General features: G+C 69.3%; 199 protein-coding genes, 2 tRNA genes, 6 pseudogenes and 1 riboswitch (1 of these 208 running past the window's edge). Of the genes and pseudogenes, 94 read left to right on the top strand and 113 right to left on the bottom strand.

From position 1 onward, the window contains the following. Nucleotides 1–100 precede the first annotated feature (100 nt). Both ACO057_RS08080 and hemF read right to left on the bottom strand, forming a co-directional pair. Entirely contained in the window at nt 101–1,081 is a 981-nt protein-coding gene (locus ACO057_RS08080; protein WP_421990410.1) for a Bug family tripartite tricarboxylate transporter substrate binding protein, read from the bottom strand. Nucleotides 1,082–1,357: 276 nt separating this feature from the next. Then, nucleotides 1,358–2,250, bottom strand: a pseudogene (gene hemF / locus ACO057_RS08075) (oxygen-dependent coproporphyrinogen oxidase). Nucleotides 2,251–2,521: 271 nt separating this feature from the next. On the opposite strand from hemF, the gene petA reads away from it, so the two are divergent. The 4 genes from petA (at nt 2,522) to ACO057_RS08055 (ending at nt 6,205) form a co-directional block, all read left to right on the top strand. Continuing rightward, a complete protein-coding gene (gene petA / locus ACO057_RS08070; protein ID WP_421990408.1) occupies nt 2,522–3,091 on the top strand; it encodes a ubiquinol-cytochrome c reductase iron-sulfur subunit in 570 nt (189 codons plus the stop codon). Between the two features lie 64 nt (nt 3,092–3,155). Next, a complete protein-coding gene (locus ACO057_RS08065) occupies nt 3,156–4,439 on the top strand; it encodes a cytochrome b (protein ID WP_421990406.1) in 1,284 nt (427 codons plus the stop codon). 3 nt (nt 4,440–4,442) lie between these two features. Beyond that, complete coding sequence (locus ACO057_RS08060) at nt 4,443–5,204, top strand: cytochrome c1 (RefSeq protein ID WP_421990404.1); 762 nt, start codon at nt 4,443–4,445, stop codon at nt 5,202–5,204. Between the two features lie 119 nt (nt 5,205–5,323). After that, the gene (locus ACO057_RS08055; protein WP_421990402.1) at nt 5,324–6,205 is read left to right on the top strand and encodes an S-methyl-5'-thioadenosine phosphorylase; all 882 of its coding nucleotides are present in this window, start codon (nt 5,324–5,326) and stop codon (nt 6,203–6,205) included. 13 nt (nt 6,206–6,218) lie between these two features. Here the strand turns inward: ACO057_RS08055 and ACO057_RS08050 are convergent, their stop codons facing one another. From ACO057_RS08050 to ACO057_RS08010, 9 genes and pseudogenes are all read right to left on the bottom strand, one after another. Further along, complete coding sequence (locus tag ACO057_RS08050; RefSeq protein WP_421990400.1) at nt 6,219–6,770, bottom strand: IS5 family transposase; 552 nt, start codon at nt 6,768–6,770, stop codon at nt 6,219–6,221. Between the two features lie 29 nt (nt 6,771–6,799). Further along, nucleotides 6,800–6,970 (bottom strand): annotated as a pseudogene (locus ACO057_RS08045) (transposase); the annotation flags it as partial. A 195-nt stretch (nt 6,971–7,165) separates the two neighbouring features. Next, complete coding sequence (locus ACO057_RS08040) at nt 7,166–7,603, bottom strand: MgtC/SapB family protein (RefSeq protein ID WP_421990398.1); 438 nt, start codon at nt 7,601–7,603, stop codon at nt 7,166–7,168. Continuing rightward, nucleotides 7,600–11,583 carry a glycogen debranching protein GlgX gene (gene glgX, locus ACO057_RS08035; protein WP_421990396.1) on the bottom strand — a complete coding sequence of 1,328 codons (3,984 nt, stop codon included), beginning with the start codon at nt 11,581–11,583 and terminating at the stop codon, nt 7,600–7,602. The genes ACO057_RS08040 and glgX overlap by 4 nt, the downstream gene beginning before the upstream one ends. Next, nucleotides 11,576–13,021: a glycogen synthase GlgA gene (glgA, locus tag ACO057_RS08030; protein ID WP_421990624.1), complete on the bottom strand. Its 1,446-nt coding sequence runs from the start codon at nt 13,019–13,021 to the stop codon at nt 11,576–11,578. The genes glgX and glgA overlap by 8 nt, the downstream gene beginning before the upstream one ends. Nucleotides 13,022–13,038: 17 nt before the next feature. After that, complete coding sequence (gene glgC, locus ACO057_RS08025) at nt 13,039–14,304, bottom strand: glucose-1-phosphate adenylyltransferase (RefSeq protein ID WP_421990394.1); 1,266 nt, start codon at nt 14,302–14,304, stop codon at nt 13,039–13,041. After that, a complete protein-coding gene (gene glgB / locus ACO057_RS08020; protein WP_421990392.1) occupies nt 14,297–16,537 on the bottom strand; it encodes a 1,4-alpha-glucan branching protein GlgB in 2,241 nt (746 codons plus the stop codon). Before glgB ends, glgC begins: the two co-directional genes overlap by 8 nt. Before the next feature lie 3 nt (nt 16,538–16,540). Beyond that, nucleotides 16,541–19,024, bottom strand: a complete 2,484-nt coding sequence (locus ACO057_RS08015) for a glycogen/starch/alpha-glucan phosphorylase (RefSeq protein ID WP_421990390.1) — start codon at nt 19,022–19,024, stop codon at nt 16,541–16,543. An 84-nt stretch (nt 19,025–19,108) separates the two neighbouring features. Then, nucleotides 19,109–20,032, bottom strand: a complete 924-nt coding sequence (locus ACO057_RS08010) for a PfkB family carbohydrate kinase (protein ID WP_421990388.1) — start codon at nt 20,030–20,032, stop codon at nt 19,109–19,111. A gap of 220 nt (nt 20,033–20,252) precedes the next feature. On the opposite strand from ACO057_RS08010, the gene ACO057_RS08005 reads away from it, so the two are divergent. Beyond that, complete coding sequence (locus ACO057_RS08005) at nt 20,253–21,191, top strand: alpha/beta hydrolase (RefSeq protein ID WP_421990386.1); 939 nt, start codon at nt 20,253–20,255, stop codon at nt 21,189–21,191. A 35-nt stretch (nt 21,192–21,226) separates the two neighbouring features. Then, nucleotides 21,227–22,015 (top strand): SDR family NAD(P)-dependent oxidoreductase, encoded by a 789-nt coding sequence (locus ACO057_RS08000; protein WP_421990384.1) that lies wholly within the window; start codon nt 21,227–21,229, stop codon nt 22,013–22,015. Nucleotides 22,016–22,102: 87 nt separating this feature from the next. On the opposite strand, the gene ACO057_RS07995 is transcribed toward ACO057_RS08000, so the two are convergent. From ACO057_RS07995 to ACO057_RS07980, 4 genes are all read right to left on the bottom strand, one after another. Next, nucleotides 22,103–22,714, bottom strand: coding sequence for an SH3-like domain-containing protein (locus ACO057_RS07995; protein WP_421990382.1), 612 nt, complete (start codon nt 22,712–22,714; stop codon nt 22,103–22,105). A gap of 3 nt (nt 22,715–22,717) precedes the next feature. Next, a complete protein-coding gene (locus ACO057_RS07990; protein ID WP_421990380.1) occupies nt 22,718–23,314 on the bottom strand; it encodes a nitrile hydratase subunit alpha in 597 nt (198 codons plus the stop codon). 111 nt (nt 23,315–23,425) lie between these two features. Further along, a complete protein-coding gene (locus tag ACO057_RS07985; protein WP_421990378.1) occupies nt 23,426–24,154 on the bottom strand; it encodes a tRNA1(Val) (adenine(37)-N6)-methyltransferase in 729 nt (242 codons plus the stop codon). Then, a complete protein-coding gene (locus ACO057_RS07980) occupies nt 24,147–24,344 on the bottom strand; it encodes a DUF2007 domain-containing protein (RefSeq protein WP_421990376.1) in 198 nt (65 codons plus the stop codon). Before ACO057_RS07980 ends, ACO057_RS07985 begins: the two co-directional genes overlap by 8 nt. Before the next feature lie 212 nt (nt 24,345–24,556). Here ACO057_RS07980 and ACO057_RS07975 point away from each other — a divergent pair, with 212 nt between their 5' ends. The 5 genes from ACO057_RS07975 (at nt 24,557) to ACO057_RS07955 (ending at nt 32,350) form a co-directional block, all read left to right on the top strand. Beyond that, the gene (locus tag ACO057_RS07975) at nt 24,557–25,513 is read left to right on the top strand and encodes a polyprenyl synthetase family protein (protein WP_421990622.1); all 957 of its coding nucleotides are present in this window, start codon (nt 24,557–24,559) and stop codon (nt 25,511–25,513) included. Nucleotides 25,514–25,733: 220 nt separating this feature from the next. After that, complete coding sequence (locus ACO057_RS07970; protein WP_421990374.1) at nt 25,734–27,116, top strand: M20/M25/M40 family metallo-hydrolase; 1,383 nt, start codon at nt 25,734–25,736, stop codon at nt 27,114–27,116. Between the two features lie 16 nt (nt 27,117–27,132). Next, a complete protein-coding gene (locus tag ACO057_RS07965) occupies nt 27,133–28,671 on the top strand; it encodes an AbgT family transporter (protein WP_421990372.1) in 1,539 nt (512 codons plus the stop codon). A 28-nt stretch (nt 28,672–28,699) separates the two neighbouring features. Beyond that, entirely contained in the window at nt 28,700–30,511 is a 1,812-nt protein-coding gene (locus tag ACO057_RS07960; RefSeq protein ID WP_421990370.1) for an SLC13 family permease, read from the top strand. 12 nt (nt 30,512–30,523) lie between these two features. Then, the gene (locus ACO057_RS07955) at nt 30,524–32,350 is read left to right on the top strand and encodes an SLC13 family permease (protein WP_421990368.1); all 1,827 of its coding nucleotides are present in this window, start codon (nt 30,524–30,526) and stop codon (nt 32,348–32,350) included. Nucleotides 32,351–32,388: 38 nt separating this feature from the next. Here the strand turns inward: ACO057_RS07955 and ACO057_RS07950 are convergent. Next, nucleotides 32,389–32,462, bottom strand: a tRNA-Cys gene (locus tag ACO057_RS07950). Nucleotides 32,463–32,573: 111 nt separating this feature from the next. Here ACO057_RS07950 and ACO057_RS07945 point away from each other — a divergent pair. The 11 genes from ACO057_RS07945 to ACO057_RS07895 all read left to right on the top strand — a co-directional run bounded on the left by ACO057_RS07945 (nt 32,574) and on the right by ACO057_RS07895 (nt 46,508). Then, nucleotides 32,574–33,269, top strand: coding sequence for a protein-L-isoaspartate O-methyltransferase family protein (locus tag ACO057_RS07945; protein WP_421990620.1), 696 nt, complete (start codon nt 32,574–32,576; stop codon nt 33,267–33,269). A 111-nt stretch (nt 33,270–33,380) separates the two neighbouring features. Then, complete coding sequence (locus tag ACO057_RS07940; protein ID WP_421990366.1) at nt 33,381–34,829, top strand: TolC family outer membrane protein; 1,449 nt, start codon at nt 33,381–33,383, stop codon at nt 34,827–34,829. 40 nt (nt 34,830–34,869) lie between these two features. Further along, nucleotides 34,870–35,358: a DUF2497 domain-containing protein gene (locus tag ACO057_RS07935; RefSeq protein WP_421990364.1), complete on the top strand. Its 489-nt coding sequence runs from the start codon at nt 34,870–34,872 to the stop codon at nt 35,356–35,358. A 52-nt stretch (nt 35,359–35,410) separates the two neighbouring features. Then, nucleotides 35,411–38,107, top strand: coding sequence for a valine--tRNA ligase (locus tag ACO057_RS07930; protein WP_421990362.1), 2,697 nt, complete (start codon nt 35,411–35,413; stop codon nt 38,105–38,107). Nucleotides 38,108–38,191: 84 nt separating this feature from the next. Beyond that, entirely contained in the window at nt 38,192–39,910 is a 1,719-nt protein-coding gene (gene ilvD, locus ACO057_RS07925) for a dihydroxy-acid dehydratase (protein WP_421990360.1), read from the top strand. Between the two features lie 67 nt (nt 39,911–39,977). Further along, entirely contained in the window at nt 39,978–40,568 is a 591-nt protein-coding gene (locus ACO057_RS07920) for a hypothetical protein (RefSeq protein ID WP_421990358.1), read from the top strand. Nucleotides 40,569–40,670: 102 nt separating this feature from the next. Then, nucleotides 40,671–41,576 (top strand): flagellin, encoded by a 906-nt coding sequence (locus tag ACO057_RS07915; protein ID WP_421990356.1) that lies wholly within the window; start codon nt 40,671–40,673, stop codon nt 41,574–41,576. 91 nt (nt 41,577–41,667) lie between these two features. After that, nucleotides 41,668–42,006, top strand: a complete 339-nt coding sequence (locus ACO057_RS07910; protein ID WP_421990354.1) for a flagellar biosynthesis regulator FlaF — start codon at nt 41,668–41,670, stop codon at nt 42,004–42,006. Nucleotides 42,007–42,017: 11 nt separating this feature from the next. Next, nucleotides 42,018–43,469 (top strand): tetratricopeptide repeat protein, encoded by a 1,452-nt coding sequence (locus tag ACO057_RS07905; protein WP_421990352.1) that lies wholly within the window; start codon nt 42,018–42,020, stop codon nt 43,467–43,469. Nucleotide 43,470: 1 nt separating this feature from the next. Then, a complete protein-coding gene (locus ACO057_RS07900; protein WP_421990350.1) occupies nt 43,471–45,726 on the top strand; it encodes a tetratricopeptide repeat protein in 2,256 nt (751 codons plus the stop codon). A 32-nt stretch (nt 45,727–45,758) separates the two neighbouring features. Next, nucleotides 45,759–46,508: a glycerophosphodiester phosphodiesterase gene (locus ACO057_RS07895; protein WP_421990348.1), complete on the top strand. Its 750-nt coding sequence runs from the start codon at nt 45,759–45,761 to the stop codon at nt 46,506–46,508. On the opposite strand, the gene nadC is transcribed toward ACO057_RS07895, so the two are convergent. The 3 genes from nadC to ACO057_RS07880 all read right to left on the bottom strand — a co-directional run bounded on the left by nadC (nt 46,496) and on the right by ACO057_RS07880 (nt 49,395). Then, nucleotides 46,496–47,347 (bottom strand): carboxylating nicotinate-nucleotide diphosphorylase, encoded by an 852-nt coding sequence (gene nadC, locus ACO057_RS07890; RefSeq protein ID WP_421990346.1) that lies wholly within the window; start codon nt 47,345–47,347, stop codon nt 46,496–46,498. The two genes, ACO057_RS07895 and nadC, sit on opposite strands and share 13 nt — an antisense overlap. A gap of 2 nt (nt 47,348–47,349) precedes the next feature. Further along, the gene (nadA, locus tag ACO057_RS07885) at nt 47,350–48,324 is read right to left on the bottom strand and encodes a quinolinate synthase NadA (RefSeq protein ID WP_421990344.1); all 975 of its coding nucleotides are present in this window, start codon (nt 48,322–48,324) and stop codon (nt 47,350–47,352) included. 141 nt (nt 48,325–48,465) lie between these two features. Continuing rightward, entirely contained in the window at nt 48,466–49,395 is a 930-nt protein-coding gene (locus tag ACO057_RS07880; RefSeq protein ID WP_421990342.1) for an NUDIX hydrolase, read from the bottom strand. A 109-nt stretch (nt 49,396–49,504) separates the two neighbouring features. On the opposite strand from ACO057_RS07880, the gene ACO057_RS07875 reads away from it, so the two are divergent. The 5 genes from ACO057_RS07875 (at nt 49,505) to ACO057_RS07855 (ending at nt 54,792) form a co-directional block, all read left to right on the top strand. Next, entirely contained in the window at nt 49,505–51,058 is a 1,554-nt protein-coding gene (locus tag ACO057_RS07875) for an AMP-binding protein (RefSeq protein ID WP_421990340.1), read from the top strand. Beyond that, nucleotides 51,055–52,233, top strand: a complete 1,179-nt coding sequence (locus tag ACO057_RS07870) for an isovaleryl-CoA dehydrogenase (RefSeq protein WP_421990338.1) — start codon at nt 51,055–51,057, stop codon at nt 52,231–52,233. The genes ACO057_RS07875 and ACO057_RS07870 overlap by 4 nt, the downstream gene beginning before the upstream one ends. A 182-nt stretch (nt 52,234–52,415) precedes the next feature. After that, the gene (locus ACO057_RS07865) at nt 52,416–52,592 is read left to right on the top strand and encodes a hypothetical protein (protein ID WP_421990336.1); all 177 of its coding nucleotides are present in this window, start codon (nt 52,416–52,418) and stop codon (nt 52,590–52,592) included. Nucleotides 52,593–52,693: 101 nt separating this feature from the next. Next, the gene (locus ACO057_RS07860) at nt 52,694–54,196 is read left to right on the top strand and encodes a L,D-transpeptidase family protein (RefSeq protein WP_421990334.1); all 1,503 of its coding nucleotides are present in this window, start codon (nt 52,694–52,696) and stop codon (nt 54,194–54,196) included. Nucleotides 54,197–54,198: 2 nt separating this feature from the next. After that, on the top strand, nt 54,199–54,792 hold the full coding sequence (locus tag ACO057_RS07855; RefSeq protein ID WP_421990332.1) for a DUF882 domain-containing protein: 594 nt from the start codon (nt 54,199–54,201) through the stop codon (nt 54,790–54,792). A 31-nt stretch (nt 54,793–54,823) separates the two neighbouring features. Here the strand turns inward: ACO057_RS07855 and ACO057_RS07850 are convergent, their stop codons facing one another. Continuing rightward, a complete protein-coding gene (locus tag ACO057_RS07850; RefSeq protein ID WP_421990330.1) occupies nt 54,824–55,777 on the bottom strand; it encodes a Bug family tripartite tricarboxylate transporter substrate binding protein in 954 nt (317 codons plus the stop codon). A 197-nt stretch (nt 55,778–55,974) separates the two neighbouring features. Between ACO057_RS07850 and ACO057_RS07845 the strand changes: the two genes are divergently transcribed. The 3 genes from ACO057_RS07845 to ACO057_RS07835 are packed head-to-tail and all read left to right on the top strand — an operon-like array spanning nt 55,975 to nt 58,270. Then, on the top strand, nt 55,975–56,184 hold the full coding sequence (locus ACO057_RS07845; protein ID WP_421990328.1) for a hypothetical protein: 210 nt from the start codon (nt 55,975–55,977) through the stop codon (nt 56,182–56,184). Then, on the top strand, nt 56,181–57,593 hold the full coding sequence (locus tag ACO057_RS07840; RefSeq protein ID WP_421990326.1) for an amidase: 1,413 nt from the start codon (nt 56,181–56,183) through the stop codon (nt 57,591–57,593). Before ACO057_RS07845 ends, ACO057_RS07840 begins: the two co-directional genes overlap by 4 nt. Continuing rightward, nucleotides 57,593–58,270, top strand: a complete 678-nt coding sequence (locus tag ACO057_RS07835; RefSeq protein WP_421990324.1) for a TIGR04282 family arsenosugar biosynthesis glycosyltransferase — start codon at nt 57,593–57,595, stop codon at nt 58,268–58,270. Before ACO057_RS07840 ends, ACO057_RS07835 begins: the two co-directional genes overlap by 1 nt. 36 nt (nt 58,271–58,306) lie before the next feature. Here the strand turns inward: ACO057_RS07835 and ACO057_RS07830 are convergent, their stop codons facing one another. From ACO057_RS07830 to ACO057_RS07815, 4 genes are all read right to left on the bottom strand, one after another. Then, the gene (locus ACO057_RS07830; RefSeq protein WP_421990322.1) at nt 58,307–59,680 is read right to left on the bottom strand and encodes an amidase; all 1,374 of its coding nucleotides are present in this window, start codon (nt 59,678–59,680) and stop codon (nt 58,307–58,309) included. Continuing rightward, nucleotides 59,680–61,401 (bottom strand): L-arabinonate dehydratase, encoded by a 1,722-nt coding sequence (araD, locus tag ACO057_RS07825; protein ID WP_421990320.1) that lies wholly within the window; start codon nt 61,399–61,401, stop codon nt 59,680–59,682. Before araD ends, ACO057_RS07830 begins: the two co-directional genes overlap by 1 nt. 2 nt (nt 61,402–61,403) lie before the next feature. Next, the gene (locus ACO057_RS07820; RefSeq protein WP_421990318.1) at nt 61,404–62,162 is read right to left on the bottom strand and encodes an SDR family NAD(P)-dependent oxidoreductase; all 759 of its coding nucleotides are present in this window, start codon (nt 62,160–62,162) and stop codon (nt 61,404–61,406) included. 83 nt (nt 62,163–62,245) lie between these two features. Continuing rightward, a complete protein-coding gene (locus tag ACO057_RS07815; RefSeq protein ID WP_421990316.1) occupies nt 62,246–63,229 on the bottom strand; it encodes a Bug family tripartite tricarboxylate transporter substrate binding protein in 984 nt (327 codons plus the stop codon). A 143-nt stretch (nt 63,230–63,372) separates the two neighbouring features. Here ACO057_RS07815 and ACO057_RS07810 point away from each other — a divergent pair, with 143 nt between their 5' ends. The 5 genes from ACO057_RS07810 (at nt 63,373) to ACO057_RS07790 (ending at nt 69,840) form a co-directional block, all read left to right on the top strand. Further along, nucleotides 63,373–64,962: an ABC transporter substrate-binding protein gene (locus ACO057_RS07810; RefSeq protein WP_421990314.1), complete on the top strand. Its 1,590-nt coding sequence runs from the start codon at nt 63,373–63,375 to the stop codon at nt 64,960–64,962. Nucleotides 64,963–65,085: 123 nt separating this feature from the next. Then, the gene (locus ACO057_RS07805) at nt 65,086–66,069 is read left to right on the top strand and encodes an ABC transporter permease (RefSeq protein ID WP_421990312.1); all 984 of its coding nucleotides are present in this window, start codon (nt 65,086–65,088) and stop codon (nt 66,067–66,069) included. Beyond that, the gene (locus ACO057_RS07800) at nt 66,069–66,914 is read left to right on the top strand and encodes an ABC transporter permease (protein ID WP_421990310.1); all 846 of its coding nucleotides are present in this window, start codon (nt 66,069–66,071) and stop codon (nt 66,912–66,914) included. Before ACO057_RS07805 ends, ACO057_RS07800 begins: the two co-directional genes overlap by 1 nt. Next, the gene (locus ACO057_RS07795) at nt 66,911–68,506 is read left to right on the top strand and encodes an ABC transporter ATP-binding protein (RefSeq protein WP_421990308.1); all 1,596 of its coding nucleotides are present in this window, start codon (nt 66,911–66,913) and stop codon (nt 68,504–68,506) included. Before ACO057_RS07800 ends, ACO057_RS07795 begins: the two co-directional genes overlap by 4 nt. Before the next feature lie 560 nt (nt 68,507–69,066). Continuing rightward, on the top strand, nt 69,067–69,840 hold the full coding sequence (locus ACO057_RS07790; RefSeq protein ID WP_421990306.1) for a GntR family transcriptional regulator: 774 nt from the start codon (nt 69,067–69,069) through the stop codon (nt 69,838–69,840). Between the two features lie 79 nt (nt 69,841–69,919). Here the strand turns inward: ACO057_RS07790 and ACO057_RS07785 are convergent, their stop codons facing one another. Next, entirely contained in the window at nt 69,920–72,235 is a 2,316-nt protein-coding gene (locus ACO057_RS07785; protein ID WP_421990304.1) for a penicillin acylase family protein, read from the bottom strand. A gap of 83 nt (nt 72,236–72,318) precedes the next feature. Here ACO057_RS07785 and ACO057_RS07780 point away from each other — a divergent pair, with 83 nt between their 5' ends. The 4 genes from ACO057_RS07780 to ACO057_RS07765 are packed head-to-tail and all read left to right on the top strand — an operon-like array spanning nt 72,319 to nt 76,737. After that, on the top strand, nt 72,319–73,884 hold the full coding sequence (locus tag ACO057_RS07780; RefSeq protein WP_421990302.1) for an ABC transporter substrate-binding protein: 1,566 nt from the start codon (nt 72,319–72,321) through the stop codon (nt 73,882–73,884). Then, nucleotides 73,881–75,095 (top strand): aminotransferase class III-fold pyridoxal phosphate-dependent enzyme, encoded by a 1,215-nt coding sequence (locus ACO057_RS07775; protein ID WP_421990300.1) that lies wholly within the window; start codon nt 73,881–73,883, stop codon nt 75,093–75,095. Before ACO057_RS07780 ends, ACO057_RS07775 begins: the two co-directional genes overlap by 4 nt. A 60-nt stretch (nt 75,096–75,155) precedes the next feature. Further along, on the top strand, nt 75,156–75,683 hold the full coding sequence (locus ACO057_RS07770; protein ID WP_421990298.1) for an ABC transporter substrate-binding protein: 528 nt from the start codon (nt 75,156–75,158) through the stop codon (nt 75,681–75,683). Further along, complete coding sequence (locus ACO057_RS07765) at nt 75,577–76,737, top strand: ABC transporter substrate-binding protein (protein WP_421990618.1); 1,161 nt, start codon at nt 75,577–75,579, stop codon at nt 76,735–76,737. Before ACO057_RS07770 ends, ACO057_RS07765 begins: the two co-directional genes overlap by 107 nt. Before the next feature lie 142 nt (nt 76,738–76,879). Here the strand turns inward: ACO057_RS07765 and ACO057_RS07760 are convergent, their stop codons facing one another. The 5 genes from ACO057_RS07760 to glsA form a co-directional block, all read right to left on the bottom strand. Continuing rightward, a complete protein-coding gene (locus ACO057_RS07760) occupies nt 76,880–77,068 on the bottom strand; it encodes a lipid A-modifier LpxR family protein (protein ID WP_421990616.1) in 189 nt (62 codons plus the stop codon). Between the two features lie 229 nt (nt 77,069–77,297). Continuing rightward, on the bottom strand, nt 77,298–78,323 hold the full coding sequence (locus ACO057_RS07755) for a lipid A-modifier LpxR family protein (protein ID WP_421990296.1): 1,026 nt from the start codon (nt 78,321–78,323) through the stop codon (nt 77,298–77,300). Between the two features lie 19 nt (nt 78,324–78,342). Continuing rightward, complete coding sequence (locus tag ACO057_RS07750) at nt 78,343–79,326, bottom strand: asparaginase (RefSeq protein ID WP_421990294.1); 984 nt, start codon at nt 79,324–79,326, stop codon at nt 78,343–78,345. Further along, complete coding sequence (locus ACO057_RS07745) at nt 79,323–80,978, bottom strand: MFS transporter (protein ID WP_421990292.1); 1,656 nt, start codon at nt 80,976–80,978, stop codon at nt 79,323–79,325. The genes ACO057_RS07750 and ACO057_RS07745 overlap by 4 nt, the downstream gene beginning before the upstream one ends. A 13-nt stretch (nt 80,979–80,991) precedes the next feature. Then, the gene (gene glsA / locus ACO057_RS07740) at nt 80,992–81,996 is read right to left on the bottom strand and encodes a glutaminase A (protein WP_421990290.1); all 1,005 of its coding nucleotides are present in this window, start codon (nt 81,994–81,996) and stop codon (nt 80,992–80,994) included. 367 nt (nt 81,997–82,363) lie between these two features. On the opposite strand from glsA, the gene ACO057_RS07735 reads away from it, so the two are divergent. From ACO057_RS07735 to ACO057_RS07715, 5 genes are all read left to right on the top strand, one after another. After that, complete coding sequence (locus ACO057_RS07735) at nt 82,364–83,350, top strand: helix-turn-helix domain-containing protein (RefSeq protein WP_421990288.1); 987 nt, start codon at nt 82,364–82,366, stop codon at nt 83,348–83,350. Nucleotides 83,351–83,537: 187 nt separating this feature from the next. Next, on the top strand, nt 83,538–83,963 hold the full coding sequence (locus ACO057_RS07730) for a Rap1a/Tai family immunity protein (protein ID WP_421990286.1): 426 nt from the start codon (nt 83,538–83,540) through the stop codon (nt 83,961–83,963). A 17-nt stretch (nt 83,964–83,980) separates the two neighbouring features. Next, nucleotides 83,981–84,268, top strand: coding sequence for a glycine zipper domain-containing protein (locus tag ACO057_RS07725; RefSeq protein WP_421990284.1), 288 nt, complete (start codon nt 83,981–83,983; stop codon nt 84,266–84,268). A 38-nt stretch (nt 84,269–84,306) separates the two neighbouring features. Beyond that, on the top strand, nt 84,307–86,031 hold the full coding sequence (locus tag ACO057_RS07720; protein ID WP_421990282.1) for a DcaP family trimeric outer membrane transporter: 1,725 nt from the start codon (nt 84,307–84,309) through the stop codon (nt 86,029–86,031). A gap of 84 nt (nt 86,032–86,115) precedes the next feature. Then, nucleotides 86,116–87,357 carry a patatin-like phospholipase family protein gene (locus tag ACO057_RS07715; protein WP_421990280.1) on the top strand — a complete coding sequence of 414 codons (1,242 nt, stop codon included), beginning with the start codon at nt 86,116–86,118 and terminating at the stop codon, nt 87,355–87,357. A gap of 19 nt (nt 87,358–87,376) precedes the next feature. Here ACO057_RS07715 and urtE read toward each other — a convergent pair whose 3' ends face one another. The 9 genes from urtE to ACO057_RS07670 form a co-directional block, all read right to left on the bottom strand. Then, nucleotides 87,377–88,069, bottom strand: coding sequence for an urea ABC transporter ATP-binding subunit UrtE (gene urtE, locus ACO057_RS07710; protein ID WP_421990278.1), 693 nt, complete (start codon nt 88,067–88,069; stop codon nt 87,377–87,379). A gap of 5 nt (nt 88,070–88,074) precedes the next feature. After that, a complete protein-coding gene (urtD, locus tag ACO057_RS07705) occupies nt 88,075–88,830 on the bottom strand; it encodes an urea ABC transporter ATP-binding protein UrtD (RefSeq protein ID WP_421990276.1) in 756 nt (251 codons plus the stop codon). Next, on the bottom strand, nt 88,827–89,885 hold the full coding sequence (gene urtC, locus ACO057_RS07700) for an urea ABC transporter permease subunit UrtC (RefSeq protein WP_421990274.1): 1,059 nt from the start codon (nt 89,883–89,885) through the stop codon (nt 88,827–88,829). Before urtC ends, urtD begins: the two co-directional genes overlap by 4 nt. Then, on the bottom strand, nt 89,882–91,411 hold the full coding sequence (gene urtB / locus ACO057_RS07695; protein WP_421990272.1) for an urea ABC transporter permease subunit UrtB: 1,530 nt from the start codon (nt 91,409–91,411) through the stop codon (nt 89,882–89,884). The genes urtC and urtB overlap by 4 nt, the downstream gene beginning before the upstream one ends. Nucleotides 91,412–91,526: 115 nt before the next feature. After that, nucleotides 91,527–92,741 carry an urea ABC transporter substrate-binding protein gene (gene urtA, locus ACO057_RS07690; protein ID WP_421990614.1) on the bottom strand — a complete coding sequence of 405 codons (1,215 nt, stop codon included), beginning with the start codon at nt 92,739–92,741 and terminating at the stop codon, nt 91,527–91,529. A 266-nt stretch (nt 92,742–93,007) separates the two neighbouring features. Then, nucleotides 93,008–94,306: a citrate synthase gene (locus tag ACO057_RS07685; RefSeq protein ID WP_421990270.1), complete on the bottom strand. Its 1,299-nt coding sequence runs from the start codon at nt 94,304–94,306 to the stop codon at nt 93,008–93,010. 136 nt (nt 94,307–94,442) lie between these two features. Continuing rightward, entirely contained in the window at nt 94,443–95,006 is a 564-nt protein-coding gene (locus ACO057_RS07680) for a thermonuclease family protein (RefSeq protein ID WP_421990268.1), read from the bottom strand. 54 nt (nt 95,007–95,060) lie between these two features. Beyond that, nucleotides 95,061–96,281, bottom strand: a complete 1,221-nt coding sequence (locus ACO057_RS07675; protein ID WP_421990266.1) for a CHAD domain-containing protein — start codon at nt 96,279–96,281, stop codon at nt 95,061–95,063. Between the two features lie 152 nt (nt 96,282–96,433). Further along, nucleotides 96,434–96,967, bottom strand: coding sequence for a SixA phosphatase family protein (locus ACO057_RS07670; protein WP_421990264.1), 534 nt, complete (start codon nt 96,965–96,967; stop codon nt 96,434–96,436). Nucleotides 96,968–97,073: 106 nt separating this feature from the next. Between ACO057_RS07670 and ACO057_RS07665 the strand changes: the two genes are divergently transcribed. From ACO057_RS07665 to ACO057_RS07650, 4 genes are all read left to right on the top strand, one after another. Next, a complete protein-coding gene (locus ACO057_RS07665; RefSeq protein WP_421990262.1) occupies nt 97,074–97,700 on the top strand; it encodes a DUF6134 family protein in 627 nt (208 codons plus the stop codon). A gap of 105 nt (nt 97,701–97,805) precedes the next feature. Next, a complete protein-coding gene (locus ACO057_RS07660; protein WP_421990260.1) occupies nt 97,806–98,804 on the top strand; it encodes a Bug family tripartite tricarboxylate transporter substrate binding protein in 999 nt (332 codons plus the stop codon). 144 nt (nt 98,805–98,948) lie between these two features. Further along, entirely contained in the window at nt 98,949–99,947 is a 999-nt protein-coding gene (locus ACO057_RS07655) for a Bug family tripartite tricarboxylate transporter substrate binding protein (protein WP_421990258.1), read from the top strand. A 65-nt stretch (nt 99,948–100,012) separates the two neighbouring features. Further along, a complete protein-coding gene (locus tag ACO057_RS07650; protein WP_421990256.1) occupies nt 100,013–100,810 on the top strand; it encodes a creatininase family protein in 798 nt (265 codons plus the stop codon). Between the two features lie 31 nt (nt 100,811–100,841). Here the strand turns inward: ACO057_RS07650 and ACO057_RS07645 are convergent, their stop codons facing one another. Genes ACO057_RS07645 through ACO057_RS07635 form a run of 3 tightly spaced genes read right to left on the bottom strand, consistent with a single transcriptional unit; the run spans nt 100,842 to nt 102,894 of the window. Then, nucleotides 100,842–101,180 carry a DMT family transporter gene (locus tag ACO057_RS07645; protein ID WP_421990254.1) on the bottom strand — a complete coding sequence of 113 codons (339 nt, stop codon included), beginning with the start codon at nt 101,178–101,180 and terminating at the stop codon, nt 100,842–100,844. Further along, nucleotides 101,180–102,154 (bottom strand): glycosyltransferase family 2 protein, encoded by a 975-nt coding sequence (locus tag ACO057_RS07640; RefSeq protein ID WP_421990252.1) that lies wholly within the window; start codon nt 102,152–102,154, stop codon nt 101,180–101,182. The genes ACO057_RS07645 and ACO057_RS07640 overlap by 1 nt, the downstream gene beginning before the upstream one ends. Next, nucleotides 102,151–102,894: a class I SAM-dependent methyltransferase gene (locus tag ACO057_RS07635; RefSeq protein WP_421990250.1), complete on the bottom strand. Its 744-nt coding sequence runs from the start codon at nt 102,892–102,894 to the stop codon at nt 102,151–102,153. Before ACO057_RS07635 ends, ACO057_RS07640 begins: the two co-directional genes overlap by 4 nt. 145 nt (nt 102,895–103,039) lie before the next feature. Between ACO057_RS07635 and ACO057_RS07630 the strand changes: the two genes are divergently transcribed. Genes ACO057_RS07630 through ACO057_RS07610 form a run of 5 tightly spaced genes read left to right on the top strand, consistent with a single transcriptional unit; the run spans nt 103,040 to nt 108,109 of the window. Then, nucleotides 103,040–104,596, top strand: coding sequence for a hypothetical protein (locus ACO057_RS07630; RefSeq protein WP_421990248.1), 1,557 nt, complete (start codon nt 103,040–103,042; stop codon nt 104,594–104,596). Next, nucleotides 104,593–105,420, top strand: coding sequence for an FAS1-like dehydratase domain-containing protein (locus ACO057_RS07625; RefSeq protein ID WP_421990246.1), 828 nt, complete (start codon nt 104,593–104,595; stop codon nt 105,418–105,420). The genes ACO057_RS07630 and ACO057_RS07625 overlap by 4 nt, the downstream gene beginning before the upstream one ends. Continuing rightward, complete coding sequence (locus ACO057_RS07620; RefSeq protein ID WP_421990244.1) at nt 105,413–106,351, top strand: DMT family transporter; 939 nt, start codon at nt 105,413–105,415, stop codon at nt 106,349–106,351. Before ACO057_RS07625 ends, ACO057_RS07620 begins: the two co-directional genes overlap by 8 nt. Further along, nucleotides 106,335–107,243 carry a DMT family transporter gene (locus ACO057_RS07615; protein ID WP_421990242.1) on the top strand — a complete coding sequence of 303 codons (909 nt, stop codon included), beginning with the start codon at nt 106,335–106,337 and terminating at the stop codon, nt 107,241–107,243. Before ACO057_RS07620 ends, ACO057_RS07615 begins: the two co-directional genes overlap by 17 nt. Continuing rightward, on the top strand, nt 107,240–108,109 hold the full coding sequence (locus tag ACO057_RS07610) for an MBL fold metallo-hydrolase (RefSeq protein ID WP_421990240.1): 870 nt from the start codon (nt 107,240–107,242) through the stop codon (nt 108,107–108,109). Before ACO057_RS07615 ends, ACO057_RS07610 begins: the two co-directional genes overlap by 4 nt. A 51-nt stretch (nt 108,110–108,160) precedes the next feature. On the opposite strand, the gene ACO057_RS07605 is transcribed toward ACO057_RS07610, so the two are convergent. The 5 genes from ACO057_RS07605 to mntR all read right to left on the bottom strand — a co-directional run bounded on the left by ACO057_RS07605 (nt 108,161) and on the right by mntR (nt 113,181). Next, complete coding sequence (locus ACO057_RS07605; RefSeq protein WP_421990238.1) at nt 108,161–108,850, bottom strand: NUDIX hydrolase; 690 nt, start codon at nt 108,848–108,850, stop codon at nt 108,161–108,163. 7 nt (nt 108,851–108,857) lie between these two features. Further along, complete coding sequence (locus ACO057_RS07600) at nt 108,858–109,673, bottom strand: nitroreductase family protein (RefSeq protein WP_421990236.1); 816 nt, start codon at nt 109,671–109,673, stop codon at nt 108,858–108,860. Continuing rightward, complete coding sequence (locus ACO057_RS07595; protein ID WP_421990234.1) at nt 109,670–111,706, bottom strand: acetate--CoA ligase family protein; 2,037 nt, start codon at nt 111,704–111,706, stop codon at nt 109,670–109,672. The genes ACO057_RS07600 and ACO057_RS07595 overlap by 4 nt, the downstream gene beginning before the upstream one ends. Before the next feature lie 17 nt (nt 111,707–111,723). Next, nucleotides 111,724–112,632, bottom strand: a complete 909-nt coding sequence (locus ACO057_RS07590; protein WP_421990232.1) for an SDR family NAD(P)-dependent oxidoreductase — start codon at nt 112,630–112,632, stop codon at nt 111,724–111,726. 81 nt (nt 112,633–112,713) lie between these two features. Continuing rightward, nucleotides 112,714–113,181, bottom strand: a complete 468-nt coding sequence (gene mntR, locus ACO057_RS07585) for a manganese-binding transcriptional regulator MntR (protein WP_421990612.1) — start codon at nt 113,179–113,181, stop codon at nt 112,714–112,716. Between the two features lie 167 nt (nt 113,182–113,348). Here mntR and ACO057_RS07580 point away from each other — a divergent pair, with 167 nt between their 5' ends. From ACO057_RS07580 to ACO057_RS07565, 4 genes are read left to right on the top strand one after another with little or no spacing between them, the layout of a single operon-like run. Next, nucleotides 113,349–114,269 carry a metal ABC transporter substrate-binding protein gene (locus ACO057_RS07580; protein WP_421990230.1) on the top strand — a complete coding sequence of 307 codons (921 nt, stop codon included), beginning with the start codon at nt 113,349–113,351 and terminating at the stop codon, nt 114,267–114,269. After that, on the top strand, nt 114,269–115,051 hold the full coding sequence (locus ACO057_RS07575; RefSeq protein ID WP_421990228.1) for a metal ABC transporter ATP-binding protein: 783 nt from the start codon (nt 114,269–114,271) through the stop codon (nt 115,049–115,051). The genes ACO057_RS07580 and ACO057_RS07575 overlap by 1 nt, the downstream gene beginning before the upstream one ends. Further along, nucleotides 115,051–115,905, top strand: coding sequence for a metal ABC transporter permease (locus tag ACO057_RS07570; RefSeq protein WP_421990226.1), 855 nt, complete (start codon nt 115,051–115,053; stop codon nt 115,903–115,905). The genes ACO057_RS07575 and ACO057_RS07570 overlap by 1 nt, the downstream gene beginning before the upstream one ends. Next, nucleotides 115,902–116,729: a metal ABC transporter permease gene (locus tag ACO057_RS07565; protein ID WP_421990224.1), complete on the top strand. Its 828-nt coding sequence runs from the start codon at nt 115,902–115,904 to the stop codon at nt 116,727–116,729. The genes ACO057_RS07570 and ACO057_RS07565 overlap by 4 nt, the downstream gene beginning before the upstream one ends. Nucleotides 116,730–116,764: 35 nt before the next feature. Here the strand turns inward: ACO057_RS07565 and ACO057_RS07560 are convergent, their stop codons facing one another. The 8 genes and pseudogenes from ACO057_RS07560 to ACO057_RS07525 all read right to left on the bottom strand — a co-directional run bounded on the left by ACO057_RS07560 (nt 116,765) and on the right by ACO057_RS07525 (nt 123,203). After that, on the bottom strand, nt 116,765–117,133 hold the full coding sequence (locus tag ACO057_RS07560) for a HesB/IscA family protein (protein WP_421990222.1): 369 nt from the start codon (nt 117,131–117,133) through the stop codon (nt 116,765–116,767). Between the two features lie 10 nt (nt 117,134–117,143). Then, on the bottom strand, nt 117,144–117,560 hold the full coding sequence (locus ACO057_RS07555) for an SUF system Fe-S cluster assembly protein (protein WP_421990220.1): 417 nt from the start codon (nt 117,558–117,560) through the stop codon (nt 117,144–117,146). Further along, nucleotides 117,511–117,966 carry a Fe-S cluster assembly sulfur transfer protein SufU gene (gene sufU / locus ACO057_RS07550; RefSeq protein WP_421990218.1) on the bottom strand — a complete coding sequence of 152 codons (456 nt, stop codon included), beginning with the start codon at nt 117,964–117,966 and terminating at the stop codon, nt 117,511–117,513. Before sufU ends, ACO057_RS07555 begins: the two co-directional genes overlap by 50 nt. Continuing rightward, a pseudogene (locus ACO057_RS07545) lies at nt 117,963–119,211 on the bottom strand (aminotransferase class V-fold PLP-dependent enzyme). The gene sufU and the pseudogene ACO057_RS07545 overlap by 4 nt, the downstream one beginning before the upstream one ends. Before the next feature lie 2 nt (nt 119,212–119,213). After that, nucleotides 119,214–120,563: a Fe-S cluster assembly protein SufD gene (sufD, locus tag ACO057_RS07540; RefSeq protein ID WP_421990610.1), complete on the bottom strand. Its 1,350-nt coding sequence runs from the start codon at nt 120,561–120,563 to the stop codon at nt 119,214–119,216. Further along, nucleotides 120,543–121,262: pseudogene (gene sufC, locus ACO057_RS07535) on the bottom strand (Fe-S cluster assembly ATPase SufC); the annotation flags it as partial. The pseudogene sufC and the gene sufD, both read right to left, overlap by 21 nt. A gap of 5 nt (nt 121,263–121,267) precedes the next feature. After that, nucleotides 121,268–122,723 (bottom strand): annotated as a pseudogene (gene sufB, locus ACO057_RS07530) (Fe-S cluster assembly protein SufB). 15 nt (nt 122,724–122,738) lie between these two features. Then, nucleotides 122,739–123,203: an SUF system Fe-S cluster assembly regulator gene (locus ACO057_RS07525; RefSeq protein WP_421990216.1), complete on the bottom strand. Its 465-nt coding sequence runs from the start codon at nt 123,201–123,203 to the stop codon at nt 122,739–122,741. 309 nt (nt 123,204–123,512) lie between these two features. On the opposite strand from ACO057_RS07525, the gene ACO057_RS07520 reads away from it, so the two are divergent. From ACO057_RS07520 to ACO057_RS07510, 3 genes and pseudogenes are all read left to right on the top strand, one after another. After that, nucleotides 123,513–124,439, top strand: coding sequence for an amidohydrolase family protein (locus tag ACO057_RS07520; RefSeq protein WP_421990214.1), 927 nt, complete (start codon nt 123,513–123,515; stop codon nt 124,437–124,439). A gap of 29 nt (nt 124,440–124,468) precedes the next feature. Continuing rightward, a pseudogene (locus tag ACO057_RS07515) lies at nt 124,469–126,050 on the top strand (ABC transporter substrate-binding protein). Between the two features lie 127 nt (nt 126,051–126,177). After that, nucleotides 126,178–127,056, top strand: coding sequence for an isocitrate lyase/PEP mutase family protein (locus tag ACO057_RS07510; RefSeq protein ID WP_421990212.1), 879 nt, complete (start codon nt 126,178–126,180; stop codon nt 127,054–127,056). A gap of 6 nt (nt 127,057–127,062) precedes the next feature. On the opposite strand, the gene ACO057_RS07505 is transcribed toward ACO057_RS07510, so the two are convergent. The 4 genes from ACO057_RS07505 to ACO057_RS07490 all read right to left on the bottom strand — a co-directional run bounded on the left by ACO057_RS07505 (nt 127,063) and on the right by ACO057_RS07490 (nt 129,943). Continuing rightward, nucleotides 127,063–128,055: a Bug family tripartite tricarboxylate transporter substrate binding protein gene (locus ACO057_RS07505; RefSeq protein WP_421990210.1), complete on the bottom strand. Its 993-nt coding sequence runs from the start codon at nt 128,053–128,055 to the stop codon at nt 127,063–127,065. A gap of 76 nt (nt 128,056–128,131) precedes the next feature. After that, nucleotides 128,132–128,440, bottom strand: a complete 309-nt coding sequence (locus ACO057_RS07500) for an alkylphosphonate utilization protein (protein ID WP_421990208.1) — start codon at nt 128,438–128,440, stop codon at nt 128,132–128,134. A gap of 76 nt (nt 128,441–128,516) precedes the next feature. Continuing rightward, nucleotides 128,517–129,278 carry a LamB/YcsF family protein gene (locus ACO057_RS07495; protein WP_421990608.1) on the bottom strand — a complete coding sequence of 254 codons (762 nt, stop codon included), beginning with the start codon at nt 129,276–129,278 and terminating at the stop codon, nt 128,517–128,519. Nucleotides 129,279–129,301: 23 nt separating this feature from the next. Next, the gene (locus ACO057_RS07490) at nt 129,302–129,943 is read right to left on the bottom strand and encodes a DsbA family oxidoreductase (RefSeq protein WP_421990206.1); all 642 of its coding nucleotides are present in this window, start codon (nt 129,941–129,943) and stop codon (nt 129,302–129,304) included. 66 nt (nt 129,944–130,009) lie between these two features. On the opposite strand from ACO057_RS07490, the gene pobA reads away from it, so the two are divergent. Both pobA and ACO057_RS07480 read left to right on the top strand, forming a co-directional pair. Beyond that, nucleotides 130,010–131,170, top strand: coding sequence for a 4-hydroxybenzoate 3-monooxygenase (gene pobA / locus ACO057_RS07485; protein ID WP_421990204.1), 1,161 nt, complete (start codon nt 130,010–130,012; stop codon nt 131,168–131,170). Beyond that, on the top strand, nt 131,160–132,122 hold the full coding sequence (locus ACO057_RS07480) for a Gfo/Idh/MocA family protein (protein WP_421990202.1): 963 nt from the start codon (nt 131,160–131,162) through the stop codon (nt 132,120–132,122). Before pobA ends, ACO057_RS07480 begins: the two co-directional genes overlap by 11 nt. Nucleotides 132,123–132,239: 117 nt before the next feature. On the opposite strand, the gene ACO057_RS07475 is transcribed toward ACO057_RS07480, so the two are convergent. The 7 genes from ACO057_RS07475 to ACO057_RS07445 all read right to left on the bottom strand — a co-directional run bounded on the left by ACO057_RS07475 (nt 132,240) and on the right by ACO057_RS07445 (nt 141,239). Next, nucleotides 132,240–133,382, bottom strand: coding sequence for a benzoate/H(+) symporter BenE family transporter (locus ACO057_RS07475; protein WP_421990200.1), 1,143 nt, complete (start codon nt 133,380–133,382; stop codon nt 132,240–132,242). 37 nt (nt 133,383–133,419) lie between these two features. After that, nucleotides 133,420–135,648 (bottom strand): penicillin acylase family protein, encoded by a 2,229-nt coding sequence (locus ACO057_RS07470; protein ID WP_421990198.1) that lies wholly within the window; start codon nt 135,646–135,648, stop codon nt 133,420–133,422. 42 nt (nt 135,649–135,690) lie between these two features. After that, nucleotides 135,691–136,653, bottom strand: a complete 963-nt coding sequence (locus ACO057_RS07465) for a Bug family tripartite tricarboxylate transporter substrate binding protein (RefSeq protein ID WP_421990196.1) — start codon at nt 136,651–136,653, stop codon at nt 135,691–135,693. Nucleotides 136,654–136,746: 93 nt separating this feature from the next. Continuing rightward, on the bottom strand, nt 136,747–137,955 hold the full coding sequence (locus tag ACO057_RS07460) for a M20/M25/M40 family metallo-hydrolase (RefSeq protein WP_421990194.1): 1,209 nt from the start codon (nt 137,953–137,955) through the stop codon (nt 136,747–136,749). A gap of 98 nt (nt 137,956–138,053) precedes the next feature. Beyond that, the gene (locus ACO057_RS07455) at nt 138,054–139,019 is read right to left on the bottom strand and encodes a D-2-hydroxyacid dehydrogenase (RefSeq protein ID WP_421990192.1); all 966 of its coding nucleotides are present in this window, start codon (nt 139,017–139,019) and stop codon (nt 138,054–138,056) included. Beyond that, nucleotides 139,016–140,062, bottom strand: coding sequence for an alpha/beta hydrolase (locus ACO057_RS07450; RefSeq protein WP_421990190.1), 1,047 nt, complete (start codon nt 140,060–140,062; stop codon nt 139,016–139,018). The genes ACO057_RS07455 and ACO057_RS07450 overlap by 4 nt, the downstream gene beginning before the upstream one ends. Nucleotides 140,063–140,147: 85 nt before the next feature. Then, nucleotides 140,148–141,239: a trypsin-like peptidase domain-containing protein gene (locus ACO057_RS07445; RefSeq protein WP_421990188.1), complete on the bottom strand. Its 1,092-nt coding sequence runs from the start codon at nt 141,237–141,239 to the stop codon at nt 140,148–140,150. Nucleotides 141,240–141,496: 257 nt separating this feature from the next. Here ACO057_RS07445 and ACO057_RS07440 point away from each other — a divergent pair, with 257 nt between their 5' ends. Next, nucleotides 141,497–141,901: a MerR family transcriptional regulator gene (locus ACO057_RS07440; protein WP_421990186.1), complete on the top strand. Its 405-nt coding sequence runs from the start codon at nt 141,497–141,499 to the stop codon at nt 141,899–141,901. 92 nt (nt 141,902–141,993) lie between these two features. Here ACO057_RS07440 and ACO057_RS07435 read toward each other — a convergent pair whose 3' ends face one another. From ACO057_RS07435 to ACO057_RS07425, 3 genes are all read right to left on the bottom strand, one after another. Beyond that, the gene (locus ACO057_RS07435) at nt 141,994–142,791 is read right to left on the bottom strand and encodes a Bax inhibitor-1/YccA family protein (RefSeq protein ID WP_421990184.1); all 798 of its coding nucleotides are present in this window, start codon (nt 142,789–142,791) and stop codon (nt 141,994–141,996) included. Nucleotides 142,792–142,908: 117 nt separating this feature from the next. Then, nucleotides 142,909–145,407, bottom strand: a complete 2,499-nt coding sequence (locus ACO057_RS07430; RefSeq protein ID WP_421990182.1) for an ABC transporter permease — start codon at nt 145,405–145,407, stop codon at nt 142,909–142,911. Continuing rightward, complete coding sequence (locus ACO057_RS07425) at nt 145,404–146,123, bottom strand: ABC transporter ATP-binding protein (protein WP_421990180.1); 720 nt, start codon at nt 146,121–146,123, stop codon at nt 145,404–145,406. Before ACO057_RS07425 ends, ACO057_RS07430 begins: the two co-directional genes overlap by 4 nt. Nucleotides 146,124–146,202: 79 nt before the next feature. On the opposite strand from ACO057_RS07425, the gene ACO057_RS07420 reads away from it, so the two are divergent. The 5 genes from ACO057_RS07420 to ACO057_RS07400 all read left to right on the top strand — a co-directional run bounded on the left by ACO057_RS07420 (nt 146,203) and on the right by ACO057_RS07400 (nt 150,765). Next, nucleotides 146,203–146,799 (top strand): arylesterase, encoded by a 597-nt coding sequence (locus tag ACO057_RS07420; protein WP_421990178.1) that lies wholly within the window; start codon nt 146,203–146,205, stop codon nt 146,797–146,799. A 31-nt stretch (nt 146,800–146,830) separates the two neighbouring features. Beyond that, nucleotides 146,831–147,367 carry an RNA 2',3'-cyclic phosphodiesterase gene (thpR, locus tag ACO057_RS07415; RefSeq protein ID WP_421990176.1) on the top strand — a complete coding sequence of 179 codons (537 nt, stop codon included), beginning with the start codon at nt 146,831–146,833 and terminating at the stop codon, nt 147,365–147,367. Between the two features lie 32 nt (nt 147,368–147,399). Further along, the gene (locus ACO057_RS07410; RefSeq protein WP_421990174.1) at nt 147,400–147,780 is read left to right on the top strand and encodes a DUF2946 family protein; all 381 of its coding nucleotides are present in this window, start codon (nt 147,400–147,402) and stop codon (nt 147,778–147,780) included. 63 nt (nt 147,781–147,843) lie between these two features. Then, nucleotides 147,844–149,889, top strand: a complete 2,046-nt coding sequence (locus ACO057_RS07405; RefSeq protein ID WP_421990172.1) for a TonB-dependent receptor family protein — start codon at nt 147,844–147,846, stop codon at nt 149,887–149,889. A gap of 15 nt (nt 149,890–149,904) precedes the next feature. Further along, nucleotides 149,905–150,765, top strand: a complete 861-nt coding sequence (locus tag ACO057_RS07400; RefSeq protein WP_421990170.1) for a copper chaperone PCu(A)C — start codon at nt 149,905–149,907, stop codon at nt 150,763–150,765. A 57-nt stretch (nt 150,766–150,822) separates the two neighbouring features. Here the strand turns inward: ACO057_RS07400 and ACO057_RS07395 are convergent, their stop codons facing one another. Together ACO057_RS07395 and ACO057_RS07390 are read right to left on the bottom strand one after the other, a co-directional pair. Continuing rightward, nucleotides 150,823–152,772: a TonB-dependent receptor plug domain-containing protein gene (locus ACO057_RS07395; protein ID WP_421990168.1), complete on the bottom strand. Its 1,950-nt coding sequence runs from the start codon at nt 152,770–152,772 to the stop codon at nt 150,823–150,825. 231 nt (nt 152,773–153,003) lie between these two features. Then, nucleotides 153,004–153,235: riboswitch (cobalamin riboswitch) on the bottom strand. Between the two features lie 83 nt (nt 153,236–153,318). Beyond that, nucleotides 153,319–154,365 (bottom strand): alpha-hydroxy acid oxidase, encoded by a 1,047-nt coding sequence (locus ACO057_RS07390; RefSeq protein WP_421990166.1) that lies wholly within the window; start codon nt 154,363–154,365, stop codon nt 153,319–153,321. Between the two features lie 222 nt (nt 154,366–154,587). Between ACO057_RS07390 and ACO057_RS07385 the strand changes: the two genes are divergently transcribed. Together ACO057_RS07385 and ACO057_RS07380 are read left to right on the top strand one after the other, a co-directional pair. Next, nucleotides 154,588–156,888, top strand: coding sequence for a TonB-dependent receptor (locus ACO057_RS07385; protein ID WP_421990164.1), 2,301 nt, complete (start codon nt 154,588–154,590; stop codon nt 156,886–156,888). Between the two features lie 106 nt (nt 156,889–156,994). Then, nucleotides 156,995–157,681 (top strand): Fe2+-dependent dioxygenase, encoded by a 687-nt coding sequence (locus ACO057_RS07380; RefSeq protein WP_421990162.1) that lies wholly within the window; start codon nt 156,995–156,997, stop codon nt 157,679–157,681. On the opposite strand, the gene ACO057_RS07375 is transcribed toward ACO057_RS07380, so the two are convergent. The 12 genes from ACO057_RS07375 to ACO057_RS07320 form a co-directional block, all read right to left on the bottom strand. Next, nucleotides 157,659–158,513, bottom strand: a complete 855-nt coding sequence (locus tag ACO057_RS07375; protein WP_421990160.1) for a PhzF family phenazine biosynthesis protein — start codon at nt 158,511–158,513, stop codon at nt 157,659–157,661. The genes ACO057_RS07380 and ACO057_RS07375 overlap by 23 nt on opposite strands. 205 nt (nt 158,514–158,718) lie before the next feature. Further along, nucleotides 158,719–159,639, bottom strand: coding sequence for a 2-hydroxyacid dehydrogenase (locus ACO057_RS07370; protein ID WP_421990158.1), 921 nt, complete (start codon nt 159,637–159,639; stop codon nt 158,719–158,721). Next, nucleotides 159,636–160,082 carry a type II 3-dehydroquinate dehydratase gene (locus tag ACO057_RS07365; protein ID WP_421990156.1) on the bottom strand — a complete coding sequence of 149 codons (447 nt, stop codon included), beginning with the start codon at nt 160,080–160,082 and terminating at the stop codon, nt 159,636–159,638. Before ACO057_RS07365 ends, ACO057_RS07370 begins: the two co-directional genes overlap by 4 nt. Further along, nucleotides 160,079–161,302, bottom strand: a complete 1,224-nt coding sequence (locus tag ACO057_RS07360) for an amidohydrolase family protein (protein ID WP_421990154.1) — start codon at nt 161,300–161,302, stop codon at nt 160,079–160,081. Before ACO057_RS07360 ends, ACO057_RS07365 begins: the two co-directional genes overlap by 4 nt. Nucleotides 161,303–161,379: 77 nt before the next feature. Next, complete coding sequence (locus ACO057_RS07355; protein WP_421990152.1) at nt 161,380–162,231, bottom strand: phytanoyl-CoA dioxygenase family protein; 852 nt, start codon at nt 162,229–162,231, stop codon at nt 161,380–161,382. Nucleotides 162,232–162,284: 53 nt separating this feature from the next. Next, nucleotides 162,285–162,626, bottom strand: a complete 342-nt coding sequence (locus ACO057_RS07350) for a DUF4387 domain-containing protein (RefSeq protein ID WP_421990150.1) — start codon at nt 162,624–162,626, stop codon at nt 162,285–162,287. Further along, nucleotides 162,626–163,984 (bottom strand): acyclic terpene utilization AtuA family protein, encoded by a 1,359-nt coding sequence (locus ACO057_RS07345; protein WP_421990148.1) that lies wholly within the window; start codon nt 163,982–163,984, stop codon nt 162,626–162,628. Before ACO057_RS07345 ends, ACO057_RS07350 begins: the two co-directional genes overlap by 1 nt. Nucleotides 163,985–164,010: 26 nt before the next feature. Beyond that, nucleotides 164,011–164,985, bottom strand: a complete 975-nt coding sequence (locus ACO057_RS07340; protein ID WP_421990146.1) for a Bug family tripartite tricarboxylate transporter substrate binding protein — start codon at nt 164,983–164,985, stop codon at nt 164,011–164,013. A 74-nt stretch (nt 164,986–165,059) separates the two neighbouring features. After that, entirely contained in the window at nt 165,060–165,770 is a 711-nt protein-coding gene (locus ACO057_RS07335) for a GntR family transcriptional regulator (protein ID WP_421990144.1), read from the bottom strand. A gap of 88 nt (nt 165,771–165,858) precedes the next feature. Continuing rightward, nucleotides 165,859–166,707 (bottom strand): alpha/beta fold hydrolase, encoded by an 849-nt coding sequence (locus ACO057_RS07330; protein WP_421990142.1) that lies wholly within the window; start codon nt 166,705–166,707, stop codon nt 165,859–165,861. Nucleotides 166,708–166,775: 68 nt separating this feature from the next. Beyond that, the gene (locus ACO057_RS07325; protein WP_421990140.1) at nt 166,776–168,545 is read right to left on the bottom strand and encodes an ABC transporter transmembrane domain-containing protein; all 1,770 of its coding nucleotides are present in this window, start codon (nt 168,543–168,545) and stop codon (nt 166,776–166,778) included. A 54-nt stretch (nt 168,546–168,599) separates the two neighbouring features. Then, complete coding sequence (locus ACO057_RS07320; RefSeq protein WP_421990138.1) at nt 168,600–169,853, bottom strand: D-amino acid dehydrogenase; 1,254 nt, start codon at nt 169,851–169,853, stop codon at nt 168,600–168,602. Between the two features lie 127 nt (nt 169,854–169,980). Here ACO057_RS07320 and ACO057_RS07315 point away from each other — a divergent pair, with 127 nt between their 5' ends. The 3 genes from ACO057_RS07315 (at nt 169,981) to ACO057_RS07305 (ending at nt 174,157) form a co-directional block, all read left to right on the top strand. Further along, complete coding sequence (locus tag ACO057_RS07315) at nt 169,981–170,433, top strand: Lrp/AsnC family transcriptional regulator (protein ID WP_421990136.1); 453 nt, start codon at nt 169,981–169,983, stop codon at nt 170,431–170,433. 64 nt (nt 170,434–170,497) lie between these two features. Next, on the top strand, nt 170,498–173,278 hold the full coding sequence (locus tag ACO057_RS07310) for a phosphoenolpyruvate carboxylase (RefSeq protein ID WP_421990134.1): 2,781 nt from the start codon (nt 170,498–170,500) through the stop codon (nt 173,276–173,278). A gap of 18 nt (nt 173,279–173,296) precedes the next feature. After that, a complete protein-coding gene (locus tag ACO057_RS07305) occupies nt 173,297–174,157 on the top strand; it encodes an SMP-30/gluconolactonase/LRE family protein (RefSeq protein ID WP_421990132.1) in 861 nt (286 codons plus the stop codon). A gap of 7 nt (nt 174,158–174,164) precedes the next feature. On the opposite strand, the gene ACO057_RS07300 is transcribed toward ACO057_RS07305, so the two are convergent. Then, nucleotides 174,165–175,754: an ABC transporter substrate-binding protein gene (locus ACO057_RS07300; protein WP_421990130.1), complete on the bottom strand. Its 1,590-nt coding sequence runs from the start codon at nt 175,752–175,754 to the stop codon at nt 174,165–174,167. Nucleotides 175,755–175,931: 177 nt separating this feature from the next. Then, nucleotides 175,932–176,016, bottom strand: a tRNA-Leu gene (locus tag ACO057_RS07295). A 109-nt stretch (nt 176,017–176,125) separates the two neighbouring features. Between ACO057_RS07295 and ACO057_RS07290 the strand changes: the two genes are divergently transcribed. The 5 genes from ACO057_RS07290 to hydA all read left to right on the top strand — a co-directional run bounded on the left by ACO057_RS07290 (nt 176,126) and on the right by hydA (nt 181,560). Beyond that, on the top strand, nt 176,126–177,106 hold the full coding sequence (locus ACO057_RS07290; RefSeq protein WP_421990128.1) for a Bug family tripartite tricarboxylate transporter substrate binding protein: 981 nt from the start codon (nt 176,126–176,128) through the stop codon (nt 177,104–177,106). A gap of 87 nt (nt 177,107–177,193) precedes the next feature. Further along, on the top strand, nt 177,194–177,919 hold the full coding sequence (locus ACO057_RS07285) for a response regulator (protein WP_421990126.1): 726 nt from the start codon (nt 177,194–177,196) through the stop codon (nt 177,917–177,919). Continuing rightward, nucleotides 177,920–179,296, top strand: a complete 1,377-nt coding sequence (locus tag ACO057_RS07280; RefSeq protein WP_421990124.1) for an ATP-binding protein — start codon at nt 177,920–177,922, stop codon at nt 179,294–179,296. It abuts the gene before it with no gap. 32 nt (nt 179,297–179,328) lie between these two features. Next, entirely contained in the window at nt 179,329–179,967 is a 639-nt protein-coding gene (locus ACO057_RS07275) for an MBL fold metallo-hydrolase (RefSeq protein WP_421990122.1), read from the top strand. Between the two features lie 144 nt (nt 179,968–180,111). Next, a complete protein-coding gene (gene hydA / locus ACO057_RS07270) occupies nt 180,112–181,560 on the top strand; it encodes a dihydropyrimidinase (protein WP_421990120.1) in 1,449 nt (482 codons plus the stop codon). Nucleotides 181,561–181,581: 21 nt separating this feature from the next. Here hydA and ACO057_RS07265 read toward each other — a convergent pair whose 3' ends face one another. From ACO057_RS07265 to ACO057_RS07250, 4 genes are read right to left on the bottom strand one after another with little or no spacing between them, the layout of a single operon-like run. Beyond that, complete coding sequence (locus tag ACO057_RS07265; RefSeq protein WP_421990118.1) at nt 181,582–181,716, bottom strand: hypothetical protein; 135 nt, start codon at nt 181,714–181,716, stop codon at nt 181,582–181,584. Between the two features lie 28 nt (nt 181,717–181,744). Then, complete coding sequence (locus ACO057_RS07260; protein WP_421990116.1) at nt 181,745–183,253, bottom strand: tripartite tricarboxylate transporter permease; 1,509 nt, start codon at nt 183,251–183,253, stop codon at nt 181,745–181,747. Then, nucleotides 183,253–183,684: a tripartite tricarboxylate transporter TctB family protein gene (locus ACO057_RS07255; RefSeq protein WP_421990114.1), complete on the bottom strand. Its 432-nt coding sequence runs from the start codon at nt 183,682–183,684 to the stop codon at nt 183,253–183,255. Before ACO057_RS07255 ends, ACO057_RS07260 begins: the two co-directional genes overlap by 1 nt. Beyond that, nucleotides 183,681–184,655 (bottom strand): tripartite tricarboxylate transporter substrate binding protein, encoded by a 975-nt coding sequence (locus ACO057_RS07250; protein WP_421990112.1) that lies wholly within the window; start codon nt 184,653–184,655, stop codon nt 183,681–183,683. Before ACO057_RS07250 ends, ACO057_RS07255 begins: the two co-directional genes overlap by 4 nt. A 198-nt stretch (nt 184,656–184,853) precedes the next feature. Between ACO057_RS07250 and ACO057_RS07245 the strand changes: the two genes are divergently transcribed. From ACO057_RS07245 to ACO057_RS07210, 8 genes are read left to right on the top strand one after another with little or no spacing between them, the layout of a single operon-like run. Beyond that, complete coding sequence (locus ACO057_RS07245; protein ID WP_421990110.1) at nt 184,854–186,479, top strand: amidohydrolase; 1,626 nt, start codon at nt 184,854–184,856, stop codon at nt 186,477–186,479. Further along, nucleotides 186,479–187,420, top strand: coding sequence for an ABC transporter permease (locus ACO057_RS07240; RefSeq protein WP_421990108.1), 942 nt, complete (start codon nt 186,479–186,481; stop codon nt 187,418–187,420). The genes ACO057_RS07245 and ACO057_RS07240 overlap by 1 nt, the downstream gene beginning before the upstream one ends. Beyond that, nucleotides 187,417–188,292: an ABC transporter permease gene (locus ACO057_RS07235; RefSeq protein ID WP_421990106.1), complete on the top strand. Its 876-nt coding sequence runs from the start codon at nt 187,417–187,419 to the stop codon at nt 188,290–188,292. Before ACO057_RS07240 ends, ACO057_RS07235 begins: the two co-directional genes overlap by 4 nt. A gap of 17 nt (nt 188,293–188,309) precedes the next feature. Continuing rightward, nucleotides 188,310–189,917 (top strand): ABC transporter substrate-binding protein, encoded by a 1,608-nt coding sequence (locus ACO057_RS07230; RefSeq protein WP_421990104.1) that lies wholly within the window; start codon nt 188,310–188,312, stop codon nt 189,915–189,917. A 2-nt stretch (nt 189,918–189,919) separates the two neighbouring features. Beyond that, complete coding sequence (locus ACO057_RS07225; protein WP_421990102.1) at nt 189,920–191,353, top strand: amidohydrolase family protein; 1,434 nt, start codon at nt 189,920–189,922, stop codon at nt 191,351–191,353. Next, nucleotides 191,353–192,393 (top strand): ABC transporter ATP-binding protein, encoded by a 1,041-nt coding sequence (locus ACO057_RS07220; protein WP_421990100.1) that lies wholly within the window; start codon nt 191,353–191,355, stop codon nt 192,391–192,393. The genes ACO057_RS07225 and ACO057_RS07220 overlap by 1 nt, the downstream gene beginning before the upstream one ends. Continuing rightward, entirely contained in the window at nt 192,390–193,469 is a 1,080-nt protein-coding gene (locus tag ACO057_RS07215; RefSeq protein ID WP_421990098.1) for an ABC transporter ATP-binding protein, read from the top strand. The genes ACO057_RS07220 and ACO057_RS07215 overlap by 4 nt, the downstream gene beginning before the upstream one ends. A gap of 37 nt (nt 193,470–193,506) precedes the next feature. Continuing rightward, the gene (locus tag ACO057_RS07210) at nt 193,507–194,673 is read left to right on the top strand and encodes an iron-containing alcohol dehydrogenase (RefSeq protein WP_421990096.1); all 1,167 of its coding nucleotides are present in this window, start codon (nt 193,507–193,509) and stop codon (nt 194,671–194,673) included. Nucleotides 194,674–194,683: 10 nt separating this feature from the next. On the opposite strand, the gene ACO057_RS07205 is transcribed toward ACO057_RS07210, so the two are convergent. Both ACO057_RS07205 and secD read right to left on the bottom strand, forming a co-directional pair. Continuing rightward, complete coding sequence (locus ACO057_RS07205) at nt 194,684–195,769, bottom strand: EAL domain-containing protein (protein ID WP_421990094.1); 1,086 nt, start codon at nt 195,767–195,769, stop codon at nt 194,684–194,686. A 254-nt stretch (nt 195,770–196,023) separates the two neighbouring features. After that, nucleotides 196,024–198,603, bottom strand: coding sequence for a protein translocase subunit SecD (secD, locus tag ACO057_RS07200; RefSeq protein WP_421990606.1), 2,580 nt, complete (start codon nt 198,601–198,603; stop codon nt 196,024–196,026). A gap of 92 nt (nt 198,604–198,695) precedes the next feature. Between secD and ACO057_RS07195 the strand changes: the two genes are divergently transcribed. Continuing rightward, nucleotides 198,696–199,634, top strand: a complete 939-nt coding sequence (locus ACO057_RS07195; protein WP_421990092.1) for a Gfo/Idh/MocA family protein — start codon at nt 198,696–198,698, stop codon at nt 199,632–199,634. A 19-nt stretch (nt 199,635–199,653) separates the two neighbouring features. Here the strand turns inward: ACO057_RS07195 and ACO057_RS07190 are convergent, their stop codons facing one another. Continuing rightward, entirely contained in the window at nt 199,654–201,354 is a 1,701-nt protein-coding gene (locus tag ACO057_RS07190; protein WP_421990090.1) for an N-acyl-D-amino-acid deacylase family protein, read from the bottom strand. Next, on the bottom strand, nt 201,351–203,051 hold the full coding sequence (locus ACO057_RS07185; RefSeq protein WP_421990088.1) for an N-acyl-D-amino-acid deacylase family protein: 1,701 nt from the start codon (nt 203,049–203,051) through the stop codon (nt 201,351–201,353). Before ACO057_RS07185 ends, ACO057_RS07190 begins: the two co-directional genes overlap by 4 nt. An 80-nt stretch (nt 203,052–203,131) precedes the next feature. On the opposite strand from ACO057_RS07185, the gene ACO057_RS07180 reads away from it, so the two are divergent. Continuing rightward, nucleotides 203,132–205,171 (top strand): AsmA family protein, encoded by a 2,040-nt coding sequence (locus ACO057_RS07180; RefSeq protein WP_421990086.1) that lies wholly within the window; start codon nt 203,132–203,134, stop codon nt 205,169–205,171. A 322-nt stretch (nt 205,172–205,493) separates the two neighbouring features. Beyond that, nucleotides 205,494–206,135 carry a lipase family protein gene (locus ACO057_RS07175; RefSeq protein WP_421990084.1) on the top strand — a complete coding sequence of 214 codons (642 nt, stop codon included), beginning with the start codon at nt 205,494–205,496 and terminating at the stop codon, nt 206,133–206,135. Nucleotides 206,136–206,147: 12 nt separating this feature from the next. On the opposite strand, the gene tyrS is transcribed toward ACO057_RS07175, so the two are convergent. Further along, nucleotides 206,148–207,371, bottom strand: coding sequence for a tyrosine--tRNA ligase (gene tyrS / locus ACO057_RS07170; protein WP_421990082.1), 1,224 nt, complete (start codon nt 207,369–207,371; stop codon nt 206,148–206,150). A 54-nt stretch (nt 207,372–207,425) separates the two neighbouring features. Between tyrS and ACO057_RS07165 the strand changes: the two genes are divergently transcribed. The 3 genes from ACO057_RS07165 to ACO057_RS07155 all read left to right on the top strand — a co-directional run bounded on the left by ACO057_RS07165 (nt 207,426) and on the right by ACO057_RS07155 (nt 209,938). Then, on the top strand, nt 207,426–208,550 hold the full coding sequence (locus ACO057_RS07165) for an anhydro-N-acetylmuramic acid kinase (protein WP_421990604.1): 1,125 nt from the start codon (nt 207,426–207,428) through the stop codon (nt 208,548–208,550). Between the two features lie 173 nt (nt 208,551–208,723). After that, nucleotides 208,724–209,489, top strand: a protein-coding gene (locus ACO057_RS07160; RefSeq protein ID WP_421990080.1) for an IS5 family transposase whose coding sequence is annotated in 2 segments (ribosomal slippage) — nt 208,724–208,816 and nt 208,818–209,489 — 765 coding nt in all. Because the reading frame shifts where the segments join, the coding sequence is not laid out codon by codon here. A 92-nt stretch (nt 209,490–209,581) separates the two neighbouring features. After that, a complete protein-coding gene (locus ACO057_RS07155; RefSeq protein WP_421990078.1) occupies nt 209,582–209,938 on the top strand; it encodes a SnoaL-like domain-containing protein in 357 nt (118 codons plus the stop codon). On the opposite strand, the gene ACO057_RS07150 is transcribed toward ACO057_RS07155, so the two are convergent. From ACO057_RS07150 to ACO057_RS07085, 14 genes are all read right to left on the bottom strand, one after another. Continuing rightward, nucleotides 209,939–211,456 (bottom strand): amidohydrolase family protein, encoded by a 1,518-nt coding sequence (locus ACO057_RS07150; protein WP_421990076.1) that lies wholly within the window; start codon nt 211,454–211,456, stop codon nt 209,939–209,941. Nucleotides 211,457–211,460: 4 nt separating this feature from the next. Continuing rightward, nucleotides 211,461–212,030, bottom strand: coding sequence for a histidine phosphatase family protein (locus ACO057_RS07145; RefSeq protein ID WP_421990074.1), 570 nt, complete (start codon nt 212,028–212,030; stop codon nt 211,461–211,463). Further along, the gene (locus ACO057_RS07140) at nt 212,027–212,641 is read right to left on the bottom strand and encodes a glutathione S-transferase family protein (protein WP_421990072.1); all 615 of its coding nucleotides are present in this window, start codon (nt 212,639–212,641) and stop codon (nt 212,027–212,029) included. The genes ACO057_RS07145 and ACO057_RS07140 overlap by 4 nt, the downstream gene beginning before the upstream one ends. Further along, on the bottom strand, nt 212,638–213,261 hold the full coding sequence (locus tag ACO057_RS07135; protein ID WP_421990070.1) for a glutathione S-transferase family protein: 624 nt from the start codon (nt 213,259–213,261) through the stop codon (nt 212,638–212,640). Before ACO057_RS07135 ends, ACO057_RS07140 begins: the two co-directional genes overlap by 4 nt. Before the next feature lie 23 nt (nt 213,262–213,284). Beyond that, nucleotides 213,285–213,902, bottom strand: a complete 618-nt coding sequence (locus tag ACO057_RS07130; protein WP_421990068.1) for a glutathione S-transferase family protein — start codon at nt 213,900–213,902, stop codon at nt 213,285–213,287. 15 nt (nt 213,903–213,917) lie between these two features. Continuing rightward, nucleotides 213,918–214,850: a ribose-phosphate pyrophosphokinase gene (locus tag ACO057_RS07125; protein ID WP_421990066.1), complete on the bottom strand. Its 933-nt coding sequence runs from the start codon at nt 214,848–214,850 to the stop codon at nt 213,918–213,920. 109 nt (nt 214,851–214,959) lie between these two features. Then, nucleotides 214,960–215,829 (bottom strand): hypothetical protein, encoded by an 870-nt coding sequence (locus tag ACO057_RS07120; protein WP_421990064.1) that lies wholly within the window; start codon nt 215,827–215,829, stop codon nt 214,960–214,962. A gap of 62 nt (nt 215,830–215,891) precedes the next feature. Further along, a complete protein-coding gene (locus tag ACO057_RS07115) occupies nt 215,892–216,626 on the bottom strand; it encodes a polyphenol oxidase family protein (RefSeq protein WP_421990062.1) in 735 nt (244 codons plus the stop codon). Next, nucleotides 216,626–217,600: a class I SAM-dependent methyltransferase gene (locus ACO057_RS07110; RefSeq protein ID WP_421990060.1), complete on the bottom strand. Its 975-nt coding sequence runs from the start codon at nt 217,598–217,600 to the stop codon at nt 216,626–216,628. The genes ACO057_RS07115 and ACO057_RS07110 overlap by 1 nt, the downstream gene beginning before the upstream one ends. Then, nucleotides 217,600–218,376, bottom strand: coding sequence for a prolipoprotein diacylglyceryl transferase (gene lgt, locus ACO057_RS07105; protein ID WP_421990058.1), 777 nt, complete (start codon nt 218,374–218,376; stop codon nt 217,600–217,602). The genes ACO057_RS07110 and lgt overlap by 1 nt, the downstream gene beginning before the upstream one ends. Nucleotides 218,377–218,438: 62 nt before the next feature. Continuing rightward, nucleotides 218,439–220,046 carry a gamma-glutamyltransferase family protein gene (locus ACO057_RS07100; RefSeq protein WP_421990056.1) on the bottom strand — a complete coding sequence of 536 codons (1,608 nt, stop codon included), beginning with the start codon at nt 220,044–220,046 and terminating at the stop codon, nt 218,439–218,441. 19 nt (nt 220,047–220,065) lie between these two features. After that, nucleotides 220,066–220,869 (bottom strand): penicillin-insensitive murein endopeptidase, encoded by an 804-nt coding sequence (mepA, locus tag ACO057_RS07095; RefSeq protein WP_421990054.1) that lies wholly within the window; start codon nt 220,867–220,869, stop codon nt 220,066–220,068. Then, nucleotides 220,862–222,277 carry a D-glycero-beta-D-manno-heptose-7-phosphate kinase gene (rfaE1, locus tag ACO057_RS07090; RefSeq protein ID WP_421990052.1) on the bottom strand — a complete coding sequence of 472 codons (1,416 nt, stop codon included), beginning with the start codon at nt 222,275–222,277 and terminating at the stop codon, nt 220,862–220,864. Before rfaE1 ends, mepA begins: the two co-directional genes overlap by 8 nt. 67 nt (nt 222,278–222,344) lie before the next feature. Beyond that, nucleotides 222,345–222,863 carry a hypothetical protein gene (locus ACO057_RS07085; RefSeq protein WP_421990050.1) on the bottom strand — a complete coding sequence of 173 codons (519 nt, stop codon included), beginning with the start codon at nt 222,861–222,863 and terminating at the stop codon, nt 222,345–222,347. Nucleotides 222,864–223,646: 783 nt separating this feature from the next. Here ACO057_RS07085 and ACO057_RS07080 point away from each other — a divergent pair. Continuing rightward, nucleotides 223,647–223,847: a hypothetical protein gene (locus tag ACO057_RS07080; protein ID WP_421990048.1), complete on the top strand. Its 201-nt coding sequence runs from the start codon at nt 223,647–223,649 to the stop codon at nt 223,845–223,847. A gap of 33 nt (nt 223,848–223,880) precedes the next feature. Here the strand turns inward: ACO057_RS07080 and ACO057_RS07075 are convergent, their stop codons facing one another. Together ACO057_RS07075 and ACO057_RS07070 are read right to left on the bottom strand one after the other, a co-directional pair. Continuing rightward, nucleotides 223,881–224,276, bottom strand: coding sequence for a VOC family protein (locus ACO057_RS07075; RefSeq protein WP_421990046.1), 396 nt, complete (start codon nt 224,274–224,276; stop codon nt 223,881–223,883). Then, entirely contained in the window at nt 224,273–225,133 is an 861-nt protein-coding gene (locus tag ACO057_RS07070; RefSeq protein WP_421990044.1) for an HpcH/HpaI aldolase/citrate lyase family protein, read from the bottom strand. The genes ACO057_RS07075 and ACO057_RS07070 overlap by 4 nt, the downstream gene beginning before the upstream one ends. 91 nt (nt 225,134–225,224) lie before the next feature. Here ACO057_RS07070 and ACO057_RS07065 point away from each other — a divergent pair, with 91 nt between their 5' ends. Beyond that, nucleotides 225,225–225,449, top strand: a complete 225-nt coding sequence (locus tag ACO057_RS07065) for a hypothetical protein (protein WP_421990042.1) — start codon at nt 225,225–225,227, stop codon at nt 225,447–225,449. Nucleotides 225,450–225,454: 5 nt separating this feature from the next. On the opposite strand, the gene ACO057_RS07060 is transcribed toward ACO057_RS07065, so the two are convergent. The 3 genes in view from ACO057_RS07060 to ACO057_RS07050 are tightly spaced (at most 2 nt apart) and all read right to left on the bottom strand, a layout consistent with a single transcriptional unit that may run on beyond the window. Beyond that, nucleotides 225,455–226,657 carry a CaiB/BaiF CoA transferase family protein gene (locus ACO057_RS07060; protein ID WP_421990040.1) on the bottom strand — a complete coding sequence of 401 codons (1,203 nt, stop codon included), beginning with the start codon at nt 226,655–226,657 and terminating at the stop codon, nt 225,455–225,457. Next, complete coding sequence (locus tag ACO057_RS07055; protein ID WP_421990038.1) at nt 226,654–227,520, bottom strand: FAS1-like dehydratase domain-containing protein; 867 nt, start codon at nt 227,518–227,520, stop codon at nt 226,654–226,656. Before ACO057_RS07055 ends, ACO057_RS07060 begins: the two co-directional genes overlap by 4 nt. Before the next feature lie 2 nt (nt 227,521–227,522). Continuing rightward, a protein-coding gene (locus tag ACO057_RS07050) for a Bug family tripartite tricarboxylate transporter substrate binding protein (RefSeq protein ID WP_421990036.1) crosses the window boundary here: on the bottom strand, nt 227,523–227,743 show its final stretch. Its footprint extends 766 nt past the window's final position; the window shows 221 of its 987 coding nt (coding positions 767–987); its start codon lies off the right edge, out of view — the gene reads right to left on this strand; it ends in the stop codon at nt 227,523–227,525.

Raw genomic sequence — 227,743 nt, 5'->3', positions numbered from 1 at the left:
TCCCGCGAGGGGGCGCCGCCCCCTCGCATTCTCCCATCCGGGAACACATTCCCCCGCTCCATATCAGGGAAAGCGTTTCAGGGGGACGCCCGGCGGCGGTTCAGTCGAGGCGCGCGCCGGCGATGCGGACCATTTCCTGCCAGAGCGGGCGCTCGCGCCGCGCGCGCTGCCAGACCGCGTCCGGCTCCGAGCCGAGCGCGATGGCGCCGGTGCGGAGGAAGCGGGCCTTCACCTCGGGGTCGTTGGCGATCGCCTGCATCGCCTGCGACGCCTTCTGCACGATCGGCGCGGGCACGCCGGCCGGGAAGCCCATGGCGCACCAGGAATTCACAACGAAATCGGGCACGCCGGCCTCGGCCATCGTCGGCACGTTTGGCAGCGCCGGGTGGCGCTCCTCGCCGGTCACCGCGAAGGCGCGCATGCGGCCCTCCTGGATCACGGGGACATAGCTGGCGAGGTTGTCGATGGCGAAGGTGAGGTCGCCCGAGAGCATGGCCGGAATGATCTGGGCGGCGCCGCGGAAGGGCACATGCTGGCCGTCGATGTTCTGGCGATTGCAGAACAGCGCGCCGCAGAGCTGGGCCGTCGTGCCCACGCCAGGGCTGCCAAAGCTGACGCCCTGGGGGCGCGCTTTCGCCCAGGCGATGAACTCCGCCATGTTGGTCGCGGGCACGAATTGCGCGGGTGCCACGACCACATTGGGCAGCTGCCAGTGCATGGAGATGGGCTGGAAGTCCTTGTCCCAGTCGAAGGGCAGGCGGCTGTAGAGGTAGTTGGCGATCGACCAGACGCCCAGCGTCAGGGGGCTCATGGTGTAGCCATCGGGCGTGGACTTCGCGAGCGCCTCGGCGCCGATGTTGCCGCCGGCGCCAGGCCGGTTCTCGATCACGAAGGGCTGGCCGAGCCGGTTGCTCAGCTGCTCGGAGAGAAGGCGGCAAAGGACATCGGTGCTGCCGCCCGGAGGCCATGGCACGACCACGCGGACGGGCCGCTCGGGCCAGTTGGAGGTCTGAGCCTGGGCGCTGGAAATGATGCCGGGCGCGAAAAGGCCGGCGGCCAGGACATGGCGGCGGGTGGACATGCGAATGTGATCCTCGGACGTGTTATGTATTGTCCGTAAGAATGTCGGACTCCGCGCCGGAGGCAAAGGGGTAATGCCCCGTTAAGCGGCCCTGCCACAAAATCGCCGCGGGGCGGGCCTGGACCCGCCGCAACTCCGCGCCAGAAGGGAGCCATCGATAGGAGGCTTCGATGTTCGCGAGGATGATGCGCAAGGTCAAACGCTGGCTCGGCTATCGGCCGGAACGCCGCTACATGCGCGGCAGCCTGCGCTGACGGCCGGTTGACTGCGGCCCGGCTACCAGGCCGCCTCGGGCGGCAGCGACATCAGGATCGCCTCGACATTGCCGCCGGTCTTCAGCCCGAAGACCGTCCCCCGGTCGTGCAGCAGATTGAACTCCACATAGCGTCCCCGCCGCAGCAGCTGGTGCTGCCGTTCCTCGGGCGTCCATTCCTCGTGCATGCGCCGGGCGACGATGGCGGGATAGGCCTCCAGGAAGGCGAGGCCGACATCCCTGGTGAAGGCGAAATCCGCCTCGGCTCCGTGGCCGGGCGTGCGGTCGCCGAGCCAGTCGTAGAAGATGCCGCCCAGGCCGCGGGTTTCCTTGCGATGGGGCAGGTAGAAGTACTCGTCGCACCATTGCTTGAAGCGCGGGTAATAGGTCGGGTCATGCGCGTCGCAGGCGCGCTGGAAGGCCGCGTGGAAGGCCGCCGCGTCCTCCAGGCTTTCCGGCGCGGTCATGTTCATCGGCGTGAGATCGCCGCCCCCGCCGAACCAGGCCTTGTTCGTCAGGATGAAGCGCGTGTTCATATGCGCGGCCGGCACGCGCGGCGAGCGCGGATGCGCCACCAGCGAAACGCCCGTCGCGACGAAACGCGGGGTCTTCCTCGGCGCCGGGGATCTGCGCGCGGAACTCCTTCGAGAACTCGCCATGCACGGTCGAGATGTTCACGCCGACCTTCTCGAAGACCCGTCCGCGCATCACGCCCATGGTGCCCCCCGCCGCCCTCGGGGCGCTGCCAGGGGGTGAAGGTGAAGCGTCCGGCCGGCAGTCCGGCATGCGGACCCGAGGTCAGCGCATTCTCGTTCGATTCGAAGGCGGCGCAGAGGCGATCGCGCAGCTGGGCGAACCAGGCCTCGGCGGGGCCGGCGAGAGGGTGGGCCAAAGGGGCGAGCGAGGGTTCGGTCATGATCGCGAGCCTATCGCATCGCGGGCCGCAGGAGGCGAGGGGGGCGGGCCGCGCCGCGAATCGCGCCCCCCCGCCCGGTCCGTGGCCAGCCGAACACGGCCAGGCCAGCCCAGGAGCCAATTGCGCCTTCTTAAGGCGTTGCGCGGTTGCCACTTTCCCAAACGGTGCGTAATAGGCAGGAAGGCCTCCGGGACAAGGGCGATCTGTGCCTAAATCTCGGGGTATCAAGGGTTTCATCCGGTGTTCGCGGATGGGCAGAGAGGTGACGTGAATGGCTGAAGCGCTGGCAACGCCTGGTACGCATGGGGACCATCCGGGACACCCCGCGGGCGCCACCAAGCGAGACTTTCTCAAGCTCACGGCGGCGGCCTTCGCCGCGGTGGGTACCGGTGCCATTGTGTGGCCCTTCATCTCCCAGCTTGCTCCGGCCCGCGACGTGCTCGCGCTGGCCAGCACGGATGTGGATATCGGCCCTGTCACCGTCGGTCAGGCCATTACGGTCATGTGGCGCGGCAAGCCGGTCTTCCTGCGCCATCGCACACCGGAGGAGATCGCTGCCGCCCGCGCCGTTCCGATGAACGAACTGCGCGATCCCGCGACTGACGAATCCCGCGTCCAGCGTGGGCCCTGGCTCATCGTGGTCGGTGTCTGCACGCATCTGGGCTGCATCCCGCTCGGCCAGAAGCCGACCGATCCGAAGGGTGATTTCGGTGGCTGGTTCTGCCCCTGCCACGGCAGCCACTACGACACCTCGGCGCGCATCCGCAAAGGGCCCGCGCCGCTGAACCTTCCGGTGCCGGCCTATGCCTTCACCTCCGATAGCGCCGTTCGCATCGGCTGATCCAGATCGGGAGGCCGGCATGACGCCGCGCCTCCCTTGCCGCAACTTCTAGAGGACGAGCAACATGGCCGGCGGCCTGCACGACTCTCAGCTCAAGAACCCGATCATTCGCTGGGTCGACCAGCGCCTGCCGGTGTTCACCATGGTTCAGAAGGAATACGGCGTCTTCCCGACGCCGCGGAACTTCAACTACTTCTGGAACTTCGGCGCCCTCGCCATGATCAATCTCGTGATCATGATCGTGACGGGCATCGTTCTGGCCATGCACTACACCCCGCATGTCACCATGGCCTTCGACAGCGTCGAACGCATCATGCGCGACGTGAACTTCGGCTGGATGATCCGCTATATCCACGCGAACGGCGCCTCGATGTTCTTCATCGTGGTCTACATCCACATCTGGCGCGGCATGTACTACGGCTCCTTCAAGGCGCCGCGCGAGCTGCTGTGGATGCTGGGCGTCGTGATCTTCCTGCTGATGATGGCCACGGCCTTCATGGGCTACGTGCTGCCCTGGGGCCAGATGTCCTTCTGGGGCGCGACCGTCATCACCAATCTGTTCAGCGCCATTCCCTTGGTCGGCGACACCATCGTGACCTACCTCTGGGGCGGCTTCTCGGTGGACAACCCCACGCTGAACCGCTTCTTCTCGCTGCACTACCTGCTGCCCTTCGTGATCACGGGCGTGGTGTTCCTGCACATCGCCGCCCTGCACATCACGGGCTCGAACAACCCCCTGGGCATCGAGCCCAAGGGCCCGCAGGACACGCTGCCCTTCCATCCCTACTACACGATCAAGGACAGCGTCGGGATCGTCGTCTACCTGATGGTCTTCGCGGTGCTGGTCTTCTTCATGCCGAACTACCTGGGCCATGCGGACAACTACATCCCCGCGAACCCGATGGTGACGCCGCCGCACATCGTGCCTGAATGGTACTTCCTGCCCTATTACGCGATCCTTCGCGCGGTGCCGGACAAGCTGGGCGGCGTGGCGCTGATGGGTGGCTCGATCATGCTGCTCTTCGTCCTGCCCTGGCTGGACAGCTCCAAGGTGCGCTCGCTGCGCTTCCGCCCGATCAGCCGCGTGCTGTTCCTGCTCTGGACGGTCAATTTCTTCGTCCTGATGTGGTGCGGCGGCAAGCCGGCCGAGCAGCCCTACGTGCTGATCAGCCAGATCTCGACCCTGTTCTACTTCGCCTACTTCCTGGTCGCCCTGCCGCTGCTGGGCCGCTTCGAACGTCCGCTGCCGCTGCCTGAGAGCATCGCGGTCGCGGTCCTCGGGAAGAAGGCCATCGGCGCCGGTCCCCTCCCGGGCGGTGCCCCTGCCAAGCCGATGGAAAAGGCCTGAACCATGCGCAAGATCCAGGCTCTTCTCCTCGCCGTCGGCCTTCTGGCCGCGGCGCCCGCCCTCGCGGCGGAGACCCACGGCCCCGCGATCCCGGATGCGGGCTTCAGCTTCAACCGCATCTTCGGCACCTTCGACCGGGCGTCCGCTCAGCGCGGCTTCCAGGTCTACAAGGAGGTCTGCTCCAGCTGCCACGCCATGCGGCAGCTGTACTACCGCAACCTCACGGATCTCGGCCTGAGCGCGGACCAGGTGCGCAACATCGCCGCCGGGTTCCAGATCACCGACGGTCCGAACGACGAAGGCGCGATGTTCGAGCGGGCCGGCCGCGCTTCGGATCACTTCCGGCGGCCCTTCGCCAATGACAACGCCGCCCGCGCCGCCAATGGCGGGGCGCTGCCGCCGGACTTCTCGGTGATCGTGAAGGCTCGTGAGGGTGGCGCGGACTACATCCACGCGCTGCTGACCGGCTACCGCGACGCGCCGGCCGGCGTCACGGTGATGGAGGGGATGCACTACAACGAGTACTTCCCCGGCCATCAGATCGCCATGGCCCCGCCGCTCAGCGACGGTCAGGTCGAATTCACCGGCGGCGCGCCGAACACGGTCGAAGCCATGGCGCGCGACGTGTCGACCTTCCTGGCCTGGGCCGCCGAGCCCGAGCTCGAGGTGCGGCGCGCGATGGGTGTGAAGATCCTGATCTTCCTCAGCATCCTGGGCGTCCTGGCCTATCTGACGAAGCGCAAGATCTGGGCCGACGCCCACTGATCCGCGCCGAACTGTCACGGCCAGGGTGGTTTTCCCCGGCCGTGACCTGATCTAGACCTCACGACTTCCCTTGGGGGCGCCATCCAGCGCCCCCTTTCGCATTTTTGGAGAATCCCAGCGTGACCGACACCGTGGAACCTGTGATCGGCCTCATCGGCGGATCGGGCCTCTATGACATCGACGGCCTGGAAGACCGCGAGTGGCGCCGGGTCGCGACCCCCTGGGGTGAGCCCTCCGACGCGCTGCTCTTCGGCCGCCTCGCCGGCATCAAATGCGTCTTCCTGCCGCGCCACGGCCGCGGCCATCCCACACCGCCCTCCGCGCTGAACTTCCGCGCGAACATCGATGCGCTGAAGCGCTCGGGCGTGACGGACATCATCTCGCTCTCGGCCGTCGGCTCCCTGCAGGAGAACCTGCCGCCGGGTCACTTCGTCATCGTCGACCAGTTCATCGACCGCACCTTCGCGCGCGAGAAGTCCTTCTTCGGGCCGGGCTGCGTGGCGCATGTGAGCGTGGCGCATCCGACCTGCCCGCGCCTGTCGGACGCCGTCGAGGATGCCGGCAAGGAACTCGGCCTGCCGATGACGCGCGGCGGCACCTATCTCGTGATGGAAGGCCCGCAGTTCAGCACCAAGGCGGAAAGCTTGCTCTACCGCCAGTGGGGCTGCCACGTGATCGGCATGACCAACATGCCCGAGGCCAAGCTCGCCCGTGAGGCCGAGATTTGCTACGCGAGCGTCGCCATGGTCACCGATTTCGACTGCTGGCATCCGGACCACGACCACGTCACCGTCGATCAGGTGGTGAAGGTCCTCTTCTCCAATGCGGACAAGGCGAAGGCGCTGGTGAAGTCGCTGATCCCGCGCATCGGCGCGCCGCGCGGGTTCTGCCCGACCGGCTGCGACCGCGCGCTGGACCATGCGATCATCACGGCGCCGGAGAAGCGCGATCCGGAGATGCTGCGCAAGCTGGACGCCGTCGCGGGGCGGATCTTCGCCTAGGCTCCAGACTCAATCAGGTCCATCCGATGAGGATGGCCGCGATGGCGACAGCTGAGGCGAAGTTGTTGGCGAGCTTGTCGTATCTGGTGTGGATGCGTCGCCAATCCTTGAGGCGCCCGATGGTGCGTTCGATGCGGTTTCGTAGCTTGTAGAACTTCTCGTCGAAGGGGTGTGGATGCTTGCGGGTAGGATTGTTGGGAATGACCGGCAAGGTCCCGCGTGCGATGAGAAAGCTGCGTAGGCCATTGCTGTCATAGGCCGTGTCTGCAGCGCAAAGAGCCGAGGGCGGAAGGTTGGCCAGCAGACCATGGGCGGCTCGGATATCGCCCATCTGACCTGGGCTCACGACAAAGGCGAGAACGCGCCCTCGCCCGTCGACGACGAGGTGGATCTTGGTCCCCCTGCCGCCGCGAGACCGTCCTATGGCCTGAGCGTCGGCCCCCCTTTTCCACCAGCGGCACTGCGCTGCGTCTTGGCGGTCGTGCTGTCGATCAACTGCACGCCGCCCGGCGTGGCCTCGGCCAAGGCTGCGAACACGCCCTGCCAGACGCCACGCTGCGACCATCGGTGATAGCGGTTGTAAATGGTCGTCGGCGGGCCGTAGCGCCGCGGGCAGTCCTGCCAGCGGCCACCATGCTTCAGAACATGAACGATCCCGCTGATCACGCGCCGATCGTCCACCCGATGTGCGCCAGGCTGGTTGCGCGGCAGGTGCGGCTCGAGCGCCGCCCACTGAACATCACTCAGCCAAAACCCCTGCTCCATGATCCACGACCTCCCAAAGATCGTGAATCACATCCTCGCGCGTCGATGCCACAACTGATTGGGTTTGGAGCCTAGAGCCTTCTTCGTTCGCAAGGGCTCACTTCGAAGTCTCTAGCTCTTTGTTTTTTCGAGCATCTTTACCCTGACCAGACGATTCCGTCTGATCAGGTGATGCTCCAGGACGGGCGAGGAGGCTCAGCCCCCCGCATCGCCGCCGCCCTCGCGCTTCAGCGGCGCGAGGAAACGCAGCGTGAGGAAGGTCATCACGCTGATCACCACGGCCACGTCATGGACGCCGAGGCCGACGGAGACGCCCACGGCGCCGGTGGCCCAGAGGCTCGCCGCCGTCGCGGTGCCATAGACCGAAGTGCCATGCTTGATGATGGCGCCGCCGCCGATGAAGCCGATGCCGGTGATGACGCCCTCGATCACCCGCGCCGCCCCTTCCGGATGGGTGGCCAGCAATCCCTCCGTCGCCTGTACGAAGCCGCAGGCCGCGATCGCGACAAGCGGGAAGGTGCGCAGCCCAGCGCTCCGCTCGGCGCGCTCGCGATCCCAGCCGATGGGAATGGCCAGCACATAGGCGATGCCGAGCGCGACCAGATGTGGCGCGACGGCGAAGGTGTCGATCATTCCTTGGCCTCCCTTTCGCCCAGCCCCGCCAGCACGGCCCGCGCCACGGGCGTCGCGAAGATGCCCTCTGCATCCAGCGCGATGCGGTGGCGCCAGTTGGCGCGCTCGCGATCCGTGCCGGGCAGGTTCACGGCAACCCGCTCGCCAGCGAGGTCCTCCGCCTGGACGAGCAGCATGAGCGAGGGGGTCGCGGCGACATAGGCGTGGATGGCGCCAGCCAGTTCCGGGGGCATCGGACCCTCGACGGCGTCCGGCACCTCGATCCCGGCGGCGCGGAGCGCGGCGAAGAGCGTCTCCTGCTCCATCAGCCGCTCGGCCCGCGCATCCTCGGCATCGGCCGCGCCGAGCAGGCCCAGCGCCTGCCGCTCGGCGATATCCGCGCCCTCCCACCAGCCGGCCAGGGTCGGCAGGTCGTGAGTAGCGATGCAGGCCGCGGCCAAGGCCGGGTAGTGGTCGGGCGGGGAGAAGGCCTGCCCGTCGCGCTCGAACCAGAGCACCCGATAGGAGAGCGCGCGCGCCTCGTGCAGCGCCTCGCGCAGGCCGGGCGGGACGGTCCCCAGATCCTCGCCCACGACGACGCAGCCGGCCCGGTGCGATTCCAGCGCCACCTCGCCCATCGAGGCCTGGAAAGGCTGGTCGAGATAGCAGCCCTCGGCGGCCGAGGCGCCCTCCGGCACCAGGAAGAGCCGCTTCAGCCCCAGCACATGATCGATCCGCAGCGCCGTGGCGTGGCGCATATTGGCCCGGATGAGGGTGGCGAAGGCGGCGTGCCCGCTGGCCTCGGCGGCGATGGGGTCGGGCGGGGGCACACCCCAGACCTGGCCGAGGGGCCCCAGCGGATCGGGTGGCGCGCCGATGGACAGGCCGGGCAGGAAGCCGCCATCGCCGGACCAGAACTCGGCGCCGTCGGCCGCGGTGCCCACCGCGAGGTCGCGATAAAGGCCCGCGCCGGCGGCTGCCGCCTCGGCCAGCTGGCGATCGGCGGTGAATTGCAACCAGGTGTGGAAGCCGACCGCCTCGGCCTCCTGCGCGCAGAAGGCGGCGACGGCGGCATCGCGGCCGTGGCGCAGGCCGGCGGGCCATTGGCGGGCGTCGCTGTGGCCGGCGCGTTCGGCCAGGGCGTTGAAGGCGGCGAAGCGATCCAGGGCCGAGCCGCCCGCCGCGCGGAAGGCGGCGAAGGCGGGATCGGCGCGGTCGAAGCGCGCCCAGGCAGCGTGCAGCGCGGCGCGCTTGGCCTGCCACACGGCGGGATAGTCCACCGAATCCAGCGCGCGGAGGGCCGAGAAATCGCCGCCGCCGAGCCGGGCGACGTCGATCAGCATCGGCTCCAGGAAGCGCCGGTCGGAGGGCTGGTAGGGGCTGGCGCGCTCGCGCTCGGTGGGGTGCAGCGCGTGCGGCGGGCTGATGCCGAGCCACAATGCCCCTCGCGCGCCCGCATGCCGCGCGAGCTCGGCGATGGCGGTGAAGTCGCCCATGCCCTGGTCGGCGGCGTGGCGCAGGGAATAGCTCTGGGCGGTGAGGCCGAAATGGCGCTGCCCGGCCTCCATGGAGGGCGGCAGGTAGCAGGCGGGCGGCGCCGCGGTGATGCGGCAAAGCGCCCCGCGCCAGCGCAACATGTGGCGGCCCATCGGCAGGGGAGGCAAGGCGACGCGGCCGCCTTCCGGCGTCAGGACGAGGGCGCTGGTGCGGCCATCCTCGAGCGTGAGCTCCAGCTGCAGCCGCGCGGGCATGCCATCGCCGAGCAGGATCTCCGTCGGCTCCTCCGCGCGCGCGACGATATGCGCGGGCAGCACAGGGCGTTGCCGGCGTCGGGCCAGGCTGTCGCGCGCCTGGGCGGCGGTCTCGGCGGGCAGGCCGAGCGCGCCGAGGATCTGCCGCAGCGTGGCCTCCGGGACGTGATGCTCGCGCCCCTCCAGGTCCTGCCAGACGGGGGCGAGGCCGGCGGCCGCGGCCAGCCGGGCGATGCTGTCCGGATCGGCGGCATCGGGGCTGCGGGCGCGGCTTGGCGTCTCGGCCAGCAGCACCACCGAGCGCGGGGCGAGCCCGCCGATCGTCGTGGAATCGGGCCGTGCGCTATCGGCCAGCAGCGCCCAGCCATAGCCCCAGCGCGGGGAGGGGAGGCGCAGCGGATAGGCCTCGTTTGCGCCGTTGCAGGCCAGCACCACGCGGTCGTCGCCGTGATGCAGCACCGCGACCAGGCAGCGGGCGTGGCCCCAGTCGTGGGGGGAGATGGCGTGGCCATCGGCATGGAGCCAGGTGACGTCGGGCAGGCCCGTGCCCTCCTGCCGCTCGCCAGTCAAGGCGACGGGCGCGTGCAGGGCGGGATGCGCCTTGCGCGCGGCGATAAGCTTCGCGGTGAAGTCCACGAGGCCCTGGTCCATCCCCGCCCAGTCGAGCCACATGCCCGCATGGTCCTGGGCATAGGCGTTGTTGTTGCCGGACTGGCTGCGGCCGGCCTCGTCGCCCATGGCGATCATCGGCAGGCCGCGCGCGGCGAGCAGGGTCGCCATCAGGGATCGGACATCGCCGTCCCGTCGCGCCTGGATCGCGGCGTCGTCGGTCGGGCCCTCGACGCCATGGTTCCAGGAATGGTTGTCGCCGGTGCCGTCGCGGTTCTCCTCGCCATTGGCGAGGTTGTGGCGGTGCTCGTAGCTGACGAGGTCGCGCAAAGTGAAGCCGTCATGGGCGGTGATGAAGTTCACGCTGTCGCCGATGCGGTCAGGGAAGACGTCCGCCGAGCCGGCGAGGCGCGTCGCCAGCGGCCCGAGGGACCGGGTCCGCGTGCCGTGCCAGAAGCGGCGGACATCGTCGCGGAAGTGGTCGTTCCATTCCGCCCAGCCGGCGGGATAGCGGCCGAGCTGATAGCCGCCCGGGCCGATATCCCAGGGCTCGGCGATGATGCGGCGGGTGCGCAGCATGGGGTCCTGGCGCATCGCCAGCAGCAGCGGCGCGTCGGGCGTGAAGCCCGTCCGCGTGCGGCCGAGGGTGGTGGCGAGGTCGAGCCGGAAGCCGTCCACCCCCGCCTGCCCGGCCCAGTGGCGCATCGCATCCATGGCCAGGCGCAGCGGCCAGGGCTGGTCCAACGCCAGGGTGTTGCCGCAGCCGGTGTCGTTGGCCAGCGAGCCATCGGGGTTATGGCGATACCAGGCCTCGTTGCCGAGGCCGCGCAGGCTGAGCGTGGGGCCGAGCGCGTCGCCCTCGCCGCTGTGGTTCAGCACGATGTCGAGGATCACCCCGATGCCGGCGGCGCGCAGCGCGGCGACGGCGGCGCGCACCTCGGCCATGCCGCCGGGTGCGAGGCGCGGATCGGGCGCCAGCCAGCAGACGGAGTTGTAGCCCCAGTAATTGCTCAGCCCGAGCGGGCCGAGATGGCGCTCATCCACCCAGGCCGCCGTGGGCAGCAGCTCGACCATGGTGACGCCCAGGCGCGTGAGATGGGCGATGGCGGCCGGGTGGGCGAGGCCGGCGAAGGTGCCGCGCAGGGCCTCGGGAATCTCGGGATGCTGCCTGGTGAAGCCCCGGACGTGCATCTCGTAGAGGACCTCGGGCCGGGCCGGCATCGCGCGCCAGTCCTGCGGCGGTAGCGGCGCCTGCACGAGGGCGCGGACGAGATGCGGCCCGCTATCGGCTTGGTCGGGCTCCTCGCCGGTGTCGAAGGCGCAGGGGGGGGCGTGCACCGGGCCTTCCAGCGCCCGCGCCCAGGGGTCGAGCAGCAGCTTCTGGGGGTTGAAGCGATGCGCCCAGGGCCCGGAGGCGCGCAGGCCATAGGCGGTCCCCGGCGCGATGCCCGGGATATGGCCGAAAAAGACATCGCCCTGCCGTGAGGGCAGCGCGTGCCGCGCGACTTCGCGTCCCTCCTCGAAGACGCAAAAGAAGAGTTCGGTCGCCCCTGGAGCGGGAATGGCGATGTCGATGCCGTCCCCGTTTAGGGTGACGCCCAGGCCGGGCGGGGGAGGCGCGAGGCCGCGCCCGTCAGCCACGCGCGGCAACCATCGTCCGGAAGACGGCCGCGTATTTCTTCGCCGAACGCGACCAGGAGACATCCTGCGCCATGGCATTGGCCTGAACCTGCCGCATCAGCGCCGGTTCCCGATACAGCGCGACGGCCCGCTCGATGGCGGCCGAGAGCATCTCCGGCCCGACCGGCGCAAAGTTGAAGCCCGTCCCCGCGCCCGAGGCCAGGGCCATCTCATTGGCGTCGACCACGCTGTCGGCGAGCCCGCCGACATGGGCCACGACCGGCGGCGCGCCATAGCGCAGGGCGCAGAGCTGGCCGAGGCCGCAGGGCTCGAAGCGCGAGGGCATCAGGATGAAATCGGCCCCGCCATAGCAGAGGCGGGCGAAGCCCTCGTCGAAGCCGATGAAGCTGCCGACGCGGCCGATCTGCGTGGCCGTCGCGCCATGCACGCGCTCCTCCAGCGCGGCCTCGCCACTGCCCAGGATGGCGAGCTGCCCGCCTTGGTCGAGGATCGCCGGCAGGGCCTCCAGAATGAGGTCCACGCCCTTCTGCCAGGCGAGGCGGCCGATGAAGGCGAAGAGCGGGGCGTTCGGATCCGCGGCCAGGCCCATGCGGGCCTGCAGTTCCTTCTTGTTCGCCGCGCGCGCCGCCGCAGCGGTCCGGGCGGTGAAGCGCACGGGCAGGTGGGAATCGGCCGCGGGATCCCACTCCTGGGTGTCGAGCCCGTTGAGGATGCCGCCGACGGCCGCGCCCCGGCCGCGCAGCAGCCCGTCCAGCCCCATGCCCCATTGCGGCGTGCGGATCTCGGCGGCGTAGCCGGGCGAGACGGTGGAGACGCGGTCGGCGAACCAGATGCCGGCCTTGAGGTAGCCGACCATGCCGAAATATTCGAGGCCCGCCGTCCGGAAGGCTTCGGGCGGCAGGCCGAGCAGCCCGAACATATTCGCCGGGAACTGCCCCTGGAAAGCGAGGTTGTGGATGGTGAAGAGCGTGGGAATCCGAGACGCGGCGAAGCGCAGATAGGCGGGCGCGAGCCCCGCCTGCCAGTCATGCGCATGCACGGCATCGAAGCCTGCCATGGCGCCCACGCCCTGCGCCGCCTGGGCGGCGGCGCGGCCCAGGGCGGCGAAGCGCATGGCGTTGTCCGGCCAGTCGGTGCCCGTCGGCTGGAGATAGGGCGAGCCGGAACGGGCGAAGAAATGCGGCGCGTCGAGCACCAGCAGATCACGCCCCGCCGCCTTGGCGCGGACCAGCCGCGCCGGCGCGCCGAAGAAGTCGGCGACGGGCTCGCTCGCCTGCACGGGCCCCAGCGCGCTCATCACGGCGGGGTATCCCGGCAGCATGGTGGTGACCGCCACGCCCTCGACCGCCAGCGCGGCGGGCAGGGCGCCCACCACATCGGCGAGGCCGCCGGTCTTCACGAAGGGAAAGCCCTCCGAGGCGACGGCCAGCACGCGCAGCGGCGCGGAAGGCGCGCTCATGCGAGGCGGTCGAGCATCGCCTGGGTGACGAGGCAGACGCCCTTTTCCGAGACACGGAACCGCCGCGCATCCTCCACGGGATCCTCGCCGATCACCATGCCATCCGGAATGCGCACGCCGCGATCCACCACCACCCGCGTGAGCCGCGCGCCGCGGCCGACATCGACGTCGGGCAGCAGCACCGCGCCATCGACCCGGGCATAGGAGTGCAGATGCACGCTCGTGAAGAGCAGCGAGCGATGCGCCGAGGCGCCCGAGACGATGCAGCCGCCGGAAACCAGCGAGGAGATCGCCTCGCCCCGGCGCCCCGCCTCGTCATGCACGAATTTGGCCGGGGGGACGACCTCGCCATAGGTCCAGATGGGCCAGGCTTTATCGAAGAGATCGAGCGGGGGGATGATGTCGGTGAGGTCGATATTGGCCTCCCAATAGGCGTCCAGCGTGCCGACGTCGCGCCAATAGGGCGCCTCCTCCATGCTGGAGCGCACGCAGCTCCGCTCGAAGCGATGGGCGGCCACGCGGCCGTTCTCGACCAGCCAGGGGATGATGTCCTTGCCGAAGTCGCGGCTGGAATTCGGGTCCGCCGCGTCGCGCTTCAGCTGCTCGATGAGGAATTTCGTCTCGAAGACGTAGATGCCCATGGAGGCCAGAGCGAGATCGGGGCGGCCGGGGATGCCGGGAGGATCCTTGGGCTTCTCGACGAATTCCACGACCTGGCCCTGCGCATCGACCGCCATCACGCCGAAGCCCGAGGCCTCGGCCCTGGGCACGGCCATGCAGGAGACGGTGCAATCCGCCCCCATGTCCACATGCTGCTGCAGCATGCGCTCGTAATCCATCTTGTAGATGTGGTCGCCGGCCAGGATGACCATGTGCCGGGGTGCCAGGTCCTCGATGATGTCGATGTTCTGGAACACCGCATCGGCCGTGCCGAGATACCAGGAATTCTCGGACACCCGCTGGCTGGCGGGCAGGATGTCGAAGCTCTCGTTGCGCTCGTGACGAAGGAAGTTCCAGCCGCGCTGAAGGTGCCGGATCAGGCTGTGCGCCTTGTACTGCGTCGCGACGGCGACGCGGCGGATGCCCGAATTGATGGCGTTGGACAGCGCGAAGTCGACGATGCGCGACTTGCCGCCGAAGAAGACGGCGGGCTTGGCGCGCCGGTCGGTCAGCTCCATCAGCCGCGACCCGCGGCCGCCCGCCAGGACGAAGGCCATCGCGGTGCGGGCGAGGGGTGTGGGCGCAAGTGCGCGGTCAGGCATGCGGTTCCTCCGGGGACGCGTCTGGCGTCTCCCAAGCGTCAGCTACGAGATAAATGGTTGCAAGCGGGGGCAGAAGCACTTTCGCCGAGGCCGGCTGCCCGAAAGCCGGTTTCGCCACGGCGGTCACGAGGCCGAGATTTCCCTGGCCCGAGCCGCCATAGGCTTCGGCATCCGTGTTCAGCACCTCCCGCCACAACCCGGCCCGCGGCAGGCCGATGAGGGCGTCAACCCGCGGAATGGGCGTGAAGTTGCACAGCACCGCGACGGGCGGCCCGCCCTCGCCGTCGAAGCGCAGCCAGCTCAGCACGGAGCGATCCGCGTCGTCGGCGTCGATCCAGGCGAAGCCCTCGGATCGCGTGTCGGCCGCATGCAGCGCGGGGATCTCGCGATGGAGGCGGTTGAGGGCGCGGATGAGCGACTGCACGCCCTTGTGGTTGCGGTATTCGAGCAGCCACCAGTCGAGCTCGCGCTCCTCGGACCATTCGCGCCATTGGCCGAATTCCTGGCCCATGAAGATCAGCTTCTTGCCCGGATGGCCCCACATGAAGGCGTAGTAGACGCGCAGATTGGCGAAGCGCCGCCAGTCGTCGCCCGCATCGCCGGGCATGCGGCCGAGGATGGTGCCCTTGCCATGCACCACCTCGTCGTGGCTGAGGGGCAGGACGAAGTTCTCGTTGAAGGCATAGAGCAGCCCGAAATTCATGAGCTGATGGGCCCCGCGCCGTTGCAGCGGGTCCTTCTGCACATAGCGCAGGGTGTCGTTCATCCACCCCATGTTCCATTTGAAGCCGAAGCCCAGCCCGCCCTCCTCGACGGGCGCGGAAACGCCGGTCCAGTCCGTCGCCTCCTCGGCGATCATGAGCGCGCCGGGCGCCTGCTCGGCCAGCATCGCATTCGTGCGGCGCAGGAAGCCCACGGCATCGCGATTGTCGTTGCCGCCATCCTCGTTGGGCTCCCATTCGCCGGGGCCGCGCGAATAGTCGAGGTGGATCATGGAGGAGACGGCGTCCACGCGCAGGCCGTCCGCATGGAAGCGCTCCATCCAGAAGAGCGCGTTGGAGGCAAGGAAGGCCTGCACCTCCTTGCGGCCGTAATCGTAGATCGCCGTCTTCCAGTCCGGATGATAGCCGCGCCGGGGGTCGGGATGCTCGTAGAGCGCGGTGCCGTCGAAGCGCGCGAGGCCGTGGGCGTCCTCGGGGAAATGCGCCGGCACCCAGTCGAGGATGACGCCGATGCCCGCCGCATGCGCCGCATCGATCAGCCGCGCGAGGCCAAGCGGAGGGCCCATCCGTGCGGTGACGGCGTGCAGCCCGATCGGCTGGTAGCCCCATGAGGCATCGAGGGGATGCTCCATCACGGGCATGAACTCGATATGCGTGAAGCCGAGATCCTTCACATAAGGAATGAGGTCGGCGGCGAGCCGGTCCCAATCCCAGTAGCGGCCGTCCGGATGCAGCTTCCAGGAGGGCGCGTGCACCTCGTAGATGCTCATCGGCGCGCGGCGGTGATCCTTCCGCCCGCGGGCCTCCATCCAGGCCGCGTCGGTCCATTCGAAGCCGTCGAGCCGGGCGACGACGCTGGCATTGGCTGGGCGCAGCTCCGCCGCGAAGCCCACGGGATCGGCCTTGAGCGGCATGAGCTCGCCCTGGGCGCCGAGGATCTCGTATTTATAGGCGACGCCCTCGCCGAGGCCGGGGAGGAAGATCTCCCACAGCCCGGAATCCACGCGCCGGCGCATGGCGTGCACGCGCCCGTCCCAGCGGTTGAACGCGCCGACCACGGAGACGCGCCGGGCATTGGGCGCCCAGACCGCGAAGCGCACGCCCTCCACGCCCTCATGCGTCAGCAGATGGGCGCCGAGCCGCTCGTAAAGGCGTTGATGCGTGCCCTCAAGCAGCAGGTGATCGTCCAGCGGGCCGAGCGTGGGGCCGAAGGCATAGGGGTCGAGGATGTCCATCTGCCCTCCGCTTTCGTGGACCCGCAGCCGGTAGGGCGCGGGCAGGGACGCACCGGCGCGCAGGCCCTCGAAGAGGGCGCTGTCGCCACGACGGGTCAGCTCCAGGCTGCGCCCATCGTCGAAGATCGCCTCGACGGCATCGGCCTTGGGGCGAAGGACGCGGACCGCCACGCCGCCGCTGGCCGCATGCGGGCCGAGCACGGCGAAGGGATCCGCGTGGCGGGCCTCCAGCAGGGCCGCCGCATCCCCATCGCCCGTGCGCCAGGCGTCGGGCATCGCCTAGCCCGGCACCGGCACTTGCCAGATCTCCTGCGCGTATTCGGAGATGGTCCGGTCCGAGGAGAACCAGCCCATATTGGCGGTGTTCAGGATGGCAGCCTGCGCCCAGTCGGCGGGCCTGGCCCAGCGCTGCGCGACCTTGCGCTGCGTGTCGTAATAGCTGTCGAAATCGGCGGTCACGAGGAAGTGGTCGTGGTCGCGCAGCATCTGCATCAGGTCGCGATAGCGTTCGGGATCGTCGGGCGAGAAGACGCCCGAGGAGATGGCCTCGATCACCTGCTGCAGGCGCTCCGAGCCGTCGATGGAATCCTGGCCTTTCCAGCCCTCGGCGCGGCGGTGCGCCACCTGCTCCGTGGTCAGGCCGAAGATGAAGATGTTCTCGTTGCCGACATGCTCGTGGATCTCGACGTTCGCGCCGTCCATGGTGCCGATGGTGAGCGCGCCGTTGAGCGCCAGCTTCATGTTGCCGGTGCCCGAGGCCTCCATCCCCGCCGTGGAAATCTGCTCGGAGAGATCGCAGGCGGGCACGATCATCTCGGCGAGTGAGACATTGTAGTTGGGCAGGAAGGCGACCTTCAGCCGGTCGCGAATGGCGGGGTCGCGGTTGACCGTGCGCGCGATGTCGTGGGCGAGCTTGATGATGAGCTTGGCGCGGTGATAGCTCGCCGCCGCCTTGCCGGCGAAGATTTTCACGCGCGGCACATAGTCGCGATGCGGCTGGGCGCGCATCTCGTTGTAGAGCGCCACCGTCTCCAGCAGGTTCAGCAGCTGGCGCTTGTATTCGTGGATGCGCTTGATCTGCACGTCGAACAGCGCGGCGGGGTCGACGCGGACGTTGATCTCGCGGCGAATGAGCGCGGCCAGCGCCTCCTTGTTCTTGCGCTTCACCGCCATGAAGCGGTCCTGGAAGCTGGCATCTCCGGCGAGCGGCTTGAGCCCGACGAGGGCGGTCGGCTTGTCGAGGAATTCCGGGCCGATCGTGTCGGTCAGCAGTCCGGTCAGCCCCGGATTGCACTGCTGCAGCCAGCGGCGGAAGGTGATGCCGTTGGTCTTGTTGGTGATGCGCCCGGGGAAGAGCGCGTTGAAGTCGCGGAAAACCGTCTTCTTCAGCAGGTCCGAATGGAGCGCGGAGACGCCGTTCACCTTGTGCGATCCCACGAAGGCGAGGTTGCCCATGCGCACGCGCCGGCCATGCCCCTCCTCGATGAGCGAGACCGAGGCCAGCAGCCCCATATCGCCCGGATGGGCCGCGCTCACCGCATCCAGATGGATGGCGTTGATCAGGTAGATGATCTGCATGTGGCGCGGCAGCAGCCGCTCCATCAGCGCGACCGGCCAGGTCTCAAGCGCCTCGGGCAGCAGGGTGTGGTTGGTGTAGGAGATGGTGGCCTGGGTGACGCGCCAGGCATCGGTCCAGAGCATGCCGTGATCGTCGAGCAGGATGCGCATGAGCTCGGCGACGACGATGGCCGGATGCGTGTCGTTGAGCTGGATGGCCACGCGGTCGGGCAGAGTCTCGAGGCTGCCATAGACGCGAGTGTGGCGGCGGATGAGGTCCTGCAGGGCGGCGGAGGAGAAGAAGAACTCCTGCCGCAGCCGCAGCTCGAGGCCGGCCGGGCTGTCGTCCGACGGGTAGAGCAGGCGCGAGATGGCCTCGGCCCGCACGCGATCCGAAAGCGCACCAATATGGTCGCCGCGGTTGAAGGCGTCGATCTGCAGCGGGTCGGCCGCGCGGGCGGACCACAGCCTCAGCGTGTTCACATGCTTGCCGCGCCAGCCGACGATGGGCGTGTCATAGGCGACGGCGAGCACCGTCTCGCCGGGCTTCCAGACCTGGCGTTCCTCGCCGTCCTCGCCCTCGACATCCTCGACCGTGCCGCCGAAGCCGATGCGATGCGCGATCTCGGGCCGGGCGAATTCCCAGGGGTTACCGTATTCGAGCCAGTTCTCGGGATATTCCTCCTGCCAGCCCTGGCGGATCACCTGGCGGAAGAGGCCGTGATCGTAGCGGATGCCATAGCCGAAGGCGGGAATCTGCAGGCTGGCAAGGCTCTCCATGAAGCAGGCGGCCAGGCGCCCCAGGCCACCATTGCCCAGCGCGGCATCCGGCTCGCTGGCGAAGACTTTCTGCGGGTCCACCTCCAGCGAGGCGAGCGCGTCCTTCACCTCGGCCGTCAGCTGGAAATTGGTGATGTTCTCGCGCAGCAGCCGGCCGATCAGGAATTCCAGCGAAAGGTAATAGACCTGCTTGTTCCCCTGCTCGTAGGTGGCGCGCATGTCCTTGAGCCAGGGCTCCACCACGCGGTCGCGCACGGCCAGCGCGGTGGCGATGAACCAGTCGCGGTCCAGCGCGCCGGCGCGGCTCTTGCCGAGATCGAAGGTCAGCTTGCGCAGGATGGTGTCGCGCAGCGTCTCGCCGGACGCGCAGCTCGGCGCGGCGTCGTGGGGCGCGGCGGGCAGGATGGGGCCTTCGACTTCGTTCAAGGGCGTGGTCCTCGGTCTCTGGGTGCGTTCGGCAAGGGTCGCATGGATCGCCGGCCTGCCATATGCGGCGGGGCCGGGGGTATCTTATTCCGCAATCGCTGCGTTTTCCTGAAGGAAGGCCTCGAGTTCCGCGCGATGGGCGGTCGCGCCGTCGCGGGCGCGCAGCGCGCCGGCGGCGCTGCTGAAGCGGATCGCCGCCTCCATCTCCATGCCCTCGGCCATGGCGAGGGCGAAGGCGCCGTGGAAGACATCGCCCGCGCCGGTCGTGTCACTCGCCGTCACGCGGAAGATGGGCGTCTCGCGGATCCTTTCCTCGCCGCGCAGGATCCACAGCGTGCTCTTCTCGCCGCGGGTGACGGCCGCCATCTGCGTGACGCCTTCCGACACGGCCTTGCGCAGCGCCTCGGGCGCCCGTGCGCCGGAGCCGTAATTGGTGAGCCCGGTGACGGAGAAGATCGCGTAGCGGACGCGCGGCACCAGATCGAGCAGCAGCCGCGTCTCGCTGCGCTCGCCGTCCAGCACGGTGGGAATGCCGCGCTGCTCCGCCGCTTCAAGCGCAGCCTGCGCGCCCTCCGGCCAGCGGGGATCGCAGAGCAGGGCGCCTGCCTTGTCGAGTGTGTCCAGGGGGAGCCAGGAGGGATCGGGGTCCAGGCCCTCGCCGCGATAGCCCAGGGTCACGCGTTCACCCAGCGGATCCACCAGAACGGCCGCGACGGCGCTGCGCCCCCCGGGGATCCGCTTCATGCCGCCGAGCTCGATGCCCTCCGTCGTCAGGCCATCGATCAGGATATCGGCATTGCCGTCATCGCCCAGCCGGCCCCAATAGGCGGCGCGCCCGCCGAGGCGGCGGACGGCGATCGCCGCATTGGCCGCCATCCCGCCGATCTTGAGCTCATAGCCGCGGGCACGGGCCTTGGCCGGCGCCTGCGGGATCTCGTCGACCTTGAAGGTGTGATCGGCGACCACGCTGCCGAGGCAGATCACGAGGGGGGAGTCGGATGTGCTCATTCGATCGAAGCTAGACCAGGACCGCGTCGCGTTGAAACCGCGTTGATGCGGCGCGGCACGGGAAAATCGCTTCATTTTGAAGACACTGGGAGGTTCGCTGATGCATTGCGGGACTCAACGCCCCAGTTGCGGCGCGGATGCATGGCCTCCCCGGATTGCCGCCTTGAGGCCGCTGCCCTCATGATGCGCCAGCGAGGAATATGAAGGATCCGGCACGGACATGGCGTCACCCCTGCACCCCGATTGCGTCGCCTTCCTGAAGCTCGTGGAGGAACTGGGGCGGCCTCGCTTCGAGGACATGGATTACCCCGAGACACGCGAGCTCTATGCGGGCGGGCGCCGCGTTCTCCAGCCGCCCTCGCCGGAAGTGGCCGAGGCGCGCGATCTCACTCTGCCCAGCGGCGTGCCCGCGCGGCTCTACCGTCCGCTCGGCAGCGCCTCGGGCGAGAGGCTGCCCTGCCTGGTCTTCGCCCATGGCGGCGGCTGGGTCGTGGGCGACCTCGACACGCATGACCATCCCGCGCGGAGTATCGCCAATCTCTCGGGCTGCGCCGTCCTGAGCGTGGACTACCGCCTCGCGCCCGAGCATCGCTTCCCGGCCGCCGTGGAGGATTTCGGCGAGGCGGTGCACTACGCCCATGTGAATGCCGCGGCCCTCGGCCTCGACCCCGACCGTCTCGCCGTGGGGGGCGACAGCGCGGGCGGCAATCTCGCGGCCGTGGCGGCCCTGATGGCGCGCAACGGCACCCTGCCGCCGCTGCGCTTCCAGATGCTGATCTATCCGGTCACCGACATGGCGCAGACCCATGGCAGCTACGCCCGCTTCACCGCGGGCCTGCCGCTGACGGACGCCACCATGCGCTGGTTCCGCAGGCATTACGCGCCCGAGCCGGCGTCCTGGAGCGACTGGCGGGTCTCGCCGCTGCGCGCCGCCAGTCTCGCCGGCACCGCGCCGGCCTTCGTGCTGACGGTGGGCCACGATCCGCTCTGCGACGAGGGGCAGGACTATGCGGCGCGGCTGGAGCGCGAGGGCGTGCGCGTGATCCACGTCCATGCCGCCGACATGCTGCACGGGGTGATGACCATGAGCGCCATCATCAAGCCGGCGCTGAACTACATCGACATGGCCGCGCGCGCCCTGCGCGACGCGATGGCGTAGAGCACGATCGCCGAACGACGGGGGAGGAGAGAAGAATGCGCTTCAACGGAAAGGTCGCCGTCATCACCGGCGCCGCCAACGGGATCGGGCTGGAGGCCGCGCAAAGCTTCGCGCGCGAGGGCGCGAAGGTGCTGCTGGTGGACCGCGACGCGGCGGGCGAGGCGCAAGCCGCCGCACTCCGCGCCGAGGGCCTGGAGGCGCGGTTCCAGCAGGCCGACGTCACGAAGTCCGAGGAGGTGCGCGGCTATGTGGACGCGGCGGTCTCCGCCTGGGGCGGCATCCATTGCTTCTTCAACAATGCCGGAATCGAGGGGAAGGTCGCGGCCATCGTCGACCAGGACGAGGCGATGTTCGACCAGGTCATCGCGGTGAATGTCCGCGGCGTCTTCCTCGGCCTCAAGCACGTGCTGCCGGTGATGATCCGCCAGGGTGGCGGCGCGGTGGTGAACACGGCCTCGACGGCGGCCCTCGTGGGCTCGGCCGGCATCTCGCCCTATACCGCCTCCAAGCATGCCGTGCTGGGGCTGACGCGCAGCGTCTCGGGCGAGGTGGCGCGCCAGGGCGTGCGGGTGAACGCGCTCTGCCCCGGGCCGACCGACACGCGCATGATCCACTCGCTGGAGGATCAGGCCAGCGCCCTCGGCGCCAACGACATCACGGAGCGCTACCGCGCCGCGATCCCGCTCGGCCGCTACGTCACGGTGACCGAGGTGGTGGCGATGGTGCTCTTCCTCTGCTCGGATGCGGCAACGGCGATCACCGGAGGGCAGTTCCAGGTGGATGGCGGGCGCACGGCCTGCCCGGGTGGAAGCGCCCTGCGCTAATCCGCCATTCGCCTGTCGCGTAAACTGCGACAGGCGAGGCGCGATGACGGAACAAGGCCGCCTGACTTGAGAGGGGCGAAGCCCCCCTCAGGCCGTGACCTTCTCCAGATAGCTCTGGAAGACGCCCACGTGGTTGAAGGCCTCGTCGCAGGCGTCCGGCCATAGTTCCATCGAGCGGAACCGCACGTCATAGGTCGGCTCCATGGTCGCCTGCATGTTGTGCGCGGAGGCGTCCGGGAAGGGATAGGGCGGGGTGATCCCCACCACCACGCCCGTCTTGCCGCGGATATAGCCCGGCATGCGGTGATGGCCAGGGACGAATTCGTACTTCACCCGCACCGTCTCGCCGATCTCGAAGCTCTTCGGCGGCGAGGCCATGCGCCCGGGACCGATCGGCAAGGCCAGCGGATAGGCGCCGTCGACCAGCGCCTCCAGCTCCTCCCTGGTGACGATGCCCTTCTCCACGCAGAGCGTGGCGGCGGCGGTCAGCACGCGCTCGTAATAGGGCGCGGCCATGTAGTGGATCGGCGCCATCCGCTCGATGGCGTGGCGGTACTCGTCCATGTTGTAGATATGGCTCTTCACCGCGATGGCGGAGAGCGCGCGGGCCAGGGGCTCCCAGGTCTCGTCATGCGGGCGGGCGGGGAATTCGATCGTCCCGAAGCCCTGCTTGCCGCCGAGGTCGTGCATGCTGTCCATGGTTCAGCCCTTGATCTCGTCGAGGCGCGAAGCGCCGATCATGGAATTCTGCGTCACGATCGCCGCCAGCTTCTCGGCCGGCCAGCCGAGGGTCGCCGGCGGCTGGAGGGGCAGCACCATGTAGCGGGTGTCGGCCGTCGTGTCCCAGACGCGGATCTCGGTCGTCGCGGGCAGGTCGAGCCCCATCTCGCGCAGCGCTGTGCGCGACTGGCGCACGACGCGGGCGCGGTACTCCATGTCCTTGTACCAGTCCGGTGCCGCGCCGATGATCGTATAGGCCGTGCAGGAGCACAGCGTGCAGACGATCAGGTTGTGGACGTCGGGCGTGTTCTCCAGCACCACGAGGTGGCGGTGGTGCTCGGGGAAGTCGAAGCCCATCTCGCGTGCGGCGGCCGTGCCGTCCTGGAGCATGCGCTCGCGATAGGCCGGGTCGGTCCAGGCGCGGGCGACCATCTGGCCGCCATTCAAGGTGACCCAGGCCTCCTCGGCATGCTCGGTGAACTCCTCGACGAAGGCCTCGGGCAGGATCCCCTTGCCCTTGAGGACGATCTCGAGGGCTGCGGTTCGTTGCTCGATGGGGGCGGGGGCTTTGACGGCCATGGAAGGCTCTCCTGGATGTCTTGGATTTCCGGGATTGTTGAACGGATTTCCTGCCCGCACAATTGTCCGGCGGCGCGAGGCTGCGGTCTCAGCCAGGACCGGCGCGGCCGATCAGAGCGCGGCGCCGTCCCGCAGCACGGCATGGGCGGCGGCGGTGGCGCCGCCATCGGCCTCGTGCAGCACCAGCCCGGGCAGGATTTCGTCCCCGCCGCGCCCGCCCTTGCGCGCCTGGATGAGGATGCGCTTGGCCGGCGTCCCCACCCGCGGCCAGAGCGGCATCAGCCGCACCGAGCCGCAGCGCGCCTCCCGCAGGCCGGCGGCGGCCTCGGCGAAACGGGAGGCGGGCAGCACCAGGGTCAGGGTGCCCTTGTGGCGCAGCGGGCGGGCGAGGGCGGCGATCCAGGCCGCGAAAGGCACGTCCTCATGCGCCGCCTGGCGCTTGTCGGCCCGCGGCGAGGCGGTTCCGCCCGTCCAATAGGGCGGGTTGGCGAAGGCGTGGTCCAGGGGCGGCAGCGAGGGCAGGGCGCAGCAATCCTCGGCCAGGATGCGGGCCTCCACGCCGTTCAACGCCGCGTTGCGGACCGCGATTTCGGCGACGACCGGGTCGCGCTCCACGGCGATGACGGAAATCCCCGGCACCCGCGCCGCGAGGCACAGGAAGGCGGCACCCGTCCCGCAGCCCAGCTCCAGCACGGTCTGGCCTGTCCGGGCGGGCACGAAGGCGGCCAGCAGAACGGGGTCGATCGCCGCGCGGAAGCCCTGCCGGGGCTGGAGCAGCCGCACCCGCCCGCCGAGCAGCCCGTCCTCGGTCAGCCCATCCTTGGTTGGCTCGTCAGACACCGCTGTCCCGCATCAGGCGCCGGGCCTGCGCCGCGCATTCCGTCTTCACCGCCAGGCGGCGCGGAAAGATCGCCAGCCCCAGCCCGGCCAGGTTCTGGTCGAGCTGGACCGCCTCGATCCCCGCATCCCTCAGCAGGGCCGCGAGAAATTGAATTCGAATCGGATCGGTGTCCTCGGCGACCACTTCCATCGCGGGAAATCCTTGATTTGCCTCGCCTTGCCGCCATGTCGGCAGCTCGGGTATCCTGCATCGGCCCAGGCCCGGTCAAGCGACCGGGTCGAGGCGGGCGTGAACTTCAGGGGTTTGGACGAGTGGCTGGTGCGATCGACGCGAAACGGGACGGCACCAGGGCGCAGGGGGATTCGCGGGAGGATCGGGGCGAGGGCGCTCTGGCCCGGCTGATGGGTCTGGTGGCCGGCGATCTGGCCGCCTGCAACGAACTCATCGTCAAGCGCATGCACAGCCAGGTGGCCCTGATCCCGCAGCTCGCGGCGCATATCGTGGCGGCCGGCGGCAAGCGGCTGCGCCCGCTGCTGACCCTCGCGAGCGCGCGGCTCTGCGGCTATGAGGGCGAGCGCCACATCGCGCTCGCGGCCTGCGTGGAGTTCATCCATACCGCGACCCTCCTGCATGACGACGTGGTGGATGAGAGCGCGCTGCGCCGCGGCCAGGCCAGCGCCAATGCGCTCTTCGGCAACAAGGCCTCGGTGCTGGTGGGCGACTTCCTCTTCGCGCGCGCCTTCCAGCTCATGATCGAGGACAAGAGCCTGGAGGTTCTGCGCATCCTGGCCGCCGCCTCGGCCACGCTCGCCGAGGGCGAGGTGCTGCAGCTCATCACCCAGAACGACCTCTCCAGCACCGAGGCGCAGTATCTGGAGGTGATCGAGGGCAAGACTGCCTCGCTCTTCGCCGCCGCCACGCGCATCGGCGCCGTCGTCGCAGACCGGCCGCTGGCCGAGGCCGAGGCGCTGGACGCCTATGGCCATAACCTCGGCATCGCCTTCCAGCTGGTGGACGACGCCCTCGACTACTCCGCCGAGCAGGCGCGCCTGGGCAAGACCGTGGGCGACGACTTCCGGGAGGGCAAGATCACGCTGCCCGTGCTCCTCGCCTTCCATGACGGCGGCCCCGCCGAGAAGACCTTCTGGAAGCGCACCCTGGAAGACGGCGAGCAAGGCGAGGACGATCTCCCCGAGGGCCAGCGCCTGCTGGCCGCCTGCAAGGGCATCGAGCGCACCGTCGACCGCGCCGAGATCTATGGCGAGGCTGCCATCCGGGCGCTCGACATCTTCCCCGAGAGCGGGGCGAAGCTGGCCCTCATCGACGTCGTGCGCTTCTGCATCGAGCGGGCGCGCTGACGCGACCAGGGGCCGAAGGCCCCCTCTGATCCGGGCCATCGCCCGCCGGCGCTGAGCCGGCGGTTCGATCGGCTTGTGGAACATCGGGCCAAGGTGTGGGACGCCTGACGCATCCCCTCTGATGTCATGTGCCGTTAACGTTCTCCAAAGGGACCGAAGCGGGGTTTCGGCGTGCAAATGCCGGGGACAGCTTCGCGCAGTCCACCCTTCGGAGGCCCAAATGGCTGAACTCGACCAGGTTCTCGCGCATATCGATGCGGATCTCGACGCCGCGCTGGAGCGGCTTTTCGCGACGCTGCGCATCAAATCCATCTCCACCGACCCGGCCTTCGCCAGCGAATGCCAGGCCTGCGCCGACTGGCACGTGGCCGACCTCGCCAGCATCGGCTTCGAGGCCAGCGCCCGGCCGACGCCAGGCCATCCCATGGTCGTGGCGCATGACCGCAGCACGGCCGGCCCCTCGGCGCTCTTCTACGGCCATTACGACGTCCAGCCGGTGGATCCCCTGGAGCTCTGGACCCAGGATCCCTTCGAGCCCGTGATCGAGACGCGCGAGGACGGCACCAAGGTCCTGCGCGGCCGCGGCACGGCGGACGACAAGGGTCAGCTCATGACCTTCGTCGAGGCCTGCCGCGCCTGGAAGGCTGTCACCGGCAAGCTGCCCATCCCGGTCTCCATCATCCTGGAGGGCGAGGAGGAGAGCGGCGGCGTGAACCTGCCGCCCTTCCTGAAGGCCCATGCGGAGGAGCTGAAGGCCGATATCGGCCTGATCTGCGACACCAATATGTGGGACGCGCAGACCCCTGCCATCACCACCATGCTGCGCGGCCTCTGCGGCGAGGAGGTGATCATCCACGCCGCCGACCGCGACCTGCATTCGGGCTTCTACGGCTCGGCCGCGGCCAATCCGAACCGGGTCCTGGCGAAGATCATCGCCGGTCTGCACGACGACAAGGGCCGCGTGACCCTGGCGGGCTTCTACGACGGCGTGCCCGAGCTGCCCGAGGCGCTGCGCGCGCAGTGGGACACGCTGGGCTTCGACCCCGCGAAGTTCCTCGGCACGGTGGGCCTTTCGGTCCCGGCCGGCGAGACGGATCGCTCGGTGCTGGAGATGACCTGGTCGCGCCCGACCTGCGAGATCAACGGCATGGGTGGCGGCTATCAGGGCGCGGGCTTCAAGACCGTGATCCCCTCGGTGGCCTCCGCGAAGATCTCCTTCCGTCTCGTCTTCGACCAGGATCCCCATGCGGTCCGCAAGGCCTTCCGCGCGCATGTGATGGCGAACCTGCCGGCCGATTGCCGCGCCGAGTTCATCGAGCACGGCTCGGGCCAGGCCATTCGCTTCCCTATCGATGCCCCGGCCTTCGAGAAGGCCCGCCAGGCGCTGACCGACGAGTGGAACAAGCCCGGCGTCTTCATCGGCGGCGGCGGGTCCATCCCCGTGACGCACGAGCTCAAGAAGGCCCTGGGGATGGACGTGATCCTGGCCGGCTTCGGCCTGGAGGACGACCGCATCCACAGCCCCAACGAGAAATACGACCTGGAGTGCTTCCGGCGCGGCATCCGCTCCTGGGCTCGCATCCTCGACGCCCTTTCGCGCTAGATCAGGACATAAACCGATGAGTGAAGCCGCCGCGCCAAAGACCGCGATGCAGAAGATGCTGGATGTCGTGGAGCGCGTCGGCAACCGCGTGCCGCACCCCGTTCTCATCTTCGTGATCCTGATCGGTATCGTGATCGCCCTCTCCGCCATCCTCGGCGCGATGGGCGTGAGCGTCTCCTTCCAGCAGGTGAACTACGAGACCGACAAGATCGAGCCCATGACGGTGACGGCGCGCAGCCTGCTCACCGTCGAGGGCATCCGGTTCATGTTCACCGGCGTCGTCCAGAACTTCATGAACTTCAACGCGGTGGGCGTCATCATCATCGCGATGGTGGGCGTGGGCGTCGCGGAGGAGGCGGGGCTCGTCAAGGCGCTGATCCGCAAGCTGGTCGTGGTCGCGCCGCCCAAGGCGCTGACCTATATCCTGGTCTTCGTCGGCATCGTGTCCTCCATCGCGGCCGATGCGGGCTACCTGGTGCTGATCCCGCTGGCCGCGGCGGCCTTCCTCAGCGTCGGGCGGCATCCGCTGGCGGGCCTTGCGGCAGCCTTCGCGGCCGTGGCCTCGGCCTTCCTGGTGAACGTGCTGATCGTGCCGACCGACGGCATCCTGACCGAGATCACCAATGACGCCATCGCGCTCGTCAACCCGAACATCAAGATCGACCTGGCGGCCAATCTCTGGTTCTCCATCGCCTCGGTGGCGCTGCTGACCGTGCTCATCGCGCTTATCACCGAGCGCGTGATCGAGCCGCGCCTGGGCACCTATGTGGGCGACTACAAGCTCGCGGGCGACACCGGCCTGTCGGATGACGAAGGGCGCGGCCTGCGTTGGGCGCTGTGGGGCATGATCGGCGTCTTCGCCTTCCTCGCGCTGCTGACGCTGCCGCCGGGCGCGCCGCTGCGCAATCCGGACACGGGCGCGATCATCGGCAACTCGCCCTTCATGAACAGCCTGATCGTCTCGATCGCGCTGGTCTTCCTGGTCTGCGGCGTGGCCTATGGGCTTGGCGCGCGGACCATGAAGTCCACCAACGACGTGATCGGCGCCATGCAGAAGGCGATCGCGAGCCTTTCCGGCCTGATCCTGCTGCTGCTGGTGATCAGCCAGTTCATCGCCTTCTTCAACTACACCAACATGGCCACCCTGGCCGCCGTCTCCCTGGCCGAAGTGCTGACGCGCGCCAATCTCTCCGCCATCTGGCTGCTGGTCGGCTTCGTGGTGGTGGTCTTCCTGCTCGACCTGATCATCACGGCGGCGATTGCCAAATGGGCCATCTTCGCGCCCATCTTCGTGCCGCTGCTCATGCAGCTCGGCATGTCGCCCGAGGCGGTGCTCGCGGCCTATCGCGTGGGCGATTCGCCGATGAACGCCATCACCCCGCTCAACGCCTATTTCGCGATGATCGTGACCTTCGCCATCAAGTACCAGAAGGACGCGGGCGTCGGCACGGTGATCGCGCTGATGCTGCCCTATGTCATCGTGCTGAGCGTGGTCTGGACCGCCTTCCTGGTGGGTTGGTACCTGCTGGGCCTGCCCTGGGGTCTGGGGGCCTGACCCCAGGCCCGGCCGGGAGGCGCCGGCGATGAGCGACATCTCCATCACCTTCGCGATCATCGGCGTGATGGTACTGGCCTTCGTCTCCAACCTCGCCCCCATCGCGCCGGTGGCCCTGGCGGCGGCGCTGACCCTCTACTTCACCGGCATCCTCACCCATCACGAGGCGCTGTCGGGCTTCGGCGACACGACCGTGCTCTTCATCGCCTCGCTCTTCGTGGTGAGTGCGAGCCTGGATGCGACCGGCGTCACCGCCTGGGCAGGCAGGCTGCTGATCGCCCAGGCGGGCAAGAGCCGGCGGCGACTGCTGGTGCTCGCCATGCTGCTGGTGGCCTTCCTCACCGCGCTGATCGGCTCCAGCGGGGCCGTATCGGCTCTGCTGCCGGTGCTGGTGCTGGTGGCGGTGCGGCTGGGCTGGTCGCCTTCGCAGCTCATGATGCCGCTCGCCTTCGCCTCCTATTCGGGCTCGATGCTGGTGCTGACGGGCAGCCTCGTGAACGTCCTCGTCTCCGACGCGGCGACGGATGCGGGGCTCGCGCCCTTCGGCTATTTCGAGGTGACGGCGGTGGGCATCCCGCTGCTGGCGGGCACGGTCACCATCGTCGTCTTCTTCGGCGAGAAGTTGCTGCCCATGCGGGCCGGGCGCGGCATCCCGCAGGATCTCAGCCGGCATTCGGGCACGCTGGCCGAGCAGTACCAGGTCTTCGAGGGGATGCACCGCTTGGTGATCAGGCCGGACTCGCCCTTCGTCGGCCAGCCGAGCCCGACCGTGGAGGCCGAGAACCGCCCGGGCCTCAGCCTCATCGCGATCCGCCCCGGCGGCAAGACTCCGCCCATGGCGACGCCGCTGCTGGCGGCGGGCGACATCCTCTTCATGCGCGGCGAATCCCAGACCGTCGCCGATTTCGCCGCCGAGAAGCGCCTGGAAGATGCGGTGCCCGCCAAGCAGGGCGAGGTCAGCGCCTCGCTCTTCAACCAGACCCACGGCTTCACCGAGGTGGTGCTGCCGCCGCGCTCGGCGTTGATCGGCGACGAGGTCTTCCCCGGGATGATCACGCCGAGCGGCGACCTCATCATCCTTGGCATCCAGCGGCGCGGGGAGAACCTCGGCCCCGGCATGGGGAAGCTCGCCGCCGGCGACACGCTGCTGGTCCAGGGCCGTTGGGAGGCGCTGGAGGAGCATTCCGGCGATCCCGATGTGCTGGTCGTGGCCGCGCCCGAGGCCATTCGCGGCCAGGCCATCCCGCTCGGCACGGGGGCGGCGCGGGCGGTCGCGATCCTGATCGCCATGGTGGCCGCGCTCGCGACGGGGGTGGTGCCCAGCGTCATCGCCGGTGTCACGGCGGCCTGCGCGACGGTGCTGCTCGGCGTGCTGAAGGTCGAGCGCGCCTATCGCGCGATCAACTGGACGGCCCTCATCATGGTCGCCTCGCTGATCCCGCTCTCCATCGCCATGAGCAAGACCGGCGCGGCCGAGCTCATCGCCGACACGCTGGTGGGCGTGCTCGGCGAGGCCAGCCCCTACAAGATGATGGCCGCGCTCTTCATCCTGACGGCGATCCTCGGCCAGCTCATCAGCAGCACGGCCACGGCGCTGATCCTCATTCCGGTCGCGATCGCGGCGGCCACCGAGATCGGCGTCTCCCCGCGCACGGCGCTCGTCACCGTGGCGATCGCGGCGGCGGCCTCATTCCTCACGCCCATCGCCTCCTCGGCCAGCCTCATGGTGCAGGGGCCGGGCGGCTATCGCTTCGGCGACTACTGGAAGCTCGGCCTGCCGCTGCTCGGCTGGTCCTTCCTGATCGCGATCTTCCTCGTTCCCGTCTTCTGGCCTTTCTGAGGGGCAAAGCCCATGAACTCCGACCTGATTCTCGTCCTGCTGCTGCTGGGGGCGGCCATCGCCATGTTCGTGGCGAACCGCCCGCGCATGGATGCGGTCGCCCTCATCATGATCGCCGTGATGCCGTTGACCGGCGTCATCACGATCAACGAGGCCCTCGCGGGCTTCTCCGACCCCAATATCGTGCTGATCGCGGCCCTCTTCGTCATCGGCGAGGGGCTGGTGCGCACCGGCGTCGCGCGCCTCATGGGCGACTGGCTGAACGCCAAGGCGGGCAACAGCGAGACGCGCATGCTGATCCTGCTGATGCTGGCCTCGGGCTTCCTCGGCGCCTTCATGAGCTCGACGGCGGTGGTGGCGATCTTCATCCCGGTGGTGTTGCGGATCTGCCAGAACACCGGAACGGCGCCGAGCCGGCTCATGATGCCGCTCAGCATCGCCGCGCTGATGAGCGGCATGATGACGCTGGTCGCCACCGCGCCCAACCTCGTGGTGAATGCCGAGCTGGTGCGCCAGGGCGGCGAGAGCTTCGGCTTCTTCAGCTTCACGCCCTTCGGCCTGCCCATGCTGTTCATCGGCACGGCCTATATGTTCTTCGCCCGCCGCCTGCTGCCCGACATCAAGCCGGCTTCGGGAGGGCAGGGGCGCGCCAATCTGCAGGACTGGGTGGAGCAATATGGCCTCGCCAAGCGGGCCTATCGCGTACGGATCATGATGGGCTCGCCGCTGGTCGGGCAGAAGCTGGACGACCTCGAGCTGCGCGCCAGCGGCGTGAACCTGCTGGCCATCGAGATCGGCGGCCGCTTCTCGACCGAGGTGATCCGCCCGATGGCGCGGACGGTGCTGGAGGCGGGGCAGATCATGCTGCTCGACGTCATCCTGCCCGACGTCGAGATCGAGGCGCTGCGGGAAAAGTACCAGCTTGAAATCCTTCCGCTCGGCGATGGCGGCTATGTCACCGACCGCTCGCAGGAAATCGGCATGGCGGAGGTCATCATCCCCGCCGATTCGCCGCTGGTGGGCCAGACGGTGCTGCATGCGCGGGTCCGCTCCGAATCGGGGCTGACCGTCATCGGGCTGCGCCGGGGCCGCAAGGTGCTGAGCGAGGGACTCCTCCAGGAGCAGCTCAAGGTCGGCGACACGCTGCTGCTGACCGGCTTCTGGTCGGATATCGGCGAGCTGCAATCGGAGCCCTCCGAGATGGTCGTGCTGAACCTGCCGACCGAAATGGAGGAAGTGCTGCCCGCGGCCAGCAAGGCGCCGCACGCCGTGGCGATCCTGGCCCTGACGATCGGCCTCATGATCAGCGGCCTGGTGCCCAATGTGCATGCGGCGCTGATCGGCTGCCTGCTGATGGGCGCCTTCGGCTGCCTGGACATGAACGCGTCCTATCGCTCGATCAGCTGGAAAAGTCTGATCCTGATCGTGGGCATGCTGCCCTTCTCGCTGGCCTTGCAGCGGACCGGCGGCGTGGAGCTGGCGGCCGAGGCGGTGACCGCCATCGCCGGCAATGCCTCGCCGCGCATGGTGTTGGGGCTGCTCTTCCTCATCACGGCGATGCTGGGGCTGTTCATCTCCAACACTGCCACCGCGGTGCTGATGGCGCCCGTGGCGCTGGCGGTGGCGCGGGATATGGGCGCCTCGCCCTATCCCTTCGCGATGATCATCGCGCTCGCCGCCTCCACGGCCTTCATGACGCCGATCTCCTCGCCGGTGAACACGCTGGTGGTGGGGCCCGGCAACTACGGCTTCGGCGATTTCGTGAAGGTCGGCGTGCCGCTGAGCCTGATCGTGATGGCCGTCAGCCTGCTGCTGGTGCCGATCATCCTGCCGCTGTGAGAAGGGCGGCTGCGAGGAAATGCGTCGGGAGAAGGGGATGGAGGTCCGAGGCGGAATTGAACCGCCGTAGCAGGTTTTGCAGACCTGTGCCTAACCACTCGGCCATCGGACCCCATAGGCCGGCCGTGTATCGGGCCTCACGGCGCATCGGTCAAGGCGGGGCTGCTTTCCGCGACGCGCCGGCCAGCCTATAAACCGGCGATCAGGATTAAGGTGAGTGGATATGGCGCAGAGCCTGGTGACGGAATTGCCGCAGGTCGCAGAGGATTTCTCCCGCGCCCGCCGCTTCATGGTGGACGGTCAGCTCGCCCCCAACGGCATCACCGACCCGCTGCTGCTGGGCGCGATGGGCGAGATTCCGCGGGAAATCTTCCTCCCGCCCGCGCTGCGCCACCGCGCCTATGCCGATGATGCCGTGCCGCTGGGCAACGGAAGGGCGATGCTCTCGCCCATGGTGCTGGCCAAGATGATCCAGCTGGCGCTGCCCCAGCCCGGCGAGCGCGCGCTCGTTCTCGGCGCGGGCGCGGGCTATGGCGCGGCCGTGCTGGCGCGGATGGGCCTCAAGGTCATGGCCGTCGAATCGGAGGCGGAGCTCGCGGCCCGCTCCGAGGCGGCCTTCGGTTTCGGCCTGCACGAGAATCGGCCCGTGATGACGGTGGCCGATGCCAAGGCGGGCCTGCCCGCGGGCGCGCCCTTCCGGCTGATCGTCATCGAGGGCGCGGTGCAGAAGGTGCCGGCGGCGCTGACCACGCAGCTCGGCGAGGGCGGGCGGCTGCTGGTGATCCGGCGCGAGCCGGGGCAGGTGGGCCGCATCCTGATGATCCGCAAGCTCGGCGGCGGCCTCACCGAAGTGGCCGGTCCCGACGCGGCCGGCCCTCTCCTGGCGGAGTTCGCCCCGGCGCCCGGATTCGTCTTCTGAGCAGGCTTCCGATTTCGGGAGCCTTCAAATTTCGCGCTGTGGTGCGATATGCCCGCAATCGGTTATAAAACTCCCGGCAGCGGGAACGGAGTTGGGTCTATGCATCTGAGCATGAGGTTTGCTCTCCTGTCGGCAACGGCGGCTGGGATCTTCGCGGGGGCGCCGGTTTCCGCGCAGACCATGCAGGAGGCCCTGGCCTCCACCTACAACAACAACCCCACCTTGCTCTCGGCGCGCGCGCAGCTTCGCGCCGTGGACGAGGGCGTGCCGCAGGCCCTGGCCGGCTGGCGGCCCACGGTCGTGATGGCCGGCAGCGCCGGCGCGGCCGACGTCCGCACGCGCAGCCAGGCCCAGGCCTTCCGGCCCGATGGAAGCTTCTACTGGCGCGATCCGGTCGGCTCGGTGAACGGCGTGACGGGCCCGATCCCGACGACGCTGCGCCAGGAGCGCACCCCCGCCTCGGCCACCGTCACTTTGACCCAGCCGATCTATCGCGGCGGCAGGACCGTGGCGCAGACGCGCCAGGCCGAGAACACCGTGCTGGCCCAGCGCGCCCGCTTGCTCGCGGTCGAGCAGCAGGTCCTGGGCGACGCCGTCTCCGCCTATATCGGCATGATCCAGAATGCGGAGCTCCTGCGCCTCAACATCAACAATGAGCAGGTGCTGGTCCGTCAGCTCCAGGCGACCAACGAGCGCTTCCGCGTCGGCGAGATCACCCGCACCGACGTCGCCCAGGCCGAGAGCCGGCTCGCCGGGGCGCGTGCCGCGCGCACCCAGTCCGAGGGCACGCTGCAGATCGCCCGCGCCACCTTCGAGCGCGTGATCGGCGCGGCCCCCCAGCGCCTGACCAATCCGCAGCCTCTGGCCGTGCCAGTCCGCAGCGCCGCCGAAGCCCAGGCCGTCGCGATCGCGAACAACCCGAACGTGGTCTCCGCGCTCTTCGCCGCCGCCTCCTCGCGCGACAATATCGACGTCCAGGTCTCGGTGCTGCTGCCGCAGGTCTCGGCCAATGCGCAGGCCTTCCGCCAGGACAACCAGTCCACGGCGCATATGCGCCAGACGGGCGGCCAGGCGACGATCAACCTCTCGGTGCCGATCTTCCAGGGCGGCGCCGAGCATTCGGCGGTGCGCCAGGCGCGCCAGCAGGCGCAGCAGAGCATCACCCAGGTGGATGAGCAGCGTCGCCTCGCGGCCCAGAACGCCTCGCAGTCCTGGGAGCAGCTTCGCAGCGCCCGCTCGCAGGTCGACAGCGTTCGTTCGCAGATCCGCGCGGCCGAGATCGCGCTGGACGGCGTGCAGCGCGAGGCCATCGTGGGCAGCCGCACCACGCTGGACGTGCTGAACGCCGAGCAGGAGCTGCTGAACGCGCGCACCAGCCTGGTGAACGCGCTCTCCACCGTCATCACCGGCTCCTACTCGGTGGCGGCCTCGATCGGCCGCCTCACGGCGCAGGATCTCGGCCTGCCGGTCGAGGTCTACGACATGACGGCCTATTACAATGCGGTCCGCAACCGGTGGGTGGGAATCGGCGACTATTCCACCGTCTCCGTTCGGCGCTGAGATGTCGGCCTCGAGGCCTCCGGGCGGGTCCGACCCGTCCATGGACGACATCCTCGCCTCGATCCGCAAGATCCTGAACGAAGATGAGCAGGGGGGCGCGACCATCGCGCCGCCTCCCGCCCCGCCGTCTCCCCTCCCGGCCCCGATCCAGCTCACGGCCGAGATGATGATCTCGCCGCCCGAGGGCCTCTCCGGGCCGGCTGCCGCGGTTTTCCCCACGCCCGTCGTCCAGGCCGCGCCGCCCTCGCAACCGGAGCCCTTCCTCATGTCCCTGGATCCGCAGGGCCCGCCCCCGGGCGGCCTCGTCGATGCCGTGGCCGCGGCGGCCACCGCCTCGGCCTTCGGGCAGCTCTCCCGCCTCGCGCAGGAACGCACGGCGAGCGTCACCCGCAGCGGCCCCAGCATCGAGGATGTGGTGCGCGAGGAGCTGCGCCCCATGCTCAAGGCCTGGCTCGACGCCCATCTGCCGGCGACGGTCGAGCGGCTGATCCAGGCTGAAATCCAGCGCGTGATGTCCCGTCAGGGCTGATCCGAGCGCCTGAGGGCTTGACGCGCCGCCCCGCGCGTTCGACCTCTGCGCGATGCTCGACAAGGCCTTCGACCCCGCCTCCATGGAATCGCGGCTTTACGCCGCTTCCGAAGCCTCCGGCGCCTTTGGCGCGAACCCGGAGAGCAATGCGCAACCCTTCACGATCGTGGTGCCGCCGCCCAATGTCACGGGCAGCCTGCACATCGGCCACGCGCTGAACAACACCCTGCAGGATGTGCTGGTCCGCTACCGCCGCATGCAAGGGCGCGACGCGCTCTGGATGCCGGGCATGGACCATGCCGGCATCGCCACGCAGATGGTGGTGGAGCGCCTGCTCGGCACCCAGGGCAAGACCCGCAAGGAGCTGGGCCGCGAGGCCTTCGTGAACCGCATCTGGGACTGGAAGGCCGAGAGCGGCGGGACCATCACCCGCCAGCTGCGCCGCCTGGGCGCCTCGCTCGACTGGCCGCGCGAGCGCTTCACCATGGATGCGGGCCTGTCCAAGGCCGTCATCGAGGTCTTCGTGCGGCTGCACAAGGAAGGCCTGATCTACCGCGACACGCGGCTGGTGAACTGGGACCCGGTGTTCCAGACCGCGATCAGCGACCTCGAGGTCGAGAGCCGCGAGACCAAGGGCCAGATCTGGACCCTGCGCTACCCCGTCGAGGGCGAGCCCGGTCGCTACATCCAGGTCGCGACCACGCGGCCCGAGACCATGCTGGCCGACACCGCCATCGCCGTCTCGCCCGGCGATGAGCGCTTCGCCGGCCTCGTGGGCAAGAAGGCCATCGTGCCCCTGGTGGGCCGCGCCATTCCCATCGTGGCCGACGAATACAGCGACCCCGAGAAGGGCACGGGTGCGGTGAAGATCACCCCCGCGCACGACTTCAACGACTACAATGTCGGCCGCCGGCACGACCTGCCGATGCCCTCCGTCCTCGATGCCGAGGCGCGCATCTGGCTCGACGAGATCGACGCCGACCTGCGCGCGATCGAGGGCGTGGCCGATCCCGAATTCGTGCGCTCCCTGGCCGGTCAGGACCGCTTCGTGGCCCGCAAGGCCATCGTGGCCGAGCTGGAGCGGCTGGAGCTCTTCGAGGGTGTCGAGGCGCACAGCAATGCCGTGCCGCATGGCGACCGCTCGGGCGTGCCGATCGAGCCGCGCCTGACGCTTCAGTGGTATTGCGACGCGGCGACGCTGGCCAAGCCCGCCATCGAGGCGGTCGAGACCGGCAAGATGGAGTTCGTCCCCAAGCAGTGGGAGAACACCTTCTTCGCCTGGATGCGCGACATCCAGCCCTGGTGCATCTCGCGCCAGCTCTGGTGGGGACACCGCATTCCGGCCTGGTACGGCCCCGAGGGCAGCCTCTTCGTCGAGAAGGATGAAGAGTCCGCCAAGGCCGCGGCCCGGGAACAATTCGGGCGCGACGTGGAGCTGACGCGCGACGAGGACGTGCTGGACACCTGGTTCAGCAGCGGTCTCTGGCCCTTCTCGACCCTCGGCTGGCCCGACAAGACGCCCGAGCTGAACAAGTACTACCCGACCGACGTGCTGGTGACGGGCTTCGACATCATCTTCTTCTGGGTCGCCCGGATGATGATGTTCGGCATCCACATCATGGGCGAGGTCCCCTTCAAGCACGTGATCATCCACGGCCTCGTGCGCGACGAGAAGGGGGCGAAGATGAGCAAGTCGAAGGGCAATGTCCTCGACCCGCTCGAGCTCATCGACGCCTATGGCGCGGATGCGGTGCGCTTCACCCTGGCGGCACTCGCCTCGCCGGGGCGGGACATCAAGCTCGCCAAGGCGCGGATGGAGGGCTACCGCGCCTTCGCCACCAAGCTGTGGAACGCCTCGCGCTTCCTGGAGATGAACGGCATCGCGGCCAATCCGGCCTGGTCGCCCGACAGCGCCCAGGGCCCGCTGGCCCGCTGGATCCTGGACGGCGCGAACACCGCCATCGCCGAGGCCACTGCCGCCCTCGACGCCTTCCGCTTCGATGAATACGCCGCCGTTCTCTACCGCTTCACCTGGAACAGCTTCTGCGACTGGTTCATCGAATTCGCCAAGCCCGTTCTGAACGGGCCGGACGGACCCGAGAAGGACGAGGTGAAGGGCGCGGCCCAGCATGTGATCGGCGTGGTCCTGCGCCTGCTGCAGCCGGTCATGCCCTTCATCACGGAGGAGCTCTGGACCCATCTGGGCTATGGCGGCGAGGCGAGCCTGATCGTGGCTCCCTGGCCCCAGGCCGTGGCCGTGCGCGACGCCGCCGAGGCCCGCGCGGAGCTGGATGGCGTGGTGCGCCTGATCTCCGAGGTGCGCGCCGTGCGCGCCGAGGTTAACGTGCCGCCTTCCATCACGACCAAGCTTCTCGTCCAGGGCGCGTCGCCCGAGATGCTGGCCCGGGCCGGCCGCTGGATCGACGCGATCCGCCGCCTGGCGCGCGTCACCGAGATCGAGGTGTTGGACGGCACAGTGCCCAAGGGCGTGGTGCAATGCGTGTTCGGCGAGGCGACGCTCATGCTGCCGCTGGCGGATGTGATCGACCTCGGTGCCGAACGCGCGCGCCTGTCCAAGGACCGCGCCAAGGCCGAGATCGAGGTGAAGAAGATCAACGGCAAGCTCGGCAATCCCGAATTCATCGCCAAGGCAAAGGAGGAGGTGATCGAGGAGAACCGCGAGCGGCTCGCGGATGCCGAGGCTGAGATCGCGCGGTTGGATGCGGCCATGGCGCGCATCGCGGGGTAGGGGGATCGGGGGGGCTTTGCCCCTCATCTTCTTGCATCTGCGGTGAAATGGGGTTTCCTGGCGTCAAAGCATCAGGAAACCGCCATGACCGCCTGGGACAAATCGCGCCTGCCGAGCCGCCATGTGAGCGTCGGCCCCGAACGCGCCCCGCACCGCAGCTATTACTTCGCCATGGGCATGACCCGCGAGGAGATTGAAAGCCCGCTCGTCGGCGTCGCTTCCTGCTGGAACGAGGCCGCGCCCTGCAACATCGCGCTCAGCCGCCAGGCCCAGGCGGCCAAACGCGGCGTCGCGGCCGCCGGCGCGGCCCCGCGCGAATTCACCACCATCACCGTGACCGACGGCATCGCCATGGGGCATCAGGGGATGAAGTCCTCGCTGGTCTCTCGCGAGGTGATCGCCGATTCCGTCGAGCTCACCATGCGCGGCCATTGCTATGACGCGCTGGTCGGCATCGGCGGCTGCGACAAGACGCTGCCGGGCATGATGATGGTGATGCTGCGCCTCAACGTGCCCAGCGTCTTTCTCTATGGCGGCTCGATCATGCCGGGCCGCCATCACGGCCGCGACGTGACCGTGCTCGACGTCTTCGAGGCGGTCGGCCAGCACGCCGCCGGCAACATGTCCGACGAGGAGCTGCAGGAGCTGGAGGAGCATGCCTGTCCGGGCGCGGGCGCCTGCGGCGGGCAGTTCACCGCCAATACCATGGCCTGCATCTCCGAGGTGATCGGCCTCGCGCTGCCTTATTCGGCCGGCGCGCCGGCGCCCGACACCGAGCGCGACGAATACGCCTATCGCAGCGGATTTGCCGTGGTCGATCTCATCCGCAAGCAGTTGCGGCCGCGCGATATCGTCACGCGCAAGGCGCTGGAGAATGCCGCGCGCATCGTGGGCGCCACGGGCGGCTCCACCAATGCCGGGCTGCATCTGCCCGCCATTGCTAATGAATGCGGCATCGATTTCCCGCTGGAGGAGGTGGCGCGGCTGATGCGCGACACGCCCCACATCGCCGATCTGAAGCCTGGCGGGCGTTACGTGGCGCTGGATGTGCACAGGATCGGCGGCGTTCCCGTCATCATCAAGGCGCTGCTCGAGGGCGGGCTGCTGCATGGCGATTGCATGACCGTCACCGGCAAGACGCTGGCGGAGAACCACGCCGAGGTGGTCTTCCCCCGGAATCAGGACGTCGTGCGCCCCGTCGCCGACCCGATCAGCAAGATCGGCGGCGTGGTGGCGCTCTTCGGCAACCTCGCGCCCGATGGGGCGATCGTGAAGATCGCCGGCATGGAGAAGCTGCGCTTCGAGGGCACGGCGCTGTGCTTCGATTGCGAGGAGGACGCCTTCGCCGCCGTCGACGCGCGCGCCTACAAGCCCGGCGACGTCATCGTCATCCGCTACGAAGGCCCCAAGGGCGGTCCGGGCATGCGCGAGATGCTGAGCACCACCAGCGCCATCTACGGGCAGGGGATGGGCGACAAGGTGGCGCTCATCACCGATGGCCGTTTCTCGGGCGCGACGCGCGGCTTCTGCATCGGCCATGTGGGGCCGGAGGCCGCGGTGGGCGGGATGATCGGCCTGCTGCAAAATGGCGACCGTATCGTCATCGATGCCCAGGCGGGCACCATCGACGTCGAGCTGGACGAGGCGGAGATCGCGCGGCGGCGCGCCGAATGGAAGCCGCGCGCGCACAATTTCAATTCCGGCGTGCTCTGGAAATACGCCCAGACCGTGGGGCCCGCGCGGGCGGGCGCCGTGACGCAGCCGGGCGCGCGGGCGGAGACGCATATCTACGCCGATATCTGATCGCGCCTTAGCGATGCGTTAACCTTTGCGGGCCCATCCTGGCGACAGACAGGTTTGGACCCGCAAAATGCTGGACGCCCCCTCATCCGTCGCCGGTCTTCAGCCGGCGATGTCGCCCGCGGAGCAACGGTTGCTGCGGGATGCTGCCGCCGGGGCCCGGGCGGCCGTGGAATTCGGCTGCGGCGGCAGCACCCTCGCACTCCTGGAAGAGCTGTCCGGCCCGTTGGTCTCGGTGGAAACCGACGCGCGATGGCTGGCGCGGCTGCGCGGCGAGCCGGGCTGTGTCGAGGCGGCTTCCAACGGCCTCTGGTGCGGAATTCATGCGGATCTGGGAGCCGTCGCCAACTGGGGTTGGCCGCGTGATCCGACGCGATATGCCGACGGGCCGATCTACTGGAATGCGCCCTGGATGCTCTGCCCGCAGCCGGGTTTCGTGCTTGTCGACGGCCGCTTCCGCGTGGCCTGCGCCATGGCGGCTCTGGCGCGCCTGGCGCCCGATGGCGTCGTGGCGATCCATGACTTCTGGGGCCGCGAACATTACCGTCCCGTTCTGGAGTTCGCCGAACTGGTCGGCACCACGGCGAGCCTCGTCCTCCTGGCGCGAAAACCCGGCATGGAGATCCCTCATCCAGGCCAATTCGCGATTGATCCGAGATGAGTGCGAATCAACGCGCGGCGTAAGCCTTCCTTAACTTCCGACGCTCAGGATGCCTTCGCTCCCGGAATTCGGGGGAGGCTGATAGGCAAAGGAAAAAGACCCATGTCGCTCAATTCTGTGCACACCAACATGGGCGCGATGGTCGCGCTCCAGTCGCTCAACAAGACCAGTGCCGAAATGGAGGTCACGCAGAAGCGCATCTCCACCGGCTATCGCGTGGCCGATGCGCGCGACGATGGCGCGGCCTATGCGGTCGCCGAGCGCATTCGCGGCGATCTTGCTTCCACCACCTCGGCGAACCAGCAGCTGGGCGGCGTGAAGGGGCTGCTCGACACCACGCGCACGGGACTGGAGAACATCTCCAACGCCCTGAAGGACGTGAAGGCCACCATCGTGGCGCTGTCGGACGCCAATATCACGCCGAGCCAGCGCAGCCAGTACATGTCGGCGCTGAAGGAGAAGTTCAGCCAGATCTCCAACTTCGTGACGGACACGACCTATAACGGCCAGTCGATGCTCAACACGGCGGCGACGGCGGGCGACACCGGCACCACGCTCGGTCAGGTCAAGACGGTGCGCAATGGTGAGGGCGCCTCCTATTCCTTCAACAAGATCGCCTCCAAGGGCATCAATGGCGGCTCAGGCTTCACCGCGCTGACGGGCCTGGGCATGACGACGAGCGGCGCGGTCTCGGGCACCACGCTGGCCGCGGCGATCAGCAGCTTCGGCGCGGCGCTCACCACGGGCGGGGCGGTGAACGTCGCGATCAACAATACGCTGACCGCGATGAACAACCTCGGCAGCTACAGCAAGTATGTCGACAGCCAGATCAACTTCAACAAGGCGAAGATGGACGCGCAGGAGGCGGGCATGGGCGCGCTGATCGACGCGGATCTGGCGAAGGAATCGGCGCGTCTTCAGTCGCTGCAGATCCGCCAGCAGCTCGGCAGCCAGGCGCTGGGCATCGCCAACCAGGCACCGCAGGTCCTGCTCTCGCTCTTCCGCTGATGACGAGTTCGGGCAGGCAGGAGGCCGCCCTCATCCTTTCTCCGGCACTGCCGGCCGCCGTTAATCCCCCATGATGGAGGAAGCCTGCCCCATGTCGTTCACCAGCAGTTCCGCCGCCGGAAGCTACCGCCGCCAGCTCACGCCCAAGCAGATGGAGGCCGAGGTCTACGGCCGGGCTACGCGGACCCTGCGCGAGGCGATGGACCAGCAGAGCCCCGTCATCCTCGCCCGCGCCCTGGCCGATAATCGCCGTCTCTGGGACGCGGTGCAGGCGGCCGTGATCGATCCAAGCAACCGGCTCCCTCTTCCGCTCCGGGCCCAGATCGCATCCCTGGCCCGCTCCGTCCTTCGCGAATGCGACGCCGAGACCCCCGATCTCGATCACATCATCGGGGTCAATGAGCAGATTGCAGCGGCCCTCTGGGCGTGACGGAGATCGAAATGCAAACCCTCCCCGCGGCCAGGATGGCCGCTGCTCCCGGTGTCCTGGACCGGCTCCTCGAGCGCGGCCGCAGCATGCTCAACTCGCGCCGCACCACGGAAGCCCTGCTGATGCTGGAGCGCGCGGCCGTGGTGCCGGGCGCCCCGCCCGAGGCTTTCGGGCTTCTGGCCGAGGCGCTGCTGGAGGCCGGGCGGACCGGTGAGGCGCTCCTCGCCGCCGACAAGGCGCTTGCCGGCCAGCGGTCCGACGGAACATTGCACCTGCTGCGCGCCCGCATCCGGCGCGAGAACGGCGACAGGCCGGGCGGCATGGATGACGCCGCGGCCGCCGTCATGGCGCATCCCGCGAGCCTGGAGGCGAGGACCCTCTTCGCCACCTGTCTCTCCGAGGCCGGCCGGCACGACGAGGCCCTGCTTCTCTTTCACCAGGTCTTCGAAGCGCAGCCAGGCAATGCTCACGCCGCCGCCATGCTGGCCATGGCCTTCATGCGGGCGAACCGCCACGAGGCCGCCGAAGAACTCTATGCGCTGGCCGAAGGGCTCTCGGGCAGGCCGTCCGGCCTCGTGGTCCTGCGTGCGCAGAATGCGATCCTTGCCGGCGATCCCGGCTCGGCCGTCACCATGCTGGAAGCGGTTCTCGTCGTATCGCGTCCGGACAGCGGCGCCTGGGCCATGCTTGGCCAAGCTTATCATCGGCTCGGCCTCACCGACCGGGCCGGAGATGCATATGCCGAGGCCTCCGCGCTGGAGCCGGACAATGCCTATCTCCGGCACATCGCCGCCGCGGTCGGTGGCCGGCCCGTGAAAGGCGACCGGGCCAGCGAGCAGTATGTGACGGAAGTCTTCGATGGCTTCGCGGCGCGCTTCGAGGAATCGCTCTTCTCGCTCGGCTACCGTATTCCGGGCGTCATGCTCCGCATGATGGAGGCGCATCATCCGGGCCTCGCCGGAGGGTCGACCAAGCTGGGTGATGTGCTCGACCTGGGTTGCGGCACGGGCCTCATGGGAGCGGCCCTGCATGACCTTCTGGGCGGCCGGCTCGTGGGCGTGGACCTGTCGCCCCGTATGCTCGAGGCGGCGCGTGGAAAGCGGATCTACAGCGAATTGCGCTGCGCTGAGGTCATCACCGCCCTTCAAGAGGATCGGACGCAATATGCCGCGATCCTTATGGCTGATCTCCTCTGCTATTTCGGCGCATTGGAGGAGTTCTTCGAGGCTGTACGCCCGCGCCTAGCGCCAGGTGGATTTCTTCTGTTCAGCATCGAGGCGGGCGAGCCCGGCGCGACTTGGGTGCTCACCCGAAACGCCCGCTACCAGCAGAGCGCCGAATATGTCCGCCGTGTGCTGTCCCAGGCCGGGCTGGTCGCCAGCGAATTCCGGGAGGACGTGTTGCGGTTCGAGAATGGCGAGCCCGTGAAGGGCTTCATCGTCCTTGCCGCCTTGGGTCACTGAGATGACCGGTCTGGCCATCTTCGAAGCGGGTCTGGACGAACTGCGCGCGGGTCGTACCGATTCGGCTCTGCCCTTGCTGACGGCCGCGCTTGAGCGTGAGCCCAAACATGCCCTGGCGTCCCTCAATCTCGCCATGGCGCTCATGGATCTGGGCCGCCTCGACGAAGCGGGGCCGCCTCTTCGCAAGGCCGCTGCGGCCTTGCCGCATTTGGCCGAGGCGCATTTCCGCACTGGCCGCCTCGCGCATCTCCAGGGCGATCTCTGTTCGGCGCGCGCCGGCTACGAAGCCGCGCTGGCGCGTGTTCCGGTTCACGTGCCGGCCCTGTCCGGCCTCGCTGTCATCGAGCGGATGTGCGGCTTGCCGGAGCGCGCGGAGGCGCTCTTCTCCGAAGCCTTGCTGCATGCACCGATGGATGGCGGCATCGCCTTGGAATTTGCCAGAACCTTGCGGGAAAGCGGTGCTGCGGATCGCGCCGCGACCATCGCCGAGGATGTTCTCGTCCGCGAGCCGGATCTTGGCCAGGCCGGGCTGATCTGGGCCGACGCCCTGGTTGCCCAGCATGGCGTAGCCGAGGCGAAGCTGCGCATCGAAGCCGCGATCAGGGCCGACCCTCTCTGCGCCGCGCGCGTCGCGGGGCTTGCCAGCGTCATCGAGGCTTTGGATGGTCCTGCGGCGGCATTGCCTCAATGGCGTCTCGCCAAGGTGCTGGCCCCCGATGACGGCCAGATCCTGAGCGGCCTCGGCCATTCCCTCTGGCGGCAGCGGCAGTACAAGGACGCGCTCGAGGTTTTCGAGCGCGCCGTGCGCCTGCTGCCCAATGAACGAAAGCTCCGCGTCGCCTTGGGTGAGCAGCTTCTCCGGACCCACCGCTTCGCGGAGGCGAAAGACATGCTCGAGCGAACCATGCGGGATCTGGGGTCCGACTACCGGGGACAGGCGACGCTGGCGTTGGTGCAGGTGTCTCAGGGCCTCCAGGATGACGCAATGGTCTCCGCCGCGGCGACGGGCGGTGAGAATGAGATGCTGCTGCGCCTGTGCAGCGTGGGGCCCTATCATTCGGAGCAGGCCGATCCCGCCCGTCTGCTGGAGGTGGCGGTACGCCTGCACGAAGGTCTGTCGCAAGGCCTTGATCCCTATTGTCCTGTCCCGCGCATCCGGTCGAAGGACCGGTTGCGCGTCGGCTTCCTTTCCGCGAATTTTGGAACGCATCCGGTCGGCTGGTTCACCCTGGCCGGCATCGAGAGCCTGCCGCGTGATGGCTTCGAGCTGGTCTTCCTGGCCTTTGGCGAAAGGGGAGGCGCCTTGGCCCAGCGCTACCGTGACAGGGCGGATGCCTGGGGCGCGCTTGATCCGGGCATCGGTGAAATGGCGCTGGTGGAAAGGCTCAGGGCCGAGGGTCTGGATATCCTGATCGACCTGGGGGGGCACGGCTTGGGCGGAAGGCTGCGCGCCCTGCGGCATCGCTGCGCGCCGGTGCAGATCAAATGGGTCGGCTCTCAATCCGCGACCACCGGGGTTCCGAACATCGACTGGATGCTCACGGATGACTGGGAAACGCCCCAGGGCTTCGAGCGCCACTATCTGGAGCGGTTGCTGCGCCTGCCGGACGGCTATGTCTGCTACGAGCCTCCCTCCTACGCTCCGCCGGTGGCGGCGCCGCCCCTGCGGGCACGCGGCCATGTCACCTTCGGCTGCTACAACAACATGGCCAAGATCACACCGCGGGTCCTGGCCTGCTGGGCGCGCATCCTGAACGCCGTGCCGGAGAGCCGACTCGTCCTGCGGACCCATGCCCTCGCGGACGCCCCCACACGGGAGGCATTCATCAAGCGCGCAACGGCCATGGGTCTCCCCCCGGAAAGGATGGACCTGCATGGCGCGATCCCACATGCGGAATTGCTGGCCGCCTATGGCGACATCGACATCTCACTTGATCCCTTTCCCTATAATGGCGGGCTGACGGTCTGCGAATCCCTTTGGATGGGCGTGCCCGTGCTCACGCTGGCGGGTGGCGGCTTCGCCGCACGGCACGCGCTGTCGCATCTTTCCAATGTCGGTCTCGTGGATTGGGTGACCTATGACGAGGAGGGCTACGTCGCGCAGGCCATTGCGCGCGCGGCGGATCCAGAGGCGCTCGTCACGCTCCGCGCGACGCTGCGTGAACGCGTATCGGTCTCGCCGCTCTGCGACGCGCCGCGCTTTGGGCGGAACCTGGCCGATGCCCTGCGCCGGGCCTGGGCGGAGGCTCAGGCTTGACGACAGCCCGTCCGCGGGAGCCAGCATGGCGCATGAGCATCATCGAGATCGCCAGCCATCGCGGCGGCGCCTTCCTCTGGCCCGAGAACAGCCTCCTGGCCTTTCGCCATGCCCTTGGCTGGGCCGCGGAGCAGGTGGAGTTCGACGTGCATGCCAGCCGAGACGGCGAGCCTGTCGTCATTCACGACGCCACCTTGGACCGCACCACCGATGGCTCCGGCCCGATCGCCACCCTCGACTGGGCAGAGGTGCGGCGCCATCGCCTGCGCGGAACGGGCGGTGAGCATGTCCCGAGCCTTGCACAGACCGCGGCCCTGATCGGTCCTTCGCCGCAGAAGCTTCGGATGGAGATCAAGGCCGGCGTCGATGGCTGGCCCTATGCGGGTTTTGTCCAGCGGTGCACGGAGGTGCTTGGCCCGCTGCGGGCGCGCACGGTCCTCATGAGCTTCGAGGCGGCCACTCTCGCCGAAGCCGCCGCGCTGGGGGGCTTTGAGCAACTCGTCTATCTGGCCGAAACACGCCCCATGCGTGCCCTTCGCCCCGTCGATGCCGTCGCGCTGTGCCGCAGTTGCGGGGCGACCGAGCTCGGCGTTCATGTGAGCGTCGCCGATGAAGCGCTGCGGGACGCGCTGCGGGAATCCGGCCTGCGCCTCTCGGTCTGGGGCGCCAACCACGCTTCCAGCATCGCCCGCGCGCTGGCCCTCGGCGTGGACGTCCTGGCCACGGATGACCCGCCGCTCGCGATCGCAATGAGGGCCGGCGGCAAAGCCTATCCGCGATAGTCCAGCCCGATATCCAGGATGGTCGCGCTATGGGTCAGCCAGCCGATGGAGATCAGGTCCACCCCGCTGGCAGCGACCCCCGCCGCGGTCTCCGGCGTGATCCGGCCCGAGGCTTCGGTGATCATGCGCCCCTCCACCAGACCGACCGCCTCGCGCAGCAGGGGCGGTCCCATATTGTCGAGCAGCACGGCGTCCAGCTTCAGCGACAATGCCTCCTGCAACTGGTCGAGGCTGTCCACCTCAAGCTCGATCTTTACCATATGCCCGACATGGGCGCGGACGCGCTCGACAGCGGGGCGGACGCCGCCCGCCATGGCGACGTGGTTGTCCTTGATCAGCACCGCGTCATCCAGGCCGAAGCGGTGATTGGACCCACCGCCGACGCGCACCGCGTATTTCTGCACGGCGCGCAGCCCGGGCATGGTCTTGCGCGTGCAGCAGATGCTGGCCTTGGTCCCCTTGACCGCCCTGACCACGCGCGCCGTGGCGCTCGCGACGCCGCTGAGATGGCAGAGGAAATTGAGCGCCGTCCGCTCGGCCGTCAGCAGTCCGCGGGCCGGGCCTGACAGTGTCGCGATGACGTCGCCCGGGGCGAGGGGGCTGCCGTCCGGGCGCTCCACACGGATCTCGATGCGTGGATCGATCAGCTGGAAGGCGAGCAGTGCCAGGTCCAGCCCGGCCACCACGCCGGGCTGACGCGCCACCAGCGCCACGCTGGAGCGCGCCTCGGCCGGGATCACGGCATCGGTCGTGACATCGCCGGCGCGGCCGAGATCCTCGAGCAAGGTCATCCGCACCAGCGGTTCGAGCATGATCCGGGGCAGGGGAGAGAAGGCCATGTTCAGAACTCCAGCATGCGTTCGACCGCGCGGCGCGCGCGTGCGGCGATCTCGGGGGCGATGGTGACCTCGTGCCGCATCTCCTGGAGCGCCACGCGGATATTGGTGAGGTTGATGCGCTTCATATGCGGGCAGAGGTTGCAGGGCCGCACGAAGCCGACATCCGGGTATTGCGCGGCGAGGTTGTCGCTCATCGAGCACTCGGTGATGAGCGCGACGCTGGTGGGGCGCTCCCGCGCGACGAAGTCGTTCATCATGGCGGTGGAGCCGGCGAAATCGGCCTCGGCCACCACCTCCGGCGGGCATTCGGGATGCGCCATCACGATGACGCCTGGATGGTCCTCGCGCAGCTGGCGGATATCGGCGGGGGTGAAGCGCTCATGCACCTCGCAATGGCCGTTCCAGGTGATGATCTCCACGCCCGTCTCGCGCGCGACGTTCTGGGCGAGATACTCGTCCGGCAGCAGCATCACGCGCGGCACGCCGAGGCCCTCGACGATCTTGCGCACATTTCCCGAGGTGCAGCAGATATCGGATTCGGCCTTCACCGCGGCCGAGGTGTTCACATAGGTCACCACCGGCACGCCCGGATGGCGGGCGCGCAGCGCGCGGATATCGGCGGCCGTGATGCTCTCGGCCAGGGAGCAGCCCGCCGCGGTGTCGGGGATCAGCACCGTCTTGGTCGGGTTCAGCAGCTTCGCCGTCTCGGCCATGAAATGCACCCCGGCGAGCAGGATGACATCGGCCTCCACGCGCATGGCCTCGCGCGCCAGGGCCAGGCTGTCGCCCACGATGTCGGCAACGCAGTGGAAGATCTCGGGCGTCTGGTAGTTGTGCGCGAGGATCACCGCTCGGCGCTGGCGCTTCAGCTCCAGGATCGCGTCGATCTCCTCCGCGAAGGAGGGCCATTCGATCGGCGGGATGACGTGGCGCACGCGCTCGTAAAGCGGCGCGGTGCGCGCTTGCAGGGCATTCATCGGGCGTGACTCCTCAATATACTCAAAACGAGCATTTCAGGGCCGCAGTTGCGACCGACACGGCATTCCTTGCCGCCTGTCACTTATGCTAGTGATGAGTATAAGAGAGTCAAGGGAGGGTGAAGGCCGTGTCCGGCCGCGTCAGACCATGCGGGAAATCGGTAGCGTCGCGCCGCCGATGGCGCGCTCCTGCAGCACATGCGCGCGGAAGCGGAACAGCTTGGCGGGGCGCCCGCCCGTCTCGGTCGCGACCTCGCCTGTCTCCTCGACCAGCGCCTGCTGTTCGACCAGGCGGCGGAAATTCTGCTTGTGCAGCACCTGGCCGGCCAGCGCCTCCACCGCGCGCTGGAGCTGCAGCAGGGTGAAGCTCGCGGGCATCAGCTCGAAGACGACGGGGCGGTATTTGATCTTCGCGCGCAGCCGCGCGATGCCGGTGGCGAGGATACGGCGATGGTCATGCAGCATTTCTTCGCCGGGCAGCGCCGTGGACAGGTTGCCGCCCAGGCGGCGGATGGCCTCGGCCACCAGCCCGGCTTCGAAGAGCAGTTCGTAGCGCTGCAACACCATCTCCTCGTTCCAGGGGATGTCGCCCTGGCCGAAGGTGATGCGGATGCGCTGCTGCCGTGCGCGCTTCACGGCGGGTTCGTCCGCCGCGGCCGCCCAGGCGCGCAGGCGAGGGAGAATTGTCTTGGCGATCATCGCCGGCGCGCCCTCGCGCCAGTCCTCCCAGGGAAAGTAGCGGTACCAGACGCGCCAGCCGGGCTGGTCGCGGCCTGTCGCATGGGCCTGCCGCGTCAGGCCGAGATAGCTGATGGAGATGACGCGCCGCCGCGCATCCTCGGCCGAACGGTCGCTATCGGCGAAGGTATAGAGCTGCTCGACATAGCCCAGCGGATGGTGCGTCTGCTGCTCCACCCAGGCGCGCAGGCCCGATTGCAACGTGCGGTGCCCCGAGGCGAAGGGCCCCGAGGGCAGCAGGCTCCCCTCGCGGATGGTCAGCACGCGCGGCTCGCCATCCGTGACGGCGACCACGACGGCGGTCAGCTCGACTTCGATGGCGCCGTCCTGCAAGGGTTCCTCCGTTGTTCCGGACGACTCGCGCCGCGGCCTTTTCCGTGTCGCCGCCGTCATGCCATGCTCCCGAGACGCCCGCCAATGCCGCAAAGGGAGGGGAGGCGCCATGACAAGCCGGAATGCGGCCTCTTACGAGCAATGGCGGCGGGAGTTCCGCTGGGACATCCCCGAGCGCTTCAATATTGCCCGCGTTTGCTGCGACCGCTGGGCGGATGGCAGCGGACGGCCCGCCTTGCTGCGCGAGGGCCCGGCCGGGCTGGAGACGCTGACCTTCGATGAGCTCCAGGAGATGAGCCGCCGTTTCGCCAACGTCCTGCTCGCCCAGGGCATTCGCGCGGGCGACCGCGTGGCGATCCTGCTGCCGCAATCCTGGGAGGTCGCCGTCGCGCATCTGGCGATCTACCGGATGGGGGCCATCGCGGTGCCGCTCTTCGCGCTGTTCGGCGCGGATGCCATTGCCTATCGGCTCGCCGATTGCGACGCGCGGGCGATCGTCACCCACACGGAAGCCCTGCCGAAGCTGCCGCAGGGGCCGCTGGTCATCCTGACCGACGGGCCAGGCGCGCTGGACTTCCACGCCGAGATGGCGCGCGCCAGCCCCGACCACCTTTGCGCCGACACCGCGGCCGAGGATCCGGCACTCATCATCTACACCAGCGGCACGACCGGCGCGCCCAAGGGCGCCTTGCATGCCCATCGCGTGCTGCTGGGCCATCTGCCCGGTGTCGAGATGCCGCAGGATCTCTTCCCGCAGCCCGGCGACCTCTTCTGGACCCCGGCCGACTGGGCCTGGATCGGCGGGCTGCTCGACGTCCTGCTGCCCTCGCTTTTCCACGGCGTCCCGGTCCTGGCGCTGCGCATGGAGAAGTTCGACCCCGAGCGCGCCTTCCACACCATCGCGCGCCACAAGCTGCGCAACCTCTTCCTGCCGCCGACCGCGTTGCGGCTGATGCGCCAGGTGCCCCATGGCCGCGCCCGGCCGCGCTCCATCGGTTCCGGCGGCGAGACCTTGGGCGCGGAGATGCTGGAATGGGGTCGCGAGGCCTTCGGCGTCACCATCAACGAGTTCTACGGCCAGACGGAATGCAACCTGATCGTCTCCTCCTGCGGCGCGCTCTTCCCGCCCAGGCCCGGCTGGGTCGGCCGCGCCGTGCCGGGGCATGAGGTCGCGATCACCGGAGGCGAGATCGCGGTGAAATCGCCCGATCCGGTGATGTTCCTGCGCTACTGGAACCGCCCCGAGGACACGGCCGCAAAATACCGCGACGGCTGGCTCATGACCGGCGATGCGGGCGAGATGGACGACGAGGGTTTCATTCGTTTCCTCGGCCGGTCGGACGACGTCATCACCTCCGCCGGCTACCGCATCGGCCCGGCCGAGGTCGAGGACTGCCTGATGCGCCACCCCGCCGTCGCCGCGGCCGCCGTGGTGGGCATTCCCGACGCGTTACGCACCGAGGCCGTCGCCGCCGCCATCGTGCTGCGCGCGGGCGAAGCGCCCTCCGACGATCTGGCGAGGCGCCTGCAGGAGCACGTGAAGACGCGCCTGGCCGGACATCTTTACCCCCGGCACATCCGCTTCGTGGCAGAATTGCCGCAGACGGCGACCGGCAAGATCATGCGCCGCGTGCTGCGCCAGGACTGGGACAAGCTGCCATGATCTCGAACGCCTCTCCGAGCCTCGACTTCGCCCTGGGCGAGGAGATCGACGCGCTGCGCGACATGGCACGCGGCTTCTCCGCCGACCGCGTCGCCCCCATTGCCGCCGAGATCGACCGGACCGACGAATTCCCCCGCCATCTCTGGCCCGAGATGGGCGCGCTCGGCCTGCACGGCATCACGGTCGGCGAGGAATATGGCGGCTCGGGCATGGGCTACCTGGCCCATTGCGTCGCCATGGAGGAGGTGAGCCGCGCCTCGGCCAGTGTCGGGCTCAGCTACGGCGCGCATTCTAACCTCTGCATGAACCAGCTCGCCCGCAACGGCAACGAGGCGCAGAAGCGGAAATACCTGCCGAAGCTCATCAGCGGCGAGCATCTCGGCGCTTTGGCCATGAGCGAGCCCAATGCCGGCAGCGACGTGGTGAGCATGCGCCTGCGGGCCGAGAAGCGCGGCGACCGCTATGTGCTGAACGGCACCAAGCTCTGGATCACCAACGCGCATTACGCCGAGACCCTGATCGTCTACGCCAAGACCGACCCCGAGGCCGGGCCCAAGGGCATCACGGCCTTCATCGTCGAGCGCGGCATGAAGGGTTTCACCCCGGCGCAGAAGCTGGACAAGCTCGGCATGCGCGGCTCGCCCACTTCCGAACTGGTCTTCGAGGATTGCGAGATCCCGGAGGAGAACGTGCTGGGCGCCGTGAATGGCGGCGTGCGCGTGCTGATGTCGGGGCTGGATTATGAGCGCGCGGTGCTGGCGGCGGGGCCGCTCGGCATCATGCAGGCCTGCCTCGACGTGGTGCTGCCCTATATCCATGAGCGCAAGCAGTTCGGCCAGGCGATCGGCGAGTTCCAGTTCATCCAGGGCAAGGTCGCGGACATGTACACCCAGCTCAACGCGGCGCGGGCCTATGTCTATACGGTGGCGCGCGCCTGCGATGCGGGGAAGACCACGCGCAAGGATGCGGCCGGGGCAATCCTCTTCGCGGCGGAGGCGGCGACCAGGGCCTCGCTGGACGCGATCCAGATTCTCGGCGGCAATGGCTATATCAACGACTATCCGACGGGGCGGCTGCTGCGGGACGCCAAGCTCTATGAGATCGGCGCGGGCACGAGCGAGATCCGCAGGATGCTGATCGGGCGCGAGCTTTTTCGGGATGCAACCGAGCGTTGAAATTATTCGGTAGAATGCTCTTATCACTAGAAATGTACTGAATCTCAGAAAAAAATACGTCAAATTTTGGTATTTTCCTCTCTCCTGGCTTGACCCAAGCCTCTCCAGTCCGTCTGAGTTTACCCGCTCCCGCCGCAGCGATTTGGGTTCGGCCGGGCATTTTCATCAGGAGGACCTTGCACATGACCGATGAACCGCGCGCGGCTCCCGCCGTCGGGACTTCCGATCCGGCGCAAGGCACGGTGATCCGAATTGCCAAGGCCGAGGAAGGTACGTCGAAGGGCGAATTCTGGGCGGTGCTGCGCGCCGTCGTCTTCCTCGTCGCCGGTATCCTTCTGCTCGGTTACATCATCGGCTGACGCGCCCGCTGGGGCAAAGCCATCCCGCGCGCGGCCCTGCCGGAGAATCGCAACCACCCGATCCCTTTGCGGAAAGGGCCGATAGGCTGTAAATTACTCCCATGGACCGTCGCCAATTTCTCTCCGGGGTCGCGGCGCTCGCCGCTCCCGTCGCATCCGCTCGTGCGCAGGGGGGCGGTGCCGCCGCCCGCACCATGGTCGCCTCGTCGGAGGCGATGCGCCGCCTGGCGGAGCGCCTCGCACGCATCGAAGAGGATGGGCTCGATCCGCGCTGGTACGGGCTGACGCCGCAAAGCCTGCAGGACCCCGCGACCATCGCGCGCAGCACGGGTCTCGTATTGACCGATCTGGTGCAGGGGCGGGTCGCGTCGATCCCCGGCCGGATGGATCTGCTACGGGAAAACAACGCCGCCGCGCTCAACAACTGGATGCAGGAGGTCGCGACCTCCGCCGAGCCGGCCGAGGTGCTCGACCGCGCCTCCGCGCCGACGCCCGAGCTCGCCACGCTGAAGGCCGGGCTGGCCGCGGCGCGGGCGAGGGCCGTCACGGGCTGGCCGGGCTTCCCGACGGGCGGCCGCGTGCTGGAGCCCGGCGCGACCGACGAGGTGCGCGTCAATGCGCTTCGTGCCCGCCTCGTCGTGACCGACCCCGAGCTGGCCGCCAATCCCGGCACCGGGCCGGTCTATGACGAGGTTCTCCAGGCCGCGGTGCGCCGCTTCCAGGCCGCCGTGGGGACGGAGGCGGATGCGCGTGTCGGTGCGACGTCCATGACGGCGCTGAACCGATCGCCGCAGTCCATCGTCAACCAGATCCGCGTCGCGATGGACATGCGCCGCGGCGCGCCCGCCCGCCCGCGCGACCGCCGCGTCGAGGTGAACATCCCCGACTACCGCCTCAAGGTCTTCGATGAAGGCCGCGTTATCATGGACATGGCGGTCGTGGTCGGCGGCGTCGTGCGCCAGACGCCGATGATCCAGGCGCGGCTGACGGCCGTGCAGTTCAACCCGCCCTGGGGCGTGCCCGCCCGCAACGCCAAGGAAGACGTGCTGCCGCGCCTGCGCCGCGACCCCTCGGCCGTGGCCGCGAAGGGTTTCCGCATCTTCCAGCGCGTCGATGGCGAGGTCGTCGAGGTCGATCCGACGACGGTCGACTGGCGCGCGGTGAATCCCGATCGCTTCCCCTATATCATTCGCCAGGATGCGGGCGATTCCAGCGCACTGGGCCGGCTGAAGTTCATCATGCCGAATGGTGACGACATTTACATGCACGACACTCCCGATCGGCACTATTTCCGTCTCGCGGATCGCGCCCGCTCTTCGGGTTGCATCCGCCTCGACAGGCCGATGGATTTCCTCATGCTCCTCCTCGATGGCATGCCCGGTTGGGACCGGGCGCGCGCCGAACGCACCGTTGCAGGACGTGTCACCTCGGTGAACGCAGTCCGGCGGCAGCTACCGGTGCGGCTGCACTACAACACCGTCACGGTGGACGGCGCGGAGATGCGCATCCGCCAGGACATCTACGGGCTCGATGCCGCCTATGCCCGCGCGATGGACGCGCGAACGCGCACGACGGGCGTTCCCATGGCCGCGGCGGCCTTGTGAGCATGCGTCTCTTCCAGCATTCCTGCCCGGCCTGCGACGGCCTCGACGACACCCTCGCCTGCAAGGGCCGCCGCGGCGCGCTGGGCGCGATCGTCGGTCTTGGCTTCGCGGCCCTCGCACCCGAGGCTCTCGCGCAGCGCCTGGGCAATAGCGCGGCGCGAAGCATCTCGATCCATCGGGCGCAGACCGGCGAATCCTTCGATGGCGTCTATTGGCGTGATGGCCGCTACGACCGCGAGGCGCTGCAGAAGCTCGACTGGGTGTTGCGCGATCCGCGCATGACCGAGGCGACGCCCATGGATCCGCGCCTCTTCGACGTGCTGCACCGGGTGCGCTCGAGCCTCGAGACGACCGAGTCCTGGGAGGTCATCAGCGGCTATCGCGCGCCCGAGACCAATGCGGCCCGCGCGCGGGAATCCCGGCGGGTGAGCCGGGCCTCGCTGCACATGTCGGGCATGGCCTGCGACTGCCGCCTGCCGGGGCGCAACTCGCTCGGCATCGCGCGCCTGGCCGCCGACATGCAGACCGGCGGCGTGGGCCTCTATCGCCGCGACGGCTTCGTGCACCTGGACTGCGGCCCCTCCCGCCGCTGGTGACGTAAGGGGGGGTAAAGCCCCCCCTGGCGGCCTACTCGGCCCGGATATTGGACCGCTGGATCACCTCGGCCCAACGGGCCCGGTCGCGCTGGATGACGGACCGGAACTCGTCCGGCCCGGTCAGCGTGATCTCCATCGCGTTCTCGTTCATCTTCCGCTGGAAATCCGGATCGGCGGCGACGCGGCGCAGCGCGGCGGTCCAGCGATCGAGCGCCGGCGCGGGCATGTTCGCCGGCCCCATGATGCCGAACCAGGAGGACATCTCGAAGCCGGGCACGGTCGCGCCGACCAGGGGCAGCGGTAGCAGCGGCGAGGGGCGCGGCGCGCCATAGGCCACCGCGCGCAGCCCGCCGTCGCGGATCTGGCCCAGGAATTCGGGCATATTGCCGAACATGAGATCCACGCGGCCGGCGGTCATCTCGACGATGGCGGGCGCGCCCCCGCGGAAGGGCACGTGCAGCAGGTTCACCCCGGCCATCCGCTCGAAGAGCGCGGCGGCCAGATGCTGGGACGAGCCATTGCCGGTGGAGGCGTAGCTGATGCGCCCCGGCTCGGCACGGGCGAGGGCGACCAGCGAGGCCACGTCCTGGAACCGCGCCTGCGGGCCGGTGACGAGGATGTTGTAGACATTGGCCACCATGGCGATGGGCGAGAGCTCGCGATCCACGTCCACCGGCATGCGCGTGCCGGGCATGACGGGCATCACGGTCAGATTGGCCATGGTCGTCAGCAGCACGGTGTTGCCGTCGGGCGCCGCGCGGGCGACGAATTCGGCGGCGATCAGCCCGCCGGCGCCGGTGCGGTTCTCGACCACGACGCGCTGGTTGAGGACGGGGCCGAGCTTATCGGCCAGCAGGCGCGTCAGGATGTCGCAGGTGCCGCCGGCCGCGAAGCCGCAAAGGAAGCGGACATCCTGCGCGCGGCCGGATTGCGGCGCCAGGGCGAGGAGGGCGGCCAGGGCGGCCCCCATGAGGCGTGATGTCATCTCCCGTGATCCTTTCTTGTTGTTGGTTCAGGTGTAGCCGGGCCTTCGGGCCGCAGCCGAAAACCGGCCGGCCGAGCGCGGATGTCCACGATCTTCAAGACTTGTCGCTCCCCTTTGAGCGGAGGCTGCGGCATGCGGTAGGGGCTGGCAAGCGGGAGAATCCCAAGCCACTATCGCAGCGCAGCAGGAGCGCCCGCATGGCCGAGAACAGCCTCGATCTTCCCCTCATGGATTCGATTCAGCGCTGGCAGGGCATCTCGGCGCCCAATTCCGCGGCGCGGTACGGGCTGAAGGATCTCGAAGGGCTGATCGCGGCGCTGGCTAAGCTGCGGGGCGAACTCGTCTTCGAGGACGAGCCCGCGAGCTTCGAGGCCGCGCTCACAGCCTGCAAGGAGCCGCAGGCATGAGCCCGGACGCCCTCGCCGAGCTCTCCATGACCGAGGCCGCCGACGCCTTCGCGCGCGGCGACGTGACGGCCGCCGCTTTGCTGGATGCGACCTTCGATCGGTTGGAGCGGCACGGTGCGAAGGTGAACGCCGTGATCCGCCTGGACCGCGAGGAGGCGCGCACCGCGGCCGCGGGGATGGACCTGGCGCGCAAATCCGGCGCGAAGCCGGGGCCGCTCGCCGGCGTGCCGATGATGCACAAGGACATGTACTATCGCGAAGGCAAGGTCAGCACCTGCGGCAGCAAGATCCGCCGCAACTTCCTGCCGGCCGTGACCTCGACGGTGCTCAGGCGGCTCGACGCGGCCGGCGCCGTGGATGCGGGCACGCTGAACATGGCGGAGTTCGCGCAGAACCCGACCGGCCACAACGCCCATTTCGGCGATGCCATGAATCCGTGGGACGCGGCGCATTGCACGGGCGGCTCCTCCTCCGGCTCGGGCGCCATCGTGGGCGCACGGATCGTGACGGCGGCACTGGGCTCGGACACGGGCGGCTCGATCCGCCTGCCGGCGAGCATGTGCGGCGTGACCGGCCTCAAGCCGACGCAGACGCGGGTGCCGCGCACGGGCGTCATGCCGCTCTCCTTCTCGGCCGATAATGTCGGGCCGCTCTGCCGGACGGCGCGCGATGCGGCGCGCTTCCTCGGCGTCGTCGCCGGCGTCTGCCCGGGCGATCCGACCAGCTCGAAGGAGCCCGTCGGCGATTACGAGGCCGCGCTCACCGGCGATATCCGCGGCCTGCGCGTGGCCGTCTGCGAGCCCTGGTTCTTCGACGACATCGACGCCTCCGTCCTCAAGGGCTTCCAGGCGGCGATGGAGGTGCTCAAGGGCCTCGGCGCGACGGTCGAGGCGGTGAATCCGCAATCGCTCTTCGCCATCAACACCTATACGGCGCTGGTCTCGCGCGTGGAGGGCGCCACCATCCACCAGCAATGGATGCGCGAATGCCCCGGCGACTATGCCGTCCATCTCTCCGCGCGCCTCTATGGCGGCAACGCCATCCCGGCCACGGCCTATCTGGAGGCGCTCTCGCGTCGCGGCCCGCTGCTGCGCCGTTTCTGCGACGAGGCGCTGGGGCGCTTCGACGTCGTCGCCACGCCCACCTTGCGAAGCCGCGTGCCCACGCGCGCCGAAACCGATATCGACGCCGATCCCGGCAACTGGGACCGCTTCATGGACGTCTCGCGCAACACGCGGCCCTTCAACTATCTGGGCCTGCCCACCATCAGCATCCCCGTGGGCTTCGACGACCGCGGCGTGCCGCTGGGCCTGCAGCTGGCGGCGCGGCCCTTCGCCGAGGCGCGCGTCCTGCAGGTCGCGGACGCCTTCCAGCGCGAAACCGACTGGCACAAGCGGACGCCCTTCTGATGAGCCGGCCCGCCATCGGCCTGATCTGCCGGCCGCCGCGCCTGGCCCGGTTGCGGCTGGAGGGGGTGATCGGCGCGGATCGCGCCTTCGCCCTGGCCCAGGCCTTCCTGGCGGACAGCGTGGCGCTCGGCCAGGAGGTCGCGCGGCGCGTGGCGGGGGATCTTACCGTCTTCCACTCGCCCGCCGACACCGGCGCCGAGATGGCGGAGCTGCTTCCGGGGGTGGCCCTGCATTCGCAGGCGGCGGCCGAGATCGACCTTCGCCGGGAGCGCGCGGCGGCGCATCTCTTCGCGCGCGGCGCGGGGCAGGTCGTGCTGATTGGCCTCGACGCGCCGACGCTGCCGCCGGCGATGATCGAACTGCTCTTCGACGCCCTGCGCTCGGGCGCTGATGCGGGATGCATCCCCACGCTCGACGGCGGCTACTGCGCGATCGGCTATGCCAGGCCGCTGCCCGGCCTGACGCGTGGGATACCGATGAATCCGGAGCTGCTTTCGGCCACGCGCGCCAAGGCCAAGGCGGAAGGGTTGAACTTCCTTCAGCTGCAATTCTGGCACGACGTCGACGACGCCTCGGATCTGAAGCTGCTGCGGATGACCCTGGATGGGGCGGCGCCCCCCAACTGCTCGCCGCTGCCGCCCTTCGCCGCGCATGCGACGCGGGCCGTGCTGGGGTAACGAGGGGCGGGCTTCGCCCCTCGTCCATTCGTCTCCTTATAAGGAGGCGTGCAGCCAGCGCGCCATCGCCGTCACGCGCGCATCCTGGTGCATCTGGCCGACCAGCTGCACGCCGAAGGGCATGCCGTCCACGGCCAGCACCGGCAACGTGACGCAGGGCGTGCCCATGGCCGAGGTCGCTGCATTGCAGGCGACATCGCCCGTAGGGCGCGGGTTGCGGGCGGCATCGGGGGCGGTCGGATCCCAGACCGGCGCGATGCCGGGCGAGGCGGGCGCGATCAGCGCATCCACCAGCGGCGCCACGCGTGCCATCGCCGCGCGCATCTCCTCGCGCACCGCCAGGGCCGCGCGGTAATCCTGCACCGACAGCGCCTCGGAGATCCGCAGGCGGGCCACGGCGCGCGCGCTCATGCCGCCCGGATGGGTCTCCTCCAGGTTCAGCAGGCCCCAGCGGTTCTCGAAGCCCACCACGGCATTGGTCACCGCCTTGCCCTGGGCGGCGATGCGCTCCAGCGCCTCGATCCAGGGGTGGTCGGCCCGCCGCAGCACCGGCACGCCGAGCTTGCGGATGCGCTCCAACAACGCCTCGAAGGCCTCACGCTCGCTGTCGCGCATCTGGCCCCAGCCCTCGGTTTCCAGCACCGCCAGGCGCTCGGGGCGCACCGGCTGCGGCGGCGTCATCGGCCCCATCAGCCCGAGCATGCCGGGGTCGCCGCCCGTGCGCGAGGCGATCTCGATGCCGACCTGCCACATGTCCTCGTAGCTATTGGCATGGACGCCGGCCGTGCTCTGGCTGGAACCCTGCCGCTCGCCGCGATGGATGCCACCCTGCGTCGGCTTCAGCGCGATGTTTCCACAGAAGGCCGCGGGCCGGATGATGGAGCCGCCCACCTGCGTGCCGATTGCCGCCGGCACCATGCCCGCGGCGACGGCGGCCGCCGTGCCCGAGGAGGAGCCGCCCGGCGTGCGCGTCGCATCCCAGGGGTTCGTGGTGGGGCCCGGCTCGCTCTGGCCGAGCTCGGTCGTGACGGTCTTGCCGAGGATGATCGTGCCCGCCTGCTTCAGCGCCTGGATCATCGCGGAATCGCGGCGCGGGAAGTTCCCGGCATAGGCGGCGCAGCCCATCTGCGTCGGGAAATCCTTCGTCTCGATGAGGTCCTTGATGCCGATGGGCATGCCGTCGATGGGCGAGAGCGGGCGGCCCGCCTTCCAGCGCGCCGCGCTCGCATCCGCATGGCTGCGGGCGAAGGCGCCGTCCTGCACGACGAAGGCACGGACGGTCGGCTCCTTCTCCGCGATGGTCTCCAGGCAGCGCTCCAGATAGGCGCGCGGCGTGTCGCGCTCCTCGGCGAAGGCGGGGACCGCATCGTGCCAGGTGAGGCCCTGGAAGGTATGGGGGTCGTAGGTCATCAGTGAATCTCCGGCTCCGGCGAAGGGCCGGCCCGCTCGAGGAAGTCCATGTCGCAACCAGTATCGGCCTGACGCACGGAACGTTGATACAGCCCGGTCCAGCCGCGCTCCTGCGGGGCCTTGCGCGGCTGCCAGGCGGCGCGGCGCGCGGCGAGCTCGGCCTCGTCCACCAGCAGGTCGATGCGCCGGCCTGGCACGTCGAGGCTGATGAGATCCCCGTCGCGCACGAGGGCGAGCGGCCCGCCCAGGGCGGATTCCGGGGCGACATGCAGCACGCAGGTGCCGTAGCTTGTGCCCGACATGCGCGCGTCCGAGACGCGCACCATGTCGCGCACGCCCTCCTTCAGCAGCTTCTTCGGGATGGGCATCATGCCCCATTCGGGGAAGCCCGGCGCGCCGATCGGGCCGCCGGAGCGCAGCACCAGCACGCTGTCCTTCGTGACCGGCAGGTCGGGGTCGTCGAGCCGGGCGTCGAGATCCTCATAATCCTCGAAGACCACGGCGGGGCCGGTATGGACCAGCTTCTCCGGGCTCGCCGCGCTGTGCTTGATGACCGCGCCATCGGGCGCGAGCGTGCCGCGCAGGATGGCCACGCCGCCCTCGGGCTGGAGCGGATTGTCCAGCGTGCGGATGATGTCGGTGTCGTAGGTCTCGGCCCCCTCGATCTGCGCGCCCATGGTGCCGTTCACCGTCACGGCGTCGAGCTCCAGATGCGGCGCCAGCGTGGCCAGGAAGGCCTTGCTGCCGCCCGCATAGAAGAAGTCCTCCATGAGGTAGGTGTCGCCGTTCGGCCGCAGGTTCGCGATGAGGGGCACGCGCGCGCTGATCTTGTCGAAGCGCTCCAGATCCATCTCGATGCCCGCGCGCCGCGCCATGGCGATTAGATGGGGGATGGCATTGGTCGAGCCGCCGAAGGCCATGGTCGCGGCGACGGCGTTGTCGAAGCTGCGCTGGTCCAGCAGCTTTTCGATGGTGAGGTCCTCCCACACCATGCCGACGATGCGCGAGCCAGCGCCCGAGGCCATGCGCGAATGCCCGGAATCCACCGCGGGGATGCTGGCCGCGCCGGGGAGTGTCAGCCCCATCGCCTCGGCGGCCAGCGCCATGGTGCTCGCCGTGCCTGCCGTCATGCAGGTGCCGGCGGAGCGCGACAGGCCCGCCTCCATGTCGTTCCAGTCCTGCTGGCTGATCGTACCCGCGCGCAGCTCCGCGTAGTACTTCCAGACGTCGCTGCCCGAGCCGAGCTTCTTGTTGCGCCAATTGCCACGCAGCATGGGGCCGGCGGGGACGTAGATCGTCGGGATGCCCATGGAGATGGCGCCCATGATCAGGCCGGGGCCCGTCTTGTCGCAGCCGCCCATCAGCACGAGGCCGTCGATGGGAAGCGAGCGCGCCAGCTCCTCCGTCTCCATCGAAAGAAAGTTGCGATAGAGCATGGTGGAGGGCTTCTGGAACACCTCCGGCAGCGCCATCGCGGGCAGCTCCATCGGCACGCCACCGGCCTGCCACACGCCGCGCTTCACATCCTGCGCGCGCTCGCGGAAATGGCCGTGGCAATGCATCAGGTCGGACCAGGTGTTGATGATCCCGATCAGCGGCTTGCCGCGGAATTCGGGCGCGTCATAGCCGAGCTGCAGCAGGCGCGAGCGGTGGTTGGCCGAGCGCATGGTCTCCACGCCGAACCAGCGGTGGCTGCGAAGGTCTTCCGGTTTCTTCGTCATGGTCAGCGCGGCGCCATGCGCAGCGCGCCGTCGAGACGGATGGTCTCGCCGTTCAGATAGGCGTTCTCGATGATGGTCATGGCGAGCTTTCCATATTCGTCAGGCTGTCCGAGCCGGTGCGGATTGGGTACGCCCTGCGCCAGCGAGGCCTTCACCGCATCGGGCAGGCGCTGGAGCATGGGCGTGTCGAAGATGCCGGGCGCGATGGTGCAGACGCGGATGCCCCGGCTGGCGAGGTCGCGCGCGGCGACGATGGTCATGCCGACTACGCCGGCCTTGGAGGAGGCATAGGGGATCTGGCCGATCTGTCCCTCATAGCCCGCGACCGAGGCGGTCAGGATGCAGACGCCGCGCTCGCCCTCGATCGCGTCCGTCCGGGCCATCGCGGCGGCGGCCAGGCGCAGGGCGTTGAAGCTGCCGGTGAGGTTCACGCGGATGATCTCGGCGTAATGGGCGAGGCTGCCCGGCGTGCCGTCCTTCTCCAGGATGCGCAGCGCGCCGCCGCGCCCCGCGCAATGCACGAGCACGCGCACCGGGCCCATGGCCTCGGCCTGGGCGACGGCGGCCTGCATCGTCGCTTCGTCGGCCACGTCGGCGATGGCGAAGCCGCCGCCGAGCTCGCGCGCCACCTCGGCGCCGGCAGAGCCCGCCTGGTCCACGATGAGCACCTTCGCACCCGCCGCCGCGAGCCGCTTGGCCGTCGCATAGCCGAGGCCCGAGGCCCCTCCCGTCACGATCGCGACGGCGCCCTTCACGTCCATGTTTTCCTCCTGCGTATTCCAGCGCAAGGCACCATGCGAGGCGGGCCGATGCAACCGGGGGCAGGGGTGTTACAAGCGGCGCGCTACAGATCGACGCGGATATTCGCCGCCCGGATCACCTCGGCCCATTTCGCTTTCTCGCGCGCCAGCCGCGCATCGCCGTCGGCGGGCGTCGAGCCGACATAGTCGAAGCCCAGCTCCGCGAAGCGGGCGGCCACGTCGGGCGCGCGCGCCGCGTTCAGCACCGCCGCGTTCAGGCGATTCACCGGCCCGTCCGGCGTCGCCTTGGGCGCGACGAGCATGGCCCAAGTATAGACGTCGTAGTCGCGCAGCCGCGGGTCGCTCTCGGCCAGGGTGGGCACGTCGGGCAGCTGGGCGATGCGGTTGGCGACCATGGTGCCGAGCGGGCGGACCGCGCCGGTGCGGATATGCGGCGTGGCGCCGGGGACATCGCAGAAGAGCACATCCACCTCGCCCGCCAGCAGCGCGACCAGTGCGGGGCCCGTGCCGCGATAGGCGATGTGGGTCATCTCCACGCCCATCTTCAGCTTGTAGAGCTCGGCCCCCAGGTGGAAGGGCGTGCCATTGCCGGCCGAGCCGTAATTCATCGCGGCACCCCGCTCGCGCGCCATGGCGTGGAAGCCCGCGATGTCGCGCGCGGGGCTGTCGGCGCGCACGATCACGACATAGGGCGAGGTGGAGACGAGGCTCACCACGCGCAGCGTCTCCACCGGGTCGAAGGGCATCGGCTGCTGGGTGAGCGGCGCGGTCAGGAAGGAGATGCTGCCCATCAGCACGGTGTTGCCGTCGGGGCGGGCCTGCACCACGGCGCGCGTGCCGATGGTGGAGCCGGCGCCGGCGCGGTTCTCGATGGTGACGGGCTGGCCGAGGAATTCGCTCATCTTCGGCGAGACGAGCCGCGCGCCGATATCGGGCGTGCCGCCGGGCGCGAAGGGCACGATCATATTGACGGGACGATCGGGCCACTGGGCCTGGGCGAGGGCAGGGGTGGCCAGAATTGCGGCTGGCAGGGCCAGCACATGCCGGCGCGGCATTCGGATCGACATGGTTCATCCTCCTGGGATTTTGGCAGGAGACTAAACCGCATCGGGTGGTTCACGCGAGATGACAGATGCCGATCACGGTGACTAGACTGACCGATACAGGAATTGCCGGCCTCGACGCCGGCGATCAAGGAGAAATCGGGAATATGACCTTGCGACGTCGTGGTCTGCTGGGGGGTGCCGTGTCCGCCCCCGCTCTTCTTCGCGCATCCGAGGCGCTCGCCCAGGGGGTTCAGCCCCGGCGCGGCGGGACCTTGCAGTCCATCCTGACGCCCGAGCCCCCGGTCCTGCAGATCGGCGTGAACAACCAGGGCCCGACCCTGATTGTGGCGCCCAAGATGTTCGAGGGGCTCGTCACCTTCTCGTCCACGCTGGAGCCGATCCCGCTGCTCGCGAAGAGCTGGACGATCAGCCCGGACAACAAGGAGTTCGTCTTCAAGCTCCAGGAAAACGTCACCTGGCATGACGGACAGCCCTTCACGGCCGAGGATGTCATCTTCTCGGTGATGAAATTCCACATGGAGGTGTCGCCCCGCGCGCGCAGCATCTTCTCGCTGATCGAGACCGCCGAGGCGCCCGATCCGCACACCGTGCGCTTCGTGCTGAAGCAGTCCTTCCAGCCCTTCCTGTTGATGTTCGACGCGACGGCCTGCGCCATCGTGGCCAAGCACCTCTTCGACGGCCAGGACTACCGGACCGCGCCGGCCGTGCAGCGGCCGGTAGGTACCGGGCCCTTCCGCTTCGCCGAATGGCAGCGCGGCAACTTCATCCGGCTGGAGCGCAACCCCACCTATTGGCAGGCGGGCAAGCCCTATCTCGACCAGATCATCTACCGCATCGTCCCCGACAGCCAGAGCCGCCGCCTCGCGCTCGAGACGGGGCAGGTGCAGCTCACCGCGGCCAGCGATATCGAGCCCTTCGACGTGCCGGCGATGCGGGCGCGCCCCAATCTCGATGTCTCGACCACGGGCTGGGAGTATTTCTCGCCACTCTCCTGGATCGAGCTGAACCATCGCGTCGCTCCGCTCGGCGATGTGCGCGTGCGTCAGGCCATCAGCCTTGCGATCGACCGCAATTTCATCGCCCAGCGCCTATGGTTCGGCATCGGCAAGCCGGCGACCAATCCCGTCGCCTCGACCACGCGCTTCTTCGACCGCAGCGTGGCCCTGCCGGCGCATAATGTCCGCGAGGCCGCGGCGCTGCTGGATGCGGCCGGCCTGCGGCCCAATGCCCAGGGCGTGCGCTTCACGCTGAAGCACCTCGTCCTGCCCTATGGCGAGGTGTGGTCGCGCCTGGCGGAATATCTGCGCCAGTCGCTGCGGCAGGTCGGCATCGCGCTGGAGCTGGAAAGCACGGATGCCGGAAGCTGGGCGCGGCGCATCGGCAATTGGGAATATGAGACGAGCGTGAACTTCGTCTATCAGTTCGGCGATCCGACGCTGGGCGTGGAGCGCACCTATGTCAGCACCAATATCCAGAAGGTGACCTTCACCAATACGGGCGGTTATTCCAATCCCGAGGTCGACGCGCTCTTCGTCCAGGCGCGCACCGCGGCCACGACGGCGGAACGGCAGACGGCCTTCTCGGCGGTGCAGCGCATCCTGGTGCGCGACGTGCCGCAGGTCTGGCTAATGGAAATGGCCTTCCCGACGATCTCGGACAAGCGGCTTCGCAACGTCATCACCAACGGCCTTGGGGTGCATGACAATTTCGACGACGTCTTCCTCGCGAGCTGATCCGCCGCGTCGAACGTCTTCCTTTGAACGATGTGCCCGGCCGGCGGCCTGCCCGCCGCCGGCGCCGCCCTTGCGGAGTGCGTAGACATGTCCCCGATCCGCTGCCCGATCCTCGTCTGATCGATGGATCCCTCCCGTCTTCCCGGGTTCCTCGCCGGCCGGCTGGTCAAGGCCTTCCTCATCATCATCGCCATCGTGATCTGTAATTTCCTGCTGATCCACGCCGCGCCGGGCGATCCGGCGAGCGTCATCGCCGGCCAGTCGGGTGCCGCAGATGAGCGCTTCCTCGCGCAGCTGCGCGAGCAGTTCGGGCTCGACCAGCCGCTGCATGTGCAGCTCTGGCTCTACCTGAAGGGCGTGCTGATGCTCGACCTCGGCTTCAGCCATCGCCAGCAGCAACCGGTCTGGACGCTCATCGCCGAGCGACTTCCCGCGACCCTGCTGCTGACCGGCGCGGCCTTCGCCTTCGCCGTCTCCGGCGGGGTGGCCCTGGGCGCGCTCGCCGCGCAGCGCGTCGGCACCTGGTGGGACAGCATCATCACCGTGCTGGCGCTCACCTTCTACGCCACGCCGCTCTTCTGGGTGGGGCTGATGCTGGTGCTGGTCTTCTCGGTCTGGCTGGAGTGGCTGCCGAGCTTCGGCATGAGCAGCGTGGGCGTGGAGATGCACGGCCTGGAGGTCTATTGGGATGTGGCGCGGCATTTGCTGCTGCCGGCGCTGACGCTCGGCCTCTTCTACCTCGCGGTCTACGCGCGCCTTACCCGCGCGACGATGCTCGAGGTGGCCGACCAGGACTTCGTGAAGACCGCGCGCGCCAAGGGCGTGCCCGAGGGCCGCGTGACCCGGTCCCATATCCTGCGCAACGCTTTGCTGCCGGTCATCACCTTCGCCGGCATCCAGGCGGGCCAGCTCATCGGCGGCTCCATCCTGGTGGAGACGGTCTTCGCCTGGCCGGGCATCGGACGCCTGGCCTTCGAGGCGCTGCTGGCGCGCGACTATCCCGTGCTCATGGGCGTCTTCTTCTGCACGAGCGTGATCGTGGTGCTCTTCAATCTGGCGACGGACCTGCTCTACGCGGTCATCGATCCGCGCGTGGAGGTCGGCTGATGCGCGAATTCTGGCGGCGCTACCGGCGCAACAAGGGCGCGGTGGTGGGGCTGATCCTGCTGCTCCTGGTCTTCGCGATGGCGGCCAGCGCGCCGCTCATCTTCCCCGACAGCCCCTGGGACATGGTGGCCGCCCCCTTCATGCCGCCGGGCGAGATGGGCATGCTGCTCGGCAGCGACAGCCTGGGGCGCGACGTGGCGGCCGGCATCGCCCATGGCGCGCGCATCTCGCTGATGGTGGGCGCGGTCTCCACCGTCTGCGCGCTCTTCGTCGGCGTCTCGCTGGGCGCGATCGCGGGCTATCTGGGTGGGATGGCGGATGACGCGGTGATGCGCTTCACCGAATTCTTCCAGACCATCCCGAGCTTCGTTCTCGCGATCCTGCTGGTCGCGATCTTCACGCCCTCGATCACGAGCGTGGTCGCGGCCATCGCCGTCGTCTCCTGGCCGCCGGTGGCGCGGGTGGTGCGCGCGGAGTTCCTCTCCCTGCGCGGGCGCGAATTCGTCCAGGCGGCGGAGGTGCTCGGCAAATCGCGGCTCGCGATCGTGGTGGGCGACATCCTGCCCAATGCGCTCTCGCCGATCATCGTGCTGGCCTCGCTGATGGTGGCCTCGGCGATCCTGCTGGAGAGCGCGCTCTCGTTCCTGGGCCTCGGCGATCCGAACCTGATGACCTGGGGCTTCCTGATCGGCTCGGGGCGCAGCGTGATCCGCCTCGCCTGGTGGATGAGCGTCTTTCCCGGCATCGCGATCTTCGTGACGGTGCTTTCGCTGAACCTGGTGGGCGAGGGGCTGTCGGACGCGCTCAATCCACGCCTGGCCCGCCAGCGGGGAGGCACAGCATGAGCCTCCTGTCCGTCGAGCGGCTGACCGTCGCGCTGCCGCCCGGCGCGGATCGCGCGAATGCCGTGGAGGAGATCACGCTCAGCGTGGATCCCGGCGAGATCCTCTGCGTCGTGGGCGAGAGCGGCTCGGGCAAGTCCATCACCGCCAATGCCGTGATGGGGCTGCTGCCGAAGGGCCTTCCGGTCACCTCCGGCCAGCTGGTCTTCGAGGGGCGCGACCTGCGTGCCACCTCGCCCGAGGCGATGCGCCAGCTGCGCGGCCAGCGCTTGGCGATGATCTTCCAGGAGCCGATGACGGCCCTCAATCCGCTCATGCGCGTGGGCGACCAGATCGCCGAGGCCATGCGCGTCCATGGCGCCGGTGCCAATGCCGACAAGCGCGTGCAGGAGCTGCTGGCCGCGGTGAACCTGCCCGACCCCTCGGCCATCGCCAGAAGCCATCCCTTCCGGCTCTCGGGCGGGCAGCGGCAGCGCGTGATGATCGCCATGGCGCTGGCGCTGGAACCCGCTTTGCTCATCGCCGACGAGCCGACCACCGCGCTCGACGTGACCACGCAGATGCAGATCCTGAAGCTGATCCGCGAGATCCAGTCGCGGCGGGGCACGGGGGTGCTGTTCATCACCCATGACTTCGGGGTGGTGGCCGAGATCGCCGATCGCGTGGCCGTGATGCAGCAGGGGCGCATCGTCGAGCAGGGCAGCGCGGCGGAGGTGCTGAACCGTCCGCAGCATGCCTATACCAAGGCGCTGATCGCCGCCGTGCCGCGTGGCCGCGCCGGCACGATGGCGACCCGGGTGGGCGAGACGGTGCTGGAGGTGAAGGGCATCCGCAAGACCTACCGCCGCGGCGGCTGGTTCGGCAGCGTGAGCATCCCCGCGGTGCAGGCGGCCGACTTCACCCTCGGCAAGGGCGAGACGCTGGGCCTCGTCGGCGAGAGCGGCAGCGGCAAATCCACGCTCGCGCGCTGCGTGGTGAACCTGGTGCAGCCCGAGACAGGCGAGATCCTCTTCCACGGGGCCGACCTGCGTCCGCTCACGCGCGCGCAGCGCAAGCCCTATCGCCAGCGCGTGCAGATGATCTTCCAGGACCCTTACGCCTCGCTGAATCCGCGCCGCATGGTGGGCGAGGCCATTGCCGAAGGGCCCATCACCCACGGGACGCCGCGCGCCGAAGCGCTGGCACGGGCGCGCGATCTGCTGGCGCTGGTGCAGCTCGATCCCGGCGCGATGGGTCGCTACCCGCATGAGTTCTCCGGCGGGCAGCGCCAGCGCATCGGCATCGCCCGCGCGCTTGCGATGCAGCCCGAACTGCTGATCGCGGACGAACCGGTTTCCGCGCTCGACGTCTCGGTGCAGGCCCAGGTGCTGGCGCTCCTGGCCGATCTGCGGGCGCGGCTCGGGCTCACCATGCTCTTCATCACCCACGACCTGCGCGTGGCGGCGCAGATCTGCGACCGGGTGGCGGTGATGCAGCGCGGCTCGATCGTCGAGATGGGGCCGACCGCGCAGATCTTCGGCGCGCCGGCCCATGCCTATACGCGCGAACTGCTCGAAAGCATTCCGGGGCGCGCCTGGACACCGCCCGTCGGATAGCGCCGCGAAACGGGAGAGCGATGACCGGGATCGCACGCGGCCGCGGAGATCGCAGTCGTGCCGCACTGATCGCGCCTGGCCGGCATATCGCGGGCGGAAGCCGCGCGAATTGTCGAAAAGAAAGCTGCCCGAGCCTGGATTTTGGGGATTCGGACTCTGATCCTGGCGACGATGGTTGGAATCGCACATCAAGGAGAAGAAATATTTTCGCCCTTCGGCAGCTTCGCCGGGCATGGCGTGGCTTCGGCACGGGCGCGCCAGCGAATGCCGACAATCTTTTGCTGTCATAGTAAGCATAGCAGATATCCCGTATTTGGCATGAAGCAGCTCTTGGGAATGGATGAGTTCAGATCGAATTCGGAATGTCCGCGATCCGCCGCCGTCGAACACCTTTCCTTCGAAAGCCCTCCTCCTTTCTTCGCGCCGCAGCACGACATGATGGCCCGATGAGGCCATAAGGTCCTGGGATACACCGCTTTTTGGGCCAGGCCTTGGTTGGGCTGGCGCTTGTATGCCCGCCGAATTCAGGAAACAAAGTTCACCACATTGCGGAAATCGCCGTGCGGAAGTTCTTCAGCCCTTATCCCAAATACCTCCATGTCAGACGCATTCTCATCGACAGGATCGAGGGGACCATGCGCCCAGGGGACCAGTTGCCGACCGAGCACGCGCTCTGCGCGGAGTTTTCGGTAAGCCGGGAGACCATTCGCTCCGCTCTCGCGGCGCTGGAGCAGGACGGCATCATTGATCGCACCCGCGGGCGCGGCACCTTCATCGCCCGGATGCCCCGCCGCCGCCCCGAACGGCGCATCACCGGCATGGTCGAGGATTTCTACGACCTCAAGCTCGATACCGATTCCAAGGTCCTGTACGCGGGGCTGGTGCGGCCGCCCGGCGCCCTCGCCGAGCAACTCGGGATCGATCCCGAGCCCTCGCTGTTCCGTCTCACGCGGCTGCGAAACCTGGATCGGCGGCCCTTCTCCTGGCATGACGGCTGGATGCTGCCGGAGATCGGCGAACGCATGGCCTCCATCGACCTGACCAGATTGTCCGTCGAGCATGCATTGCGCGTGACGCTCAAGCTGCCGACCTGGGAGGATCAGCAATCCATCGAGGCCGTGTCCGCCGACATCCAGTCAGCCGAATTGCTGGACGTTCCGATCGGCGCGCCGCTGCTTTGCCTGACGCGGCTCTATCTCCTCGAAGGCGAGAAATTCGCGGTCTATTTCCGGTCGCTCTATCGGTCGGATCGCTATTACTACACGGTCAAGCTGGCGCAGCCGGCAGGCGCCACCGGCCGGGCGTCGCCCCGCAAGCCGAAGGGCGGGCCGTAGCCGGCCGCACGCGTCAGAACCCCAGGCGGGGTCGGAGAGGAGACTGCCTCCATCGGCCCGGCCCGGGCGCTGCGCGCGGTCAGCGATTAGGTGATGAGCGGAGAAGCTGCCGTGCCGCGGCAGCCGCCTCAAGCCCGTCCCAGGCGTAGCGCATCGGCGTCATCCTGGCCGTCGCCCAGGTCTTGTGCTGGTCGGCGTAATGCGGGCTCGCGGGATGGCCCGATGTGCCGTGGAACACCGACCACAGGCTGTTCTCCCAATCGCCCACGTCGAAGGCATAGCGCGACAGCGCGCCATAGGCCGTGCGCGGCCCGGCCGGCGCGATCATGCCGTTGGCCATGACGCAGTCGCCATCGCCCCCCAGCGGCTCGGCCGATGGATCCAGCAGGGAGGCGAGCTCGGGGAAAAGAGCGGAGAGCGGATGCGCGAGCCGGGGCCGATGCACCTCGCCCCAGTTCTCCGGCGCGGGCGTGGCAGCCACCTCGTCGAGCGCGGCCTGGATCAGCCCGTCCCAGCTCTCTCCCTGGAGCAGGCTGGTGTCGTCGGCGCGCAGCAGGGCGGGCAGGGCCCACCACAGCTGCATCAGCGGTGCGACGCCTGGCGAGGGCTGGAGATAGGGATGCGACGCGAGATCCCCCAGTCCGCTCGCCGCCGCGAGCCGCTTCGTCAGCGCGACCCGGAAAGCGATGTAGCGCGAGGCCGTGACGGAATGGGCCGCCATCCGTCCATCCCATCCGCCGATCTCCGCGCGCAGCTTCTCGGCGGCACCCGTGCAGCCCGTCAGCGCCTTCAGCCGCGCCACGAACTCGCCGGCCGGCTGCGAGAGCACGTCGCCATGGATGGTCGCCGAGCCGGCCGGGCTGCGCGTCGCCGGATCGGTCCGGAGCAGCTCGGCCACGCGCCGCGCGCGATAGGGGGGGTGACAGTCGGTGAGCAGGTAGTCCGGATGATCCTCGGCGGCGATGCGGTTATTGGCGGTGACGATGATCCCGCCCGCGGGGTCGTGCAGCACCGGCATCTCCTCATGCGGGATCCAGCCCTGCCATTCGTGCTCGCCGGTCCAGCCGGGCATCGGCAGCCAGCCGCATTCCCGCCCGCGCCGTGGGATGCGCGCGCGCAGCAGCCAGCCGATATGCCCTTTGGTATCGCCGGCCACGAGGTTGTGGTCGATGAGCCCCCAACCGCGCGTGGCCTCGTAGAGCGATGTCACGTCGTCCGCGCGCAGCATGCGCGGCAGGCAGTCGAAGGAGAGATCCGTCTCGGCGAATTGCACGCTCTTCAGCGTGAGCGCGTGGCCGGAGGCGGGGTCGCCCGCGATGACCGGCCCGTGCCGCGTCTCGACGATCTCCACCTCGCGCGGCGCCTCGCCACGGATGGCGACGCTCTCCGTGCGCCGTTGCACCGGTTCCCACATCTCCTGGAACATCGCGTGCTCCGCGCGCTCGTCGAAGCGCTCGACATAGAGGTCGTGGATGTCCGCGAAGCCGTGGGTGACGCAGTAGGCGACCTTTCCGTTATGGGCGAAGTGCGGGAAGCCCGGCACGCCCGGCACGGTGAGTCCGATCACGTCGAATTCGGGACAGGCCAGATGCCCCTGCGCATACATGTTCGGCAGTTCGAGAACCCGATGCGGGTCGCCCGCCAGCAGCGGCCGGCCCGTCGCGCTGAGTTCCGCCGAGACGGCCCAGTTATTGCTGCCGCCGCCGGTCGCGTCGGGTTCGGCCGCCTCCATCAGCGCGGCTACGGCGGCCGCGAGATCGGCCAGGCTTGCCCGCCAGCGATCCGCCTCGCCACCCTGCGGCATCAGCAGGAAGTCCTTGCCGCCGTCGTCGTAGCGCAGGCTGGTCACGGCCTCGCCCACCAGCGGCAGCGCCGCCGCGCGCCACAGCTTGAACCAGACCGAGCCCATCAGCAGCCCCAGCCGGCGCATCACGGCGATGGTGTGCCAGCCCTCCCACGGCTCCGGTGTCGCGCCGAGAAGCTTGTATTCGATCGGCACCGGCGAGCCTGAGGCGAGGAAGGCGTTCACGCCGGCCGCATAGGCCTCGATCATCACCTTGGCTTCGTCGCCGAGCGCGGCCGCATCGCGCCGGCTCGTGGCCTCCACGCCAAGGCGGCGCGACAGCGCATCCGCCCCGAAGGCCGAGGGCCCCAGCCATTCCGCGCTGCGCCCCAGCGCGCGACGGCGGTTCAGCTCCATCTGGAAGAGCCGGTCCTGCGCGTGGCAGAAACCCTGGGCGAAGAAGGCGTCCTTCATTGAGCCGGCGCGGATATGCGCCACGCCCAGATGATCGCGCAGCACCGTCACGGAACCTTCCAGTCCGGGCAAGGTGATCTCGCCCGTGACATCCGGCACCGCACGCCGCGCGGCCTCCCGCCATTCTTCCTGATTCATTCGGATGTTTTCCCCAGCTGCTGGACGCGCGTCGCACATAGGAAATACCCTCTCGGCAACAACGAATAGGGGATGTGCGGACAATGACACCGACAAAGATGACCCGGCGCGGCGCGATGCTGGCCGCCGGCGGCGTCGCGCTTCCCTGGATCGCGCCTCCCGCCAGGGCCGCGGGCAGCGTAAACTTGGTGCTGGAGAGCGAGGCCGTCATCCTCGACCCGCACGCCACCACCGCCGCCATCACGCGCACCTTCGCCTATCACGTCTTCGACATGCTCTTCGCCATGGACGGCCAGGGCATGATCAAGCCGCAGATGGTGGGGGCCTGGGAGAAGAGCGCCGATGGCCTGGTGTGGAATTTCCACCTCCGCGACGGCCTGCTCTGGCACGACGGCGCGCCCGTCACCGCCGCCGATTGCGTCGCGAGCCTGGAGCGCTGGGCGCCGCGCGATTCACAAGGGCGCATGCTCTGGGCCGCCAAGGCCGAGCTCGTCGCGGTGGATGCGAAGAGCTTCCGCCTGACGCTGGCGCGGCCCTTCCCCTTGGTGCTCGACGTGCTGGGCAAGCCCAACGCGCCGCTGCCCGTCATGCTGCCCGAGCGGCTGGCCCGTGTGCCGGTCGAGACGCGCATTCGCGAGATCATCGGCAGCGGTCCATTCAAGTTCCGCGCGGCCGACTGGCGCCCCGGCAACTACATGGTCCTAGAGCGCTTCGAGGGCTATGTGCCGCGCGAGGAGCCCAACGACTTCCTCGCCGGCGGCAAGCGCGTGCATCTGGACACGATCACCCTGCGCGTCATGCCCGACCAGGCGACCGGCGCCACCGCGCTGATGGCCGGCGAGATCGACTATATGCAGTACCTGCCCTTCGACCTGCTGCCGCGCCTGGAGCGCGCGCGGGGCGTGAAGATGCTGGGCCTGGGCGGCATCCACATGTTCCAGGGCAATTTCCGGCTGAACCACGCCGCCGCGCCGATGGACGATCCCGCCATCCGCCGCGTCCTGCTGCACTGCGCCGACCAGACCTCGATATTGACCGCGATCGGCGTGCCTGACCGCTTCCGCGCACCGCCCTGTCCGTCCTTCTTCCTCTGCGACGCGCCCTATGACAGCCGGGGCGGGGCCGAGGCCATGGGCGTGGATGTCGAGGGCGCGAAGCGGATGCTCGCGCAGACCTCCTATCGCGGCCAGAACCTGATCTTCATGACGACGGCCGGAAGCATCAGCCAGACCGCCGCCCAGGTGATGATCCAGAACATGAAGCTCGCCGGCTTCAACGTCGAGGAGCAGCAGATGGACTGGGGGACGGTGCTCGCCCGCCGCGCGCGCCGCGAAGGCTGGCACATGTTCGGCGTCTATTCGAACGGCACGGACATGTTCTCGCCGCTCACGCATTTCTACATCGCCAACACCTGCGCCGATTATCCGGGCTGGGATTGCGACCGCGACGTGGAGAAGCTGCTCGGCGAATTCGCGCTCGCGCCCACGCCCGAGGAGCGCCGCCGCGTCGCCGCCGAGATCCAGACCGCCACCGTGCGGCACGTTCCCACGGTGATGTGGGGCCAGTTCACCATTCCCGCCGGCTATCGCGAGCGTCTGCGCGATCTGCCTCAGGCGGCCTATCCGATGTTCTGGGGAGCAAAAGTTTGAGCACCGATTCCGAACTGCGCGAGCGCGCAGCCCGCGTCATCCCCGGCGGCATGTGGGGCCATCTGGACGCGAGCAAGCTGCCCGAGGGCTACCCGCAATTCTTCTCGCGCGGGGAGGGCGGCCATGTCTGGGACGCGAATGGCCAGCGCTATGTGGACCTCATGTGCAGCTGGGGGCCGATCGTGCTCGGCCACCATGATCCCGCGGTGGACGCCGCCGCGCGCCGCCAGGCCGATCTCGGCGACACGCTGAACGGCCCGGCCCCCGTGCTGGTGGAGCTGGCCGAGCGGCTGGTGGACCGCATCCCGGCCGCCGACTGGGCCATGCTCCAGAAGAACGGCACCGACGCCACCACCGCCTGCGTCACCATCGCCCGCGCCGCGACGGGGCGCGGGACGATCCTGATGGCGCGCGGCTCCTATCACGGCGCCGCCCCCTGGTGCACGCCGGTCCCCACCGGTACCACCGAGGCGGACAAGGCCAACCAGCTGCGCTTCGAGTATAATGACGTGGCCAGCCTGCAGGCCGCGGCCGATGCGGCCGGGGGCGACCTCGCGGCCATCCTGGTGACAGCCTTCAAGCACGACAATGTCGTGGACCAGGAGATGCCGACGCCGGAATTCGCCGCCGCCGCGCGGGCCATCTGCGACCGCAAGGGCGCGGCGCTCATCGTGGACGATGTGCGCGCGGGCTTCCGCATCCATCCGGGCGGCACCTGGGAGACGGTGGGCGTGCGGCCCGACCTCTCGGCCTGGAGCAAGGCCATAGCCAACGGGCACACGCTCGCCGCCGTGACCGGCAAGGACGCCTTGCGCGAGGCGGCCTCGCGCGTCTTTGTCACCGGCTCCTTCTGGTTCTCCTCGGTGGCCATGGCCGCCGCCGTCGCCACGCTCGATGAGCTGGAACGGCGGGACGTGGTCGGCCATATCGCCAGCCTGGGCCAGCGCCTGCGCGACGGGCTCGCCGAGCGCGCGCGCGGCGCCAATGTGGGGCTGCGGCAGTCGGGGCCGGTGGCCATGCCGCTCTTTCTCTTCGACGGCGATGCGGACTTCGCCATGGGCCGCGCCTTTTGCACCGCGACGCTGGCCGAGGGCGCGTTCCTGCACCCGCGTCACAACATGTTCCTCTGCGCGGCTCATACCGAGGCCGATATCGACGCGGTGCTCGCAGCCGCCGAGGCGGGATTCGAGGCCGTGAAGACGCTGCGCTGACCACGGATCCGGCGCGCATCCGCGCCGGATTCCGCACCCATCGCGAAGGAGCCAGGTTCCATGATGCATCGCCGGACGACGCTCGCCGCCCCCCTCCTGCTGACCGCCGCGCGGCCGTCCTTGGCGCAGGACAGCCGCACGCTCACCATCGGCCAGAGCACCAGCCCCTCCTCGATCGATCCGCATTTCTTCAACGGCACGCCGACCAAGGCGCTCTCGGCGCATCTCTTCGACCGCCTCGTCGAACAGACGCCCGATACCAAGCTGGTTCCCGGCCTGGCGCTGTCCTGGCGCACCATCTCGGACACGGTCTGGGAGTTCCGCCTGCGGCCGGGCGTGGTCTTCTCCGACGGCCATCCGCTCACCAGCGACGACGTCGCCTTCACCATCGAGCGCGCGCCAAATGTGCCCAATTCGCCGGGCGGCTTCGGCGGGGTGGTGCGCTCCATCCGGCGCAGCGAGATCGTCGACCCCGCTCGTCATCCGCTTCCACACCGAGGCGCCGGCGCCGAACCTGCCCAACGACCTCTCCAACCTCGCCATCATCTCGCGCCATGCCGGCATGGGCGCGACGACGGAGGACTATAATTCCGGCCGCGCCGCGATCGGCTCGGGCCCCTACAAGCTCATCCGCTTCATCCCCAACGAGCGCTGCGAGATGGAGCGCAACGACGCCTGGTGGGGCCCCAGGCCCGCTTGGGAGCGCGTGACGCTGCGCTTCCTGCCCAATGCGGCGTCGCGCAGCGCGGCCCTGCTCTCGGGCAGCGTGGACATGATCGACGCGCCCTCGCCGAACGACCTGCCGGTCTTCCAGCGCGATCCGCGCTTCTCGGTCGTTTCGCGCGAGAGCACGCGCATGGTCTATATCGCGCTCGACCAGGGGCGCGCCGAGGCCTCCCCCTTCGTCACGGATCACGCGGGGCGCGTGCTGCCGCAAAATCCGCTGCGCGAGCTGAGGGTGCGCCAGGCGCTGTCCCTCGCGGTCAACCGCGCGGCGCTGGCCGAGCGCATCATGCAGGGCACGGCCGTGCCGACCGGCCAGTGGATGCAGCGCGGCGCCTATTCCTACAATCCGGCGATCCCCGTGCCGCCCTTCGATCCGGAGGGCGCGAAGCGGCTGCTCGCCCAGGCCGGGCTGCCGCAGGGCTTTCGGCTGACACTGCATTCGGGCGTGGACGGACGCCCGACCGATCCGCCGACGGCGCAGGCGGTGGCGCAGATGTGGACGCGCATCGGCGTGCAGACGACCGTCGAGACCATGCCCGCCAGCTCCTACAACGCGCGCGGAGCACGGCAGGAATTCTCGGCCGGGATCTGGGCCTGGGGCAGCAATTCGGGCGAGGCGGGCTATGCGCTGGTGAACGTCTTCGGCACGCCCGACCGGACGAGGGGGATCGGGGCCTATAACCGGTCCATGTACTCCAACCCGGCCATCGACCGGATGCGCGAGGAGGCGCTGTCGACGCTGGACGATGCGCGGCGCGAGCAGATGCTGATGCAGGCCATGGCCGCGACGATGGCGGATGTGGCGGTGGTGCCGCTGTACCAGATGGTGAACTTCTGGGTGACGCGGCGGGGCATCGCCTATGAGGCGAGCGGCCATGAGCGCAACATGGCGATGCTGGCGCGCCCCTCGGCCTGACGGCCCCGGAAGGGAAGGTTCCTTCCGCCTTTCAGAAGCGGAACGCCACCGCGAGCGAGCCGTATTGCAGCCCGTTGCCCCTGCGCCGTGAACTCGCGGCTACGGGCCGTATAGGTCGCCGTTAGGCGCGTGCGCTTCCACATCAGCGCGAAGCGAGGTTGAGATCGCCCACCAGCGGCTCGCGCGTCACGTGCGGCCCGTCGCGCCAGGTGTTGCCGTCCAGGAAGATGTTGCGCGCCACGGCACGCCCCTCGACGCCGGCGAAGACGTACCAGCCGAAGCGGTCGTCGCCCGGGTTGAAGAAGGCCGAGCCGGACTGCGCCGGGCGCAGTGCGCGGCGGGCCGAAATCCGCGTTCAGATTGCTGCCGAGGCGCACCATCATTCCGCCGCTGGCATAGTGTAGACGTTGCCCAGGCTCGCATTGAGGCTGGGGACGAAGCCCGTATTGCAGGCCCTCGATGCCGGTCTCATAGTTCCAGCGCCATTGCCCGCGCGAAGATCGCGTTGACGCCGAGCTCGTCCTTGAGCTGGTAGGCCCAGCCATGGGCGATATCGATGTTCATCGCCGGTGCACGCCGTTCTGCGCCTGCCGGCCCCAGGCGCCCGGCCCCACGATGCCCATCTGCAGCTCCATGCTGCCATAGGAGGTCGCGGTATAGGAGGCCAGCGAGATGGAGCCGAACAGGAAGGCCGCATAGGGCCGGTCCTTCGGGTCGGGCGTGGTGCGCATCGTGTCCGACGGGGTGAAGACGTTCTGGCCGAAGGAGATGCCCCAGCGTGGGGTGCCGCCCTCGGGGAAGATCAGGCTGCGCCGGTCCGTCAGGAAGGACAGCCAGCGCGGCGGATCATAGGAGGGCGAGCGCCAGTCGAGCTGAAAGCCGCTCGTGTAGTTCTTGTCGGTTCCCGCGAAGAGGTCGTTATCGACCATGAGGGAGAAGGTGCCCCGCGGATCCGCCGCCTGGTCGACGCGCACGGGCTCCCCGCGCGTCGTCTGGGCGAGGGCCGGGAGAGCCACGACCATGCCCAGAAGCACGATCAGGGCCGCACGCATGCGGAGCACCTCTCCGATCAGGTCGCGGAGGACTTCGCCACGACGGCCTGGGCGCCGGCCAGGGCCTCGCGCAGGGCCTCTTCCTTCGTCTCGTCGAAGGAGCTGCGCAGGATGGTGCCGCCCGTGCCCTCGAGCTCGGCCATCACCTTGTCCGTCGTCATCTTGCGGATCAGCAGGAAGAGCGCGGCATGGCCGGGCCTCCAGGCTCTTGGCCGTCTCCTTCATGAAGTTGTCGTTGATGCCGAGGTCGGTGAGCTTGCCGCCCAGCGCGCCCGAGGCAGCGCCGATCGCGGCCCCGACCAGCGGCATCAGCAGCACGAGGCCGATCAGCGAACCCCACAGCGCGCCCGAGGCCGCGCCGGCCGCGACGGGCTGGAACAGCTGGTTCAGCTTAACCTGGCCGTCGGCGCCCTTCACGGCGACAACGGCATCGCCCAGCTCGATCAGATATTCGCGCTGCAGGCCGAGCACCTTGGTGCGGACTTCCTCGGCCTGGGCTTCGGTGGGGAAGGCGATGACGAGAAGGTCGGACATTGGCGAGTTCCTTGTCTGATTACTGATAATTGGCGAAGGCGGCGGCGGCAGCGCTCTGCCCGCCCCCGTTGCGCAGAGCGAGGCCGAGCAGCAGCCGCGCCTTCACGCCGGAGAGGAAGCCGGCGGGGATGAGCCCACGGCCCAGCAGGTCGATCTCCGATCCCGCATAGCCATAGGTTCGCGTGAAGACTGGCCCGGAATTGGCGCGCGTGGCGAGCACCACGGGCATGCGCAGCGCCAGCTCGCCGAGGAGGGGCGCGGCCTCGGCGGGGACATGGCCCGCGCCCATCGCCTCGATCACGGCGCCGGCATAGCCAAGGCCGGGCAGGGTGGCGAGCATCCGGCCGTCCTCGCCCATGGGCCATTTCAGCAAAGCGATGGGACGCGGCGGGCCGCCATAGCTGGGCAGATGCGGCATCCGCGGGACGCGGGCGAAGAAGCGCGCCCGGCCCTCCGCGACGACGCCCAGCGGACCCAGGAGCGGCGAGGCGAAAGCGGAGGGCAGGGTGGTATGCGCCTTCTGCACGAAGCGCGCCGAATGGATATCGTAATTCAGCACGGCGAGCGTGCCGAGCCCGCGCGCCTCGGCCGAGGCGGCGACGCGCGCGGCGGCCAGCAGGTTCGCCGGCCCGTCCGCGCCCGGAGCCTCCGCGCCGCGCATCGCGCCCGTGACGACGACTGGCTTGTCGTCCGCCACCAGCAGATCGAGCAGGAAGGCGGATTCCTCGATCGTGTCGGTACCCTGGATCACCACGGCGCCGTCGAAGCCGGCGCCGAAGCCGTCCTCGATGCGCTTGGCGACCTCGACCAGCTGAGCCGGCTCCAGCGAGGGGCTCGGCAGGCGGTAGGGCGAATGCGCTTCGATCTCGGCGACCTCGGCGAGTTCGGGCACGGAGGCCACGAGCTCGGCCGCACCGAGCTTCGGGGCGATGCCGCCGCCCGAGGAGGGCACCATGGTGATGGTGCCCCCGAGCGAGAGGAAGAGAAGACGTGGCCGCTTCATGCGGTTGCCGCCTCGCTCTCGTCCTCGCGCTTGGCCGAGCGGCCGGGTGCGGGGGCGGCGGGGATCTCGCCCGGCAGGTAGCCGGGCAGCCGGCTGGCCGGGACCATCGCCAGTGCGGCCACCGCGGCCATGATCAGCAGCCCGATCTTCAGCGCGGTGAGGCGAGCTTCGGTGTTCACGCGCACCGCCTCGGCCACCACCTCGGGTGCGGCGCCGGTGCGCTGCATGACGGCGAGCAGCTGCGTGTTGCTGACGAAGTTGATGCTTTCCAGATCGATCTGGCCGACGACCTCGGCCGGCAGGCGCGGGTTCTCGGCGATGCGGTACATGATGCCCGCCGAGAGCAGCCCCACCAGCAGCGCGCCGGACACCGCCGTGCCGACGCCGGCCGCGAGGTTCTGCGTGGTGCCGCGCAGCGCGCCGACATCGCCGGCGAGTTCCTTCGGCGCCGAGGTCACCAGCACGTTGAAGACCAGCGTCACCAGCGCGCCCTGGCCGATGCCGAAGGTGATTAGGCCGAGCATGACGGGCACGGCCGTCCAGTCGTTGCGCACCACATAGGCCAGCCAGAGCAGGCCGATGATGCAGAGCGAGAAGCCGGCCTGCGCGATGCGCCGCGGCGTCACCTTGCTGTAGAGGCGCACGACCAGCATCGCCGTGAAGAAGACGGTGAGGTTGAAGGGCATCATGGCGATCGTGGTCTCGATCGGCGTGCGGCCCTGCACGATCTGGATGTAGAGCGGCACGGTGAAGTTCAGCATCGACTCAAGGCCGACCACGGTGAACATCGCGTAGATGGCCGCGCGCTCCTGGCCGGAGGCGAGGATGCTGAGGTCGAGCAGCGGCGTGCCGCCACGGGCCTGCACGCGGCGCGACCAGTAGAGGAAGACCTGCAGCAGCAGGATGCCGACCACGATCATGATCGGCGCGGGCGACATGCCGAAGATGTCGAAGGGCGCGGCGGGACGGGCCACGCCGAGGCCGAAGCGGTTCAGATTGTTGAAGCCGAAGATGATCATGATGATCGAGGCCGCGGCCAGGACCACGCCCACCAGGTCGATCTTCACCTGCGGGCGCGCGGACTGCGGCTTGAGCTTGAAGCTCAGGACGAAGACGATCGCCGCCAGCACCACCAGGATGCCGAAGACCGGCCGCCAGCCGATGAAGGTGCCGAGCAGCCCGCCGATCAGGAAGGCCGAGACGCCTGCCGCCGCGCGGGCCGAGCCCAGCGCGCCCACCGCCGTCGCCTGCTGCGGGCCATGGTAGTGATGCGCGATCAGCGCGACCAGCGCGGGCACGATCACCGAGGCCGCGAGGCCGGCGAGCAGCTGCGCCGTCAGCATGAAGATCGCGGTCGGAGCGATCACCATCAGCACCTGCGCGATGGCGAAGAGGCCGATCACCACACGGAAGACCTGGGTGGAGCCGAAGCGCTGCACCAGCTTGCCGCCGAGCATCACGAAGCCCGCGACGGCGAGCGAATACATCACGATGCCGGTGGCGATGGTTGTCGGTGGCACGCCGAAGCTCGCGACCATGCCGGCCAGGGAGACGGGCAAAGCGGCGACGTTGAAGGACATCAGCACCTGGGCCAGGGCGATGGCGATCATGGGGATCCAGGATTCCCGGACCTCGGAAGCGGTTGTGCTCATGGGCTGGGTTTCCTCAGTGTACGGGTCTGGAGGCGAAAAGGTTCAGGCCGAGCTGCTCGGACAGGAATTTCGTGACGAGCTGGCCGCGCACGGAATTGCCCGCGCCGTCCAGCGGGGGCGAGAAGGTGCCCAGGCCGCCCTTGCCGGGCGCGATGGTGACGATGCCGCCGGCCACGCCGCTCTTGCCCGGCAGGCCGACCTCGTAGAGCCAGTCGCCCGACTGCTCGTAGAGCCCGGCCGTCGCCATCACGGCGAGCACGCGCTTGCAGCGGTCGGCATCCATCACGCGCTCACGCGTCACCGGGTTCACGCCGCCATCGGCGAGCGTCGCGCCCATGATCGCCATGTCCTTCGCGGTCACGTTCAGCGCGCATTGCTTCGTGTAGATGTCGGTCGCCTCGTCGGGGTCCGAATACATGCGGCCATAGCCCTGCAGCAGCCGGGCCATGCCCTGGTTGCGCTGGTTGGTCGCGGCCTCGGAGACATAGACCTCCTCGTCCAGTTCCAGCTCGCGGCCGGCGAAGCGCGAGAGGCCCTCGCGGATGAACTTCCACTTCTCCTCGGCATTGCCGCCGGGGGCGAGGCTGGTCGTCGCGATGGCGCCGGCATTCACCATGGGGTTCATGGTGCGGTCGGCATTGAGCTCGATCGCCATGACGGAGTTGAAGGCGAGGCCGGTGGCGTTCACGCCCACCTTGTCGCGCGCCTCGCTGCCGCCCAGCGCCTGGCAGACGAGCGCGAAGACGAAGGGCTTCGACATGCTCTGGATGGAAAAGGGCCGTTCGGCATCGCCCACCGAGAAGACGCCGCCGTCCACGCTGGCCACGCAGATGCCGAAAAGCTCGGGCGCGGCCTTGGCGAGGGCGGGAATATAGTCGGCGACCTTGCCGTCCGCGATGGGCGCGTAGTGGCGATAGGCTTCCTCGACCAGCGCCGTGACGGTCGCGGGCTCGGGCATGCGGCCGGTCGAGATGCGGCCGGGGGCCGCTGCCTCCTCCAGATGAAGCCGGAAGTCCATGCTAGGGAAACCTTTTCCTGAGGAAATGCCCCAGATACAGGGGCGCATGTCGCGACGCCGCCAAGTTTCCTTTGGCGGACGGCCCGTTCATCAAGGTAAGGATTTGTCAGGACCGGCAGATGAGCCGAAAGTCCAGGGAGTATTCCTGTTGTCCCGATGTCGCGGTCTCTGTCGTTCAGACGCTGGCATAGGAACGCAGGACGCGTGAGGACTACGGCACTCGGGAACACTATCCCCGGAATGCAAGGATGGTCGGTGCATGCAAGACCTAGGCGCTCCGTCTCTCGATCCGCGCGATCTGGGAGCCATTGTCGTTTCTCGGCCGCCCGAGCGGCGGGGGCCCGTGCAGGCCATCAGCTTCTCGACCATGGAACTTCCGGTCGACGAGCAGTTCGAGGCCTGGCGCGAGCATTGCCAGTCCGTGATGGAGATCACGAAGCCCCAGGGTCTGGGCTTTGCCGCGCGTTTCCGCATGTGGAGCTTTGGGCATTTCGCGCTCCGTACCGTGCAGGCACCGGCCTGCCAGTTCCGCCGGACGGCGGCCCAGATCCGCCGGGACTCGCTGGACCTCTGGCAGATCCAAGTGACGCGGCGGGGCGCGCTGCGCCTGCACACCGAGGCCGCCGACGTCTGCGTGCCGGTCGGCGTGCCGCATATCCTCTCGCTCGACCGGCCCTTCGCGGGCGAGCACACGGATGCGGAGTGGTTCTGCCTCTTCGTCTCGCGCGATGCCTTTCCCAGCCTCGGCCCCACCATCGACGCCTGCCGTGATGCGCCGCTTGCCAACGCCATGGGCCTTCTTCTCGGCCAGTACGTGGAGAGTCTCAGCGACAGCCTGGAGACGATGACGGAAGCCGAGCTGCCGCGGGCCGCCGAGGCCACGCGGGCGATGATCGCGGCCTGCATCGCGCCGTCCTCCACGACCGGCTTCGATACCGACGCCCATGTGGAACGCGCCCGCCTCGGCCGCATCCGCCAGATCATCCGGCAGAACCTGCGCTCCACCCGGCTCGGCCCGGAGCGGCTGTGCAAGCTGGCGGGCGTGTCGCGCTCGCAGCTCTACCGGCTCTTCGAACCCTTCGGCGGCGTGGCGCGCTACATCCAGAGCGAGCGGCTGCGCCAGGCGCATCAGGCGCTTTCGGACCCGGCGAATATGCGCGAGATCATCAAGGTGGCCGAGGATTTCGGCTTCTTCGATCCCTCGGCCTTCAGCCGCGCCTTCCGCCGCGAATTCGACTATTCGCCGACGCGGCTGCGCCAGATGTCGCAGAGCGGCTGGGTGGCGGCGCCCATCCGCAAGGGCGGCGGTCTTGCGCTGCGCCATGACCTGGCCAGCATGCTGCGCCAGATCTGATGCGCCCGATTGGGACGCAGCGCACTGGGCAGGCATGCCCGGCCTATGGGCGTGTCTGACACCCCGACCTAGCGTCACGATGGCATGGCGGGTGACCGAAAAGGTCTGCGCGATGCCGTATCCGAGAAGATGCCCCGTCCCCCGGTTGCGACCGTGGATGGACCGGGTGGGAGAGGAATTTCAGCTCATGCGCTTCGTCATGACCATGGTCGGCGGCCTTGCGCTGCTGGCCGCCGCAACGGGAACGGGGTCCGCCCAGACGGCCTCCGCTCCGGCCTCCACCCCGGCCGGCCCCGTCACCACTCGCAATCTCGCGAGCCTCTGCGCCGCGCCGTTGACCGAGGAGGTCGGCCATGCGGCACAGGCCTTCTGCCGCGGCTTGATCGTCGGGACGGGCCAGTACCACACCGAGATCTCGCGCCCCGGTGGCCGGCCGGCGATCTTCTGCCTGCCGACGCCGACCCCGACGCTTGAGGCCGCACAGGCCTCCTTCGTCGCCTTTGTGGCCCGTGAGCCGGGACGCGACGGTGAGCTCGCCGTGAACGGCGTGCTGCGCTGGGCCGCCGCCACCTATCCCTGCCCGACCGCGCCCGCGCGCGGCGCGCGGCGCTGATCCGGGAGGACCTAGACATGCGCAAGCTCTTCATCATTCCCGCTTTGCTCACCCTCGGCCTCGCGGCCTGCGCCGACGAGACGCTGAACGTTCCGCTCAGCCCGACGACCCAGCGCGTCGGCGGCGGCGCGGCCGCCGGCGCCCTGACCGGCCTCGCGATCGGTTCTTTCTCCGGCAATGCCGGCCTCGGCGCGCTCATCGGCGCGGGCGTGGGCGCGGGCGGCGGTCTGGCGCTCGACCAGAGCCGGCGCGGGCGTCAGCGCGCCTTCAACGACGGCGTCGCCGCCGGCCGCGCTTCCCAGTGACCATCGGCCGCATCCTGCCCCAGAGGGAGTCCGGCGCGATGCGGCTTCCGGCGCGCGAAGGCAAGAAAGGGGGCCGCAAGCGCCTCACCTTGTCCTTCGCCGCCGCCCTGGGCCTGGCCGGCATGACGCCGGCCGCCTTCGCGCAAGGCAGCGACGCCGCCACGATCGCCGAGTTGCGACGCCAGCTGGACGCCATGCAGCGCCGGCTGGAACAGCTGGAGGCACGCAGCGCGCCGCCGGCCGCCCGGCCTGCGGCCGTGGCCGCGGCGCCCACTCCCAGCCGTTCCGCCCGTAGGCCGGCCGAACCCGCGGTCGAGGCCGCGCAGACGGCGGCGCGGGAAGCCCGGCTGGCCGCCAATGAGGCGCAGGCCGCCTCGCGCAGCCTGACCCAGGCCTCGGCAGCGCTGGCGGCGGCCAGCGGAACGCCGGCCGAGCGCACCGTCGCCGGCCTCGAGCCGCCTGAGCCCATGGGCAACTCCTTCGAGGACGCGCTGCGTTCCGATTTGCCGGGCGTGGCCTTCCGCGTTCCCGGAACCGATACCCAGCTGCGGCTCTACGGTTTCGCCAAGGTCACCGGCCATCAGGATTTCAACGGTCGCAATCAGACCGATGCGCCGCTGCCCGGCGGCATCCCGCTGCGTGGAAGCCCAGGCGAGAAGCAGGGAGGCGAGTTCACGGCCTCGGCCCGCTTCAGCCGCTTCGGCATCGACACGCGGACGCTGACCAGCTGGGGCACGCTGGAGACCCGCATCGAGGGCGACTTCGGCGGCGGCACTTCCGCGAACGCGACCTTCCGCCTTCGCCAGGCCTTTGCCGAGCTCGGCACGGAGCGCTTCGCGGTCCTTGCCGGCCAGGCCAACAGCCTCTGGAACGAGGGCCTCTACGAGACGATCATCGACTCGACGAACCTCAATCAATCCTTCATCCGCCAGGCGCAGATCCGCGTCACGGGCCGGCTGGCCAAGGGTCTGACCGGGCAGTTCTCGATCGAGGCACCCGACACGCAGTACACGGCGGCGGGCGGCGCCTTCAATCCGGCGAGCACGCTCGACGGCGGGGCCAGCCCGGCCTTCAACGCGATGCCCGATTTCCTCGCCCGGCTGACCTATCGCGAGAACGGGATCGAGCTTGGCGCGCGCGCCCTGCTGCGCCAATTGCAGGTCCGCCCGGAGGGGACGGCGGCGGGCGCGCCCACGGGCACGACCTCCGCGACCGGCTGGGGTCTCGCGACCCATGCGCGTCTGCCGATGCGGCTGATCTCCGACTGGCTCGGGACGGATGAGCTGGTGGGCATGGCCTATTATGGCGAAGGCATCGGCCGCTACTTCGCCGGCAGCACGAACAATCAGGACGCGCTGTCGAATATCGGCATGTCGAATGTCCAGGGCCGCGTCAGCCTGGATGCGACGACGGCCTGGGGCGCGACGCTGGCCTACCGACGCTTCTGGATGGCGCAGCTGCGGAGCAACTTCGCCTATTCCTACGCCCGGCAGGATTTCCCGGGATATGCGCTGGGCTTCGCGCCGGGCTCGAATTCCGCTCTGGCGCTGAACCGGAATGTGCATCAGGGCGTCGCCAACCTGATCTGGAGTCCCTTCGCGGAGGTGCGCAACGGCGTCTTCGGAAGCGGCTGGCTGGATCTGGGGGTCGAGTACCATTTCACGCGGCGCGACATCTTCGGCGGCGCGGAAGCGGCAGGAACCGGAAAGGTCGGCCACGGCATCGCCAACCGTCTCCTCTTCGGCGCCGTGGCCCGTTTCTGAGTTGGCGAGCGATCGGGATCTGCGACCTCGCGTCACCGCGAAACGGCATAGGTGCGCGGCCTTGGCCGTGGCAGCATCCCGGACATGAGAAGTGAGATGCTGCCCGCGAGGGTGAAGAGGCAACGGGGCCTCCGGGCCACGGGGCCTTTCCTGGCCCTGCTGATGGTCATGCTGCTGGCCGGCTGCGCCAGCATCACGCGCATGCCGGCGCCGCCACCGGAGGCCACGGAGGGCCTTTCCGTCCTCGGCATCCCCAATGCCCGCTTCTGGATCGACGGAAGCCCGGACCCCATTCTGCGCGAGGGGCGCGCCATGGTGGCGCGCGAGGCGGCCACCCTGCCGCCCGGCGCCGCCCGCCCGCCGACCACCTTCCTCGCCATCTCGGGCGGTGCGGATAACGGCGCCTTCGGCGCGGGGCTGATCAATGGCTGGACGGCGGCGGGCAATCGTCCCTCCTTCACCGTCGTCACCGGCATCTCGGCCGGGGCGCTGATCGCGCCCTTTGCCTTCCTGGGGCCGGACTACGACGCGCAGCTGCGCGAGGTCTTTACCCAGGTCGTGCCTCGCGACATCCTGCTGCTGCCGCGCCAGGTCTTCGCCGTCATTCCGCTGCTCTTCGGCGAGGCCCTGGCCGATACCTCTCCCCTGGCGCGCCTCATCGGCCGCTACACCGACCAGGCCATGCTCGACGCCATCGCCCGCGAATACCGGCGCGGCCGGCTGCTGCTGGTGGGCACGGTCAATCTCGACCTTCAGCGGCCCGTCGTGTGGAACATCGGCGCTATCGCGGCGAGCGGCCATCCGGATGCACTGACGCTGTTCCGCAGCATCCTCCTCGCCTCCTCCTCCATTCCCGGCGCCTTCCCGCCGGTGCTTGTGCCGGTCGAGTACGGGGGGCGGAGCTATGAGGAGATGCATGTGGATGGCGGCGCCGCCATGCAGGTCTTCCTCTATCCGCCCTCGGTGAATCTCAGCGAGCGGGGGAGCCGGCGCGAGCGCACCGCCTATGTGATCCGCAATGGCCGGGTGGATGTCGATGGGGGCGTGACGCCGCGCGGGTTGTTCAGCATCGCCCGGCGCTCGGCGGCGACACTGCTGCATTTCAGCGGCATCAGCGACATCAACCGCATCTATCTCACGACGCTGCGCGACGGAGTGGATTTCCGGTTGGCCTTCATCGGCTCGGATTTCCGGGCCGAGCGGCGCGAGCCCTTCGATCCGCCCTTCATGCAGGCGCTCTTCGACTATGGCTATGCGCAGGCGCATCAGCCCTGGCACACGGTGCCGCCGGGCGTTTCCACGACGGTGGTGCCGCCCGCCCGTTAGCGAAGACCGGCGCGGGTCCTTATACGGTCAAGAGCTTGCGTACCTCTTCCTCGTCGAGCTCCTTCGTCGGGCCGGCGAGAGCCACTTCGCCGCGGACCATCACGGTGATGGTGTCGGCGAGGTCGCGCGCGAATTCGAAGTACTGCTCGACCAGGACGACGGCGAAGTTCCGGTCCTTCGCCAGGTGACGGATCACCCTGGCGATGTCCTTGATGACATTGGGCTGGATGCCCTCGGTCGGCTCGTCGAGGATGAGCAGTCGCGGCCGCGCCGTCAGCGCCCGGCCGATGGCCAGCTGCTGCTGCTGCCCGCCCGAGAGGTCGCCGCCGCGCCGCCGGAGGAACTGGCGCAGGATGGGGAAGAGGTCGAAGACCTCCGAAGGCACGGAACTGCCGCGAGGCGCGGCGGCCAAGGCCGTCTCGAGGTTCTCTTGCACCGTGAGGAAGGGAAAGATCTCGCGGCCCTGCGGCACATAGCCGATGCCCGTGCGGGCGCGTTCGGCGGGGCCGAGGTCGCGGATCTCGCGACCCTCCCATGTCACGCTGCCACCCTGGATCTTCTCCAGCCCCATGATGGAGCGCAGCAGCGAGGATTTGCCCACGCCGTTGCGGCCCAGCACGGCGGCGATCTGGCCAGGTCCGACGGAGAGCGAGACGCCGCGCAGGCAGCGGCTGGCGCCGTAGGAGAGGTCGATGTCGGTGGCGACGAGCATGGGGCCTAACGTCCTAGATAGACTTCGACGACCCTCGGGTCGTTCTGGACATGGGTGATCGAGCCCTCCGAGAGCACGCTGCCCTCGTGCAGCACCGTCACCCGGCTGTTCAGTGCCTTCACGAATTCCAGGTCGTGCTCGACCACGACCACGCTGCGCTGGCCCGCGATGCCGGTCAGCAGGGCGGCGGTCTGCTCGGTTTCATGATCGGTCATGCCGGCGACCGGCTCGTCCACCAGCAGCAGCTGCGGGTCCTGCATGAGCAGCATGCCGATCTCCAGCCACTGCTTCTGGCCATGGCTGAGCAGGCCCGCGAGGTCATGCGCACGGACGGTCAGGCCGATCTCCTGCATGGTCTTCTCGATGCGCATTCGGGCCTCGCCACGCAACACCCAGCGGAGGCAGGCGATCGGATCGCGCGGCGCCTTGAGCGCGAGCTCCAGATTCTCGAAGACGGTCAGCGCGTCGAAGACCGTCGGCTTTTGGAATTTCCGACCGACGCCGAGATGAGCGATGGAGGCCTCGTCCATGCGGGTGAGGTCCCGGTCGCCGAAGCGCACGATGCCCGAGCCGGGGCGCGTCTTGCCGGTGATGCAGTCCATCATCGTCGTCTTGCCCGCGCCGTTCGGGCCGATCACCGCGCGCAGCTCGCCCGGCTCGACGATGAGCGAGAGGTTGTTCAGCGCCCGGAAGCCGTCGAAGACGACCGTCACGCCATCCAGATAGAGACCCTGTGTCGGGGATGCCTGGACCGCGTTCATGACTTCACCTTCCGTCGCCGGATCAGCCCGACGAGCCCCTTGGGCAGCAGCAGCGGCACGGCGACGAAGAGGCAGCCCAGCGCAATCAGCCAGAGATCCGGCGCGACGGAGGTCAGCCAGGTCTTCAGCGCGTTGACGGAGAAGGCGCCGAGCACCGCGCCCACCAGCGTGCCGCGCCCGCCAAAGGCCACCCAGACCACCGCCTCGATGGAATTGCCGGGGCTGAACTCGCCGGGATTGATGATGCCGACCAACGGCACGTAGAGCGCGCCCGCCAGACCCGCGATCATGGCCGAGAGCACGAAGACGAAGAGCTTGTGCTGCGTCACGTTGTAGCCGAGGAAGCGCACGCGGCTCTCGGCATCGCGGATCGCGGTCAGCACGCGGCCGTATTTGGTTCGCGTCAGCGCCGAGCAGATCAGAAAGACCGCCACCAGCGAGACCAGCGCGGCATAGAAGAGCATGGCGCGCGTGGAGCTGCTGTTGAGCGGCATGCCCAGCAGCTCCTTGAAGTCGGTGAAGCCGTTATTGCCGCCGAAGCCCATGTCGTTGCGGAAGAAGGCGAGCATCAGCGCATAGGTCAGCGCCTGGGTGATGATCGAGAGATAGACGCCCGTGATGCGGCTGCGAAAGGCGAGATAGCCCACCACCAGCGCCAGCAGCCCGGGTGCGACGAGCGCCATCGCGAAGGCGAAGGCGAACCAGTCGAAGCCCAGCCAGAACCAGGGCAATTGCTGGTAGCCGAGGAAAACCATGAAGTCGGGCAGGACCGGATGGCCATAGACGCCGCGCGGCCCGATCAGCCGCATCAGATGCATGCCGATGGCATAGCCGCCCAGCGCGAAGAAGGCGCCATGGCCGAGCGAGAGGATGCCCGCGTAACCCCAGGCGAGGTCGAGCGCGAGGGCGAGGATCGCGTAGCAGATCCACTTGCCGATGATGCTGACCAGGAAGTCCGACACGTAAAGCGGGTTGGAGGCCGGCAGCAGGTTCAGCAGCGGCAGGACGGCGAGGATCGCGACCGCGATCAGCAGGACGAGGCGACGAGGGATCATTGGTCGGCCGCGCGCCCCTTCAGCGCGAAGAGGCCCTTGGGGCGTCGCTGGATGAAGAGCATGATGCCCACCAGAAGCAGCACCTTGGCCAGCACCACCCCCGCATAGGGCTCCAGCAGCTTGTTCACGAGGCCGAGCGTGAAGGCCCCGATCAGCGTGCCCATCAGCGAGCCCACGCCACCGAAGACCACGACCATGAAGCTGTCGATGATGTAGCCCGTGCCCAGGTTGGGCGAGACGTTGTCGATCTGGCTCAGCGCCACCCCCGCGAGGCCGGCGATCCCCGAACCGAAGGCGAAGGTCATCGCATCCACGCGCCCGGTCCGGATGCCCATGGTCGCCGCGATGCGCCGGTTCTGCACCACGGCGCGCATCTCAAGCCCGAAGCGCGTGAGGCGGATGGCGGCCAGCGTCGCCAGCAGCACCGCGATGGAAAAGAGCACGATCCAGGCGCGGTTCTGCGTGATGGAGATGCCGCCCGGCAGGGTCAGCGTGCCCATCATCCAAGGCGGGCTGATGACCTCGCGATTCTGCGCGCCGAAGACCAGGCGCACCACCTGCTGCAGCACCATGCCCACGCCGAAGGTGAGCAGCAGCGTCTCCAGCGGGCGGCCGTAGAGGTGGCGGATCAGCCCGCGCTCCATCGCCGCGCCGATGGCCGCGGTCACGAGGAAGGCGACGGGGATGGCCAGCGGCAGCGACCAGGGCTGCAGGGCAGGGATGTTGCGGCAGAACTCCTGCACGACGACGGTCGCATAGGCGCCGATCATCACGAACTCGCCATGGGCCATGTTGATCACGCCCATGACGCCGAAGGTCACGGCCAGGCCGAGGGCGGCCAGCAGCAGCACCGAGCCGAGCGAGATGCCCTGGAAGAAGGTCTCGGCCGCCTGGCGGAGCTGGAGCTTGCGATCGATCGCGGCGATGGCCGTGTCGATCTCGGCGGCGAGCCCGCCATTGGCGGCACGGGAGGCCAGCAGCAGGTTGCGCGCCTCGGGCGAAGAGGAGCCGCCGAGCGTCGCGATGCCCGCTCGCTTGGCGGTCGGGTCGGAGGAGGCGAGACGCGCACCGCCCAGGGCGAGTTCCAGCCGCTCGCGCACCTGTGGGTTGGACTCGCGGGCCAGCGCGGTCTCCAGCGCGGGAATATCCTCGGCGCTGCGGTTGCGCAGGATGGCCTCGGCGGCGCTCAAGCGCTGGGCCAGGACGGGCGAGGCGAGCTGGAGCCGGCCCAGCGCGCCGCGCAACGCCACGCGCACGCGGTTGTTGATGCGAACGAGGCTGGCGCCCTCGGGCAGGCTCGCCGTGCCCTGCTGCACGGCCATGCTGCCATCGGCCAACTTCAGCAGCCGCGCATCGGACAGGGCCTGGATGAGGGGAAGGGCGCGCGCATCGCCGAGCGAGCCCAGCTGCTCCACGGCCTCGGCCTGCTCGCCGAAGCTGCCGCCGAGGCGCGGGATCAGGCTGTCGAAATCCTGGGCGCGGGCAGGCCCCAGCAGGAGGAACAGGCCGAGCAGGAAAAATCCCACTCCGCGACGAATCCTCATCCATGAGAATGGCAACGCCAACTCAGTACATCCCTTCGAAGCATCCGATCGCAAGACGGCCAGGCGCGCGGCGTGCGCGCCCGGCATTGGATGGCAATCAGCGCCTCCGATTGGCGTTCTCGGGGATGAAGGGCGACCAGTTCTCGGCCGGGATCGCGGTCGGCGTCTTGTAGACGATGTTGAACTGACCATCGGCCTGGATCTCGCCGATCATCACCGGCTTGGAGAGGTGATGGTTGGTGTGCATCTCCTCCTCGTAACCGGAGGCAGCCATCACCTTCTGGCCGTACATCTTGTCGCGCACCGCATCGACGGCGGGCGTGCCGGCGGCGGTCACGGCCTGGGCCCACATCTTGAAGCCCGTGACGGTGGCCTCCATCGGGTCATTGGTGACGCGGCGGGGGTTGTTGATGAAGGCGCGCCAGGTGGCCAGGAACTCCGCATTGGCCGGGCCGGGCACGGACATGAAGTAGTTCCAGGCCGCCAGATGGCCGACCAGCGGACGGGCATCGATGCCGGCCAGCTCCTCCTCGCCGACCGAGAAGGCGACGGACGGAATATCCTCGGCCTTGATGCCCTGATTGCCGAGCTCGCGGTAGAAGGGAACGTTCGCGTCGCCGTTGATGGTCGAGACGATCGCCGTCTTCTTGCCCTGCGCGGCGAATGCCTTCACGCGGCTGACGATGCCCTGCCAGTCGCTGTGACCGAAGGGCGTGTACTCCTCCATGATGTCGGCATCGGCGATGCCCTTGGAGTTGAGATAGCCGCGCAGGATGCGGTTGGTCGTGCGCGGATACACATAATCCGTGCCGAGCAGCGCGATGCGCCTGGCGCTGCCGCCATCCGGGCCGAGCAGATATTCGACCGCGGGGATCGCCTGCTGGTTGGGCGCCGCGCCCGTGTAGAAGATGTTCCGGCTCTGCTCCTCGCCCTCATACTGGACGGGATAGAACAGCAGGCCATTCAGCTCCTCGAAGACCGGCAGGACGGATTTGCGGGACACCGAGGTCCAGCAACCATAGGTCACGTCCACCTTGGAGACGGCGAGCAGCTCGCGCGCCTTCTCGGCGAAGAGCGGCCAGTTGGAGGCGGGGTCCACCACCACGGCCTCGAGCTGACGTCCCAGCAGGCCGCCGCGCGCGTTCTGCCACTGGACCATCATCAGCACGGTGTCGCGCAGCGCGGTCTCGCTGATGGCCATGGTGCCGGAGAGCGAATGCAGCACGCCCACCTTGATGGGCGCGGTCTGGCCGATGGCGGGAGAGGCCAGGGCGCCGACGACTGGGGCCGCGAGCAGAGCTCGGCGGGACAGGGGGGGCAGGTTCTTGAGCATGGGGGCATTTTCCGGGAGTGCAACGGGGGGAGGCTAGCGAGGCCGGATGCTGCCCCGCATGAACGAGTCGAGAGAATCGGGCGTCGTTTGACGCAATTCGGAATTTGTCCGCACGTTATTGCGGCAAGATGCCCAAACTGCGATCACGGCTCGCAACATGTCCGGACCCAAAAACAAAAAGCCCGGCTTCCGCGAGGAGGCCGGGCTTCATGTCAGGGAACTAATCCCTTGGGATCAGGCGAAGTTCAGCGCTTGTCGAGACCCGCGTAGTCGCGCACGCCCGCACCCGTGTAGATCTGGCGGGGACGGCCGATGCGCTGGCTCGGATCCTCGATCATTTCCTTCCACTGGCTCACCCAACCGACCGTGCGGGCGACGGCGAAGATGACCGTGAACATCGACGTCGGGATGCCCATCGCCTTGAGGATGATGCCCGAATAGAAATCGACGTTCGGATAGAGCTTGCGTGAGATGAAATACTCGTCCGTCAGCGCGATGCGCTCCATCTCCATCGCCATGTCGAGCAGCGGCGAGTCCTTGATGCCGAGCTCGGCGAGAACCTCGTGGCAGGTCTCCTTCATGATCTTCGCGCGCGGGTCGAAGTTCTTATAGACCCGGTGCCCGAAGCCCATGAGCTTCACGCCGCTGTTCTTGTCCTTCACCTGCTCGATGAAGGCCGGGATCTTATCCTTGGTGCCGATCTCGGCGAGCATCTTCAGCACCGCCTCGTTGGCGCCGCCATGCGCGGGGCCCCAGAGCGCCGCGATGCCGGCGGCGATACAGGCGAAGGGATTGGCGCCCGTCGAGCCCGCGAGGCGGACCGTGGAGGTCGAGGCGTTCTGCTCGTGATCGGCGTGCAGGATCAGGATGAGATCCATGGCGCGCGCGAGCACGGGCGAGATCTCGTAGGGCTCGGCCGGGACCGAGTTCAGCATGTAGAGGAAGTTCGCCGCGTAGCTGAGGTCGTTGCGCGGATACACGAAGGGCTGGCCCAGCGCGTACTTATAGGCCATCGCCGCGATCGTCGGCACCTTGGCGATGAGGCGGAAGGCCGCGACCTCGCGCTGGCGCTCGTCATTGATGTCGAGGTTGTCGTGGTAGAAGGCGGCCATCGCGCCGACCACGCCGCACATGATCGCCATCGGGTGGGCGTCGCGGCGGAAGCCGTCATAGAAGCGGCGCAGCTGCTCATGCACCATGGTGTGGTGCGTGACGTCCTTGCGGTACTTCTCCAGCTGCTCGGCGTTCGGCAGTTCGCCGTTCATGAGCAGGTAGCAGACCTCGATGAAGTCGCTCTTCTCGGCCAGCTGCTCGATGGGATAGCCGCGATAGAGCAGCACGCCCTCGTCGCCATCGATGTAGGTGATCTTGCTCTCGCAGCTCGCGGTCTCGCCGTAGCCGGGGTCGTAGGTGAAGATTCCGAGGCTCGAATAAAGCTTGCGGATGTCAGCGACCAGCGGACCGAGCGTGCCGCCGAGCAGCGGCATCGAGGCGCTGTTGTTGCTGCCCTCGACCGTGATGGTGATGGAGCCGTTCTTGCTCATGCTAGCAGCCTTCCCTCAATTGGTTTTCCCCGGGCGGAATGGAGCCCGGACCTATGCTGCATTGCAGGATAGGCGCAATGACGCGCTTGTCTATCGGGGCAAGCTTCCGCGACGCGAACCAACGGCCATCGGCCCGTCAGTATCCACGACGCCAATGCGCGGGGGGCTCGAAGCCGCCCGTCCACAGGCCGAGCTGCGCCGCGCGGGCCGCGGCTTCGACCGGGACCAGGGCCGGCACGGAGCCGCCATCGGCCAGGGCCCAGCCCGAGGTGACCAGAGCGGTGTTCAGCTCCACGCCGCCGGCCCGGCAGACGCCCAGCGCGCGGCCGAAGCGATCGCGGCCATGGACGCGGCAGTCGATGCCGCGATCGCCGACTAGGCGCGCGAGCTCCGCCGCGGCGGCCGTGCCGCAGTCATACAGGGCACCCTGTTCGTTGGTGCAGAACTGGCCGCGCTCCGGCGCCTCGACGCCGAAAAGCCGCAGCGTGCGGTCGCCCAGGCGGAGGGTGTCGCCGTCCACGATGCGGACCTGCGCGGCCGGGGAGGACCAGTCCTGGTTGCGCGGGGCGGAGCCCATGAGCTCCGTCGGCAGGGCAAGGATCACCAGGCCGCCCCCGAGCAGGGCCGTGCACGTCACCACGAAGGCGCGCCCCAGGCGGTGCGGCGTTCGGGCGGATTGAAAGAGACGTCGGCGGCGCATGACCCTGGTTAACCCACCCGCGAGGGGGCTGGCAACCCAGGTTATTTCCGGATGTTACGCTTCGCGCGCTGCATCGAGCTTCCAGAAGGGGCCGGATTTCTTCAGGGCCTTCCACGCGGCGATGGAGGCGATGCGGCTGCCCTCGGCGCGGCCCGCGGCGAAGCCCGTCACCGTGCCGATCGCAAATCCGCCCGCGCCCCGGCCGGCCAGCCGCGCGGCCAGCTGCCGGGCCACCGTCGCGTCATTGGCAAGGCCCAGTGCCTCCTGCAGATCCGCCAGCCGCCGCGTGAAGCGTCGCGAAGCGCGGCCCGGCCACAGCGCCGAGAAGGGTTCGGCCGCATAGCGCAGCCGCTTGGCGTCGAGCCGCATGTCGTGCAGCGCATCGGCATCCAGGCCCGTCATGGCGGCCCCCGCGCGCTTCAGCCGGCGCCAGCGCTTGCGGAGCAGTCCGGCCGCGAAGGGGGCCAAGGGCTGATCGGGCACGTTGGAGGGGCGGATGAGGGCGAGCTGAAGCCCCAGCCAGATCGTGCCCCGGAAGCCTTCCCCGGCCAGCAATCGGCCGAGCGCGACATAGGCCGCCTCGCGCTCGCGCATCGCGGTGCGCAGGAGCCGCTTCAGCCGGATGTCGCCGTCCAGCGCCGCCAGGGTCCCAGGCCCGATTCCGTCGAGGAAGACGTCCCAGTCGCGCGCCGAGCCGAGCGCCCGGGCGAGATCGCCCAGCTGGGCGTCCCAGACGCGCCAGTCGGGACCGTCCACCACGGGGCGGAACAGCTTGAGGATGGAGCGCAGCCGCCGGATCGCGACGCGCGACTGGTGCACCCCGCGCGGTCCCTTCTCCAGCCGACATTGCGGCGTCTCGGCCAGCAGCACGTCCTGCAGATGGGCCAGGGCGGCGAGGAAGGCGGGTTCCACGGCCTCGGCGCCGGCCAGGCTGGGCGGGCCGGAGCGGCGAGGGCGGGGCTCGCGATCCTCGGCCATGGCCAGGGCCTCCTCGGCGAGCGAGGCGCCGGCCGGCAGCAGCGGCAGGGAGCGGGCCAGGGTGGCGGCGAGGCGGAGCATCTCGGGCGCATCCCCCTCCAGCATCAGCCGGCCGATGCGACGGCGCGCGCCGGCGGCCTCGATGCGGCCCTCGAGCCAGGTCACGCCCTCGGCCAGCACCGTGCGCCGGCCGACGAAGCGCGCGACGGGCAGGGCGGCGGCGTCGGGCTCGGTCGGTTCGCAGGCGGGCCAGGTGCCGGGCCAGCAGATGCCTTCCCGGGCGACGAGCGGATGCACGATCTCCCAGCCGCGGCGGCGGCGCTGCAGGAGCGGCGCATCCTCGCCCTCGGCGCGGAGCCAGGTGATGGTTTCCGCCTGCCAGGCCGGCGGCGCGGCCAGCAGCGGGTGACTCGGGCAGCGGACCGGGCCGCCCAGGGCGAGCTCGAGGATCAGGCTGCCACCTCCGGCAGGTCGCGCGGGGCGAGGAAGCGCACCAGGCGCCCTCCGCCTTCCGCGAGCTGGCCCCAGGATCCGGCGATGGTGAATTCGGCGAGCGCGCCGGTCGGGTAGCCTTCGGCGAGGCGGCGCGCATGCGGCCCGCCTATCGCGACCCCCGTCGGGCCCATCAGGGCCAGGCCCAGCTCGTGCAGGCCCGGATTATGGCCGATCAGCAGGACGGAGCGCGCCGTCTCGGGCGCGAGGCGCAGCGTCTCCAGCAGGCGAGGCCAGGGCGCGAGGTAGAGGTCGTCCATCACCTCGATCATCGGCCCGCTCTCGAAGGGCTGCAGCGCCTCCAGCGTCTGGAGCGTGCGGCGCGAGGAGGAAACGAAGACGACATCCGGCACGAGGCCGAATTCGCGCATCTGCGCGGCCATGACGGCGGCGGCCATGCCGCCCCGCGCATTGAGCGGCCGGGAATGGTCGGAGAGGCTCGCATCGTCCCAGGACGACTTGGCGTGACGTAGCAGCAGGAGCTGGCGCATGGCTGGACTCCATATGCCATGCCTCGCGGCTTCTGTCCCGTCCCGGGGAGGGCTCGCGTGATTCGACAGGTTGCGGGGACGGCCGGACGGGCCGATCTAGGGTGTCATGAGGACCCTGCTTCCCGCGCTCCCCCGACGTCTCCTTCCCCTGCTGGCGGCGACGCCCGCCCTGGCCCAATCCGCCGAGCCGCCACGGGACTACCGATGGCGCGTCATGCGCAACGGCACCCCGATCGGCAGCCACGACGTCACCTTCTCGCGCCGGGGCGAGGAACTGGTGGCGCTGTCCGAGGTGGTGGTGACGCCGCGCGTGATGGGCATCGTCGTCTACCGCTTCGAGCACCGCTACACGGAGGTGACGCGCGCCGGCCGCTTCGTCTCCGTCTCCTCCCGGCTGAACCGCAACGGCCGCATCGTCGAGGTCCGGGCCGAGGCGACCCCGCGCGGCGTCGCCGTCCACGGCAGCGAGGGCGAAAGGATGCTGGCGCCCGATGCGGCACCGCTCTCCTGGTGGGAGCCCCAGCGCTTCGGCGGCGCGATCTCGATCTTCGGCACCAGCACGGGCCAGCTCATGGACCTGCGCTGGGCGCGCGAGGCGGTCCCCGCCGGGGGCACGCGCTGGCGCCTCTCGGGCGAGGTGGAGGCCGTGCTGGAATTCGCCACGGACGGCCGCTGGACCGCCTATCAGGTGGTCGGCGACGACGGCAGCACGGTGATCTACGAGCGCGCCTGACGGTTTGGAAGGGCACCCACGCGCGTGCGCGGGTGCCCGGCGGGCCGATGGCGTGCCATATCGCGGCTCCCCGCCGTAGAGCCCGCACCTACAGGAGCTTGCCCGATGCCGTTGACTCCCCGCCGAAGCCTCCTCCTGGCCGGTCTTGCCGCCCCGGTCCTCGCCGCCCCCGCCTATGCCCAGGGCTGGCAGCCCGCGCGCCCCGTGCGCCTGGTCGTGCCCATCGCGCCCGGCGGCGCCAATGACATCATCGCCCGCATGATCGGCGAGCGCCTTTCGGCCGTGATCGGCCAGCCCGTCATCATCGAGAACCGGCCCGGCGCCGGCGGCAATATCGGCGCGCAGTCGGTGCTGCAGTCCGAGAAGGACGGGCTTACCTGGCTCTTCACCTCGGCCAATGTGCTGACGGCCAATCCCTATCTCTACGGCAGCCGCATGCCGTTCCAGCCGCTGCGCGACTTCACCCCGGTCACGCGGGTGGGCCTGGGCACGCTGCTCTGGGTCGTGAACGCGCAGCGCCCCTGGCGCACCTTCCAGGAGCAGATCGACTTTGCGAAGGCCAATCCGGGCCACGTCACCATGGGCAGCAGCGGCACCGGCGCCATCAGCCATCTCTACTTCGAGAAGGTGAAGCGCGAGACCGGCGCGGACATGACCCATGTGCCCTATCGCGGCGGCGGCCCGGCCATCCAGGATCTCTTCGCGGGCAACATCGACATGATGTTCGATGTGATCCCGGCGCTGCTGCCGCATGTGCGCGAGGGCCGCTTCCGCGCCCTGGCCGTCGGCTCCGCCAAGCGCATCGACTACGTGCCGGAGCTCGCAAACGTCCCCGGCATGGACGAGCTGCTGCCGGGCAAGGGCGTGGATGCGCTGAACTGGTGGTCGATCGTCTGTGCGACCGGCACGCCGCGCCCCGCGATCGATGGCATGTTCGCCGCCCTCCAGCGCGTCATGGCGCAGGAGGAGGTGAAGCAGCGCCTGCTCGCTTTGACCGTCTTCCCGATGATCGACGAGACGCCGGAGGCCTTCGGCGCGTTCTGGCGCGGGCAGATGCCGGTCTGGGAAGAGCTGGTATCGGTGTCGGGCGCCACGGCCGAATAGCCTGCGCGCGGGGGCCGGTTCCGCTGGGGAAGCCGGCCCCCGCGCGCGACGAAGCAGTGTTCCTTATAAGGGCTGTCGGGCGCATCGTTTCATGCGAACCTCGCGCGATCAGGAACCAATCCTGAACCCGGAGGAACTTCGTCCATGATCGTTATGCCGCGCCGCGGGATTCTGCTCGGCAGCCTGACCGCGCCGCTTCTGGCGGCCCCCGCCTATGCCCAGGGCTGGAAGCCCAGTCGTCCCGTCCGGATCATGGTGCCCATCACCCCCGGCGGCGCGACGGACATGATCGCCCGCATGATCGGCGAGCGGATCTCCCCCATCCTCGGCCAGCCCGTCATCATCGAGAACCGACCCGGCGCCGGCGGGAATATCGGCGCCCAGGCCGTGCTGCAATCGGAGAAGGACGGCCTCACCTGGCTCTTCACCGCGGCCAATGTGCTGACGGCCAATCCCGCGCTCTATGGCAGCCGCATGCCCTTCGACCCCGTGCGCGACTTCGTGCCGGTTTCGCGCGTCTGCCTGGGGACCTTGCTCTGGGTGGTGAATTCGCAGCGCCCCTGGCGCACCTTCCAGGAGCAGATCGACTTCGCGAAGGCCAATCCCGGCCGCGTCACCATGGGCAGCAGCGGAACGGGGACCAGCGCGCATCTCTTCTTCGAGAAGGTGAAGCGCGAGACGGGCACGGATATGACGCATGTGCCCTATCGCGGCGGCGGCCCTGCCATCCAGGACCTGGTCGCGGGCAATATCGATATGATGTTCGACGTGATCCCCGCGCTGCTGCCGCATGTGCGCGAGGGCCGCTTCCGCGCCTTGGCCGTCGGCTCCGCCAAGCGCATCGACTATGTGCCCGAGCTCGCGCATATCCCCGGCATGGACGATGTGCTTCCGGGCAAGGGCATCGACGCGCTCAACTGGTGGGGCTTCGTCGCGGCTCGCGGCACGCCCGCGCCGGCCATCGCGGCGATGCACGCCGCCCTGCGCGACGTCATCGCCCAGGAGGAGCTGAAGCGCCGCCTGCTGGATCTGACGGTCCTGCCCATGGCCGACGAGACGCCCGAGGCCTTCGGCGCCTTCTGGCAGGCGCAGATCCCCATCTGGCGGCAGCTCGTCGAGGGCTCGGGCGCGACGGCGGGATAACGACTTCCCCAACCGGGCCGCATTTGCGGCCCGGCCGGGATTTTGCAGCGAAAGGACAAGATCGAATGGCCAAGAAGCCCAAGGCGGCGGAAACCGCGCGCAGCCTCGAATGGATGAAGCTTACCGCCGCCGAGATCCAGGCCGAGGCCGCGGCGGATGCCCTGGTCATCGTGCCGGTCGCCTCGATGGAGCAGCACGGCCCGCATCTGGCGACCGGCGTGGACATGGTGCTCGGCGGCAACGTCGCGCTGGAGACGGCGCGGCGCATGGTCGCCGCCGGGCATCGCGTGATCGTGACGCCGGTCTGCTGGGCGGGCCTCGCCGAGCATCACATGGCCTTTGGCGGCACGGTGACGCTGGACCACGCGACCTTCCAGGCGGTGCTGCGCGGCGTGGTCGGCTCGGTCTCGCGCCACGGCTTCAAGCGCGTCTTCCTGATGAACGGCCATGGCGGCAATGCCGAGGCCATCGGCACGGCGGCGACCGATCTGGCCGTGGAGTTCGGCATCCGCGTCGGCGGCGCGACCTATTGGCACATGGTGCCGGAGGTGATCGAGCCGCTGTTGGAGCGCCAGCCCACGCTGATGCACGCCTGCGAGGCCGAGACCTCGATGATGATGCATCTCTCGCCCGAAAGCGTGCGGCCGGAGCAGCTGTCCAAGGCGCATGGGCCAAGCTCCTCGCGGGTGCCGGGCCAGCCGCCGGGGCTGCTCATGCGGCGCTCCTTCCGCGAGTTCACGAAGAGCGGCGTCGTCGGCGATGCGCGCGTGGCGAGCGAGGAGAAGGGCGCGAAGCTCCTCGAGGCCATCACGACGAAATGCGCGGAACTGCTCGCCAATCCCGCGCTCTGGACGTCCCGCTGAGGGCCCGCGCGCGCGAACCGCGCGCGGGCCCTCAGGCGCTGGCCAGCAGGATCACGCCGAGCGCGATCACGCTGACCGCCGCGATCTTCTGCGGCCCCATCGCCTCGCCGAAGAACCACCAGCCGATGGCCGCGATGAGCACGTAGCTCCCCGCGGTGCAGGGGAGCGCCACGCTCATCGGTATCTTGCGCAGCGCGGCGATGTAGAGCATCGCGCCCGCCCCGTAGAAGCCGAGCCCCAGGATGGTCTGCCAGCGCAGCATCTGCTCGATGAAGCCCGCGCCGTTCAGCGATTCCGCGCCCGTCTTGAGGAAGATCTGCCCCACCAGCGAGGAGCAGATGGCGGCAGAGAGCGCGACCCAGTGCATCATCATTCCTGCACCGCCGTCTCGCGGGGATGAATGACCTCGCGCACGACGCCCTGCGGCTTGCCGTTCGCGGAGAGGAAGGCGCGGCCCACATATTCGCCCATCACGCCGAGGATGAGGAACTGCACGCCCGCGATCAGCAGCATCAGCGTCATGCTGGAGGCCCAACCCGAGGGCGTTTCGCGGAAGAACGCTTCCACGACGACGAAGATCGCCAGCAGGAAGCCCAGCGCGCCCATGCCCGCCCCGGCGAAGATCGCCAGGCGCAACGGCAGCACCGAGAAGTTGGTGGCGAGGTTCAGCCACAGCCGGATCAGCCGGCGCATCGTGTAGTTCGACTGGCCCTCCTCGCGCGCATAATGCGCGACCTCGATGGAGGCGATGCGCTGCGTCACCTGCATGATGAGGCCGTCGATATAGGGATAGGGGCCGGAATACCGCGTGACCTGCTGCACCACGAGCGCGCTCATGCAGCGGAAGGAGGAGAGGTAGAGCCCCTTGGGCTTGTCCATGAGCTGGTCGGCCACCCAATTGGCGAAGCGGCTGCCCAGGTTGCGCCAGCCCTCATGCTCCTTCTTGGCGTAGCGCGTATAGACCACGTCCCAGCCGCCGAGCCGCGCATGATCGTAGAGGCGGATCACCTCCTCGGGCGGGTTCTGCAGGTCGTCGTCCATGTTGATGACATAGGCGCCGCGGGCGTGGCGCAGCCCGGTCATCACCGCATTGTGCTCGCCGAAATTGCGCGCGTGCTCGATATAGGTGAGGGGCACCGTGGCCGTCTCGGCCAGGCGGCGGCAGACGTCGCCGCTGTCGTCGGGGCTGCCGTCATTCACCAGGATGATCTCGATGCCGCCGGCCGGGCGCAGCACGGAGAGCGCCTCGACGAGTCGGCCAACCGTGGCCGCGCCGCGATAGACGGGCACCACGATGGACAGACCAATCGCAGGGGTGCCGACGGGATGGTCTTCGAGGGTCATGGGCGGCTTTCGGAACGGATGGCGGTGGCGAGGAGGGATCCGCCGGCGGGGAAGCGAAGGCCCGCGCGCAGCAGCGCAGCCTCCAGCCGGCATATGGTGAAGAGGCTGGCGTCCAGCCAGGGCGGATAGGGCGTGACGTCCGAGGCGGCCTCGTCGTCGCGCGCCAGGATCTTTCGCTGCACGACCATCAGCGGCAGCAGCAGGCTGTTCCAATGGCGCTGGTCGCGGGGGGCGAAACCGGCGGCCCGCAGCAGGGAGGCCGCGCCGGCCCGCTCGAATCGCCGGGCGTTGTGCACGCGCAGGTCATGCGCCGATTTCAGCCACTCATGGCCGGGCAGGTTCAGCACCAGCAGCCCGCCGGGACGCAGCACACGGCGGAACTCGGCCAGGGCCTGGTCGGGCTCGACGCCCGCATGACAGATCACGTCGAGGCTGGTCACCGCATCGAAGGCGCCATCGGCGAAGGGCAGGGCGTTGACCGTCCCGCCGGCCACGCGGACCCTGGCCTTGGCGGCGGCGCGCGCCGCCGCGCGGGGTTCGTATTCCAGCCCGTAGAGCTCGGCCTGGGGCCGCGCCGCGCGCAAGCGGGCGAGAAAACCGCCCGTGCCGCAGCCGGCATCCAGCACGCGCGCCCCGGCGGGCAGGGCGGCGAGCGCCTCCAGGGCATGGCCGTGCATGGCGCGATACCACCACATCCGGTCCTCGACCGCGTCCATCAGGGCATATTCGGCATTGTCCACGGTGCCGTTCTCGACTCCCGGCGCGGCGGCTGCAAGTCATCCTTGCGTCGGAAGCGGGGCAGATCGCCCGGAAAGCGCCGCAAAGGCCTTGCATGGAGGGGGGGAGGACGGCACGAACGGCCTGTCCACCGACGCGAATTGAGCGATGATCCCGCCCGAACACAGCCCGGCCCCGGCGCCGGTCGCACCGCTCGCGGGGATTCTTGCCCCGCGGGTCCTCTGGGCCCTCGCCGCGATGCCGGGGCTCGTCTTCCTCGCGATCGTGCTGTCGCCGCCGATGAACCACGACGTGGCGGCGGTGCTCGACTTCGCACTGCGCTGGCGGCAGGGGGAGGTCCTCTATCGCGACCTCATCGACATGAATCCGCCGCTGATCTTCATCCTGACGCGCGGAGCCGTGGCGCTCCTGGCGCCGATCGGGATCGAGCCGCTCCAGGCCGTGATTTTCTCTGTCATCGCATTTTGCGCGCTCAACGCGGCCCTCGCGCTGTGGCTGTGGCGCGGGCTTCCCAAGGGACCGGCCGAAGCCGCCGCGGTCCTGATCGGCCTGCCGCTGATCCTGCTGACGGCCGGTTATGATTTCGGCCAGCGCGAGCACCTCATGCTGGCCGCCGCGCTGCCCTATCTCGTGCTTTCCGCGCGCCGGGCCGAGGGCGTGCCGACCTCGCGGGCGCTCTCGATCGCCGTCGCGCTGCTGGCGGCGACCTTCTTCGCGCTGAAGCCGCATTTCCTGGCGGTGCCCGCCTTGGTGGAGCTCTACGTGCTGTGGCGCGCCGGGCTGCGCGGCCTCCGCGATCCGGTGCCCTGGGCGATGGCGGCGCTCTGGGTCGCCTATCTGGCGCTGATCCACTTCGCCTTCCCGGATTACGAAGCCTTCGCCTTTCCGTTGGCCGTCGAATTCTATCACAGCGGCGCCAGCCTCGGCAGCGTGTTGCTGAACGAGCGGATGGCGCCGGCGCTGCTGGTCTTCCTGCCCGCCGCCGGACTGGCGCTGCTCCGTCCGCGCGGCCTTGCGCCGCCGCTGGCCCTGGCGGGGCTCGGCGCGATGGTCGCCGCGCTCGTGCAGATGCGCGGCTGGTCCTACCACGTCATGCCCTTCAAGCTGCTGGGCGGGCTGCTCGCCGCGCAGCTCGCGGGGCGCTGGCTGGATGCGAATCTTCCCGCGCCCACCCGCGTGGCGCCCGCCTTCGCCGCGCTCGCCGCGGGCTTCCTTGCCTTGCAGGGCGCGCTCAATTCCGAGACCTGGCGCGTGGTCGGCTTCGCCCGCTCCTGGCCCGGCGCCATCTCCGCCGAGATACGCCGCCAAGCCGAGGGTGGGCGCGTGCTGGTCCTCTCGCCCGACATCCACCCGGTCTTCCCCGCGCTGGACTACGCCCACGCGCTCTCGACCCTGCCGACGCTGAACAACTGGCTGGTCCAGGCCGCCAACCAGCAATGCCTGCCCAATGGCGCGCGCTACCGCGAACCCGCCGAAATGGGCCCGGGCGAGCGTCTCATCTGGGATGCCGTGACCCAGGGCATGGCCCGCAATCCGCCGGAGGCGCTGATGATCGCCCGCCACACGGCCATTCCCTTTTGCGGCCGCGACTTCGACTACCTCGACTATTACGGCCGCGACCCCGGCTTCGCCGCCGCCCTTCGCCGCTATCGCCAGACGGCGGATTTCGCCGGCTATCGCATCTTCCGCCGTGAGGACCCATGAGCAACTACCAGGACTTCGTCGGCCGCACCGAGACGCAGGAGGACCGGCTGGATCCCCGCCTTGTCGCGGGTCTGGCCGCCACCCTCGGCCTCGATGTGCCCAAGGAGGAGATCCCGCCGCTCTGGCATTGGATGCTCTTTCAGGACTGGCGCCGGCCCGAGGGCATCGGCACCGACGGCCATCCCCGGCGCGGCGGCTTCCTGCCGCCCGTGGACGACCTGCCGCGCCGCATGTGGGCCGGCGGGCGGCTGGAATTCACCTCCAACGCGCTGCGCGCCGATGATCTCGTGCGCCGCCGCTCGACCATCACGGCGGTGTCCGAGAAGTCCGGCGGCTCGGGCCGGCTCGTCTTCGTGACGGTCAAGCATGAGGTCAGCGGCCCCGCCGGCCCGGTACTCCATGAGGAGCAGGACATCGTCTATCGCGGCGGTGATGGCGCGGCCGTGCGCCCTGGCGAGGCCGCGGCGGACTTCGCCGCCGATGCGCGCCGCGATCTCCTGCCCGATCCGGTCATGCTGTTCCGTTATTCGGCGCTGACCGGCAACGGCCACCGCATCCATTACGACCGGCCCTATGCGACGGCGGAGGAGGGCTATCCCGGCCTTGTCGTCCATGGCCCGCTCCAGGCGACCCTGCTCGCGCAGACCATGCTGGATGCCGCGCCCGGCCTTCGCCTGATCCGCTTCGCCTTCCGCGGCCGCCGTCCGGCCTTCGCCGGCAATCCCCTGTCCGTCCTGGCCCGCATCGAGGGGGACAAGGCCCTGGCCGAGACCCGCGACGGCACGGACGCCATCTGCATGCAGGCCGAGGCCCTCCTTGGCTGAGCCACCCCTAGGACGCTCGACGAGCGGCGAGGCCGCGGTGCGCGGCCTCGCCATCGCATTGACCGGTTTCGTCATCATCACCCTGGCGGATGTCGCCGTGAAATACGCCCTGCCGACCGTGGGCGTCGCCGGCGCGCTGCTGTGGCGCGGCCTCGCGGGCGGCCTTTCCGTCGCGATCCTGTCGCGCGGGCGCGGGCTGATGCCGCGCAACACGAAGCTCATCCTGGCGCGATCGGCGCTCCACTGCTGCACCGCGATCCCCTGGTACATCATCTGGATGTCGGGCTACGGACTTGCGGATTCCTACGCCATCGCGGCCGTGGCGCCGCTGCTGATGACGCTGCTCGCCATCCCCATGCTGGGCGAACGCGTGGGCTGGCGCCGCTGGAGCTCCTGCGGGGTCGGCTTCCTGGGCGTTCTCGTCATGCTCCAGCCGGGCGGCGATCTCTGGCGCTGGGAGACCGGGCTGCTGCTCCTCGCCGTCTGCGGCATGGCGGTGAGCCGGATCTGGACGCGCGTGCTCGCCGCGACCGATACGCCCACCACCATCGCCTTCTGGCTGATGCTGATGCACGTCCCCTTCGGCCTCGCGGCCCTGCCCATCTCGGCCTTCTGGCCGGCCACGGGGCAGCCCGACCTCTTCCCGTCCTTCAACATGTTCCTGCTGCTCTGCTTCTTCGGGGCCTCCAACGCCATCGCCCATATGCTCTTCTCGCGCGGCTATGCGCTGGCGAGCGTGGCCACCCTCGCGCCGCTCGAATACACGCCGCTGCTCTGGGGCTTCGCGCTGGGCTTCTTCATCTTCGGCGAGATCCCCGCCTGGTCCACGCTGGGCGGTGCGGCGATCGTCATCTGCGCGGGCATCTACAATGTCCATCGCGAGCGCGTGCGCCGTGCCGAGGAAAGGGCAAAACGTGGCGCTGCGGCATGACGCGCGGCGCGGTGCGCTGCTCATGCTCGCCGCGACCGCGCTTTTCACCATCATGGGGGCGCTGATTAAGGAGATCGGCGACCGCATCCCCTTCGTCGAGATCATGTTCTTCCGCAGTCTCTTCGCGATGCCGGTCGTGCTCGCGATCGTCCTGCGCATGGGCAATCCGCAGCTCGCGACCAAGCGCTTGCCGGCGCATGTCCTCCGTGCCTGCACGGGCGCGACGGCGATGGCCTGCTCCTTCTTCTCGCTGACGGTGCTGCCCTTCGCCGAGCAGACGGCGCTCACCTATTCGACGCCGATCTTCGCGACCCTCCTGGCCATCCCCTTCCTCGGCGAGAAGGTGGGCATCCACCGCTTCAGCGCGGTCGGCCTGGGCTTCGTCGGCGTGCTGGTGATCGCGATGGGGCAGGGCGCCTTCGGGGGGCAGATCGATCCCTGGATCGCCTTCGGCATGGCGATGGCCACCATCCATGGCCTCTTCTCCGCCGCGAGCACGCTGCTGGTGCGCACCCTCTCGGGCACCGAGCGCTCCACCACCATCGTCATCTGGCAGTCGCTGCTGACCACCTTCATCACCGGGCTGGCGCTGCCCTTCGTCTGGGTCACGCCGGATTGGCAGGTCTTCCTGCTCCTGCTCGGCATCGGCGCCTTCGGCGGCGTGGCGCAGGTGATGCTGACGGAAGCCTATGCCTCGGCGCAGGTCTCCTCGCTCGGCGCCTATTCCTATACGGGCATCCTCTGGGCGGTGGTGCTCGGCTGGATCTTCTTCGGCGAGCGACCGGGCCTCGCGACCTTCCTGGGCGCGGGCTTGATCGTTCTCGCCGCCCTCTACATCCTGCGGCGGGAAATGATCCGCGCCGCCCAAAAGAAATCAGGAGTCCGTTCTTGAACATCCCCTTCCGGCGCGACGACGCGCTGCTGTCCGGCGAGGTCGAGACCATCGCGCCGGGCGTGCGCCGCCTCCTCTGCAACAACCCCAGCGCCTTCACCTTCCGCGGCACCAACACCTATCTGATCGGCACCGGCAGCAACGTCGCGGTACTTGATCCCGGCCCGGTGGACGAGGCGCATCTCGCCGCGATCCTCGCGGCCACCAGCGGCGAGACGATCACGCAGATCGTCGTGTCGCACACCCATCGCGACCACTCGCCCGGCGTGCAGCCTCTCAAGAAGATCACCGGCGCCACGACCTACGGCCACGGCCCGCATGTCACGCCCGGCGAGGGCGGCGACCACAGCTTCATCCCCGAGATCCGCCTGGCCGATGGCGAGACCGCCGAGATCGGCGGGCGTGCCGTCACCGCGATCTTCACCCCCGGCCATTGCGGCAACCATCTCTGCTTCGCGCTGGATGGCAGCGGCATTCTCTTCAGCGCCGACCATGTGATGGCCTGGTCCACCAGCGTCGTCAGCCCGCCCGACGGCAATATGCGCGCCTATATGAACAGCATCGGCAAGCTGCGCGCGCGCGAGGGCATCGACGAGCTCTACCTCCCCGGCCATGGCCCGAGCCTACCTGATCCCATGCCCTTCCTCGACGGGCTGGCGGCGCATCGGCTGAAGCGGGAGACCCGCATCGTCACGGCCCTGCGCGAGCACGGACCGGCCACGGTCGAAGCCCTGGTCGGCCCGGTCTATGGCCCGCTCGACCCGCGTCTCATCGCGGCGGCGGGACGGAGCATGCTGGCGCAGCTGTTCATGCTCGAGGAAGATGGCGCCGCGGCGCGCGAGGGCGACGCCTGGCGGTTGACCTGACGGCCTGCGGCTGGGAAGTCCTGGCCGGACTGGTCCTCAGAGACTGGGCCTTCAGGAACGCCGGCGCTCGGGCAGCCGGCTGTCCCGGCCCTGGATGCGGGTGAACTGGCGGCGGTCGCGATCTTCCGCCGGTGTCGCCAGCCAGGCCTCGAACTCGGCGAGAATCATCGCGGTGATCTTCGCGACCGGCTGCTCGTGCAGCTCCGTCAGCGCGAAGTAGCGGATTTCCTCCAGCTCGCCGGAGCCCTTGATCTCGCCCTTGGCGTGATGGGCTTCGGCGATCAGGAAGCGGGCATGAAAGCGCATCGGCCGGTCGGCGGGCGTGATGGCGCGCGTGAGGTAACTCAGCGGCGCGAAATCCGGGCGGAGCCGGTCGCCCTCCATTTCGCCGACAACCAGGCCCGCCTCCTCATGCAGCTCGCGCAAGGCGCAATAGGCGAGCGCCGTCGCGCGCGGCGGCGTCGCGCTGATCTCAAGCAGGCGCCGCGTCTCGGCCGGCAGGGGGGAGAGGGGCCTGGCGCGATGATCGTCCGGGTCCACGCGCCCCCCAGGAAAGACGAGCACGCCGGGCATGAAGCGCAGATTGTGATGCCGCCGTCCCATGAGGATCTCGATGCCGCGCGCGCCCTGACGCCAGAGGATCAGGCTTGCCGCGTCCCTCGGGCGGACCGCGCGGCGCGGCGCGAGACCGCCCGCATCGGCGCCGCCGGGATTGTCGTCCTGCCGCGGGCCAGGGGACATCGACGGGTCAGTCAAGCGCGAAGCCGCGCGACTTCAGCCACGCCCGGAAGCCCGCCCGCTCGGGCACGGAGAGCTGGCGCGCGACGTTCTCGGTCCAGCTGCAGCCCTCGGGCGCGGGGCCGTGGACTTCGGGGTAGCGCGGCTTGGCCTTCTCGCGCCGGGCGTCGTAGGCGGCGAGGGCTTCCACCTCGCCCTCGGTCGAATAGCGGTCGCGATGGATCACGACCGAGGGCGGCAGCCGTGCGCTCGGCGCGTTGCGCGAGGAGGGCCAGCCCAGGGTCAGCCCCGCGATGGGGAAGACGCCCTTGGGCAGCGAGAGCAGCGGCCCGACCTTCTCCAGGTGGTTGCGCACATAGCTGATGGGGCAGGTGCCCAGCCCGGCCGCTTCGGCGGCGGCGATGGTCATGCCCAGGGCCAGCGCGGAATCGACCGTCGCGTTGAGGAGGGTATCCAGATTGTCGTTCGCATGCTCACGCCCGGCACGCGCGGTGATGTCGCGGTTGCGGCGGATATCGGCGCAGAAGATGAGCAGGACGGGCGCATCCTTGATCCAGGGCATGCTGCCGATCCAATCGGTGATGGCCGCGATGCGCGCCTTGTCCTCGATCACGACGATGGAGAGCTGCTGCATGTCACTCTTGCTTGGCGCGGATTGCGCGGCGGCGAGGACGGTGGCGAGCAGTGGCTCGGGGATGGCGTCGGGCTTGTAGCGGCGTGTCACGCGGCGATCAAGGATCGCGGCCAAGGCCGGCGGGATATCGGCCGGCGGCTCGAAGGGGAGGTGGCCGAAGCGCGCCTCGATCAGGGGACGGGGATCGGTCATGCGCGCACCACCCAGGCATCGGCGACGGTGACGCCGCTCTCGTGAATCATCAGGGGATTGATCTCGGCCTCGGCGATGCCGGACATGGTGGCCAGCCGCGAGACGGCGACGATGGCCGCGACCAGCGCCTCCACATCGCCGCGCGGCAGGCCGCGCCAGCCCTCGATGACGCGCAAGGCGCGGACCTCGGCGATCATCTCGCGCGCACCGGCCTCGTCGATGGGGGCGAGGCGCAGCGCCACGTCGCGATGCAGCTCGGCCAGCACGCCGCCGGCGCCCAGCAGGACGATCGGACCCACGGAGGGATCACGCCGGAAGCCGAGAATGACCTCCGACAGCCCGCGCGACATGGGCTGCACCAGGAAGCCAGTGAGCCGCGCCTCGGGGGCGGCGACCTTCACGCGGGCCTCCATCTTCGCCGCGGCTTCGGCAAGTGCAGCGGCGTCGGGGATGTTGAGCGCGACGCCGCCGGCCTCGGTCTTATGGGCGATGTCGGGCGACAGGATCTTCAGCGCGACGGGGTAGCTCATCTCCTCCGGGGTATCCGCGACGTCGCCCATCCGCGCATAGGGTGTGTCGAGGCCCAGCGCTGAAAAGAGGTCGCGCGCATCACCCTCGTCGGGCGCCTCGGCCAGTTCGAAGAACGGCGGCACCGAGATGTCTGGCGCGACAGGCGTACGCCAGTCGAGATACGCACGCATGGCGTCGGCCAGACTCTCCGGCGTCCGGAAGGCGGGGATTCCGGCCTCGGCCAGCAGCCGCAGCGAGGCCTCGGCCTGGGGCACCAGGAAGGCGGCGACGAGCTTCTGACCGCCCACCGCGTCGCGCCCGCGCAGGATGCCGGCGACCGCATCGGCGGGGCGGAACTGCGCGGAGGAGCCGATGACGGGAATGACTGCATCCGTGTCCCGCGCGGCGGCGAGCGCGGTGATCGCGGCCTCGATGCGCTCGGGCTTGGTGCCGGCGAGCGTCATGTCGAGCAGGCGGCCATGCGCGTGCATGCCGACCGCTTCCAGCTTCTCGGTCGCGACGGCATCGGGCACGCGCGCCTCGACGCCCGCCACGCCCAGCGCGTCCACGGCCATCGCGCCGCCGCCGCCCGTGGTGGTGAGGACGGAGACGGCCCGGTGCGGCTTGCTCAACGGCTTGCGGCCAAGGACCAGCGCAGGGAGCTCGAGGAAACTCTCCAGCATGGTCGCGCGCAGGATGCCGTTGGCGCGGAAGAAGGCCTCGGCGGCGGCATCGCTGCCGGCCAGGGCGCCGGTGTGGCTGGTCGCCAGCTCCGCGCCGAAGCTGGAGCGGCCGAGCTTGTAGGCGATGATCGGCTTACCCGCGGCATGGGCGAGGCGCGCGGCCTCGGCGTAGTGCTCGGGCGCGCGGATCGCTTCCAGGAAGAGCATCACCGCGTCGACGCCGGGATCCTGCACCAGCATGGTGGCGATCTCGCCGGCGGTGAGGTCTGCCTCGTTGCCAGTGGCGATCATGTGGCTGAAGCCGAGCCCACGCGCGGCCCCGCGCCCCATGATGGCGCCGAGCATCGAGCCCGACTGGCTGACCAGCGCGAGGCGGCCGGGCGGCAGGGTTTCCGCCTCCAGCGACGCGTTCACGCTGGCCGCGATCTTCTGCGGGATATTGATGATGCCCATGGAATTGGGCCCGAGCAGCCGCAGCCCGACCGCCCTGGCGGCCGCGAGGCAGCGGTCCTGCCGCGCCTGGCCCTCGGGGCCGGCCTCGGCGAAGCCGTCGGCCAGGATGCAGGCCACCTTCGCGCCCTTGGCGGCGACGGCGGCGATCTGCGATTCCACCTGCTCCGTGCCGAGCAGGATATAGGCGAAGTCGATCTCGCCCGGGATGTCCTCGACGCGCGCATAGGCACGCTCGCCGAGCACCTCGGGCGCGCGCGGATTCACGGGATAGAGCGCGCCGGCATAGCCGTGCTTGCGCAGATAAATCTGAGCCCGCGCCGTGAGGCGCGCCGGATCACCCGACGCGCCGATCAGTGCAATGCTCGAAGGCGCGAGAAGCGCCTTCACGACAGGACCTCCACGACTCAGACGGGATCCCAGCTGAACACGTCGCCCGAGCGTTCCATCGGCACGAAGCTGGAACGGAAAGCCGGCAGCGCGATCTCGGCGATCTTCTCCGGCGTCCAGCCCGGCTCGCTGTGCACGGACTTGATCGGCCGGTTCTGGCTGAACAGGAACAGCTCGTGCATGCGCGGCGCGAAGATCTGGCCGGTGACCTCCTTCGCGGCCTCGGAGGCAAGGAACACCGCGAGCGGCGCGTTCTTCTCCGGGCCCATGCGCATGATGCGCTCGACGCGCGCCTTCTGCTCCGGCGTCTCGGCGGGGATCGAGCTCGTCATGCGCGACCAGGCGAAGGGCGCGAGGCAGTTGGAGCGCACGTTGTAGCGCTTCATGTCGAGCGCGATGGACTTCGACAGCGCGACGATGCCGAGCTTGGCGGCCGAGTAGTTCGCCTGGCCGAAATTGCCGATGAGGCCCGAGGTGCTCGTGATGTGGACGAAGCTGCCGCTTTCCTGCTTGCGGAAATGCTCGGCCGCCGCGCGGCTCACGAAGAACGTGCCGTTCAGGTGCACGTTGATGACCGAGAGCCACTCTTCCGGCGTCATGCGATGGAAGATCTGGTCGCGCAGGATGCCGGCGTTGTTGACCACGATGTCCACGCGGCCGAAGGCGTCGATCGCGGTCTGGACGATGGCCTTGGCCTTGTCCCACTCGGCGACGCTCTCGGTGCTGATGACGGCCTGGCCGCCCTTCTGCTCGATGATGGCCTTGGTCTGCTCGGCGGGGGTGGTGGAGAAGCCTTCGCCGCCCAGCGAGGCGCCGATGTCGTTGATGACGACCTTCGCGCCGGCCTCGGCCATGGCGATGGCGATCTCGCGCCCGATTCCGCCACCGGCTCCGGTGACGATGGCAACTTTATCCTTGAGCATCATGCGGTTGTTTCCTCCTACCGACTGGTCGGTAGGAAGCTAGAACGTGGCGGCTGCCGCGTGAAGGTAGGGGGCTGCCCCGGCCTAGCGGAGCGTCTGCAGGAAGGCCTCGAAAGCCTGGAGCGTCGGCTCGGAGACGTGATGCTCGATGCCTTCCGCATCCGTCTCGGCCACATCCTGCGGCACGCCGATCGCGACGAGCATATCGACGACGATCCGATGGCGGGCCCGCACCGTGCGCGCCAGGGCCATTCCGGCCTCGGTCAGGAAGACGCCGCGATAGGGCTTGCTATGCACCAGCCCCGCGAGCTTCAGGCGGTTGATCGTATTGCTGACGGTGGCGTGGCTTACCCCCAACCGGCGCGCGATATCCGCCGCGCGGGCCTCGCCGCCGGTGACGTGGAGATCGTCGATCAGCTCGACGTAGTCCTCCAGGAGGGAGCCTGCCCGCGCGGTCCGGGCCCGAAGGTGACGGGCGGCCTGGTCGGGCTCGGCCGGCAGGTCGGGGAGGGGGGCGGCGCGTGCTGAGCGTTTCCGGGGAGTGGTGGTCACCTCCACGCGGTAGCCGATGCAAGCCCCGGTCGTAAAGCTGGCTTTCAAGATTTAGCTGATGCGACGACGGGCATCGGCTTGACGGGTTGCCGGGCGTCGCCAATTATAGCCTAGACTACATTATGATCCGTGAGCGGCAATGTGTTGCCGCTACGGCAGGAGATTCCATGATCCGTCCCCACCCTCGCCGCGTGCTCCTGGGTGCCCTGCTGGCCGGCGCGACGGCAGCGTCCAGCCAGGCATCCACGCCGGGCGCGCCCAAGCGCGTGGTGGCCACCTTCACAGTCCTTGCGGACATGGCCCGCAACGTCGCGGGCGACGGTGCGATCGTCGAAAGCCTCACGCGGCCCGGCGCCGAGATTCACGACTACGACCCGACGCCGCAGGATGTCGTTCGCGCCCAGGCGGCCGATCTCGTCCTGTGGAACGGCCTGGGACTCGAACGCTGGTTCGAGCGCTTCTTCAGCCGCGTGAGCGGCGTCCGCCAGGCGGTGCTGACGGACGGCATCGCTCCCATCGGCATCGGTGCGGGGCCCTATCAGAATCTGCCGAACCCGCATGCGTGGATGTCGCCCAGCGTCGCGCTCGCCTATGTCGAGAACATCCGCAAGGCGCTCACGGAGCTCGACCCCGCCCGCGCGGCGCTCTTCGCCGCCAATGCCGCGAGCTATTCCGAGCGGATCCGCGCGGTGGATGCGACGCTGCGCGAAAGACTCGCCACCATCCCCGAGGAGCGGCGCGTCCTGGCCACGTGCGAGGGCGCCTTCAGCTATCTCACCCGCGACTACGGTCTGCGCGAGGCCTATCTCTGGCCGATCAACGCCGAGGACGAGGGCACGCCCCGGCAGGTGCGCGCCCTGATCGACACCTTGCGCCGCACCCGCCCGCCCGCCGTCTTCTGCGAGAGCACGGTGAATGACCGCCCGATGCGCCAGGTGGCCCGCGAGGCGCGCACGCGTTTCGGCGGCGTGCTGCATGTTGACAGCCTGACCGGGCAGGACGGCCCCGCCCCCAGTTATCTGCGGCTGATCGAGACCAATGCCGACACCATCCTGCAGGCCTTCGGCGCCGGCGAGGCGTCGCGCTGATGGCGCAGGGGCGGCTGCTGGACCTCTCGGTCGAGGCGGTCTCGGTCGTCTATCCCAATGGCCAGACGGCGCTGCGCGATGCGAGCTTCCGCCTGGAGGGCGGCAGCATCTGCGCGCTGGTGGGGGTGAACGGCGCGGGCAAGTCCACGCTCTTCAAGGCCATCATGGGCCTCGTCCGTCCGGGCGCCGGCCAGGTCCGGATCGGCGGCGCGCCGGTCGAGGCCGCCCTGCGCGGCAATCGTGTCGCCTATGTCCCGCAAAGCGAGGAGGTGGATTGGAGCTTCCCGGTCCGCGTTCGCGACGTGGTGATGATGGGCCGCTACGGGCATATGAGCATTCTTCGCCTCCCTCGCGCGGCGGATCGCGAGGCGGTCGCCACGGCGCTGGGCCGGGTAGGGCTTTCCGACCTCGCCGACCGGCAGATCGGGGAACTCTCCGGCGGTCAGCGCAAGCGCGTCTTCCTGGCCCGCGCGATGGCGCAGGGCGCGGAGATCCTGCTGCTCGACGAGCCCTTCACGGGCGTGGACGCGACGACGGAGCAGACGATCATCGGCTTGCTGCGCACCTTCCGGGAGGAGGGGCGCATCGTCCTCGTCTCCACCCATGACCTCGCGAGCATCCCGCAATTCTGCGACCAGGTGGTGCTGGTGAACCGGACCGTGCTGGCTGCCGGCGCCACGGAGAAGGTCTTCACCCAGGGCAATCTGCGGCTGGCCTTCGGGGATGCGCTCCGCGCCCCGAACCACTTCGCCCTGCCTGAGCCGGTGGAGCAGCCCGCCTGATGTCCGAGGAACTGCTCGTTCCCTTCCTCTACGACTACATGCTGCGCGCGATGGGGATCAGCGCGCTGGTCGGGGCCGTGGCGGGGCTGCTCTCCTGCTATGTCGTGCTCAAGGGCTGGTCGCTGATGGGCGACGCTCTGAGCCACGCGGTCGTGCCGGGGGTCGTGCTGGCCTGGCTTGGCGGAATTCCCTTCGCCATCGGCGCCTTTGCATCGGGAATGCTGGCGGCGGCCGCCATGGCGGGGCTGCGGGGGCGGACGCCGCTGCGGGAGGATGTCGTGATCGGCGTCGTCTTCACCTCCTTCTTCGGGGCGGGGCTTTTCCTTCTCTCGATCTTTCCCTCGAACGTCCGGCTGCAGACCATCCTCTTCGGCAATGTGCTGGGGATCGCCGACGGCGACATCCTGCAGATGGCGATCATCTCGGTGCTGGTGGCCCTGACCCTGGCGGTGAAGGGGCGCGACCTCATGCTGTCCCTCTTCGACCCGGTGCAATTGGCCGCCGTCGGTGGAAGCCCGGCCGCCATGCGCCTGCTTCTGCTGACCCTGCTGGCCGCGACGGCGGTGGCCGGGCTGCAGGCGGTCGGCGCGGTGCTGGTGATCGGCATGCTCGTCACGCCCGGGGCCACCGCTTATCTGCTGACGGATCGGTTTGGCCGCATGGCCGCCATCGCCACCACGATCGGGGCCACGACGGGGCTGTTGGGCGCCTATGGCAGCTATTTCCTCGATGGCTCCACCGGCGGGGTGATCGTCGTCTCGCAGGCGGTATTCTTTCTGGTCGTGCTGATCTCGGCGCCGCGGCATGGCGTCCTGGCGACCCGACGCGCGGCGCGCAGGGCGCTTTCCGCATGATGGCGCTGATCGAGCCCTGGACCCACGGCTTCATGCTCCAGGCGCTGCTGGTGGGGCTGATGGTGGCGGTGCTTTCGGCCACGCTTTCCTGCTTCGTCGTGCTCAAGGGTTGGTCGCTGATGGGCGATGCGGTCAGCCACGCCATCCTTCCGGGCGTGGTGGGGGCCTATCTGCTGGGGCTGCCGCTGGTGCTGGGCGCCTTCCTGGCCGGGCTGGCCTGCGCCGTCGCCGCCGGCAGCATCCGCGCCGTGAGCCGCGTGAAGGAAGATGCGGCTATGGGCGTGGTGTTCAGCGGCATGTTCGCGCTCGGCCTCGTCATGCTGACGCAGGTTCGCTCGGACATGCATCTGTCGCATGTGCTGTTCGGCAGCATCCTGGGCATCGAGGCCGAGGATTTCTGGCAGGTCCTGACCATTAGCGGCATCGCCCTGGCGATCCTGGCCGTGCGGGGCAGGGATCTGGTTCTCTTCTGCTTCGATCCGAGCCAGGCGCGGGCCATCGGGCTGCGCGTGGAGCGCCTGCGCTTCCTGCTCCTGATCGTGCTCGCGGCCAGCATCGTGGCGGCGGTTCAGGCGGTGGGGGTTATCCTCGTCGTGGCGCTGTTGATCACTCCCGGCGCGATCGGGCTGCTGCTGACGGTGAGGTTTGGCCGGATGCTGCTGATCGCGACCGGGGCGGCCTGTATCGCGGTGATCGCCGGCATTCAGATGAGCTTCATGCTCGATGCCTCGACGGCGGGCTCGATCGTCGTGGTGCTGTCGGGCCTCTTCGTGATGGCCCTGCTGCTCTCCCCCCGCTACGGCCTGCTGCGGGCGCGCGGCTGAGGTTCGTCGCTTCGGCGACGAACTCGCCTGACGGTTCAGACGTGGAAGCTTTCCCCGCAGCCGCAGCGGCCCTTCTCGTTCGGATTCACGAAGGTGAAGCCCGCGCTCATGGCCTTGATTTCGTAGTCCATCATCGTGCCGATGAGGTAGAGGCTGGCCTTGCGGTCCACCAGGATGGTGATGCCCTTATCCGTCACGCGCTCGTCGGCCGGGCCGGCCGCGTCCACGAAGCTCAGGTCATAGGCCATGCCCGAGCAGCCCTTGGTCTTCACGCCGATGTGCAGGAGCTTGCCCGCTTCGGCCTTGGCATAGAGCGCGCGCAGGCGATCGGCCGCGCCGTCCGACAGGCTCATCAGCGGCGGAAGCTCGCGTTTCACGCGCGGGGCGGCGGTGGTGGTGCTCATCGCTTGCTCCTCAATACATGTTCAGGGCGAGGCGCGCGTCTTCGCTCATGCGCGACTGGTCCCAGGGCGGGTCCCAGACAATCTCGACGTCGCAATCCGTCACGCCCGGAATCTGGCGGATGGATTCGGCGGCCATGCCCGGCAGCTCTTGCGCGGAGGGGCAGGAGGGGGTGGTGAGCGTCATCTCCACCTTCACCTTGCCGTCATCGCCGAGCTCGATCGCGTAGATGAGGCCGAGCTCATAGATGTCGACCGGGATTTCCGGGTCGAAGACGGTCTTCAGGGCGGCGATGACGCCTTCCTCGGTGACGGCGGGCAGGGCCTCGCCATCCGGCGTCCAGCTGCCGTGGTTGCCATTGGCGTCTTGGGTGGCCGGTTCACTCACTGCTCGTCTCCTTGACGCCGGACAAGGCCGCGTCCAGCGCATTCCAGGCCAGGGTCACGCATTTCACCCTGCTGGGGAACTTGTGCACGACGGAGAAGATCGACAAGCGCCGAAGCCCCTCCGTGGTCTCATCGCCGAGGCCCGTCTTCGCGACCTCGCCGGCGCGCCGTCCGAGGGCGTGGGCCTCGGCCTGGGTCAGGCCGGGCACCAGCTCCGCCATCAGCGCGGCGCTGGCCTGACAGATCTCGCATCCGCGCGCGACATGCCGCGCCTGCCGGATGCGCGGACCGTCGAGGCTGACATAGATGTCGACGCGGTCGCCACACATCGGATTGTCGCCGCGCGCGGTGGCGTCGAAGGTCTCGGGCCTGCCCTTATGGGCCGGGTCGCGCGCGAGCTCCCGCAGCGTCTTCGAGTAGAGATCCGCGATGTCTGCCGAATCACTCATGCGAAAAAGCGCCGCGCCTCCGTAAGCTTCGCCGCCAGCAGGTCGATCTCCTCCGGCGTCGTGTAAAGGCCGAAAGAAGCGCGGGTCGTGCCGCCCTCGACGCCGAAGCGCGCATGCAGCGGCTCGGCGCAATGGCGCCCCGCGCGCACGGCGATGCCGTGGCGGTCCAGGAAGGTGGAGAGGTCGTGCGGATGCACGCCGTCCAGCGAGAAGGCGAAGACGCCGCCCCGATCCTGCGCGCCGCCGATGATGGTCAGGCCCTCGACGCGCGGCAGCACGGCCATCGCGTGGTCCACCAGCGCGCGCTCATGCGCCTCGATGGCGCCCATGCCGATCTGGGTGACGTAGTCGATCGCCGTATGCAGCCCGACCGCCTCGACGATCGGCGGGGTGCCGGCCTCGAAGCGGGCAGGGGCGGCGGCATAGGTGGTGCGCTCCAGCGTGACGCTCTCGATCATGTCACCGCCGCCCAGGAAGGGCGGCATGGCGTCGAGCAGCTTGCGCTTGCCGTAGAGCACGCCGATCCCCGTGGGACCGTAGAGCTTGTGGCCGGTGAAGACGTAAAAATCGGCGTCGATGGCGGTCACGTCCACATGGCGATGCACGGCGGCCTGGCTGCCGTCGAAGAGCACTTTCGCGCCGGCCTCATGCGCCATGCGCGCGATCTGCGCGGCCGGCGTCACTGTGCCGAGCACGTTGGACATATGGGTGATCGCGACCAGCCCGACCTTGCCGTCGGCGAGCTTGGCCGCGAGGTCGTCGAGGTCGATCTCGCCGCGCTCCGTCACGCGGACATAGCGCAGGCCGATGCCGATATCGGCGTCGCGCAGCATCTGCCAGGGCACCATATTGGCATGGTGCTCCATCTCGGAGGTCAGCACGAACTGGCCGGGGCGCATCATCCCGCGCCCATAGCTGTGGGCCACGAGGTTGATGGCCGCCGTGCTGCTCGAGGTGAAGACGATCTCCTCGGGCTCGGCCGCGCCCAGGAAGCGCTGCGTCGCCACGCGGGCGGCCTCATAGGCCTCGGTGGCCGCCTCGCTGAGGTGATAGGGCGCCGCGATGGACGTTCGCATAGGCGGTTTCCATCGACCGAACCATCGCATCGATCACCGCCCGCGGCTTCTGGGCCGAGGCCCCGCTGTCCAGGAAGGTCAGCGGCTTGCCGTGCACCTTCGTCGCCAGGATCGGGAAATCCCGGCGGATGCGCGCGACGTCGAAGGCGGGGGCGATGATGCTGTCCATGTTCAGGCGGCCTCGCGTTCCCACCAACCCTCGGTCGCCTCGGCCAGCGCGGCCTTGGCGATGGGGTCGGTGACGCCCTCGACGGCCTCCACCAGGAAGGCCTGCACCAGCATGGCGCGGGCCTGCTCGGCGGGGATGCCGCGGGCGCGGAGATAGAAGAGCTGCGTCTCGTCCAGCGCGCCCACGGTCGCGCCATGGCTGCACTTCACGTCGTCGGCGTAGATCTCGAGCTGCGGCTTGGCGTCGATCTCGGCCTCCTCGGAAAGGAGGAGGGCTTGGTTCATCTGGTAGCCGTCGGTGCGCTGCGCGGCCTGGCGGACCAGGATTTTTCCTTGAAACACGCCGCGCGACTTGCCAGCCAGAACCGTCTTGTAGGTCTGGCGGCTGGCGCAATCCGGGGCGGCGTGATCAAGGAAGGTCGTGGTGTCGGCATGCTGACCGTCGCCGGCGAGCTGGGCGCCGTTCATGTGGCAGGCGGCCTTGGGGCCGGCCAGCGTCGCGTGGATCTCGTTGCGGACCAACCTCGCGCCGGCATTCAGCGTGAAGTTGTCATAGGTGCCGCCGGCCTGCACGCAGGCCTGCACGGTGGAGAGCTGGAAGCCCGCGCGCCCCTCGCGCTGGATGCGCACATGGGAAAGCGTCGCACCCGCGCCCACCGCGATCTCGAAGACCGGGTTGTGCAGATAGGTCGCCCCGGCCGGACCCAGGCTGGTCTCGATCACCGTGAGCGTGGCGCCGTCACCGATACGGATCAGGTGGCGCGGATGGAAGGCGATGGGGCGGCTGGCATGGCTCGCCACGCTCAGCAGCTCTAGCACGCCGCCGTCCATGCGGGCGGGGAGATCGAGCAGCAGCCCGTCCTCGAAGAGCATGGTGTTCAGCGCCACCAGCGGCAGCTTTTCCGCAAGCTTGCCCAGCAGCTCTTCCGAGCTCTCAAGCCCGGCCGCGAGCGAGCCGCAACGGTAGCTGTCCGGCAGCACGGAGAGATTCGCGGCGAAGCGCCCGTCGATGAAGACGGCGCGATAGGGCGCGCGCATCGGCGGCAGGACGGGGGCTTCCGCCGCCAGGGTCAGCGCCTCGGAGAATCCGGCCTGCGCGACGGGCGCGAGGTCGGTGTAGCGCCAGGCCTCGATGCGGCGGTTGGGCAGGCCCGCCGCGCCGAAGAACTCGGCGGCCTCCGCGCGCAGCTTCGCGATCCAGGGCGTACGGCCGCCGGGGAGATGCTCGCGCAGCCCCTCGAAGCGCGCGAGGAAGGCCCGCGCGGTCGAAGACGGGGCATTGGAAGCCATGGTGTTTGAAGAATGGGCGTTCATGCCGCCACCTTCGCGTAGCCCTCCGCCCTCCAGCGCCAGAGCGAGCTCCGGTCCGCCGGACTTCACGATGCGTCCGTTCATGAGCACATGCACGCGGTCGGGCACGATGTAGTCCAGCAGGCGCTGGTAGTGGGTGATGACGAGGGACGAGAAATTCGGGCCGCGCATGGCGTTCACGCCATCGGCGACGATCTTCAGCGCGTCGATGTCGAGGCCGGAATCCGTCTCGTCGAGGATGGCGAGCGTCGGCTCCAGAAGCGCCATCTGCAGCACCTCGTTGCGCTTCTTCTCGCCGCCGGAGAAACCGACGTTGACGTTGCGCTTCAGCATGTCGTCCGACATCTGCAGCGTCTTCAGCTTGGTGCGCGCCAGCTTGAGGAACTGCATGGCGTCGATCTCGGCTTCGCCGCGATGCTTGCGCACCGCGTTCAGCGCCGTGCGCAGGAAGTTCGCATTGCCCACGCCCGGCAGCTCCACCGGATACTGGAAGGCGAGGAAGACGCCCGAACCCGCGCGCTCCTCCGGTTCCATCGCCAGCAGGTCGAGGCCGTTATAAGTGGCCGAGCCGCCCGTGATCTCATAGCCGTCGCGGCCGCTCAGCACATAGGAGAGCGTGGACTTGCCCGAGCCGTTCGGGCCCATGATGGCGTGAATCTCGCCGGTCGGAACCTCAAGGTCGATCCCCTTCAGGATCTGCTTGCCGTCGATTTCCGCGGTCAGGCCTTCAATCTTCAACATCGTGATTATCCCACACTTCCTTCGAGGGAGATCGCCAGAAGCTTCTGCGCTTCCACGGCGAATTCCATCGGCAATTCCTTGAGAACTTCGCGGCAGAAGCCGTTCACGATGAGGCCCACGGCCTCCTCCTGAGTGAGGCCACGGCTGCGGCAATAGAACAGCTGGTCCTCGGCGATGCGCGAGGTGGTCGCCTCGTGCTCCACCTTGGCCGTCGCGCAGCGGTTCTCGATATAGGGGACCGTATGCGCGCCGCACTGGTCGCCGATCAACAGGCTGTCGCACTGGGTGAAGTTGCGCGCGCCGGTCGCCTTGGGGCTGATCTTCACCAGCCCGCGATAGGTGTTCTGGCCCTTGCCCGCGCTGATGCCCTTGGAGACGATGGTGCTGCGGGTGTTCTTGCCCACATGCCACATCTTCGTGCCGGTATCGGCCTGCTGGTGGTTGTTCGTGATGGCGACCGAGTAGAACTCGCCCACGCTGTCGTCGCCGAGCAGCATGCAGGAGGGATACTTCCAGGTGATGGCCGAACCGGTCTCCACCTGGGTCCAGCTCACCTTGCTGCGGGCGCCGCGGCAGGCCGCACGCTTGGTCACGAAGTTGTAGATGCCGCCCTTGCCCTCGGCGTTGCCGGGGTACCAGTTCTGCACCGTGCTGTACTTGATGGTGGCGTCGTCCATCGCGACGAGCTCGACCACGGCGGCGTGCATCTGGTTCTCGTCGCGCATCGGCGCGGTGCAGCCCTCCAGGTAGGAGACGTGGCTGCCGGCCTCGGCGATGATCAGCGTGCGCTCGAACTGGCCGGTGCTCTTCGCGTTGATGCGGAAATACGTGCTCAGCTCCATCGGGCAGCGGACGCCCTTGGGGATGAAGACGAAGCTGCCATCGGTGAAGACGGCCGAGTTCAGGCAGGCGAAGTAGTTGTCGCCCTGCGGCACCACGCTGCCGAGATACTGCTTCACCAGCTCCGGGTGGTTCTGCACCGCCTCGGAGATGGAGCAGAAGATGATCCCCTCCTTGGCCAGCTTGTCCTTGAAGGTCGTGGCGACGGAGACGCTGTCGAACACCATATCGACGGCGATGCCCTGCAGCCGCTGCTGCTCCTGCACGGGGATGCCCAGCTTCTCATAGGTGCGCAGCAGCTCGGGATCGACCTCATCGAGCGACTTGGGGACGACCTTGTTGCTCGGCGCCGCGTAGTAATAGGCGTCCTGGTAATCGATCTTCGGATATTTGACGGCGGGCCCATTCGGGCTCCTCCATCTTCAGCCACATCGCATAGGCCTTGAGGCGCCATTCGAGCATCCATTCGGGCTCGTTCTTCTTCGCGCTGATGAAGCGGACGATGTCCTCGTTCAGGCCCTTGGGCGCGAACTCCATCGCGATATCGGTCTCGAATCCCCACTTGTAGCCGCCGTCATTGGCGGCCTGGACGGTCTCGAGGGTCTCTGCAACGGCAGCCATACGACGCTCCTAACTCTACTCGGCGGCTACGTGGTGGTCGGCGGGGAGGGACATGGATCCGCCAAGGCAGCCCCCTCCCGTGAGATCGGCGACGGAGATATCCGCCAGCGCTTCCCGGATCGCCCGGTTCACCGGATCCCAGCGGCCGCGGACGGGGCAGCAATGCTCGCTCTCGCAGCCCCCCGATCCGCCCTCGACGCAGGCGGTCAGCGCGATCGGGCCATCAAAGGCGACGATCACATCCGAGAGCCTGATCTTGGCGAGGGGACGGGTGAGGCGGTAGCCGCCCCGGGCGCCGCGCAGCCCCTCGACGATATTGGACTGCGCGAGGATCTTCAGCACCTTGGCGACGGTGGGCTCGGCTAGGCCGGTTCGCACGGCGAGGCCGGGGGCGCTGAGAAGGGGCGCGTCGACCTGTCCCATCCGGGACAGCACGACAACGGCATAATCCGTCAATCTCGAGAGCTTCAGCACCGCCATTCTCCTGCGATGGACTTCAAATAGGACCAAAGGCGTCCAGTTTGAAGGGGGCGCGTGGCTCAGAGCCATGCTTTTCGCCCAGGATTCGATTTAGCTCAATGCATGCTCCGCTGATTCTGAGGAGGGCTTTGGCCGCCCTGTAGCGGCTTCGCCTTTCACCTGAACCAAATTCCCGCAGCGGAGCAGGGAGACCCGGGCGGGCGCCAGCTGGAAATGTCGCGCTGATGACAGGCCTCGCCCGTTCAGCGTAATCATCGATTTTGTTGCACTGCATTCGGGGCCCGGCGCCCCCGCCGCTGAAGGACTCGCATGGCCATGCCGATGGATGGGGTGATGGATACCGGCCCTGTCATCGATTGCCATCACCATCTGTGGAACCTGTCGCTCGGCAAGCATGCCTGGCTGACCCCCAAGATCGGCCTCGCGGGACTCGGCGACCTCGCCTACCTGCGCAGCGACTATGGGCCGGCGGAGATCGCCGCCGACATCGACAAGACCGGCGTGGTGGCCACCGTTCATGTCGAAGCGCTGTGGGATGAGACGGACCCGGTCGGCGAAACCGCCTGGCTCGACACGCTCGCCCTGCCGCCCGGCGTCGCCGCGCGCTGCGTCGCCGCGGCGCCGCTCGCCGATCCGGGGGTGGAGGCGGTGCTGGCCGCTCAGGCGCGCCATCCGCGAGTCGCCGGTATCCGCCAGACCCTGCGTTGGCATCCGGATCCGGCGCTGCGTTGGGGCGGCGAGAATCTCGTCGAAAGCCCGGCCTGGCGGCGCGGCGTCGCGCTGCTGCCCCGTCATGGCTTCCTGCTGGAGGTGCTGACCAATCCCTGGCAGGCATCCGCCATCGCCGAGCTGGCCGCCGACTTCCCCGACCTGCCGATCGTGGTGAATCATTGCTGCTCGCCCATGGACCGCGACGAGGCGGGCCTCCGCCGCTGGCACGAAGGGCTGGCCGCGCTCGGTCGGCGCCCGAACATCCACCTGAAGCTGTCGAACCTCGCGCGATACGCTCCCGCCCTCACGCCGGAGGCCGCGCGCGCGGTGCTGCGGCCCTGCCTGGACGCCTTCGGGGCCGAGCGCTGTCTCTGGGGTTCCGACTACCCGGTCGCCCGGCGCGAGCTCGGCTACGCCGCCACGCTCGACCTGTTCCGCCGCGCCATCGCGCCGCTGCCGGCGGCCGACCAGCGCGCCCTGCTGCATGACAACGCCGCCCGCCTCTATCGCATCGAGGCCGGCTGACCCTCATCCCGCTGCAAAAGGACTTCAGTATGATCCGTCGACGTGCCCTGCTCGGCACCCTCTCCGCCGCCTCGCTGGCCGCCCCCCACATCGCTTTCGGCCAGGACCGCAGGACGCTGCGCTTCGTGCCCTTTGCCGATCTGGCGGTCCTGGATCCCATCTGGACCACGGCCTACGTCACGCGCAACCACGCGCTGCTGGTGTTCGACACGCTCTACGGCCACGACGAGGCCTATGTGGCCCAGCCCCAGATGGTCGAGAGCCATGATGTGGCCGCGGACGGGCTGCGCTGGACGCTGAAGCTGCGCACCGGGCTGAAGTTCCACGACGGCTCGCCCGTGCTGGCGAAGGACTGCGTGGCCAGCATCCGGCGCTGGGGCGTGCGCGACGGCTTCGGCCAGCGCCTGCTGGCTGCCACCGCCGAGCTGAGCGCGCCCGACGACCGTACCATTCTCTTCCGGCTGAGCCGTCCTTTCCCCCCAGCTCCCGGCGGCGCTGGGCAAGGGAACCAACAATATCTGCGTCATCATGCCCGAGCGCTTGGCGGCCACCGACCCCTTCCGCCAGATCACCGAGATGGTCGGCAGCGGCCCCTATCGCTATGCGGCGGCCGAGCGCGTGCCGGGCGCGACGAACGTCTATACCCGCTTCGAGGACTACGTGCCCCGCGAGGGCCGGGCGAGCTTCCTCGCCGGCCCGAAGATCGCGAAGCTCGACCGCGTCGAGTGGACCACCATGCCCGATCCGAGCAGCGCTTCCGGCGCGCTGCGGTCCGGAAGCATCGACTGGTGGGAACTGCCGCCGCCCGATCTGATGCCGATGCTCCGCCGCACCCGCAACGTGAAGGTCGAGGTGCAGGATCCGAACGGCTATATCGGCGTGCTGCGCATGAACCATCTGCAGGCGCCCTTCAACGATGCGCGGGTGCGCCGCGCCGTGCTGTCGGTCGTCAATCAGGCCGATTTCATGCTGGCCGCCGCGGGTGAAGACCGCAGCGCCTGGCGCGAGGGCGTGGGCTTCTTCTGCCCCGACACCCCCATGGCCAATGCGGCGGGAATGGAGGCGCTGACCGGTCCTCGCGACATCGAGAAGGCGAAGGCCGAGATCGCGGCCGCGGGCCACGCCGGCGCGCCCGTCACCGTGCTGGCGGCGACCGACCTGGCCATCCTCGATGCGGCCGGCCAGGTCACGCGCGACCTGCTGACGCGGCTCGGCTTCCGCGTGGAATACGTCGCGACGGATTTCGGCACGCTGATCCAGCGCCGCACCAGCAAGGAGCCCGTCGCGCGCGGAGGGTGGAGCGCGCTCAGCTTCTTCACCGGCGGCCTCGACCAGGCGAGCCCCGTCACCAACACCACGCTGTGGAGCAACGGCGCCAATGCCGCGCCCGGCTGGCCGGACAGCCCGCGCATCGAGGAGCTTCGCGGCGCCTGGATCGACGCGCCCGACCTCGCGGCGCAGCGGCGCGTGGCGGAGGAGCTGCAGCTCCAGGCCTTCCAGGACGTGCCCTATTGCCCGCTCGGGCAGTACCTCTTCGCCACGAGCTACCGCACCAGCCTGAGCGGCGTGGGCAAGGGCTTCCCGGTGTTCTGGGGGCTGGAGAAGGGCTGAACCCAGCCCGGGGGAGCCTCGCAAGCCGTCCAGCGACCTTCGGCTGAGGATCGCTGGACGGATCCCTCGCAGGCGTCGAACATGGCGCGCAAGCCGGCCCAAGCCGGCAGCGAAGGAGGACCCGAGAATGACCCCGACCGCGAAACTCCGCGCCCTGCTGGCCGAGCCGCGCATGATCCGCGCGCCCGGCGTCTATGACGGCATCACCGCCATGCTCTCCGAGCAGGCGGGTTTCCCCGCCCTCTACATGACCGGCGCCGGCACCTCCGCCGCGCGCGGCTTTCCCGATTTCGGTCTCCTCACCCTCTCCGAGATGGTCGGCAATGGGGAGGTCATCGCCCGATCGGTGAAGGTCCCCGTCATCGCCGACGCGGATACCGGCTACGGCAACGAGCTCAACGTCACCCGCACCGTGCGCGAATACGAGCGCGCGGGCCTCGCGGGCATGCATCTCGAGGACCAGGTCTTCCCAAAGAAATGCGGCCATCTCGACGACAAGGAGGTGATCCCGCGCGAGGAATACATCGCCAAGGTCCGCGCCGCCGTCGCCGCCCGGCGCGATCCCGACTTCCTCATCATCGCCCGCACCGATGCCGGCGCCGTGATGGGCTGGGACGAGGCCATCGCCCGCGCCAACCTGGCATTGGAAGCGGGGGCCGACATGGCCTTCGTGGAGGCCGCGCGCACGCTGGAGCAGGTGGCCGCCATCCCCAAGCTCGTGAACGGCCCCTGCCTGCTGAACATGGTCCGCGCCGGCAAGACGCCCGATCTCGCGCTCGGCGAGGCAGAGGCCATGGGCTATCGCCTCACCATCATGCCGGGGCTGCTGCTCAGCACGATCATGATGGCCTGCGACGAGGTGCTGCGGCAGGTGCGCGAGACGGACGCGCCGCCCTCCTCGGTTGGCGTGCCCTCGGTGCGCGCGCGCTTCCAGCGCTGGGGCGCCGACGAATGGGACGCGCTGCGCACGCGCTTCCGCGACCCGGTGACGAAGGCGGCCGAGTAGAAAGGATCAGCCCCGCAGCCGCGCGCCCGCGGCGGAAATGATGGCGCCGTAGCTCGCGGTCTCGCGGGCCAGATAGGCGGCGGCGGCCGAGGGCGGGGAGGGCGCGGCGGGATCCAGCCCGGACTGGATCAGCCGCTCCTTCGTCGGTGCGTCGGCGAGCGTCGTGGCCATGGCGGCGGACCAGGCGGCCTGGACCTCGGGCGACATGCCGGGCGGGCCGAGCAGCATGTACCAGGTGATCAGGTCGAAATCCGGGAATCCCGACTGCGCCATGGTGGGCACGGCGGGGAAGGCGGCCGCCCGCTCAGGCCCGCTCACCGCGAGGGCGCGCAGGGTGTTGCCGCGGATATGGCCGGCCGCGCTGCTCAACACCGAGAAACCGAAGCCGCATTCATTCTTCATCACGGCCTCCAGCATCTGGCCGCCGCCGCGATAGGGCACATGGGTCACGGCCGGATCGCCGCCGGCGCGCTGAAGGAAGAGCTCGGCCGCGAGCTGCGGCGTGGAGCCGATGCCCGAGGAGGCATAGGAGGCGCGCCCCTGCTGCGCGCGGATCCAGGCGACGAGCCCCGCCACGTCCCGCGCGGGGTGATCGGCCGCGACCACGAGGACCATCGGCGTCGTGCCCCAGATGGTGAGGGGCGTGAAATCCTCGGTGGGGCGATAGGTGACGGTGTCGGGCTGCACCATCGGCGCGATGACCAGCGAGGAGGGGTCGGCGATGATGACCGTGTGCCCATCGGGCGCCTGGCGGCGGACCCAGGCCAAAGCCAGCGCGCCGCCCGCGCCGGGCCGGTTCTCGACCACGACCGTCTGGCCCAGCGCCTGCGAGAGGCGGGGGGCGGCGATGCGCGCGGCGATGTCGGAGGAGCCGCCGGCCGCGAAGCCGTTCACCAAGGTGACGACACGGTCGGGGAAGGCGGCCCTCGCCGTGCCCGGCCGCAGCAGGGCCGGCGCGGCGAGCGCGCCCAGGAGGGTTCGGCGGGTCGGTCTCAACATATCGGCGTCGTCCTTGGATGGATCGCGTTCACCGGCATTCCTCGCCGGTCACGATGCCATCCAACGCGCCGGGCCGCTAGCGCTTGCGGACGAACTCCGTGCGCAGGACGAGGCCCTTGATGCCATCGAACTTGCAGTCGATTTCCTCGGGGTTCCCGGTGAGGCGGATCGAGCGGATGACCGTGCCCTGCTTGAGGGTCTGGCCCGCGCCCTTCACCTTGAGGTCCTTGATGAGGGCGACGGAATCGCCATCGGCAAGGATGTTGCCGGAGGCGTCGCGGACCTCGACCTGGCTGGCCGCCGCGGCTGCGGCGGCGGCTTCGCTGGCCGGGCGCCATTCGCCCGTGGCTTCGTCATAGACGTACTCATCGTTATTCTCAGACATATCGACCTCAATGGCGCGAGGCGGTGCCGCCCCTCGCGCTTGGTTCAGATGATCGAGGGGCAGTGCCCCTCGTCCCTCAAATCCCCATTTCCGGGAGCGCCTTCAGCACCACTCCCGCCTCCAGCAAGGCCTTGCGCACGGCCGTGCCGACCACTTCGGCCGTCGGCTCGTCCGCATGCAGGCACATCGAATGCACCTCCACCGGGATGCGCTTGCCGCCGCGCGTGAGGATCACCTTGTCCACCACCATCGCCACCGCCTGCCGCGCCGCGACCTCGGGGTCCTTGTGAACGGCATCGGCGTTGAAGCGCGAGGTGATGTTGCCGTCGTCGTCATACATGCGGTCGATATAGCCTTCGACCGCGAAGCGCAGCCCATGGGCATGGGCCGCCTTCTCGATATGCGAATGCGCGAGGCCGACATAGATCAGGTCGCGGTCCACGCCCTTCACGCCGCGCGCCATCGCATCGGCGACATCGGGATCGACGATGCCCACATTGTGCAGCGCGCCGTGCGGCTTCACATGCGTCACCTTGGCGCCATGCATGGCCGCGATGCCCATGAGCGCGCCGATCTGATAGGCGACCATGTATTCGATGTCGCGCGGGTTCATCTTCATCGCGCGGCGGCCGAAGCCCCAGATGTCGTTGTAGCCGGGATGCGCGCCGATCGAGACGCCGTTCTTCAGCGCCAGCGCCACGGTCTCGTGCATCACGGTCGGGTCGCCCGCGCTCATGCCGCAGGCGATATTGGCCGAGTTGATCAGCGGCATCACCGCCGGATCATTGCCCTTGTGCCAGGCGCCGAAGCTCTCGCCGATATCGGCGTTGATGTTCACTGAAGGCAAGGCGGGTCTCCTGGTCAGGCAGCCTGGCGGGTCAGGGCTGCGGCGATCTGATCGGCCGGATAGGCGCCGCTGAACAGCACGCGGCCATCGACGGCGAAGCTGGGCACGCCGGAAATCCCGATCTTGCGGAAATAGGCATCCTGGGCGCGGACCTCCTCGGCGAGTTCGTCGCTGGCCAGGAAGGCGGCGGCATCGAGGCCGAGCGTGGCGGCGATCTCTGCCAGGGTGTCGAGGTCGCCGACATCCTTGCCCTCGTGGAAATAGGCGCGGAAGAGCGCCTCGGCCATCTCGTGCTGGCCCGGTCCGGTCGATTGGCCGCCGGACCATTGCAGCAGGCGATGCGCGTTGATGGTGTTGGGCGTGCGCAGCATGAGGTCGTGGCGGAATTCCAGCCCGGCCTTGCGGCCCACCTCGGCGACATTGGCATCCAGCTCCGCGCCTCGCGTCTCGCTGCCGAATTTCCGGGCGCGATAGGCGGCGCGTTCCACGCCCTCGGGCGGCATGTCGGGGTTGAGCTGGAAGGGGCGCCAATGAACGCTGAACTCGGCGGCGGCCGGGCCGATGAGCTTCAGGGCGGCGTCCAGATTGGCCTTGCCGATCCAGCACCAGGGGCAGATGGCGTCGGAGATGACGTCGATGCGGCGTGTGGGTTCCATGGTCCGCTCCTTGTCCGTTGTGCCAGTCTGCGCCAATCGGCGAATCAAGGGTAGCGGGGGCGGGCGATGCGGACTCAGGTCGGGATCGTGGGGGCGGGGCCGGCGGGGCTGCTCCTGGCGCAGCTGCTGCACCGCGCCGGGATCGACAGCGTCGTGCTGGAAGCCCGCTCGCGCTCGCATATCGAGGGCCGCATCCGCGCCGGGCTGCTGGAACAGGGCAGCGTGGATACGCTGGTCGAGGCGGGCGTCGGCGCGCGGCTGATGCGCGAGGGCCTGGCGCATGACGGGCTGGACCTGCGCTTCGACGGCCGCTCCCACCGCATCGACCTGCATGCCCTGACCGGCAGGCGCGTCACCATCTACGGCCAGCAGGAAGCGGTGAAGGACATGGTCGCCGCCCGGCTGGAGACCGGCCGGCCGCTGCATTTCGAGGTGGAGGACGTGGCGCTGCACGACATCGCCACCGACCATCCGCAGATCACCTGGAGCCAGGACGGCGTCACGCGGGAAGTGCATTGCGACGTGATCGCCGGCTGCGATGGCTTCCACGGCCCCTCGCGCGCGGCCATGCCGCCCGATATCCTGCGCGTCTACGAACGCGTCTATCCCTTCGCCTGGCTCGGCATCCTGGCCGAGGCCCCGCCCGTCAGCCCCGAGCTGATCTATGCCCGCCACGCCGATGGCTTCGCCCTGGCGACGATGCGCAGCAGCCAGCTCTCGCGGCTCTACCTGCAATGCGCGTCGGACGAGGATCCCGCCCTCTGGCCGGATGCGCGCCTCTGGGAGGCGCTGCGGACCCGGCTGGGGGCCGTCAATGAAGGAAACATCCTCCAGAAGGGCGTCACCGCCATGCGCAGCTTCGTGGCCGAGCCGATGCGCCACGGCCGCCTTTTCCTGGCCGGCGATGCGGCGCATATCGTGCCGCCGACGGGGGCCAAGGGCATGAACCTGGCCGTCGCCGATGTGCGCGTCCTGGCCGCCGCGCTCACCGGCTTCTTCCATCGCGGCGAGACGGCCCTTATGGACCGCTACAGCGAGATCTGCCTCAAGCGGATCTGGAAGGTGCAACGCTTTTCGTGGTGGATGACCGCCCTGCTGCACCGCTTCAGCGACGCCGACCCCTTCGAGCATCGGGTGCAGGTCGCGGAGCTCGACTATCTGGTTCACTCCGAGGCCGCGCGCACGGCGCTGGCCGAGCAATATGTGGGACTGCCCTATGACATCTGACCGCCTGAAACTCGGCATCATCGGCCTCGGCATCATGGGCGAGCGGCTCATGCGCGCGGCCCTGGCGCATGCGGGCACCAAGATCGTGGCCGTGTGGGATCCCTCGCCGGCGGCGGTCGTAAGGCTGGCGGGGATCACAGGCGAGATCACGATGACGGGCTCGGCGGAGCAGGTCATCGCCGCGGCCGATGCCGTCTATGTCGCCTCGCCGCCCGACTCGCATGTCGCGCTGGGCCAGAGGGTGCTGACCGCCGGCAAGGCGCTGTTCCTGGAGAAGCCGCTCGCCTCGGACCTCCCTTCCGCGCGGGCCTTCGTGGCCGCCGCCCAGGGCCAGCGCGCCGCGGTGAACTTCCCCATGGCCTCCTCGCCGACCATCGCCCAGCTGCGCCGCTGGCGCCCCGAGATCGGCCGGATCGAGCGCATCGAGATCCAGGCCGATTTCGCCGGCTGGCCGCGCGGCTGGCAGAAGGACGCGGCCGCCTGGCTGTCCAAGCGGGCCGATGGCGGCTTCACGCGCGAGGTCGTCTCGCATTTCCTCTTCCTCACCCAGCGCTGGGCCGGCCCGCTGCGCCTGGCCGAGGCGAGCGTGACCTATCCCGAGGGAGATGGCTCGGAGACCGCCATCTCCGCCCGCCTCTGGGCCGGCGACGTGCCGGTGACGCTGCGCGGCGGCGTCGGCACCACAAAGGCCGATGAGCACAACCTGACCACCATCATCGGCAGCAAGGGGCAGCTACGCCTGCGCGACTGGTCCTATGGTGAGAAGCTGGATGCGGACGGCCAGTGGCGCACGGCCCCCGACGCCATGCCCAATGTCCAGATGCGGCCGCTGACGCTGTCGGGCCAGCTCGACAAGCTGGCGGCGCTTACGCGTGGCGAGGAGACGGAGCTGGCCAGCCTCGCGGAGGCGCTCTCCATCATGGAGGCGGTGGAGGGCATCCTGGCTTCGTAGAGCGATCATGGATGCGGTCGCCCAGCGGCCGCCGCCGCCCAGGCGACCGGCCCGCATGGGGCTCCAGTGGCGCGGCGAAGCCAAGGCGGCGGAGCCGCCGCCCGGCGTCTGAGGGCATCACAAATTCTTGCGAAGCAAGAGCATCAGGCCCGCGCCGGCGATCAGTCCCCAGAAGGCGGGACCGATCCCGCCCACATTGAGCCCCGAGGCGGTGACCACGAAGGTCACGATGGCTGGGACGCGCATGGCCTCGTCGCGCAGCGCGATGGACAGTGCCCCGGCCAGCGAGGCCAGCAGCGCCAGCCCGGCCACGGCCTGGATCAGCAAGGGCGGCGCGGCCGCGACCACGCTGGCGGCGACGCCCGAGATCAGCGCGAAGCCGAGATAGCCCAGGCTCGCGAAGACGCCCGCGATCCAGCGCCGCTTCGGATCGGGATGCGCCTCCGGCCCCGCGCAAAGCGCGGCCGTGATGGCGGCCAGGTTCACCAGCTGCCCGCCGAAGAACCCGCCCAGGAAGCTGCCCGCGCCGGTCGCGAGGAAGACCGGCCGCATCCGAATGTCGTAGCCATTGGCCGAGAGGACCGCGAAGCCCGGCAGGTTCTGCGAGGCCATGGTCACGATGAAGAGCGGCAAGGCGATGCCCACCATCGCGCCCCAGTGGAAGCTCGGCGTGACCCAGGTGAGCTCGGGCGACTGCCAGGCCCCGCCGCCCGGCAGCCCCGGCCCGAGGACCAGCGCGCCCACCGCCACCAGCACCGCCACCGGCACCGCCCAGAGCCGCTGCACCCGCAGCATCACCGCCCAGGCCAGCACCACCGGCAAGGCGAGCATGGGAAGCGCGCCCACCGCCCGGACCGGGGCGAGGCAGAGCTCCAGAAGCACGCCGGCCAGCATGGCCGCCGCGATAGCGGGCGGGATGCGCTCGACCGCGCGGGCGAAGGGCCGCCACAGCCCCGCCAGGATCAGCAGCAGCGAGGCCGCGAGGAAGGCGCCCACCGCCGCCGCGAAGCCGCCCTCGGGTGCGCCGCTCGTCGCCAGCAGCGCCGCGCCCGGCGTGGACCAGGCGATGGAGATCGGCATCCGCCAGACGAGGGAGAATCCCGCGCCCAGCAGCCCCATCAGCAGGCAGAGCATCACCAGCCCCGAGGCGGCCTGCTCGGGCGTGGCACCCATGGCCGTGAAGCCGTTCAGCACCACCGCGAAGGAGGAGGCGAAACCAACGAAGGCCGCGAGAAGGCCGAGAAGGACGGGCTGGAGCATCAGCGATGTCTGCCGCCTCGCGCGTCGCCCGGCAAGCTCAGGGGGCGAGCCGGATGCGACCCGAGGTATCGGCCGGCTCACGCCCGATCCGGCGCAGGCGGCCGTCATGCCAGGGGTCCAGCAGGTCGCCCCAATGGCTGGAGAGCGGATTGCCCGATTGCCCCGTGCCGATGATCGCGAAGAGCCCGTCCGGCGTCGAAAGATCCGCCACCATCCGCAGCCCCGCGCCATGCACGGCGTCGAAGCCGCTGGGGCCGCCGCGCGGTCCCTGGCGCTGCACCGTCTGATCGTCGCCCGCGGCGGGCACGGCGAGCCCGATCAGCCGGTTCAGCCCGGGCACTCCCCGCAGTATCGGATGCTCGAAGACGGCGCGATGCGCCTGGCCCCACCGCCAGGCCGCCGGATCCGCGCCATGGCTCTGCGCCAGATCCGTCACCGCCTCGGCCAGGGCCAGGGCCGCCATGGCGCGGCAATCGCCGCCGCACCACCATCCGGCCTCCGGGTCCAGCAGCAGGAAGCGGAGGAATTCCGGTCCGGCCGGCGCGGTGGGCACGCCGGCGCGCCGCAGCGCCAGCACGGGCATGCGGCGCATGAAGGCGTTCCAGATCAGCGGCTGGGGCAGATCCTGCCGCATCTCGCCATCCCAGCCGGCCAGCAGCGCCTGGGCCGCGCCCAGCACGCCCGAGCCGCGGGGCAGGGCGTTCAGCACGGGCAGGGCCTCACGGGCCAGGAGCGAGACGGCATCCATCTGGATCGCGGCGAAGCGGTCCTCGTCGCGCAAGGCCGGCTCGGCCAGCAGCTGCTGGATGCGGCGGAAGCGCCAGTCGCCGAACCATTCGCGCGAGAGGAAGGCGGGGTGGTCGGGCGGGCTCACGCGGTTATTGGCGTTCACCAGCAGCCCGCTCTCGGGGTTCTCGACATGCGGCAGCTCTTCGAAGGGCACGAAGCCCTCCCAGGGCACCGAGCCGGGCATGCTGCCGTCGCCCGCGCCGCGCAGGGGGGTGCGGCCGGTGAGGTACATCGCGATGCCGCCGCTGCGGTCGACCACCATCAGGTTCTGCGGCGGCGAGGTGATGAGCGCGGCCGCCGCCCGCGCCTCGGCGATGCTCCGCCCCCGGTTGAGCGCGAGAAAGCCGGCCGCCGCCGTGTCGTTCGGTTCCAGATTGGCCATGCGGACGGCCAGAACCTCGCCATCCGCGCGCGGCATCTCGTCGAGATCGGAGATGACGGGGCCATTGGCGGTTTCACGCACTTCCATGGTCACGTCCGGCTCGCCACGGACATGGATGACTTCCGTGCGGACCACGCGCGCCGCGCTCTCGGGCTCACGGAAGACGTCCTGCGTGTCGGAATGGGTGGTGGTGAAGCCCCAGGCGAGATCGGCGTTGCGGCCGATCAGCACCAGGGGCACGCCGGGCACCGTGCCGCCCGCCACGAAGCGCCCATCGGGCAGCTCGATCCGCGCCAGATACCAGAGGACCGGCGCGCCATAAGCCAGATGCGGGTCGGAGGCGACCATCGGCGCGCCGGCCGCCCCGCGCGCCACGGCCCAGGCGTTGGACGCCGTGTCGGGCAGCGGCGCGTCCTCGCCGAAGACGGGGATCGCGGCCAGCATGCGATCGAGGCCGGACAGCGCGGCGACGTCCGGGCGCCCCGCGCTGCGATCGGCGGGCCAGAGGTCCCACAGGCGATCGGCCGGCAGCGCACCCGCGAGCCGCGCGCGCTCCAGCTCCGTGCGCCAATTGCCCGAGAGCCAGAGCCCCATCACCTTGGCCCAGAGCAGCGAATGCGCCGGCTGCCAGTATTCGGGCGCGCCGAGGACCAGGAATTCGGGCGCGGAGAGACGCCCGCGCTCGCCGATCCAGGCGTTCACGCCGATGGAATAGGCCTCCAGCAGGCTGCGCGTCTCGCTGTCCAGCGCCAGGAAATCTGCCTCGGCGCGCCGGGCCAGGCCCAGCAGCCGCACGAAGCGGTCATTGCGCAGCGTGGCGCTGCCGGCGATCTCGGAGAGGCGGCCCTGCGCGCCCCGCCGCATCATCTCCATCTGGAACATGCGGTCGCGCGCGTGGACGAAGCCCAGGGCGATGGCCGCATCGCGCTCGCTGCGGGCGCGGATGCGGGGGATGGCCGCGTCGTCGAGGGTGATGGTGACCGGGGCTGCGAGGCCGGCGATCCGCAGCTCCATGTCCTTGGCGGGAATGGTCCGCCAGAGCGCCACCCCGCCCGCCAGCAGCACGCAGGCCACGAGCATCCAGACGCCGGCCATGAGCCGGCGCCATATCCCCGCCCTGCGGCGCCGGCGCACCATCTATTCGGGCTCGATGCCGGCGCCGCGGATCATCTCGCCCCAGGCGGCGATCTGGCGCACGACGAATTCGCCGAGCTCGGCCGGGGTGGAGGTGGCGCCGTCAAAGCCCATATCGGCCATGCGCGCGCGATATTCGGGCCTGGCGCCGATGCGCTGCATGGCGTCGCCCAGCGTCGCGGTGACTTCGGGCGGCAGGCGCGCGGGGCCGAAGAACGCGGCGAAACTCAGCAGGTCGAAGCCGGTCAGACCCTGCTCGGCGAGGGTGAGCGCCTCGGGCACCAGGGCCGAGCGCGCGGCATTGGTGATGCCGAGCTGGCGCAGCCGCCCCTCCTGCACATGGCCGCGCGAGGGCGTGAGGTCGATCACGATGCCGGAGACCCGCCCGGCGATGACATCGGTGATCGCCGGCGGCGTGGAGCGATAGGGCACATGCAGCATCTCCACACCCGCCAGCCGCGCGATGGTCGCACCGGCCACGATGCCGGTTCCGTTGCCGCTCGCGTAGCTGATCCGTCCGGGATTGGCGCGGGCCAGGGCGATGAATTCCTGGAAGTTGCGCGCCGGGACATCCGCGCCCACCGTCAGCCAGAAGATGTAGTTGCCGAGCTTGCTGAGCGGCGTGAAGTCCGCGACGGGATCGTAATCCATCCGCTTCAGCAGCCAGGGATTGGCCGCGTGCGTCGTGTTCGTGGTGATGAAGAGCGTGTGGCCATCCGCCGGGCTGCGCGTCACCGCCGTCGCGGCGATGGTGCCATTGGCGCCGGCGCGATTGTCCACGGTGACGCTCACGCCCAGCTCGACCGAGAGCATCTGCGCCACCACCCGCGCCACGGCATCGGTTCCCGAGCCCGCGGCGAAGGGAACGATGATGTTGATCGGGCGATTGGGGCGCCAAACCCCTTGGGCGAATGCCCCCGATGCGAAGGCGGGCATGGCGAGCAAGGCGCGGCGCAGCGTGTTCATGTCTTTCCCCGGGGCCGGATCTTCATTGGATCCTGACGATGGGGAAAAGCATAGAGGAGGGACGGCCCGAAGGGTAAGCCGTCCCGCGCCGCGTCAGGCGGTTTCCATTTCCGCGACGGCGAGGATGGTGGCGAGGCTGGCCCGCATGCCGCGCAGCGAACCCTCGATCTCCACGTCGACCCATTCCTCCAGCGAATGCGCCCGGCCGCCCTTGCCGCCCGAGCCGATGCGCAGCGCGGGGATGCCGAGGCTCATCGGGATATTGGCGTCCGTCGAGGACCATTCGAAGGAGGGGGAATAGCCCTCCGCCGCCACGGCCGCCGCGGCCAGCCGCGCGATGGGCGCGCCCTGCGGCGTATGCCCGGCCGGGCGGTCACCCACGGGGATCAGCTCCACGGTCAGCGTGCCGTCGCGCGCGGCGTTCTCGGCCTGCACCGCCGCCTGCACCCCGGCGAGGAAGGCGCGGTCCAGCTTGGTCAGCTCGTCGATCGAGGCCGAGCGCAGATCGACCTCCATGGTCACCACCTCGGGGATGGCGTTGATCGAGGTGCCGCCGCCGACGACGCTCACGCAATGCGTGGTCACCGGATCGCGCGGCACTTCGATCGCCGCGAGGGTGCGCGCCGCCTCGGCCATGGCGTACATCGGGTTGACCATGCCGAAGGCCGAGAAGCTGTGCCCGCCCGGCCCCTTGAAGGCGACACGGTAGCGCCGCGAGCCGATGCCGCCGGTCACGATGCGGTCCACCTCGGGGCTGTCCACCGTGAAGAAGGCGCGGATGCGCTCGCGATTGGGATGGGTGGCGAAGAGGTGGCGCACGCCGCGCAGGTCGCCCAGGCCTTCCTCGCCGACATCGCCCACGAAGAGGATGTCGTGGCGCGTGCGGATGCCCGCCGCGTCCATCGCGCGCAGGAAGCCGAGATTCACCGCCAGGCTGCGCGTGTCGTCGCCCACGCCGGGGGCGAAGAGCTTCGTGCCCTCGCGCCGCACGCGCACATCGGTGCCGGCCGGGAAGACCGTATCGAGATGCGCGGCGACGACGACGATATCGCCATTGCCGAAGCCACGGCGCAGGCCGAAGACATTGCCGACCTCGTCCTGCGAGACCTCCTCCAGCCCATGGGCCTTCAGCATCGCGAGATAGGCGGCCGCGCGCTTCTCCTCGCCGAAGGGCGGGGAGGGGATCTCGGTGAGGGTGATGATGTCGCCCACGATGCGATCGTGCTCGCTGCGCATGGTGTCGCAGGCGGACTGATATTTCTGGTCCGCGCGGATGGCGGCGATGGTCTGATCGGTGGTCATTCGGATGCACCTGGGCAGGGGAAAAGCGGGGCGAGGCGTGGTCTTGCGCGCAAAGGAGGCCGGGCGTGACCGCCCGGCCCCGGTCGTCGTCAGTCGGATCAGACGATCTTGTTGAGAAGGTCCGTGCGGCCGGCCTTCAGACGGTCGATATTCTCCATCATGATATCGAGCACATTGTCCTCGAAGGCGCAGGTCTCGCCGCCGGTATGCGGGGCGAGGAAGGCGTTCGGCAGCGTCCAGAGCGGGGATTCCGGCGGCAGCGGCTCGACCGCCATCACGTCCAGGCCCGCGCCCTTGATGCGGTTGGACCGGAGCGCCTCGATCATCGCCTCCTCGTCCACCACCTTGCCGCGCGCGCAGTTCACCAGATAGGCGCCGGGCTTCATCAGCGCGAAGGCCTTGGCGTCGATCAGGTTCTCCGTCTCCGGCGTCAGCGGGCAGACCAGCACCACGAAATCGGCCCGCGGCAGCAGCTTCGGCAGCTCCGAGGTCGCGTGGACCTCATCGGCGCCGGCCTTGCCCGAAGCGGGGTTGGCGCGGATGCCGATGACCGTCATCTCGAAGGCCTTGAGCAGCCGGATCAGCCGCTCGCCGATCTTGCCCATGCCGACGACGATCGCCGTCTTGCCGGCCAGCTCGTCCTCGCGGATGGCAAAGTCGCCCTTCATGCCCGACCAATGCTTCTTGTGCTGGTCGTCGCGCGCCACGAAGAGACGGCGCACCATGCCCAGCATCAGCCCGACCGCATGCTCGCTGACCGCGGCGGCATTGGTGCCGGCGGCATTGCAGAGCGTGATGCCGTGCTTCTTCAGAACGTCACGATCGAAGGCATCGGTCCCCGAGGAATAGGCCTGGATGTATTTCAGCCGCGGCGAGAGGGCCGGCAGCGAGTTGCGCCAGAAGCCGCTGCAGACCAGGACATCGGCCTCGGCGGCCCGGGCCTCGAGCTCCTCGACGGTGCGGACCTCGAAAAAGGGATAGGGACTGGCGCGCTCGGTGAAGCGGTCGCCGCCGCGATAGGCGACATGGGCAAAGCAGATGGTCGGGTTGGTCGGAAAACTCACGCAGCAGACTCCTCAAGAAACACCTGTACCGCCTGGAAGAGGGCGCCGCGATTGCGCTCCATCCACATGCCATGCGTACCCTCACCCAGTAGCACGAGCCGCTTGCCCGGCGAGGCCGTCAGCAGCGGAAACAGCGTCTGGGCCATATAAGGAGGCGTATCCTGGTCCCATTCGCCCAGCACCAGCAGCGTCGGCGCCGTGATCTTGGCGGGATCGTAGAAGGGGCGCCCGGCGGCCCAGTATTCGCGGCTGTCGGCCGGGCTGCCATTGGGCGCGCGGATGGCGGGCGGGTTGCGGCGCTGTCCCTCGGGGTCGGTCGCCCAGGTCACGCCGGCCCAATGCTCGAACCAGCCGGGGGGAACCAGGGTGGCGCGCGCCGCTTCCGGCACGCCGGCGCCGCGCCGCGCGCGCGCGGCCTCCTGCGTCACCCAGCGATAGGCGCCGAGCTGGCCGCCCGGATCGGTGAGCGAGGGCGTCTGCCGCAGCCAGACCGGCGCGTAGAGGACCAGGCGCTCGACCACCGAGGCGTTGTCCGCGGCGAAGCGGCCTATCAGCGCCGTGCCCCAGGAATAGCCGAGATGGACGCACTTGGGGATCGAACGGCGGGCGCGCACGAAGGCGGAGACGGCGGCGATGTCGAGAATCGCGGTCTCGCCGCGCACCGCCGGCGGATTGGCCTCGGGCGGCTGCGACATCTCGGGCGGGCGGGTTGAGCGGCCGAAGCCACGCAGGTCCAGGCACCAGACGTCGAAGCCGCGGCTGGCGATATAGTCCATCCAGGAAAGCCCGCCGAGCGGCAGGTCGAAGGCGGTGTGGGCGGGATAGGTCGCACCGTGGACCATGATGAGCGTGCGGCCGGGGGTGAAGGCCGTCATCGTCTCGGGCCGCTTGTTGCGGACGAAGATCTCGATGCCCGGGCTGTCCGCGCCGGCGGGAACCATGAACTCCTCGGTGAGGATGCGCGGCGCCTGGGCCTGGGCCGTGGAGGTCAGCATGGCGGGCCCGACGAGGGCAGGGGTGGCGAGCAGGGCGCGGCGTTGCATGGGACTCTCCCTTGTGTTGCGGGCAGACTAGCCAAGGGCGCGCCTCTCCGCGAGGGGGCCGCGCGGCGGTGGAGTACCGGGCGCGTCACCGCTCGCAGCGGATGAAGAGGGTGCTGCGATGAATGACCTCGCCCACATCCGCCGCGCCGCGCTCGGGGCCGGTGCTTTCGGCCGTGCGGGGCGTCACGCCCGCCCGGCGCAGGAAGGCCAGGGCGGTCTGGCCCTGTACCGCGAAGTTCACATTCTGCGCGATGTCGCCGGTGCGGCGGCTGACAGCCTGGGCGTTCAACTTGGAGACGACGACGCCCACGATATTGCCCTGCATATCCACCAGCGGCCCGCCGGAATTGCCCGGCTGGACCTCGGCGCTGATCTGGTACTGGTTGGGATTGTCGCCCAGGCCGCGCAACCCGTTCACCTCCCCGCGGGTGAGCTTGGGGTCGGAGCTGAGCAGCCCGGCCAGCGGGAAGCCATAGGCCACCACGCCCTCGCCGCGGCGGATGGCGGGCGCGGTGCGGAAGGCGACGGCAGGCCCGACGAGACCGGGCACGTTCAGCACCGCGACGTCGATGGCCGCATCCATCCGGGCCGGCGGCGCGGCGGCGATCCAATGGCCGGTGGGCGTGCGCAGGATGATGCGATTGCAGTTGTCCACCACGTGATGATTGGTCATCACGCGGCCATCGGCGACGAGGAAGCCCGTGCCGGTGGAGACCGCGCGGGCCTGGGCATTGGGCGGGGCGGGCGCCGTGCCGGGCGCGGGACCGGCGAGGGGGCCGGAGGTCGGGGCGCGGGCCGCGCTGGGCGCGGCGGAGCGGGGATTGGCGAGTTCGAGGTTGCGGCTGGCGCAGATGTCCTGGTCGCGCAGCACCACCTCGCGCGTGTCGGCCAGCACCAGACGCAGGTCGAAACGGCAGCCGGCATCGGCGTTGGGGGTGACGCGGAAGCCGCCGCCCTCGCTCAGCGGCCGGTCGGGGCGCAGCAGGTTGTTGCCCCAGTCGCCCTGTCCGCCGCGCGGGCTGCGCACGGCGAAGAACTGGGTGGCATCGCTCCCGGCCCGGTTGACGACCCGAAAGCCCGGCTGATCCGACGCGGTCTGGGATGCCGCGGGCCGGAGTGCCAGCGGTTGGGCCGCCGCCAGGAGAAGGCCGAGGGGCAGGGCTTGGAGGATGCGCATCCGCCAGATTTGCCCGCGGGCCCGCGCGGCGGCAAGGTGTTCCCCGATCCCGGCCCGATGAAATCGCGCCCATCGCAGGGCGGACGGATCGGGCCGTCGAGAAAATTCATGAAATCCCACCTATGACGTGGTTTCCTACGCCGTCGCTTCGGCCCTTGCCGCGTTTGGAAGGCTGGCCCCCCGCAGTGTGGGAAGCCGCCGCGCGCGGCCGGCTTACGGGGATCGGTCGGAGCCCCTCGGGAATTCGGAGGACGAGCATGAATATCGGTGAGGCGGCGACAGCGAGTGGCGTCAGCGCCAAGATGATCCGCCATTACGAGACCCTGGGGCTGATCCAGCCGCAGAGACGCACGAATAATTATCGGGCCTATACCGATCAGAACGTGGCCGTGCTGCGCTTCATCCGGCATGCGCGCGACCTGGCCTTCCCGCTTTCCGAGGTGAAGCGGCTGCTGGGCCTGTGGAAGGACGGCACGCGCCAGAGCGCGGAGGTGCGCCGCATCGCGCTGAGCCATGTGGACGCGCTGGAGGACAAGGCGCGTTCGCTCAAGGCCGTGGCGGATTCCCTGCGGCACCTCGCGCGGAATTGCCAGGGCAATGACCGGCCCGAATGCCCGATCCTGGAGCACATGGAAGGCAAGGCGGACGTCCGGCACCACTGATCCGCCGGCGTCCGAGCCAATCGTCCCGACATGAAAAAGGCCCGGCGGATCGCTCCGCCGGGCCTCTTTCGTGTCGTCGGTTCGTGTGCCGGTTACTCGCGGCGCACGCCGGCGAACTGCAGCAGGAACTGGAAGAGGTTGATGAAGTTCAGGTAGAGGCCCAGCGCGTCCATGACGCTGCGCTTGCCTGCCTCGTCGCTGCCCTCGGCATAGGAATACTCGATGTAGTCGTTCTTGATCCGCTGCGTGTCATAGGCCGTGAGGCCGCAGAAGATCACCACGCCCAGGATCGAGATCATGAAGGTCACCGCCGGCGAGGCGAGGAAGATGTTCACCACCGACGCGATGATGATGCCGATCAGGCCCATCATCAGGAAGCTGCCCATCTTCGTCATGTCGCGCTTGGTCGTGTAGCCGATGAGGCTCATCGACGCGAACATCGCGGAGGTGATGAAGAAGGTGCTGGCGATCGACGTCGACGTATAGACGATGAAGATATTCGCCATGCTGGCGCCCATGACGCCGCAGAAGGTCCAGAACAGGGCCTGCACCGTCGTCTTGCTCATCCGGTTGATGCCGAAGGAGAGGGCGAGCACGAAGGCCAGCGGCGCGAAGATCGCGACATAGCCGAGGATCGTCGGCGCCGTCGCATAGCCGCGGGGCGTGCGGACGATCGTGAAGAACAGCTCCTGCACCGCCGGCACATTCGCGATCGCATAGGCGACCATACCAGTCAGAAGCAGGCCGGAAGCCATCCAGTTATACACGCGCAGCATATAGGCGCGCAGTCCGGCGTCGAGCGAAGCGGCATCCACGCCAGCCGTGCGGCCCCAGCCTTGCGGCGTGGCCCCTTGGGGCTGCGTCCACCGCGATTCGGGTTGGAAAGCCATGAAGCGATATCCTCCTAAAAGGTCCGACGGACCTATACGGCCATCATATGGAGTTTCTGTAATCCGTTTCAACGGATTTCGGAAACCCCGACACGGCTCGCCGGCCAGCGAGTCGCCTCATTCGGTGCGCAACAATGGGGCCGGACGCACCCGCAGCGCCAGCGCCGTGCCGGCATAGCCGAAGCCCAGCACCAGCAGCATGCATCCCGCCACCGTGAGGGCCAGAGTCCCAGGCAGGAAAACCCAGGGCTGGCCCATCACGCCCGTCACAACGCCGTAGGCCGCCGCCGTGCCGGCCAGGGCCGCCAAGGCGCCCGCGAAAGCCCCCAGCACGCCGAACTCCACCAGGAAGGCCCGCAGGATCTGGCCACGGGTCGCACCCACCGTCTTGAGCAGGACGGCCTCGCGGATGCGGCGCTGCTGCCCGGCCGCGACCGCGCCGGCCAATACCAGCGCGCCCGCGATGAGGGTGATCGAGCCGGTGGCGGTCAGCGCGCCGCCGATCCGGTCGAGGAGTGCGGCGACCTGCTCCAGCGCCTCACGCACGCGGATGCCCGAGACATTCGGGAAGGCGTCGGTGATGCGCCGCAGCAGGAGGGAATCGGAAGCCGCCTCGCCGCGCACCGTCGCGATATGGGTATGCGGCGCGGCCGAAAGCAGGCCGGGTGAGGCGATGAGCGTGAAATTCATCCCCAGGCTGCGCCATTCCACCTGGCGCAGATTCGCGATGGTCAGGTCGATGTCGCGCCCCAGCACGCTGATGGTGATCGTGTCTCCGATCTTCACCCCCCATCCGCGGGCGATATTGGCATCGAAGGACACCAGCGGCGGGCCGTCGTAATCCGCCGCCCACCACTGCCCTTCGATGACGCGCGTCCCTTCCGGCATGGGGCCGAAATAGGTGAGGCCGCGATCACCGCGCAGCGCCCAGGCGCTGTCCGGACTCACCGTCACCTGCTCCGTGGGGACGCCCTTCACCGCGACGATGCGCGCGCGCAGGCTCGGCACGCGGCGGACCTCCTGCACGCCAGGGGTGGCGCGGGCGATCGCGTCGAAGCGCTCGGTCTGGTCGGGCTGGATGTCGATGAAGAAGAAGTTCGGCGCGCGATCGGGCATCTCGCTGCCGATGGCATTGCGCAGATTGCCCTGGATCTGGGCGATGGCCGCCAAGGTGGTCAGCCCCAGGCCCAACGCCACCAGCAGGATCGGCGTGGCCGTTCCCGGCCGGTGCAGATTGGCGAGCCCCAGCCGCCAGGAGGGCCGGCGGATGCCGCCCAGCGCCCGCGCCCCGGCCATAAGCGCCCAGGCCCCGCCACGGAAGAGCACCATGGCGGCGAGCGCCCCCAGGCAGAAATACAGCCCGAAGAGCGGCCGGTCGGCCGTGGCGATCACCAGCGCGACCAGAGCCAGCCCGGACAGGGCATTGGCGATGGCCACCTTCCACCCCGCCCAGACGCTGCCCGAGGCCAGCGCGTCGCGGAACAGCGCGGCGCCCGGGATGCGCCCCGCGCGGCCGAGCGGCCAGAGCGCGAAGGAGGCCGCCGTCAGCAATCCGAAGAGCGCCGCCATGGCCAGCGGCGCCGGATAGACGGAGAGGCGCGGCGGGATGGGCAGGGCCGCCCCCAGCGCCTGGGCAGCGAGCCAGGTCAGGGCCAGCCCGCCGGCCAGCCCGATCGCGATGCCGAGCACGGCCAGCGCCATCACCTGGATCAGATAGGCCGAGAAGATCGCCGCCGTCGGCGCGCCCATGCAGCGCAGGATGGCGACGGTGTGGGAGCGGGCGTCGAGCCAGGCGCGCACCCCCGTCGCCACGCCGATGCCGCCCACGAGCAGCGCCGTCAGCCCGGCCAGGGTCAGGAAGGAGGCCGCGCGGTCGAGGAAGCGGTTCACCCCCGGCTCGGCCTGGTCCGCCCGGCGGATGCGCCAGGGCGCGCCGGGGAAGGCGGCGGCGAGATCGGTGGCGAAGGCCCGCGCCGTCACGCCCTCGGGCAGGCGGATGCGGTATTCATAGGTGACGAGGCTGCCGGGCTGGATGAGGCCCGTGGCCTCGAGCTGGTCCAGCGGGAGGATGGCGCGCGGGCCGAAGATGGTGGGTGTGGCCACGCGGTCCGGCTCGTCGGTGATGCGCGCGGCGAAGGTGACCTCGGCCTCGCCCAGGCGGAGCCGAGCGCCTGGCGCCACGCCGAGGCGCTCGGCGATGGCCGGATCGAGAACGATGTTCGGGCCGCGCAGTTCGGCCGCCGGTTCGAGCCCGAGCGCGCCGAAGAGGGGATAGCGCCCATCCGCCGCCTTCAGCTCCACCAGCATGCGCTCGCCATTGGGGGCGATGAGCATGCTCCGCAGCAGGACGACGGCGCTGATCTCGCCGCGCCTCTCACGGACCCAGTCGAGCACCGGGGCCTCGACGGGCTGGCTGCCGAGGCGGATCTCGAGGTCGCCGCCCAGGATGCGGGCGCCATCGGCCTGGAGCCCGGCCTGCACGCCCGAGCGCAGGCTGCCCACGGCCGCGATGGCCGCGACACCCAAAGCGAGGCAGGCGAGCACGATGCGCAGGCCCTTGGTGCCCCCGCGCAGCTCGCGCCGCGCCAGCGTCCAGCCCAGCCGCAGATTCCTCATTCGGCGGCTTCCACGAGGCTGGCGGTGTCGCTGGCGATCAGCCCGTCCTCGATGCGGATCTGCCGTTCGCAGCGATTGGCCAGAGCGGGGTCATGGGTGATGAGGATGAGCGTCGTGCCGAATTTCTCGCGCAGGTCGAAGAGCAGGTTCATCACCAGCAGCCCGGTCGCGCGGTCGAGATTGCCGGTGGGCTCGTCGGCCAGGATCAGCCGGGGATGGGCCACGAAGGCGCGGGCTACGGCCACGCGCTGCTGCTCGCCGCCCGAGAGCTGGCCGGGATAATGGGTCAGGCGATGGCCGAGGCCCACGGATTTGAGCGCTGCCTCGGCGCGGGGGAAGGCCTGGTCGTCGCCGGCGAATTCCAGCGGCAGCGCCACGTTCTCCAGCGCCGACATGGTGGGGACGAGGTGGAAGGACTGGAAGACGATCCCCACCTCCTCGCGCCGGAAGCGGGCGAGCGCGTCCTCGCCCAGCGGGCCGAGCAGCCGCCCCGCGACCGTCAGCTGGCCCGAGGTCGCGCGCTCCAGCCCGGCCAGGAGCATGAGCAGGGAGGTCTTGCCCGAGCCCGAGGGGCCGACGATGCCCACGGCCTCGCCCTCTCCGATCTCGAGATCGATGCCTTTGAGGATGTTGACCCGGCCGGCGCTGGACCCCACCTCGAAGGTGAGATTTCGCGCCTCGATCAGGGGCGGAGTGGAGGCTGACGGCTTGTTCATGACCATGGCATATGGCCGGCGCGCTGCGCTGCAAAAGGGCTTTTCGCTTTTGGGCGCGACCTTATTCGCCCGGAAGGCCTTGGCCCAGACCGTCGGAACCGCCCCGATCCGGCTCCTGGCGCTGGGGGATTCCCTCACCGCCGGCTATGGCCTGGCGCGCGGGGAGGGCTTCGCGCCTCGGCTCCAGCAGGCCCTGGTCGCCGCCGGGCGGCAGGTCCGGGTGATCGATGCGGGCGTCTCGGGCGACACCATGGCCGGCGGTTCGGCGCGGCTCGACTGGGCGATGGCCGAGCGGCCGCAGGCGGCCATCGTGGCGCTGGGCGCCAATGACGGGCTGCGCGGCCTGCCGCCGGGCCGGATGGCCGAGGCGCTGGAATCCATCCTCGCGCGGCTGGAGGCACGGGGGGTTCCCGTGCTGCTCGCCGGCATGCTGGCCCCGCCCAACCTCGGGGCGGATTACGGGCGGGCCTTCGAGGCCGTCTACAAGGACGCCGCGGCCAAGCGGCCGGGCCTGCTCTTCTACCCCTTCTTCCTGGAGGGCGTGGCCGCCCAGCGCGGCCTGAACCAGGCGGACAATATCCACCCCAACCCGGCCGGCGTGGCCGAGCTGGTCCGGCGGATCCTGCCTGTCACGGAACAACTTCTGGACCGGGTACCGTCTGTCGCCGCAGGATAATGGCGCGAATCCGGGAAGGGGGCCCCAGCCCATGCGTCTTTTCGTCGCTCTTGACCTCCCACAGGAGGTGAAGATCCGCCTCTCCGCCATGTGCGGCGGTATCCCGGGGGTGCGGTGGGTGAAGCCGGAGAACTACCACCTCACCTTGCGCTTCATCGGCGAGGTGCCGGGCTATATGGCGGAAGAGCTGGACATCGCTCTGGCCAGCATCCGCGCCAAGCCCTTCGAGCTCAGCCTCTCGGGCCTGGGGACCTTCGAGAAATCCGGCCGGGTGCAGTCGCTGCATGTGGCGGCCGAGCGCACGCCGGGCCTGGCCCATCTCCAGGCCAAGATCGAGACCGCCATGCAGCGCGCGGGATTGCCGCCGGAGCGCAAGAAATTCGCGCCCCACGTCACCCTCGCGCGGTCCGACGGCTCGTCGCTGAACAAGCTCGCGGGCTTCGTGCAGGCGCATAACCTCTTCCGCAGCGAGCCTGTGATGGTGGAGCATTTCGTGCTCTTCTCCTCGCGCCTCGGCAAGGAACAGGCGGTCTATACGCCCGAGGTGGAATACGCGCTCGCGGCTTGAGGGTTGGGCGGCGGTAGCCTAAAGCTTCCCGCGTGGGAAAGTACCGCGCCCTGCTGATCCGGCTGTTCGCCGTGCTGCTGTTCTGGCAGTCGGGCGTGGCGGTGGCGCATTGCCTGCGTGGGATGACCCACGGGGGCGACGCCATCGAGATCTGCTCGATCGACGGCGTGAAGGTCATTCACCTCGACGCGGACGGGGTCCCGATCGCGGACGACCAGCCGCATGCGGACGGCGGCTTCTGCCCGGTCTGCCACGGCCTGCCCGCCGTTGTCCTGCCCGAACCGCCATTGCTCGCCCTGCCGGCCTGGACGGGCGAGGCGATCGCATGGCACGCGGCCGGTGAGGCGAGGCTGCTCCCGCCTGCTCGCGCGCCGCCTTACCCGACCCGAGCACCGCCCTCCTTCAAGGCCTGAACCCGATCCGCGCCGCCGCGTCAGCGGTCGCGCGCCCGTTCTCGTCCCTGATGGAAATGCTTCATGTCCAAGCTTCGCCGCGCGGCGCTCTGCGCGCCCCTGTTCGCCTTCGCCGCTCCGGCCTTTGGCCAGACGACCGTCCTGCCGGAGATGCAGGTGACGGCGCCGACCCCTTCGCTCACCGTGCCGACCAATGCGGAGGCGCAGGTCCGGCTCTGGTCCAGCCCCGGCGCCAATACCGTGGTTCCCGCCAGCGACTTCCTCGACCGCCCCGGCACGCTCGGCATCCGCGACATGCTGGAATACACGCCGGGCGTCTTCGCCCAACCCAAATGGGGCGAGGATTCGCGCCTCTCCATCCGCGGTTCCGGCATCGCGCGGAACTTTCATATGCGCGGCGTCCTGACGATGCAGGACGGCATTCCGATCAGCCAGGCCGATGGCAGCGGCGATCTGCAGGAACTGGACCCGCTGACCTTCCAGCGCGTCGAGATCCTGCGCGGCGGCAATGCCTTCTCGCTCGGCGCCAACACGCTGGGCGGCGCCATCAACTTCGTGACGCCGACCGGCCGGAACACCCAGGGCGTGAACCTGCGCGTCGAGGGCGGCAGCTACGGCTTCGCCCGGGGGCAGATCAGCGGCGGCGGCGTCTACGGGCCGATGGACGGCTGGATCAGCGGCACCATGGCCACGCAGGACGGCTATCGCGATCACAGCCAGGGCAATAGCGGCCGGCTCAACCTCAACATCGGCTATCGGCTGTCCGACGATGTGGAGACGCGCTTCTACTTCACCCACAACTCCATCCAGCAGTACATCCCGGGTTCCCTGACCCGCAGCCAGGCGCTGAACTCGCCGCGCATGGCCAATGCCACGAACCTCGCGATGAACTATCAGCGCAATATCGACAGCTACCGGTTGGGGTCGCGGACGACGGTCCGCGTCAATGCCGAGACGACGCTGGAGTTCGGCGGCAGCTGGGTGACCCGGCAGCTCAACCATCCCATCTTCCAGTACATCGACAACCAGACGAACGACTTCAATCTTTTCGCGCGCGGAACCTGGGACGGCACCGTCGGCGGCCTGCGCAACCGCCTCACGGGCGGTTTCAACTACGCCTACGGCACGACGGACAACCGCCGCTTCGTCAACCTCTTCGCCAACCGCGGCGCGCAGACCTATTCGTCCCTGGATAAGGCGGAGACGGTCAGCGGCTATTTCGAGAACAGCCTCTACGTCCTGCCGCGGCTGGCCATCGTGACCGGCCTGTCGGGCGGTGGCGCGACGCGGTCCAGCGACAACCGGCTGAATGCGGCGCAGAGCGGCTCGGGCCGCTGGAACTGGATCAACCCCCGGGCCGGCCTGCTCTGGCAGGCGACGCCTACGGTTCAGGCCTATGGCAACGTCACCTGGTCCACCGAGCCGCCGACCCTGTCGGACCTCGTCTCGCTCGTGCCGCTCGGCGGGTTCAGCCTGCTGAAGCCGCAGCGCGCGACCACGCTGGAGATCGGCACGCGCGGCACGGCCGGGCGCTTCGGCTTCGAGGTGGCGGCCTACCGCAGCTGGATCGACAAGGAGATCCAGCTGTTCATGGGGCCGACCTCCGGCAGCAGCTACGCGCAGAATGCCGATCGTACGATCCACCAGGGCGTCGAACTGGCCGGAACGGTCGAGGCGGCCCGCAACATCTTCGCTGCCGGCGACGGCGTGACGCTGCGCGGCGCCTATACCTTCAGCGACTTCGCCTTCGATGGGGACCGGACCTACCGCAACAACCAGTTGCCGGGCGTGCCGCGCCACGTGCTGCGGGCCGAGGCGCGCTATCGCCACGCTGGCGGCTTCTGGGTCGCCCCCAATGTCGACTACGTCCCGGAAGGCTTCTTCGTGGACAATGCCAATACGGTGCGCACCAACAGCTACGCGCTGATCGGCCTGCGTGCCGGTGCCGATTTCCTGGATGGCCGCCTCGGCGTCTTCCTGGAGGCGCGCAATCTGGCCGATCGGCGTTATATCTCCTCCGCCTCCGTTGCGCCCGTCGCGGGCAACCAGGCCCTGTTCGAACCGGGCTTCGGGCGCTCCGCCTATGCCGGCGCGCGCTACCGCTTCTGAAGAAGGAACGTCTCCATGAAAAAGCTCCTCGCCGTCCTCCTCGCCGCCACGGCCACGCCGGCCGCGGCGCATGTCGTCCTCAGTCCCACGCAGGCGCAGCCGGCCAGCTACACGCGGCTCGCTCTGGGTGTCGGCCATGGCTGCGGCGGCGCCGCGACCACGGCCATCGAAGTGGCGCTGCCCCCGGGCATGACCGTCGCGCGGCCCATGCCCAAGCCAGGCTGGGAGATCGCCATCGAGCCCGGCGCCTCCATCGCCTGGCGCGGCGGCTCGCTGCCGGATGCCCATTACGACGAGTTCGTGATGATGGTCCGCACGCCCGATCGCGGCGGCGAGGCCCTGGCCTTCCCGGTGACGCAGCGCTGCGGCGAGACGGTCGCGGCCTGGACGCAGCTGGCGGTCGAGGGCGAACCGCGCCCGCGCTTCCCCGCGCCCATGCTGCAGCTCGCCCAGGCGCCGGCAGCTTCGGGGGCGGTGACCGTCGGTCCGATAGCGGTGGAAGGCGGCTGGACGCGCGCGGCGGGGCAGGGCGCGCAGGGCGCGGGCTTCTTCAGCATCCGCAACACCGGCGCGCAGGCCGATACCCTGGTCGCGGCGAGTTCGCCCGCGGCGGCGCGGGTGGAACTGCATACCAGCCTGCGCGAGGGCGATGTGATGCGGATGCGTCCGGTCGAGAGCATCCCGCTTCCCGCCGGCGGCAGCGTGGCGCTGGCGCCGGGTGGGCTGCACATGATGCTGATCGGCCTGACGCGCCCGCTCGTGGTGGGCCAGACCATTCCGGTCAGCCTGCGCTTCGAGCGCGCGGGCCAGGTGACAGTGAACCTGACGGTCCAGGCCGCCGGGGCCCGCGCCCCGGCGCAGGGCCACCAGCACTGAACGGTTCGAAAATCTTCGCGGGAAGCCCGGGCACGACCCGGGCTTCCTCGCGACGGATCAGAAGCTGACCCGCACGCCGCCGAAGCCGCCGATCCCAGGCGGCTGGAAGCCATAGACCTCCTGGTACCGCTGGTCGAAGGCGTTCTCCACCCGGCCGAAGACCTCGACCTGCGGCGTCACCCGGTAGGAAACCGCGATCCGCGCCAAAGTGTAGGGCGAAAGGGTTCGCCGCCCGCCGCCCGCTCCGAAGAAGCTGTCCTGCGTCGTACCGTTATAGACGAGCCCGAAGTTGACCCGCATCGCCTCGACCGGCCGCAGCGTGACGTTGAGCGAGGCGGCGTTGCGCGGCCGGCGCACGAGCTGGAGCCCGTTCTGCGACGGCGTGACGGAGGAGACGATGTTGCTGTCCGTCAGGGTGTAGCTGGCCACGATGCTGGCCCATCGCGTCGGCTCCAGCCGCGCCGTAAGCTCGACGCCCTGCGCCTCGTTCTCGCCGATATTGTTGAGGCGGAAAGGGAAGACGCCGGTGTTGAAGGCGATGAAGTCCTTCACGCGGTTGTTGAAATAGGTCGCGCCCAGGAGGATGCGGCGATTGAGGAATTCCTGGTCCACGCCGAGTTCCCAGCCACGCGTCCGCTCCGGGCGCAGGTTCGGGTTCGGGACGAAGGAGGCCGAGGGAACGAAATACATCTCGCTGAAGGAGGGCGGCGCGAAGCCCGTGCCGTAGGTGGCGCGGAACTTGGTGCCCCAGGACGGGATCCGATAGGCCCCGGTGAAGCGATAGGTGGTCGCGCCGCCGAAGAAATCGTTCTCGTCGTGCCGGACGCCGCCGGTCAGGGTCAGCCGATCGAAGAGGTCGATCTGCTGCTGGGCCCAGACGCCGGTGTTCTGCACATCCGGCGCGACGAAGCGCTGCAGCGACCCGTAGAGGAGCTGGCGGTTGCCCTCGCGCTGCCAGTCGACGCCGAAGGTCGTCACCGCATTGGGGATGATGCGGATATTGGTCTGATACTCGGTGCGGAGCCGATCCGTGCTGGTGCGGCTCAGCAACTGGCTCGCCAGCCGGCTCTCACGCTCGAAGGAGCCGCCCGAGACGGTGAAGATATTCTCCATGCGGCCGTCGAAGAGATTCAGGAACGCCGTTCCCCGGCCGACCGTGCTGCGGTAGCGGAAATTATCCAGCGTATCGATGGCCAGGCCCGTGACGTAGTCCTGCCCGTCGGTATCGCCGCGGCTGCCCGTGTGGCGGAAGCTGCCTTCGAAGCGGAGATTGTCGTTCACGCGCAGCCCCGCGCGGCCGCCCACGGTGTAGTTGCGATAGCCGTCGTTCTCGCGCCCCCCGGGGGCCGTGACCGTCCCCGCCGAGGCGAGGCGCCCGCCATAGAGGTTGTAGTCGTAGCGCTCGCCTCCGCCGGAGATACCCGCCCGCAGATTGGTCGTCCCGAAGCTGCCGCCCTCGATGGAGGCATTGACGCGCGGAGGCCCCGCCTCGCCACGGCGGGTGGTGATGCTGATCACGCCGCCTGCCGCATCGGCGCCATAGACCATCGATTGCGGGCCGCGCAGGACCTCGATGCGCTCGATCTCATTGGTCGTGAGCTGGGTGATGTCGAACTCGTTGTCGTTCGGGTCGTTCATCTTCACGCCGTCGAGCAGGACGAGCGTGTGATTGCCCTCGCCGCCGCGAATGCGAACCTGGCCCGGGCCGCTGCGCTGGCCGTTCTGATTGACGGAGAGGCCGGGCACTTCGCGCAGCGCGTCGATGACCTGGGTGATCTGCCGTTCGCGCAGTTCCTCACCCGTGATGATCGTGACCGAGCTGCCGACCTGCGAGAGGGGCACGGGCGTGCGCGTCTCGATCACGGTGAGTTCGGGCAGCGGCACGATGTTGGACGCGACCGGGGCGGACGCAGCCGGGGTGGACGGTGTCGGGTCGGATGAGGTTTGGGCGGCCGCGATCTGGGTGGTGCCCAGGAGCATGGCAAGGAGGTAGCGGGTCTTCGGCATGGCCGCGGACTTTCGATTCTTGGGGGATGTCATGGCGTGTCGCCGGAGAAGCGCTTGAAGCTTGGCGGCCCCGGAGGGCCTGGCCGTCGTCCGGATCACAGAAGGATGAAGAGGGGCCCCGAGCGGCCCAGGGCATCGCCGAAGCGCGCCGGAATCGGAGGCGGGAAAGCCGTCATCGCGTCACCTGTCCCCGGAGCGCCCCGCCCGGATCGTCGTGGGTTACGACGGCCCTGCAGCGCATCGGCAAGGGCAGGTCTCCTGGCTCGCGGGTCGTCGACATTGGCCCGACCTTCCCGCGGCTCTCGCCGTAGTGGCCCGCCTTTCGGCGGAAGGGCCAGCGTCTCACCGCTGACAGTTGCGGGGGCAGCTGCCGACTTGCCCGGAACGGAGGATGATCCCCCCGGCGGACGCACGGCATTCCCTTTTCACCCACTCGCGCGGGACCATTGCGCCGGCAGTATTAGAAAATACCGTCCGGCCGATCAATGCCGCAGGGTCGATCGCGCGATGTGCGGGGCGCGCTGCGGCCGGAAAGCCACAGGCGCATCATTCCCAGATCACCGACCGGTCGATCGCTTCCAGATTGGCGCATCCCGTCAGCGTCATCGCGATTTCGAGTTCCGTGCGCAGGATCTTCACGACATGCGCCACGCCGACGGGGCCGCCCACCGCCAGGCCGTAGATATAGGGCCGCCCGATCAGCACCGCCTTGGCGCCGAGGGCGAGCGCCTTCAGCACGTCGCTGCCGCGGCGGATGCCGCCATCCATGAGGATCGGGACGCGCCCGGCCACCACCTCGGCGATGCGCGGCAGGGCCTCGATACTGGCCGGCGCGGTGTCGAGCGCGCGGCCGCCGTGGTTGGAGACGATGATCCCGTCCACGCCCTCCGCGATGGCGCGGGCGGCGTCGGCGGGGGACATGATGCCCTTCAGCAGCAGCGGCAGCCGCGTGATCGAGCGCAGCCAGGCGATGTCCTTCCAGGTCGCCGCGCCGGCGAGCAGGCCGCGGAACACCTCGCTCTCATGCGGCTCCGCCCTGGGCGGGGGCGGGGGGATCATGCCCTGGAGGTTCACCGCCTCGACCCCGGGCGGCAACCCGAAGCCCGCGCGCTGCTCGCGGTTGCGCAAGGTGACGGGGGCGTCGACGGTGAGGACGAGAGCGCGATAGCCGGCCTGTTCCGCGCGTGTGACGAGCGATTGAGTAAATATCCGGTCATACTGAAGATACAATTGGAACCAGAGCGGGGAGGTCGCCTGCCGCGCGATCTGCTCGATCGGAACGCTCGCGCTGGTGCTGACGACCATGCCCGCGCGGATGGCGCTGGCTCCGAAGGCGGTGGCCAGTTCGCCATCGGGATGGACCAGGCGGTGAAAAGCCACCGGCGCGAGAAAAATCGGATGCTCGAATGAATCGCCGAAAAGGGTCAGGCGGGTATGTGCGCCGGACATATCGGTCATGACTCGGCCTTGGAGCCGAAGCCGCTCGAAAGCCTCGCGATTCGCCCGCAGCGTTCGTTCGTCGGCCGTTCCGGTGGAGATATAGGCCCAGGCATTCTCGCCCATGCGCTCACGCGCATGCGGCTCATAATCCATCAGGGTCAGGGTCCCTGCCGGGATGGGCGGCGCTTGGAAGATCGGTCGTCTCCTTGGATCGTGGCGAGCCTAAACTCCAGGCGACGAAGCCACAAATGAGTGTTGCGCTGATGACACGCTGGCGCCGTCACCGGCCGTTCGGAACCGTAATAATCTGACGCATGTGATTGCTGAAATTTTAAATTGAAAATAGGAGGCATTCTCAACTTGAGGATTGCCCACATGTCGCAGCGTGCGATCTTGCACTGCACGGTCTCCCAGATTGCCGTCACCGCGAGCCTCGCGGTTGTTCTCTCTGTCGGCGCCCAGGCCCAGACCACCGCCCAGGCCCAGACCACCGCCCAGGCCCAGACCACCGCCCAGGCCCTCGCTGCCCAGGCCCCCGCTGCCGTTCCGACGACGGTGGAAGCCGCTTCCGGCATTACCTTGCCGACCATGGACGTTTCCGGCCAGTTGCCGGCCAATACGCTGCAGCGGCCGACCGGCCTCACGCGGCTGCCCGGAACCGTCCAGAGCACGCCCCAGGTCATCAACATGATTCCGCGCGAAATCCTGGAACAGCAGGGCGTCACCAGCCTCGACCAGGCGCTGCGCAACGTCCCCGGCATCACCTCCTCGATCGGCGAAGGCAATGGCGGCGTCAGCGGCGACCAGTTCCGCATCCGCGGCTTCTCCGCGCAGAACGACGTCTATGTCGACGGCATGCGCGACTTCGGCACCTATACGCGCGACGCCTTCAATTTCGACAGCGTCGCCGTCCTGAAGGGGCCCTCGGCCACGACCTTCGGCCAGCAGACCATCGGCGGGGCGATCAACATCCAGACCCGCACGGCCCAGCTCGGCAATTTCATGAGCGGCACGGTCTCGGGCGGCACGGGCGGCATGGCGCGCGGCAACTTCGACATCAACCGCCAGATCGGCGAGACCTCGGCCGTTCGCCTGAACATCCTCGGCCACACCAACCGCGTCATCGGTCGTGACTCGGTCAGCTCCGACCGTTGGGGCATCGCGCCGTCCTTCTCGCTCGGCCTGGGCACGCCCACGACGCTGACCGTCGACTACATGCACTTCGAGGATCGCCGCACGCCCGACTACGGCGTGCCCGTCGTGGTCGCGCCGGGCCAGAGCGTCGGCCGTCCCGCCACCGAGTACGGCCTGCGCCGCCGCAACTGGTACGGCATCGATTCCGACCGCGACAACACGACGGTGGACCGCGTCACGGCCCGTCTGCGCCACGTCGCGAATGATTGGCTGACGCTGAGCAACGACACGCGCGTGAGCTTCGCCACCCGCGACTTCGCCGCCTCGCCGCCGACCTGCGACGCGACCTGCACCGGCCTGTTCTTCGGCCGCCAGCCCAACCGGGCCCAGGTCGCCTATTCGGGCGGCGTCTCACCCTTCAAGCAGGACACCTGGGGCATCCAGAACATCACGACCGCGAACCTGCGCTTCACCACCGGGCCCTTCCGCCATGAGGCGACGGTGGGCTTCGACGTCTGGCACCAGCAGGACGAGCGTACCGGCTACACCTACGCCAACACGCGCGCGAACACGCTCATCAACCCCAGCCACTCGAGCGCACGCTTCGGCATCCGCCCCGGTACGGGCGCCAATGTGCGTGACACGCAGCAGACCCATGTCGGCGGCTTCGTGACCGATCGCATGTGGCTCACACCGGAAATCTCCGTCATCGGCGGAATCCGCGTCAGCAATTACGACCTCAGCTACAAGACCTACGGCAACGGCGCGGCGACCACGGTCCTCGGTGCCAACCAGACCTTCGTCGACCCGCGCGCGAGCCTGGTCTGGGAGCCGACGCCCTCGCAGACCTACTACTTCTCCTACGCCTCCTCGACGACGCCGGCCGGCTCCTTCATCACGACCATGCCGGCCAATCTGAGCGCGGCGAACCAGTCGCTGGACCCGGAGCGCAACCGGATCTTCGAGCTGGGCGCGAAGTACAGCCTGCTGAACAACAACCTGGGCCTCTACGCCTCGCTCTTCCGCATCGAGAAGGAGGGGGCCTTCGTCACCGATCCCGTCTCGGGCGCGACGACGCAGTCGGGTGACTCGCAACGCAACCAGGGCGTCGAGCTCGGCGTGACCGGCCAGGTCACTCGCGACTGGTCGCTCAGCGCCAACTACGTCTACATGGACAGCGAGACGACGCGCAGCGCCACGGCGGCGAACCGCGGCCAGCGCATCCAGTACGTGCCGCGCCACGCCGCCTCGGTCTGGACGGCCTATGAGGCCTTCCGCGAGACGCCCTACCAGCTCACAGTGGGCGGCGGCGTGACCTGGCGCTCGATGGCCTATCTGAACGCGGACAACACCGCCTCGGTGCCGTCGAACTTCTCGCTCGACGCCATGGTCTCGCACAGCTTCGGCGAGCGGCGTCAGTGGCGCGCCTCGATCAACGGCTACAACCTGACCGACCAGCTGAACTACGATAGCCTGTTCGGCACGCGCGCGAACCCTTCCGCGGGCCGCACCGTGGTGTTCAGCCTCTCGGCAGCCTACTAAGCTGACATCGGCGGGGGCGGTCTCATGGCCGCCCCCGCCATCCTTTGTTGAACGCGCACTCGCGGCGATCTGCATCAGGCCGGCGCGTGCGGGCAGGAGCCAAGCGATGCTCGTCAAGATTCCCCAGCTCCTCTCGCCCGAAGAGGTCGCCTATTGCCGCCAGGCGCTGGAAGCCGCCGCCTGGGCCGATGGCCGCGCCACGGCCGGCGAGCAGTCCGCCCTCGTGAAATTCAACCTGCAGATCCCCGAGGACAGCCCCGTCGCGCGGGAGCTCGGCGAGATCGTGCTGCGCGCCCTGGGCCGCCATCCGATGTTCACCTCGGCCGCACTGCCCTTTCGCGTCTATCCGCCCATGTTCAACCGCTATGATGTGGGCATGAAGTTCGGCGCGCATATCGACAACGCGATCCGCTCCGTGCCCGGCACCGGCGGCTTCCGCATGCGGGCCGATGTGTCCTCGACGCTCTTCCTCAACGACCCCGCCGATTACGACGGCGGCGAGCTCGTGGTGGAGGACACCTATGGCAGCCAGGCGGTGAAGCTCGAGGCGGGCAGCATGGTCGTCTATCCGGCGACGAGCCTGCATCACGTGACCGAGATCACGCGCGGCAGTCGCTGGTCATGCTTCTTCTGGTCGCAGTCGCTGGTGAAGGATGACGGCCAGCGCGGCTTCCTGCACGAGATGGACCTCGCCCTCGTGCGGCTGCGCCAGGAATTGCCCGACACCCACCCGAGCGTCCTGTCGCTGACGGGCGCCTATCACAACCTGGTCAGGCGCTGGTCGGAGCTCTGACCGGCTGGATCGCCTCGATCAGCTCCACCCGGCCGGAGAGCCGGCAGCCAGACCCCTCCGGATCGCGGGTGACGAGAATTTCCGAAGGGCGGCCCATCGCCTCGCCCTGACGGACGGTGAGGGCCGGGCCCGCCGCGCCCAGCACGCGCAATCCGGCGAAGAGCGCGGTGGCGGCGATGCCCGTCGCGGCGTCCTCCGGATAGCCCGAGGAACGGGGGAATTGCCGCGCATGGGCACGGTCCGGCGCGGCGAGGGCATAGGGATAAAGCCCGGTGGAACCGATGGCATCGCAGGCGCGGCGGACGGCCTCGGGATCGGGCGACAGGGCGTGCAGGCGATCGAGGGAACGCAGGGGGACGAGCGTCTTCACGCGGCTCGTCGCGGCGTTCTGAATCGGTGCGTCGGCAAGGTCGTCGGGCGTCAGGCCGAGCACGGCGAGAAGTTCGGCGGGGTCGGCGATGGGGGTGGCCGAGCCCTGCGGCTGCGTCACCTCGACCCGGTCCTCCACGAAGATCGCGCGCACGGGGCCGGAAAGCGTCTCGATGCGCAGCACGCCGCCGGTCGCCTCGCCGCGCCGGCGCAGCAGCCAGGCTGCGCCGAGCGTGGCGTGGCCACACATCTCCATCTCGTGCGCGGGCACGAAGAAGCGGAAGCGACGGTCGGTCGTCGCGGGATCGGTGGGCGGGAGGACGAAGGCGCTCTCATGGCCATGATGCGCGGCGAGGGCGCGCATCGCCTCGTCCGCCATGCCGCGCGCGTCGGGCACGATGGGGGCGGGATTTCCGCCGCCGGGGCCGGCGGAAAAGATGGAGAGGAAAACGATCTCGGGCATGAGGTCCTATAGCGGAAAGGCGACGGATTTCACGCGTGAAAATCCGAGGCGGATGGGCATCGCGGGCACGTCAGCGGCGCAGCGCCTCAACGTTTTCGGTCCGGGCGGCGTCGCGAGACGCCGACGAGACGGCGGTCCAGGTCCATCGCCGATAGACCGTGTTGCCGGCGCACACGGCCATGCAGGCGTCATGGCGGGCCGGTTCTCAATATCCCCGCGCCGGGTTCACCTGATAGAGCGGCGCCTCGCCGCGCAGCACGCGTCGGATGCTTTCCGCCACGTCCGGCGCCGCGCCTTCCGGCACGGTGATGCTGGCGATGTGCGGCGTGATGCGGACATTCTCCATGGCCCAGAAGGGATGTCCGGAGGGCAGGGGCTCCTCGTTGAACACGTCCAGCGTGGCCTCGGCGATCCGCCCGTCTCGCAGCGCGGCGATCAGCGCCTCCTCATCCACCAGTCCGCTGCGGCCGACATTGATGAGGTTCGCGCCGGGTTTCATGGAGGAGAGTGCCGCCGCGTCGATCACGCCCGTGGTATCCGGCGTCAGAGGCAGCATCAGCACCACCGTATCGGCCTCGCGCAGCGCCCGGGCGAAACCCTCGGCGCCCGAGAGGCAGCGCACGCCGGGGATGTTCTTCGCGCTGCGCGCCCAGCCCGTCACGTCATAGCCCATGCCGGCCAAAGCGGCGGCGGCGGCCCCGCCGAGCTCACCCAGGCCCATCACCGAGACGCGGTGCGAGGAGAGTGCGCGGGGGTGGATGTACTCCCAAACGCGCTTCAGCCGGTTGCGCTCCATCAGGTGGAAATCGCGCGCGTAATGCGTCACCGCATGCATCACGTAGGAGGCCATGAGCTGCACCATGCCGGCATCGTTCAGCCGGCTGATGGGCAAAGGCGGCAGGTCGTCGCGGCGCACCAGGCTGTCCACGCCGGCGCCGAGGTTCACCACCAGCTTCAGGTCGCGATAGGGCACGAAGAAGCCCGCCGGCGGTTTCCAGACCAGCGCGGCCACCACGCCCCCGGGATCGCCGCCGACGCGGAAATCGAGCTCCGGAAGATGGGCCTTCAGCGCGGCCTCCCAGGCCTCGGCATCGTCGAAGTCGCTGTAGAAGACGAGGGGGATCATCGGCGGGCTCCTTGAAGGACCTGGGCCTGCATGGCCTGGATGGCGAGCTCGTAGCCCAGCGGCCCGAGACCGCAGATGGAACCCGTCGCGGCCTTCGAGGTGAAGGTCTTGTTCCGGAAGGGCTCGCGGCGGTGGATGTTGGACATGTGCACCTCGATGACGGGGCCATCGAAGGTCAGCAGCGCGTCCATGATGGCGATCGAGGTGTGGGACAGCCCGGCCGCGTCGATGAGCAGGCCCTCGGCCTTGCCCCGCGCCTGCTGGATCCAGGTGATGATCTCGCCCTCGTCCTGGCTCTGTCGGAAATCCAGCTCGACGCCGAGGGAGCCGGCCTTGGCGTGGCAGCGCGCCGCGATGTCGTTGAACGTCTCGCGCCCATGGATGCCCGAAGGTTCCAGGCCGCAGAGATTTGCGTTGGGGCCGTTGATGAACAGAAGCCTCACAGCGCGTCCTTCACGAAGCGGCCGCCCTGCATGATCGCCGCGAGATGCGCGCCCTGCCGCGTCAGCAGAGTGAGGTCGGCCAGCGGGTCGCCCTCGACCACCAGCAGGTCGGCGAGGGCGCCGGGCGCGACGCAGCCGATGCGCCCTTCCTGGCGCAGCAGCACGGCGGCATGGCTGGTCGCGCTGCGCAGCACCTCGGCGGCGGGCAGCACCGCGCCACGGATGACGAATTCCTCCGACTGGCGGCGATGCATCGGGCCGAGCAGGTCCGTGCCGAAGACCATGGTCAGCCCCGCGCCGCGCATGCGGTCCAGCGATTCCAGCCCGGCGAGGCGCACGTCGTCGATCTTGGCGACAGACTCCGGCCCAAGGCCGAGCGACGCGCCCTCCTCCTTCAGCGCCTGATAGGTGACGAGGGTGGGGCAGGCGATGCAGCCGGCCGCCGCGGCCTCGGCCGCCGTCGCTGCCGTGATGAGGTTGCAATGCTCCAGGCTGCGGATGCCCGCGCGCACGGCGCGGCCGATCGCCTCGTCGGTGTAGAGATGCGCGGCCACATAGGTCTGCGCCATCGCGGCCTCCTCGACGGCGGCGCGCAGCTCGGCATCGGAATAGCCGAGGAAGGCGATGGGGTCCGAGGGCGAGGCCACGCCGCCATTGGCCATCAGCTTGATGTAGTCGGCGCCGCCCTTGATCTCCTCGCGGCAGGCGCGGCGCACGGCGTCCACGCCGTCGGCCAGGCGGCCCAGCGAGCCGAGGCGGCTCTCGAAGAAGGCGAAGTCGCGCGTGTCGGCCCGCGTGCGGAAATCGGCATGGCCGCCCGTCTGCGAAAGCGCCTTGCCGCAGAGCGAGACGCGGGGGCCCTCGATCAGCCCTTCCTCCCAGGCGAGCCGCAGGCCCAGCGTGGCGCCGCCCAGGTCGCGCACGGTGGTGAAGCCGCGCATCAGCATCTCGCGCATCAGCTTGCCGGCGCGGAACGCCACGACGGCATCCGGCAGCAGCGCATTGGCCTCGAAGCTCACCATCGAGGCGATGAGGTGGACATGGCAGTCCACCAGCCCCGGCATCAGCGTCCGTCCGGCGAGGTCGATGCGCCGGGCCGAGGCGCTGGCGATGGCGGGCGCGACCTCGCGGATCGTCTCGCCCTCGACGAGGACCGACATGCCCGGCGTCGCCGCCTCGGCGAAACCGTCCCAGAGCCGTGCGTTTTCGAAGAGAATCATGGCCGCGCTCCCAGCAGGCGCGCAGTCAAGACGTTCCGAAATCCCTTGGGAAGAGCGAAGAACGAAGGCGCCGTAAACTAGTGAACCAGCTTCATCTCCGGGATCGATTCACTGGCGATCCAGAACCGCCCGATGCTGTCCGCATGGGTCGCCCGCGCGGCCGCGTCGGCCTCCGCCCGGGGGCGCGCCTCCAGATCGAAATGATCGTGGCGGTTCTCGCCGCGCACCAGCGTCGCCGAGAGCCGCGTCGGCCCCACATGCTTCACCCGCGCGGGAATGTAGCTGATCCCCAGCCCGATCCGGTCGTGGTTCGAGCGATTGGGCGCGGAGGAATGCAGGGCCAGCGTGTCGTGCAGCGAGAACTGCCCGGGCTGCAGCAGGATCGGCACCGCCGCGCGCTCCTCGACCTCCACCGCCACGCTCTGCCCGCGCGAGAGCATCACCCGCGGATCCTTTCGGTCGGCATGCGGCAGCTGCCCATGCTTGTGCGAGCCCGGCAGGACGGTGACGCAGCCGCTCTCCAGCGTGCTGGGCGTGAGCGCAAGCCAGGCGGTGACATGCTCATGCGGCGCCAGGCCGAAATAGGTCGCGTCCTGATGCCAGGGCACGAAGCCCTCGGTCCCGGCCGCCTTCCACCACAGCGTGGTGTGGAAGATGAGGATATCCGGGCCGATCACGTCCTCGACCGCGTCCAGGATCGCCGGATGCCGCACGAGGTCGGCCGCCCAGGGAAAGAGGAGATAGGGCTTCACCCGCGTCGAGGGCTGGCGGATGCCGGTGTCGGAAACCGGGCGCTCCGCCTCGCCGCAGCAGCGCCGCACATCCTGGTGCCAGGCCTCGGCCTGCTCGGCCGAGACGCCCTGGATCGGCGTCACATAGCCGTCGCGCCGGTAGCGCGCGATCGCCATGTCATCGAGGACCTTGCCCATGCCACTTCTCCGCTGTCGCCGCGCAGCGTGGCGCAAGGTGCTCGATGTTTCAACTATGCGACGGGCACCACGATCGCCGTCAGCGGCACGTGCTGCTGGCAGCCGTAGACATCCGTGTCCATCAGGTCGCCCGAGGAGACCGGGCGGCGGATGGTCACCTTGAAGGCCAGCGCCGCGTCGAAGGGCTTGCAGACGAGCACATCCTTCACCGGGATGTTGTAGGCCGCCGCCATCCGCACCGGCTCGATCACGCCGCTGCGCTTCACGCGCTGATAGGCCGCGGCGTCGTCGAACATGATGTCGAAGGTGACCTCGAAGGGGCCCGCATTCTTGCTGCGGATCACCTTGGCGATCTTGTCGAGCGTCTCGCCCTGGTTCGAAAGGGGGGCTGACATCAGTTCCGCACCTCTTCGAGGGTCATGGGGAAGATCTCGCAGGCGTCCTTCAGCGGCATCAGGTGATAGACCGAGAAGCGATGCGCCGGCCCGACCGGGATGCCGAAGGGCGAGAAGGGATAGGCCATGTTGCCGGCCGTGGTCAGGATGCCCGGATAGCTCGCGTGCTGGAGATGGCCGCGGGCATACATGGCCACACCGGTCGCCAGCTCCTGCGTCGGCGCGACGGCGTCGACCATCAGCCCGATCTCGCGCGGCGGCGCGCCGCCCGGCTCCAGCGGACCCATCACCGCGTCGCGCCCATAGGCGCGGAAGCGCAGGTGGATGCCGTTGGCCTTCATGCCGAAGCGATGCTCGGCGCGCTCCCTGGTCTCCTCCAGCAGCGGGTCGAGCTCGCGGATCATGATGGGGTCGCGGATGCCGACGATTACGATGCTGCGGAAGCCCACCTGCTCGGCGCCCTCCAGCTTCACCTTGTACTGCGCGTCGGGGACGAAGCGGCTGCCGGAGACGCGCACGCGGCGCTCGTCGATCTGCTCGAAGACCGCCTGGCTGAGGTCGTTCAGTCCGCCGGGGCCCGGCTGGAACTCGAAGTCGCCGCGCTCGTAGAGCGAGTGGCCCGCCACCGAGACGGTCGTGCAGCGATGCGCCGCATTGCCGGGCTCCACGATGAAGTTGTCCTTGTGGATGGTGCCCAGCATCGGCTCGCCGAGGTCGTAGGGGATGGCGGAGAGCCCCGCGCATTCCAGGATCTTGCCGCAATGGAGCGAGAGCCCCGTGTCGAAGCCCTTCAGCACCGGCAGCGCCGCGAAGACGCTGTCGTCGCAGGCCCGGCCGGCGATGATGACCTCGGCGCCGGCATCGAGCGCCTTGACGAAGGGCTCGGAGCCCATCTGCGCGCAGATCGGGCCGCAGCGGTCGAGAATCTCGTCGGTCAGTGTCCCTTCGGGGCCGATGCTCTCGAAGGGGGCGGCGGCCATGCGGCGCTTCAGCTCGGCCTTCGGGATCTCGGAGCTGATCGCCGCCATGCGGAAGGAGAGGCCCTCCTCCTTCGCGATCTCGCGGATGATGTCGAGCCCCATCTCCAGCGTCTCGTCGCAGCCGCTGGTCAGCACGGAGCCCACGAGCAGCGGAATCCTCGCCGCGCGGGCGGCCTTCAGCATGATCGCGAGGTCATGCTTATAGGTGGCGCGCGGCAGGAAGGTGCGGCCGGTGCCGTGGTAGTAGGGGCCCATATCCGTGGAGCCGGCGTCCTGGCCGATGAAATGCGGGTTCAGCGAGAGCCCGCGCTTGAACGCCTCGATGTTGTAGCCGCTGCCGAGCGAGCCGGAGGGCGCGAGGCCGGTGATCGAATCCATGGGGATCCCTCTCAGTTGAGGATGCTTCAGTTGAGGGTGATGTTGCCGCGGCGGATGACCTCGCCCCAGCGCGGATAATCGGACTCCAGCAGCCGCGCGAACTGCGCGGGGCCCTGATGGGTGATGGCGGCGCCCGAACGCGCCAGCGTGGCGCGGGCCTCGGGATCGCGCAGCGCCTCCTGGAAGATGGCGTCGAGGCGCGCGACGATGGCCGGCGGCGCGCCCTTGGGCGCCATGACGCCGAGCCAGAGCTCGCACTCCACCTGCGGGTAGCCCAGCTCCCTGAAGGTCGGCATCTGCGGCAGGACGTCCGTGCGCTCCGGACCCGCGAGCGCGATGGGACGCACCTTGTCGGCCTCCACCATCGGCCTGGCCGAGGCGGTGACGGTGAAGGTCAGGTCCACCGTGCCGGCGGCCATGTCGTTCATCACCTGCGCCGCGCCGCGATAGGGCACATGCAGCCATTGCGTGCCGGTGGCCTGCGCGAACATCTCGAGCGCGAGGTGCCCGAGCGAGCCATTGCCCGGGGAACCGAAGGGCACCTGGCCCGGCCGCGCCCGGCCGCGCGCCAGCACGCCGGCCAGGTCCGTCACGCCCGAGGCGGCGGAGGCGAAGAGCGCGTAGGGCGTGCTCACCAGCAGCGAGACCGGGACCAGGTCCGTGCGCGGATCGTAGGGAAGGCCCGGCTGCAGGGCCGAAGCGATGGAGAGCTGCGCGGCGCTGGCCAGGATCAGCGTCAGCCCGTCCGGCCGCGACTTCGCGACGTAATCCGCCGCCAGCGTGCCGCTCGCGCCGCCGCGATTGTCGAGCACCAGCGGCTGGCCGGTCATCTCCTGGAATTTCTGGCCGACCGCGCGGCCCACCACGTCCAGCGAGCCGCCGGCGGGGTAGGGGATCACGAGCCGGACAGGGCGGTCCGGGTAGGTCTGGGCCCAGGCGGATCGAGCCAGGGCAGGCGCGGTCAGGGCGAGGGGCGAGGCAAGCAGGCTACGGCGAAGCATGGCAATCTCCAGCGCGATCAACCGTGTGGTCCAGGCACTCCCGGTGCCGCCCTCTTGCGGGGCGGCTCCCGCAGTCAGACGGCCGCGTCCAGCACATGCGCGGCGAGAAGATTGTCGGTGTAGAGTTCCGCGAAGCTGTCGCGGATGATCTCGGCGATGCGCTCCGTGCGCTCGGCCACGTGCTGCTGCATCAGGGCCATCGCGCCGCTCACGTCGCGCGCGATCAGGCCCTCCAGGATGGCACGATGTCCTTCGGGCAGGCCGCGCTGGCCGCCCTTGCGCAGGCCGATCCATCGGACGAAGCGGATGCGCTCGTTCAGCCCGCACACGGCGCGCAGGATCTCGGCGTTGGCGGTCAGCGCCGCGATACGCTCGTGGAATTCCTCGTCGAAGCGGAGCTGGTGCAGGGCCTGCGGATCCGCGCCCACCTCCCGCACGCCGGCCTCGCAGAACGCGGCCAGGGCGGCAAGACCTTCATTGGTCGCGCGGTCGCAGGCGATGCGGATGGCCCCCATCTCGACCACGGCGCGATATTCGTAGAGCGCGGTCAGTTCCGCTGCGTCCAGCGGGCGCATGTGGAAGCCGCGGTTCGGCGAGGCGGTGAGGAACCCCTCGGACGCCAGCCGGTTCAGTGCTTCGCGCAAAGGCGTGCGGCTGGTGCCGAGTTGCCGCGCCAGCTCCAGCTCGTTGATCCGCTCGCCGGGGCGGAAGCGATAGGTGACCGCCATGGCCTTCACCAGGGCGAAGAGGCGATCGGCGGAACGGGGATGGTCGACAATATTCACAGACACAAGTGTGCACAATTTTTCGGGCATGGAAAGGGCCGCGAGGACAAGCCGTGTCCCCGCACCCCGAGCGCCCTGAAACCGAGGGTCAGAGCGGATGCTGCCGCAGATGTTCCAGCAAGAGCTCCGAGACCCGCTCCGGCATCTGGTCCGGCGCGTAATGGCCGGCGCCGGGGAGGACCTCGAAGCGGTACGGCCCGGTCACGAAGTCCACGGTGCCCTCGGCCGCCATGCGGCCCACTGTGTCGTCCGCATCGCCCCAGATGAAAAGCGTCGGCACGCTGATCGGTCCGATCGGACGATGCACCGTGCCGCGGGCGCGGTACCAGGCCAGCGCCGCCTCCATGGCGGCGGGGTTGCCGATGACGGACAGGTGCTTCTCCGTCGCCGCCGGCGGAATGCCATTGGCCGCGTGCCGCGTCCTCAGCCAGGCCGCGTCATCGGCCAGCAGCGTGGCGACCGCGCTGGGATCCTGGAAGGCCTTGTGGTGGCGCGAGCGGTGCGGCTGCTCCGGATCCTCGCGCATCGCCCGTCCAAAGGCGCCGGGATGCGGGCGCGAGAGCATGGTCAGCGAGGCCAGCCGCTCCGGGTAATGGGAGGCGATGTCCCAGGACAGGCTGCCGCCCCAGTCATGCCCGACCAGATGGAAGCGCCGCGCGCCCATGGCATCGGCCACGGCGAGCGCGTCCTCGATCAGCAGCTGGATGTCGTATTGCGCGACATCGGCGGGATCGGGCCGCGCGCCGGGCGAATAGCCGCGCTGGTTCGGCGCGACCGCGAGATAGCCCGCGCTCGCCAAAGCGGGCAGTTGCGCGTCGAACAGATGCCGCGAGACGGCGAAGCCATGCAGCAGAAGGACCAGCGGCGCATCCGCCGCGCCCGCCACCGAGACGTCGAAGACCAGCCCCGGCCGCGCCTCGATCCTGCGATCTTCCATTTTCGAAATCCCCCCATTCTTCGGAAAGGACGACAGCACTCCCCGGCGCCGGGCTCAAGACGGCGCGGTCACGCCTCCGCGGCGAATTGCAGCGTCGCCAGCCGCGCATAGAGCCCGCCCTGCGCGACGAGATCCTCATGCCGCCCCTGCGCCGCGATGCGCCCGCCCTCCAGCACGACGATCCGGTCTGCGCGGCGCACGGTGGCGAGGCGATGGGCGATGACCAGCGTGGTGCGCCCCTGCGACAGATGCGCGACGGCGCGCTGCACGGCCTGCTCGGATTCCGCGTCCAGCGCGCTCGTCGCCTCGTCGAGCAGCAGCACGGGCGGGTCGCGCAGGATGGCGCGCGCGATGGCGACGCGCTGCCGCTGACCGCCCGAGAGCATCACCCCCCGCGCGCCCAACGGGCTGGCATAGCCCTGTGGCAGGGCGGCCAGGAATTCATGCGCGGCGGCGGCGCGGGCGGCGGCCTCGACCTCGGCGTCGGACGCTTCGGGGCGGCCGTAGCGGATGTTCTCGGCGGCGCTGGCGCTGAAGATCGTGGCCTCCTGCGGCACCAGGCCCAGGCGCTGGCGCAGATCGGCGAGGTCGAGCCTGCGGATGTCCACGCCATCCATGGTCACGCGCCCGGCAGTGGGATCGTAGAAGCGCAGCAGGAGCTGCAGTACGGTGGTCTTGCCCCCACCCGAAGGACCGACGAGGGCGACCGTCTCGCCCGGCTCCACCTTCAGCGAGAAGCGATCCAGCGCGGGGGCATCGGGCCGCGTGGGGTAGTGGAAGGTGACGTCCTCGAAGGCGAAGCGGCCCTGGGGGGGCATGGGCAGCAAGGCGGGGCTCGCCGGCGCGGTGATGGAGGGCCTGGTCTCGATGACTTCGATGAGCCGGTCGGCGGCGGCGGCGGCGCGCTGGATCTCGCCCCAGAGCTCGCTCATCACCGCGCCGTTATTGGCCAGCAGCACGGCATAGAAGACGAAGGCGGAGAGCTCGCCGGGGGACATGCGCCCGGCGATGACGTCATGCCCGCCGATCCACAGGCTCAGCGTGATGGCGCCGAAGCCGAGCAGCACCACGCTCAGGATCAGCACGGCGCGGGACGTCACGCGGCGCAGCGCGGCGGCGACGGAGTCCTCGACCTGCCGGGAATAGCGCTGCCGCTCCTCCGGCTCATGGGTGAAGGCCTGGACGACGCGCAGGCCGTTCAGCGTCTCCTCGGCGGTGGCCGCGAGATCGGCCACGCGCTCCTGCGCGATGCGCGAGAGGCGGCGCTCGCGCCGGCCGAAGAGCACCAGCGGCGCGACCACGAAGGGCACCACCACCACGACGATGCCGGCCAGCTTCGGGCTCGTCGTCACCAGCATGGCCAGGGCGCCGGCCGCCGTCAGGGCCGAGCGTAGCCCCATGGAGATGGCCGAGCCGATGAGCGCCTGGAGCAGCGCCACATCCGCCGTCATGCGGCTGAGGATGTCGCCGGTGCGCGCCGTCTCGAAATAGGCGGGCGAGAGGCTCAGCACATGGTCATAGACGGTGCGGCGGAGGTCCGCGCCCACGCGCTCGCCGAGCCAGGAGACGAGGTAGAAGCGCGTGGAGGAGGCCAGCGCCAGCGACGCCACGATGAGGAACATCAGCAGGGCCGAGCGATCGAGCCCCTGGGGGCTGGCATCGGCGAAGCCGACATCGACGAGCTGGCGCACGCCCTGGCCGATCAACAGCAGAAGCCCCGCCGCGACCAGCAACGCCAGCGCCGCCGCGACCGCGCGCCCGGCATAGGGTTTCAGATAGGGGAGGATCAGCCGCAGCGAGGCGACGCTGCGGCTGCGGGCGGCGGGAGGATCGGCCATACGCGCCCCTTGTGCCATGAATGGCCCGGGCGCGCATGGTGAAACCTCGGCAATTCAGCCGTAGCGCGAGACGGCGAGATCCCCTGTCTCGATATCGGGCTTGCGGCCGGAGACGAGGTCCGCCAGCACACGCCCCGAGCCGCAGGCCATGGTCCAGCCCAGCGTGCCGTGGCCCGTGTTGAGGAAGAGGTTGGGGTACTTCGTCGGCCCGATGATCGGCGTGCCGTCGGGCGTCATGGGACGCAACCCGCTCCAGAAGGAGGCGCGCTGGACATCCCCGCCCTCGGGGTAGAGGTCTCCCACGGAGAAGGCCAGGGTGTCCCGTCGGGACTCGTTCAGATGCAGCTTGAAGCCGGAGAGCTCCGCGGTCCCGCCCACGCGGATGCGGTCGCCCAGCCGCGTGATGGCGACCTTGTAGGTCTCATCCATCACGGTCGAGACGGGCGCGGCGTCAGGGTTGGTGATGGGCAGCGTCAGCGAATAGCCCTTCACCGGATAGACTGGGATGGAGATGCCCAGCGTCTTCACCAGACCTGTCGAGAAGCTGCCGGCGGCGACGACGTAGCGATCGGCCGTCATGCGGCCCTGGTCGGTCTCCACGCCCGTGATCGCACCGCCCTCGGCGAGGATGGCCTTGACGGTCACGCCCTGGCGGAAGGTGACGCCCGCGGCGGCGGCGAGCTTGGCCAGCTCCTGCGTGAAGACATGCGCATCGCCCGTCTCGTCGCCCGGCAGGCGCAGCCCGCCCACGAACTTGCCCGGCACGCGGGCCAGCGCCGGCTCGGCGCCCACGCAGCCGGCGGGGTCGAGCACCTCGAAGGGCACGCCCTCCTTGGCCAGAACGGCCGTGTCCGCGCCCACATGGTCGAGCTGTTTCTGCGTGCGGAAGAGTTGCAGCGTGCCCTGCATGCGCTGGTCGTATTGGATGGCGGTCTCGTCGCGCAGCTCGCGCAGCATGTCGCGGCTGTATTCGGCGACGCGCACCATGCGGCCCTTGTTGGTGGCATAGGCGGCCTCGGTGCAATTGCCGAGCATGCGGATCATCCAGGACCAGAAGGCGGCGTCCATCTGCGGCCAGACCACCAGCGGACGGTGCTTCATCAGCAGCCACTTGATCGCCTTGATGGGAATGCCAGGCCCGGCCCAGGGGGCGGAATAGCCGGGCGAGACCTGGCCGGCATTGGCGAAGCTCGTCTCCATCCCGGCGGCGGGCTGGCGGTCCACCACGGTGACCTCATGGCCGGCCTTCGCCAGGTACCAGGCGCTGGTCACGCCGACCACGCCGCTGCCCAGGACGAGGATGCGCATTCCCGAATCTCCAATGGCGGGAACGATGGAGGATAGGGCCGAAGTCGGGCGTCGTTCCGTGCGTATCGTGGCGGAATCGACGAAGTTCATCGCCTTATTGCAAGATTCTGCAAAGGAGTCACAGAATATGCGGATGCACGCGCTCGACGAGATCGACCTGGCCATGCTCCGCCACCTTCGCGAGGATGCGCGGATCACCAATGCCGCCCTGGCCGCGGCGGTGGGGCTCTCGCCCTCGGCCTGCCTGCGCCGGCTGCGGCTGATGGAGCATGCCGGAACCATCCGCGGCTATACCGTCGTGCTGGAGGAGCAGGCCGAGCCCGGACAGGTCACCGTCATCGTGCAGATCACGCTGGACCGGCAGACGGACCAGCATCTCAAGCGTTTCGAGGCCGCCGTGCGCCGCTGCCCCGAGGTGCGGCAATGCTTCCTCATGACCGGGATCGCCGACTACCTGCTGCGCGTCGAGGCGCGCGACGCCGCCGATTACGAGCGCATCCACAAGGAGCAGCTCAGCCGCATGCCCGGCGTGGCGCGCATCCAGTCGAGCTTCGCCATCCGCACCGTCATTCGCGGATAGGTCCGGTCGTTTTCACTGGAGTCCGGGACCTTCGCAGGTGCAGCATGCCGGAATGCATGACGCGATGCCCCCACCTTCGCTCCTGGATGACCTGCTGGCCCGGCTGCACGCCGCGCGCCTCGCCTCGGCCGAGGATCCCTTCGGCGATCCGGTGCTGCTGCTGGCCCTGGCCATCAGCCGGCGGCTCGATGACGGCTCGCTGGGCATGGACGGGCTGGAGGGGTTGGTCCAGGACCTCTCGGACGATGCCGCCGCCGGGCGGGCCAGGCGTCTTGCCGGCTATCTGGGCCATGTGCCCGGCACGTCACCGGCCGTCGCGCTGGAGGCCCTCGCGGCCCGGCTGGTGCGGCCCGATCCGCTCGACAGCCCGGTGCCCTTCGCCACCTTCAAATCCTCCGTGGAGCGCCCGCGCTTCGCCGCCGTCTTCACCGCGCACCCGACCTTCTCCTTGCCCGCCGTGACCGCCGCCAGCCTCGCCGAGGCCGCCACGACCGGCGAGGCACCGCCGCGCGGCATTCCCCACCGCCCCACGCCCGTCGATCTGCGCGAGGAGTTCACCCAGGCCAATGCGGCCATCCTGCGCGGACGCGACGCCCTGGACCGTCTCGCCGAGGCGCTGTTTAGCGCGGCGCGCGCTGTCTGGCCGGACCGCTGGCACACGCTCCTGCCGCGCCCGATCGTGCTGACCAGCTGGGTCGGCTACGACACGGATGGCCGCACCGATATCGGCTGGTGGGACACGCTGAAGCTGCGCCTCGACATGAAGCGCTATCAGCTCGAGCGGATCTCCGCGCAGCTGGAACCCTTGGGCGAGGCCGCTCAACCGGTCGTCGCGCGCATCGCAACGGCGCTGGAGGCCGTCGCGCGCCAGGCCGAGGCGGTGCCCGCGAAACCCGATCCGGAATCGGTGCAAAAGCTCTCGGGCGAGATGGTGCTGCATCGCGAGGCGGCGATGACGGATCTCTCCGCGCTCATGCCCCTGTTCGACGCGGCGCTGGCCGCGGCACCGGATGAGGCGGTCCGCCTGAGGATCGCCGTCGCACGGGCCGGCTTCGCGGCGCATGGGCTGTCGCTCGCCCACACGCATTTCCGCCTGAACTCGGCGCAATTGCATAACGCGCTGCGCCAGCGCCTGGACATCACCACCTCGCCCGACGACCTCTCCCAGCGGCGCGGCCTGCTCGGCCAGGTCAATGCGGCGCTGGCGGGCGGGGCGCCGCAGCCGGTGGATTTCGGCGGGCTCTTCGCCGAACAGGCCTCGGCCGCGAAGCTCATGATGAGCATCGCCCAGATCGTGAAGCATGTGGACGGCTCCATCCCCATCCGCTTCCTGATCGCCGAGACGGAGACGGGATATACCCTGCTCGCCGCGCTCTGGCTGGCCCGGCATTTCGGCGTGGAGCGGCATGTCGAGATCTCGCCGCTCTTTGAGACCGCCTCGGCGCTGGAGCGCGGCGAGCGCGTGCTGGACGAGGCGCTGCGCAGCCCGCATTTCCGCGACTATCTGCGCCAGCACGGCCGGCTGTGCCTGCAATTCGGCTATTCGGACAGCGGGCGCTATGTGGGCCAGCTCGCCGCCTCCTATCTGGTGGAGCGGCTGAAGCTGCGCCTCGCAGAACTGTTGCGGAAGCACGGCATGTCGGATGTGGAGCTCGTGCTCTTCGACACGCATGGCGAGAGCATCGGCCGCGGCGCGCACCCCAAGAGCCTGACCGACCGGCTGCACTACCTCTTCCCGCCGCAGGCCCGATACAATCTGGCCAAGGCCGGCTTCGCGGTGCGCGAGGAATCGAGCTTCCAGGGCGGCGACGGCTATATGCTTTTCGGCACCGAGGCGCTGGCGCAATCGACCATCGCCCGTATCGCCGAGCACGCCTTCCGCCGGCCGCAGGACACGGACGATCCCATCTATGCTGAGGCGGATTACGGCGCCGATTTCTTCGCCACCATCCGGCGCGAATTCGGCGAGCTGGTCGAGGATCCCGGCTATGCCGCGCTGCTCGGCGGCTTCGGACCCGGGCTGCTGGAGAAGACCGGCTCGCGCCCTGCCGCGCGGCAATCCGACCTGGGCGGGCCGGTGCGCATCACCCACCCCTCGCAGCTGCGCGCCATCCCCAACAACGCCATCCTGCATCAGGTAGGCTGGCTCGCGAATTCGCTGCACGGGCTGGGCCGCGCGGCGGCGGCCAATCCCGAGCTCTTCGCCGAGCTGCGGGAGAAGTCGCCCCGCTTCGCCCGCGCCCTGGCCATGGCGGCGCGGGCGGCCGAATGCTCCGATATCGGCGTGGTGCGCGCGGTGATCGGCACGCTCGATCCCGGCACCTGGCTCGACCGCGCGGCGGCCACGGCGCGGCCGGGGAGGGCGGAGCAGCTGCTGGCCGTGGCCGCGCCGCTGGACGCCGTCGGCCTCCAGGCGCCGCTCTGGCGGATGTTCCGCCGCCTCCAGGCCGACCACCTCGCACTGCGCGCCGCCTGGCCTGAGCTGCCGAGCATGCCCGAGCGGCTGGTCCTGCTGCATGCGCTGCGGCTCTCGCTCATCCATCGGCTCTGGCTGCTGGCGATCTCCGTGCCGGAGTTTTCCCCCCGCCATGGCGCGACGCGCGAGACGGTTATCCGCCGCATCTTCGCCCTCGACGTGGAGCCGGCGCTGGACCTCCTCGCCGAGATATTCCCCGCCGCGCCCGATCCGGTGGTGGGGCTGGATTTCCACGAACCCGCCGGGCGCGACAGCCGAACCAGCTATGCGCGCGAACATGCCGAGATCTTCGAGCCGATGCGCCGGCTTTTCGCGCTGGTGCGGGGCTGCTCGGCGGCGGTCAGCGAGGAGGTGGGCGCCTTCGGTTGAGCGCGCTAGGCTCGGCCCATGGAAACGCTCACCACCCTCTTCGCCGAGATGCCGCCCGCGCATCGCCGCGCCATCGTCACCGACTGGTCCCGCGCCAATAAGCGCGGAGATCCGGTAGATTGCTTCCTGGAAGGCCCCTGCTTCGACGCCGAGGGCCGGCTGCACGTCACCGACATTCCGCATGGCCGCATCTTCCGGCTGGATGCGCCGGGCCAATGGGCGCTCGTCGCGGAATATGACGGCGAGCCCAATGGCCTCGCGCTGCATCCCGACGGCCGGCGCATGTTCATCGCCGACTACAAGCAGGGCATCCTCTCGCTCGACCTCGCGACCGGCGCGGTGACCCCGGCGCTGGCGCGGCGCAACAGCGAGCGCTTCAAGGGGCCGAACGACCTCGTCTTCGCCCGCAACGGCGATCTCTATTTCACCGACCAGGGCCAGACCGGCCTGCAGGACCCCACGGGCCGCGTCTATCGCTGGCGCGCGAATGGCGGGCTGGACCTGCTGATCTCCAACGGCCCCAGCCCCAACGGCCTCGCGCTCTCGGCCGATGAGGAGGTGCTCTTCGTCGCCATGACGCGCGACAATTCCGTCTGGCGCGTGCCGCTGCTGGCCGACGGCACGACCTCCAAGGTCGGCCGTTTCGCGAGCTTCCACGGCACCAGCGGGCCGGACGGCATGGCGGTCGACGGGCAGGGGCGGCTGATGGTCTGCCACGCCTCGCTCGGCTGCGTCTTCGTGCTCAGCCACCAGGGCGAGGTGGTGGCGCGGCTGAAATCCTGCCGGGGCGCGACGGTGACCAATCTCGCGCTGCAAGGCGGGCGGGCCTTCATCACCGAATCCTCGACGGGCGCGGTGATGGTGGCCGATTGGAGCTAGGCTTCCCTCAGCCCCGCTCGAGGTTCCAGAAGACGGGCACGCCGTCCAGGATGCCCGTGACGTTCTTGCGGTAGGCCGTGATGGCGCGCTGCATCCCGATCGGGATGTAGGGCACGTCCTGGAAGGCCTGTCGCTGCATCTCCTCGGCGAGGCGCTTCTGCTCGGCGGGCTCGGCCGCGGCGAACCATTTCCCGCGCAGCTCCTCGATGCGCGGGCTGTCCGGCCAGCCGGGCGCCGCCTCGCCGCCATTGCCGCGCAGGAAGGCGTGGACGGCGGGGTCGAAATGGTCGAGCCCGCCCCAGAAGGTGCCGAAGGCGCTCCAGCCGCCCTGGTCCACCGGCTCCTTGCGAACGCGCCGCTGCACCAGCGTGCCCCAGTCCATGGCCTGATACTCGACGTTGAGGCCCAGGCGCTGGAACAGGTCGTAGGCCACGTCGGTGGTGGCCTTCAGGATCGAGATGCTGCTGCCCATCAGGGCGATCTTCTCGCCGGCATAGCCCGCCTCGCGCAGTTCGCGCTTCGCGGCATCGAGATTGCCGTCCATCGCGGACATTCCGGCCTGGCTGGCCATGGGCGAGATGGGGCAGAAATAGCCCACCCCGTCGCGCCAGTACTGGCGATCGGTGCCGGCGACGGCGGACATGAAATCCTCCTGGCGGACGGCGCGCAGCACGGCCCGGCGGATGGCCGGGTTGTCGAAGGGCGCCACCAGGTGGTTGAGGCGCAGCGTCCCGATGAGGCCCGTCGGGTCCGCCTCGCGCAGCGTGATGTCGCGGCTGCGCGCCAGGAGCGGCAGCAGATCGGCCTCGGGCCAGGACCACCAGTCCATCTCGCCGCGCTGCAGGGCGGCCGCGGCGGTGCTGGAATCCACGATCACATGCATCTCGACGCGGTCGAGATTCACGCGCTTCGGCCCCGCGGTCCATTCCGGGGTGCCCTGCGCGCGCGGGACATAGCCCTCGAAACGCTCATAGGCGAAGAAGGAGCCGGTGATCTGCTCGCGCGGCAGGAAGCGGAAAGGACCGCTGCCGACCATCTCGGTGACGCGGGTGAAGGCCTCGGTGCGGGCCAGCCGCTCGGGCATCATCACGCAGATATTCGGGCTCGCCTTGCCCAGCGCATAGGGCAGCAGCGGGAAGGGGGCGCGCAGGCGGAAGCGGATGGTGGCGTCGTCGGGCGCCGAGAGCTCCTCGGTCGCGGCCATCAGGGTCTGGCCGAAGGTGTCGCGTGCGCCCCAGCGGCGGATGGAGGCCACGCAGTCGCGCGCCAGGACCGGCTCGCCGTCATGGAAGCGCAGGCCGGGGCGCAGCTTCAATGTCCAGACCTTGCCGTCGGTCTCCGTGCCGAAGGTATCGACCATCTGCGGCTGCGGCCGGAAGCCGGCATCCAGGCCGAAGAGCGTGTCGAAGACCATGAAGGCGTGGTCGCGGGTCGGGTAGGCGGTGGTCCAGAGCGGGTCGTGCACGGCGAGATCGCCGCGGGGGATGACCTTCAGCATCCGCCGGCCCTGTGCGGCCGCGATGCCCGGCGCGGCGAGGACCGCGGCAGCGCCGAGGCCCAGTGTCCGGCGTGCTACGCCGCTGTCGTTCCGTCCCATCTCAGTCCCACCCCGATTTGCGCGGGGGAAGCTGCCCCAAACCTGGGGGAAGTCCATTCCCTTTGGGCGAATTTAGGTATGTTAAATAGGTATACGCCAATGCGAGCGCGACGCGCTGCGGCCTGGACGGATTGAAGGTCTTGGGACTCGCCATTGGCGGCATCGCGCAAAGAGAGATGGTGCGGGCGGTCGGAATCGAACCGACACTCCTTGCGGAACCGGATTTTGAGTCCGGCGCGTCTACCAGTTCCACCACGCCCGCATTGCGGCTGCGATAGCACGGCCCGCGCGGTTTCCGCAATTTGCCCGCTGGACCGGCTTCGGCGCATCCCCGAGGATCGCCTCCAGGGAAGATTCACGAAGGAACGGCCATGACCATGCGCACTCAGAGACGCGCCCTTTTGCTGGGCGCGCTCGCCACACCCGCTTTGGCCACGGGCGCCCGCGCCGCCTGGCCCGAGCGCAGCATCCGCATCGTCATCCCCTATCCGCCCGGCGGGGCCTCCGACACCACGGCGCGCCTCATCACCGAGCCGCTGACCCGCGCGCTGGGCCAGAACGTGGTGGTGGACAACCGCCCCGGCGCGAACGGCGCCATCGCGCTGGAGAATGTCGCGACCAGCCCCAATGACGGCCACACGCTGCTGATGGGCAATCTCGGCCCCAACGCCATCAACCCGGTGATGCGCGCGAACCTGCCCTTCGACGCCGTGCGCTCCTTCGCGCCCATCGTCCTGGCCAACAAGGTGCCGATGGCGCTGATGGTCCGCGCCGACCACCCGGCGCGCGACTTCGCCCGGCTCGTCGCCATGGCGCGCGAGGCGCCGGGCCGCATCGGCTATGGCTCGGCCGGCAACGGTTCCGCCTCGCATCTGGCGGGCGAGATGCTGAAGGTCACGCTGGGGATCGACCTGCTGCACGTGCCCTATCGCGGCGATGCGCCGGCCATCACCGACGTGCTCTCCGGCGCGCTGCCCTGCATGCTCTCGACCACGGTCTCCGTGCTGCCGCAGATGCGCTCGGGACGGATGCGCGTGCTGGGCGTGGCCTCGGCGCAGCGCCTGTCGAGCATGCCGGACGTGCCGACCTTCCTGGAGCAGGGCGTGGCCGGCTACGAGGTCTCGTCCTGGAACGGGCTCTTCGCGCCGGCCGGCACGCCGCGCCCGGTGATCGAGCGCGTGAACGCGGAGGCCAGCCAGGCGCTGCGAATCCCCGAGGTCACGCAGCGCCTGGAGATGCTCGGCGCCGCCTCGGCCATGGGCACGCCGGAGGAATTCGCGACCTTCCTGCGCGCCGAGCTCGATCGCTGGGCCGAGGTGGTGCGCGTCTCCGGCGCCAAAGCCGAGGACTGACGTCCATCGCATGGGTGCCCCGCGCCCCAAGCGGCTGTTACAATTGGCGACGGACGGAAACCGGCGGCCGATTGTAACATGCGCCCCATGGAACCGACCCCACATATCCTCGTGCTCGACGACGACCGGGAGATCCGCGAGCTTCTCGGGAAGTTTCTCGAAAAGCAGGGGCTGCGCGTCACCTTGGCCCGCGATGCGCGCGAGGCCCGGCGCGTCTGGCCGCTCGCGCGCTACAGCCTCGTGGTGCTCGACCTCATGCTGCCGGGCGAATCCGGCCTGGACGTCGCGCGCTGGCTGCGCAGCCAGTCCAACGTGCCCATCGTCATGCTCACCGCCATGGGCGAGGAGACGGACCGCATCGTCGGCCTGGAGCTCGGCGCGGACGACTACATGGCCAAGCCCTTCAACCCGCGCGAGCTGCTGGCGCGCATTCGCGCCGTGCTGCGCCGCGCCCAGGGCGGGGAGGGGCTCAACGGCCCGGGCGAGGAGGCCGGCGGCACGCTGCTCTTCGCGGGCTGGGTGCTGGAGGCCGCGCGCCGGCGGCTGGTGAACCCGCAGGGCGCCGAGGTGCCACTCACCGGCGGTGAATACGAATTGCTGACGACCCTGCTGGAGCGCCCCAACCGCGTGCTGACGCGCGACATGCTCATGGACCTGCTGCACAACCGCCAGCCCGGCCCCTTCGACCGCGCGATCGACGTGGCGGTCTCGCGCCTGCGCCGCAAGCTGGAGGATGACGGGCGCAACCCCTCGGTCATCAAGACGGTGCGCGGCGGCGGCTATGTGCTCTCGGCCACTGTCGAGCGTGCCTGAGTGGCGCTCGACGTCTTTCGCCGCTTCTGGCCCGTCAGCCTGGGGGGCCGCACCGCGCTGGTCCTGATCCTCGGCCTCATGGCCGTGCAGGCGCTGGGCCTCACCATCCACGCCTTCGACCGGGTGGAGCTGCAGCGCGTCTCCGAGGCGCGCGAGAATTCCGTGCGGGCCTTCAACCTGTGGCGCGCCCTGGTGATCACGCCGCCCGACCGCCGGGCGGCCATCCTCGCCGAGGCGGACCTGCCATCGACCCTGATCGCCAGCTACGATCCGCACTCCACCACCCCGCCGGGCCTGCGGCCCATTCCGCACGACATGGCACGGCTGTTCCGCGTCGACGGCCCCAATATGGGGGCTGGTCCGGGCCAGAATGGCCTGCCGGTCCCGCCGCGCCGCTTCCGCCCCGCGGAGACCCGCGCGGGCGAGCTGGGGCGGGACGCCTTCGCCATCTCCATGCGCTTTCCCGATCAGGGCTGGCTGAACCTCACCTTCCGCCACCCCCATCCGCGGCCCTGGCATTCGGACACCTTCCTCATCGCCTTCATCGCCATGTCGGTGACGGCGGGGCTGCTGATCTGGTGGGGCGTGCGCCGGCTGACGCGGCCCGTGGCCGATCTGGCGGCGGCGGCGGAACGGCTGGGCCGCGACGTGAACGCGCCGGCCCTGCCCGAATCCGGCCCGGCCGAGATCGCGACGGCCGCAACCGCCTTCAACACCATGGCGGCCAATATCCGCCGCTTCGTGGCGGACCGGACGCAGATGCTGGCCGCCATCAGCCATGACCTGCGCACGCCGATCACCCGGCTGCGCCTGCGCGCGGAATTCCTCGACGACGACGAGCAGCGCGCCAAGATGCTGGCCGACCTCGCCGAGATGGAGGCGATGATCGCCTCGACCCTCGCCTTCGCCCGCGACGACGCGGCCAATGAGCCGGCCGCCACGGTCGATATCGCGAGCCTCGCCCGCACCGTGCTGGACGAGGCGGCCGATGCCTGCCCCGAGCATGCCGAGGACATCGCCTTCGATGGCCCCGAACATCTGATCCTGCGCGTGCGCCCCGTGGCGCTGAAGCGGGCGCTGTCCAACCTCGTGGGCAATGCGCTGAAATACGGCGATTCCGCCCGCCTGGCCCTGGAGCGGCGCGGCGAGAGCGTGGTCATGCTGCTGGACGATGCCGGACCCGGCATCCCCGAGGATTCGCAGGAGAAGGTCTTCCAGCCCTTCCAGCGCATCGAGGGCAGCCGCAATCGCGAGACGGGGGGCACCGGCCTCGGCCTCACCATCGCCCGCAGCATCCTGCGCGCCCATGGCGGCGAGGTGACGCTGCACAACCGCGCCGAAGGCGGGCTGAGGGTGGCGATCCGGCTGCCCGGGTGATAGGCCGGGGCAAAGCTGTTCCGGAGCATCCTATGGCCCTCAAGGCTGGCATCATCCCCGTCACCGCCTTCCAGCAGAACTGCACGCTGGTCTGGGACGACACGACCATGGAAGCGACGGTCATCGATCCGGGCGGCGACGTGGCCGAGATCCTGGCGCAGCTGGAGAAACAGGGTCTCAAGCTCGTGCAGATCCTGCTCACCCATGGCCATATAGACCACGCTGGCGGCGCCGACGAACTGCGGGAGCGGACCGGCATCGCCGTGATCGGCCCGCAGCTCGGCGACAAGATCCTGCTCGACCATCTGGAGAACCAGGGCCGCGCCTATGGCCTCGACGGCGCGCGCAACCTGGTGCCGGACCGCTGGCTGGACGAGGGCGAGACCGTCACCTTGGCGGGCGAGGAATTCGCCATTTATCACTGCCCCGGCCATTCGCCCGGCAGCCTCGTCTATGTCAGCACCAAGCTGCGCGTGGCCTTCGTGGGCGACGTGCTGTTCCAAGGTTCCATCGGCCGCACGGACTTCCCCTATGGCGACCACGACGCACTGATCCACGCCATCAAGACCAAGCTGCTGCCGCTCGGCGACGAGATCGGCTTCGTCTGCGGCCATGGCCCCAGCTCGGATTTCGGCACGGAGCGGCGGACCAACCCCTATCTGCAGGGCTGAGGCGGGCCGGCCTGCCGTCGTGACAGGCAATCTGCCTGTCCGAACGCGGCGGGAGGGGTCGCCCCGGCCGGATTGATGCGGCCGAGCTCCTGGCGCGGGGCGCGTGATGACGGCATCCTCGGTCCGCTCAGGAAAGGGGATGTCATGGCGGAGTTCGACCTGGTGGTGCGCGGCGGCGAGGTCGCGACCGGCTTTGGCACCACGCGCTGCGACATCGGCGTGAAGGGCGGGCGCATCATCGCTTTGGCCGAGACGCTCGAGACTTCGGGCGCGAGCGTCGATGCCAAGGGCCTGCTGGTCCTGCCCGGCGGCGTGGACACCCATTGCCATATCGAGGAAGCCCAGCCCGGCGGCGTCGCCGAGGAGAGCTTCGTCACGGCCAGCCGATCGGCCTTCGCGGGCGGGACCACCTCGGTCGTCTGCTTCATCCCGCAATGGAAGGGCGGCGGCGTGCTGGAGCGCCATGCCGATGCCGAGGCCCGCGCGCAAAAGGGCATGGTGGATTACGGCTTCCACCAGATCATCGCCGACCCGACCGACGAGGTGATGGAGAAGGAAATCCCGCAGCTCGTCGCCAAGGGCATCCGCAGCCTCAAGGTCTTTCTCACCTACGATGCGGTGCATCTCTCCGACGCGCAGTATCTCCGGGTGCTGACCACGGCGCGGAAGCTCGGCTGCCTCGTCACCGTCCATTGCGAGAATTACGACGCCATCAACTGGCGCACCCGGAAGCTGCTCGAGGCCGGCATGACCGCGCCGAAATACCACGCCTGGTCGCGCCCGCCCGTCGTGGAGCGCGAGGCCACGCATCGCGCCATCGCGCTGGCCGAATTCGTGGACCAGCCCATCCAGGTCTTCCATGTCAGCTGCGCTGAGGCGGCCGAGGAGATCGCCCGCGCCCAGGCGCGCGGCGTGAAGGTCTGGGGCGAGACCTGCCCGCAATACATCGCCCTCACCGCCGGGGACATGGACCGCCCGGGCTTCGAGGGCGCCAAGTTCATGTGCAGCCCCGCGCCGCGCGACGCGGAGGAGCATGCGCGCATCTGGGACATGATCCGGCGCGGCGTGCTGGACGTGGTCTCCTCGGACCATTGCGCCTTCAGCTTCGAGGGCGACAAGGGCAAGGCGCAGAACGGCCGCGACGCGGTGTTCCGCGATATCCCCAACGGCATTCCGGGCCTGGCGGCGCGGCTGCCGATCCTGTTCAGCGAGGGCGTGTCCAAGGGGCGCATTACCCTGGACGATTTCGTGCGGCTGACCGCGACCAACCCGGCGCGGCTGATGGGGCTCGCGCCCCGCAAGGGCAGCATCGCGGTGGGCGCGGATGCGGACCTCGTGCTGTGGGATCCAAAGGCGAGAAAGACGCTGACCAACGCGCTGATGCAGCATGTGGGCGACTACACGCCCTATGAAGGCATGGAGGTCACGGGCTGGCCGATGACGACCATTCGCCGCGGCGAGGTGGTGATGCGCGATGGGGTCGTGCAGGCGGAGGAGGGGACCTCGCAGTTCCTGCCGCGCGGGCCCTATTCGTTCATCGCGCCGCGCGGGGTGTTGGCCAACGGCTTCGACGGCGCTCCGCCGGACAGGTGAGGGGGGCTTCGCCTCTGCGCGCTACATGGGTTTCAGATCGAAGTCGTAGACCGAGAAGGCCCGGATCAGGCCGATCTCGTCCACAGCCCCCACGAAGCCGGTCTCGATGGCCGCGGAGGTCGGCACGAAGTTGAGGAGACGTGCGGCGAGCCTCATCCTTGCCGGCCGCGCACGTCTTGCCGTTTCACCGGGCCGCCGTCCGGCCCCGCAGGAAGATCCCCAGCAACCTCGCGCGCAACGGCCAGAGCGCCGCCACCACCGTCATCACCCAAAGCGCGATCGACACCGGCGACGCCGCCAGCTCCGCGATGCTTCCATCCGAGAGCGCGAGCGCGCGGCGCAGGTTGTCCTCCAGCATGCGCCCCAGCACGAAGCCCAGCACGATCGGCACCAGCGGCACGTCCAGCTTGCGCATCAGCCAGCCCATGATGCCGAAGCCGATCGCCATCAGCAGGTCGAAGGCCGAGTTGCTCACGGCATAGACGCCGGCGAAGCTCAGCGCGAGCACGCCCGGATAGAGCACCCAGGCCGGCACCGTCAGCAGCCGCGCGAAGATGCCCACCAGCGGCAGGTTCAGCAGCAGCAGCATCGCATTGCCGATATACATCGACGCGATCAGGCCCCAGGCCACGTCCGGCCGCTGCGTGAAGAGCAGGGGGCCGGGCGTGATATTGTACATCAGCAGCGCGCCCAGCAGCACGGCCGTCGTTCCCGAGCCCGGAATGCCGAGCGAGAGCATCGGCACGAGATTGCCGATCTGAGCGGCATTGTCCGCCGTCTCGGGCGCCGCCACGCCGCGCAGGTCGCCCTTGCCGAAGGTGCCCTCGTCCTCGTGCAGGCGCTTCTCGGCCGTGTAGGACAGGGCAGAGGCGACCGAGGCGCCCGCGCCCGGCAGCACGCCGATGACGAAGCCGATGCCGGTCGCGCGCAGCATGGCCGGCAGGCAGAAGACGATCTCGCGGAAGGACAACCGCTTGCCGCCACCGAGCTTCGCCGCCTCGGTACGAAGGTTGGTCTCGATCAGCAGCAGGATCTCGCCGATGGCGAAGAGACCAACCGCCAGGACCGTGAAGTCGATCCCCCCCAGCAGCTCCAGCGAACCGGCGGTGAAGCGCTCGACCCCCGTGCCGGAATCCACGCCGACCAGCGCCAGCAGGATGCCCAGGCACCCCGCCGCCCAGGCCTTGGGCGCGGAGGTCCCGCCGACCGCGCCGAGCAGCGAGAGCGCGAAGGCGATCAGCGCCACATAATCCGCCGGCGAGAAGGCCACCGCGATCCGCGCCAGCGGCACGGAGAGAAAGGTCATCAGGATCACGGAGAGCGTCGCGCCCACGAAGCTGCCGATGCCCGAGATGGCCAGCGCCGCGCTGCCGCGCCCCTGCTTGGCGAGCGGATGGCCGTCCAGCGTGGTCAGCACGGCCGAGGGCTCGCCCGGCATGTTCAGCAGGATCGCCGTGATGCGCCCGCCATAGCCCGAGCCGTAATAGACGGCGGCCAGCAGGATCAGCGCGCTCTCGGGCGGCAGGCGCAAGGCGAGGCAGAAGGGCAGCAGGAGCGCGATGGCGTTCAGCGGTCCGATGCCGGGGAGCACGCCGATCGCGGTGCCGATGATGCAGCCGAGGAAGGCGAGCGCCAGGTTGGTCGGCACCAGGGCGACCGCGAAGCCGCCGCCGAGCGCGGAGAAGGTGTCCATCACAGCCCGAGGATCCCTTTGGGCAGGGGAAGATCGAGCAATTTGTCGAAGAGCGCCCAGAGTGCCACACTCGTCACCGCGCCGGTCACCAGCGCGAATGCGGGCCGCGCCCCGAAGAGCAGCGCCACGCCGCAGGCGAGGCCCGCCGTGGCGAGGATGAAGCCCAGCGGCACCAGCAGCAGCGCATAGCCCGCCATCACGACGACCAGCAGGAAGGGAGCGAAGCGCCGCTCCGGCCAGGCGAAGGGCAACCCACGGGCGAAGAGCAGCAGCGCGCCGCAGACCGCCAGGATGATCGCGACGGCCGAGGGAAAGCCCTTCGGCCCCAGGGGATCGGCGGCGAAAGGCACGACCAGCGACTGCGCCGACCAGAAGGCCAGCGCCGCCAGGACGATCAGCAGTCCGCCGAGAACGCGATCGGCAGAAATCACTGGCTCACCAAGCCCACATCCCGCGCGAGCTGGCGGAATTCGGCCGTCTTGCGCTTGGCCAGTGCCTCGAATTCCGCGCCGACCATGTTGAACTCGAAGAGCCCCTGCGCCGCGCGCTGCGCCGGCCAGTCGGCATGGGCGGTCAGCCGGCGGATCGCCTCCACCCAGAAGTTATAGGCCGCGTCGGGCATCTGCGGCGGGCCATAGAAGCCGCGCACGATGGGCCATTCGGCCTCGAAGCCCTGCTCCTTGGCCGTCGGCACAGCCGACAGCGTGCCCGGCAGGCGCTCGGCGGAGAGCACGGCCAGCAGCCGGATCTCGCCCGCCTCGAACTGGCCGCGCGCCTCGGAAGCATCGACGGGCGCGAGCTGGATATGCCCGCCCAGCAGCGCAGCGAGTGTCTGGCCGCCGCCCTCGAAGGGCACGTAGCGCATGCGGCGGGGATCGACGCCGGCCGAGCGCGCCACCAGCGCTGCCTTGGTCCAGTCCTGGCTGCCCACCGCACCGCCGGCCCCCATGGGCACGCCGCCGGGATTGGCGCGCAGCGCAGCCACGAGGTCCGCCAGGTTCTGGAAGGGACTGTCCTTCCTCACGGCCAGCACGCCGTAATCCGCGCCGATCGCGCCGATCCAGCGGACGTCATTCTCGCCGAAGCGGCCGAAGCGGCCGGTGGCCATGTTCACCCAGGATCCGGTGGAGACGGCCACGATCACATTCGGATCGGTGCGGCGCTGCGCGTTGATGTGGTTGATCGCCACCGCGCCGATGCCGCCGGGCATGTTCTGCGTGCGGATCGCCTGAGTGACGATGCCCGTCTCGTTCAGCATGCGGGTGGTGAGGCGGCAGGTGATGTCGAAGCCGCCGCCCGGCGCCGCACCGGCGATGCATTCCGGATTCTGCGGGGTGAAGCCCTGCGCCTGGGCCGCGAAGGGGAGGAATGCGGGGGCGGCGAGGAGCGTGCGGCGTTGCATGAACAATATCCTGTTGCAGAATTCGGGCGGCCCGTCGCTCCAGGCGACTTGCCTAAGTCCTTGGCATTCCGCCCGCCCTGTTGCCTCGTTCCAAGCGTGCCATGTCCGTGCCCCTCGATGGAAGAGGGGCGTTGCGCGGTTGACGCCGGGGGGCGGGCGCGGGACCATCCCGACAAAGTTTGGTTCGAGGATTCCAGTTTGAGCGCCGAGATTATTTTCACGGGCGGCACGGTATTCCGTGGCCTTGCAGGCGGTATCGCCGAAGCTATGGCGATTGGTGGCGGCAAGGTTCTGGCCGTCGGTACGAAATCCGAGATCGAGGCGCTCGCCGGGCCGGATACGAAGCGCGTCGAGCTGGACGGCCGCCTCGCGATCCCCGCCTTCAACGAAGCGCATATGCACCTGCTGCCCTTCGGTCTGGGGCTCTCCATGGTGAACCTCCGCGCCGAGGAAGTCCGCTCGCTGGACGAGACATTGAGCCGCCTGCGCAACGCCGCCTCCTCGCGCCCCAAGGGCGAATGGGTGGTGGGCCGCGGCTACGATCACGCCGCCCTGGATATCGGCCGCCACCCGACCGTCTCCGAGCTCGACGCCGCCGTGCCGGATCATCCCGCCTTCATCGTGCGCACCTGCGGGCATATGGGCGTGGCGAACACCGCGGCGCTGCGCGCGGCCGGCATCGGCCACAACACGCCCGTGCCCGAAGGCGGCGTCATCGAGAAGCGCGACGGGGCCCTCACGGGCCTCATCCAGGAGCGCGCGATGAGCCTCATCAAGGCCGCGATGCCCTCGCCCGGCGAGGACTTCATGGTCGATGCCATCGAGAAAGCCGGAAAGCACCTCGCGGCGCTGGGCTTCGCCTCGGCCACCGACATGAATGTCGGCATGACGGCCAATCTCGCCGAGGTCGCCGCCTATGAGCGCGCGGTGCGCGAGGGCCGCTGCCTGCAGCGGATGTGGCAGGTGATCGCCGCCAATCCCGAGGGCATCGGCGAGGCCGCCTGGGAGGCGGGGATGCGTCCCTGGAAGCCCGGTGACGATCTTCACGCCATGCTCCGCTGGGGCGCGGCCAAGGTCTTCGCCGATGGCAGCGCGGGCGGGCTGACGGCCGCCTTCTTCGATCCCTATCTCGCCAGCGCGGGCGGCGGCACCGGCGTCTTCACCTTCCCGACCGACAGCATCCACGCGCTGCTGAGGAAGTATCACGAGCAGGGCTGGCAGCTCGACATCCACGCCATCGGCGACGCCGCCATCGAGCAGGTGCTGAGCGGCATGGAGGAGGCCGGCGCCTCACCCGGGCGCCGCCATCGCATCGAGCATTGCGGCTTCGTGACCAAGGACCAGATGCGCCGCATGAAGGCGCGCGGCATCCTGCCCGTGCCCCAGCCGGTCTTCATGTACGAGTTCGGCGATCTCTACCTGAAGAACCTCGGCCTGCCGCGCACCGAGGCTGCCTATCCGATGAAGACCTGGCTGGAGGACGGCCATCATCCCGCCGCCTCCTCCGACTCGCCGGTCTCCACGGTCGATCCCTTCAAGAACCTCTTCACCATGGTCACCCGCAAGACCAATCAGGGCACGGTCTTCGGCGCCGGTGAGCGGCTGTCCATCCAGGAGGCGCTGCATTGCTACACTTGGTGCGGCGCGCATTCGACCTTCGCGGAATCCGTGCGCGGCACGCTTGAGCCCGGCATGGATGCGGATATCGCCATCCTCTCGCAGGACATCACCGCGATCGCGCCCGAGGAATACCTGAACGTCCAGGCCGACCTCACGATCCGCGGCGGCGCGCCCATCTTCGATCGTCACGGGGTCTTCACCTGATGCTGCGCCATGCGTTGCAGCGGATCGGACTTGCGATCCCGGTCATGTTCGGCGTGCTGCTGATCGGCTTCCTGCTCATGCAGGTGGTGCCAACGGATCCCGCGACCGTCCGCGCCGGCCCGCAGGCCACGGTCGAAGTCATCGCGGAAATCCGCGCGGAACTCGGCCTCGATGCGCCGATCTACGTGCAGTTCGGCAAGTATCTCTGGCGGCTGGCTCATGGCGACCTCGGCGTCTCCATCATCAACAACGTCGAGGTGACGCAGGAGCTCGCCAGCACCATCGGCCCGACGCTGGAGCTGATGCTCTGCTCGCTGATCTGGTCCATTCCGACCGGCATCTTCCTCGGCACCATCGCGGCCTATTGGCGTGGTTCGCTGCTGGACAAGGCGATCATGGCCGTCAGCGTCGCGGGCGTTTCCGTGCCGGTCTTCTTCATCGGCCTGCTGCTGATCTGGTTCGTCGGCTTCCAGTGGCAGTTGCTGCCCTTCACCGGCCGCGGCGGGCCGCTCTGGACCGCGGACGGGCTGATGGCGATCATCCTGCCGTCGATCACGTTGGGCGGTGTCTTCATCGGTCCCGTGGCCCGCATGACGCGCACCGCCGTGGTGGACACGCTCTCCGCCGAGCATGTCCGCACCGCGCGCGCCAAGGGCCTGACCGAGTATCACGTCGTGCTGCGGCATGCGCTGCGCAACGCGCTGATCCCGGTGGTCACGCTGATCGGGCTGCAGATCGGCTTCCTTCTGGGCGGCGCGGTGGTGACGGAGACCATCTTCTCCTGGCCCGGCGTGGGCCGTCTCGCCGTCGGCGCGATCCTTTCGGCCGACTTCCCGATGGCACAGGGCACCATCATCGTGCTGAGCCTCGGATTCATCCTGGTGAACCTCGCCGTGGATCTTCTCTATGCGGTCCTCGATCCGCGGGTGCGGCAGGCATGAGCGCGGCCGTGGCCCCCGCTCCCGCCGCCGATCAGGCGCCGCGCCGTCCGACCGTGCTGCGCATGCTCATGCGCGACACGGGCGGCGCCATCAGCCTCGCGATCGTGATCGTGATCCTGCTGGCCGCGATCCTCGCGCCCTGGCTCTCGCCGCGCGATCCCTTCGAAACCGATCTGATGGCCATCATGCAGCCGCCGGATGCGCAGTACTGGCTCGGCACGGACGGGCAGGGGCGGGATATCCTGGCCCGCATGCTCTACGGCCTGCAGGTCACGCTCTTCATGGGAATCGCCTCGCTGGTCGTCGGCGGGGTGATCGGCGCGCTGGTCGGCTTCCTGGCCGCGTTCTACAGCCGCGTCGACGGGGTGCTGATGCGCCTGATGGACATCATGCTGAGCTTCCCGGCCATCCTCTTCGGCCTGGCGCTGGCGGCGATCTTCGGCCCGGGCCTGACCTCGGTCATCATCGCGCTCTCCATCGCCACCGTGCCGCTCATGGCGCGCGTGGTGCGCGGCTCGGCGCTGGTGGTCATGAAGCTCGACTATATTGAGGCGGCGCGAGCCACGGGCATGAGCGATACGCGCATGATCCTGCGCCATCTCGCGCCCAACTGCCTATCGGCCATCTTCGTCTTCTCCACGCTGCGGCTGGGGCAGGTGATCCTGCTGGGCTCGGCGCTGTCCTTCCTGGGGCTCGGCGCGCAGCCGCCCATCGCGGAGCTGGGCGCCATGGCCGCCCAGGGCCGCAGCTTCCTTTTCATCGCCCCGCATATCAGCGTGATACCCTCCATCGGGATCTTCGTGATCGTGCTGGCTTTCAACCTGCTGGGGGATGCATTGCGCGATGCGCTCGACCCCCGGCTGCGCATCTGACGGGAGAAGCTTCTAGAATGATCAAGACTTGGCAACGCGCGGCGCTCGGCGGTCTCGCCGCCCTGGGCCTCGCCTTCTCCGCGCAGGCTCAGACGCAGCCGCGCAACCAGATTACCATCATGCGCGAGATCGACAGCGACCGTTACGATCCGCACCGTTCGACCGCGCTCGCCGGCGGCGAAGTCGTGCAGATGCTCTCCGACACGCTGGTGAGCATGGACTTCGACATGCGCACCGTGCGTCCCGGCCTCGCCGAGCGCTGGGAGGTCAGCCCGGACGGCAAAACCTACACCTTCCACCTGCGCTCCGACGTCACCTTCTGCGACGGCAAGGCCTTCACCGCCGATGACGTCGTCTACAGCATCAACCGCTGGATCGGCCGCACGACGCCGCGCGTGGCCTCGCCGGTGGCCTGGCGCGCCGGTCCGGTGAAGGAGGTCCGCGCCGTCGGGCCGCACACCGTCGAATACGAGCTGACCGAGCCCTTCGGCGAACTGCTGTCCCAGCTCAGCCAGTTCTTCGGCGTGATCGTGGACCGCGCGACGGTCGAGCGCCTGGGCGACAATTTCGGCGTGCAGGGATTCAACGGCACCGGCCCCTATTGCTGGGGCAGCTGGACGCCGCGCAGCGAAATGGTGATGACGCGCCACCCGACCTATCGCTGGGGCCCGCCCGTCCTGCAGAACCGGGGGCCGGCGCATGTCGAGCGCATCGTCTGGCGCGTGATCCCCGAGGCCGCCGCGCGCGTCGCCGCGCTGCAGGCCGGCCAGGCCGACATCACGCAATACATCCCCGAAGCCTTCTGGGACACGATGCGCCGCGTGCCGACCATTCGCAGCAGCACCCAGCCCAACTACTTCTGGGACTACTTCCTGGGCTTCAAGGTCGATAAGCCCGTGGTCAGCGACCCGGTGATCCGCCGCGCCGCCCACATGGCGGTGGACCGTGTGGGCCTGGCCCGCGCCGTCTGGTCCGGCCATGCGCGGGCCGCGCGCAACAACATCAATCCGAATGCGCTCGACTATGACGCGCAGGCCGATGCGATGGTGCCGAATTTCGATCCGGCCGCCGCGCGCCGCATGCTCGACGAGGCCGGCTGGCGCCTCGGGGCCGATGGCGTCCGCGTGAAGGACGGCCAGCGCGCGAGCTTCCTGCTCTATGCGATCAACAACCTCATCAACCAGCGCGCGGCCGAGATCGTCCAGCAGGGCCTGCGGCAGGTCGGCATCGAGATGCGCGTCCAGCTCTTCGATGCGACGGTGGCCTGGGGTCGCCTCGCGACGCAGGAGTTCGACGCCTTCATCCTGAGCTATCCCTATATCTCCGCGACGGATGCGATGTCGCTGTACTGGCACAGCCGCAACCGGCCCTCGCCGAACCGGATGAACTGGAACGACCCCGAGACGGACGCCTGGCTGGAAGAGGCCCGCCGCGGCACGGATCCGGCCCGCCGCGCGGAAGTCACGGCGCTGCTCCAGCGGCGTATCGCCGAGCAGGCACCCTGGCTGACGCTGGCGCATAGCGAGTTGTCCGTCTTCTCCACGCAGCGCGTGGACGGTGTGCGGGCGCATGGCCTCTACGGCATTGGTATTTATCGCGGTCTCGATCTTAGGGTGGTTCGTTAAACATGACTGTCACGCTCATCAAAGGCGCCGATCTCGTCGTCGCCTGGGACGCTTCCGAAAAGCGCCACGCCTATATGCCCGGGGGCGACGTGGCCTTCGAAGACGGGGTGATCCGCTTCGTCGGTCGCGGCTATGAGGGCGTGGCGGACGAAGTGATCTCGGGCAGCGGCCTCATGGTCATGCCCGGGCTCGTGAACATCCACTCGCATCCCAGCAGCGAGCCGATGAACAAGGGGCTGATCGACGAGATCGGCAGCCCCGGCCTCTACAACTCCTCGCTCTACGAATACATGCCGATCTTCCGCACGGATGCGGAAGCCGTGCCCGATTGCGTGCGCGTCGCGCTGTCGGAGCTGCTGCTGAGCGGCGTGACGACCCTGGCCGATCTGTCCATGGCGCATCCGGGCTGGCTCGATCTGCTGGCCGATTCCGGCATGCGCGTCTGCATCGCGCCGATGTTCAAGTCGGCGCGGTGGTTCACCAAGAACGGCCATGTCGTCGAATACGAATGGGACGAGGCCGCCGGCGTGAAGGCAATGGAGGAGGCCTTCACCCTCATCCAGCGCGCCGAGCAGCACCCCTCGGGGCGGCTCTTCGGCATGGCCTGCCCGGCGCAGATCGACACCTGCTCGCCCGAGCTCCTGCGCGACAGCCGCGCCGAAGCCAAGGCGCGCGGCATCTCCTGGCAGATCCACGCCGCGCAGTCGGTGGTGGAGTTCCACGAGATCACGCGCCGCCACGGCGTCACGCCCATCCAGTGGCTGAACGACATGGGCCTGCTGGACGAGCGCGCCGTCATCGGCCACGGCATCTTCCTGGACGACCATCCCAGCACGCCCTGGCACACCAAGCGCGACATCTCGATCCTGGCCGAGACGGGCACGACGGTGGCGCATTGCCCCACCGTCTTCGCGCGGCGCGGCATCACGCTGAAGGATTTCGGCCGCTATCGCCGCAACGGCGTGAACATGGGCGTGGGCACCGACACCTATCCGCACAACCTGCTCGATGAGCTTCGGCTGGTGGCCTATCTCGCCCGCACCCAGGCGAACGACCCGCGCACCACGACCACGACCGATATCTTCGACGCGGCCACGATCGGCGGCGCGCGGGCTCTCGGGCGCGAGGACATCGGCCGTCTGGCGCCGGGTTGCCGCGCCGACTTCGTGCTGGTGGACGCGACGCATCCGCGCATGCAGCCGAACCACGATCCCGTGCGCGCGCTCATCTACGCCGCCGGCGACCGGGCGGTGCGCGATGTCTATGTCGACGGCATCAAGGTGGTCGGCGACGGCCAGGTCCTCACCATGGACTTCAAGCAGGCGGCGCTGAATCTTTCCGAGGCGCAGAAGCGCGTCGTGGCCAAGGTGCCGCAGCAGGACTGGGCGCATCGCACGGCGGACAAGATCGCGGTTCCGACCTTCAAGTGGCTGTGATGCCGTCCGATGACCGCAGGGCGGAGCCCGAAGGTCTGAATCGGCCGGCCGGCAATCTGCCTCTCCTGAAGGTCGAGGGGCTGCGGACGGTCTTCCGAACCTCCGGCGGCGAGGTCACCGCCGTGGACGGCGTCTCGCTCGACGTGATGCGCGGGCGCACGCTCGGCATCGTCGGCGAGAGCGGCTGCGGCAAGTCGGTCTTGTCGCTCTCCATCATGCGGCTCATCGCGCATCCGGGGCGGATCGCCTCGGGGCGCGTGCTGCTGGAGGGCAGGGATCTCGCCAGCCTCTCCAACAACGAGATGCGCATGGTCCGCGGCCGCGACATCGGCATGATCTTCCAGGAGCCGATGACCTCGCTCAATCCGGTCCATACGGTCGGATTCCAGATCACCGAGGGCATCCGCGTCCACGAGCCTAAGGCCAGCAAGGCCGAGCTGCGCGAGCGGGGCATCGCGGCGCTGACGCGCGTTCGCATCCCCTCGCCGGAGCGCCGCTTCGACGAATATCCGCACCAGCTTTCGGGCGGCATGCGCCAGCGCGTGATGATCGCCATGGCGCTGGCCTGCTCGCCGCGCCTGCTCATCGCCGACGAGCCCACCACTGCGCTGGACGTGACGGTGCAGGCGCAGATCCTGGACCTGCTGCGCGACCTGCAGGCCGAGACGGGGATGGCCATCATCCTCATCACCCACGACCTCGGCGTGATCGCGGAAATGGCCGACGAGGTCGCGGTGATGTATTCCGGCCGCGTCGTCGAGCGCACGACCTCCCGTGAGCTCTTCGAGGACCCGCAGCATCCCTATGCCCTGGGCCTGCTGGGCAGCATTCCGCGACTGGACGAGGATCGCGAGCGGCTGCTCGCCATCCAGGGCTCCGTGCCGCCGCCCTTCGCGCTGCCGCCGGGCTGCCGCTTCAGCCCGCGCTGCCCCTTTGCGATCGACGCCTGCCGGTCGGAGATTCCCATGCTGCGCGAGATCGTGCCCGGCCACGAGGCGGCCTGCCTCCGCGCGCCCATCGAAGAGAGCTTCACGGCATGAGCGGCGTTAACCGGTCGGGCGACGGCGGCAGCCTTCTGGAGGTCGAGAACCTCGCCAAGCACTATCCCGTCCGCAAGGGCGTGATCCGCGCGAAGCAGATCGGCCTCGTGCGCGCCGTGGATGGTGTCTCCTTCACCGTGAAGCGCGGCGAGACGCTGGCCCTCGTCGGCGAGAGCGGCTGCGGCAAGTCCACCACGGCGCGGCTGGTGCTGCGGCTGATCGAGCCCAGCATGGGCAGCGTCCGCTTCGAGGGGACGGATATCACGAAGCTCGGCGGCGCCACGCTCAAGGCCTTCCGGCGGCGGGCCCAGATCGTCTTCCAGGACCCCTATGCCTCGCTGAACCCGCGCCTGACGGTCGGCCAGACCATCGTCGAGCCGATGGAGGTCCACAACATCGGCGACGCCGCCTCGCGCAAAGCGCGGGTGGAGGAGCTGCTGGGGCTGGTCGGCCTCGCGCCGTACCACGCGCAGCGCTACGCGCATGAATTCTCCGGCGGACAGCGCCAGCGCATCGGCATCGCCCGCGCGCTCGCGGTCGAGCCGGATCTGGTGATCTGCGACGAGCCGGTCTCGGCGCTGGACGTCTCCATCCAGGCGCAGGTGGTGAACCTGCTGCGCGACCTGCAGCAGCGCCTGGGCCTGTCCTACCTCTTCATCGCCCATGACCTGGCGGTGGTGAAGCATGTCGCGGACCGGATCGCGGTCATGTATCTCGGCCGCATCGTGGAGATCGCGGATAAGCGTGAGCTCTTCGACAATCCGCGCCATCCCTATACGCGCGCGCTGCTGGCCGCGATCCCGCATCCCGATCCCTCGCGGCGCGGGCGCGTGCAGCCGCTCGGCGGCGATCTGCCAAGCCCGCTGAACCCGCCCTCGGGCTGCCGCTTCCACACGCGCTGCCCCCACGTCCAGCAGATCTGCAAGGAAAAGGATCCGGCGATGGTGGATGGCGTGGCCTGCCATTTCGCGGGCCAGCTCCCGCCGGCCGGGCTCGATTTCTCCGGCGGACTGACGGAGAAGGCCGCGAAGCGGATGGCGCTCTATGCCGCGGCGGCGGAATCCCGGCCGGGGTGAATTGCCAGCGCGCGGAAGCGCCCTAAGCTTCCGCGTCATGATCCAGTCCATCGTCGCGCCCCGCCAGATCCTCATCGGCGGGGGCAGCCTCTCCCGTCTCGGCGAGCTGCTCAAGCAGTTCGGCCTGTCCCGCCCGCTCGTGGTGACCGATCCCTGGATGGTCAGCTCGGGCACAGTGGAGAAATGCCTGGAGCCGCTGCGCGCCGCGGGGATGTCGCCGGCGGTGTTCCACGAGACCGTGCCCGACCCGACCGACACGGTCGTGGCCTATGGCGTCTCGGTCCTGCAGTCGGGCGAGTTCGACGTGCTGGTAGGCTTTGGCGGCGGCAGCCCGATGGACACGGCCAAGGCCATGGCGATCCTCGCCGCGGCGCCGGCCGGCACGCCGATGCGCCAGTTCAAGGTGCCCTATGCGGCCGATCAGGGCGCGCTGCCGGTGATCTGCGTGCCCACCACCGCGGGGACGGGCAGCGAGGCCACGCGCTTCACCGTCATCACCGATGTGGCCACCGACGAGAAGATGCTGATCGCGGGCCTCGGCGCCCTGCCGCTCGCCGCCATCGTGGACCATGAGCTGACGCGGACCGTGCCCGCGCGGACCAAGGCCGACACCGGCATCGACAGCCTGACCCATGCGCTCGAGGCCTATGTCAGCAAGCGGGCCAATTCCGTTTCGGACATGTATGCCGAGCGGGCGATGCGGCTGATCGGCCCGCATCTGCGCCGGGTCTATAAGAACCCGGAGGACGCGGCGGCGCGGGAGGCGATGATGCTGGGCGCGACCCTGGCCGGGCTCGCCTTCTCCAATGCCTCGGTGGCCCTGGTGCACGGTATGTCGCGCCCGATCGGCGCGCATTTCCACGTCCCGCACGGGCTGTCGAACGCGATGCTGCTGCCGGCGGTGACCGCCTTCGGGCTGAACGATGCCCTGCCGCGCTACGCCGAGGCGGCGCGCTGCATCGGCGTAGCCGCGCCGGGCGATGCGGACCAGCTGGCGGGGGCGAAGCTGATGGAGGAGCTGCGCGCCCTCAACCACGAGCTGGAGGTCCCCACGCCCTCGGCCTATGGCATCGGCGCCGACAAGTGGAACGGCCTGCTACCCCTGATGGCCGAGCAGGCTTTGGCCTCGGGCAGCCCCGCGAACAACCCGCGCGTGCCCACGGCCGAGGAGATCATGAAGCTCTACGGCGAGGCCTACGGCTGATCCGGCAGCCCTATTCTTTCAGTTCATTGACCGGTGTCTTGCGCCACCGGTCATTCCAGGCCGGCAGCGCCTCGATCGGCAGTGGCCGCCCAACCATGAAGCCCTGAGCCCTCTCGACGCCGAGATTCTTCAGCAGCCGGAACAGCCCCGGGCTGGAAACGCCCTCCGCGGTCAGGCTGATGCCCCGGCGGGCCAGCTTGCGGACCTGTTGGCGGGCGCGGGCCGAGCGGGGCAGAGACTGCACCAGCGAGCGGTCCAGCTTGATGCTGGCAAAGGGCAGATGCAGCAGGTTCTGCCGCGGGTCGTCCAGCAGGAAATCGTCGAGCATGACGCCGTGTCCGGCCGCGTTGAGCCGGCGGATCGAGCGGCCGAGGCGCGTGCGGTCCTTCACGGGCGCGGTCTCGGTGAGCTCGATCATCAGGCGCCGGCGCGGCAGGCGGAACCGCTTGAGCTGCAGGCCCAGCCAGGCGACCACGTCGCGCTTCTCCAGCTCCGGCACCGGCAGGTTCACCGAGACCGGGATGGGCAGGCGTCCCGGCAGGCGCGAAAGGTCGCGCGCGGCGATGCGGGTGACGGCGGCGGCGAGGAGACGGGACAGGCCCATCTGCTCCATGGCCGGCACGAAGTTCATCGGCGTCAGGGAGACGGGCTCGCTGCGCCACCGGGCCAGGGCCTCCACCATGACGAGCCGGCGGGTGCGGGTATCGACGATGGGCTGGTAGCGCAGCAGCAGGGAGTCGCCCGAGAGGCCTGCCTTGACGCCGATGGAGTTGCGGCCGGCGCGCTGCGCGTCATGGGCGATCAGCCGAGTGCCGTTGAGCAGGCCCAGCAGGAACTCGCCATCCTCGGAGAGCGCCGCCATCGCCGTCAGCGGGGAGATGATGGCGCGAGGCGAGGCCTCGGCCAGAGCGTCGACCAGCGAGCGCTGGATCGGGAGCTCGGCATCCTCCAGAAGGATGTGGACGAAGCCGTTGGTATTGCCGACGACGGCGCTGAGCACCTCGGACTGCGAGCGCAGGACCATGGGGGCAGGGCCATGCAGCCGGCCGATGGCCCGCGACGCCGCTCCGATCAGCCCTTCATCCTGGGCGAGCACCAGCACACGGCCGAGCGCGGGGCCGGGGACGGAAACGGGGGTGGTACCCCGCCGCTGAAACGTCTCAAAACTTGGCACAGCCTCGAACCGTGGTCACAGATAAGAGATTACACGCAATTCGGAGCAATCTCAAACACGTTCTGGATGCTTTGGGTCACGAAGTCGCAACTCAGATCAGGCAATTAGGTCGAATTTCGGGCGTGTGCTGCGTGATCCGGCCACCCCGCATGAGGGGCGGCCGGAGCCCGTTCCGATCAGCGAATGGCGGTCTGTCCCTTGGGCGCGACGATCTCCGATTCGCCGCGGCGCAGGGTGGTCTTGCCGCTGAAGAGCACGATCGGCGCCGCGATGAAGACCGACGACGAGGCCGAGACCACGATGCCGAAGATCATCACCCAGGCGAAGCCGGCCAGGGTATCGCCGCCGAAGAGCGCCAGCGGCAGGGCCGAGAGCAGCAGGGTCATGGAGGTGCCGAGGCTGCGGTTCAGCGTCTCGTTGATCGAGAGATCCACCAGCTCCTGCAACGGCATCGTCTTGAACTTGCGCAGGTTCTCCCGCATCCGGTCGAAGACCACGACCTTGTCGTTGGCGCTGAAGCCGACGACGGTGAGGATGGCCGCGACGGTCGTCAGATTGAACTCGACCTGGAAGAGAACCATGAAGCCGATGGTCTTCGTGGTGTCGAGGATCAGCGTGATGATCGCCGCGAGGCCGAACTGCCACTCGAACCGCACCCAGATGTAGATGAGCATGGCGATCAGGCTCAGGCCGAGCGCCATGAGCCCGCCGATAAAGAGCTCGTCGGAGACGCGATTGCCGACGGCCTCCACGCGCAGCACGCGAATGCCGGGCGAGGCCGCCTCCAGTGCCCCGCGGATTCGCGTGACGATGGGCTGGGTCTGCGCCTCGTCGGGCGGGGCGGGCAGGCGGACGAGCAGGGTGCTCTCGTCGCCGAACTGCTGCAGCCCGACGTCGCCGAGGTTGAGCGCGCCGGTCGCCGCGCGCAGGGCGTTGATGTCGGCCGGACCCTGGGTCCGCACCTCCATGATGATGCCGCCCTTGAAGTCGATGCCCTTGTCGAGGCCGGGATAGAAGGCGCCGATGAGCGAAGCCGTCGAGAGCACGCCCGAGACGACGAGGCCCATCACGGCGCCGCGCATGAAGCGGATCTTCGTCACGTCCGGGCAGATGCGGAAGAGCGGGCGGGCCAGGCGCTGGAAGAAGCTCAGGCCCGGACGTTCCACGACCGGCAGCTCGCGCGGCTTGGTCCAACGGTACCACCAGACGACGAGCAGACGGGTCAGCACGGTGGCCGTCCACATCTGCACGATGGTGCCGATAGCGACGGTGACGGCGAAGCCCTTCACCGGGCCCGAACCAAAGCCGTAGAGGCAGGCCATGGCGATCAGGTTGGTGAGGTTCGAGTCCAGAATCGTCCCCGAGGCCTTGGTATATCCGGTCTCCAGGGCGCTGATCGGGGATCGCCCGATCTTCACTTCCTCTCGGATGCGCTCGTTGATCAGGATATTGGCGTCGAGGGCCGTGCCCAGCGTCAGCACCATGCCGGCGATGCCGGGCAGGGTCAGCGAGGCCTCCAGGAGCGAGAGGAAGGCCACCAGCAGGATGATGTTCACGGCCAGCGCGATATTGGCGAACCAGCCGAACAACCCATAGGCGAAGCCCATGTAGAGGAAGACCGCGAGGGTGCCGACGGCCAGGCTGATCATGCCCGCCCGGATGGCATCCGCGCCCAGCTCCGGACCGACCGAACGCTCCTCGACCACGGTCAGCGGCGCGGGCAGGGCGCCGGCGCGCAGCAGGACGGCGAGGTCATTGGCCGTGCGGACGGTGAAGTTGCCGCTGATCTGGCCGCGTCCGCCGGTGATCGCCTCGCGGATATTGGGGGCCGTGATGACCTTCTCATCCAGCACGATGGCGAAGGGGCGGCCGACATTGGCGCGGGTGATCTCGCTGAAGCGGCGGGTGCCGACGCTGTCGAAGGTGAAGTTCACCACCCATTCGCTGGAACGCGTGTCCTGGCTGGCGCGGGCGTCGGTGAGGTTCGCGCCATCGACCTCGACACGGCGGCGGACGGCAAAGCGCTCGCCGGGCTGCTCGCCATTGAGGAACATCACGCCGGGCGGGGGCGTCGCCGCCTGAAGGTTGGCGGTGTCGTCGAGCAGATGGAAGGTCATGCGGGCGGTGCGGCCCAGCAGATCCTTGATGCGGCCCGGATCCTCGACGCCGGGGAGCTGGACCAGGATGCGATTCTGCCCCTGGCGCGCGATCAGCGCCTCGGCCACGCCGGTCTCGTCGATGCGGCGGCGGACGATCTCGATGGACTGCTCCACCGCACCGGTCGCCTTGGCGCGGATGCCGGCCTCGGTCACGGTCGCGGTCAGCAGCCCGTCAGGGCTCATCGCCACCTCGATATCGGGCGCCTGTGCGCCGCCGCCGACATTCACGGCGTTGCCGAGGTCACGCACGACGCGCATCGCGGCCTCGCGCTGGGCGGGGTCGGTCACGCGCAGCGACATGCGGCGCTGATCGAGCTGCGAGGTCAGGCCGGTATAGGCGATGCGGGGATTGGCCTGGGTCATGCCGCGGCGCGTGGCATCGACCAGGCCCTCCAGCCGCTCGCGCAGCAGGACCGAGGTGTCGACCTCCAGGAGGAGGTAGGAGCCGCCCCGCAGGTCGAGTCCCAGCGAGATCTGACGGACCGGCATCCAGCTCGGGAAGGCCGAGCGCGGTAGCAGGTTCGGCAGGCTGACCAGAACGCCCAGCAGGCAGACCAGGAGGATGGCGGCCGTCTTCCAGCGCGCGAAGTACATCATGAGGGCGGAAAACCTCGAACAGCGATTCGGGCGGAACATGACGAGGGGGAGGGGGGGATGCAAGCCTTCGCGGGAAGGGATAGGGAGCGAGCATGAAATCCCCCCGGATCGGCGTCTTCGGCGCGGGCCATTTCGGCCGCTTCCACACCCTCAAGCTGAAGGGCGCGACCAGCGCCCGCCTGGCCGGCCTGCATGATGCCGATCCGGGCCGCGCGGCGCTCGTCGCGGGCGAGGCCGGCTGCCCCGCCCTCTCGGCCGAGGCCCTGCTGGCGGCCTGCGACGCCGTGGTGATTGCCACCCCCACCCTGTTCCACGCCGGCCTGGCCAGGGCGGCGCTGAATGCCGGCAAGCACGTCTTCGTCGAAAAACCCATCACGGCGACCCTGGCCGAGGCCGATGCGCTGATCGAGCTGGCTGCCTCGAAGCGCCTGGTGCTGATGGTCGGCCAGATCGAGCGGCATTCGGCCGCCATCCAGACGCTGCGCGAAAGCCTGGGGTCGCGCCGGCTGGTCTCGCTGGAGGCGACGCGGGTGGCGCCCTTCCGGCCGCGCAGCCTGGACGTCTCGGTCGTGCTGGACCTCATGATCCATGACCTGGACCTGATCCTCTCGCTGGTGCCCTCGCCTTTGGCCGAGGTCCGCGCCGTGGGCGGCTCGGTGATGACGCAATTGCCGGACTGGGTGGTGGCGCAGCTGCGCTTCGAGGACGGCACCCAGGCCCAGGTCACGGCCAGCCGCGTGGCCGTGGGCCTCGAACGCAAGCTTCGGCTGCTCGGCCCCGAGGGCGAGATGCGGGTCGATTTCCTGGCGCGGAGCCTCGATTTCCTCGCTCCCGGCGGCGAGACCCCGGTCGAGCACATGCCCGGCTGGGGCCTGACCCGGCGAAGCTGGGTGGATCACGACAGCCTTGAAGCCGAGCACGCCGCCTTCTTCGCGGCGATCGTCGAGGGCAGGCCGCACGAGGCCAATGGCATCCAGGGCCGCGCGGCGCTGGATGCGGCCCTTCGCGTCGAGGCGGCGCTCGCGCGCTGAGGCGTGGCGCCCCTCTCCGTCAGTCCCGCCCGCGCCGGAGCAGCTTGCCCGGCAGCGCGCCCGTCGCGACGCCGTCCCGATAGGTCACGACGCCGCGCTTGATGGTGGCGCGATATCCCCGCGAGCCTTGCATCAGCCGCTTCCCGCCGGCCGGCAGGTCGTGAAGCATGCGCGGCCTTTCGAGCCCCAGCTCGTCCAGGGCGATGATATTGAGGTCCGCGAGCATCCCCGGCGCCACCACGCCCCGGTCGCGAAGGCCCATCGCACGGGCCGTGTCGCTCGTCTGGCGACGAACCAGTTCCTCGATGGAGAAGCCCCGGCTGTGCCAGTACATCAGCACGAAGGTCGGGAAGGAGCCGTCCGAGATGAAGCCGACATGCGCGCCGCCATCGGAAAGGCCGATGATGGCGTTGCGGTGACGCATGCATTCTGCTGATGCATCAAGGGTATAGTCGGCAAAGTTCGTAAGCGGTGCGAAGAGGAAATTCGTCCCGTCCCCCTCGGCGAGATGGTCATAGGTGAACTCCTCGGGCTTGACGCCGGCGCGCTGGGCCTGGGCTTCGAGACTCTTCTCGCGGGGCGGCGCGTAGTCCGGCGGGTCGCCGAAGGGAAACATCCGCGACCAGCTCAGTCTTGTGATGAGAGGGAAATTAGAGCCCGCAACCCTATCTTCCGAAAGGATTTTGGCCCGGCGTCCGGGATCCCGCATCGCCGCGGCCCGCTCGCCTGGGGCGAGATGGGCGATCTCCTTATAGGAGGGGCAGCCGGAGAAGGGGTTCTGGCTGCCGACCAGGCCGAGCAGGATCCCGATGGGCCGGGGCGGGAAGACGGGGCGGATGTCGAGGCCATTGGCCGCCGCCTCGTCGGACAGATCCAGAAGTTCCTTCCAGGCCTCGGTCCGATCGTGCCGGGCGGTCAGCGAGAAGAGAATCGGCCGGCCCGACGCGGCCGCCACGCGCCGGACGATGGCGAATTCCGTGGCCGGATCGGGGGTGTTCCAGTCGGAAATCATTTCCAGCAGTCCGCCGCCGCCCTCGGCGAGCCCGGCGGCGAGGCCGATCAGCTCCTCCTCCTGGGCCTTGAGGGTGGGGGTGGAGTCGCCGGCCAGGGTTTTGTGGCTGATGGTGCGGCTGGTGCTGGCGCCGAAGGCCCCGGCGGCGACGGCCTCGGCGGTCAAGGCGCGCATCGTCGCGATCTCGGCCTGCGTCGCGTTCTCGAGTTCCAGGGCCCGCTCGCCCATCACATGGACCCGCAGCGCCCCGTGCGGCAGCAGGGCGCCGATGTCGATGTCGCGTTCCTTGCGCTCCAGGGCGTCGAGATATTCGGGGAAGCTCTCCCAGGACCAGCTGAGCCCCTCATGCAGCACGGGACCGGGGATATCCTCCACGCCTTCCATGAGCGCGATCAGGGTCTCGCGATCCTCGGCGCGGCACGGCGCGAAGCCGACGCCGCAATTGCCCATCAGCGCCGTGGTCACGCCATGGATCGAGGAGGGGGCGAGGTGGCTGTCCCACACCGCCTGGCCGTCATAATGCGTGTGGATGTCGACGAAGCCGGGCGTGACGAGCAGGCCCCGTGCATCGATCTCCTCCAGGCCAGAGCCGGTGACGGTCCCGACCTGGACGATCTGCCCGCCTTGGATCGCGACATCGGCCTGAAAGCCCGGCGTGCCGGTGCCGTCGATCACCTGTCCGCCGCGGATGACCAGATCATGCTTCATGATTTCGTTCCCCGAATGAGCCGGCCGGGCAACGCCTCGGTCATCTCGCCGTTTCTTTGAGTGACCTGCCCGGAGCAGATCGTCGCCGTATAGCCCTTCGCCCCCTGAACCAGCCGCTTGCCCCCCGCCGGGAGGTCATAGCGCATGTCCGGACGCTCTATGCTTAAAGATTTAAAATCAATGATATTAATGTCACTCTTCATGTTCGTCGCGAGGATACCCCGATCCCTCAGCCCCAGCGCCTGAGCATTGTCGGCCGCCAGGCGCTTCACCACGAACTCGATGGGCAACAGCTGGCCACGGGCGCGGTCGCGGGCCCAGTGGGTGATCATATGGGTGGAATAGGAGGCGTCGCAGATATAGCCGACATGCGCGCCGCCATCGCCGAGCCCCATCAGCGTGTGCGGATGGGTGACCATCTCGCGGATCGCATCCAGGTTCCCGTCCGCATAGTTCAGCAGCGGGCGGTTGAGGATGGCGCGCCCGTCCTCCTCCAGCATCCAGTCGTAGCAGAGGTCCTCAGGGTCGCGGCCCAGGACCTTGGCCTGCTCGGCGACGCTGGCCTCCGGCGGGGGCTCGTAATCGGGCGTCAGCTTGTAGATGCGGGCATAATTGTTGAGGCGGGCGCGCAGCGCCGGGTCCTCGGTGGGCTCGGCCAGGATGCGCGCCCGGCGTCCGGGATCGCGCAGGGCGGCGGCCCGCTCGGCGATGGGCAGGTGGGCCACCTCGCGATAGCCGGCGCGGGTGAGGAAGGGGTGCTGCGACAGCTCCCAGCCGAACATCAGCCCGACCGGGCGGCCCATCACCTGGCCGGTGATGCGGATCCCTTCGGCATTGGCCTCGGTGACGCGGGCCAGCAGCCAGCGCCAGAACTCCGGCCGGGACTCCCTCTGCAGCAGCGAGAAGGTCATGGGGCGCCTGGCGATGCGGGCGATGCGCATCAGCCGCTCCCATTCCTCCTCGGCCGGATCGTCGAAGTCGGAGATGAGCTGCATCCAGCCGCCGCCCAGCCCGCCGGCGATCTCCGCCAGCTCGATCTCGGCCGCGTCAAGGGTGGGGGTGGGCTCGCCGGCCAACGTCCGATGCGCGATGGCCCGCGAGGTCGAGAAGCCCAGCGCCCCGGCCGCGATGCCCTCGCGCGCCAGCCGCGCCATCGCGGCGCGGTCCTCGGCGGTGGCCAGCTCACGCTCGAAGCCGCGCCGGCCCATGACATGCACGCGCAGGGCCGCATGCGGCACCTGGGTCGCGATATCCATGTCGTAGGGGCGCGATTCCAGGGCGTCGAGATATTCCGGGAAGGTCTCCCAATTCCAGGGAAGTCCTTCGGTAAGAACGACTTCCGGGAGGTCTTCAACACCTTCCATGAGCTTAACGAGCATGTCCCGGCTTTCCGGCCGGCAGGGCGCGAAGCCGACGCCGCAATTGCCCAGCAGCGCCGTCGTCACCCCGTGCAGCGAGGAGGACAGGATGCGCGAGGTCCAGGTGGCCTGGGCGTCGTAATGGGTGTGAATGTCGACGAATCCCGGCGTGACGAGCTGCCCGCGGGCGTCGATCTCCTCGGTTCCCCGAGGCACCGAAAGGTTTCTCCCGATGGCGGCTATGCGCGCGCCATCCAGCACGATATCCGCCTCGTAGGGCGCGGCTCCGCTCCCATCCACGACGGTACCGCCGCGAATGATCATGGTTGGGTCGGGCATGGACGTGTTTCCCGTTGTTTGGCCCAGGATGTCATAGCATCCGGCGGGGGGCGAGGGGGCGCTGGCGGGGATGACTGACCATGGCGCCTGAAACCGAGATCGCCGAAGCGGAAGTTCCAAAGCCGGCCAAAGGCCTGCGGCGGCGTACCGTCGTCATCCTGTCCGTGATCGGCGGCGTCATCGCCCTGGTGCCCGTCGCGCTGGTCGCCGCCTGGTTCCTGCTGCCCACGCTGGAGCTCGCGCCCTATGTCGTCGGCCGGGCCGTCTCCGCCACCGGGCGCAGCGTGGCGATCGGCAGCCTGCGCGTCACGCCCGGCCGCTGGCTCAGGGTCGCGGTCGAGGGCGCGCGGCTCGGCAATATCGAGGGCGGCAGCCGGCCGGAGATGCTCACTCTGACGTCCGCCTCGGTCGAGGTGGAGCTGATCCCCCTAGTGCTTCGCCGCGAGATCGTGCTGCGCCACGCCCGCGCCGACGGCTTCTCCCTACTTTTGGAGCGCACGGCCGACCGGCAGCGCAACTGGCGCTTCAAGGAGACGCCGCCCCAGCGGCCCAGCGTCTCGGCGCCCGATCCGCAATCGCGCCGCGGCTTCCCCTGGATCCAGGACCTGGCGATCACGGGCAGCGAGATCATCGTGCGGACCGGCAGCGGGCAGGCGCTCCGCACCGGTCTGGACGAGGTCTCCCTCACCGCCGAGGCCACCGACCAGCCGGTGCAGCTGCGCATCGACGGCGCCTACAACACGGCGGCGCTCCGGCTGGAGGGACGTCTCGGTACCTACCAGGAGCTCTGGGACTTCGAAAAACCCTTCCCGATCGACCTGCACCTCACGACCGGAGACACCGTCCTCACCCTGCGAGGGACGGCGACGGACCCGCTGAATTTCGACGGCATCCACGGCCAGCTGGCCCTCCACGCCCCCACGCCCGACGCCCTCCTCGCCATCGCCGGCGTGACGGAAGGCGGGCCGCATCTGTCCTTCGAGATGGAGGGCCTGTTCGAGCGCCAGGGCGAGCTCTGGCGGCTCTCCACCCTGAAGGGCGCGATCCAGCAGGCGGCCTTCACCGGCCCCCTGCTCCAGATCGCGGAGGGCAGCGAGGGAAGCCCCGACCGGGTCACGGCCCATCTGGACTTCACCCGGCTGGACCTGAACCGCCTGCTCGGCAGCCGGCCACGCGAGGGCTCCGCCCCGAGTAACGATGCCGACCTGCCCCTGGTCGTCCAGGCGCACCCGGATCCCCTGATCGAGGCGCGGCTGACCGCCACGGAGCTGCATTACGGCGACCTTCGCGCCACGGAGGCGCGCATCCAGGCGGCGATGGTCGAGGACCGCATCGTGGTGGACGACCTGTCGATGCGCGCCTTCGGCTCGCGCATCCAGGCCAAGGGCCAGCTTGAGCGGCGCGGCGACGACGTCGCCGTCCTCGCCCAGGCGGCCCTGCGCGAGGGCAATCTCGAGACGCTGCGCCGGGCCTTCGGCATCCGTTCGCTGCCGCTGACGGGCGGCCGGCTGGAGGCGCGGGTGATCGTCCAGGGACGGGGGCGCAGCCTCAACGCCGCCGCGCGCAATGCCAGCATCGGCGCCGTGGTCGCGATGAACGGGGGGCAGATCCAGCGCGAGGTGATCGAGATGGCCTCGACCGACCTGCGCTCGCTCTTCCGCACGCCACGGGGGATGACGCCGGTCGCCTGCCTTCTGGCGGTGGCCGAGATCCGGGCCGGGGCGGGAGAGGTGGCGCCGCTGCGCATCCAGGCCGGGACGGGGACGATCGCGGGGATCGCGACGTTCGATCTCAACCGCCGGCAGCTCGACCTCGTCATCGGCAGCCAGCGCGACACGACCAGCTTCTTCGCGCTCGACATCCCGATCCGCGCGAGCGGCAGCTTCGCGAGCCCCACGATCCGCCCGGCTCGCTGGTCGCCGGAGGGCCGGGCGCGGCTGGCGGCGGGCGATACGGTGGCGGCGGTGCCCGCCGAATTGCGCGACTTCGCGCGAGGAAACCTCTGCTACCGTGCCGGGGCGAATTCGATCCGGCCGACGACCGCGCCGCCGCGGGCACAGGCCTCGCACAACAACGCACGGCAGCCTGCGACACAAACGCGACAAAATATGCGCCGTTAAACGGGCATCAGCCCCTTACTTATTGCTGATAATCTATCTTAAATCCAGCCGTCGCTATCGCTGCGTTGGTTGGAGAGAATTCGGCGAATAACCGTCAGATCCGATGCTGAATATTAACTGTTCATCTCATCGGACGGAATGAAACCGATCTTCAAACCTTCATATCACAAGAAGATTTGGAGGAAAAATGACAAATCTATCGACTTCCGGTTATGCGGTTCTGGCTGCCGCAGTCTATAATGACAATCAAACCCGGGTAGGGCCCTATGCCCGCCAATTATTGCGTCGCGAAGACGGATGCGGGTTTCATGCCGCCCTGTACATGCGCTCCGTCGGGGGGCAGATCGAATTCGTCCTGTCCTTCGCCGGTTCGGAAACCACCGAGGGCGGTGTCGACTGGAAGGCCGACTTGGCCTTTGGGGGCAACACGGCAGGGAATGCCGGCGGCACGATGACCCGCTTCGGGGCGATCTCGCCGGTCGTGGGCCTGCTGGGCGTGGGCCTGTCCTCCCTCGCGGCGGATGCGACGACGCTTCTCGCCAAGCAGAAGCACTGGGCCATCTCCTTCACCGAGCTTGCGCAGCGGACGGTCCAGGACAAGCCGCTCATCCTCACCGGCCATTCGCTGGGCGGCGGCCTCGCGCAGATGTCGGCCGCGCATACGGGCGTGGCTGCCGTCACCTTCTCGGCGCCGGCGGTCAGCGCGGTCGCAGGCGTGGAGGCGATGTATCTGCGCAAGAGGCCGCGCATCGTGAACTTCCGGGTCAAGAACGACCCCGTGAACGTCTCCGAGCAGGCCGGCCACCGCCTCGGCGTGGTGGTGAACATGATGAGCCCCCGCAGCGTCGCGGAGGCCCACCAGATGGGCAACACCCTCGCCGAGCTCCTGCCGCAGGGTCAGTTCTCGACGACCGGCGCCAAGGACCCGTTCAGCTTCACGGGCAACGTCTCCGTCAGCCACTGAGGGCCGAAACCCTCAGGATTCCCGGACGAGGACGTGCTTCTTTCGCCCGGCCGAGAGCTTGGCCGACCCGTCCCGCAGGTCCTCGGCGGTCACGGCGCGCTGGGCGTCGCTCACGACCTCGTCATTCAGCCGGATGCCGTTCTGCGCCACCAGCCGACGGGCCTCGCCCTTGCTGGCCGCGAGGCCGGCGCTGACCAGCAGGTCGGCCAGGATCGCGGGCAGGGCGGCCGTGATGGCGGGAAGCGTATCGGCGGCCGCGCCCTGTTCGAAGGCGAGGCGCGCCGTCTCGGCGGCCTCTTCCGCGGCGGCGCGGCCATGCAGCAGCGACGTGGCCTCGGTGGCGAGGATCTTCTTCGCCTCGTTGATCTCCGAACCCTCAAGCGCGGCCAGCCGGCGCACTTCGTCCATCGGCATGTCGGTGAAGAGTGCCAGGAACTTGCCCACATCGGCGTCCTCGGCATTGCGCCAGAACTGCCAGTAGTCATAGGGCGAGACGCGCTCGGCGTTCAGCCAGACCGCGCCCGCCGCGGTCTTGCCCATCTTGGCGCCCGAGGCCGTGGTGATGAGCGGCGCGGTGATGCCGAAGGCATCCTTCTGGTCCATCCGGCGCACCAGGTCGGTGCCCATGACGATATTGCCCCACTGGTCGGAGCCGCCCATCTGCAGCGTCACGCCATGGCGCCGGCGCAGTTCCACGAAGTCGTAGCTCTGCAGCAGCATGTAGTTGAATTCGATGAAGGTCAGCGGCTGGTCGCGGTCCAGCCGCATCTTCACGCTGTCCATGCTGAGCATGCGGTTCACGCTGAAATGGCGGCCCACCTCGCGCAGGAAGGGGATGTAGCCGAGCGGCGCCAGCCATTCGTCGTTGTCGAGCATGATGGCCGTGCCGGGCACGTCGCCGAAATCGAGGAAATTGGTGAAGGCGCGACGGATGCCGGCCTTGTTCTCCTCGATGCGCTCCTCGGTGAGGATCAGGCGCGTCTCGTCGCGGCCCGAGGGATCGCCGATCTTGGTCGTGCCGCCGCCCATCAGCACCACCGGGCGGTTGCCGGTCTTGGCCAGCCAGCGCAGCAGCATGATCTGCACGAGGTGGCCGACATGCAGGCTGTCGGCCGTCGCGTCGAAGCCGATATACCCGGTCACCGGCCCAGCCTGGAACGCGGCCTTCAGCGCGGTCTCGTCGGTGATCTGGTGGACGAAGCCGCGCTCGCGGATGACGTCGAGGAAATCGGACATGGAACTGGGACCCGGTTGGCGTTTGGCCGTGGAGCGTAGCACAATCGTCGCATGTTGAGAATCGTGGGGCTGATGAGCGGCACGTCGCTGGACGGCGTGGATGCTGCCTGGGTGGAAACCGACGGCGAGCGGGTGGGCCAGCTCGGCCCCACGGTGACCTTGCCCTATGAGCCTGCCTTGCGCCGGGACCTGCGCCGCCTGCTGGAGCTCGCGCCCACCATCTCGGCCGAGGATCCCTTCCTGCTCGACTGCACCGCGCGGCTGACCGACCGGCACGCGGCGGCGGTGGCGCGAATCGCCATCGAGGCGGCGCGGGCTGGGCTGCCGGAGGCGGAGCTCGTCGGCTTCCATGGCCAGACCATCCTTCATCGCCCGATCCGCCCCGGCGATGGCCTGAATTCCCGCGGCTACACCTGGCAGATCGGCGATGCGCGGGCGCTGTCCCGCGCCACGGGGCTCTCGGTCGCCTATGACTTCCGGACCGCCGACGTGACCGCGGGCGGGCAGGGCGCGCCGCTGGTGCCCATCGCCCATGCGGCCCTGGCGGCCGGGCTGCCCAAGCCGCTCGCGGTGCTGAACCTCGGCGGCGTGGGCAACGTCACCTATCTGGGCGCGGATGGCGCCTTGCTCGCCTTCGACACCGGCCCCGCCAATGGCCCGCTCGACGACTGGGCCAAGCGCTCGCTGGGCCGGGACTACGACAAGGACGGGAACCTCGCGCTTGCCGGCCAGGCCGACGGCGCGGTGCTCGGCCGGCTGATGGCCCATCCCTATCTGGCGCAGAAGCCGCCCAAGTCGCTGGACCGGCTCGATTTCGATCGGGCGCTGCGCGATGCCGGCGCGCATGATCTCTCGCCGCAGGATGGCGCGGCGACGCTGGTCGCCTTCGCCGCCGTCTGCGTGGCGGCCGCGGCGCGGCACTTCCCCGAGCCGCCGCTACAATGGCTCGTCGCCGGCGGCGGGCGGCGCAATCCGGCGATGATGCGCGCCCTGTCCGCGACGCTCAGCGAGCCCGTTCGCCCGGTCGAGGTCACCGGCTGGAACGGCGATGCGCTGGAGGCCCAGTGCTTCGCGGTCCTCGCCGCCCGCACGGCGCGCGGCCTGCCGATCAGCTTCCCCGACACCACGGGCGTGCCGCGGCCCATGGCGGGCGGGCAGGTCCTGGGCGGGCTGCTCTAGAGGATCACCCGATCAGACGGAATCGTCTGGTCGCGTAAAGATGCTCGAAAAAACAAAGAGCTAGAGACTTCGAAGCGAGCCCTAGCGAACGAAGAAGGCTCTAGGTCGTGTGGACTCTAGGGATTCCCGAAACGTTGGTTGGGTGATTCAAGGCTGCCTTTGGGGAGGCGGCCTTGGGCGTTCTGGATCGTCTGGTGTTGAGCGACGCGGCGTGGGAGCGGATGGCGCCGCTGATCATCGGTCGGCCCGACCAGAAGGGCTCAACCCGGCCGCGACAACCGCATGTTCGTCGAGGGCGTGCTGTGGATCGTGCGAACGGGTTCGCCCTGGCGCGACCTGCCCTACGTCTTCGGCGAGTGGAACAGCGTGTTTCGCCGGTTCAGCCGCTGGAGCGACAAAGGCGTGTGGCGGCGCATCTTCGAAGCGATGTCGGACGATCCTGACTTCGAATATCTGATCATCGACAGCACCATCATCCGCGCCCACCAGCACGCCGCCGGCGCCCCAAAGGGGGGGGTTGAAGATCAGGCCCTTGGCCGCTCCCGCGGCGGCCTGAGCACCAAGATCCACCTGGCCGTCCGAGGCCTGGGCGTCCCTGTTCGATTCGCCTTGACCGGCGGGCAACGCGGCGATTGCCCGCAGGCCTACGCTCTGATCGAGGGCCTTCCCGCGGATGTCGTCATGGCCGATGCCGCCTACGACGCCGACCCGCTGCGCGAGGCGATCGCGGACAAAGGCGCCATCGCCGTCATCCCGAACAACCCGTCGCGTGCCCGCAAATACCCGCTCGACAAGCACCGCTACGCCCAGCGCCATCTGGTCGAATGCTGCTTCTCCAAGCTTAAGCAGTTCCGCCGCGTCGCCACTCGCTACGAGAAAACCGCGAGGAACTACCTCAGCGTCGTCACTCTCGCTGCTACCATCCTGTGGCTACGATAACTGTCCACACGACCTAGCCGTGATGCAAGCTTCACACCGCTGAGGCCGCTTTGGGCCTATCCTTCCGTGCAACGCCCTGGAGGAACACGCCCGTGATCGACATCCGACCCACCGCCGAGACCTTCACCGCCTTGCTCAAGCAGGGCGACTTCCACGGCGCGGCCGAGCGCTTCTGGCACGAGGACGTCTCCAGCATCGAGGCCATGGGCGAGCCGCGCGCCGTCCACGGCAAGGCGGCCGTCGCTGCCAAGGGCGCCGCCTGGTACGCGGCGCATGAGGTGAAGGCCTTCGAGGTAGAGGGGCCCTATGTCAACGAGGACCAGTTCGCCCTGACCATGCGCATCGACGTGACCGTGAAGGCATCCGGCCAGCGCGTGCAGATGACCGAGGTCGGGCTCTACACGGTCGATGAGGACGGCATGATCGTGGAGGAGCGCTTCTTCTACTGATCAGACGCCCGAATCCGGCGCGTCGCACATGTAGCGGGAGAGATGGTAGGGGCGCGCCGCCAGCCCCGAGCAGAAGCTGGACACCACCGGCTCCAGAAGTTCGAACAGTGCCTTCTGATCGGCATTGGCCGCATCCAGCCGGTCGCGCGCCGCCTCGGCCTCGGCCGCCAGCTTCGCCATATCGAGCAGGGTGTGCCGGCGGTCGCGATAGACGAAGCGTCCGCCGATCATCACGTGGCGCACGGCGGTCGCGTCCTCGGCATGGACGATCTGGTTGAGCGTGGCGTTGTGCGGCATCCAATGCGGCGTCACGAGGTCGAGGAAGACGAGATCCGCCTTCATCCCCGGCGCGATCGCGCCGATATCGGTGAAGCCGGCCGCCCGCGCGGAGCCCAGCGTGCCGGCCTCATAGACCTGCTCCGCCGTCGCCCAGGCGCGCGTGTCCGGCGTCTGCACATGGGAGACGAAGGCCGCGAGCCGCATCGCCTCATACATGTTCGAATTGTCGCCGCTGGTGACGCCATCCGTCCCCAGCCCGACATTCACGCGGAGATCCAGCGCGCGCTTCAGCCGGAACATCCCGTTGCCCAGCTTCATGTTCGAGGCGGGATTGTGCGCGATGGAGGCGCCGCGATCGGCGAGCAGCCGCAGGTCGTCGTCATCCAGCCAGATGCCATGCGCGACGGTGAATTGCGGCCCGACGAGGCCCAGGCTGTCCATGTAGCGGGTCAGCGTCATGCCGTAGCTTTGCAGGCCCACCAGCGCCTGGACCTTGCTTTCGGCGACATGCGTCTGGACGCCCACCTCGTATTTCCGCGCGAGGTCGCGGCAGCCGCAGAGGAACTCCCGCGTGCAGTGATGCGGGATGGTGGGCGCCACGGCGAAGCGGATGTCCTGGGCATTCCAGCGCCAGCCGCGCAGCGCCGCCTCCATCGCGGCAAGGGTCTCCTGCCAGGGGCGCAGCCTGATCTTCTCGGCCTGGCGGCGGAGGTCGTCGGGCAGGGCGTCCAGCAGGCCGGGGATCGCCTCGTAGAGCGAGCGGTCCGCCACCATCGGCGCCACCACGGCGCGCATGCCGACGGTGGCATAGGCATCGGCCACCGCGTCCAGCCCTTCGACGGAAGGCAGGGGCATCTCGGAGCAGAGGTCGTAGGCGGTGGTGCAGCCCTTGGCGACCATCTCCGCCGCGCAAAGCAGGACGGAGAGCCGTTTGTCCGACAGCGCGCGATTGCCCCCGACCCAGGGGGCGGCGGCGAGGAGCGTCTCCAGGCTCCAGCGGTCGCCCTGGCCGCGGCCGAGGCCGCCATGGCCATGGGTATGGGCGTTGATCAGGCCGGGGTGGAGAAGAAAGCCGCGGGCATCCACCTCGCGCGCGCCCTCGGGGGCGGCGAGGTTCTCGCCGACCTCACGGATGATCCCGTCCTGGATCAGGATATCGGCGAAGGCGGCCCGTCGCAGCGAGGCATCGGCGAGGCGGCCGCCCCGGATGATCTGCCAACCGGGTTCCGCCTTCGCCATGGGGTCAGAACTCCGGGACGAGCTCGAGGGCGTCGATGGTCCAGCTGCCCTTGCCGTCCGGCTTCACCTGCAGCGGCAGGGCATTGGGCGTGCGCACATTGGCCGGCATCCCGGCCTCATAGCGGAAGGCGCGCCAGAGTGCGCCGTGGGCCACCACCAGGACGGGGGCGTGCAGCGCGGTCGCGCGGTTGATGGCGCGCACGGCCCTTGCGCGCAGCTGGGCGAAGGTCTCGGCGCCGGGGGGCGTGTAGGCGTCGGCGATCCAGTCGTCGTACCAGTCGCCCATCGGCTTGCCTTCCTGCTCGCCGAAATTCACCTCGCGCAGATCCTCGTCGACGAGGACCGGCAGCTTGAGGGCTTCGGCGACCATATCGGCCGTGTCCTTGGCGCGGCTCAGCGGCGAGGAGATGATCGTCTTGATGGGCACCACGCGCATGGTCCTGGCCGCCCGCCTGGCCTGCATCACGCCGACCTGGTTCAGCGGGATATCGACATTGCCCTGGCTCAGCCCCTCGGCGTTCCAGTCGGTTTCCCCATGACGGAGGAACCAGAAGGGGATGGGATTGAGGCTCATGCGGCGAACCCTTCGGCTGCGAGCGTGTCCGCGAGGACAGGGAGGGAGAAAAGGCGCTTCCGATGGGCCAGGAGCGCATCGGGCGGCACCACGCCGAGGAAGCCGGCGAGCACCGTGATCAAGGCGATGTAGCAGTCGGCGGCGGTGACCGCATCGCCGACGATCCAGTCGCGGCCTTCGAGGCCGCGGTCGATATGGGCCAGCATTTCCTCCACGCGGCCGATGGCCGAGGCGCGGATCTCGCTTTCGGCCGAGGCGGGGCCGAACCGGTGAGGGCCGAGCGCGGGGTTGAGGCTGCGCGAGACATGCCACGAACCCCAGGAGAGCCACTCCATCACCCGCCAGCGCGCCAGGCGCTCGCTGGGAATGAGGCCGCTCCCGGGCGCCATCTCGCCGATCGCCAGCAGGATGGCCGGCGTCTCGGTCAGGGCCTGGCCGTCATCCAGCACCAGCGTCGGAACCTGGCCCTTCGGATTGATGGCGAGGTATTCCGGTGTGCGGCCCTCGCCCTGGCGCAGGCTGATTTCCCGCACCTCGCCGGCCAGGCCCGACAGGGCCAGGCCAAGTCGGGCCGCGAGGCTGCCGCTGCGCGTGGAGACGTAGAGGATCAAGCCGCCACGAGGCCTTCTGCCGCCATGACCTTGGCCACGGCCGGACGGGCCAGCATGCGCTTGTAGAAGCCCGCGACATTGGCCGGCAGGTCGAGCTTCAGGCGCTCCTTGGCCCAGAAGACGACGTAAAAGGGCGCGGCATCGCCGAAGGAGAAGTCTCCGGCCACGTAGTCCTTGCCCTCGAGCGCCTTGTCGAGCCAGGCGAGGCCCTTCACGAAGATCTCGCGGCCCTTTTCCTTCACGGCCTCATGGTCGCCCTCGGCCGGCGCGAAATTCACCGGGCGGAACATGCGCGAGAAGCCCTGCATGTGGATGGTGGCGACGGCATAGTCGGTCGCCTCCAGCGCCTTCGCCTGACCGTCCGCCGTGGCGGGCATGAGCTTGGCGCCCGGATTCGTCGCCGCGATCCAGAAGGCGATGGCGGGGAATTCGGTGATGACCGAGCCGTCGTCCTTCTGGAGCGTCGGCACCTTCGACTTGGAATTGATCGCGGTGAATTCCGGCTTGAACTGCGCGCCTTCGCGGATGTTCAGCCATTCGGCCTGATAGGGCGCGCCGCTCTCCTCGAGCAGGACGTGGATGCCGAGGGAACAGGCGCCGGGGGCATAGAAGAGCTTCATGGGGACGTTTCCTTCTTGCGGGTTCAGCCGGCTTCACGCGCGACGGCGCGCTGGACGGCGGGGCGGGCCTTCATGGCCTCGTAATGCTTCGCGATCTTCGGCGGCAGGGCGATGCCCAGCGGGCCGACGCACCACCGTTCCAGGAAGAACAGCCCGGCATCGGCCACCGAATAGCCGGAGGCCAGCAGCCAGGGATCGCCGGCGATCCTGCCCTCGATCAGCGCGAGGTAGTTCTCGGACATGGCCTTGCCCTGGGCGACGACGCGGGGATGGTCGGCCTCGTCCTTCCCGAAATTCCCGGGGCGGAACTGCCGGGTGAAACCCTGCGGGTGCACGGTGCCGCAAAGGTAGTCGAGCCATTCGAGGGTGCGGGCCTCGCCCTCGAGATCGGCCGGGATCAGCCCCGCCGCGGGGTTGGACTTCGCGAGCCACCAGGCGATGACCGGAAATTCGGTCAGCACGGTGCCATCGTCGCGCAGGAGCGCGGGTACCTTGGCCTTGGGGTTGATCGCCAGATATTCCGGCTTGTGGACGGAGCCGTCGCGCGTGGAGACCGCCTGGGTGTCGAAGGGGCTGCCGAGCTCCTCCAGGATCACGTGGATGCCAATCGAGCAGGCACCGGGTCCGTAGAAGAGCTTCATGCAGATTCCTTCAGGTCAGCAGAACAGCGACGAGACCGACCTCTCCTCGCTGATGCGACGCATAGCTTCGGCGAGAAGCGGCGCGATGGGAAGCTGGCGGATGTTCGTCGCATCCTGCACGGCCGAGGTGGCGGCGATGCTGTCGGTCACGATCATGGTCTCGATCGGCGACTTCTCGACGCGGGCCACCGCGCCGCCCGAGAAGACGCCGTGCGTCACATAGGCGCTGACCGAGCGCGCGCCGTGGTCCATCAGCGCCTGGGCGGCGTTGCAATGCGTGCCGCCGCTGTCGATGATGTCATCGATGATGATGCAGTCGCGGCCGGTCACGTCGCCGATGACGTTCATCACCTCGGAGACGCCGGCCTGGGGGCGGCGCTTGTCGATGATGGCGAGGTCCGAATGGATCTGCTGGGCGATGGTGCGCGCGCGCACCACGCCGCCGACATCGGGGCTGACGACCATCAGGTCACGGCCGGCGAATCGCGTCTGGATGTCGCGCGAGAAGAGCGGCGCGGCGTAGAGATTGTCGACGGGGATGTCGAAGAAGCCCTGGATCTGGCCGGCATGCAGATCCATGGTCAGCACGCGGTCGGCGCCGGCCTGGGTGATGAGGTTAGCCACCAGCTTGGCCGAGATCGGCGAGCGCGGGCTGCTCTTCCGGTCCTGGCGGGCATAGCCGAAATAGGGCAGCACCGCCGTCACCCGTCGCGCCGAGGAGCGGCGCAGCGCGTCGAGCGTGATCAGCAGCTCCATCAGATTGTCATTGGCGGGGTAGCTGGTGGACTGGATCACGAAGACATCCTCACCGCGGATGTTCTCGTGTATCTCGACGAAGACTTCCATGTCCGCGAAGCGGCGGACGGAGGCGTTCGTGAGCGGCATACCCAGCTTGTCGGCTACCGCCTTCGCTAAAGGCAGGTTGCTGTTGCAAGCGACGATCTTCATCGGGCCATGTCATCCCTTGGCTGGCGGCGAAGCGATAGCCGCCATGGGACGTCATGTAAACTTGACCAGGGGGCGCATCTCCCCCGCCCTCAGCGGGTATCCGAAAGCCTCAGCCGGGAGTCGAGGCGTTGCGGATGATGGTCTGCACGCCGCCCGCCGCCTGCTCGGCCGCCACATAGGCGACGTCGCCCCAGAAGCGCGAGAGCGAGCCGGCCGGCACGTCGTTCAGCTGCACCACGCGGCCGAGCTCGTGCCCGTCGCGGCGGGAGACGATCCACTGGATCTCGACGCGCTGGGTCGCGGGATTGACCGTCACGACGCTGACCTGCGCCGTCACGGCGAAGGCCGCGCCCTCGGCCGTCTCCTGCATGACGTAGCCCTGATTGCCCAGGAAGCTGCGCAGCCGCGAGATCAGGGCGGTGTTGCCGTCGCCCGGAGCGCCGGTGATGGGGATGATCCGCAGCCGCTGCGGCCCGGCCAAGATGGCCTCGGGGCTGGCCGAGGCGCGCGCGGCCTGGACCGAGAGCAGCATCTGCGTGACGCGCGGCGTCGCCTGGGCGGCCACGGCCTGGATCGTCTCGGGCGAAGCCTCGGCCCAGCTGCGGGCGGGCACCGGCATGGCCTCCACCGCGCCCTGCTCCTGCCCATCGGCGTTGCGGATGGCGAAGCGCGGCAGGACGTTCGCCCCCCGAAGCTGGGCCGTGATGTCGAGCTTCCAGTCCAGCGGCAGGGGCGTGACGGTGGCGATGGCCGGGACGTCCACGCCCTGAAGCCCCGCCGCCATGGCATCGGCGAGCCGGCCGGCGGCGGCGTCGTCCAGCAGCGCCTCGGGCGGCGGGCGAATGGCCAGGCGCACGGCGAGAGGGATGGCGAGCTGGCGCGAGGCCGCGCCGGGATTGCCCCAATGCGGCGTCAGCGCGCTGCTGCAGGCGCCGAGCGCGAGCGTCAGCGCCAGGAGGAGGGGTCTAGACCAGGACACAGGACACCATGCCCCCGAGGATCAGCAGCAGCGTGAAGAGGAAGATGTAGTGCATGGCTCGCTCATAGCACGATGGCGGAGATCTGGTGCCCCAGCGGACCGCCGCCCGCCAACGTCCGGCGGCGATGGCTGAAGAAGCGGGCCTCGTCGGAGAGGGTGTCGAGGTTCAGCGCCGAGGCGCCGATGCCCGCCGCCTGGAGGCGCGCCACGCAATAGCCCGCAAGGTCGAACTGGAAATACCCCGCGTCGCGGCCGGGGGCGAAGAAGCGCGGATCGGCCACGGCGTCGCGCAGATCGGCGCGGACCTCGTAGCTGGCCTGGGCGATGCAGGGGCCGATGACCGCCTCGATTCGCCCGCGCGCGGCTCCGAGCGCGATCATGGCCTCGGCGGTCGCCTCCAGCACGCCGGAGACGGCGCCGCGCCAGCCGGCATGGGCCGCACCGATCACCCCGGCCTCGGGGTCGAGGAACAAAGCGGGGGCGCAATCGGCGGTGATGACGCCCAGTGCCACGCCGGGCGTCCGCGTCACCATGCCATCGGCCTCGGGCAGGGCATCCCACGGCGCGCAGGCCTCCACGACGACGGGGCCGTGGACCTGACGGAGCGAGCGCAGATCGGCTGGATCGGCGCCCAAAGCGCGGGCCACGCGGGCACGGTTCTCGGCGACGTTCCCGGCCGGGTCGTCGCCGCGCAAGCCGCAATTCAGCTCGGCATAGGCGCCCGTCGAGACGCCGCCCCGCCGGGTGAAGAAGCCGTGCCGCGCGGTAAGCGCGGGGTGGGTGAGAAATTCCGCCATCAGGACTCGAATCCGGCCGGTGTGGGGAGGGAAGGGTGGGCGAGGACCAGGGCCTTGAACAGCCGGCCCATCCCCTCTGGCGCGACGAGGCGCTGCGCCGCCGAGAGGACCATCCCGGCCGAGGCGGGCTTCATCCGGGCCAGCATGGCGCTGCGGGCCATCAGGCCCAGGCGCTGGAGGAAGAGGCCCATGGGAAGCGGGCCATGCGCGGCGGCTCCGGCGGCGCGGCCCGCCGAAGCGAGGGCCGCGAAGTCCACATGGGCCGTGACGTCCACCTCGCCGGGGGCAGCGAGGGGGTCGGCGCGGTCGTTGCCAAGGAGGGCCTGGAGGGTATCGCCGAAGCCGCTTTCGGCCGGGCCGTAATCGAGGGCGAGCAAGGCGCCGCCCTGGACCGCGAGCCGCGAGGCCAGGGCTTCCACGATGGACTGGCCCGGTTCGCAGATCTCGCGGATCGCGCCTTCGGGCGCTTCCTCGGCGTGATCGCAATCCTGCTCCACGAAGGAAGCCTTCGCCACGAAGCGTTCGCGCCATCCGCCCGGCCGCTTCACGAATTGCCGGATCGGCAGGGCATCGAAGAACTCATTGGCCAGGACGATCGCCGGGCCGTTCGGCAGGGTCGCGACATCCGCATGCCAGGCGGCCACCCGCCCGCCCAGCCGGCGCGCCTGCTCGGCCTTCAGCATCGGCGAGGTCTCCACCAGATGGACCTCGGCCGCCTGGCCGAAGGCCGGCATCATCTCGTCCACCGCTCGCAGCGCATCGGCCATCAGCGTGCCGCGGCCCGGTCCGAGTTCCGCCAGCACCACGCGCCCCGGCGCGCCCATCGCCTGCCAGGTGACCGCCGCCCAGAGGCCCAGGCACTCGCCGAAGGCCTGGCTCATCTCGGGCGCGGTCGTGAAATCGCGCCCGATGCCCTCGCCCCGGGCGTAATAGGCCCCGGCCGCGCGCGCCATGAAGGCGTCGAGCCGTTCCATCAGATCGCGGCCCGCCGGCTCCGCCAGATGAGGAAGGCGCCGACCAGCACCATCGGCAGCGAGAGCAGCTGCCCCATGGTCGCGCCCGCGAAGAGGAAGCCGAGATTGGCGTCGGGCTCGCGGAAGAACTCGCCGATGATGCGCGCCACGCCATAGCCGGCCGCCATCGCGCCCAGGAAGAAGCCGGGTCGCCGGCGGTTTGCGGGGAAGCTCCAGAGCACGATCAGCAAAGTGAAGAGGAGCAGGCCTTCCATACCCGCCTGGTAGAGCTGGCTCGGGTGGCGGGGGATCTGCATCCGGTCGCCGGGGAAGACCATGGCCCAGGGCACGTCGGCCGCGCGGCCCCAGAGCTCGCCGTTGATGAAGTTGGCGATGCGCCCGAAGAACAGCCCGATCGGCGCCACGATCGCCACCCGGTCGCCGAAGCCCAGGATGTTCAGCTTCTGGCTGCGGCAGAACAGCACCGTCGCCACCACCACGCCCAGCAGCCCGCCATGGAAGGACATGCCGCCCTGCCAGACCATCAGCGCCTCGAGCGGATGGAAGAGGTAATGTCCGGGCCGGTAGAAGAGCACGTAGCCCAGCCGCCCGCCGAGGATGACGCCCAGCGTCGCCCAGGTGACGAAGTCGTCGACCTGCTCGGGCGTGGCCATCTTCGGCTCGGCCACCACCAGCCGCCGCATGAGCCGCCAGCCCAGCACGATTCCCGCGATATAGGCGAGCGCATACCAGCGGATGGCCAGGGGCCCGATCTGGATCGCGATGGGGTCGATCATGGGGAATTGCATGGTCGGTAGGGGTAGCCCGCCGCCGCGGCTCAGGGAAGCTGCCCGCTACCCTACCAGGCTCCGGCCCAGCCATCCCGCCGCGGGTCGGAGGCCGCCATCCGCATCCCGTTGTCCAGCACACGGATCGCCTCGACGCTGCACGCGCCTTCGAGGTCGCCGACCACCTTCACCTCATGGCCACGCTCGCGCAGCCCGGCGATGGCGGCCTCGCCGAGGCCGCGCTCGACCGTCAGCACGTCGCCGCCCGCATGGGGGTAGTTGGATTCCTGCCCGGGCTGGGAGGAGGTCCAGCGCGGCGCCTCCAGCGCCTGCTGCGGGTCCATGCCGAAGACGGCGCAGGCGACCAGCACCTGGAAGTTGACCTGCACCTGGTTGTCGGCGCCGGGCGTGCCGAAGACCATCCAGGGCCTGCCGTCCTTCATCACCATCGGCGCGTTCATGGTGTGCCGCACGAGGCGTCCCGGCGCGAGGGCGTTGGCATGCCCCTCGTCCAGATGCCAATAGGACATGCGGTTGTTGAACAGGATGCCCGTGCGCCGGCCCGTCACCCCCGAGGCGAAGGCCGAATTGAGGGACTGGATGCCGGAGACCGCGTTCCCCTCCGCGTCCACCACGCAGAAATAGGTGGTGTCGGCCTCGGCCAGGGCGCGCACCGGCAGATGCGCGGCGCGCTCGCCGATCGCCGCCGCATGGGAGGCGGCGCGAGCGCCGGAGAGCAGCGTCGCGAAATCCGGCGCTTCCCGTCCCGCTTCCGCCTCGCGGTCGAGGAAGGCGCGCTTCTTGGCCTCCACCATCCGATGGATCAGCGCCGCGCTGCCCCAGCCGAGCGCCGCGAGGTCGGTGCCCTCCACGATCTTCAGCATCTGCAGCATGGCGAAGCCCATGGAGGGCGCGGGCGTCTGCCGCACCTCGAAGCCGCGCCAAGAGATGCTGATGGGCGGCGCGAGCCGCGGTCTCACCGCGCTCAGATCCCCGGCCGCGACCAGGGTGCCCGCCTCCGCCATGTCCGCCGCGACGTCCCGCGCCACGAGGCCGGTGAAGAACTCCTCCGCGCCGGAGGCGGCGAGGCGCTGCAAGGTCTCGCCCAGCGCGGTCTGCCTCATGAGCGCGCCGAGTCCGGGCACCGCGCCGCCGGGCAGGAAGGTCGCCGCGCTGATCGCGTCCGATTCCAGGCGGCGGCGGTTCTCGCCGATGAAATGGCGCAGCGCATGGGTGGCGGCGAAGCCGTCTTGCGCCGCCTCGATCGCCGGGCCGAACAGCGCGCCCCAGGGCCGCGCGCCATGCGCGGCATGCAGTGCCGCGAGTCCCGCGACCTTCCCCGGCGTCTGCACCGAAAGCGCTCCGAAGACAGGGATGCCACCCTCGGAGCGATACCGCGCGATGGTCGCCGCGGCCGGCGCCTGCCCCGTGCCGGCATAGGTCTCCGCGCGGCCCGTCTTCGCCGACCAGTGGTGATAGAAGCCGTCGCCGCCGAGGCCCGACATATGCGGCTCGACGACGCCCAGCGTCAGCGAGATCGCCACGGCCGCGTCCGCCGCCGTGCCACCGGCGCGCAGCACGTCCATCCCTGCCGCGGTCGCCACCGGATGGTTCGTCGCCACCGCGCCGCGGCGGCCCATGATCAGCGGGCGGCGCGCCCGGATGCCTTCATAGGACATGGAACGGTTTCCTTAGTTTTCAGGGAGCTTGCAGCACCGCCATGCAGGCTGCCGGCAGCTGCGGGCGCGGGCCGGGCGGGCGAGGGCGGGGATGCCGTGCCGCGTCGCTCAGCCACCAGTCGAGCCCGGCATCGCAGCCGTCGCCGGCCGGGATCGCCGGGCCGGGACGGCAGTCGGGCGAGCCGGCCGGGCAGCGCAGGCGCACATGCATGTGGCTGTCATGCCCGAACCAGGGGCGGACGAAATGCAGCCAGGGCTCGCCGCGATGCAGGGCGCAAAGGCTGCGCTTGATGCCATGGTTCACGAAGATGCGTTCCACGCCGGAGCTGCTCGCGGCGAGGCGGATCAGCCGCGCATGCGCCTCGGTGAAGCGTGCCGGGTCCACGGCCGACTGGTCGCGCAGCACCAGCGAGGTCTCGGGGATGTTCTCCCGCGACGGGCGGCTCATCGCCGGCTTGCGGCTGAGGTCGAGCCAGATGTCCACGTCGATCCCGGCCTGATGGCTGGCATGGCCGAAGGGCATGGGCCCACCGCGCGGCTGGCCGAGGTCGCCGATCCAGAGGTCCTGGCCCGAACGCTGGGCGAAGGACTGGATGAAGCGGATGAGGTCGGGATGGCCCCAGTTGCGGTTCCGCGAGAGGCGGACGACCTGGTAGCCGGGGCCCTCGGGCGGAAGCTCGACCGCGCCGGCGATGCAGCCCAGGCCGGTGGTGCCGATGACGCGGGCCGGGCCTGACGAGGGGCGGGGGGTGGTGGACCAGCTTTGGGCCTGGGCCGGCAGGGCGCAGAGCAGAAGTAGAAGGACGCGCGCGGCCTTAACCACGGGCGCGGTCCAGGAGGCCGGTGGTGGAGCGGCCGGGAAGCAGTTCGAGCAGCTCGGTCCGCCCCCCCCAGGAGGCGACCTCCGTCGCGCCGACCACCTGGTCGATCCGGTAGTCCGCACCCTTGAACAGGCGGTCCGGGCGCAGCGCCAAAATTGCCTCCAGCGGCGTGTCCTCCTCGAAGGCGACCACCGCATCGACCGAGGCCAGCGCCGCGATCACCGCCACGCGATCCGCCAGTGGGTTCATCGGCCGCGTCGGCCCCTTCAGGCGACTCACCGAGGCATCGGCGTTCAAGGCCACCACCAGCCGGTCGCAATGCCCCCGCGCCGCCCGCAGCATCCGCGTATGGCCCGCATGCAGCACGTCGAAGACGCCATTGGCGAAGCCCACCACCAGCCCCTGATCCCGCCAGGACTGCACGAGGCGCTGCGCCGCCGGCCAGCCGAGCATCTCGCCCGTGGCGCCCTCGGCCTCGCGCAACGCGTGGTCGAGCTCCGCCGCCGAGCAGGTCGCCGTGCCGAGCTTGCCCACCACCACCCCGGCTGCCGCATTGGCCGTGCGCATGGCCGCCTCCAGGTCCATCCCGGCCGCGATCGAAAGAGCCAGCGTCGCGATCACCGTGTCGCCCGCGCCCGAGACGTCGAAAACCTCGCGCGCCATGGTCGGCAGGGCCACGGCCGGGGCGTCGCGGCAGACCAGCATCATGCCCTTCTCGCTGCGGGTCGCGAGCACGGCGTCCACCGCCACCTCGGCCATCACGGCGCGCGCCGCGGCCTCGCATTCGGCGTCCGAGCCCACCGGCAGGCCCGAGGCCTCGGCCAGTTCGCGGGCATTGGGCGTGAGGCAGGCCGCGCCGGCATAGCGGGAGAAGTCGCGCCCCTTGGGGTCGGCGATGACGGGGATGCCCCGCGCGCGGGCGGCGCCGATCGCCAGCGCGATGACCCCCGGCGTCAGCACACCCTTGCCGTAATCCGAGAGGATCAGCGCATCGGCCTGGGCCAGCACCTGGGCCAGGGTGGCGGCGATGGCGTCGGATTCGGCGGCGCTGGCCTCGGACACCACCTCGTCATCGACGCGCACGATCTGCTGGCGGCCGGCGATCACGCGCAGCTTCACCGTGGTGCGCCGCCCCGGCGTGCGCAGGAGCCGCGCCGCGCCGCCGAGCAGGCCGTCCAGCTCCGTCGCCTCGGCATCCTCGCCGACCAGGCCGATCAGCGCCGGCAGTCCGCCGAGGGCGGCAATGTTGCGTGCCACATTGCCCGCGCCCCCGGCCATGGATTGCGTGCGCCCCAGGCGCACCACCGGCACCGGCGCCTCCGGGGAGAGCCGGCTCGCGTCGCCATAGAGGAAACGGTCGAGCATGACGTCGCCGAGACAAACGATCCGGCGACCGGAGAGATCGAGCATGCGAGCGTTCTATCCCAGGACGGCCGTTGGCCGAAGGGGCCCAGGACGGCCGATGGCCGAAGGGGTGTCAGTTCAAGATCTGGTGCAGCCGCTCGGCCGCCTGCGTCAGCGGCGCCGCCGGAACGGGGGAGGCCGGCCGGGTCGCGGTCGGATAGGCGCGGGCCAGGGCGGCGAGCACCGCCTCGATCGCCGGCAGCGCGGGGCCGAGCCCGTCCGTCCGCAAGGCCGAGCCCAGCCGCGCGAAGCGGGCGGCCGCGGCCCGGTAGAGGCCATAGCCGTCCAGATAGGGCTCCAGCCGGTCCGGCTCCCGCAGGGCCGAGACATATTGCTGCGCGGCGCGATCCGCCATGGCGGCGATGACGATGGTCTGGACCTTGGCGATGCCGCCCGGACTCGGCGCCTTGGCCTCGGCGGCGATCAGCGCGGCCAGGACGGCGGCGGCCGCGCGCTCCACCACGGGCAGGGATGCGCGGTCGAGCGCCAAGGTCGAGGCGCGCTCCATCTCCGCGCGGAAGGGGGTGACGCCGAGGCGCGTCAGCACCTCCTCCAGCTCGGAATAGACCTCCGCGATGGGGTGGGCGAACATCTCGCCGGCCGCCTGGGGCTCGCCGAGGCGTGTAGATATCGCGCCCGGCGAGGTAATGCGCGGCGATCACGTCCATGGCCACCAGGAACTCGACCGGAATCGCGCGAGGCCAGCTCGGGGTCGATGCCGCCTTCACCGCCTTCGCCGCCCTGGGCGGTCGGAACGGCCGGGATGTTCGGCAGCGAGGGGGGCGTCTGCGCGCTGGCGGAAGCGCCCGCCAGCGTGAAAACGCCCCAGGCCAAGCCACATTCTGGTGGAAACCCGCCGCCCGATCATTTCCGCATCCCACCCTGTCACCCTAGCATGTGGCCATGATTCTCTGTCTTTCCCAAGTTCTCGACGAGGCCCAGCGCAAGCGCGTCCGACGACCTCCTCGCGACGGCGGAGTTCGTGGACGGCGCCGCGACGGCCGGATGGCATTGCCCGCCTCGTCAAGGCGAACCGCCCAGGCGGGCGGCCGGCCATGCGGGCGCGCGCCAGGCCGGCGCGCTGGTGGCCGAGGCCCTGCGCCAGCACCGGTCTTCCGGGCCGCGGTGCAGCCCCGGCGGATCGCCCGCCGCTCTTCGCCCGCTACGGCCTGGGCGACTCCTACGGCACGCATGTCGATGACGCACTGATGGGCGCGGAGGCCCTGGCGCAGCGATGTGGCGGTGACGGTCTTCCTCGTCGATCCGCTGAGCTACGAAGGCGGGGAGCTGGTGATCGAGGATCCGGCCGGCGAGCAGGCCTTTCGGGCTCGGCGCCGGCGACGCCATCGCCTATCCGGCGACGAGCCTGCATCGCGTGGCGGAGGTGACCTCGGGCGAGCGGCGGGTGGCCGTCACCTGGGCACAGAGCCTGGTCCGCGATGCGGGGGCGCGGGAGATCCTCTTCGACCTCGACACCGCCCGTCAGCAGGTCTTCGGCCGCGAGGGCAAGAGCGCGACCTTCGACCTGCTGGCCAAGAGCCACGCCAACCTGCTGCGGCGCTGGGCCGAGCCTTAACGGCACAGATGGCCCCAGGAAGTCGAAGTTGCCTCAGGCGAGGTTCAGCTGCCAGGAGACCCCGAAGCGGTCGTTCACCCAGGCGAAGCGCGGGCTGAAGCCGTAATCCCCCGTCGGCATGAGAAACTCGCCGCCCTCGCCCAGGGCGGCCGCGATCCGGTCGAGCTCCTCGGGCGAGTCGAGATTCACGAAGAGCGAGACGGAGGGCGTGAAGTCGAAGCCGTGCCGCACCGGGCTGTCGATGCAATGGATGTCCTGGCCGCCGACCCGGAAGCGTGCTCGGAGCACGCTGCCCTCCGGGGAAGGCTCGCCTGGGCCGTAGCGTTGGATGGCCAGGATCTCTCCGTCCTCGAAGAGCGACACGTAGAGGTTCATCGCTTCCTCGGCATGGCCGCCCTGGAACATCAGGAAAGGGCGGACCTCGCTCACCGCGCGCGCGCCAGCACCTTCCGCGCCCGATCCACCACCGGCAGGTCAATCATCGCGCCCTCGAAGGCCACGGCGCCCAACCCTTGGGCCAGCGCCTGGTCGAAGGCGGCGATGAGCCGGCGCGCCCGATCCACATCGGCGAGCGAGGGACCATATTCCTCGTTGATGATGGGCACATGCAGCGGGTGGATGCAGGCCGTGCAGCCGAAGCCCAGCTTGCGCGAGCGCTTCAGCGAGGCCCGGTAGCCCTCCAGATCCGAGAAGTCGGCGAAGGCGCCGACCGAGCCCAGCGGCAGAATGCCCGCGCCGCGCGCGGCCGCGACCGTCAGCATGGCATAGACATACATGCTGTCCGCGCCGGGCTCGGCCTCCAGCTCGGTGGCAAGGTCCTCGCTGCCGATGCCCAGCGCGGCCATGCGCGGGTCGGCATGGGCGATGGCGTGCAGCTGCGGCAGGGCCTGGGGCGTCTCGACCACGCCGATGAAGCGGGTGTGTCCGTGCGGCAGGCCCAGCGCGGCTTCGCGCGCCGCGACGACCTCGCTCAGCAGCTTCACATGCTCCGGGCCCATCAGCTTGGGCAGCATGAGCGCGGAGACCTCGGGCATCACGGCCGCGGCGATATCGCCGATGCTCATCTCCATGGGGCGGTTGATGCGCACGCAGACCTGGGCGCCGGCCTGGCTCACCATCTTCGCGGCGGCGGGCAGGGCGTCGCGCGCGGCCTGCTTCTCGCCGGGGGGGATGCTGTCCTCCAGGTCGAGGATGATGACGTCGGCCCCGCGCGTATGGGCCTTGGCGACGAAGCGCTCGGCGGTGGCGGGAACGAACAGCAGGGAACGCCAGTTGGGCGCGGGCATGGTTGTCACTCCAGGACGATGGATTTCGGAAATATTCTAGTCAGGACCGCCGACGCTGGGCAGCATGGCAACGGAAGAGGAGGAACAGCCCATGCGGCGGACGAGGCGACGGACAGGACTGGCCGCGCTGCTCGTGGTCGCGGCGGGCCTTCCCGCCCTGGCGCAGACGCCGCCGCCTGCTCCCGCGCCGGTCGCCCGGCCGGCGGCGGGCGATCCGCCCTCCAGCCCGGCGGCCGCGCCGCGGGAGCCGGCCGATTGCAAGCGGCTCTGCCTCCCGCGGTATCGCAACTGCATCCGCCCTCGCGGCTGCTCCTGAGGTGGTCAGGCGACGCCCTCGAAGGCCGCGCCCGTCCCCAGCATCGCCGTGATCCGCGCCTCGTCGTAGCCCATCTCAGCGAGAACCTCGCGTGTGTTCCGGCCGAGCTGCGGCGCGGGCAAGGTCTCCTCGCGCATGCCGCCGCTGAAGGTATTCGCCACCCGCGTGCGGCGAATACGTCCCTCGGTCGGATGCTCGTCGAAATGCCAGAAGCCGACCTCGCTCAGATGCGGGTCGTCCAGCAGGTCATCGATGGTGTTGTAGGGGCCTGCCGGGACGTCGGCCTTCGCGAAGATCTCCAGCCAGTCCGCCGTGGTCTTCGTGACCAGCGCCTGGACCTGCACGGTGAAGTAGTCGGCCGCGTTCTCGGTGCGGGTGAGGGCGGTGCGGAAGCGCGGGTCCTCCTTCAGCTCCGGGCGCCCGACGGCGTCGAAGAAGGCGAAGGCCTGCTTGTTGTTGTTCGGCCGCACCGTGATGTGGCCGTCGAGCGTCGGCAGCGGGCGATAGTCGGGCGAGAGCAGCCGGGCGTCGCCTGTCGGGCCTTCCGGCGGGTCGAAGGTGGAGGCGCCCAGATGCTCGCTCATGACGAAGCTCGCCATGTTCTCGAACATCGGCACCTCGATGGATTCGCCCACGCCGGTCTTCTCGCGGCGATAGAGCGCGAAGCCCACGCTCTGCGCGGCGATGAGGCCGGTGGTGTGGTCGGTCATCACCATCGGCACGAAGCGCGGCTCGCCGGTCGCGCGCTCGAAGGTGCCGGCCACGCCCGAGAGCGACTGGATGATGGGGTCGTAGGCCGGGCGGTTGTAATAGGGTCCGCCCCGGCCGAAGGCGACGATGCCGCAATGGATGAGGCGCGGGTTCGCCTTCGAGAGGGCGGGAAAGTCCAGCCCCGCGCGCTCCAGCCCCTGGGGGCGGACATTGGTGACGAAGACGTCCGCCTCGGCGATCAGCGCCTTCATCGCCGCGAGCCCCTCGGGCTGCTTGATGTCGAGCCCGATGCTGCGCTTGTTGCGGTTGAAGTTGATGAACTTGCCACTCATCGCGGGGGTGCGGCTGCCGGCCGCCAGGAAGCGCAGGATGTCGCCGCCCGGCGCCTCGACCTTGATGACCTCCGCCCCCTGGTCGGCCAGGGTGCGCGTGCAGATGGGGCCGACGACGACGGTGGTGAGGTCCACCACCTTCACGCCGGCAAGGGGGCCACTCATGCGAATTCCAGCTCCATCTGCGCGCAAAGTTTTCCGGCGTGGTCGGCCACCCAGGCGTCCATCCTGCCGTCCTTCAGACCCGTGCCGGCCAGAGTGATCGTGTCGCCGACGTAGATTGGCCGCGTCAGCCGCGCGCCGAGACCGACCAGGCGATGGCCGGGCGCATTCTTCACGGCGGCATCCAGCAGGAGCTGCATGGTCAGCCCGCCATTCTCGACCGTGGCGGGATAGCCCTCCTCGGTACGGGCGTAGTCGGCGTCGTAATGGATGCGATGCGCGTTCCAGGTCACGGCCGAGTAGCGGAAGATCAGCGTGGGCGGCAGGTGCTTCCGCTCGGACCAGGCCGCCTCGGCCGGGGCGGGCGTACCCTCATTGACCGGCGACTTGGTGCCGACGGGGACGGCCTCGCGATAGACCGCGTCGAACTCGTCCACGGCGACGGTCTCGCCGTTCACCTCGAAGGTGTTGCGCAGGGTCAGCACGCAGAGGAGGCCGGTGCGCGCCTGCTTGGGCTCGATGGCCGCCACCTCGGACTTCTTCACCAGCGCATCGCCCACGTGCAGCGCGCCGGGGATGCGCACGCGCCGGCCCGCGCCCATGCGGCGGGGCAGGGGGATCGGCGGCAGGATCACACCCTTGTTGGGGTGGCCGTCGGGGCCGAGCTCGCCTTGCCGGGCGGAATCGCAGCAGAACAACGAGAACCAGTGCGGCGGCAGCTTCGCCCCGCGCGGGAAGGCGTCGGGGTCGAGGTCCAGCATGGCCGAGATCCGGCGCAGCATGCTGGGCGACACGTCATCCTGCGTGACGCGCACATGGCCGAGCCAGTCGCGCTTCACGACTTCGATCGCTTCGAAGAAATCCATGATCAGTCGGCCACCAGGTTGAGACGTCGGATGAGGGGGCCCCAGCGTTCCGCATCGACGCGGGTGACGCCGCGGAATTCCTCGGGGGTGTTGCGCGCGGCGACATCGGCGCCCACGCGGTCATAGCCGGCCTGCACGCGCGGATCGGCGAGCGCCTCGTTGAGCGCGGCCGAGATGCGCTCGACCACCTCGGGCGGTGTGCCGGTGCGGGCGGTGATGCCGA

Origin of the sequence: Roseococcus sp., from assembly GCF_965227005.1 — a bacterium.
Lineage (GTDB): Bacteria > Pseudomonadota > Alphaproteobacteria > Acetobacterales > Acetobacteraceae > Roseococcus.
This window is presented reverse-complemented; position numbering and strand designations above follow the sequence as displayed.

Excerpts from the sequence above, each read along its gene's own strand:
- ACO057_RS08080 (WP_421990410.1), bottom strand. The coding sequence starts at position 1,081 with ATGTCCACCCGCCGCCATGTCCTGGCCGCCGGCCTTTTCGCGCCCGGC.
- petA (WP_421990408.1), top strand. The coding sequence starts at position 2,522 with ATGGCTGAAGCGCTGGCAACGCCTGGTACGCATGGGGACCATCCGGGA.
- ACO057_RS08065 (WP_421990406.1), top strand. The coding sequence starts at position 3,156 with ATGGCCGGCGGCCTGCACGACTCTCAGCTCAAGAACCCGATCATTCGC.
- ACO057_RS08060 (WP_421990404.1), top strand. The coding sequence starts at position 4,443 with ATGCGCAAGATCCAGGCTCTTCTCCTCGCCGTCGGCCTTCTGGCCGCG.
- ACO057_RS08050 (WP_421990400.1), bottom strand. The coding sequence starts at position 6,770 with ATGGTCGCAGCGTGGCGTCTGGCAGGGCGTGTTCGCAGCCTTGGCCGA.
- ACO057_RS08040 (WP_421990398.1), bottom strand. The coding sequence starts at position 7,603 with ATGATCGACACCTTCGCCGTCGCGCCACATCTGGTCGCGCTCGGCATC.
- glgC (WP_421990394.1), bottom strand. The coding sequence starts at position 14,304 with ATGCCTGACCGCGCACTTGCGCCCACACCCCTCGCCCGCACCGCGATG.
- glgB (WP_421990392.1), bottom strand. The coding sequence starts at position 16,537 with ATGCCCGACGCCTGGCGCACGGGCGATGGGGATGCGGCGGCCCTGCTG.
- ACO057_RS08010 (WP_421990388.1), bottom strand. The coding sequence starts at position 20,032 with ATGAGCACATCCGACTCCCCCCTCGTGATCTGCCTCGGCAGCGTGGTC.
- ACO057_RS08005 (WP_421990386.1), top strand. The coding sequence starts at position 20,253 with ATGGCGTCACCCCTGCACCCCGATTGCGTCGCCTTCCTGAAGCTCGTG.
- ACO057_RS08000 (WP_421990384.1), top strand. The coding sequence starts at position 21,227 with ATGCGCTTCAACGGAAAGGTCGCCGTCATCACCGGCGCCGCCAACGGG.
- ACO057_RS07995 (WP_421990382.1), bottom strand. The coding sequence starts at position 22,714 with ATGGACAGCATGCACGACCTCGGCGGCAAGCAGGGCTTCGGGACGATC.
- ACO057_RS07990 (WP_421990380.1), bottom strand. The coding sequence starts at position 23,314 with ATGGCCGTCAAAGCCCCCGCCCCCATCGAGCAACGAACCGCAGCCCTC.
- ACO057_RS07980 (WP_421990376.1), bottom strand. The coding sequence starts at position 24,344 with ATGGAAGTGGTCGCCGAGGACACCGATCCGATTCGAATTCAATTTCTC.
- ACO057_RS07975 (WP_421990622.1), top strand. The coding sequence starts at position 24,557 with ATGGGTCTGGTGGCCGGCGATCTGGCCGCCTGCAACGAACTCATCGTC.
- ACO057_RS07970 (WP_421990374.1), top strand. The coding sequence starts at position 25,734 with ATGGCTGAACTCGACCAGGTTCTCGCGCATATCGATGCGGATCTCGAC.
- ACO057_RS07965 (WP_421990372.1), top strand. The coding sequence starts at position 27,133 with ATGAGTGAAGCCGCCGCGCCAAAGACCGCGATGCAGAAGATGCTGGAT.
- ACO057_RS07960 (WP_421990370.1), top strand. The coding sequence starts at position 28,700 with ATGAGCGACATCTCCATCACCTTCGCGATCATCGGCGTGATGGTACTG.
- ACO057_RS07955 (WP_421990368.1), top strand. The coding sequence starts at position 30,524 with ATGAACTCCGACCTGATTCTCGTCCTGCTGCTGCTGGGGGCGGCCATC.
- ACO057_RS07945 (WP_421990620.1), top strand. The coding sequence starts at position 32,574 with ATGGCGCAGAGCCTGGTGACGGAATTGCCGCAGGTCGCAGAGGATTTC.
- ACO057_RS07940 (WP_421990366.1), top strand. The coding sequence starts at position 33,381 with ATGAGGTTTGCTCTCCTGTCGGCAACGGCGGCTGGGATCTTCGCGGGG.
- ACO057_RS07935 (WP_421990364.1), top strand. The coding sequence starts at position 34,870 with ATGGACGACATCCTCGCCTCGATCCGCAAGATCCTGAACGAAGATGAG.
- ACO057_RS07930 (WP_421990362.1), top strand. The coding sequence starts at position 35,411 with ATGCTCGACAAGGCCTTCGACCCCGCCTCCATGGAATCGCGGCTTTAC.
- ilvD (WP_421990360.1), top strand. The coding sequence starts at position 38,192 with ATGACCGCCTGGGACAAATCGCGCCTGCCGAGCCGCCATGTGAGCGTC.
- ACO057_RS07920 (WP_421990358.1), top strand. The coding sequence starts at position 39,978 with ATGCTGGACGCCCCCTCATCCGTCGCCGGTCTTCAGCCGGCGATGTCG.
- ACO057_RS07915 (WP_421990356.1), top strand. The coding sequence starts at position 40,671 with ATGTCGCTCAATTCTGTGCACACCAACATGGGCGCGATGGTCGCGCTC.
- ACO057_RS07910 (WP_421990354.1), top strand. The coding sequence starts at position 41,668 with ATGTCGTTCACCAGCAGTTCCGCCGCCGGAAGCTACCGCCGCCAGCTC.
- ACO057_RS07905 (WP_421990352.1), top strand. The coding sequence starts at position 42,018 with ATGCAAACCCTCCCCGCGGCCAGGATGGCCGCTGCTCCCGGTGTCCTG.
- ACO057_RS07900 (WP_421990350.1), top strand. The coding sequence starts at position 43,471 with ATGACCGGTCTGGCCATCTTCGAAGCGGGTCTGGACGAACTGCGCGCG.
- ACO057_RS07895 (WP_421990348.1), top strand. The coding sequence starts at position 45,759 with ATGAGCATCATCGAGATCGCCAGCCATCGCGGCGGCGCCTTCCTCTGG.
- nadC (WP_421990346.1), bottom strand. The coding sequence starts at position 47,347 with ATGGCCTTCTCTCCCCTGCCCCGGATCATGCTCGAACCGCTGGTGCGG.
- nadA (WP_421990344.1), bottom strand. The coding sequence starts at position 48,324 with ATGAATGCCCTGCAAGCGCGCACCGCGCCGCTTTACGAGCGCGTGCGC.
- ACO057_RS07875 (WP_421990340.1), top strand. The coding sequence starts at position 49,505 with ATGACAAGCCGGAATGCGGCCTCTTACGAGCAATGGCGGCGGGAGTTC.
- ACO057_RS07870 (WP_421990338.1), top strand. The coding sequence starts at position 51,055 with ATGATCTCGAACGCCTCTCCGAGCCTCGACTTCGCCCTGGGCGAGGAG.
- ACO057_RS07865 (WP_421990336.1), top strand. The coding sequence starts at position 52,416 with ATGACCGATGAACCGCGCGCGGCTCCCGCCGTCGGGACTTCCGATCCG.
- ACO057_RS07860 (WP_421990334.1), top strand. The coding sequence starts at position 52,694 with ATGGACCGTCGCCAATTTCTCTCCGGGGTCGCGGCGCTCGCCGCTCCC.
- ACO057_RS07855 (WP_421990332.1), top strand. The coding sequence starts at position 54,199 with ATGCGTCTCTTCCAGCATTCCTGCCCGGCCTGCGACGGCCTCGACGAC.
- ACO057_RS07850 (WP_421990330.1), bottom strand. The coding sequence starts at position 55,777 with ATGACATCACGCCTCATGGGGGCCGCCCTGGCCGCCCTCCTCGCCCTG.
- ACO057_RS07845 (WP_421990328.1), top strand. The coding sequence starts at position 55,975 with ATGGCCGAGAACAGCCTCGATCTTCCCCTCATGGATTCGATTCAGCGC.
- ACO057_RS07840 (WP_421990326.1), top strand. The coding sequence starts at position 56,181 with ATGAGCCCGGACGCCCTCGCCGAGCTCTCCATGACCGAGGCCGCCGAC.
- ACO057_RS07835 (WP_421990324.1), top strand. The coding sequence starts at position 57,593 with ATGAGCCGGCCCGCCATCGGCCTGATCTGCCGGCCGCCGCGCCTGGCC.
- ACO057_RS07830 (WP_421990322.1), bottom strand. The coding sequence starts at position 59,680 with ATGACCTACGACCCCCATACCTTCCAGGGCCTCACCTGGCACGATGCG.
- araD (WP_421990320.1), bottom strand. The coding sequence starts at position 61,401 with ATGACGAAGAAACCGGAAGACCTTCGCAGCCACCGCTGGTTCGGCGTG.
- ACO057_RS07820 (WP_421990318.1), bottom strand. The coding sequence starts at position 62,162 with ATGGACGTGAAGGGCGCCGTCGCGATCGTGACGGGAGGGGCCTCGGGC.
- ACO057_RS07815 (WP_421990316.1), bottom strand. The coding sequence starts at position 63,229 with ATGTCGATCCGAATGCCGCGCCGGCATGTGCTGGCCCTGCCAGCCGCA.
- ACO057_RS07810 (WP_421990314.1), top strand. The coding sequence starts at position 63,373 with ATGACCTTGCGACGTCGTGGTCTGCTGGGGGGTGCCGTGTCCGCCCCC.
- ACO057_RS07805 (WP_421990312.1), top strand. The coding sequence starts at position 65,086 with ATGGATCCCTCCCGTCTTCCCGGGTTCCTCGCCGGCCGGCTGGTCAAG.
- ACO057_RS07800 (WP_421990310.1), top strand. The coding sequence starts at position 66,069 with ATGCGCGAATTCTGGCGGCGCTACCGGCGCAACAAGGGCGCGGTGGTG.
- ACO057_RS07795 (WP_421990308.1), top strand. The coding sequence starts at position 66,911 with ATGAGCCTCCTGTCCGTCGAGCGGCTGACCGTCGCGCTGCCGCCCGGC.
- ACO057_RS07785 (WP_421990304.1), bottom strand. The coding sequence starts at position 72,235 with ATGAATCAGGAAGAATGGCGGGAGGCCGCGCGGCGTGCGGTGCCGGAT.
- ACO057_RS07780 (WP_421990302.1), top strand. The coding sequence starts at position 72,319 with ATGACACCGACAAAGATGACCCGGCGCGGCGCGATGCTGGCCGCCGGC.
- ACO057_RS07770 (WP_421990298.1), top strand. The coding sequence starts at position 75,156 with ATGATGCATCGCCGGACGACGCTCGCCGCCCCCCTCCTGCTGACCGCC.
- ACO057_RS07755 (WP_421990296.1), bottom strand. The coding sequence starts at position 78,323 with ATGTCCGACCTTCTCGTCATCGCCTTCCCCACCGAAGCCCAGGCCGAG.
- ACO057_RS07750 (WP_421990294.1), bottom strand. The coding sequence starts at position 79,326 with ATGAAGCGGCCACGTCTTCTCTTCCTCTCGCTCGGGGGCACCATCACC.
- ACO057_RS07745 (WP_421990292.1), bottom strand. The coding sequence starts at position 80,978 with ATGAGCACAACCGCTTCCGAGGTCCGGGAATCCTGGATCCCCATGATC.
- glsA (WP_421990290.1), bottom strand. The coding sequence starts at position 81,996 with ATGGACTTCCGGCTTCATCTGGAGGAGGCAGCGGCCCCCGGCCGCATC.
- ACO057_RS07735 (WP_421990288.1), top strand. The coding sequence starts at position 82,364 with ATGGAACTTCCGGTCGACGAGCAGTTCGAGGCCTGGCGCGAGCATTGC.
- ACO057_RS07730 (WP_421990286.1), top strand. The coding sequence starts at position 83,538 with ATGCGCTTCGTCATGACCATGGTCGGCGGCCTTGCGCTGCTGGCCGCC.
- ACO057_RS07725 (WP_421990284.1), top strand. The coding sequence starts at position 83,981 with ATGCGCAAGCTCTTCATCATTCCCGCTTTGCTCACCCTCGGCCTCGCG.
- ACO057_RS07720 (WP_421990282.1), top strand. The coding sequence starts at position 84,307 with ATGCGGCTTCCGGCGCGCGAAGGCAAGAAAGGGGGCCGCAAGCGCCTC.
- ACO057_RS07715 (WP_421990280.1), top strand. The coding sequence starts at position 86,116 with ATGAGAAGTGAGATGCTGCCCGCGAGGGTGAAGAGGCAACGGGGCCTC.
- urtE (WP_421990278.1), bottom strand. The coding sequence starts at position 88,069 with ATGCTCGTCGCCACCGACATCGACCTCTCCTACGGCGCCAGCCGCTGC.
- urtD (WP_421990276.1), bottom strand. The coding sequence starts at position 88,830 with ATGAACGCGGTCCAGGCATCCCCGACACAGGGTCTCTATCTGGATGGC.
- urtC (WP_421990274.1), bottom strand. The coding sequence starts at position 89,885 with ATGATCCCTCGTCGCCTCGTCCTGCTGATCGCGGTCGCGATCCTCGCC.
- ACO057_RS07685 (WP_421990270.1), bottom strand. The coding sequence starts at position 94,306 with ATGAGCAAGAACGGCTCCATCACCATCACGGTCGAGGGCAGCAACAAC.
- ACO057_RS07680 (WP_421990268.1), bottom strand. The coding sequence starts at position 95,006 with ATGCGCCGCCGACGTCTCTTTCAATCCGCCCGAACGCCGCACCGCCTG.
- ACO057_RS07670 (WP_421990264.1), bottom strand. The coding sequence starts at position 96,967 with ATGCGCCAGCTCCTGCTGCTACGTCACGCCAAGTCGTCCTGGGACGAT.
- ACO057_RS07665 (WP_421990262.1), top strand. The coding sequence starts at position 97,074 with ATGAGGACCCTGCTTCCCGCGCTCCCCCGACGTCTCCTTCCCCTGCTG.
- ACO057_RS07660 (WP_421990260.1), top strand. The coding sequence starts at position 97,806 with ATGCCGTTGACTCCCCGCCGAAGCCTCCTCCTGGCCGGTCTTGCCGCC.
- ACO057_RS07655 (WP_421990258.1), top strand. The coding sequence starts at position 98,949 with ATGATCGTTATGCCGCGCCGCGGGATTCTGCTCGGCAGCCTGACCGCG.
- ACO057_RS07650 (WP_421990256.1), top strand. The coding sequence starts at position 100,013 with ATGGCCAAGAAGCCCAAGGCGGCGGAAACCGCGCGCAGCCTCGAATGG.
- ACO057_RS07645 (WP_421990254.1), bottom strand. The coding sequence starts at position 101,180 with ATGATGCACTGGGTCGCGCTCTCTGCCGCCATCTGCTCCTCGCTGGTG.
- ACO057_RS07640 (WP_421990252.1), bottom strand. The coding sequence starts at position 102,154 with ATGACCCTCGAAGACCATCCCGTCGGCACCCCTGCGATTGGTCTGTCC.
- ACO057_RS07630 (WP_421990248.1), top strand. The coding sequence starts at position 103,040 with ATGATCCCGCCCGAACACAGCCCGGCCCCGGCGCCGGTCGCACCGCTC.
- ACO057_RS07625 (WP_421990246.1), top strand. The coding sequence starts at position 104,593 with ATGAGCAACTACCAGGACTTCGTCGGCCGCACCGAGACGCAGGAGGAC.
- ACO057_RS07605 (WP_421990238.1), bottom strand. The coding sequence starts at position 108,850 with ATGTCCCCTGGCCCGCGGCAGGACGACAATCCCGGCGGCGCCGATGCG.
- ACO057_RS07600 (WP_421990236.1), bottom strand. The coding sequence starts at position 109,673 with ATGACCGATCCCCGTCCCCTGATCGAGGCGCGCTTCGGCCACCTCCCC.
- ACO057_RS07590 (WP_421990232.1), bottom strand. The coding sequence starts at position 112,632 with ATGATGCTCAAGGATAAAGTTGCCATCGTCACCGGAGCCGGTGGCGGA.
- ACO057_RS07580 (WP_421990230.1), top strand. The coding sequence starts at position 113,349 with ATGATCCGTCCCCACCCTCGCCGCGTGCTCCTGGGTGCCCTGCTGGCC.
- ACO057_RS07575 (WP_421990228.1), top strand. The coding sequence starts at position 114,269 with ATGGCGCAGGGGCGGCTGCTGGACCTCTCGGTCGAGGCGGTCTCGGTC.
- ACO057_RS07570 (WP_421990226.1), top strand. The coding sequence starts at position 115,051 with ATGTCCGAGGAACTGCTCGTTCCCTTCCTCTACGACTACATGCTGCGC.
- ACO057_RS07565 (WP_421990224.1), top strand. The coding sequence starts at position 115,902 with ATGATGGCGCTGATCGAGCCCTGGACCCACGGCTTCATGCTCCAGGCG.
- ACO057_RS07560 (WP_421990222.1), bottom strand. The coding sequence starts at position 117,133 with ATGAGCACCACCACCGCCGCCCCGCGCGTGAAACGCGAGCTTCCGCCG.
- ACO057_RS07555 (WP_421990220.1), bottom strand. The coding sequence starts at position 117,560 with ATGCGCTGGACGCGGCCTTGTCCGGCGTCAAGGAGACGAGCAGTGAGT.
- sufU (WP_421990218.1), bottom strand. The coding sequence starts at position 117,966 with ATGAGTGATTCGGCAGACATCGCGGATCTCTACTCGAAGACGCTGCGG.
- ACO057_RS07525 (WP_421990216.1), bottom strand. The coding sequence starts at position 123,203 with ATGGCGGTGCTGAAGCTCTCGAGATTGACGGATTATGCCGTTGTCGTG.
- ACO057_RS07520 (WP_421990214.1), top strand. The coding sequence starts at position 123,513 with ATGGCCATGCCGATGGATGGGGTGATGGATACCGGCCCTGTCATCGAT.
- ACO057_RS07510 (WP_421990212.1), top strand. The coding sequence starts at position 126,178 with ATGACCCCGACCGCGAAACTCCGCGCCCTGCTGGCCGAGCCGCGCATG.
- ACO057_RS07505 (WP_421990210.1), bottom strand. The coding sequence starts at position 128,055 with ATGTTGAGACCGACCCGCCGAACCCTCCTGGGCGCGCTCGCCGCGCCG.
- ACO057_RS07500 (WP_421990208.1), bottom strand. The coding sequence starts at position 128,440 with ATGTCTGAGAATAACGATGAGTACGTCTATGACGAAGCCACGGGCGAA.
- ACO057_RS07490 (WP_421990206.1), bottom strand. The coding sequence starts at position 129,943 with ATGGAACCCACACGCCGCATCGACGTCATCTCCGACGCCATCTGCCCC.
- pobA (WP_421990204.1), top strand. The coding sequence starts at position 130,010 with ATGCGGACTCAGGTCGGGATCGTGGGGGCGGGGCCGGCGGGGCTGCTC.
- ACO057_RS07480 (WP_421990202.1), top strand. The coding sequence starts at position 131,160 with ATGACATCTGACCGCCTGAAACTCGGCATCATCGGCCTCGGCATCATG.
- ACO057_RS07475 (WP_421990200.1), bottom strand. The coding sequence starts at position 133,382 with ATGCTCCAGCCCGTCCTTCTCGGCCTTCTCGCGGCCTTCGTTGGTTTC.
- ACO057_RS07470 (WP_421990198.1), bottom strand. The coding sequence starts at position 135,648 with ATGGCCGGCGTCTGGATGCTCGTGGCCTGCGTGCTGCTGGCGGGCGGG.
- ACO057_RS07465 (WP_421990196.1), bottom strand. The coding sequence starts at position 136,653 with ATGAACACGCTGCGCCGCGCCTTGCTCGCCATGCCCGCCTTCGCATCG.
- ACO057_RS07460 (WP_421990194.1), bottom strand. The coding sequence starts at position 137,955 with ATGACCACCGATCAGACCATCGCCGCCATCCGCGCGGACCAGAAATAT.
- ACO057_RS07450 (WP_421990190.1), bottom strand. The coding sequence starts at position 140,062 with ATGCAACGCCGCGCCCTGCTCGCCACCCCTGCCCTCGTCGGGCCCGCC.
- ACO057_RS07445 (WP_421990188.1), bottom strand. The coding sequence starts at position 141,239 with ATGCGCATCCTCCAAGCCCTGCCCCTCGGCCTTCTCCTGGCGGCGGCC.
- ACO057_RS07440 (WP_421990186.1), top strand. The coding sequence starts at position 141,497 with ATGAATATCGGTGAGGCGGCGACAGCGAGTGGCGTCAGCGCCAAGATG.
- ACO057_RS07435 (WP_421990184.1), bottom strand. The coding sequence starts at position 142,791 with ATGGCTTTCCAACCCGAATCGCGGTGGACGCAGCCCCAAGGGGCCACG.
- ACO057_RS07430 (WP_421990182.1), bottom strand. The coding sequence starts at position 145,407 with ATGAGGAATCTGCGGCTGGGCTGGACGCTGGCGCGGCGCGAGCTGCGC.
- ACO057_RS07425 (WP_421990180.1), bottom strand. The coding sequence starts at position 146,123 with ATGAACAAGCCGTCAGCCTCCACTCCGCCCCTGATCGAGGCGCGAAAT.
- thpR (WP_421990176.1), top strand. The coding sequence starts at position 146,831 with ATGCGTCTTTTCGTCGCTCTTGACCTCCCACAGGAGGTGAAGATCCGC.
- ACO057_RS07405 (WP_421990172.1), top strand. The coding sequence starts at position 147,844 with ATGTCCAAGCTTCGCCGCGCGGCGCTCTGCGCGCCCCTGTTCGCCTTC.
- ACO057_RS07400 (WP_421990170.1), top strand. The coding sequence starts at position 149,905 with ATGAAAAAGCTCCTCGCCGTCCTCCTCGCCGCCACGGCCACGCCGGCC.
- ACO057_RS07395 (WP_421990168.1), bottom strand. The coding sequence starts at position 152,772 with ATGCCGAAGACCCGCTACCTCCTTGCCATGCTCCTGGGCACCACCCAG.
- ACO057_RS07390 (WP_421990166.1), bottom strand. The coding sequence starts at position 154,365 with ATGGATTATGAGCCGCATGCGCGTGAGCGCATGGGCGAGAATGCCTGG.
- ACO057_RS07385 (WP_421990164.1), top strand. The coding sequence starts at position 154,588 with ATGTCGCAGCGTGCGATCTTGCACTGCACGGTCTCCCAGATTGCCGTC.
- ACO057_RS07380 (WP_421990162.1), top strand. The coding sequence starts at position 156,995 with ATGCTCGTCAAGATTCCCCAGCTCCTCTCGCCCGAAGAGGTCGCCTAT.
- ACO057_RS07375 (WP_421990160.1), bottom strand. The coding sequence starts at position 158,513 with ATGCCCGAGATCGTTTTCCTCTCCATCTTTTCCGCCGGCCCCGGCGGC.
- ACO057_RS07370 (WP_421990158.1), bottom strand. The coding sequence starts at position 159,639 with ATGATCCCCCTCGTCTTCTACAGCGACTTCGACGATGCCGAGGCCTGG.
- ACO057_RS07360 (WP_421990154.1), bottom strand. The coding sequence starts at position 161,302 with ATGATTCTCTTCGAAAACGCACGGCTCTGGGACGGTTTCGCCGAGGCG.
- ACO057_RS07355 (WP_421990152.1), bottom strand. The coding sequence starts at position 162,231 with ATGGGCAAGGTCCTCGATGACATGGCGATCGCGCGCTACCGGCGCGAC.
- ACO057_RS07350 (WP_421990150.1), bottom strand. The coding sequence starts at position 162,626 with ATGTCAGCCCCCCTTTCGAACCAGGGCGAGACGCTCGACAAGATCGCC.
- ACO057_RS07345 (WP_421990148.1), bottom strand. The coding sequence starts at position 163,984 with ATGGATTCGATCACCGGCCTCGCGCCCTCCGGCTCGCTCGGCAGCGGC.
- ACO057_RS07340 (WP_421990146.1), bottom strand. The coding sequence starts at position 164,985 with ATGCTTCGCCGTAGCCTGCTTGCCTCGCCCCTCGCCCTGACCGCGCCT.
- ACO057_RS07330 (WP_421990142.1), bottom strand. The coding sequence starts at position 166,707 with ATGGAAGATCGCAGGATCGAGGCGCGGCCGGGGCTGGTCTTCGACGTC.
- ACO057_RS07325 (WP_421990140.1), bottom strand. The coding sequence starts at position 168,545 with ATGGCCGATCCTCCCGCCGCCCGCAGCCGCAGCGTCGCCTCGCTGCGG.
- ACO057_RS07320 (WP_421990138.1), bottom strand. The coding sequence starts at position 169,853 with ATGCGCATCCTCGTCCTGGGCAGCGGCGTGGTCGGCGTGACCAGCGCC.
- ACO057_RS07315 (WP_421990136.1), top strand. The coding sequence starts at position 169,981 with ATGCGGATGCACGCGCTCGACGAGATCGACCTGGCCATGCTCCGCCAC.
- ACO057_RS07310 (WP_421990134.1), top strand. The coding sequence starts at position 170,498 with ATGCCCCCACCTTCGCTCCTGGATGACCTGCTGGCCCGGCTGCACGCC.
- ACO057_RS07305 (WP_421990132.1), top strand. The coding sequence starts at position 173,297 with ATGGAAACGCTCACCACCCTCTTCGCCGAGATGCCGCCCGCGCATCGC.
- ACO057_RS07300 (WP_421990130.1), bottom strand. The coding sequence starts at position 175,754 with ATGGGACGGAACGACAGCGGCGTAGCACGCCGGACACTGGGCCTCGGC.
- ACO057_RS07290 (WP_421990128.1), top strand. The coding sequence starts at position 176,126 with ATGACCATGCGCACTCAGAGACGCGCCCTTTTGCTGGGCGCGCTCGCC.
- ACO057_RS07285 (WP_421990126.1), top strand. The coding sequence starts at position 177,194 with ATGGAACCGACCCCACATATCCTCGTGCTCGACGACGACCGGGAGATC.
- ACO057_RS07275 (WP_421990122.1), top strand. The coding sequence starts at position 179,329 with ATGGCCCTCAAGGCTGGCATCATCCCCGTCACCGCCTTCCAGCAGAAC.
- hydA (WP_421990120.1), top strand. The coding sequence starts at position 180,112 with ATGGCGGAGTTCGACCTGGTGGTGCGCGGCGGCGAGGTCGCGACCGGC.
- ACO057_RS07265 (WP_421990118.1), bottom strand. The coding sequence starts at position 181,716 with ATGAGGCTCGCCGCACGTCTCCTCAACTTCGTGCCGACCTCCGCGGCC.
- ACO057_RS07260 (WP_421990116.1), bottom strand. The coding sequence starts at position 183,253 with ATGGACACCTTCTCCGCGCTCGGCGGCGGCTTCGCGGTCGCCCTGGTG.
- ACO057_RS07250 (WP_421990112.1), bottom strand. The coding sequence starts at position 184,655 with ATGCAACGCCGCACGCTCCTCGCCGCCCCCGCATTCCTCCCCTTCGCG.
- ACO057_RS07240 (WP_421990108.1), top strand. The coding sequence starts at position 186,479 with ATGCTGCGCCATGCGTTGCAGCGGATCGGACTTGCGATCCCGGTCATG.
- ACO057_RS07235 (WP_421990106.1), top strand. The coding sequence starts at position 187,417 with ATGAGCGCGGCCGTGGCCCCCGCTCCCGCCGCCGATCAGGCGCCGCGC.
- ACO057_RS07230 (WP_421990104.1), top strand. The coding sequence starts at position 188,310 with ATGATCAAGACTTGGCAACGCGCGGCGCTCGGCGGTCTCGCCGCCCTG.
- ACO057_RS07225 (WP_421990102.1), top strand. The coding sequence starts at position 189,920 with ATGACTGTCACGCTCATCAAAGGCGCCGATCTCGTCGTCGCCTGGGAC.
- ACO057_RS07220 (WP_421990100.1), top strand. The coding sequence starts at position 191,353 with ATGCCGTCCGATGACCGCAGGGCGGAGCCCGAAGGTCTGAATCGGCCG.
- ACO057_RS07215 (WP_421990098.1), top strand. The coding sequence starts at position 192,390 with ATGAGCGGCGTTAACCGGTCGGGCGACGGCGGCAGCCTTCTGGAGGTC.
- ACO057_RS07210 (WP_421990096.1), top strand. The coding sequence starts at position 193,507 with ATGATCCAGTCCATCGTCGCGCCCCGCCAGATCCTCATCGGCGGGGGC.
- secD (WP_421990606.1), bottom strand. The coding sequence starts at position 198,603 with ATGATGTACTTCGCGCGCTGGAAGACGGCCGCCATCCTCCTGGTCTGC.
- ACO057_RS07195 (WP_421990092.1), top strand. The coding sequence starts at position 198,696 with ATGAAATCCCCCCGGATCGGCGTCTTCGGCGCGGGCCATTTCGGCCGC.
- ACO057_RS07190 (WP_421990090.1), bottom strand. The coding sequence starts at position 201,354 with ATGAAGCATGATCTGGTCATCCGCGGCGGACAGGTGATCGACGGCACC.
- ACO057_RS07185 (WP_421990088.1), bottom strand. The coding sequence starts at position 203,051 with ATGCCCGACCCAACCATGATCATTCGCGGCGGTACCGTCGTGGATGGG.
- ACO057_RS07180 (WP_421990086.1), top strand. The coding sequence starts at position 203,132 with ATGGCGCCTGAAACCGAGATCGCCGAAGCGGAAGTTCCAAAGCCGGCC.
- ACO057_RS07175 (WP_421990084.1), top strand. The coding sequence starts at position 205,494 with ATGCGCTCCGTCGGGGGGCAGATCGAATTCGTCCTGTCCTTCGCCGGT.
- tyrS (WP_421990082.1), bottom strand. The coding sequence starts at position 207,371 with ATGTCCGATTTCCTCGACGTCATCCGCGAGCGCGGCTTCGTCCACCAG.
- ACO057_RS07150 (WP_421990076.1), bottom strand. The coding sequence starts at position 211,456 with ATGGCGAAGGCGGAACCCGGTTGGCAGATCATCCGGGGCGGCCGCCTC.
- ACO057_RS07145 (WP_421990074.1), bottom strand. The coding sequence starts at position 212,030 with ATGAGCCTCAATCCCATCCCCTTCTGGTTCCTCCGTCATGGGGAAACC.
- ACO057_RS07135 (WP_421990070.1), bottom strand. The coding sequence starts at position 213,261 with ATGAAGCTCTTCTATGCCCCCGGCGCCTGTTCCCTCGGCATCCACGTC.
- ACO057_RS07130 (WP_421990068.1), bottom strand. The coding sequence starts at position 213,902 with ATGAAGCTCTTCTACGGACCCGGTGCCTGCTCGATTGGCATCCACGTG.
- ACO057_RS07125 (WP_421990066.1), bottom strand. The coding sequence starts at position 214,850 with ATGAAGATCGTCGCTTGCAACAGCAACCTGCCTTTAGCGAAGGCGGTA.
- ACO057_RS07115 (WP_421990062.1), bottom strand. The coding sequence starts at position 216,626 with ATGGCGGAATTTCTCACCCACCCCGCGCTTACCGCGCGGCACGGCTTC.
- ACO057_RS07110 (WP_421990060.1), bottom strand. The coding sequence starts at position 217,600 with ATGGAACGGCTCGACGCCTTCATGGCGCGCGCGGCCGGGGCCTATTAC.
- lgt (WP_421990058.1), bottom strand. The coding sequence starts at position 218,376 with ATGATCGACCCCATCGCGATCCAGATCGGGCCCCTGGCCATCCGCTGG.
- ACO057_RS07100 (WP_421990056.1), bottom strand. The coding sequence starts at position 220,046 with ATGTCCTATGAAGGCATCCGGGCGCGCCGCCCGCTGATCATGGGCCGC.
- rfaE1 (WP_421990052.1), bottom strand. The coding sequence starts at position 222,277 with ATGCTCGATCTCTCCGGTCGCCGGATCGTTTGTCTCGGCGACGTCATG.
- ACO057_RS07085 (WP_421990050.1), bottom strand. The coding sequence starts at position 222,863 with ATGTTCGCCCACCCCATCGCGGAGGTCTATTCCGAGCTGGAGGAGGTG.
- ACO057_RS07070 (WP_421990044.1), bottom strand. The coding sequence starts at position 225,133 with ATGCCCGCGCCCAACTGGCGTTCCCTGCTGTTCGTTCCCGCCACCGCC.
- ACO057_RS07065 (WP_421990042.1), top strand. The coding sequence starts at position 225,225 with ATGCGGCGGACGAGGCGACGGACAGGACTGGCCGCGCTGCTCGTGGTC.
- ACO057_RS07060 (WP_421990040.1), bottom strand. The coding sequence starts at position 226,657 with ATGAGTGGCCCCCTTGCCGGCGTGAAGGTGGTGGACCTCACCACCGTC.
- ACO057_RS07055 (WP_421990038.1), bottom strand. The coding sequence starts at position 227,520 with ATGGATTTCTTCGAAGCGATCGAAGTCGTGAAGCGCGACTGGCTCGGC.